The 230,686-nt window shown below is 50.2% G+C and carries 174 protein-coding genes, 3 tRNA genes, 1 rRNA gene and 4 pseudogenes (2 of these 182 only partly in view); 149 read left to right on the top strand and 33 right to left on the bottom strand.

The window, feature by feature from the left end; translation table 11 throughout:
- From E6C60_RS18185 to E6C60_RS18110, 17 genes and pseudogenes are all read left to right on the top strand, one after another.
- Nucleotides 1-45, top strand: a tRNA-Arg gene (locus E6C60_RS18185) (it extends 32 nt beyond the left edge of the window).
- Between the two features lie 21 nt (nucleotides 46-66).
- Nucleotides 67-140: transfer RNA gene (locus tag E6C60_RS18180), tRNA-Pro, on the top strand.
- Between the two features lie 11 nt (nucleotides 141-151).
- Nucleotides 152-225, top strand: a tRNA-Gly gene (locus E6C60_RS18175).
- Between the two features lie 409 nt (nucleotides 226-634).
- Nucleotides 635-3,421 carry a phosphoenolpyruvate carboxylase gene (gene ppc / locus E6C60_RS18170; RefSeq protein WP_138227115.1) on the top strand — a complete coding sequence of 929 codons (2,787 nt, stop codon included), beginning with the start codon at nucleotides 635-637 and terminating at the stop codon, nucleotides 3,419-3,421.
- 198 nt (nucleotides 3,422-3,619) lie between these two features.
- On the top strand, nucleotides 3,620-4,189 hold the full coding sequence (gene sigW / locus E6C60_RS18165) for an RNA polymerase sigma factor SigW (protein ID WP_138227114.1): 570 nt from the start codon (nucleotides 3,620-3,622) through the stop codon (nucleotides 4,187-4,189).
- Nucleotides 4,190-4,309: 120 nt separating this feature from the next.
- On the top strand, nucleotides 4,310-4,924 hold the full coding sequence (locus E6C60_RS18160) for a zf-HC2 domain-containing protein (RefSeq protein ID WP_138227113.1): 615 nt from the start codon (nucleotides 4,310-4,312) through the stop codon (nucleotides 4,922-4,924).
- Nucleotides 4,925-5,132: 208 nt separating this feature from the next.
- Nucleotides 5,133-5,954, top strand: a complete 822-nt coding sequence (gene cdaA, locus E6C60_RS18155; RefSeq protein WP_138227112.1) for a diadenylate cyclase CdaA — start codon at nucleotides 5,133-5,135, stop codon at nucleotides 5,952-5,954.
- A 1-nt stretch (nucleotide 5,955) separates the two neighbouring features.
- A complete protein-coding gene (locus E6C60_RS18150) occupies nucleotides 5,956-7,488 on the top strand; it encodes a CdaR family protein (RefSeq protein WP_138227111.1) in 1,533 nt (510 codons plus the stop codon).
- Nucleotides 7,489-7,533: 45 nt separating this feature from the next.
- Nucleotides 7,534-8,874, top strand: coding sequence for a phosphoglucosamine mutase (glmM, locus tag E6C60_RS18145; RefSeq protein ID WP_138227110.1), 1,341 nt, complete (start codon nucleotides 7,534-7,536; stop codon nucleotides 8,872-8,874).
- 643 nt (nucleotides 8,875-9,517) lie between these two features.
- On the top strand, nucleotides 9,518-11,350 hold the full coding sequence (gene glmS, locus E6C60_RS18140) for a glutamine--fructose-6-phosphate transaminase (isomerizing) (protein ID WP_138227109.1): 1,833 nt from the start codon (nucleotides 9,518-9,520) through the stop codon (nucleotides 11,348-11,350).
- A 300-nt stretch (nucleotides 11,351-11,650) separates the two neighbouring features.
- A complete protein-coding gene (gene tnpA / locus E6C60_RS18135) occupies nucleotides 11,651-12,124 on the top strand; it encodes an IS200/IS605 family transposase (protein ID WP_138227108.1) in 474 nt (157 codons plus the stop codon).
- 241 nt (nucleotides 12,125-12,365) lie between these two features.
- A pseudogene (locus tag E6C60_RS18130) lies at nucleotides 12,366-13,407 on the top strand (IS1595 family transposase).
- A 19-nt stretch (nucleotides 13,408-13,426) separates the two neighbouring features.
- Nucleotides 13,427-13,891: a hypothetical protein gene (locus tag E6C60_RS18125; RefSeq protein WP_138227107.1), complete on the top strand. Its 465-nt coding sequence runs from the start codon at nucleotides 13,427-13,429 to the stop codon at nucleotides 13,889-13,891.
- 148 nt (nucleotides 13,892-14,039) lie between these two features.
- Entirely contained in the window at nucleotides 14,040-14,207 is a 168-nt protein-coding gene (locus E6C60_RS21035; RefSeq protein ID WP_175415358.1) for a hypothetical protein, read from the top strand.
- A 252-nt stretch (nucleotides 14,208-14,459) separates the two neighbouring features.
- Complete coding sequence (locus E6C60_RS18120) at nucleotides 14,460-14,654, top strand: hypothetical protein (RefSeq protein ID WP_138227106.1); 195 nt, start codon at nucleotides 14,460-14,462, stop codon at nucleotides 14,652-14,654.
- Between the two features lie 164 nt (nucleotides 14,655-14,818).
- Nucleotides 14,819-15,871: a hypothetical protein gene (locus E6C60_RS18115; RefSeq protein ID WP_138227105.1), complete on the top strand. Its 1,053-nt coding sequence runs from the start codon at nucleotides 14,819-14,821 to the stop codon at nucleotides 15,869-15,871.
- A 6-nt stretch (nucleotides 15,872-15,877) separates the two neighbouring features.
- A complete protein-coding gene (locus E6C60_RS18110) occupies nucleotides 15,878-17,182 on the top strand; it encodes a hypothetical protein (protein ID WP_138227104.1) in 1,305 nt (434 codons plus the stop codon).
- Between the two features lie 291 nt (nucleotides 17,183-17,473).
- Here the strand turns inward: E6C60_RS18110 and E6C60_RS18105 are convergent, their stop codons facing one another.
- Nucleotides 17,474-17,836 (bottom strand): helix-turn-helix domain-containing protein, encoded by a 363-nt coding sequence (locus E6C60_RS18105; protein WP_138227103.1) that lies wholly within the window; start codon nucleotides 17,834-17,836, stop codon nucleotides 17,474-17,476.
- 133 nt (nucleotides 17,837-17,969) lie between these two features.
- On the opposite strand from E6C60_RS18105, the gene E6C60_RS18100 reads away from it, so the two are divergent.
- Nucleotides 17,970-18,968 (top strand): DGQHR domain-containing protein, encoded by a 999-nt coding sequence (locus tag E6C60_RS18100; RefSeq protein ID WP_138227102.1) that lies wholly within the window; start codon nucleotides 17,970-17,972, stop codon nucleotides 18,966-18,968.
- Nucleotides 18,969-19,064: 96 nt separating this feature from the next.
- Here the strand turns inward: E6C60_RS18100 and E6C60_RS18095 are convergent, their stop codons facing one another.
- From E6C60_RS18095 to E6C60_RS18075, 5 genes are all read right to left on the bottom strand, one after another.
- Nucleotides 19,065-19,310 carry a transposase family protein gene (locus E6C60_RS18095; RefSeq protein WP_138227101.1) on the bottom strand — a complete coding sequence of 82 codons (246 nt, stop codon included), beginning with the start codon at nucleotides 19,308-19,310 and terminating at the stop codon, nucleotides 19,065-19,067.
- Nucleotides 19,307-19,891 carry an IS3 family transposase gene (locus E6C60_RS18090; protein WP_175415357.1) on the bottom strand — a complete coding sequence of 195 codons (585 nt, stop codon included), beginning with the start codon at nucleotides 19,889-19,891 and terminating at the stop codon, nucleotides 19,307-19,309. Before E6C60_RS18090 ends, E6C60_RS18095 begins: the two co-directional genes overlap by 4 nt.
- Before the next feature lie 540 nt (nucleotides 19,892-20,431).
- Nucleotides 20,432-20,947 carry an SMI1/KNR4 family protein gene (locus E6C60_RS18085; protein WP_175415356.1) on the bottom strand — a complete coding sequence of 172 codons (516 nt, stop codon included), beginning with the start codon at nucleotides 20,945-20,947 and terminating at the stop codon, nucleotides 20,432-20,434.
- Between the two features lie 20 nt (nucleotides 20,948-20,967).
- Nucleotides 20,968-21,921 carry an HNH endonuclease gene (locus E6C60_RS18080; RefSeq protein ID WP_138227098.1) on the bottom strand — a complete coding sequence of 318 codons (954 nt, stop codon included), beginning with the start codon at nucleotides 21,919-21,921 and terminating at the stop codon, nucleotides 20,968-20,970.
- A gap of 453 nt (nucleotides 21,922-22,374) precedes the next feature.
- On the bottom strand, nucleotides 22,375-22,539 hold the full coding sequence (locus E6C60_RS18075; protein ID WP_138227097.1) for a transposase: 165 nt from the start codon (nucleotides 22,537-22,539) through the stop codon (nucleotides 22,375-22,377).
- Nucleotides 22,540-23,037: 498 nt separating this feature from the next.
- On the opposite strand from E6C60_RS18075, the gene E6C60_RS18070 reads away from it, so the two are divergent.
- The 28 genes and pseudogenes from E6C60_RS18070 (at nucleotide 23,038) to E6C60_RS17935 (ending at nucleotide 66,327) form a co-directional block, all read left to right on the top strand.
- Nucleotides 23,038-23,826 (top strand): TnsA endonuclease C-terminal domain-containing protein, encoded by a 789-nt coding sequence (locus E6C60_RS18070; RefSeq protein ID WP_233281059.1) that lies wholly within the window; start codon nucleotides 23,038-23,040, stop codon nucleotides 23,824-23,826.
- Nucleotides 23,826-25,961, top strand: a complete 2,136-nt coding sequence (locus E6C60_RS18065) for a Mu transposase C-terminal domain-containing protein (protein WP_138227095.1) — start codon at nucleotides 23,826-23,828, stop codon at nucleotides 25,959-25,961. The genes E6C60_RS18070 and E6C60_RS18065 overlap by 1 nt, the downstream gene beginning before the upstream one ends.
- Nucleotides 25,951-27,666, top strand: a complete 1,716-nt coding sequence (locus tag E6C60_RS18060) for an ATP-binding protein (protein WP_138227094.1) — start codon at nucleotides 25,951-25,953, stop codon at nucleotides 27,664-27,666. Before E6C60_RS18065 ends, E6C60_RS18060 begins: the two co-directional genes overlap by 11 nt.
- A 27-nt stretch (nucleotides 27,667-27,693) precedes the next feature.
- Nucleotides 27,694-29,601: a TnsD family Tn7-like transposition protein gene (locus tag E6C60_RS18055; RefSeq protein ID WP_138227093.1), complete on the top strand. Its 1,908-nt coding sequence runs from the start codon at nucleotides 27,694-27,696 to the stop codon at nucleotides 29,599-29,601.
- Nucleotides 29,602-29,624: 23 nt separating this feature from the next.
- Complete coding sequence (locus tag E6C60_RS18050) at nucleotides 29,625-31,259, top strand: TnsD family Tn7-like transposition protein (protein WP_138227092.1); 1,635 nt, start codon at nucleotides 29,625-29,627, stop codon at nucleotides 31,257-31,259.
- A 1,007-nt stretch (nucleotides 31,260-32,266) separates the two neighbouring features.
- Nucleotides 32,267-32,797 (top strand): exodeoxyribonuclease X C-terminal domain-containing protein, encoded by a 531-nt coding sequence (locus E6C60_RS18045; RefSeq protein WP_138227091.1) that lies wholly within the window; start codon nucleotides 32,267-32,269, stop codon nucleotides 32,795-32,797.
- Nucleotides 32,798-32,860: 63 nt separating this feature from the next.
- Nucleotides 32,861-34,912, top strand: a complete 2,052-nt coding sequence (locus E6C60_RS18040; RefSeq protein ID WP_138227888.1) for an ATP-dependent nuclease — start codon at nucleotides 32,861-32,863, stop codon at nucleotides 34,910-34,912.
- Complete coding sequence (locus tag E6C60_RS18035) at nucleotides 34,897-36,693, top strand: UvrD-helicase domain-containing protein (protein WP_138227090.1); 1,797 nt, start codon at nucleotides 34,897-34,899, stop codon at nucleotides 36,691-36,693. The genes E6C60_RS18040 and E6C60_RS18035 overlap by 16 nt, the downstream gene beginning before the upstream one ends.
- Before the next feature lie 491 nt (nucleotides 36,694-37,184).
- Nucleotides 37,185-38,741 (top strand): P-loop NTPase family protein, encoded by a 1,557-nt coding sequence (locus E6C60_RS18030; protein ID WP_138227089.1) that lies wholly within the window; start codon nucleotides 37,185-37,187, stop codon nucleotides 38,739-38,741.
- Nucleotides 38,742-39,280: 539 nt separating this feature from the next.
- The gene (locus E6C60_RS18025) at nucleotides 39,281-39,625 is read left to right on the top strand and encodes a helix-turn-helix domain-containing protein (RefSeq protein ID WP_175415355.1); all 345 of its coding nucleotides are present in this window, start codon (nucleotides 39,281-39,283) and stop codon (nucleotides 39,623-39,625) included.
- A gap of 54 nt (nucleotides 39,626-39,679) precedes the next feature.
- Nucleotides 39,680-40,039, top strand: a complete 360-nt coding sequence (locus tag E6C60_RS18020; protein WP_138227087.1) for a hypothetical protein — start codon at nucleotides 39,680-39,682, stop codon at nucleotides 40,037-40,039.
- A gap of 9 nt (nucleotides 40,040-40,048) precedes the next feature.
- Nucleotides 40,049-40,876 carry a TnsA endonuclease N-terminal domain-containing protein gene (locus tag E6C60_RS18015; protein ID WP_138227086.1) on the top strand — a complete coding sequence of 276 codons (828 nt, stop codon included), beginning with the start codon at nucleotides 40,049-40,051 and terminating at the stop codon, nucleotides 40,874-40,876.
- A 5-nt stretch (nucleotides 40,877-40,881) separates the two neighbouring features.
- Nucleotides 40,882-43,077, top strand: a complete 2,196-nt coding sequence (locus E6C60_RS18010; protein ID WP_233281057.1) for a Mu transposase C-terminal domain-containing protein — start codon at nucleotides 40,882-40,884, stop codon at nucleotides 43,075-43,077.
- Nucleotides 43,074-44,540: an ATP-binding protein gene (locus E6C60_RS18005; protein WP_233281056.1), complete on the top strand. Its 1,467-nt coding sequence runs from the start codon at nucleotides 43,074-43,076 to the stop codon at nucleotides 44,538-44,540. The genes E6C60_RS18010 and E6C60_RS18005 overlap by 4 nt, the downstream gene beginning before the upstream one ends.
- 214 nt (nucleotides 44,541-44,754) lie before the next feature.
- The gene (locus E6C60_RS18000) at nucleotides 44,755-46,182 is read left to right on the top strand and encodes a TnsD family Tn7-like transposition protein (RefSeq protein WP_138227085.1); all 1,428 of its coding nucleotides are present in this window, start codon (nucleotides 44,755-44,757) and stop codon (nucleotides 46,180-46,182) included.
- A 325-nt stretch (nucleotides 46,183-46,507) separates the two neighbouring features.
- Nucleotides 46,508-48,121: a Tn7-like element transposition protein TnsE gene (locus E6C60_RS17995; RefSeq protein ID WP_138227084.1), complete on the top strand. Its 1,614-nt coding sequence runs from the start codon at nucleotides 46,508-46,510 to the stop codon at nucleotides 48,119-48,121.
- Nucleotides 48,122-48,673: 552 nt separating this feature from the next.
- Nucleotides 48,674-49,804 (top strand): sigma-70 family RNA polymerase sigma factor, encoded by a 1,131-nt coding sequence (locus tag E6C60_RS17990; protein WP_138227083.1) that lies wholly within the window; start codon nucleotides 48,674-48,676, stop codon nucleotides 49,802-49,804.
- Between the two features lie 4 nt (nucleotides 49,805-49,808).
- Nucleotides 49,809-53,063, top strand: a complete 3,255-nt coding sequence (locus E6C60_RS17985) for a DEAD/DEAH box helicase (protein ID WP_175415354.1) — start codon at nucleotides 49,809-49,811, stop codon at nucleotides 53,061-53,063.
- Nucleotides 53,064-53,186: 123 nt separating this feature from the next.
- The gene (locus E6C60_RS17980) at nucleotides 53,187-54,737 is read left to right on the top strand and encodes a restriction endonuclease subunit S (protein WP_233281055.1); all 1,551 of its coding nucleotides are present in this window, start codon (nucleotides 53,187-53,189) and stop codon (nucleotides 54,735-54,737) included.
- Nucleotides 54,712-56,233, top strand: a pseudogene (locus E6C60_RS17975) (class I SAM-dependent DNA methyltransferase). Before E6C60_RS17980 ends, E6C60_RS17975 begins: the two are co-directional and overlap by 26 nt.
- The gene (locus tag E6C60_RS17970) at nucleotides 56,223-57,560 is read left to right on the top strand and encodes a restriction endonuclease subunit S (protein WP_175415353.1); all 1,338 of its coding nucleotides are present in this window, start codon (nucleotides 56,223-56,225) and stop codon (nucleotides 57,558-57,560) included. Before E6C60_RS17975 ends, E6C60_RS17970 begins: the two are co-directional and overlap by 11 nt.
- A gap of 17 nt (nucleotides 57,561-57,577) precedes the next feature.
- Nucleotides 57,578-60,714, top strand: a pseudogene (locus tag E6C60_RS17965) (type I restriction endonuclease subunit R).
- 68 nt (nucleotides 60,715-60,782) lie between these two features.
- Nucleotides 60,783-62,012 (top strand): TRAFs-binding domain-containing protein, encoded by a 1,230-nt coding sequence (locus tag E6C60_RS17960; RefSeq protein ID WP_138227079.1) that lies wholly within the window; start codon nucleotides 60,783-60,785, stop codon nucleotides 62,010-62,012.
- Between the two features lie 11 nt (nucleotides 62,013-62,023).
- A complete protein-coding gene (locus E6C60_RS17955; protein ID WP_138227078.1) occupies nucleotides 62,024-62,518 on the top strand; it encodes a toll/interleukin-1 receptor domain-containing protein in 495 nt (164 codons plus the stop codon).
- Between the two features lie 13 nt (nucleotides 62,519-62,531).
- Entirely contained in the window at nucleotides 62,532-63,005 is a 474-nt protein-coding gene (locus E6C60_RS17950; RefSeq protein WP_138227077.1) for a TIR domain-containing protein, read from the top strand.
- 289 nt (nucleotides 63,006-63,294) lie between these two features.
- A complete protein-coding gene (locus tag E6C60_RS17945) occupies nucleotides 63,295-64,560 on the top strand; it encodes an AAA family ATPase (RefSeq protein ID WP_138227076.1) in 1,266 nt (421 codons plus the stop codon).
- Nucleotides 64,561-65,079, top strand: coding sequence for a hypothetical protein (locus E6C60_RS17940; RefSeq protein WP_138227075.1), 519 nt, complete (start codon nucleotides 64,561-64,563; stop codon nucleotides 65,077-65,079).
- Between the two features lie 906 nt (nucleotides 65,080-65,985).
- A complete protein-coding gene (locus E6C60_RS17935; protein ID WP_138227074.1) occupies nucleotides 65,986-66,327 on the top strand; it encodes a helix-turn-helix domain-containing protein in 342 nt (113 codons plus the stop codon).
- Between the two features lie 830 nt (nucleotides 66,328-67,157).
- Here the strand turns inward: E6C60_RS17935 and E6C60_RS17930 are convergent.
- Nucleotides 67,158-68,045: a hypothetical protein gene (locus tag E6C60_RS17930; RefSeq protein WP_138227073.1), complete on the bottom strand. Its 888-nt coding sequence runs from the start codon at nucleotides 68,043-68,045 to the stop codon at nucleotides 67,158-67,160.
- A gap of 240 nt (nucleotides 68,046-68,285) precedes the next feature.
- Here E6C60_RS17930 and E6C60_RS17925 point away from each other — a divergent pair, with 240 nt between their 5' ends.
- Complete coding sequence (locus E6C60_RS17925) at nucleotides 68,286-68,771, top strand: hypothetical protein (protein WP_138227072.1); 486 nt, start codon at nucleotides 68,286-68,288, stop codon at nucleotides 68,769-68,771.
- Nucleotides 68,772-68,820: 49 nt separating this feature from the next.
- On the opposite strand, the gene E6C60_RS17920 is transcribed toward E6C60_RS17925, so the two are convergent.
- Nucleotides 68,821-70,041 (bottom strand): IS256 family transposase, encoded by a 1,221-nt coding sequence (locus E6C60_RS17920; protein ID WP_138227071.1) that lies wholly within the window; start codon nucleotides 70,039-70,041, stop codon nucleotides 68,821-68,823.
- A gap of 478 nt (nucleotides 70,042-70,519) precedes the next feature.
- Between E6C60_RS17920 and E6C60_RS21415 the strand changes: the two are divergent.
- The 3 genes and pseudogenes from E6C60_RS21415 to E6C60_RS17910 all read left to right on the top strand — a co-directional run.
- Nucleotides 70,520-70,864 (top strand): annotated as a pseudogene (locus tag E6C60_RS21415) (IS5 family transposase); the annotation flags it as partial.
- On the top strand, nucleotides 70,840-71,133 hold the full coding sequence (locus tag E6C60_RS21630) for a transposase (RefSeq protein WP_407669171.1): 294 nt from the start codon (nucleotides 70,840-70,842) through the stop codon (nucleotides 71,131-71,133). The pseudogene E6C60_RS21415 and the gene E6C60_RS21630, both read left to right, overlap by 25 nt.
- Before the next feature lie 163 nt (nucleotides 71,134-71,296).
- A complete protein-coding gene (locus tag E6C60_RS17910) occupies nucleotides 71,297-71,920 on the top strand; it encodes a hypothetical protein (protein ID WP_138227070.1) in 624 nt (207 codons plus the stop codon).
- 22 nt (nucleotides 71,921-71,942) lie between these two features.
- Here the strand turns inward: E6C60_RS17910 and E6C60_RS17905 are convergent, their stop codons facing one another.
- The gene (locus E6C60_RS17905) at nucleotides 71,943-74,474 is read right to left on the bottom strand and encodes a winged helix-turn-helix domain-containing protein (protein WP_233281053.1); all 2,532 of its coding nucleotides are present in this window, start codon (nucleotides 74,472-74,474) and stop codon (nucleotides 71,943-71,945) included.
- Between the two features lie 292 nt (nucleotides 74,475-74,766).
- Here E6C60_RS17905 and E6C60_RS17900 point away from each other — a divergent pair, with 292 nt between their 5' ends.
- Nucleotides 74,767-78,294, top strand: coding sequence for an RCC1 domain-containing protein (locus E6C60_RS17900; RefSeq protein WP_233281262.1), 3,528 nt, complete (start codon nucleotides 74,767-74,769; stop codon nucleotides 78,292-78,294).
- 110 nt (nucleotides 78,295-78,404) lie between these two features.
- Here the strand turns inward: E6C60_RS17900 and E6C60_RS17895 are convergent, their stop codons facing one another.
- The gene (locus tag E6C60_RS17895; protein ID WP_138227067.1) at nucleotides 78,405-79,247 is read right to left on the bottom strand and encodes a LysR family transcriptional regulator; all 843 of its coding nucleotides are present in this window, start codon (nucleotides 79,245-79,247) and stop codon (nucleotides 78,405-78,407) included.
- A gap of 151 nt (nucleotides 79,248-79,398) precedes the next feature.
- Here E6C60_RS17895 and E6C60_RS21195 point away from each other — a divergent pair, with 151 nt between their 5' ends.
- From E6C60_RS21195 to E6C60_RS17885, 3 genes are read left to right on the top strand one after another with little or no spacing between them, the layout of a single operon-like run.
- Nucleotides 79,399-79,539: a hypothetical protein gene (locus tag E6C60_RS21195; protein WP_217496347.1), complete on the top strand. Its 141-nt coding sequence runs from the start codon at nucleotides 79,399-79,401 to the stop codon at nucleotides 79,537-79,539.
- A gap of 28 nt (nucleotides 79,540-79,567) precedes the next feature.
- Nucleotides 79,568-80,230 carry a type 1 glutamine amidotransferase domain-containing protein gene (locus E6C60_RS17890; protein WP_138227066.1) on the top strand — a complete coding sequence of 221 codons (663 nt, stop codon included), beginning with the start codon at nucleotides 79,568-79,570 and terminating at the stop codon, nucleotides 80,228-80,230.
- Nucleotides 80,231-80,242: 12 nt separating this feature from the next.
- Complete coding sequence (locus tag E6C60_RS17885) at nucleotides 80,243-80,542, top strand: putative quinol monooxygenase (protein WP_138227065.1); 300 nt, start codon at nucleotides 80,243-80,245, stop codon at nucleotides 80,540-80,542.
- Between the two features lie 9 nt (nucleotides 80,543-80,551).
- Here the strand turns inward: E6C60_RS17885 and E6C60_RS17880 are convergent, their stop codons facing one another.
- Entirely contained in the window at nucleotides 80,552-81,223 is a 672-nt protein-coding gene (locus E6C60_RS17880; RefSeq protein WP_138227064.1) for a hypothetical protein, read from the bottom strand.
- 35 nt (nucleotides 81,224-81,258) lie between these two features.
- Between E6C60_RS17880 and E6C60_RS17875 the strand changes: the two genes are divergently transcribed.
- The gene (locus E6C60_RS17875; RefSeq protein WP_138227063.1) at nucleotides 81,259-81,822 is read left to right on the top strand and encodes an NUDIX hydrolase; all 564 of its coding nucleotides are present in this window, start codon (nucleotides 81,259-81,261) and stop codon (nucleotides 81,820-81,822) included.
- A gap of 16 nt (nucleotides 81,823-81,838) precedes the next feature.
- Here E6C60_RS17875 and E6C60_RS17870 read toward each other — a convergent pair whose 3' ends face one another.
- Nucleotides 81,839-82,162 carry a YnfA family protein gene (locus E6C60_RS17870; RefSeq protein ID WP_138227062.1) on the bottom strand — a complete coding sequence of 108 codons (324 nt, stop codon included), beginning with the start codon at nucleotides 82,160-82,162 and terminating at the stop codon, nucleotides 81,839-81,841.
- 832 nt (nucleotides 82,163-82,994) lie between these two features.
- On the opposite strand from E6C60_RS17870, the gene E6C60_RS17865 reads away from it, so the two are divergent.
- The 17 genes from E6C60_RS17865 to E6C60_RS17785 all read left to right on the top strand — a co-directional run bounded on the left by E6C60_RS17865 (nucleotide 82,995) and on the right by E6C60_RS17785 (nucleotide 127,765).
- Complete coding sequence (locus E6C60_RS17865; RefSeq protein WP_138227061.1) at nucleotides 82,995-88,301, top strand: S-layer homology domain-containing protein; 5,307 nt, start codon at nucleotides 82,995-82,997, stop codon at nucleotides 88,299-88,301.
- A 481-nt stretch (nucleotides 88,302-88,782) separates the two neighbouring features.
- Nucleotides 88,783-94,326: a non-ribosomal peptide synthetase gene (locus E6C60_RS17860; protein ID WP_233281052.1), complete on the top strand. Its 5,544-nt coding sequence runs from the start codon at nucleotides 88,783-88,785 to the stop codon at nucleotides 94,324-94,326.
- 39 nt (nucleotides 94,327-94,365) lie between these two features.
- Entirely contained in the window at nucleotides 94,366-102,876 is an 8,511-nt protein-coding gene (locus E6C60_RS17855) for a non-ribosomal peptide synthetase (protein WP_138227060.1), read from the top strand.
- A gap of 19 nt (nucleotides 102,877-102,895) precedes the next feature.
- Nucleotides 102,896-106,054, top strand: coding sequence for a type I polyketide synthase (locus E6C60_RS17850; RefSeq protein ID WP_138227059.1), 3,159 nt, complete (start codon nucleotides 102,896-102,898; stop codon nucleotides 106,052-106,054).
- The gene (locus E6C60_RS17845) at nucleotides 106,051-106,569 is read left to right on the top strand and encodes a GNAT family N-acetyltransferase (RefSeq protein WP_138227058.1); all 519 of its coding nucleotides are present in this window, start codon (nucleotides 106,051-106,053) and stop codon (nucleotides 106,567-106,569) included. The genes E6C60_RS17850 and E6C60_RS17845 overlap by 4 nt, the downstream gene beginning before the upstream one ends.
- Nucleotides 106,570-106,641: 72 nt before the next feature.
- Nucleotides 106,642-110,685 (top strand): non-ribosomal peptide synthetase, encoded by a 4,044-nt coding sequence (locus E6C60_RS17840; protein WP_138227057.1) that lies wholly within the window; start codon nucleotides 106,642-106,644, stop codon nucleotides 110,683-110,685.
- A 12-nt stretch (nucleotides 110,686-110,697) separates the two neighbouring features.
- On the top strand, nucleotides 110,698-111,228 hold the full coding sequence (locus E6C60_RS17835; RefSeq protein ID WP_138227885.1) for a sterol desaturase family protein: 531 nt from the start codon (nucleotides 110,698-110,700) through the stop codon (nucleotides 111,226-111,228).
- Nucleotides 111,229-111,258: 30 nt separating this feature from the next.
- Nucleotides 111,259-112,488 (top strand): LLM class flavin-dependent oxidoreductase, encoded by a 1,230-nt coding sequence (locus E6C60_RS17830; protein WP_138227056.1) that lies wholly within the window; start codon nucleotides 111,259-111,261, stop codon nucleotides 112,486-112,488.
- A gap of 34 nt (nucleotides 112,489-112,522) precedes the next feature.
- Nucleotides 112,523-113,821: an MFS transporter gene (locus tag E6C60_RS17825; RefSeq protein ID WP_138227055.1), complete on the top strand. Its 1,299-nt coding sequence runs from the start codon at nucleotides 112,523-112,525 to the stop codon at nucleotides 113,819-113,821.
- Nucleotides 113,811-114,491: an MBL fold metallo-hydrolase gene (locus E6C60_RS17820; RefSeq protein ID WP_138227054.1), complete on the top strand. Its 681-nt coding sequence runs from the start codon at nucleotides 113,811-113,813 to the stop codon at nucleotides 114,489-114,491. Before E6C60_RS17825 ends, E6C60_RS17820 begins: the two co-directional genes overlap by 11 nt.
- A gap of 65 nt (nucleotides 114,492-114,556) precedes the next feature.
- Nucleotides 114,557-115,279 carry a 4'-phosphopantetheinyl transferase family protein gene (locus E6C60_RS17815; protein WP_138227053.1) on the top strand — a complete coding sequence of 241 codons (723 nt, stop codon included), beginning with the start codon at nucleotides 114,557-114,559 and terminating at the stop codon, nucleotides 115,277-115,279.
- Between the two features lie 161 nt (nucleotides 115,280-115,440).
- Nucleotides 115,441-117,726, top strand: a complete 2,286-nt coding sequence (locus E6C60_RS17810; protein WP_175415351.1) for a helix-turn-helix domain-containing protein — start codon at nucleotides 115,441-115,443, stop codon at nucleotides 117,724-117,726.
- Between the two features lie 571 nt (nucleotides 117,727-118,297).
- Nucleotides 118,298-119,836, top strand: a complete 1,539-nt coding sequence (locus tag E6C60_RS17805; RefSeq protein WP_138227051.1) for an extracellular solute-binding protein — start codon at nucleotides 118,298-118,300, stop codon at nucleotides 119,834-119,836.
- 90 nt (nucleotides 119,837-119,926) lie between these two features.
- Nucleotides 119,927-120,988, top strand: coding sequence for a glycoside hydrolase family 88 protein (locus E6C60_RS17800; protein WP_138227050.1), 1,062 nt, complete (start codon nucleotides 119,927-119,929; stop codon nucleotides 120,986-120,988).
- Nucleotides 120,981-123,266, top strand: coding sequence for a polysaccharide lyase 8 family protein (locus tag E6C60_RS17795; protein WP_138227049.1), 2,286 nt, complete (start codon nucleotides 120,981-120,983; stop codon nucleotides 123,264-123,266). The genes E6C60_RS17800 and E6C60_RS17795 overlap by 8 nt, the downstream gene beginning before the upstream one ends.
- A gap of 32 nt (nucleotides 123,267-123,298) precedes the next feature.
- Nucleotides 123,299-126,373, top strand: a complete 3,075-nt coding sequence (locus E6C60_RS17790) for a sugar-binding protein (RefSeq protein ID WP_138227048.1) — start codon at nucleotides 123,299-123,301, stop codon at nucleotides 126,371-126,373.
- Between the two features lie 90 nt (nucleotides 126,374-126,463).
- On the top strand, nucleotides 126,464-127,765 hold the full coding sequence (locus tag E6C60_RS17785) for a sulfatase family protein (RefSeq protein ID WP_138227047.1): 1,302 nt from the start codon (nucleotides 126,464-126,466) through the stop codon (nucleotides 127,763-127,765).
- Between the two features lie 142 nt (nucleotides 127,766-127,907).
- Here E6C60_RS17785 and E6C60_RS17780 read toward each other — a convergent pair whose 3' ends face one another.
- Entirely contained in the window at nucleotides 127,908-129,032 is a 1,125-nt protein-coding gene (locus tag E6C60_RS17780; RefSeq protein WP_138227046.1) for a glycoside hydrolase family 88 protein, read from the bottom strand.
- Nucleotides 129,033-129,137: 105 nt separating this feature from the next.
- On the opposite strand from E6C60_RS17780, the gene E6C60_RS17775 reads away from it, so the two are divergent.
- Nucleotides 129,138-130,055 carry an AraC family transcriptional regulator gene (locus E6C60_RS17775; RefSeq protein WP_138227045.1) on the top strand — a complete coding sequence of 306 codons (918 nt, stop codon included), beginning with the start codon at nucleotides 129,138-129,140 and terminating at the stop codon, nucleotides 130,053-130,055.
- A 32-nt stretch (nucleotides 130,056-130,087) separates the two neighbouring features.
- Here E6C60_RS17775 and E6C60_RS17770 read toward each other — a convergent pair whose 3' ends face one another.
- Nucleotides 130,088-131,086, bottom strand: coding sequence for a LacI family DNA-binding transcriptional regulator (locus E6C60_RS17770; protein ID WP_175415350.1), 999 nt, complete (start codon nucleotides 131,084-131,086; stop codon nucleotides 130,088-130,090).
- 123 nt (nucleotides 131,087-131,209) lie between these two features.
- On the opposite strand from E6C60_RS17770, the gene E6C60_RS17765 reads away from it, so the two are divergent.
- The 3 genes from E6C60_RS17765 (at nucleotide 131,210) to E6C60_RS17755 (ending at nucleotide 135,977) form a co-directional block, all read left to right on the top strand.
- Nucleotides 131,210-132,592: an FAD-dependent oxidoreductase gene (locus tag E6C60_RS17765; protein ID WP_138227043.1), complete on the top strand. Its 1,383-nt coding sequence runs from the start codon at nucleotides 131,210-131,212 to the stop codon at nucleotides 132,590-132,592.
- Nucleotides 132,593-132,598: 6 nt separating this feature from the next.
- The gene (locus E6C60_RS17760; protein ID WP_138227042.1) at nucleotides 132,599-134,038 is read left to right on the top strand and encodes a sulfatase-like hydrolase/transferase; all 1,440 of its coding nucleotides are present in this window, start codon (nucleotides 132,599-132,601) and stop codon (nucleotides 134,036-134,038) included.
- 244 nt (nucleotides 134,039-134,282) lie between these two features.
- A complete protein-coding gene (locus tag E6C60_RS17755; protein ID WP_138227041.1) occupies nucleotides 134,283-135,977 on the top strand; it encodes a M3 family oligoendopeptidase in 1,695 nt (564 codons plus the stop codon).
- A gap of 141 nt (nucleotides 135,978-136,118) precedes the next feature.
- On the opposite strand, the gene E6C60_RS17750 is transcribed toward E6C60_RS17755, so the two are convergent.
- Entirely contained in the window at nucleotides 136,119-137,669 is a 1,551-nt protein-coding gene (locus E6C60_RS17750; RefSeq protein WP_138227040.1) for a DHA2 family efflux MFS transporter permease subunit, read from the bottom strand.
- A 210-nt stretch (nucleotides 137,670-137,879) separates the two neighbouring features.
- Between E6C60_RS17750 and E6C60_RS17745 the strand changes: the two genes are divergently transcribed.
- The 12 genes from E6C60_RS17745 (at nucleotide 137,880) to E6C60_RS17690 (ending at nucleotide 148,579) form a co-directional block, all read left to right on the top strand.
- Nucleotides 137,880-138,530, top strand: a complete 651-nt coding sequence (locus tag E6C60_RS17745; protein WP_138227039.1) for a TetR/AcrR family transcriptional regulator — start codon at nucleotides 137,880-137,882, stop codon at nucleotides 138,528-138,530.
- 153 nt (nucleotides 138,531-138,683) lie between these two features.
- Complete coding sequence (locus E6C60_RS17740) at nucleotides 138,684-139,217, top strand: DUF2179 domain-containing protein (RefSeq protein WP_138227038.1); 534 nt, start codon at nucleotides 138,684-138,686, stop codon at nucleotides 139,215-139,217.
- Nucleotides 139,218-139,256: 39 nt separating this feature from the next.
- Nucleotides 139,257-139,919, top strand: a complete 663-nt coding sequence (gene rnhA / locus E6C60_RS17735) for a ribonuclease H (protein ID WP_138227037.1) — start codon at nucleotides 139,257-139,259, stop codon at nucleotides 139,917-139,919.
- Between the two features lie 111 nt (nucleotides 139,920-140,030).
- Nucleotides 140,031-140,696 carry a deoxyribose-phosphate aldolase gene (deoC, locus tag E6C60_RS17730; RefSeq protein WP_138227036.1) on the top strand — a complete coding sequence of 222 codons (666 nt, stop codon included), beginning with the start codon at nucleotides 140,031-140,033 and terminating at the stop codon, nucleotides 140,694-140,696.
- A 32-nt stretch (nucleotides 140,697-140,728) separates the two neighbouring features.
- Nucleotides 140,729-141,121 carry a cytidine deaminase gene (locus E6C60_RS17725; protein ID WP_138227035.1) on the top strand — a complete coding sequence of 131 codons (393 nt, stop codon included), beginning with the start codon at nucleotides 140,729-140,731 and terminating at the stop codon, nucleotides 141,119-141,121.
- A 16-nt stretch (nucleotides 141,122-141,137) separates the two neighbouring features.
- Nucleotides 141,138-141,845: a purine-nucleoside phosphorylase gene (gene deoD, locus E6C60_RS17720; RefSeq protein ID WP_138227034.1), complete on the top strand. Its 708-nt coding sequence runs from the start codon at nucleotides 141,138-141,140 to the stop codon at nucleotides 141,843-141,845.
- A 33-nt stretch (nucleotides 141,846-141,878) separates the two neighbouring features.
- A complete protein-coding gene (locus E6C60_RS17715) occupies nucleotides 141,879-143,180 on the top strand; it encodes a pyrimidine-nucleoside phosphorylase (protein ID WP_138227033.1) in 1,302 nt (433 codons plus the stop codon).
- A gap of 425 nt (nucleotides 143,181-143,605) precedes the next feature.
- Nucleotides 143,606-144,904, top strand: coding sequence for an alpha-glucosidase/alpha-galactosidase (melA, locus tag E6C60_RS17710; RefSeq protein ID WP_138227032.1), 1,299 nt, complete (start codon nucleotides 143,606-143,608; stop codon nucleotides 144,902-144,904).
- 304 nt (nucleotides 144,905-145,208) lie between these two features.
- A complete protein-coding gene (locus tag E6C60_RS17705) occupies nucleotides 145,209-145,997 on the top strand; it encodes a TerC family protein (RefSeq protein WP_138227884.1) in 789 nt (262 codons plus the stop codon).
- A 104-nt stretch (nucleotides 145,998-146,101) separates the two neighbouring features.
- Entirely contained in the window at nucleotides 146,102-146,851 is a 750-nt protein-coding gene (map, locus tag E6C60_RS17700) for a type I methionyl aminopeptidase (protein ID WP_138227031.1), read from the top strand.
- 70 nt (nucleotides 146,852-146,921) lie between these two features.
- Nucleotides 146,922-147,728, top strand: coding sequence for a bifunctional hydroxymethylpyrimidine kinase/phosphomethylpyrimidine kinase (gene thiD, locus E6C60_RS17695; RefSeq protein WP_138227030.1), 807 nt, complete (start codon nucleotides 146,922-146,924; stop codon nucleotides 147,726-147,728).
- Between the two features lie 200 nt (nucleotides 147,729-147,928).
- Nucleotides 147,929-148,579: a YqaA family protein gene (locus tag E6C60_RS17690; protein WP_138227029.1), complete on the top strand. Its 651-nt coding sequence runs from the start codon at nucleotides 147,929-147,931 to the stop codon at nucleotides 148,577-148,579.
- Between the two features lie 346 nt (nucleotides 148,580-148,925).
- Here E6C60_RS17690 and E6C60_RS17685 read toward each other — a convergent pair whose 3' ends face one another.
- Nucleotides 148,926-149,546 (bottom strand): hypothetical protein, encoded by a 621-nt coding sequence (locus E6C60_RS17685; RefSeq protein ID WP_175415349.1) that lies wholly within the window; start codon nucleotides 149,544-149,546, stop codon nucleotides 148,926-148,928.
- A 300-nt stretch (nucleotides 149,547-149,846) separates the two neighbouring features.
- Here E6C60_RS17685 and E6C60_RS17680 point away from each other — a divergent pair, with 300 nt between their 5' ends.
- Together E6C60_RS17680 and E6C60_RS17675 are read left to right on the top strand one after the other, a co-directional pair.
- Nucleotides 149,847-150,929 carry an ATP-binding protein gene (locus E6C60_RS17680; protein ID WP_138227028.1) on the top strand — a complete coding sequence of 361 codons (1,083 nt, stop codon included), beginning with the start codon at nucleotides 149,847-149,849 and terminating at the stop codon, nucleotides 150,927-150,929.
- A gap of 82 nt (nucleotides 150,930-151,011) precedes the next feature.
- The gene (locus E6C60_RS17675; protein WP_138227027.1) at nucleotides 151,012-152,229 is read left to right on the top strand and encodes an MFS transporter; all 1,218 of its coding nucleotides are present in this window, start codon (nucleotides 151,012-151,014) and stop codon (nucleotides 152,227-152,229) included.
- A gap of 184 nt (nucleotides 152,230-152,413) precedes the next feature.
- Here E6C60_RS17675 and rnjA read toward each other — a convergent pair whose 3' ends face one another.
- The gene (gene rnjA, locus E6C60_RS17670) at nucleotides 152,414-154,138 is read right to left on the bottom strand and encodes a ribonuclease J1 (RefSeq protein ID WP_138227026.1); all 1,725 of its coding nucleotides are present in this window, start codon (nucleotides 154,136-154,138) and stop codon (nucleotides 152,414-152,416) included.
- 647 nt (nucleotides 154,139-154,785) lie between these two features.
- Nucleotides 154,786-155,121, bottom strand: a complete 336-nt coding sequence (locus E6C60_RS17665; RefSeq protein ID WP_138227025.1) for a protein YmzB — start codon at nucleotides 155,119-155,121, stop codon at nucleotides 154,786-154,788.
- Between the two features lie 218 nt (nucleotides 155,122-155,339).
- Between E6C60_RS17665 and E6C60_RS17660 the strand changes: the two genes are divergently transcribed.
- Nucleotides 155,340-156,248: an aldo/keto reductase gene (locus E6C60_RS17660; RefSeq protein ID WP_138227024.1), complete on the top strand. Its 909-nt coding sequence runs from the start codon at nucleotides 155,340-155,342 to the stop codon at nucleotides 156,246-156,248.
- A gap of 298 nt (nucleotides 156,249-156,546) precedes the next feature.
- On the opposite strand, the gene E6C60_RS17655 is transcribed toward E6C60_RS17660, so the two are convergent.
- On the bottom strand, nucleotides 156,547-157,371 hold the full coding sequence (locus E6C60_RS17655) for a manganese catalase (protein WP_138227023.1): 825 nt from the start codon (nucleotides 157,369-157,371) through the stop codon (nucleotides 156,547-156,549).
- Nucleotides 157,372-157,607: 236 nt separating this feature from the next.
- On the opposite strand from E6C60_RS17655, the gene E6C60_RS17650 reads away from it, so the two are divergent.
- Genes E6C60_RS17650 through E6C60_RS17630 form a run of 5 tightly spaced genes read left to right on the top strand, consistent with a single transcriptional unit; the run spans nucleotide 157,608 to nucleotide 163,032 of the window.
- Entirely contained in the window at nucleotides 157,608-158,477 is an 870-nt protein-coding gene (locus E6C60_RS17650) for an ABC transporter ATP-binding protein (protein ID WP_138227022.1), read from the top strand.
- A complete protein-coding gene (locus tag E6C60_RS17645) occupies nucleotides 158,470-160,683 on the top strand; it encodes an ABC-2 family transporter permease (protein ID WP_138227021.1) in 2,214 nt (737 codons plus the stop codon). The genes E6C60_RS17650 and E6C60_RS17645 overlap by 8 nt, the downstream gene beginning before the upstream one ends.
- Nucleotides 160,676-161,350, top strand: a complete 675-nt coding sequence (locus tag E6C60_RS17640; RefSeq protein WP_138227020.1) for an RNA polymerase sigma factor — start codon at nucleotides 160,676-160,678, stop codon at nucleotides 161,348-161,350. Before E6C60_RS17645 ends, E6C60_RS17640 begins: the two co-directional genes overlap by 8 nt.
- Nucleotides 161,328-162,176: a hypothetical protein gene (locus E6C60_RS17635; RefSeq protein ID WP_138227019.1), complete on the top strand. Its 849-nt coding sequence runs from the start codon at nucleotides 161,328-161,330 to the stop codon at nucleotides 162,174-162,176. The genes E6C60_RS17640 and E6C60_RS17635 overlap by 23 nt, the downstream gene beginning before the upstream one ends.
- A complete protein-coding gene (locus tag E6C60_RS17630; protein WP_138227018.1) occupies nucleotides 162,169-163,032 on the top strand; it encodes an ATP-binding cassette domain-containing protein in 864 nt (287 codons plus the stop codon). The genes E6C60_RS17635 and E6C60_RS17630 overlap by 8 nt, the downstream gene beginning before the upstream one ends.
- A 161-nt stretch (nucleotides 163,033-163,193) precedes the next feature.
- On the opposite strand, the gene E6C60_RS17625 is transcribed toward E6C60_RS17630, so the two are convergent.
- Nucleotides 163,194-164,066 (bottom strand): helix-turn-helix domain-containing protein, encoded by an 873-nt coding sequence (locus E6C60_RS17625; protein WP_233281051.1) that lies wholly within the window; start codon nucleotides 164,064-164,066, stop codon nucleotides 163,194-163,196.
- A gap of 129 nt (nucleotides 164,067-164,195) precedes the next feature.
- Between E6C60_RS17625 and E6C60_RS17620 the strand changes: the two genes are divergently transcribed.
- From E6C60_RS17620 to E6C60_RS17590, 7 genes are all read left to right on the top strand, one after another.
- Nucleotides 164,196-165,485: a Gfo/Idh/MocA family protein gene (locus E6C60_RS17620; RefSeq protein WP_138227882.1), complete on the top strand. Its 1,290-nt coding sequence runs from the start codon at nucleotides 164,196-164,198 to the stop codon at nucleotides 165,483-165,485.
- Between the two features lie 127 nt (nucleotides 165,486-165,612).
- Nucleotides 165,613-166,905: a homocysteine synthase gene (locus E6C60_RS17615; protein ID WP_138227017.1), complete on the top strand. Its 1,293-nt coding sequence runs from the start codon at nucleotides 165,613-165,615 to the stop codon at nucleotides 166,903-166,905.
- Between the two features lie 193 nt (nucleotides 166,906-167,098).
- Nucleotides 167,099-168,280: a hypothetical protein gene (locus E6C60_RS17610; protein ID WP_138227016.1), complete on the top strand. Its 1,182-nt coding sequence runs from the start codon at nucleotides 167,099-167,101 to the stop codon at nucleotides 168,278-168,280.
- Between the two features lie 601 nt (nucleotides 168,281-168,881).
- Complete coding sequence (gene ltrA, locus E6C60_RS17605; protein WP_138226044.1) at nucleotides 168,882-170,174, top strand: group II intron reverse transcriptase/maturase; 1,293 nt, start codon at nucleotides 168,882-168,884, stop codon at nucleotides 170,172-170,174.
- A 322-nt stretch (nucleotides 170,175-170,496) separates the two neighbouring features.
- Nucleotides 170,497-172,482, top strand: coding sequence for a heavy metal translocating P-type ATPase (locus tag E6C60_RS17600; protein WP_138227015.1), 1,986 nt, complete (start codon nucleotides 170,497-170,499; stop codon nucleotides 172,480-172,482).
- A gap of 229 nt (nucleotides 172,483-172,711) precedes the next feature.
- On the top strand, nucleotides 172,712-173,653 hold the full coding sequence (gene trxB, locus E6C60_RS17595; protein ID WP_138227014.1) for a thioredoxin-disulfide reductase: 942 nt from the start codon (nucleotides 172,712-172,714) through the stop codon (nucleotides 173,651-173,653).
- Between the two features lie 61 nt (nucleotides 173,654-173,714).
- Nucleotides 173,715-173,954 (top strand): glutaredoxin family protein, encoded by a 240-nt coding sequence (locus tag E6C60_RS17590; protein ID WP_138227013.1) that lies wholly within the window; start codon nucleotides 173,715-173,717, stop codon nucleotides 173,952-173,954.
- Nucleotides 173,955-174,080: 126 nt separating this feature from the next.
- Here the strand turns inward: E6C60_RS17590 and E6C60_RS17585 are convergent, their stop codons facing one another.
- Entirely contained in the window at nucleotides 174,081-174,278 is a 198-nt protein-coding gene (locus tag E6C60_RS17585) for a hypothetical protein (protein ID WP_138227012.1), read from the bottom strand.
- Between the two features lie 161 nt (nucleotides 174,279-174,439).
- A complete protein-coding gene (locus tag E6C60_RS17580) occupies nucleotides 174,440-175,606 on the bottom strand; it encodes an ROK family transcriptional regulator (protein WP_138227011.1) in 1,167 nt (388 codons plus the stop codon).
- A 207-nt stretch (nucleotides 175,607-175,813) separates the two neighbouring features.
- Between E6C60_RS17580 and xylA the strand changes: the two genes are divergently transcribed.
- The 4 genes from xylA (at nucleotide 175,814) to E6C60_RS17560 (ending at nucleotide 182,687) form a co-directional block, all read left to right on the top strand.
- The gene (xylA, locus tag E6C60_RS17575; RefSeq protein ID WP_138227010.1) at nucleotides 175,814-177,130 is read left to right on the top strand and encodes a xylose isomerase; all 1,317 of its coding nucleotides are present in this window, start codon (nucleotides 175,814-175,816) and stop codon (nucleotides 177,128-177,130) included.
- 55 nt (nucleotides 177,131-177,185) lie between these two features.
- Nucleotides 177,186-178,679: a xylulokinase gene (xylB, locus tag E6C60_RS17570; RefSeq protein ID WP_138227009.1), complete on the top strand. Its 1,494-nt coding sequence runs from the start codon at nucleotides 177,186-177,188 to the stop codon at nucleotides 178,677-178,679.
- A gap of 213 nt (nucleotides 178,680-178,892) precedes the next feature.
- Nucleotides 178,893-181,250 (top strand): YcdB/YcdC domain-containing protein, encoded by a 2,358-nt coding sequence (locus E6C60_RS17565; protein ID WP_138227008.1) that lies wholly within the window; start codon nucleotides 178,893-178,895, stop codon nucleotides 181,248-181,250.
- 237 nt (nucleotides 181,251-181,487) lie between these two features.
- On the top strand, nucleotides 181,488-182,687 hold the full coding sequence (locus tag E6C60_RS17560; protein WP_233281050.1) for a transglutaminase domain-containing protein: 1,200 nt from the start codon (nucleotides 181,488-181,490) through the stop codon (nucleotides 182,685-182,687).
- Between the two features lie 130 nt (nucleotides 182,688-182,817).
- Here E6C60_RS17560 and E6C60_RS17555 read toward each other — a convergent pair whose 3' ends face one another.
- Together E6C60_RS17555 and E6C60_RS17550 are read right to left on the bottom strand one after the other, a co-directional pair.
- Complete coding sequence (locus E6C60_RS17555) at nucleotides 182,818-184,269, bottom strand: amino acid permease (protein WP_138227007.1); 1,452 nt, start codon at nucleotides 184,267-184,269, stop codon at nucleotides 182,818-182,820.
- A 226-nt stretch (nucleotides 184,270-184,495) separates the two neighbouring features.
- Entirely contained in the window at nucleotides 184,496-185,629 is a 1,134-nt protein-coding gene (locus E6C60_RS17550; protein ID WP_138227006.1) for a virulence factor, read from the bottom strand.
- Between the two features lie 350 nt (nucleotides 185,630-185,979).
- Between E6C60_RS17550 and E6C60_RS17545 the strand changes: the two genes are divergently transcribed.
- From E6C60_RS17545 to E6C60_RS17530, 5 genes are all read left to right on the top strand, one after another.
- Nucleotides 185,980-187,332 carry a cytochrome ubiquinol oxidase subunit I gene (locus E6C60_RS17545; RefSeq protein ID WP_138227880.1) on the top strand — a complete coding sequence of 451 codons (1,353 nt, stop codon included), beginning with the start codon at nucleotides 185,980-185,982 and terminating at the stop codon, nucleotides 187,330-187,332.
- On the top strand, nucleotides 187,329-188,351 hold the full coding sequence (locus E6C60_RS17540; protein WP_138227005.1) for a cytochrome d ubiquinol oxidase subunit II: 1,023 nt from the start codon (nucleotides 187,329-187,331) through the stop codon (nucleotides 188,349-188,351). The genes E6C60_RS17545 and E6C60_RS17540 overlap by 4 nt, the downstream gene beginning before the upstream one ends.
- 17 nt (nucleotides 188,352-188,368) lie before the next feature.
- Nucleotides 188,369-188,470, top strand: coding sequence for a cytochrome bd oxidase small subunit CydS family protein (cydS, locus tag E6C60_RS21625; protein ID WP_407669122.1), 102 nt, complete (start codon nucleotides 188,369-188,371; stop codon nucleotides 188,468-188,470).
- Between the two features lie 77 nt (nucleotides 188,471-188,547).
- Nucleotides 188,548-189,579, top strand: coding sequence for an MBL fold metallo-hydrolase (locus E6C60_RS17535; protein WP_138227004.1), 1,032 nt, complete (start codon nucleotides 188,548-188,550; stop codon nucleotides 189,577-189,579).
- Nucleotides 189,580-189,745: 166 nt separating this feature from the next.
- Complete coding sequence (locus E6C60_RS17530) at nucleotides 189,746-191,371, top strand: ABC-F family ATP-binding cassette domain-containing protein (RefSeq protein ID WP_138227003.1); 1,626 nt, start codon at nucleotides 189,746-189,748, stop codon at nucleotides 191,369-191,371.
- Nucleotides 191,372-191,436: 65 nt separating this feature from the next.
- On the opposite strand, the gene E6C60_RS17525 is transcribed toward E6C60_RS17530, so the two are convergent.
- Entirely contained in the window at nucleotides 191,437-191,619 is a 183-nt protein-coding gene (locus E6C60_RS17525; protein ID WP_138227002.1) for a hypothetical protein, read from the bottom strand.
- Between the two features lie 294 nt (nucleotides 191,620-191,913).
- Between E6C60_RS17525 and E6C60_RS17520 the strand changes: the two genes are divergently transcribed.
- Entirely contained in the window at nucleotides 191,914-192,798 is an 885-nt protein-coding gene (locus tag E6C60_RS17520) for a cation diffusion facilitator family transporter (RefSeq protein WP_138227001.1), read from the top strand.
- 91 nt (nucleotides 192,799-192,889) lie between these two features.
- On the opposite strand, the gene E6C60_RS17515 is transcribed toward E6C60_RS17520, so the two are convergent.
- The gene (locus E6C60_RS17515; protein WP_138227000.1) at nucleotides 192,890-193,288 is read right to left on the bottom strand and encodes a hypothetical protein; all 399 of its coding nucleotides are present in this window, start codon (nucleotides 193,286-193,288) and stop codon (nucleotides 192,890-192,892) included.
- Nucleotides 193,289-193,451: 163 nt separating this feature from the next.
- On the opposite strand from E6C60_RS17515, the gene E6C60_RS17510 reads away from it, so the two are divergent.
- Nucleotides 193,452-194,027 carry a hypothetical protein gene (locus tag E6C60_RS17510; RefSeq protein WP_138226999.1) on the top strand — a complete coding sequence of 192 codons (576 nt, stop codon included), beginning with the start codon at nucleotides 193,452-193,454 and terminating at the stop codon, nucleotides 194,025-194,027.
- 132 nt (nucleotides 194,028-194,159) lie between these two features.
- On the opposite strand, the gene E6C60_RS17505 is transcribed toward E6C60_RS17510, so the two are convergent.
- Nucleotides 194,160-194,327, bottom strand: coding sequence for a DUF1328 domain-containing protein (locus E6C60_RS17505; RefSeq protein WP_138226998.1), 168 nt, complete (start codon nucleotides 194,325-194,327; stop codon nucleotides 194,160-194,162).
- Nucleotides 194,328-194,546: 219 nt separating this feature from the next.
- Between E6C60_RS17505 and E6C60_RS17500 the strand changes: the two genes are divergently transcribed.
- From E6C60_RS17500 to E6C60_RS17450, 11 genes are all read left to right on the top strand, one after another.
- On the top strand, nucleotides 194,547-195,074 hold the full coding sequence (locus E6C60_RS17500; protein WP_138226997.1) for a DUF948 domain-containing protein: 528 nt from the start codon (nucleotides 194,547-194,549) through the stop codon (nucleotides 195,072-195,074).
- A 64-nt stretch (nucleotides 195,075-195,138) separates the two neighbouring features.
- Nucleotides 195,139-195,666, top strand: a complete 528-nt coding sequence (locus E6C60_RS17495; RefSeq protein WP_138226996.1) for a hypothetical protein — start codon at nucleotides 195,139-195,141, stop codon at nucleotides 195,664-195,666.
- An 86-nt stretch (nucleotides 195,667-195,752) separates the two neighbouring features.
- Nucleotides 195,753-196,097, top strand: a complete 345-nt coding sequence (locus tag E6C60_RS17490) for a YflT domain-containing protein (RefSeq protein ID WP_138227879.1) — start codon at nucleotides 195,753-195,755, stop codon at nucleotides 196,095-196,097.
- A 183-nt stretch (nucleotides 196,098-196,280) separates the two neighbouring features.
- Nucleotides 196,281-197,456: a PP2C family protein-serine/threonine phosphatase gene (locus E6C60_RS17485; RefSeq protein WP_138226995.1), complete on the top strand. Its 1,176-nt coding sequence runs from the start codon at nucleotides 196,281-196,283 to the stop codon at nucleotides 197,454-197,456.
- Nucleotides 197,453-201,124 (top strand): response regulator, encoded by a 3,672-nt coding sequence (locus E6C60_RS17480; protein WP_138226994.1) that lies wholly within the window; start codon nucleotides 197,453-197,455, stop codon nucleotides 201,122-201,124. The genes E6C60_RS17485 and E6C60_RS17480 overlap by 4 nt, the downstream gene beginning before the upstream one ends.
- A 66-nt stretch (nucleotides 201,125-201,190) precedes the next feature.
- On the top strand, nucleotides 201,191-202,066 hold the full coding sequence (locus tag E6C60_RS17475) for a CheR family methyltransferase (RefSeq protein ID WP_138226993.1): 876 nt from the start codon (nucleotides 201,191-201,193) through the stop codon (nucleotides 202,064-202,066).
- Nucleotides 202,067-202,087: 21 nt separating this feature from the next.
- A complete protein-coding gene (locus tag E6C60_RS17470) occupies nucleotides 202,088-203,782 on the top strand; it encodes a response regulator (RefSeq protein ID WP_138226992.1) in 1,695 nt (564 codons plus the stop codon).
- Nucleotides 203,783-203,926: 144 nt separating this feature from the next.
- The gene (locus E6C60_RS17465) at nucleotides 203,927-204,265 is read left to right on the top strand and encodes an STAS domain-containing protein (protein WP_138226991.1); all 339 of its coding nucleotides are present in this window, start codon (nucleotides 203,927-203,929) and stop codon (nucleotides 204,263-204,265) included.
- 16 nt (nucleotides 204,266-204,281) lie between these two features.
- The gene (rsbW, locus tag E6C60_RS17460) at nucleotides 204,282-204,734 is read left to right on the top strand and encodes an anti-sigma B factor RsbW (protein WP_138226990.1); all 453 of its coding nucleotides are present in this window, start codon (nucleotides 204,282-204,284) and stop codon (nucleotides 204,732-204,734) included.
- Nucleotides 204,731-205,501, top strand: coding sequence for a sigma-70 family RNA polymerase sigma factor (locus E6C60_RS17455; protein WP_138226989.1), 771 nt, complete (start codon nucleotides 204,731-204,733; stop codon nucleotides 205,499-205,501). Before rsbW ends, E6C60_RS17455 begins: the two co-directional genes overlap by 4 nt.
- A 119-nt stretch (nucleotides 205,502-205,620) precedes the next feature.
- Complete coding sequence (locus E6C60_RS17450) at nucleotides 205,621-206,622, top strand: magnesium transporter CorA family protein (RefSeq protein ID WP_138226988.1); 1,002 nt, start codon at nucleotides 205,621-205,623, stop codon at nucleotides 206,620-206,622.
- Between the two features lie 155 nt (nucleotides 206,623-206,777).
- Here the strand turns inward: E6C60_RS17450 and E6C60_RS21030 are convergent, their stop codons facing one another.
- The 3 genes from E6C60_RS21030 to E6C60_RS17435 all read right to left on the bottom strand — a co-directional run bounded on the left by E6C60_RS21030 (nucleotide 206,778) and on the right by E6C60_RS17435 (nucleotide 208,004).
- Nucleotides 206,778-207,188 carry a DUF5665 domain-containing protein gene (locus E6C60_RS21030; RefSeq protein WP_175415348.1) on the bottom strand — a complete coding sequence of 137 codons (411 nt, stop codon included), beginning with the start codon at nucleotides 207,186-207,188 and terminating at the stop codon, nucleotides 206,778-206,780.
- A 94-nt stretch (nucleotides 207,189-207,282) separates the two neighbouring features.
- Nucleotides 207,283-207,696, bottom strand: a complete 414-nt coding sequence (locus tag E6C60_RS17440) for a YtxH domain-containing protein (protein WP_138227877.1) — start codon at nucleotides 207,694-207,696, stop codon at nucleotides 207,283-207,285.
- Between the two features lie 50 nt (nucleotides 207,697-207,746).
- On the bottom strand, nucleotides 207,747-208,004 hold the full coding sequence (locus E6C60_RS17435) for a GlsB/YeaQ/YmgE family stress response membrane protein (RefSeq protein WP_138226987.1): 258 nt from the start codon (nucleotides 208,002-208,004) through the stop codon (nucleotides 207,747-207,749).
- Nucleotides 208,005-208,199: 195 nt separating this feature from the next.
- Between E6C60_RS17435 and E6C60_RS17430 the strand changes: the two genes are divergently transcribed.
- Nucleotides 208,200-209,201: an asparaginase gene (locus E6C60_RS17430; protein ID WP_138226986.1), complete on the top strand. Its 1,002-nt coding sequence runs from the start codon at nucleotides 208,200-208,202 to the stop codon at nucleotides 209,199-209,201.
- Nucleotides 209,202-209,321: 120 nt separating this feature from the next.
- On the opposite strand, the gene E6C60_RS17425 is transcribed toward E6C60_RS17430, so the two are convergent.
- Nucleotides 209,322-209,546 carry a DUF1128 domain-containing protein gene (locus E6C60_RS17425; protein ID WP_138226985.1) on the bottom strand — a complete coding sequence of 75 codons (225 nt, stop codon included), beginning with the start codon at nucleotides 209,544-209,546 and terminating at the stop codon, nucleotides 209,322-209,324.
- Nucleotides 209,547-209,756: 210 nt separating this feature from the next.
- Here E6C60_RS17425 and yyaC point away from each other — a divergent pair, with 210 nt between their 5' ends.
- From yyaC to E6C60_RS17405, 4 genes are all read left to right on the top strand, one after another.
- The gene (gene yyaC, locus E6C60_RS17420; protein WP_138226984.1) at nucleotides 209,757-210,299 is read left to right on the top strand and encodes a spore protease YyaC; all 543 of its coding nucleotides are present in this window, start codon (nucleotides 209,757-209,759) and stop codon (nucleotides 210,297-210,299) included.
- Between the two features lie 110 nt (nucleotides 210,300-210,409).
- Nucleotides 210,410-211,201, top strand: coding sequence for an alpha/beta fold hydrolase (locus E6C60_RS17415; protein WP_138226983.1), 792 nt, complete (start codon nucleotides 210,410-210,412; stop codon nucleotides 211,199-211,201).
- A 208-nt stretch (nucleotides 211,202-211,409) separates the two neighbouring features.
- Nucleotides 211,410-212,552, top strand: a complete 1,143-nt coding sequence (locus E6C60_RS17410) for a class I SAM-dependent methyltransferase (RefSeq protein WP_138227876.1) — start codon at nucleotides 211,410-211,412, stop codon at nucleotides 212,550-212,552.
- Nucleotides 212,553-212,683: 131 nt separating this feature from the next.
- Nucleotides 212,684-214,321, top strand: a complete 1,638-nt coding sequence (locus E6C60_RS17405; RefSeq protein WP_138226982.1) for an O-antigen ligase family protein — start codon at nucleotides 212,684-212,686, stop codon at nucleotides 214,319-214,321.
- Between the two features lie 110 nt (nucleotides 214,322-214,431).
- Here E6C60_RS17405 and E6C60_RS17400 read toward each other — a convergent pair whose 3' ends face one another.
- Nucleotides 214,432-214,749, bottom strand: coding sequence for a hypothetical protein (locus E6C60_RS17400; protein ID WP_138226981.1), 318 nt, complete (start codon nucleotides 214,747-214,749; stop codon nucleotides 214,432-214,434).
- Nucleotides 214,750-214,927: 178 nt separating this feature from the next.
- On the opposite strand from E6C60_RS17400, the gene E6C60_RS17395 reads away from it, so the two are divergent.
- The 17 genes from E6C60_RS17395 (at nucleotide 214,928) to E6C60_RS17315 (ending at nucleotide 228,073) form a co-directional block, all read left to right on the top strand.
- Nucleotides 214,928-215,548 carry an undecaprenyl phosphate transporter UptA gene (locus E6C60_RS17395; protein ID WP_138226980.1) on the top strand — a complete coding sequence of 207 codons (621 nt, stop codon included), beginning with the start codon at nucleotides 214,928-214,930 and terminating at the stop codon, nucleotides 215,546-215,548.
- The gene (locus E6C60_RS17390; RefSeq protein ID WP_138226979.1) at nucleotides 215,538-216,110 is read left to right on the top strand and encodes a thioredoxin family protein; all 573 of its coding nucleotides are present in this window, start codon (nucleotides 215,538-215,540) and stop codon (nucleotides 216,108-216,110) included. Before E6C60_RS17395 ends, E6C60_RS17390 begins: the two co-directional genes overlap by 11 nt.
- Complete coding sequence (locus E6C60_RS17385) at nucleotides 216,110-216,739, top strand: MBL fold metallo-hydrolase (protein ID WP_138226978.1); 630 nt, start codon at nucleotides 216,110-216,112, stop codon at nucleotides 216,737-216,739. The genes E6C60_RS17390 and E6C60_RS17385 overlap by 1 nt, the downstream gene beginning before the upstream one ends.
- 196 nt (nucleotides 216,740-216,935) lie before the next feature.
- On the top strand, nucleotides 216,936-217,124 hold the full coding sequence (locus tag E6C60_RS17380) for a hypothetical protein (RefSeq protein WP_138226977.1): 189 nt from the start codon (nucleotides 216,936-216,938) through the stop codon (nucleotides 217,122-217,124).
- Nucleotides 217,125-217,218: 94 nt separating this feature from the next.
- Nucleotides 217,219-217,755, top strand: coding sequence for an RNA polymerase sigma factor SigY (sigY, locus tag E6C60_RS17375; protein ID WP_138226976.1), 537 nt, complete (start codon nucleotides 217,219-217,221; stop codon nucleotides 217,753-217,755).
- Nucleotides 217,748-218,080, top strand: a complete 333-nt coding sequence (locus tag E6C60_RS17370) for a DUF5345 family protein (protein ID WP_138226975.1) — start codon at nucleotides 217,748-217,750, stop codon at nucleotides 218,078-218,080. Before sigY ends, E6C60_RS17370 begins: the two co-directional genes overlap by 8 nt.
- Nucleotides 218,073-218,288: a hypothetical protein gene (locus E6C60_RS17365; RefSeq protein WP_138226974.1), complete on the top strand. Its 216-nt coding sequence runs from the start codon at nucleotides 218,073-218,075 to the stop codon at nucleotides 218,286-218,288. The genes E6C60_RS17370 and E6C60_RS17365 overlap by 8 nt, the downstream gene beginning before the upstream one ends.
- Nucleotides 218,289-218,455: 167 nt before the next feature.
- Nucleotides 218,456-218,836: an ATPase gene (locus E6C60_RS17360; RefSeq protein ID WP_138226973.1), complete on the top strand. Its 381-nt coding sequence runs from the start codon at nucleotides 218,456-218,458 to the stop codon at nucleotides 218,834-218,836.
- Nucleotides 218,837-218,972: 136 nt separating this feature from the next.
- A complete protein-coding gene (gatC, locus tag E6C60_RS17355) occupies nucleotides 218,973-219,260 on the top strand; it encodes an Asp-tRNA(Asn)/Glu-tRNA(Gln) amidotransferase subunit GatC (protein ID WP_138226972.1) in 288 nt (95 codons plus the stop codon).
- Nucleotides 219,261-219,281: 21 nt separating this feature from the next.
- Entirely contained in the window at nucleotides 219,282-220,736 is a 1,455-nt protein-coding gene (gene gatA, locus E6C60_RS17350) for an Asp-tRNA(Asn)/Glu-tRNA(Gln) amidotransferase subunit GatA (RefSeq protein ID WP_138226971.1), read from the top strand.
- 27 nt (nucleotides 220,737-220,763) lie between these two features.
- Nucleotides 220,764-222,203 (top strand): Asp-tRNA(Asn)/Glu-tRNA(Gln) amidotransferase subunit GatB, encoded by a 1,440-nt coding sequence (gatB, locus tag E6C60_RS17345; RefSeq protein WP_138226970.1) that lies wholly within the window; start codon nucleotides 220,764-220,766, stop codon nucleotides 222,201-222,203.
- Nucleotides 222,204-222,336: 133 nt separating this feature from the next.
- On the top strand, nucleotides 222,337-222,822 hold the full coding sequence (locus tag E6C60_RS17340; protein ID WP_138226969.1) for a GNAT family N-acetyltransferase: 486 nt from the start codon (nucleotides 222,337-222,339) through the stop codon (nucleotides 222,820-222,822).
- A 38-nt stretch (nucleotides 222,823-222,860) separates the two neighbouring features.
- A complete protein-coding gene (locus E6C60_RS17335; protein ID WP_138226968.1) occupies nucleotides 222,861-223,580 on the top strand; it encodes an MgtC/SapB family protein in 720 nt (239 codons plus the stop codon).
- Between the two features lie 211 nt (nucleotides 223,581-223,791).
- Nucleotides 223,792-224,388, top strand: coding sequence for a hypothetical protein (locus tag E6C60_RS17330; protein WP_138226967.1), 597 nt, complete (start codon nucleotides 223,792-223,794; stop codon nucleotides 224,386-224,388).
- 39 nt (nucleotides 224,389-224,427) lie between these two features.
- On the top strand, nucleotides 224,428-225,747 hold the full coding sequence (locus E6C60_RS17325; protein ID WP_138226966.1) for a DUF4097 family beta strand repeat-containing protein: 1,320 nt from the start codon (nucleotides 224,428-224,430) through the stop codon (nucleotides 225,745-225,747).
- Between the two features lie 96 nt (nucleotides 225,748-225,843).
- Complete coding sequence (gene perR / locus E6C60_RS17320; protein WP_138226965.1) at nucleotides 225,844-226,275, top strand: peroxide-responsive transcriptional repressor PerR; 432 nt, start codon at nucleotides 225,844-225,846, stop codon at nucleotides 226,273-226,275.
- A gap of 139 nt (nucleotides 226,276-226,414) precedes the next feature.
- Nucleotides 226,415-228,073: a glycosyl hydrolase family 18 protein gene (locus E6C60_RS17315; RefSeq protein WP_138227875.1), complete on the top strand. Its 1,659-nt coding sequence runs from the start codon at nucleotides 226,415-226,417 to the stop codon at nucleotides 228,071-228,073.
- 55 nt (nucleotides 228,074-228,128) lie between these two features.
- On the opposite strand, the gene E6C60_RS17310 is transcribed toward E6C60_RS17315, so the two are convergent.
- On the bottom strand, nucleotides 228,129-228,530 hold the full coding sequence (locus E6C60_RS17310; RefSeq protein WP_138226964.1) for a YgzB family protein: 402 nt from the start codon (nucleotides 228,528-228,530) through the stop codon (nucleotides 228,129-228,131).
- Between the two features lie 127 nt (nucleotides 228,531-228,657).
- Here E6C60_RS17310 and E6C60_RS17305 point away from each other — a divergent pair, with 127 nt between their 5' ends.
- Together E6C60_RS17305 and E6C60_RS17300 are read left to right on the top strand one after the other, a co-directional pair.
- The gene (locus E6C60_RS17305; RefSeq protein ID WP_138226963.1) at nucleotides 228,658-229,536 is read left to right on the top strand and encodes a nucleotidyltransferase-like protein; all 879 of its coding nucleotides are present in this window, start codon (nucleotides 228,658-228,660) and stop codon (nucleotides 229,534-229,536) included.
- A gap of 368 nt (nucleotides 229,537-229,904) precedes the next feature.
- Nucleotides 229,905-230,686 (top strand): 16S ribosomal RNA (locus tag E6C60_RS17300) (it continues 773 nt past the right edge of the window).

The following is a 230,686-nucleotide window of genomic DNA, read 5'->3' as shown; positions in this document are numbered from 1 at the left end:
CTACGAATCAAAAGGTCGGGAGTTCGAATCTCTCAGGGGACGCCATTTTTCATAAGTAGTATGTAACGGGACGTAGCTCAGCTTGGTAGAGCACCTGGTTTGGGACCAGGGGGTCGCATGTTCAAATCGTGTCGTCCCGATTGTTACATCTGCGGGTGTAGTTCAATGGTAGAACTCCAGCCTTCCAAGCTGGTAGCGTGGGTTCGATTCCCATCACCCGCTCCATACATAACGCAGGACATCACTAAGGTGATGTTTTTTTTACATCCTCATGCCATGCTCCTGCGAAGTGTCACTGTGATAAAGCGTTAGATGCATTGCTATAACTCAGGGGCATTGAACTTTCAGCCAGGTAGATTATGAGCGCGATCAGGCTTACAGCCTTGCGGTTTTGAAACGCTGAACGTTCCTGATCCTATGTATTGATAACGCTGAATGTTACTTATGCAAGCATGCAGCTTACGCCGGATTGTCTTTATCCAGCATGTGGATAAGACTTGCGTGAAAACGTCTTCTTTTGTCGGAATGCTGAATTTTTTAACCGTAAAGTAAAGATTTTCGAGAGTATTTATTGTATGATGTTAGGAAGCATAAACTAGATAAACTGTTATCGGGATGAGATGGGAGGAGCAATATGTCTGAACTTACTGTAACCGCCAAGAGCAATTCCAACAATCTGCTGCGGCGTGATGTACGGTTTCTAGGAAACATTCTGGGTGAAGTTCTGGTCCACCAAGGCGGAACTGAATTACTGGATATTGTCGAAAAAATCCGTGAGACCAGTAAATCGCTGCGTTCCGAGTTTTTACCGGAGCTTTTTGCAGAATTCAAGCAAATGGTAAGCACGTTGAAACCGGACGTGAGGCATCAGGTGATCCGCGCGTTCGCGGTGTACTTCCAATTGGTAAACATTGCAGAGCAGAACCACCGGATCCGCCGTAAACGGGATTATGAGCGTTCTGCAGGGGAAAGCGTGCAGCCTGGCTCTATCGAAAGTGCTGTGCAGGAGCTCAAGGAGCGTAACTTCACGTTTGAAGAAGTGCAAAATATGCTGGAAGGGCTTTCCCTGGAGCTCGTGATGACGGCTCATCCAACAGAAGCGATGCGCCGTGCGATTCTTGATATTCATAAAAGAATTTCCGAGGACGTTATGCTGCTGGATAATCCGACGCTGACTTTCCGCGAAAGAGAGCAGCTGCGCGAGAAGCTGTTGAATGATGTCATTACCCTGTGGCAGACAGATGAGCTGCGTGACCGCAAGCCAACGGTACTGGATGAAGTGCGCAATGGGATGTACTATTTCCATGAGACGCTGTTCCACGTGCTGCCAGAGGTTTATCAGGAGCTGGAACGCTGCCTGAACAAATATTATCCGGGGAATGACTGGCATGTGCCTACATACCTTCGCTTTGGTTCCTGGATCGGCGGCGACCGTGATGGAAATCCATCGGTAAAGGCGGATGTAACGTGGAAGACGCTGGAAATGCAGCGCAAGCTGGCTATCCGCGAGTACCAGCGTATTTTGACAGGTCTGATGAAGAGTCTGAGCTTCAGCACGACCATCGTGAACGTATCTGAAGAGCTGCTGGCGTCGATCAATGAGGATCGCGAGAAGGTAACGCTGAAGAAGATGGAGATCTGGCATAACGAGAAGGAGCCCTACCGCATTAAGCTGGCTTACATGCTGGCCAAAATGACCCACGTCCTGGATCCGAACATGACAGGTACAGAGCGTTACCAGACACCTCAGGAATTCATTGAGGATTTGCGGATTATTGACCGCAGCCTGCGTCATCATTTTGCGGATTATGTGGCAGACACGTCTGTGAAGCAGACGATCCGTCAAGCGGAGCTGTTCGGGTTCCATACAGCGACACTGGATATCCGCCAGCACAGTAAAGAGCATGAGAACGCGATGAAGGAAATTCTTGCTCAGATGAACGTGGTGGAAGACTACGCGTCTATGGAGGAAGAAGACAAAATTGAGCTGCTGAATAAGCTGCTTAATGATCCTCGTCCGCTGACGACTCCTTACCAGGGCTACAGTGAAAGCACAGAGGAGTGCCTGGAGGTATTCCGCACAGTGTACCGAGCGCAGCAGGAATTCGGCGTCAACTGTATTTCCAGCTACCTCATCAGTATGTCTGAGGGGGCTAGTGATATCCTGGAGGTCATGGTATTCGCGAAGGAAGTCGGGTTGATTCGCAAGCATGCAGACGGCCGTGTCACAGCGACACTGCAGTCAGCCCCATTGTTTGAAACGATTGAGGATCTTCATGCCGCTCCGGCCATAATGAAGCGTCTGTTCCAGCTTCCATTCTTCCGGGAGAGCGTGAAGGCCATGAATGATGTGCAGGAAATCATGCTGGGTTACTCCGACAGTAATAAAGATGGCGGCGCAGTGACCGCAAACTGGGAGCTGCAAGTGGCCATGAAGGAAATTACGAAGGTGGGCGAAGAGTTCGGCATCAAGCTGAAATACTTCCACGGACGCGGAGGATCTCTCGGACGCGGAGGAATGCCGCTGAACCGCAGTATTTTGGCACAACCGGCGAACACTATTGCTGGCGGAATCAAAATTACCGAGCAGGGAGAGGTCATCTCCTCCCGGTACTCGCTGAAGGGCATTGCATACCGCAGCTTGGAGCAGGCCACATCGGCGTTGATCAAGGCATCTATCCAGGCGCGTACACCGCAGGAGAATGCCCAGGAGAAGGAGTGGGAGGCTATTGCAGCCCAAATCTCCGAAGTGTCGCAGAACAAGTATCAGGACCTGATTTTCCGCGATCCGGATTTCTTGTCCTTCTTTAAGGAATCTACACCGTTGCCAGAGGTAGGAGAACTGAACATCGGATCCCGTCCTTCCAAGCGGAAGAACAGTGACCGTTTTGAGGATCTGCGGGCTATTCCATGGGTATTTGCTTGGACGCAGAGCCGTTATCTGCTCCCGGCCTGGTATGCGGCAGGCACTGGCCTGAACAGTTATTATGAGGGCAAAGAAGAGAATCTGAAGGTTCTTCAGGATATGTATGTTAACTATCCGTTCTTCACTTCCCTCATTAATACACTGCAGATGGCTCTGGCTAAGGCTGATCTGATCATCGCAGAGGAATATTCCTTAATGACGAGTGATGAGACGGCTAGACAGCGCATCTTCGGTCTGATGAAGAACGAGTTTGAGCTGACGAAGCAAATGGTGCTGAAAATTACGGGCCAGCAGGAGATTCTGGATAACCAGCTGATGCTGCAGGAATCCATTCGTTTGCGTAACCCGTACGTAGATCCGCTGAGCTACCTGCAGGTGCAGCTGTTGAAGGAGCTTCGTAATCTCCGTGACAGCGGTGAGGACGATCCGGATCTGCTGCGTGAAGTGCTGCTGACGATTAACGGCATTGCCGCGGGACTCCGCAATACCGGTTAATGGGAAACAGGCCTTGAGGCATGTGCTGTGAAGCAGGCCCTATAAGCCATGAAATGACACGGAAGAGGCTCCCTTTAGGGGGAGCTTCTTTTTTCGTGCAGGTGGGGCTTTATGATTTGTGTTGCTTTTTAGATTTGGATGATTTACCATTTTAATGATGTGTTTAGACGTTACCCATCAGACCATTCTGGGGGAATTATGGTGGACAATTTAGATGTACGACTGGCGAAGCTGGCCCGAAAGGGAGACCAGCGGGCTTTTGCCGAGCTATTAGAGCTGTATAAAGATAAGATCTTCCATCTCGCGTATCGGATGCTGTATAACCGGCATGAGGCGGAGGATGTAGTGCAGGAAACGTTTTTGAGGGTATATAAGAATCTGGACCGCTATGATGAGAAGCAGAAGTTCTCCACCTGGGTGTACCGGATCGCAACCAATCTGTGTATTGATCGCCTTCGCAAACGAAAGCCCTCATACTCGCTTGATGCGGAGATGAGTGAACAGGAGGGCACGGATGGATATTCCATGCTGCCGAGTCAGGACCCTTCTGTAGAATCCGAGGTACTGCTGTCCGAGACGCAGCAAATTATTCATCAAGCGATGGCGACACTGCCTGCGAAGTACAAGAGTATTATGATTTTGAGGTACATTCAGGATCTATCCTTACAGGAAATCAGTGATGTACTGGATCTGCCGGTGACGACGATCAAGACGCGGGTGCACCGCGGACGTGAGTTTTTGCGGAAGAAGCTGGAGTATAAACTGTAAAACAGGAATTAAAATAAATGAAACATCTTCGTTTCCGGTGCGTAAACAAAGAAGCAAGTCTTATGCTTTGTGTGACAGAGCGGGACCCAGCAAAGAGATCGAACGAAAGGAATGGCTGATATGAACTGCAAAGTGGCCGTCTCTTTGATGCATGATTATCTGGATAATGACTTGTCCAAGCCGCAGCAGCTGGAGCTGAAAGCTCACATGGTGGAATGCACGGATTGCCGGAACAGACTGGAGGAGCTGGAGAAGACAGATATGCTCTTGTTCTCTCTGACTCATCATGCCACAGGCCCTTCGGAGGATTTAACAGAGCGCATTATGGGCATGCTGCCCAAAGAGAAGAAGCAAAAGGCATGGGTAACCTGGGTCAAAAGACATCCTGCTATCACCGCGGCAGCGCTGTTTCTTGTGGTGATGCTGTTCAGCACCGTCAGCTTATGGGATCAGAACAATCAGCTTGTGGTAAGAGGCACCGAGCTTGACAAGCTCGTGATCAAAGGCCAGACGGTAATCATACCGCCGGACCAGACCATTACAGGTGACATCACTGTGGAGAACGGCAAGACTGAGGTTTTTGGACAGGTAGAAGGGAATCTGACCGTCATCGACGGGGAGCTGTTTCAGGCTTCTACAGCGTATATTTCCGGACAGGTTAAAGATATAGATAAAGCTATGGATTGGATTTGGTATAAGATCACCAATCTTTTCACGGATGTTGCATACCGCTAATCATGACACCTGCCAGCGAGGCAGAGGGCATGAATACCGGCGCCTCTTTTCTGACGAGAAGGTGGCGCCTTTTTGTGTTTCTGTTATTTTCTAGGTGATAAATGGGCCGCTGACTTGCATCGGAGGGGCTAACGTTATAACCTAGAGTATGTAGAGCACATACTACATATATTAAAGGTTACTTAAAGAACATGGCGGGGGTTACTATATGGAGTATTTTGCGGACTTGACTTGGAAAGAGTCCATTAAAGATATTATCGATATCCTCATCGTCACTTATATCATATACCATCTGATTTTGCTCGTACGAGGAACGCGGGCGGTTCAGCTGCTGAAGGGGATTCTGGTGCTTGTCGTCATCTGGGCGCTTAGCACGTGGTTTGATCTATATACGCTAAAATGGCTGATGAACCAGATCTTTACGTTCGGGGTGCTGGCAATCTTTATTATTTTTCAGCCGGAGCTCCGCCGAGGTCTGGAGCAGCTGGGGCGCGGAAAGCTGTTCGGGCGGGCCGCGGATATGGATGAGCAGACTAATAAGTTAATCGGCGAAACCATTAAGGCCGTGAATTATTTATCACGTCGAAAAATAGGGGCGTTAATTGTGTTTGAACGCACGACGGGCCTGAACGAATACGTGGAATCCGGAATCTCGATGCGCTCTGTGCTGAGCTCGGAGCTGATCATTAATATTTTTATACCGAATACACCGCTGCATGACGGGGCTGTCATTATTCAGAACGGGCAAATTGCTGCAGCAGGCTGCTACCTGCCGCTGTCCGAGAATCCTTTTATCAGTAAGGAGCTGGGTACGCGCCACCGGGCGGCCATCGGGATCAGTGAGGTAGGAGATGCTATTTCTGTTGTCGTTTCGGAAGAGACGGGACAGGTCTCGCTGGCAATGAACGGACAGGTTGTCCGCGATATTAAAGAAGAATCACTGATTTCGAAGCTTTATGAACAATTGCGTCCGGCTGCCGCTGTAAAGGAGAAACGCTCGTTCTTCTGGAAACGGAAGGGAGACCGTTAGCATGGATAAATGGATTAAGAACAACACCGCTGCCAAGCTCATCGCTCTTGCTGTGAGCATGCTGCTATGGGTGATGGTGCATATTGAGAACGGTGTGCCTGCGCCGCCTACGACTTCGTTTGATACCAAAACGGTACAGGTGAATATCCAGACGTTCGGTTTTGATGATACTGCTTATGCCCTAACGGGGATCAGTGCCGATCAGGTGTCTTTAAGGGTGAAGGGGCGCCGAACGGATATTACGACGATTTTTGCCGATGAGTATAAGGTGAAGCTGGACTTAAGCGGGATCAAGTCTCCCGGCACACAGACACTGCCATTAACGCATTCGCTGCCCAACGGCGTGGAGCTGGTCTCGATGGAGCCTTCCGTCGTCACGGTCACGGTGGAGGAGCGCCAGTCTGAGACGGTTCCAGCGGCGGTCGGCACCAGCGGCGAGCTAGCTGAGGGCTACCGGCTGTCGGGACCGATCGAGGTGAATCCGAAGAATGTGCAGGTGACGATGCCGGAGTCAGAGCTTGCCAGGCTGTCCCAGGTGAAGGGCACGGTGGAGCTGGACGGGGCGAAGGAGTCTTTTGAAGAAAATCGGGTGAAGCTGACCGCATATGATCAGGAAGGAAATGAAATGACAGACGCTGTCATTAATCCGCCTGCTATTGCGGTTCAGGTTCCGGTGGAAGCGGGCTTTGTAAAGGTACCGCTGGAGGTTCAGTACACTGGCAGTCTGCCGGAGGGGCTCGTGCTTTCTGAAGCTGACCCGCGCATCACAGAGGTTACACTATACGGCGAGCCGGAGCAGATTGAGAGTATAAAGTCCTATAACGGTGCGTTGATTGACTTGTCAGAGCTGACAGAGGCAGGGACAACAGTGCTTTCGGCAGACTTGACGCCGCCTCCAGGATTTGAGAGAATCGAGCCGGGCTCCATGGAAGTGGAAATGACGGTTGTTGCGGTCAGCGAGCGGATGATGGATGATATTCCGATTTCGATCACGAATGTTCCTTCCGGTCTGAAGGCGGTCATGGTCGAGCCTGGACGTTCCTTCCTATCCATGACGCTGAAAGGGGCGCCGGCGCGGCTGGACGAGCTGCAGGTCCAAGATATCATTCTTTCCGCAGATGCCTCCGGGCTGGACGCAGGCATTCATGAAATCCCGTTAGAAGTTACCTTGCCCCGGTTCGTCAGCCGGGTGAACAACAGCCGCATTGTCATTACAGTAGAGCTAAGGGAGCCGGCTGAGCCTGCAACGGGAGAGCCTTCCGAGCCGCCGGGAAGTCCAGGCTCCAGCGATAATGATGGCAGAGAGCCGGTGCCTGAGCCGGAAGAGGAGCCTGACGGAGATCGCAGCGGAGAGAAGGATCCGCCGCGTGAGGAAGATGACCGCGCTGGCTCCCAGCCTGGGAGCGGGACAGGCCCGGGAGAAGAGGAACCAGCTCCGGAACCCGGTAATGAGCCGGGCAATCCAGAGCGTGATCCAGCTGACGATCCAGAGAATGAAGCGTCAACAGAGACGACAGACACCAGAGCAGAATAAATATATAATTGAAGCAGCATTTATACAAAAGGAGATCAAAGAACAATGGGGAAATATTTCGGTACTGATGGGGTCAGAGGCGTTGCAAACCAGGAATTAACCGCAGAAATGGCGTACAGCATTGGCCGCTGCGGCGGGTATGTTCTTGCAGGGAGCAAGGAGAAGCCAAACGTTGTCATTGGCATGGATACACGGATTTCCGGCGCGATGCTGGAGTCGGCACTGGCAGCAGGACTGCTGTCCATTGGCGCGAATGTCATTCGAGTGGGGGTCGTAAGCACACCGGCCGTCGCTTATATTACACGTTTACTGAAGGCGGATGCAGGGGTTATGATCTCGGCGTCGCATAATCCGGTGGAGGATAACGGCATTAAATTTTTTGGCGGTGACGGCTTCAAGCTGTCGGATGAAACGGAGCTGCAGATTGAGAAGCTGATGGACGCCGAGCAAGACGAGCTTCCTCGTCCTGTCGGTAAGGATTTGGGGCGCATGACCACAGATGAAGAGGCGAAGTACAAATATTTAGAATATTTGAAGACCACCATCAAGAACCGCTTTGACGGCTTGAAGATTGTGCTGGACTGTGCCCATGGAGCTGCATATGAGCTTGCTCCCCAGCTGTTCCGGGATTTGGGAGCAGAGGTTATTGCCATCGGCGCTGAGCCGAATGGACTGAACATTAATGAAGAGTGCGGTTCTACACATCCGGAGCTTCTGCGCGATGAGGTGCTGCGTCACGGTGCGGATCTGGGACTTGCTTTTGACGGCGATGCGGATCGCCTGATTGCGATCGACAGCACGGGAGATGAAGTGGATGGCGACTTTATTCTGTGCATCTGCGGAGATGCCATGAACCGCGCCGGATTGTTGAAGGAAGGCACCGTAGTGTCTACCGTCATGAGCAATATTGGCTTCTATAAAGCGTGCGAATCGCTGAAGCTGAAGACAGCCAAGACCGCAGTAGGTGACCGCTACGTGATGGAAGAGATGCGTAAAGGCGGCTATAATCTGGGCGGCGAGCAGTCGGGGCACGTTATTTTTCTCGATTACAATACCACAGGGGATGGCATTCTGACGGGAATTCAGCTGGTAGATACATTGGTATCGGCCGGGAAGCCGCTGAGCGAGCTGAAAAAGAGCATGCGCAAATATCCACAGGTGCTCGTCAATGTTCGCGTTGGGGATAAGAGCAAGTATGCGGGGAATCCAGGCATTCTTGCTGCCATTGCGGAGGTTGAAGGCATTCTTGGCAGCAATGGGCGGGTGCTGGTTCGTCCATCCGGTACAGAGTCATTGATTCGTGTAATGGCAGAAGGACCTGACAAGGAAGAGCTGGAGCGTTATGTTCAGCAGATTGCAGAAGTCGTGAAGCAGGAACTTGCGTAATTAGCGGTATTTTGTCCAGGAAAAGGCCGGAGAAGAGAAAGATCGCGTTTCACCGGCCTGCTCTTGGGTTGATACAACTAAGAGAGCTCCAATGGGCAGGAAGACCAGTTGCCAAACCGGCTGGAGATGCATATAATAAACCATGTTATTCAAAAATAGAAAGGCAGGGTTGTGAGGTTACTGAAGCTTTACAAGCGCCAGAGCTTGTGAATGAGCGGGGACGGCAGAGTAGCTTAGATGAAATCATGGAGTCTGACGGAAGAAACGTACAGTCACCATGGCTAAGCGAGATGCCAACGGCATTCCAAGCTGACGAGGTGGAGGTGTTCGAAATGTTCGGCGGGGACCTCCCGGTATGCTGCACCAGCCGTAAGCCGGATCGGAAAAGGAACAGGCGACTGTTCCCACAACGTGCCGGCAGGTGCCACTATACTAAACTGGAAAACCACGAGTGTGCGAGAACACGCGTTTTGAATTCGCGGTGGAGGAAGAGTGCATTCAAGGTTTCGGTGAATTCAGTCTGCGTGACAGGCTTGAACGTTGATAACTGAATAAATCATTCTCCTTTGTATTTTCTACCGCACATGCAGATCCGTGTTCTGTTGACGTCTCATCGTGGGACACCGAACGGAGGAATTTTATTATGTGTGGTATTGTTGGATATATTGGGAACCAGAAGACGCAAACGGTGCTGATCGATGGATTGAAGAAGCTGGAGTACCGCGGGTACGATTCGGCAGGCATTGCCGTATTTACATCGGAGGGTCTTCAAGTTGCGAAAGCCAAAGGACGTCTGGCGAACCTGGAGTCGAAGCTGGAGAATGCTCCGCTCGTAGGAACTGCAGGAATTGGACATACACGTTGGGCTACGCATGGCAAGCCTTCGGATGTGAACTCCCATCCCCATACGGACGAAAGCCAGAAATTCTCGGTGGTGCATAACGGCATCGTGGAAAATTATCTTGAGCTTAAGGAAGAGCTGATAGAGCAAGGCCATCAGTTCGTGTCCGAGACGGATACCGAAGTGATCTCGCACCTTATTGCCCGTGAATACAACGGAAATATCGTTGAAGCGGTGCAGAAGGCGATTACCTTCATGCGTGGAGCGTTTGCTCTGGGTGTGCTGACTGAGTATGAGCCGGATAAGCTTGTAGCAGTGCGTCAAGCGAGCCCGCTGATTATTGGTATTGGCGAAGGCGAGAACTTTATTGGTTCCGATATTCCAGCTATTTTGAAATGTACGCGTGATGTATACATTTTGAACGATGGCGAAATGGCTGTGCTTACGGCTGACGCTGTCGAATTGATGACGATTGAAGGGAATTTTATTTCTCGGGAAATGATTCATGTCGAATGGGATGCAGTCACTGCAGAAAAAGGCGGCTTTGATCATTTCATGCTCAAAGAAATTCACGAGCAGCCGAAGGCTTACCGTGACACAATGCTGGGCCGTGTGGATGAAAGCGGGCGCCGCGTCGTGTTCCAGGATTTGAAGCTGACGGAAGAACAGATCAAGAACATTCGGAATGTTCAGATTGTTGCCTGCGGGACGGCTTATCATGCCGGCTTGGTGGGACGCAGCGTCATTGAGCAGCTGGTTCGTATTCCTGCGGAGAATGATGTAGCATCTGAATATCGCTACCGCGATCCGATCGTAACTCCGGAAACCTTGGTCATTGTCGTCAGCCAATCCGGTGAAACTGCAGATACACTGGCAGCATTGCGTGAAGCGAAGAGCAAAGGTGCTCACGTGCTGGCTATTACGAACGTAGTTGGCAGTTCTATCGCCCGGGAAGCGGACGATGTCGTTGGAACCTTAGCAGGCCCTGAAATTGCAGTAGCCTCCACAAAGGCGTACAGCTCCCAGCTGATTGCTTTCTATCTGTTCGGTCTGTACCTTGCACAGGTTCGAGGTACAATTACCGAGGATGCAGCTGCTGAAATTATCGCTGCAATGGACGCCCTGCCGGAGCAGGTTGAGTCTATGCTGGCGAACACGGAAGCAATCAAGGGCTATGCCGAGCAGATCTCCAAGCACCAGCACTTGTTCTTTATTGGCCGTGGACAGGATTACGCTGTTGCCCAGGAAGGCTCTTTGAAGCTGAAAGAAATCTCTTACATCCACTCTGAAGCGTATGCTGCAGGAGAACTGAAGCACGGAACGCTGGCTTTGATTGAAGAAGGTATTCCTGTGATCGCTCTGGCCACGCAAGAGGATGTACTGGAGAAGACGGTCAGCAACATTAAGGAAGTTAAAGCCCGTGGTGCCGATGTTATGGTAATCACATACGAGGAGCATGTGGTGAACCTGCTGAAGTCTGTCGACCAGGCCTTCGCAATTCCAAAGACCCTGCCTGTCCTGACAGCAGCTCTGTCGGTGGTTCCACTGCAGCTGCTCGCGTACTACGCTTCCCTGGCCCTCGGCCACGACGTCGACAAGCCGCGTAATCTGGCGAAGAGTGTGACGGTGGAGTGAATTAATGTGTGAGTTATACTTTCTGTTGTTGTTTGGTGACAATATAGTTGTGAACTAAACAATATAGTTATGAAGTGTACATTAAAGATGTGAAATTTGCATTATAATTATGAAGCAGCAGTATGATAGTCCCGGAGTTAATGACTTCGGGACTTTTATTATGGCTTTAGCCAGTTGAGTGCGTGAAACGCGCGAAACAAAAAACCACCCGCTATGCGGGTGGAGGGATTGAGGGTTTGACCACCATGACCATTCCAATAAAATTGAGATGTTCAGGCTCAAAGAAAGGAATGGTCATCAATGGCAACCAAGAGCTACAGCCTAGCTCACACAAAGTGGATGTGTAAATACCATATTGTGTTCACCCCGAAGTATAGACGGAAAGAAATTTATAATCAAGTAAGAAGAGATTTAATCGAAATCTTCAAACGTTTGTGTAAGTACAAAGGAGTAGAGATTATAGAAGGTCACATGATGCCCGATCATGTCCACATGCTGGTAGCGATTCCGCCGAAAATTGCAGTCTCAACGTTCATGGGATATCTAAAGGGAAAAAGTTCGCTAATGATATTCGAAAAGCATGCCCAATTGAAGTATAAATACGGAAATCGAAAGTTTTGGGCAGAAGGGTACTATGTAAGCACAGTGGGTTTAAATGAGGCAACCGTAAGAAAGTATATTCGTGAACAAGAAGCACATGATCAAGCGGTAGATAAGTTGAGTGTAAAAGAATACGAAGATCCATTTAGCAGTAATCGGAGCAAAAAGAAGTAAACCAGTTTAACTGGTAAGTGAAAGTGACAAATAACACTGAGCCTGAACAGATTTGCTGTCAGGCTAGCGTCTTTAGGCGCAGTTTGGCAACAGGGGGTTATACCCCAAGAGCAAACCACCCGTTGGACGGGTGGTCATGATTTATTATGAAGGCTTTGTTAAATCTTAATGTTGATATTTGATAATTACGAACTAATGTTCTATAATTAAGGTAACAATTCGATCCGGAGATGATTTGTCTATGGATTTACGGGATTTAAAAAAGCTTGCTGATACACTGGACGATAGCGGTAAGCATGAGCTTATCCTCTTTTTGCAATCCCGAACCAAATGGTGTGTCGTCCCCCGTTCGAGCAATTGATGAAATTCATGAGCAGAAGCACAAAGATGGGCTTGTTTGCCCTCATTGCCAAAGCCATTCTGTTGTGCGATTTGGAAAGTACGCTGTAAAAACACGCACTGGAGAGGTTAAACGTCAACGTTACCGTTGTAAGTCCTGTCACCAAACGTTCAATGACCTTACAAACACCCCTCTTCAACGAACCAGAAGACCTCACGTGTGGGTTCGATTCATCGAATGCATGATTGAGGGCTATTCGCTGAGAAAATGTGCAGAGCAGTTACACGGTGAAGTCACACACGTCACCTTGTTTTACTGGCGACATAAGATTCTCTCTGCCCTGAAACAGATTCCAACCGACGCATTCCAAGGCATCGTTGAAATGGACGAGACTTACTTTCTGTACTCGGAGAAAGGCAAGCGAAACATTACTGAACGTAAGTCACGGAAACGTGGTGGAAAAGCTAAATATCGTGGCATAAGCAACGACCAAGTATGTGTCCTCGTTGCCCGTGACCGCCAGAAAATGACTTATTCTGGCGTTCTTGGACGTGGACGTATTCGGACAACGAAATTAGAAGAAGCGATTGGTGGTCATATAACTGGCTCCAACGTGCTTTGCACCGATGCTTGGCGGGCATTCAGCTCCTATGCGAACGCAAAGGGCTTAGCTCATTACCGTTTCAAGTCTGACGGAAAACAACGAGTGAAAGGCGTGTACCATATCCAAAATGTGAACAGCTATCATAGCCGACTAAAGAAATGGATGGGCCGCTTTAATGGTGTTGCAACCAAATATTTGCAACATTATTTAGCTTGGTTCCGATATATAGACAGTAAGGAATATGAGAATACTTCAACAAATAAGAAGAATATGTTGGTCAAATCATGCCTGTTTACTGTAACGACTACAAACAACAAACTTAGACAAACATCATTTTAGGTGACGAGGAGGGTTCCACATGAAATATTTCACTTTGTTAATTCTTTTATTTACAGTAGCATGTTCACAATCAGACAAAGCAGTGCAAGAAGAAGATTTTTCGGTAACTGTAAAAACGGTAGATGAAACTACTTTAGAAGCTAACACCGAAATTGAGCTAATAACTGGAATTACTAACTTATCAGGAACCAGCGTTGAAGTTTTACATGCAGCACCATTAATTCATGTACAAATTTACGATGAAGAAAATAAGCCGCAGATAGACAGTTTCGTTACAAACACTATTGACATAAGTCATAAAATCAAACCAAAAGAGTTTTATAATCCTGATAGTAAAATAAACGATGATGAAAATAAGAAAATCTCCATTGAGAAGCCAGGGAAATATACATTGATTGGGAAAGCATCGTTTGCAATTGAAATAGATGGTGAACGGAAGGAATACCTAATATCATCCGAACCATACGAGATAACGGTTGAATAATTAAATATAAGAAGTGTTCAATAGCCGCCTGAATATCAGGCGGTTAACTTTTTTAAGAAAAACAACATTTAAGTTTAACATAGCCATTATGAAAAGTACTGGAGCTAAGTCTATACTCTTAAATATACTAAAGAGCTTGTATATCCTCATGGGAAAAATTGTAGAATTAATTTTATCAAATGCGCAGTTTCTGGCGAGCGGCGAGCTCAGCTCCTATTCGAGTGAGATGGTCACAACGGCGTCGATTGGGACAGTCAATATGGCTATTGCCGTCATTGGCATGCTGCCGATGTTGGTGGCCTATCCTTTCTTCTAGAAGTAGTTGTCAAAAGAATTGTGGTCGGGTCAGTAAAAGGAACATTACTAAAGGCTTTATGCATGGCAAGCCCATTCGGATTGTCTAGTGTGGGGTACAGTACAGATTGGTTAGGAAGCGACATGTCCATTATAATTGTTTCAGGAAATTGAGCAGGTTATTAGGCATCAAATACAAATCTGAAAAAATTAATAGTATAATAAGTTAATTGATATAGAACGCAAGTTATTATGATAGTAGGAGGTGGAAAATGTGCAACAACTTTTATTTAAAGCCTCTCATTTTAATGAAGCTATGCTTCAACAATGGATTGTGGAGGTTTACCAAGAGTATGAATTGATTGATTATGGTGGGATTATCGAAAAACAAACTAAGAGTTCTGTAAGAATTAACGGGATTTATTATATGAAAGAGAGTTGTCAATTTATTAAAAGAAATTATACATAGATGTTTGGAGTAAGGCAGTAAGACTTCATAAATCTATTAAAGGTGTTCACTAATCTTACCTACGCCGCTCGTCCTAAATGTTATTGTAATATTCTGGTGCAATAAATAGCTGCATTTGTTAGTATTGTTTATACAACACTGTCTTGTAGGGAGAGAGTCATTAAATGGTTGAGCAAAGATTACATCATTTCTCGGTTCGGGATGGAGTTGAACAGCTATTCGAAACGGAAAAGATAAATATCGATGATGATTTCACAAGAAATTTCCTGCATTTATTATCAAGGCTTTGTAATTATGAAGAAGAAGGGCATAAGATAAGACCTCGATTATTAATTTCAAATAATATTAAAAAAGCAATAAAAACAGTCTCGAATTCGTATATGATAAAAACAAGAACTGGAAAAACTGACGGTTCTGACTTGGAAAAGATTGTGAAGTCATTAATCCCATTTTGTAATAATGGATGGCATGTTTTTATTGATATAAACGAAGAAGAAGTCCATTATGGTGTAATTAGGTCGTTTTCTGGACCAATTGGATTGTCTATTTCTGAAAACTTGTTTAATGTTGATGATCTCGATTTAGTTGATTATGCAGCAATAGAAGTGAAAACGTTAAATAATTTTGAACTGCTTCTTTGTGGTTTACATAAAAGTAACTTAACCGTTGACTCTAGGTTTCTTGAAATCGAAAGTGAAAGAACCGTTCATTTTCCGCTGATGATTGACGAAATTACATCATCTATTAATGATTCGGATCACAGAGAAATACTTAAAAAGGCTTTTAATAACCTTTTTCGAGTAATTCCGTATAAAGTCCATGGAACCATTTGTTTGATTGTTGAACCGGATTATGAACCTGGAGAGTTTTTAGCTGATGGAATATGGTTCGAGGAACCAATTGATTTGGGGCAAAAAGTATTAGACTCTGTTTTGAATAATAAGGATATTGTCTCTGCAGAGGCATACTACGGTTTATCAGGACTTTTTTTAGATATGCTGAATGTTGATGGAATGACAATAGTGGATACATCTGCAAGGGTAAGAGGCTATAATGTATTTGTAAGAAAGACACCTCATGGTGTGGAAGTCCCAAATGAAGGTGGAGCCAGAAAGAGAGCAGCAAATACAGTATTACTCTCTGGTGAACCTAAAATCGTTGGTGTCTTCTTCTTATCACAGGATGGCAATTCCTTTTATAAGAGAGTAGGTGAGTGAATAAGTATGTCAAATCAAATTGTATTATGGGATTCTCCAAATGGAGCAGATTTACCAGCGAATGTATCCAGTATCATTGATATAACCGGATATGTAAATATGCATATGCTTTCTAAAAAAGAAGTTGCAAAAATTCAGGCTGCATTTACATCAGAGCTATACGATATGGCTGTTGAGTACACATGGAATAGAACTATTAATATCCTTCGTCAAAAGGTGCTTTCCTTTGGTAGGGAGTTCGTGCTTGAGATGCTTGGAAGAGCTGAAGATAGTCCCGGTGATCAAGACGATTTTCTGTCTGAAGTTGATATTATTAATTTAAGTGCTGACCTTGGTCTAATTAATAAGACAGCAAAAATGCTGTTTATAAATAGTAGTGAGTTGATAAGACACTTTTTAGATAGAAATACAGAAGATGAATTGGATATTACGCAGGCTATGGCAACCATAAAGGCTTGTGTAAAATATGTTCTTGCAATGACAGATGACCAGCATCAAATTCATTTTACTAACTTTAGGGATATACTAAAACGTGAACTTTTGACTGAGGACAATGAAGTTTATAGAACGCTTTTGACTAGTCCTTATTTTTATAAGAGAACAACTGTAAGAACTTTGCTTAATCTCTCCAAAACACAAAAAGGTGCAGAGCAGGAAATTGTATTTGCAAACATGGTGAGTATTATTCCAACAATCTGGGAAGATTTGTTATCAGATGATCGATATCCCGTTGGGTCTGCGTATTCAGAAGCAACTAATGAAGGGAACACCGCGTTAGTAAAAGCTCTAAAATCGGTTTTATTGAAGACAAAAGGCTTTGACTATGTTCCAGAAAGCCTACGTTCAAATACATTTATCGAGGCAGCAAATAACTTATTAAGCAAACATTTTGGCATGAATAACTTTTATAATGAGCCAGCTGCTGCTAAAAATCTTCAAAGTTTAGGATCTTCTATTCCAGTTCCAGCATTAGGGAAATGTATAACTGCTTCATTAGCTTGTAAGTTGGGCAACGTTTATGGTACTGCATGGAGTGCCCAAGATGCTATAGATCAGATCCTCAATACTCTGACACCAGATCGCTGGGAGTATTATTTGAATTCTGTTTTACCTGGTGACGAAGTTATTATATTCAAGTTGAAACAGAGCAGTGACATAGTAGAGCGTTGGGTTAGTGTTGTGAAGACTTATAAATTGCATGAGAAGAACATCAAAAATGGACTGATTAATAAACTTTTGATTGCAAGTGAAAGAGGTCAAAAAGGAAGTGTTAAGGCCGCTGCTGATGAAATATACAATACGATAAGGTAATGTAATTAACATGTTACCTATATATATGGCGAGTTTGAGGAGTGCTAAATTCAAAAAACCGAAACCAACTAATGGTTTCGGTTTTTTGAAGAACTTTCTATTTCTCTTCAGAGCAGGCAATTATTTTTTTGCTGAGTTCTTATGCTATAAGGCGCGGTGCTAAACGCTACACCAAGATGTAGAGGTAAGAAATGCATATACGATTAGATCTTTCAGAAGAATTTGAATTTAATAAATTTTGAAAAACACCCTCAAGTTTAATGAGGGTGTTTTGAATTCTAAACAAGTTCTTTAAGGATGTTTGCCTTTATTTATATTTTTTAATGCTAATACTTCCTTTATTACTCGATGAACCCCTTGTAGCTCATCAACGGTTAAAGGAATTAACAGTATATCGATTTTATCTAGAATATCTGTTCTTAATTTTCCTTCGCGGTCGTTTTTCTCGTCCTCGAGAAGTTGAACAGGCGTTATTTGAAGAGCATCAGATATTTTGTAGATAGTATCTAAAGTAATATTTACTTCACCTCGTTCGATTCTTCCTATATAAGACTGATCAATCTTTAAGATTTCCCCTAATTCTTCTTGTGTTAATTTTCTTGCTTTCCGATATAACCTAATTTTTTTACCTACCTGAAGATATGGATTTGACATTATGCCACCTCTATTTAAGAGTAGGCAAGTTTCGAACAGGAATGAAGAGTGTTAAACTACATAATACCAATTGAAAATAGGTGTTATATATTCTAAAATGTAAATAAGAAATTCATTTAGAGGAGTATATCAAATGACATCATTGCCACATCACCAAGTTATTGAGAATGTTCTTCAATATAAAATGCGTGGAAAAGTAGCATATCTAGGCAACTTTTCCGCTACTTCTGCTTTACAAATTACCTACGTAAAGCCATATAATCATCCATCAGGGAAAGGTTACCAGAGACCGGTTGATAGTAAACGTTGTAACGATTTTGCTTTATATCTCTCAAAAGGAGAGAAAGCACTGTTTACACCGATCCTGTTAAATGCAGAATCAAAGTGGGAATTTAGCCCATACGACAAGTCAAGGGCAACCTATGGGCGATTAATTTGTAAAGGACAGGCCTCCTTGATGGATGGGCAGCATCGTTTGGGGGGAATAAAGCGCTATACACAGGATACCAATTCAGAAATCAATGTTCCTTTTTTGGCTTTTCATTATCTGGATGAAGACGAAGAGATCGACCTGTTTGACACCATTAATACCAAGGCTAAAGGAATTGGTACTTCATTAAGTAAATATCTTCATCGAAATTCAGATGAAAATAGCTGGGTGGCGACTGAATTGATAATAAGAGGGGATAGCCCCTTTCATTTTATTGGTACGGTCACTGGAAAACGGGTATCGGGACGTCATGTAACACTTCAAAATTTATATAAAGTTTTGGAACTGATCACAAAACCAGGTGAAATTTCGTCACTGAGCAAAGAAGAGAAACTTACGCTTATTCTGGTCTATTTTAATGCAATTAAAGAACAATTTAATACGGAGTGGCTTAATTACAAAGAGTATCGGTTAACACACATTGTTTGCTTGAATGCATTGGCCATTGCTGGAGCTGAGATCTTCTTGGCCACAGTAACCAAGCATCAGGGGAAAATAGATTACAACCTTATACAGAAGTCTGTTAAGCGATTAAAGGGAATGGAATGGGGTGCAGAAGGCCCGTTAAAATACCTTAAAGGAATCAGTGGGTCTAGGTTATTAGCTGGTGATATTTTAGCTGTAGCATTATGCAAGTCATAATTCCTAGAACTGGAGGTATCGAATTCATTGCGACGATAACATTCTAGTTCGATGATGGCATGATAGGATTCGATGTGAGCATTTTTGTTCGGCGTTTTAGGTGGAATACGCTCGTGGCTCGTGGACCATACCAAACTCCGTACAGGCCTCTGCAAACCGATTGCTGATAAACTGCGGACCATTATCGGAACGTATGACAGGCTTATCTGCTTGATCTGCTTGATCAAAGAGCTGGCGCTTCATAAGTGCTTTATGCGTGATTTGAACGAGATGCTTGGCCTCACAGGTCAGTCCGATATGATAGGTGACAATGGCATGATCAGACACATCTATGATACTCATAATAAAGAAAATCGCTGCTCTCCATGAATCCATCCATATTTAATATCGACTTCCCACAACTGATTTGAGGCGGTTATTACGCGATTGTTCGCAAGTCGCTTGGGGTATTTGAGGATGATTTTGCGCTGTGGGCGAAGTACATCCATGAGCTTGCAAAGGCGGTATACTTTCTTTTTGTTAATCCTCAGTTTGTAGCGTCTTCGAAGAAGCACCGTAAGCTTACGATAACCATACGCTGCGCCTTCTCCTGCCAAGAACTCCGTAATCCATTCACTAATCTGTTCATCGCTAACGGGCTTGCCGTCTTGTGTGTATGAGTAACCAGGTGCGGGGCGACCGACCCTGTGGATCGATTTGGCTTCTTGCTGGATTCTATTCACATGTGCATAATACGTAGAACGTTCGACCTCTAATACGCGCAGCACAAAGCGGATGTTATGCCCTTGTCCAATGTATTTCTGGGCAATCTCTATTTTATCCGCAAGTGCGGGTTCGTTTTTTTTTAGTAGGTCTTTGAGAATATCCCTCTCTAAGGCTTGCTCCGCAAAGAGCTTCTTCAGTTTTTCATTTTCTTTTTCCAACTGTGCATAATCTTCAGCAGTAGGAATGAATTTCGCTTGCTTAACACAGTTCCCGTCTAACTGATCCAGGATCCTTACGGTTTAGCTCTTTGGCCCATCTGAGAACCACCTTAGGATCGAGCTCATGTTGCCGCGCTACCGCCGTCATATTGCCAATCTCTTTTCCCTTGGCTACCACCATTTCTTGAAGTTTAAGTCGTATTGTTTCTTTTTCATCTCTCGTTCCCCTCCGCTTGATTTCATTGTATCTAAGTAAGGGGTGTACTGTCCAAGTCTAAATAGGGGCTAAATAGATACCTCAGCTGAAGTTGGAGAGCGAGAATTATCACTTCATAACTTGAGTATACCGTTGGATGCTCTACTGATGAGTTTAAGCTATATATTTTGGTCCATTCTTCGGTGAATAAGAAGAGCAACGATGGTGCTTCTACTGAATTTATTGTACCGCTGGGGGTCTTGTACTTCTATTTAGTCCCTCTTAGAAATCTAGGTGAATCAATTAAAAAAAGGTTCTGCTGTTCTTATACAGCAGAACCTTTTCTATAACCATTCCCAATATTTATTTCCCTGACATAAAATGAATCGATTCAGCCATGTTTGAAAATCACAATTTAAACTCTTTAGACAATCAATCGGAGAATAAGCGTCAATTGTATACATGTAATCTTGTTTACCTTCCGCTACTTCTTTAAGGTTAATCATAATATAATCTTGTAATATATAAGCCACAATAAGCAGCTCAGGTAAGCCATATGTCGAATCAGTTACATCTTTTGTTTCAAGAACTGCCTCAATACTATACAGACTGTTTTCCTGATCAAAAAGCATACAGCCGTTTGTTGTTTTCAGAAAATCCACATAATCAATCGGTAGCTTATATGAAATCAGTTTTACGGCATTTACTAACAAATCATCTGGAACTGGATCGTTAAAAATTAAAGGGACCTCTTCTTCAAAACCTTCTATATTTTGTATGACCACTTTATTAATTAGAGATTGTTTATGTTTACATACCTGATACCTTAGTACTTTGTTTAAATCTCCGGATTTATCCACATTTCTCATCGCCTTTTGTGTTAATAATTTACAAACCAAGGTGATACAGTACCAGTGTGGAAGGTGCTAGGAAGTGGAATTAAATTACTATAATCATTAGTTCCGCCCAAGTTTCTAGGACGCATGTGATGAACGTGGTTCTTGGTCCAATCGTAAACATTTGGATATGTTTCATTATACCATTTTCTATATTTTTTAGTATCATTATAAGTCCAATCAATCGATGGGGTTCTTGCCCAATCTGCTCTGTCAGGTTCTCTCATCACTCTTGCGGAAGCCGGGTCAGTATACACAGGGTACAATTTAGCTTTGTTATTCAATAACAACGTCGGCGAATTCGCTCTGTCAGTACCGAGTGTTGACCCAATCAGATTACTTGCCGTAAGGTCTAACACTCCCGTATAGAATCCTGTCTGCGTCACGTCAAATGTATGCGTCACCTCTGCACCAACTTTTATACCGAGGATACCTTGTAGTCTTTTTGTTACTGAAGACACAATTGTTGTGGAATTTGACCTTGTCATAGACTTACCTAATTGTATTTTAAAGTCCAGTTTATTGGGTTTGCTACCAGCGATTGATATGATTTTCGAAGTAAAAGTAGCCTTGTTAACTCCCGCTGGGTCTAGTCTAACAGAAACCACTACTCCACCAGCTGATGAAGGTACCGCTGAAAGAGATGAAATCATGTTAGCTTCATACTTGGTAATCTCGCTCGTCTTTGAAGAACCATCGTCTTCAAATGTGAAGTAAAAATATTTATCAGTTACTTCGTTAGGATTCTCAAACTCATTATATTCCTTAACAAACTCTAAAACTACTTCTTGACCAATATCATTTGAATTTTCACCTAAATCTACAAAACTCGGTATCGTTGAATCAACTAGCTCTGTAGCATTTGTCTGCACTGTTGTTAGCTGCAGTGCTAACATCAAAACCAATAAGAGAGAAAAAAACCACTTAAATCTTTTCAAATACATCTCCTCCAATTTTATAATAATTTCCCTACAAATCGACCTTATCATATTAATACTTGTTAAGCTACTTTATTACGTTAAAGGGTGTAAATATTTTCATATTAATCATACTGATTATTGAGGTATAATTTCTAAATCAGTACTTTTTAACTATATTAATTATAGTTATATTTATGCATATTAATTTTCGTAGATATACCAACATATTCCTGTGGCCTGTGCTTCTCCCAAGCCAATAGATTAAATTCTTCGGTCCAGTCAGCATGCCCTGGATGATAATCATGTATTGTGGTTCGGTTAGGTTTGGTTGTTAGAATTCATCTATATACCGTATTGGCTTCCGATAAAGCTTGCTAAAGTCGAAGGCATTGTCTCCAAAGATGCTGTTGATGATTACTCGTTCCCGTTTCTGTGGGATCCCGAAATAAGTTGCGTTTTCATCTCAATCGGTTAAACACCCTTATTGTGGACACTGCACCAATGCAAGGTTCTTTGCTTTCTCCATCCCTGCAAGGTGTGGTAGGCTACGCCCAGTTGCTCAGCGGCTTTCTTTGGTCCAATTTCATCACTTAATCTTACCGCTTCTTCTTTGAATGCTTTGTCGTACCGATTCATTGCTTCTTATCCCCTCGTTAACTTTCACTTTATTTCATACGAGGGTGTTTATCGACTGCATTTTTATCGTAGCACTCCAATTTTTCCTGAACTTATTTTAAGACACAATCACTAATATAAAGCGAATTATAGTATTTTTCGCTTTGTTTTTAGTCATTCGGTTAACTCTTCTACAATTTAAATGAATATAGAAATGAACACAATATTGAATATAGAAATGAACACAATATTGAATATAGAAATGAATAGATAACTTGTTATTTAATTACAAATTCAATTGTATTATAATTTCATTTAGAGCTGATGTAGAAATGGTTAAAGCAAGGTAAAGGGCGAGGAGGAGGTGGGAGATTTAGTTTATGGTTCACAGCAAACAAGTATCAACTATATATTGTTATTGAATATCAATAGACACCAAAGAAGCGCATGACGTTATAGTTATGCGTTTCTTTCTTCAGAAAGGACTATTTGATGACAAATACCTTGCACAAAACGCACTTGAACCGGCTTAAAGATGGGAGAGGTCAAGGTCAGGGTGAGAGTTACATCCCTTATATTCAGGCTAACGACAATAAAGTTGCATCAGAAGGGTGGCTTACTCGTACTCCAGGTTGGCACTCAAACAGGATTCATCATACACTCTCCAAATATGAGTACCAATATTTTTTAGTACAAGAATGGACGGACCAGATTACTGACATCCGTGAACAATATCCTCTCCCATATGAAGACACTCAGAGAATAGCCGAAAAATTAAACATTAGACATCCGCATTTAGATGGTCATGATGTTGTGTTAACATCGGACTTTATGTTAACGGTTATTGATGACAACGATTCATTAAATGATCAAGCAAGGACATTTAAACCGATTCATAAACTAACAAAGAGAACTCTCGAATTGTTTGAAATAGAGAGGCGCTATTATAAAGAAGTTGGCATACAGTGGAAAGTTGTTTTTGATGTCGGAAGACCGATTAACCTGATAAAGAACATTGATTGGTTACATGATGCCAAACGGGCAGATACTCGTCCAGGCATGGATAGCGAGGTAGTTAATATGATTGCTGAACCCATATTTGAAAAATTAAAACAGTACAATACCAAGTTATCGATAAGTAAGAGCTGTTTAAGGTGTGACGATCATATTGGTCTGGAACCTGGAACTTCCATGTTTATGGTCAAACACATGCTCGCAAATAAACGTTGGGTAACTGATATGACAGTCTTAATACGTGAAAGTGCCCCTTTAGTTATAGATCTGCCCGGACAAAGGGAGATGAAATAATGATATTTGAGAATTCAATCATTTGCTTTCATAGTACTGATCCGGATAAAAAGCCATCATTTGAACGTGTACTGTGGATAGCTCCAGATTGTTCCCAGGTCGTTCTAATTAACATTGATGATAAAAAGAAAATACCATTTCCGTACTTCCAGGAGTATGACGTGTTAGTTACTTATCTTGAGAACGATAATGCTCAGATAGAATCATTAGACCCTGACTTACGTTTGATAGCCCCTGACGAACCATATTTGAATAAGTACTCAAAAAGAAGGGATGAGAAATTCTCAATTATTGAGGGTATTGTGTTCAAAGAGCCGGATATCTACATAGCCCAACTAAGAGGGAAACTAGTGAAGGAGGCAGCAGATCAAGCCCATAAGCAGGTAAACTGGGTTTATACGTTACTACGAAAGTATTGGTTTTATGGTAAAACACCTAATGGTTTGTTAAATGATTATTTTGATGTAGGACTCCCTGCTGATAAGAGGAATAGAAAAAGAAAATCTGGTCCAAAACCGACGGATGGTAATGATTTCGTTGTAACCAATAAAGACAAAGAGACTTTTAAACAGGCTATTACGGAATACTATACAAAACGAGGAATGAGTCTAAAAGCAACGCACAAGCATATGTGCCAAGAAATATACGTAACTGGTTATTATCGAAAATACGGGGAAATGGTGCCTATAATTGGTGGGCCTTCTTTACGGCAGTTTCTTTATTGGTATTCGAAAGAGTACAACAAAAAGAACAAAGTAGCGGCTAGATTCGGTCAACGCAAGGCGGAGATGAATGCAAGATCTCTTCTGAAGTCTGCAAGTGGAGATATTCAGGGACCGGGAGAGCTTTACGAAATTGATTCAACACCTGCTGACGGTCTATTACTGTCGATTGACCATAAAACTGTTATTGGAAGGGCTCATGTATATTTTGTAAAGGACGTGATGAGTCGACTCATCACAGGAATGCATATCTGCAAAACTCCCTCTTGGGAGGAGGCAATGGTAGCACTTGAGAACGCTTCGATCGATAAAGTTGCATTTTGTGCACAATATGGTATTACGATAACTGAGGAAGACTGGCCATCAAAACACTTACCTAGATTTATTGTTGGGGACCGTGGCGAAATGAAAAGTAAAAATTCTAATAATCTAGGGTTTCTCAATATACGTATTGGTAATCCTCCATCCTATCGTGCAGACTTAAAACCTCATATTGAACAACAATTCCGAAGTTTTTGTATGCGGATTAGAGAGGTAATGCCTGGAGCAGTGCATAAAGAGCATAGGGAAAGAGGAGACAAGGATCCTGGAAATCAAGCTGCATACACGTTTGAGGCTTTTACTAAACTGGTTATTTTGTTTGTCCTAGAATTCAACAGAAAAGCATTAAGTGAAAAATACTTTGTCACCAGGGAAATGTTTATTGACAAAGTAGACCTAACACCGTTATCTATGTGGAACTGGGGAATGAGACATACCCTTTTACAAGAGCAGCCCCGCAGCTTGATTCGTCATACGCTTCTACCTAAGAAAAAATGTTTGGTTTCTAGAGGGGGGATAGCACTATACAAAATGAATTATGCCTGCCAACGTGGTGAGGATGAGGGATGGTTTGAGGATGAAAGAATTGAAGGGCAACGGGAAGTTATTGTTAGTTATGATCCTCGTAATTGCAGCAGTGTGTTTATTAGACTGAAAAATGGGAGAGAAGAACAGCTCTTCCTTACTGATAGATTCAAAGAATATGAAGGATTACATTTCGACGATGTAAAGACAATCATGGCATTTAAGAAAAAACAACTCAACAAGGCTAATTTGGAAAGGAATCAGATTGAAGCCGAGTTGGATACTGTAGCCAAAAAGTTAACTAATGTCGAAATTGCAAAAACCAAAGAAGCTCAGAGCGGTAAGTCTAGAGCAGCAAGGTTTAAGAATAAGCGATTTGCGAGGAAGCTTGAAAGAAGAATGGAATCCAGCACAAATGCTTGGACTGCAAATACTTCAGTAAAGATATCTCAAAACAGTACAAATAAAGAAAAGCCGCTTATAGATGAAACAAATCAAAAGGTCAGCAAAATGCAACTTTTTCTGTTAGCGAAGAGTGAGGAAAAGAGGGTAGGCCATGATAAATAGACTAGATCGCTTCGTGTATTTAAAGGGCAGACAAATTAAAGCGGAATACCGTGATCAGATAGTAGAGGCGTATCAAGGTAATCCATTTATCGAAGCTTTGCCTTGCAGACTTTCCCAAGATCAATTGTTTCAGATGCTGTATTCAGTACCTAGATTTACGGGAGATATCAATCGACTTAACTCAGAGGAACGTGTTGAACTTGTCCAACAAATCAAACCAAGCTATTGGCAACCGCTATCTACACATTTCGAGCGGTATAGAAATTTATATAACATGATTAAAATTGGCTATCAGTCTAGAAATCCACTAACACCAATCTACCAGAGACAAATGGCAATCGGTCTGGATAGAATTTTGGCAGCCGGGACCGATGAATTTGGAAGAAACCTGGCAGGGAATTTACAAACAGCTCAACAAATGGCGGATATCGGTCTTAGTGGAATGGGAAAGTCCAAATCATACGAAAGAATATTAAGTTTGTTCCCACAGGTTATTCATCACTCAGAATACCATAGAGAACCGTTCCCGTGTAAACAAGTTGTCTGGCTCCATATCGAATGTCCGAGTAATAAATCAGTTGGTGCACTTTGCCGTAATTTTTATTGGGCAGTAGATAAATTGTTGGGGACTACTTATTATGAAGATTTAGCTGAAAAGGACGGGCGTGCTGAAGTTCTTGCAAAACGAATGTCTAAGGTCGCTGGACAAATTAGTTTAGGGGTTTTGGTAATTGATGAAATTCAACGCATAAACAGGGGGTACTCTGGTGGCGATGAGAAGATGATCGACTTTATAACGGAACTTACTAACTCTATTGGTATTCCAATTGTGCTGATCGGAACTTTTAAAGCATTGTACCTCTTTAAGTCATCCCTAGCTAATACACGAAGGGGAATCCCCGATGGTTATGCGGAGAATATAACAGACCGAATGAGAGATGACTGGGAATGGGAACTCTTCCTTAAAGGAATGTGGGACCTGCAATATACAAACAAATTTACTGCCCTAACACCGGACCTAAAGGCTGCTATGTATTTTCACTCGCTTGGAATTCCTGATTTCGCTGTAAAACTGTTTATGCATGTCCAATGCCGCGCAATTCTTTATGAAGATGAGGAGGAAATTACTGTTAATCTGATTGAAGAAGTAGCGAACAAGACCTTTAGACTAGTCCAGCCGATATTTCAAAGAATACGGGGAGGAGAAGAAATTGATCCAGCAGAGTATGAGGATTTGAAACCAGATTGGATTTCCTTTAAGGAATATCTCATGGAAGCGCAACATCGTATTACGATAGATGGAAATCTCTCTGAGGAACACAAACTAATTTTACTGCAGCATAATCGGAGGATTCTCATTGACCAACTAACTGTATTTGCAATGAAAATGGGATGCTCAGGAGATGTTGCTTTAACATATGCCGAAAAGATTGAGGTACAAAACCGAGATGCCGGGAATGATATCGAACTCCTATATTTAGAGATAGCCAAGCTTGTTTTTGAAAACAAAAGTAATGTATCAAAGGAAACGGAAGAGGTAGAAGAAAAGACTAAGCAGAAGAAGAAGCCTACCAAAATTAAGAATCCTGATTTGGATGAAAGTGATATCCGATTTATTGTGTCTCAGGGAAATTTGAACAATATGACAATTGATGAGGCACTTAGGGACTCAGGACTGGTTGGGGAATATGATGAGTTTGTTTAATAAAGTAGAGGGTAGTAGGAGGAGACCATGGGAAGAATTGTTGCATTTCCCCCAACATATCCTGATGAAGATTTTCGGAGTATTGTTCATCGATATCATCTGCAGTCGCCGTATACTTTCACGCAAAGTAAGCGTGAATTGTTCGGAAAGCATGTACCAAAAAAGGGAATGTTATATCCAAAAAATTTATCTCAGATAATAAGCCAACTAGGTGTCACTGGTTTGTTTGCGGAACGACTTATACAAAACCATACCTACTATCCATTTCTCCGCTCTTTTTTATCACACGATCTTCTTAAACAATTTCAGGAGGCGATGTACAACGATAGCCATACTAGTCTTCTCATTATTAATACCATCCAAACCTCAGTTCACGTAAATGCTCGATATTGCCCTGAATGTATGCATGAGGATTACCAAAGATATCAGATTGTTTATCTGCATCGCACCCACCAATTTTCTTTTCTAAGCAAGTGTCTGGTTCATGGCTCTAAGCTGATAGAGGTATGCCCAGTATGTCGCACATCACTAATCAATCAGACAGGAAGTCAAATGCCCATTGAACCAATTTGTTCCAATGGGCATGCAATACTTCCTTATGCAAACAGCAATCCAAAAATAATGGGAGAAAATCTACAATTATTAAACGATATTACGACTCTGATGAATCCGGATGTAGGTTCTCTTGACACCATTCATCTTAAACTTGTTATTCAATCTGGAGCAAAGGGATATATACATTTTCGTGGGGATTTTATATACAAAAAAAGATTGCTGACTGACATGGTGGATTACTACGGTAAACCTTATTTAGCTTCTCTTGGACTATCACCTGATCACCTGATGCGCGAAAAAATGCTGGTTCGTTTTCTTCAAAAGGATAGTCTCAAATCGAATATTATTTTGTATTTACTCCTAATGAGATTTTTTGCGGGCTCTGTTGAAAATTTCATGAAAAGTAATATGAGTTATGCCCTGCCAGTTCCTTTTGGGACTGGTCCATGGCTATGTGTTAATGCATTATGTTCCAAATATAACAAAGGAGTTATTAAGAGGGTAACTCGAAAAGCTCATGAGTGGGTTACTGGATGCTTTATCTGTCCTCATTGTGGATTGATTTATACAAGAACAGGATTTCCCAAAGAAGAAGATGAGAAGCAATTCACTATAGACACAATGGGACCTTTGTTTGTAAATAAGGCGATCCATTATTATGAAAAGGGCCTGAATTTTAATGAGATTGCCGAACACCTTAACTCAAACCGAAATACAGTAACTAAATATCTTAAACCGTATATTGGCCAAAAGCCAAGCAAGACATATTCGAATAATGTTGACCCAGTAGCTGTTATAGAATTAGGATTCCATCAAGCGGTGGCTGCCGTTCAGTCCAAAAAAGAACATTGTCGTAACACTATACTGGAGGCAATAGAGGTTTTAGGACCACATGCATCTAGACCAGATATTCGCAAATACAACAATCACCGCTATGACTGGCTAATGAAGAATGATCGCCCATGGCTTGAAGAGCATTTACCACCAAGGAAAAGGAGTCCAAAAAAACTTGATCTAGAAAAGCTAGATGAGGAAATATACGTTGAAATGAAAAAAGCAGTTGACATTGTAAAAGCCAATCCTCCCCGTAAACAAATTAAGATCTCCAATTTTTTAAGGGAAGGTAATAGTTGTGTACAAGCTAGATACTATACTTTTCGACAACATTTACCTCTCACTAGAGCATTATTAGAAGTAAATATAGAGAGTATTGATGATTATGCGATTCGAATATTCCCCATAGTCGTAGAACGATTTCTCAAATCAAGATATAAACGGTTAAGTCTAAAGCTATTGCAGAAGTTCGGGAAGGTTTATAAAAAATGCTCTGTTGAGATATTAAAATGGGCGGTATCAGAGGCAGAAAGATATGCTAAATAATTTGTGAAAGGACAGATGTCTAATTGATATTTTTTCCACCTCCATTTCCAGATGAAATATTATATAGTGTTTTCGCACGTTATCATGCTCGATCAGGCAATGAAAATACAAAAAAGACAATGAGGGACTTGTTTGGAAGTAAGACCGTTTGTGCAGTGACCGATCTACCGGCATATCTAAACCAATTGCAAATGTCTATCCCCGGTAATCCTATTTCGGTTGATACACTGCTTAATAAGCATACATTGCTGCCATTCTTTCGCCCCTTTATGCCGGTAGAGCGATATGAGCGTATACTTGAGCAGTTGATTTACGGAAACAGCCAGTCGGTCTATATGAAAATGGGATTACCTGCTAGCGGAGTTGCTAAACCAGTAGTTTTAAGATATTGTCCGGCATGTGTTAGATTTGATCGTAAAGAATACGGTGCAGCCTATTGGCATAGAAATCATCAACTCGCCGGGGTATTCATATGTCCCATACATGATTGCTATCTCAATTCATCTTCGATTCTGTATGCACAACGTAGAAATAAACATGAGTTTGTGATGGTTGAATCAATAATAGGCCATGAGTTGCCGCCTTTAACTAGTCGGGGTGGAGAAAAAGAATTATTAATAGCTAAGCGAGCAAGTGATTTACTGCAAACAAATTATTTATCTATAGATGTTCAGGAAGTGCGGAGGAAATATCTTGATTTACTTGCAAGTAAAGGAATGTTGACTGCTAAGGGTAGTATTAGATTTCAAGAGCTAATTCCCTACTTTGTTCATTTTCATGGCAGAGAACTTTTGGGGAGACTAGGATGTCTACTCGATGTCAACAATCAAGATACGTGGCTGCATAAGATGCTTCGTAAACCCCGGCATGCCACACATCCTATAAGGCATATCCTTATACAAATGTATCTCAATGTGGAAATGGCGAAGATTTGCGAAGGGCACAGAGTGGGCATTACAGATGTATTTGGAAAAGGCCCATGGCCATGTTTAAATAAGGCAGTCGAACATTATAAAGAGCAACTCATTAATAATGTGGTCATAACAAGATGCTCAGATACACGAAAACCAGTAGGAACATTCAGTTGTTGTTGTGGGTTTATATATTCAAGAAGAGGACCCGATCTTAATGCTACCGATAAATTCCGTGTAGGACGAATTAAGCATTTCGGGTCTCAATGGATGAACAGATTAAAAGAAATCAATGAAGATGACACACTCAGTTTACGAGAAAAGGGCAGGCTACTTGGTGTAGATCCGGGGACTATTAAAAATCAGACCAAGAAACTTGAGACATTTAGGATAATAACGTTGGTTAAAGATTCAACAACATCACCAAATGTAACGATTGAGCGACCAATGAATAGTAGAAAGAAAAGGAGAGTCTCAAGCAGGCCAAAACGAGTTGATTGGAGAGAACGGGACCAAGTCCTAGCTCAAGAGGTTGAAAGAGTTGCAAAAGAAATTAAATATAGTGGTAATAGACGAGTAACCCGCTCTGAGATTGGCAGACTTTTAAATCGTTCGACAATGATACGGACGAAGTTAGGAAAGCTTCCAATCACCTCTGCTCGACTAACACAGGTCACTGAGTATGTAAGAAAAGATGATGAGTTACTTGAACTAAGAGGGGGACATACTACGCAAATGCAATTATAAATAATATTTCATATTACAATATTGGAAACAGTGATGAATTGCAAATAGCCTGAAGTGCAAACATTAAGGGCATGCAAAATTATCTCAAGAAAGAAATTCTTCTTTATCCTCGATTTTATACAAAGGTATGATTTACAAAAAAAATAAGAAAGGAATTTCAAATAATTTATTGAACATGAACACTATAGATATTGAAATTTAATTTTATAGCAGGAGAGCAAAGTCAACATCGGTTGATCACACTAAAAAGCAGTGGCTTAATCCGTGCCCAGTTAACTATAACCAATCACGTTTCCATCCTAATTTTGGGGTGGTTTTTTATTTGGAGGAATATTTATGAACATCAGAATGGCACCAATCAATCAGATTCATCTTACAACCCGAGGATTGATTTATAGCCAGGGGATCTAGAATAAGGAAACGCTGAAGCCTAACATTGAGTACTTCGGCAATGTGGAGCTGATAGATTGGAATGAGAAGACCAGCAACATGGTCGGCGGGCAACAGCGGTATAAAATAAAGTTCATGAGCTGAGTTTACAGAGTTGTTGACTTTGTCGTCGACCTGGATGATCAGCAGGAACGCTTCAAAACATTGGTCTGATTACAAGACAGAGGCATTAGAAAGGCTACGTGACAGTCTGGGTAAAGTTCTTTGGCTTCAGAAACACTTCGTGGGGTTGATCTAGGTGCAAAGTATACATAACTCTAGATTAAGCAAAAGAATTGCATGGAAGAGTATTTTAAAACTTGCAAGGAGGGACGGCAATAGGGGAGGGGGAGCTTTCATGTGTAAGAATCGCTGTAATTCGATGGAGAATATACGAAGCGAAAAATACGAAATTTTATTAATTACAATGCAGTCTATGTACTTATATCCAATTTTGAAAGAAAGAATATACTGTCTAATCATGACTGAGAGTCGATCTTTTGGCAGGGATAACCACTTTAATGTCGAAGACTTTTAAAAAGGTTTGATTAACATGTACGAGCAGTGAGGTATTACAAATGGAAATGACAATGACATTTGGCAAATACAAAGGAATGACTATTGAAGAAGTGTTCTTATTGAATTCCAGTTATTTTTCTTGGATGAAAGAGACTGGTATGTCAAATAGGCTAGAGTATGAGGAGTTTATAGAATCAATTCCTTATCAATACCCGGAACGATTTAAATGGGTAGTTGATATCCGCAGCGGGTATCAATGCTGGAAATGTAAGAAAATGATGAATATTTTTTTATTGTTTAATCCGGAAGTCGAGAATGAATTGAGACACGGATATCCAATTATTAGCGATCTAGCTTATAGTAAACCCAATTCATTAATCTTTTTGGCGAATGAATACGGAATTCAACTTGAAGAACGTTACAGTAAGATGACCGAGTCAAAGTATGTTATGCACATTTGTCCACATTGTAAAATGCATCAGGGGGATAATTACGTTGTAGAGGATAATGAGCAAGAAACAGTACTAATTAAAAGCATACAGATTGTTTTTGAGAATGGTGCTTGGAAAGAAGGGTGCCAAACGCCCTGAACCATCTGGAAGATCACCTGAACAAGAGATAGTTTCATGTTGAATAAATTGAGGGAGATACTTATGTATATATCAAATATTGAGATAGAAAATTATCGGAATTTTCGGAACAAATCAATCATTTTAAGCGATGGAATGAATGTGATCATTGGTCAAAATAATGCTGGGAAGACCAATCTCATTAAAGCTCTAGCTCTAGTACTAGATTCCAATGGAAAAAAAAGATTGGATATACACGATTTTAATAAAAGTATTTCACTTGAAGAATTAAAATCTGCTCCTCCAAAAATTCGGATAAGAATGACTATAAAACAAAGTGACAACGAGGACCTAGACTCTGATGATTTGGTGACAGTAGCTAATTGGTTAACCAAACTAGAGGAGCCGTATGAAGCAACACTAACATATGAGTTCCATCTTCCCGAGAAAGAAGTTGAAAAATATGCAGCATCGCTTGCCAGTGTAGTCGATGTAGATAAAGCTTGGAGAATAATTCAACAGGATTTTTTGAGACTTTATATTTATAAGATATGGGGAGGCAACATTGACAATCAAACCGTGGCAGACAGCGAATCATTAAAGAAATTTGATTTTCAATTTTTGGATGCTATCCGAGATGTTGAAAGAGATATGCTTTCCGGTAGAAATACATTACTTAGAGATGTATTAGATTTCTTCATGGATTACGATATTAAATCAGATCATACGAGAACGCCAAAGGAGAAAATCCATGAAATCAAGCTTAAAAAACAAAGTTTTACTGACGCGGCGGATGCATTGCTTTTAAATCTTTCAGAAAGAATGAAACTTGGGAAGGAACAAATATTATCTTATGCAATGGATACAGGCGCATCATTTAATAAGGCTGAACCAAATTTTGAAGGAGTTATTTCCGATGTTGAGTTGTTTTCGGCCTTAAAGTTAATTGTAGAATATGAATCCGGTATCAAAATTCCAGCAACTCATAATGGATTAGGCTACAATAATTTGATCTATATGTCATTACTTCTATCTAAAATGCAGGTGAATTCGGACGGAGGTTATTTAGGAAGTAATGCAAAAGTTTTTCCGATTTTAGCGATTGAAGAACCTGAAGCTCATCTACACCCGGCTATGCAGTATCAATTATTGAAATTCTTGACCAAAAACAAAAAAGACAAAAAGGTAAGGCAAATTTTTGTTACAACCCACTCCACTCAAATAACTTCAACTGTTTCTTTAGATGAGATGATCTGCTTACATAATGAAAGAGGGGAAACAAGCGTAGGTTATCCTGGGATAGTTTTCAAAGACAATGAAAAAAGCAAGAAATACGTTCAGCGATTTTTAGACGCAACCAAATCAGATATGTTATTTGCACAGAAGGTAGTTTTAGTAGAAGGAATAGCGGAACAACTATTACTACCGATTATGGCGAGATATCTTGGTGTTTCATTTGAGGAAAATCATATTGCTGTAATAAATGTTGGGGGAAGATATTTTGAACACTTCCTTTATTTATTTAATCTTAGTAACCCTTATGCGATTCATAAGAAAATTGCTTGCATAACTGATAGAGATCCTGAGAGGAAGAAGAAAACCAAGGGGGGAAGTTATAGTAAATGTTATCCTTATGAATATGGCTTGCAGGAAGATCTATATGAGTATAAACGAAACCCCTCGTTTAACTTATATCCTCGTGACGCATATTCTAATATAGCAATTTTCTCTCAGGATGAAACTGCAGGAAAAACATTTGAATATGATTTTGTTTTACATAATCCTTCACTGGAATTACTGGTTACAAACTCCATGAAAAATCAGGATGAGATAAAAGAATTAATGAGGCTGTTCAGTAGCGATACAGAGTTATCTGAATATGAGCAGATATTGAGAGAAAGTGATGAGAACAAGAGGATTAAAGAAAGCATCAACATGAACTGCTCATGGGAGAAAGATCAAAAGGTAAAAGGTCTAATTGCATCTCGTTATCTTAATTCTGTTGGAAAGGGAGAAAACGCATTGGAATTAGCTTATGTACTCGCAGATAACCTAGATAAAAAAGGGACAGCCGATTATCAAGAATTTACAGTTCCAAACTATATAAAGGAAGCTATCTCATGGATAATTCAATGATAGAAATAAACTCCGATTCGCTCATACCTATTGAAATTCATTTTCGTGTAGCTGCAGGACCGGGAGCAGGCAAAACTCACTGGCTTGTACAACATATTAAGAACGTGTTGCATCAGTCACAGAGACTAAGAAAGTCTCGAAAGATTGCTTGCATAACCTATACTAATGTTGCCGTAGAAACCATTTTAAATCGCTTAGGTACTAATGTTGACCGGGTAGAAGTTTCAACATTGCACAGTTTTCTGTACAAACATATTGTTAAACCTTATGGTTATTTACTTACAGATGAATGTGATTTGAATGTAAAAGAACTGGATGGCCATGAAGATACAATAGTTCATTTTAAAAAAGTTATACATTGGATTGAAAATCATACTAACGCCAATCAATTAAAACACCCTTATACTGTAAACCAGTTGGTTAAGAGAGATGAAAATATAACCCCTTTAACTAGATGGTTACAACATTTGACTTATCATTTGGACAAGCATGAAAATCTTGAAATTGTAGGGGATAATAAGCAAGCTTATAGAATTGAAAAAAACGATGATAAAGAAGTTAGAAAATATCTAAATAAAAAATGCCTGGAAGTTCTCAGCACTGAGTTATTGGCCTATAAAAAACTTTACTGGTCAAAAGGTATTGTCGATCATAGTGATGTACTTTTTTTTAGCTATCAGCTCCTAAAAAGTCACTCTTTTATATTAGAGGTTTTGAGAGCAAAATTTCCTTATTTGTATATTGATGAATTCCAAGATACCAATCCGATTCAGGTGAAAATTGTAAATCTATTAGGCGCAAAGGAAACAATTGTTGGGATTATTGGTGATGAAGCGCAGTCTATTTACAGCTTTCAAGGTGCTGATCCCAGTCAATTTTCCTCCTTTTTGTTACCTGGATTATTGGCATATGTTATGAAGGATAATCGCAGAAGTACAAACTCCATTATTGATCTGTTGAATATAATTCGAAAAGATATAGAGCAGAAGAAGTATAGAAATATTGAGGGTGATAAACCTTGCATTTTATTGGGCGAGAGAATGGCTGCATACTCAAAGGCAAGAGAGCTTTGCAATAGTAACGAAGAGATCTACTCTTTATCACGTGACAATCTAACATCAAATGCCATGAGAAAAGATTTATATAAAGAAGTAGTAAACGACAAGTTGATTAATGAACTATTAGAAATCGATAAATCTTCGAGTAGTAACAAGTATAGAAGCAAAGTAATTGTTGCCTGTTTAAGAGGAATTGAATATGCTCGCGAAGGGGATATAGCCAAAGCTATTAAAGAGCTTGAAGGTATTGTAAAAGATACTGGTGACAAAGAAGCTAGAAAGAAACTAGCGTTAAAGTCACTTTTTATGCTCTTAAAAGCTTATGATAATTATAATGATAAACCTCTGTATGAATTCTTTTCCTTTATAAAAGATGAAGTAAGACCAGAAATATCTCGATTAGGAAAAGGTGCAGCTAAAACATTTTACGAGAGCTACACCTATGAGCAATTAGCTCTCTGTGTCAATATTACTGATGATTACAGCAAGCACAGGACTATCCATAAATCAAAAGGCGATGAATTTGACAACGTATTTATTGTTTTTAAATCTTCTGCTGAGTTGAACATATTTCTAAGACCTGATTTAAAAAATAATGAAGAACACAGAATTAGTTACGTTGCTTTAAGTAGGGCAAGAGAACGTCTCATTATAAATGTTCCATCAATAGATGGTGATCTTCACTCTAAATTAGATAGATTATTTTCAATAATAAATGTATAAAGTGATCTTTCCAGATATAGCAATTCGGATAGGGCAGCCAGAGATGTAACATGTTGAGCGCTTTTTGCCTGTGAAGAACAAGAGCGGCTCTAGCGGGTATTTATACTACAAATGCTGGATTATTTCCGCTAACTTTCCCAAGAATAAGCTTATATCCTCCAAATCAATTGCAAGAAACTATGAACAGGATACAACATAGGAAAATAGAGAAGTTGAACTAAAGGATTTTTGTAATCCTGAATATACCTGCTTTAAATTTTGATCTAATTGATCAGTTTTTGCTTGTAGCAGTATAGTTACGAAGTAATACTGCTTTCACTGCTCCCTAAATGAAGATTGTTCGGGACTTGTTTTTGGGTGAGAATGAGTAACTATATCAATACTTAAAAATTTTGGTTTGTTTCAGCAGTTTTCATTCAATTCGGTATCCAGAGTATAGTAATATGGTTGTGATATTTGAGTGTTAAACCAACATGGGGTGAGGGTGAAGTATGATTAAAGAACTCGTTTTATCTGATTCTTTTGAGGATATGAAAGGTGAACTGGGACCTAGTAATCTTAGTAAGATGATGGATTTCTTTGTCCCCGTCGTTTCAGCGGAAAAAGAAATAGCACTTGTAGCAAGAAGCATAAAAACAACAGGTAAATTGTTATTGTTACAAGGTGACCCCGGTGTTGGTAAATCGACCTTTATCCAATCTTTGAAATGGCGTAACCACATCCCTATAAATGAGATTGTTAATATTGACATGTCTCAATTTGTTGAGTCAAAACTAACTAACTTACTTAAGGCCTTAAATGAAAAATGCAGAAATATGGATGTAACTCCGAAAAAAAATGGAGTATTACTTTTTGTAGTAGATTATCTTGAGTCATTGACAGACGAAACACCTGAAAATAAAAAAGCTTTCTTTAGAAGTTTAAACGGGCTTCTAAGAACTAAACCAGTGATGATTATATGGCCTATAACCGAACAAACTGACGTTGAGGACATGATAAGTTACTCTTCCGCAGTATCAGGCACTTTATTTTACAGAAATAAAGAAGTGATTAATTTTAAAGGTCCGGAGATAGAGAATTTTCCCACCATTCTTAAAAATACGATTTCGGTCTTAAACACTGGGTACACATACACAGATTTTCAATTAACTGATGCTGATTTCGATAATATACTCAACAGATTAATCAACAAAAGTGATGTGTTTACTTTAAGAGATTACATCTTTGAGTTAAGAGATGTATGGATGGATAGAACTGGTAAAGTCAATAGTATCCTTAGCTCTATTCCAAAACCGACTGAAATTTGGTTTGTTTTCGGGATGCCGGAAGCCGAAGAATTAGTGACACCATTTATAAGGAAGTCAAAAAATCACGATGATTCATGGGATGCATATCATGCAAAACTAGATGAATATATACATGATAATCAACGAGCGGCATACTGGAACCCAACTCGATTACAAATAGCAATATCGGGTTCTTTTAAAGCGAAGCTATTTCACTTACCCACACATACTCTGGTTTCTACATTAGCAGCTTATGGGCAAAAATATAATCTTGACGCAAAAATTAATTGGCTGAATATAGGTATAGATAAAAATTGGCTTAAAACTTCCACTGCAAAATCTTTTTTATCTAATCCTTCAATAGTTAGGTATTTAGAAAATAAGCCAATTCAATTTGGTGTCACTCGAAGTGGACCTGCTAAGCGGGCGATCGAAAAGGGGAGAATTGCTTATCTCGAAATTAATGCTTTGGCGTCAAAGTATAACCCCCAAAGAGATGGGAGTGACAAGCCTTTTAATAAAACAATATCAGATGCTTTAAAAGATATTTTTCCGCAGTATTCCATCGATGCTGAAACAACACATCCATGGCTACCTAATATCATACCAGACATAAAATTAGAAACTGATGAAAAAATAATATGTATTGAGTTTCATTATACTAAGAGGAATGTGCCATCTGCTATCGCTTCTTATGTATTGGATAAACTAGATAACTACATGCGCCAATTAGAAGGAATGTATCCTAAATTGCTTAAATAGATAAGAGAAGTTGTCAACAATCGAATCCTGGTAATTAGTCGATTAGAGTTCTAGTGATCATTTGGATATTTTTTGAAATATTTTAGAAAATAAGGTATTCCAATATTATACAAACGGTTAGTGAATGAATTGGCTAAATTGTAAATTAAAAATATTACCAGGACACTGAGCATTATCCTAAAACAGACAATTAATATTCCAAAAGTAAAACGGCTCCTGAAAGCAGGATTTCACAACTTTAATGTAACTACATAATCAGAGGTGACAAATACTTCACAACTTTAATGTAAGTTCTTTTTTCAAGAAGTAGAAAGAAAACCTTGATAAATCAGGTATTTTCACTTCATTACTATAATGTTCTTCAACAGTTGTTAGAAGAAAATAAAGTGTTAGACTGAAAAATAAAGTATTAGACTGCGAAAATAAAGTATTAGACTGCTGGGTGTGACAGCATTTACTCCAAATAACAGACATCATGAGCTTGAACCCCGTAATTGTAACTAATTACGGGGGATTTTTGTTTTCTGGAGCTGATACAGTTGAATCTAGGTGAGAAAGTCAGATTTATCCGAAAATCAAATGAATTAAATCAAAAAGAATTTTCGGTTAGGATTGGAGTCTCTCAAGGGACGCTGAGTGATATTGAACGCGGTGTTTGTCTCCCGTCATGTGAAACGATTATTGCACTCAGAAGTAAATTCAAATGCGACTTGAATTGGCTGCTTGTAGATGACGTTGAGTCGACTTCTGTTCAAACCAATGTATCAAATGAGGAATTGGAACTGCTCGACAGTATTCGATCCCTCCCTACCCGTGAAAAAGACGAACTGTTTGAAATCATACATATCAAGCTAAGGAAAAATAAATATCCGTTTACGGATTAAAAAATCCGAAAAGTGTAATCATGATAACATTACCGAAAAATGCGGGGTGTTACCATGAAAGAAGAAAAGTTGGACATAGGAATCGTCACTCCAAGCGGGATCTGGTTTGATGGGAAAATCTATTCTTGCTCTTGGGCGGTTCGACATCAATGGTTTAAGCATTCGGAGTTCATTGGAGGCTGGCCAGTATCCGTAAGAAGTCATGAGGAACAAGCAGATCAAATAGAAGTCATATTGAATGATGGCAAGTCTGTCGTATGCATAAGGATAGATCACATACCGGTTAATTCAGCGAAACTCGATGCGTACTATCTGGAGTTTCAAAGGTTAGTGACTTTAAGGAAACAGCGGCAGGCTGTGAAAGAAACCATTCCAGAGGATCAGAGACATTCGGATGAGCCTACTAACAACTGAGGTGAATGAATGGCAAAACGGAAAAGGCAACTAACCGAAGCGAAAATCGAGAAGATGATTAAGGAAGGCAGAGGTCAAGGTACCGGTAAAGACTATCTTCCTTGGCTCAAGATTCAGGACGTTCCATCGGAAGGCAGAGCAACTCGTGGCGTAGGCTGGACGACTGGCCGAAGACACGAGCTTCTTTCAGATACTGAGCGTGATTATTGCTATCTTCTTGATTATGCAGATCAGGTTTCGGATATCCGTGAGCAGTTTCCTCTACTGCCACTAGAGGAAACGTTGATGATTGCAGAAAAAATCGGAGTAAATCATCCGCGTGATCCTAAGACTGGCGTTCCAATTGTGATGACTACAGATTTCCTAATCACCTATGGAGACAAAGATGTTGCTAGAACTGTGAAGCCTTTTAGTGAAATGGAAGATGAACGAACGATAGCTAAGTTTGAAATTGAACGGGTCTATTGGGAAACGCGTCATATAGATTGGGGCATTATTATTGACTGTGATTTACCTGATGTGCTGATTAGAAATATTGAGTGGGTTCATAAGGAGTACCATAACGAGGATGTATCTGATCTAGGTGTGTTTACTATTCGCAATTTAGAACAAATGCTCGCTGCCCGTTTAGACGAAGGGGAAGCAATATCGAAAGCTTGTTTAGCTTGCGACGAACGATTAGGACTAGAAGTTGGAACATCTCTTGCATTGTTCCGTCATTTTGTCGCGCGTAAAAAGTGGTCTGTAAATATGAATGAAAGAATCATTCCGACTCTCCCTGCGAAAGAGTTTAAGATAGCAACTCCTGAATATAGACTTGAAGCAAAAGGAGGGTGATTATAATGCAGGCTATTTATGAAAATATGGTCGTGGAATGGTTATCGTCTGATTCAGAAGATCGGCATTTAGAACGTATATTGTGGATTTCCCCTTCTGACGACGTGGTTTTCAGTATTGTAATGGAAGATGACAAGGCATTCCCAATTATGAAAACTTATTACGAGTACGTTGCAGGCTTCGAATCGAATCTTCTCAAGACAGTCGAATGGATAAATGGAAATATACCTTTACTGGATAAGGACATTAATGAAGAGTATCTGACCATTAGAGATAAAGCGTGGGACGTAATTAAAGACATCGTTATGGATGAACCGGGCTGTTTCGATAAGAATTTCCGAGGCTTACGAGTAAGAGAATCGCAGGAGCGAACGGGATTACATAAAAGTACGATTTACCGCTACCTACGAAGGTACTGGCAAGGTGGAAAGATGAAGAATGCTCTTCTGCCCCACTTCAATAATAGTGGTAGCTGTGGAACTGAGAGATCACCGGGAGATGTGAAGCGCGGTCGTCCGCGAAAATTTGAAGATGAACCGGTAGGCATAAATATCGATGAGGAGACAAAACAATTGCTTCGATCTGGCATCCGACTGTTCTATAACAATAAGCAGAAGGCTCCTCTCAAACATGCGTTCCAAAAAACACTGGAAAAGTTCTTTACTAACGGATTTCGACAAGATGGACAAGCGTTGGTGCCGATCCTTCCTCCCCCTGAGAAGCTGCCGAGTTTTGGACAGTACAGGTACTGGTTCAAGAAAGAAATGAATTTAGAGGATACGCTCAAAAGTCGGCTTGGAGAAAAACGTTATGCCTTAGATTATCGGCCTATACTTGGAAGCTCCACGTTTGAAAGTTTTGGCCCAGGGTCTAGGTTTCAAATTGATGCGACCGTTGCAGATGTGTATTTGGTGAGTGAGTACCGCCGGGAGTGGATCATTGGTCGCCCGATAATTTATATCGTTATTGATGTCTTCAGTCGCTATATTGCAGGTATCTATATTGGACTTGAAGGTCCAAGCTGGATTGGTGCAATGATGGCTTTAGCTAATACGACAACCGATAAGGTAAAGTTTTGTGCCCAATATGGAATAGATATCGAACCTGAAGAATGGGTATCCAGTCATTTACCGCAGAAACTTACGGCAGATCGTGGAGAACTTGAAGGAGAGAAACCCAGTCACTTAATTGATGTGCTTGGTGTTGATGTGGAAAATGCCCCTCCATATCGCGCCGACTGGAAAGGTATCGTTGAACAACAGTTCAGATTGGCCAATCTGCGGAGCATTCAATTCATTCCAGGAGCGATTAAAGAGCGCTATAGAGAACGTGGACAACGAGATTATCGTTTGGATGCAAAGTTAACGCTTCGAGAATTTACGAAAATTATGATTCAAACTGTCCTTTATCATAATAATGATCATCACATGCTGTGGTATGACCGGAATGAGTTTATGGTGGCTGACGAAGTATCTCCTATTCCAAGAGATTTGTGGCACTGGGGAATCATCAATCGCAACGGAAGGCTTAAGAAACAACCGGAGCATATCGTTAAGCTAAATCTAATGTGTCAAGGTGAAGCAACAGTTACTGCTGCAGGTATTCAGTTCAAGGGTATGCACTATAGTTGTGAATTGGCTATGCGTGAACAATGGTTTGTAAAAGCAAGAGCAGGCAAGACTTGGCGGGTAAAGGTCTGCTACGATCCTCGATCAACGAATGAAATCTATTTATGGTTGGACGAAGGGCACCTTTTCGAGACCTGTATTCTACTGGAACGTGAAGAGCGATACCTCAATAAGAGAATTGAAGAAGTTGAAGATTTGCTCGAGATTGAGCGGTACCAAGGACGACATCAGGAAGTGAAAAACATGCTCTCCAAAATTGAGCTCGACGCACAAACAAAGGCTATCGTTGATGAGGCAACCAAGAAAACGAATACAGCCATTCAGCAAAGTGAGGAAAGTAACAGTAAGCGTGTTAAAGGCACCAGACAGCGGCGTTCTAACGAGAAAGCGTCTAATCGTGAACAAGAAGCATTCCAGTTGTCTGAAAAAGTCGCAACACCAAGCAATTCAACAAACAACGTAGTTCCATTGAAACTTAACGATAAGGCAGAGACTAAACAAGCCTATGTTCCTCCAGCGGACAAGTTATCTAAAATAAAAGCTTATTTGCTTGAAGATGGTGATGATGAATGAGTGAATTTGATGTTCCGTTATTCCATTTCAGCCGCGGCGAGTTTGTAGAAGCCGATTACCAAGATCCGCTTCTTGAGGACTATCGAAACAACCCACTGCTCGAAGCTCTCCCACCGATTTGGGATGATAAGACGGTTGTGAACGAACTGGCGTCCGAGCCAATCTTCAATGCCTCGGAGCGCGACCTTCCCGTTCATCTCCGGTTGCACTGTGTTCAACGTATATCTCGCGATTTCTTTCGACCATTATCCAGACATCTGGAGCTTCAGCAGAGCATTTCAAGGCTTATTCGTGACGGCTATGTAGGTCGTAACCCTCTGACTCTAAATTACGCTTTCAGAGCTCGCAAGGATGCCTATGAGCTCATTATGCAGGGCAATACAAGCGGTTACCCAGTTAATACTCCAACCTCTGCTGGATTTGCCTTAGTTGGCATATCCGGGATTGGTAAGTCCAGCAGTTTGTTGCGAATTCTGCAAATGTATCCGCAAGTCATTCTGCATCGCAAATATAGAGGGCAGGACATGCCTGCTCCTTTTCAAATTGTTTGGTTGAAGATGGATTGCCCTCATGATGGATCCATAAGAGGACTATGTCTAAACTTCTTGTTAGCAGTAGACAGCCTCGTCGGAACAAAATATTACAAGAAAAATGTAACCAAGAACCCGGATGAGTTACTTCCTCTGATGGCACAAGCTGCGGCAGTCCACTGCCTTGGGGTACTTGTCATTGATGAAATTCAGAATCTTCAAGAAGCTAAGGATGACCGCGCTGCTCAAATGCTTAATTTCTTTGTTCAATTAGTTAATACCATTGGGCTGCCAGTTATTCTTGTCGGAACCTACAAAGCTCTTCCTGCATTGAACGGCGAGTTTCGTAATGCTAGACGGAATAGTGGTCAAGGAGATGCCACATGGCATCACTTCAAGAAAGATGAGGAATGGAACTGGTTGCTTCAGGGGTTGTGGAAGTACCAGTGGACGGACAAGAAAGTCGAGTTGGATCAAGAGTTCATTGATGTCATGTATGAAGAGTCACAAGGCATATCGGATATTGCCATCAAGCTATTCATGCTAACGCAATGGAGAGCTTTGGATAAAGAACTCGAATCGGTTACGCCGGGGCTAATTCGCTCCGTGGCAAAGGATCGACTCACCTTGATTAGGCCAGCTTTAGAGGCTCTACGCTCAGGTAAGAAAGCTCAAATCCAGAAATTCGCTGATATTTATGACAGTGTTTCCATCGACGATTATTTGGATCGCATTGAAGCTGAACAAAGGCAAGCAGAGCGGTTAGAAGTGATTCGAACAGAACTTGGCTATGACGTCACTGAACAGACGATAAATGAAGTCAGTGCATGGCTAATTGAGGCAGGTGTGACACAAGCAATAGCTTCTCAAGCTGCGGAAGAGGTAACGAAACTTCATCTTCATGAATTGGATGAAATCGATCTTCATAATTAGGCACTTAAAGTGGCATTGCAGAAGCAAAGTGCTTTGGCGAATAACTCATCGCAGCACCGTAGTAAGACGAAGCCAAAGGTAATACGGTCGAATCCAAGCGACTTGCGGCTCATTGTATCCCAAGGCCGAAAGAAGAAAATGTCTGCCTATGACTCGTTAAAGGCTGCGGGTTATATTAAAAATCCAATGGAGTTTCACGGATAGGTGATGAAAGTTGAATGAATGGTGTGCACTTCCAATCCCATACCCTGACGAACTCTTGTATAGTGTGATCGCCAGGTATCACATTAGATCAAATAATACGAGTCCTAAATGGACATTAAGAGAAGTTTTCGGCACTGACAATGTCATTCCTACGATCGATCTTCCAAGCCATCTGGATGCATTGTCGAGAAGAAACGTAGTTCAGATCATGGCTGATGAATGGATTAACAGGCACACCTTCTACACTTACTATGCCCCTTTCTTACCGGACTCCCTAGCTATACGGGTTAAGGCACTTATGAGAAGCACGGATGGATCGGGCATTCATGCTTTAGTAGGCATAACAGCAAGCACGATTGATCAGACGAATCGCTTGTGGTTTTGCCCTTCCTGTTACGAACAAGACATTCAACGTTATGGTGAGCCCTACTGGCATCGAATTCATCAATTGCCAGGTGTGTATCTCTGTCCTCACCACAGGAGAGTTCTGCATGAGCTAACGAGTCCATTATCGGATAGACATGGTTTAAATGTTTTGCCGATATCTAGACATATGTTTCGTTCGATTGCTGTCATTGAAGATTTACCCAATAAACTAATTGATCGCCTATCAGATATTGCTGAAGACATTCATTTACTCGTTCAGCAGAACAAACTGCCGGCTTTATATGACTTAAGAAAGGCTATCCTGCCACGATTAACAGAGAAGGGATTCGTTACTGTATTATCACGTATCCGCCAACAGAAGCTTTGCGAGCAGCCCGTTCTTTTTTATGGTAGAGAGTTGTTAGATCTATTAGATAGTGATCCATTAGAAGTTAGATATTCGTGGTTGGAGCAATCAACGCGAACAGCACGACGAGCTGTTCATCCTTTACGTCAGTTGCTTCTCATCCGCTTTCTATATGGATCATTTCGTGAATTTCTTAATCGCACGGACGTTACAAACGCTCCATTTGGTAATGCACCCTGGCCCTGTCTAAATAAGGCGGCTGACCATTATAAAAATTTAGTTGTTACGCAGTGTGATATCACCCGTTGCTCAGATACAGGGCAACCTGTTGGCACATTTGTATGTTCATGCGGATTCTCCTATTCTCGTCGTGGTCCTGATAGGTCTGAAGAAGAAAAGTACTATCGAGGAAGAATCAAGTCGTTCGGTCCAATATGGTCGGATAAGCTTAAGCAATGCATGCAAGAAGGGATGTCCTATCGCTCAACTGCTGAGAGGCTTGGGGTGGATACGAATACTGTCATCAAGTATGCCAACGGGAAATCGCCGGTACGAGAAGTTCCACTTAAACCAAAGCACGCTAAGAAGAGTGGAACGGCCCCTACTCCGAAAAATACAAGGAAGTCCCCCCGCATGCGTGTTGACTGGGAAAAACGTGATTTGGAGCTAAGTTGGAATGTTGAACAGGTATGTAAAGCCATCTAAGTAACTCCAAGCCAGTTCGTATTACAATTACCTTGATTGGCAAGAGAATCGGGAAGCTTAGCTGGCTAGAGAAGTATCAACATAAGCTTCCCGTAACGATGAGTGTTTTATCAATCTATGTAGAATCTGTATCCCAGTTTCAGATACGCAGAGTACGTTGGGCTGCGGAACGTTTGTCTGGAGAGTGGCCAATTAAACGATGGAAGCTGGAGAAGCTTGCAGGACTAAGACCTGATTATTCTCAGGAAGTATTGGACGAAATTAATCGATGCATCGGTCAAAGCCGACTATTGCAACCATTCACATCACCAGAGGAGACTTCTTCATGGCAACACTGACGTTAAGATCCTGGCCTTTTCCAGAGAATCACGAGGCGGAATTAGTCTGGTTTGGATCGCCGTTTATGGATTATAAGGGTAACTGGAGAATTCGTGTCGCATTCAAAACATCAGCCGAAAGGATAAAGGTAGTATCCTACCCCTGGGGGACGATTCCTTATTTGCGTATTGGTCAAATCTATTCAAACGGGACTTATGACCAGATTACACCTATGAATGGATCGGCATTCCACATTACCATAGATGCTCTCAACCAAGGCACTGTGACCAACGGTTTTAAGCTGCCTAAACGTTTGATTGATTTTGGTAAAAATCCTGAGCTCGGGTTGCAAAATGTCATTCAGTATCAATCGAATGGTCTTACATACTGTATACCAGTAATTGAATTGATTAGAGCTCTGTTTATTAACTCAAGGTACTTAGCCTACTATTTGCTCCAACCTCATGGCTTGGATTTGTTAATCGATAATAGATATTCATTGGGGGGAACATTGCATTTTGACTTGAGCAATCGAGTTCCAGCCAAATTGGCTACAGACAGCAACGTTCGCCACCTCTCATGGATCTACACAGACCCGATGATTCGGTCCTTGTGGGATTCTGTTTATCAGGGTATGTTCAGTCATGCAGTTAAAAGTTCACCCTATAATCCATCCGCTACCTTAAAGAAAGGTGTACCTCTAACTATTGATCTTCCACCCATAGGCCCTATTGAAATGCATACACGCGGTGTGCAATTTATCGATTATGTGCTTGTCAAAGAGATCATTGCCATAGGCGGATTTCAGCACCCATCAAATGAGATTCTCTTTTGGCATCCCTCTAAGAAACGCCGTGAATGGAGCTCGGGTGACAAGGCGATTCGTATGATTCCTGGTTCTAAAAATTCGGACTATGTACTGAACGATCAAAGCGATAACGCCAAAGAGGATTCAAATCAAGATGTTTTAGAGACTCCTCCTACAATAATGCAGTTTGCCAATTATCCTTTAGTGGAGACTCGTCGAACCAGCGTAAGACATTCAAATACAGGAAATGAAGTCATCGTGACGACTGGACGCGGGGGAAAACATACAGCTGCTTCTGAAGAAGTCAGTACTCAGGATTCCATGGCTGGCGGGGATACCCCACCTATCGACTTTCAGACACTCGAGACGATTCTAGCGTCCGATGCAATCGGTCTTGAACCATTTTTTCTGATGATTGAAATGTTGAAGAAGACATTTCAAGTGAAAGTCAGGATGTCAGTAGTAAGAGTGCCGCCTGGTAAGCGATTCTCTGTCTGTATGAACGGCGCACGCAGAACATGTGCCATAGTTCAGGTGATTAATGGAATCACGTCATCCTATATTATCGAAGTGGCAAGACCGGATGATTGGTCGATTTCTACACTTATTCTCCGTCCAAGAAATCAGTTGTCATTTAGGAAAATAGAGCGAAACATAAGGCAGCTTCTCGATGGATTGGTTCAAAAAGGTGGACATTGGGATCAATCAGTTCTTAACCAATGCGAGACCATGAATATTGAAAAATTAAAGCATTATCAAAGTGATACGATTCGCGAGTGGGCCTCTAGACTTGCAGGTAAGTTAATGACGTAAAGAACCAAATTGGTTCTATCTCAGCAATGAATTACCACGATTGCTTCTAGCTGGATTTGATTACAATGCGCTATATTCTCACGTTCACGATCTTGCCTGGATTTTACCATGTTCAAGTCTCATGTGGATTTGCATTTTAAGTAAATTGCCCATCATTCACTCGAAATAAGTATACAACTGAGCCGACGAATTTCGGGTATCAATTCCTGATATTCGATCGGCTTTTTCTTATTTTGGTATGCTCTTGAGATAGGAGAACGGGTGTACGACTGACTACATAGGAAATGTAACAATCCTTCGCGACTTGATGACGATTCGTATATGAGAAAAAGACCTCAGGAACTCGACTTTAGATTCTTTTCCTGGAGTTGCTCACTAAACAATTGGAAAGTCGTGTGCATGCCGAGCAAGTTATAGCTGATACGAAAACTTCTTTTTCAGGGGAGTGATTCCATTAAAATTCTCACCGATCTATAATTTGATATTGAAATATCAAATTTCATTATGGTAATATTCGTATAGGGTGTTTTTGGTAATTAAGGAGGACTTCAAATGGGCAAAAGTATTCGCGAGGTACAGCAAGTGTTTGAACGTACTTTTCCTGATAAGCAGACAATTCCTTTTGCCGAGGCGAAGGCTCTTCTGCAATCCTTATCTGATGAGCAACTAGAGAACGAAGACGTCGAGATGTTTCTTGAGATTATGGGTTTCCAGAATATCCTGCACAATGACCAGTCCAAGGAAGCAAACGAAGAACCGAGTATTGATGACATTTTAAATATGGAATGGAAGCCGGTCTCTGACCCGAAGGTAATGGATAACTCATCCATTCAGAGTGTTTACTCGAGAAATACTATCCTACTGAAAGGGTACCATGAGACTCGTAACAATCTAGAGTTCGAACAGCTAGTTGTCGATAACATGAAACTTGTTCATAAGTTGGCCTCGAAGTATTTAAGATATTCCAATCACCAACATTCCTATGATGACCTAGTATCAGAAGGTACAATAGGGCTAATGGACGCTATTAGAAAGTTTGATGTGACCAAGGATGTTCAATTCTCGACTTACGCTGTTTGGTGGATACGGCAACGTATAATACGGGCTATCGTCGATACGGGAACAATGATTCGAGTGCCGGTACATATGTTTGAACTGATTCAGAAGATCCGGCGGGAAGAACAAGCTTACGAAGTGGAGAATAACATCCCTGACCAACAGACGATAATTATGCAACTTGGCATTTCTGCAGCCCAATACGAGCGAGCCAAGATCGTTGAGCATCAGGTGTTAGGGATGACGTCCACCGAACAGAATATTTCGGAGGATGGTCAAGAGTCGGAACTAAGTCAATTTATAAGTCTGGAGACGCATCGGTTATTGGGCGAGTACAGTAAAATCTATTTTGATCCTGCACTTTTGGCAGAGCAGCACGACTTGAAGAAGCTGCTTCATGAATTGATAAGCACTCATCTCAAACCACGGGAACAAGAGGTTATTCTGGAACGGTTCGGTTTTGGTGATTGCAAACCGAAAACACTCGAGAAAGTAGGGGAACAGTTCGGAGTAACGCGAGAGAGAATCAGACAGATAGAAGCCAAGGCATTGAAGAAATTAGCAAATAAAATGAGAAAAAGGGCAAACCGCGATGACTACTACTGGCCAGAACCAATGGGAGGTTGACAGGATGAACAATTATAAAAGAATCGAACAAGATCTCTTGCGAATGATGCAGGATTCGAACCAAAAGGTGCTTTTTGTATTCAAAGGGTTTCCAGCTTCATTTTTCGAAACGATGCCTTTGCGCAAGCTGATTCCGTATTCAGTTACAATTTCAATTCATGAGCTCGATCAAGCTAAAGCATCGATTCTGCCGGAGATGTTCCAATCGCTTCACCAAATCAATCAGGCTGCTTGGTGCACCTATGAGGAATATCAAGTCATAGGAACAGAAGTACTGTCCCTTTACTTCAACATCATGATCTATGAAAACAATGTTTATCACCGCACCTTTCCTTGTTTATATAGTATCCCTGCCGCGGAGAGGTTGTTTATCACTTATTTCGAGGATGAGAATTCCACAGAAGAGCCTGAGCAGGATCCGGACTTTGAAATCTTTCAGAAATATTATGGAACGTTAAAGAAAATCGATAATAACTGGTTTATTGTATACGCTGATTCCGAACCGGCGATTGATTACTATTCAATTCCCGACCTCGATCTTCCAGAGCGCAAGTTGGCAAATGACGACACAGCAGAACTTGAGCTTGTAGAAGAAGAAGATGTACTGGTTGGACTAATAGCACGAGTGTTATCGAATACAGCAACCGAGCAACAAGAAGTTCGGATCTCTTACACGGGAGATCTAAGTGTATCAATTCATCGTTATCGCGCGCGAATTCAGCTTCTACAAAGCCTACTTCCTCATATTACGTTTGTACTTACTACCAAGACGACATCACTTGTACCTCAGCTATATGAGACAGAATATTTGCGCGTACTCGAGAAGTACTGGAATTATACGAGTTTCCGCGACTTACGAATGTACAAAGATATTCATGATCCTGAATTTAAGAAGGAAACGGTCTTTATTCCTCAAAGTCAGGTCATTGACAGCATCGTGCAGCAGGCTACATTAGCGCATCAGGGAGAGAGCTATCGCGACATCTTCGTGACCTCTCCAACCGGTGCAGGCAAATCGGTTATGTTTCAAGTACCCGCTATTTACCTTGCTGAAAAATATGGACTAATGACCATCGTTATCTCTCCGTTAATCGGTTTGATGACGGATCAGGTACAAGGCCTGATGGATCGCAATGTGCACATGTCCGCAACGATTAATTCTGAAATTACGCCGGTTGAGAAGATGGGCATCATTGAACGGATTCGGACAAGAGAAATTTCCATTCTCTATATTTCGCCAGAGACGCTACTTAGTCGCTCCGATATTGCGCAATTAATCGGAGACCGAGAGATAGGTCTGTTCGTGATCGACGAGGCACATATCGTCACAACATGGGGGAAAGCATTTCGCTCGGACTACTGGTATTTGGGGAGTTACCTCCAACGCCTACGCAAGAAGGAAATGCAGTTCCCCATTGCTACCTTTACTGCAACTGCAATTTATGGCGGAGTAGAGGATATGTACGCGGAAACAAGAGACAGCCTAAATCTCATTAATCCCATTAGCTACTTTGGATATGTGAAGCGGGATGATCTGGAGGTTCGCATTAAGAAATCCAGCCAGTCGAAGGAAAGGTTTAAGGAATATCTGGAGGATAAATTCAAGGTGCTTGTATTCAGGTTAGAACAATACCTGGCCAAAGACGAAAAAACGCTTGTCTATTTCCCCACAGTCGGATTAATTAATCAGTTTCATGAATTCAGCAAGATCTTTGCGAGCGAGCGATTGCGTCAACATCTTACGTCTTATTACGGTCCTCTCTCTAAAGATCTCAAAAACGGAAACTACAAACGGTTCAAGGAGGGTGAATCGCTAGTCATGCTTGCAACCAAAGCGTTCGGAATGGGTATCGATCTACCCGACATTGTGAATGTGTATCACTTCGCCCCAACTGGGAATGTATGTGACTATGTTCAGGAGATTGGACGTGCTGCAAGGGCACTGGAGCGGGGATACGCTTATTTTGATTTCTTGCCCAAGGACTTCGTTCATGTTAATCGACTGCATGGAATCTCGACAATTCGTAAGCAGCAACTAGTTCAAGTGATGGCAAAAGTTGTTCAACTTATTAACGAAAATAAGCACAGCAGCAATGTGCGTCATCTTCTTGTCAATGCGGAGGAATTTCGATATATATTCCAGCAAGGCGCCGAGGCTAGTGATGAAGTCGATAATAAGCTGAAGACAGCTTTATTGATTATCGAGAAGGATTTTAAAGCCAAAATGGGGTACTCGCCTATTATCGCTCGTCCGAGAAGTGTATTTGCAAAAGAGTACTTTATGATACAGAAAGATCAAGAGCAGCAAATTCTGGAGCGATACGGTAGATACTTTAAAAAGGTTGCAGAAGGACATAAGACGGTGTATGGCAATATCTACACCTGTGATATGAAGAATTTGTGGGAATCGCGGTTTCAGAGCTTATCATTTCCTCAATTCAAATATAAATTTCATTCGAAAGATGAGGATCTAGGACTGCCTTTTTTAGTTAATCTTCTGCCCGTCTTACAGCTGCAACTTGTGCTTAAATCAGTACACCGTGATCAGTTCACGAATGAGCTGAACCATCAATTAGAGCTAATCGCGGATATATTCGGCGCATACGCCAAGGAACGAAGCTACTTCTCCATATCAGAATTTGCGGCAGAGTTGAAGAAGAAAATAAAGGGCGATAAATATTTTTGTGAAAATCTGGCCTCAATTCTGATTCATAGTGCGGACCATTATGATCGGATTATGCAGAAACATTCCAACTTCTATCAGCGATTTATGAAGTATAGCGAATCGAAGGAGAAATACTCCATCCAGAACAGTGGGTATGCGGGATTTCTGGATTGGATCAAGATTGAATGGAGACAAATCCTCAACCAAGGACAGCAAATCAATACCGAACCAAGTCACGTTACAATGTTCTTGCCGAAGGTAAGCCCCGAGAAAGTAGAGAAAACATTTATTCTTCTTGGTATACTAGAAGCTCTGGGCAATTTGATCTATCGCGTGAATGGCGGGGATAATCCCGAAATATTCCTTCGTATCAACTCCCGTATGCAAATCGAACGCAGCATACAAAACCCAGCGAGATATATAAACTATATTTTGGAGAATGTAAAAGAAAGGCATTACCTATCTGTGGCGATGTTAACCCACTTGTTCGAAAATGAAGTGGACAACGATCGATTCTGGGAATACATTGAAAATTATTTTTTAGGAATTATTCCGGATGAGGTTTTGGCCAAAACCGGAAATTCTAGGTCCTAAACTTATCTTTCATTGAATATGTCATGCAAGAAAGAAGGTGATTGAGTGATTGAATCGTTTTGGAATTTATGCTTGCTTCATGAGATTCATTCAAGGGATCAGCTTTTGCGGGAGGCGATTCGAGTGAATTGCACCCGCCAGTCGATTGAGCGGCATAAAACTATCGAATGGGAACAGGAGGCGAGCGCAGAGGAGCTACTCCAATGGATGAAAGAGCAAGTCGGTGAACGGGAGCTGGGGCATTTCCCTGGGGATCGGGATCTATTCCGCCGGCTGTACCATGCGGGCAAAGAACTGGACCTGCTGGAGTATGCATTACGCACGCTGCAGCAGGATCGAATAACCGGGACGCTTATGGCGCATCCCGGAATCATGGAACGCTTTATCGAAATGTGCGACCAAAGCCAGTTTAGCTCCATTCTCATAACAGAGACGGAGAAGTTTCTACAAGGTCTATACGAGACGAAATGCTACATGGGTGATCTTCACATCACGTTTCTGTCGGAAAACTATATGCTCTGCCGTTTACTGAAAATATACTTTGAATTGAATCCTCGGATTACCGTAATTCAAGGGAGCATCTACCAGCCGTTGCAAATGGAAGAGAGATTCGACGCGATTCTGTCCATTCCAACCTTTGGACTAAAGCTTCAGGATGAAGATGAAATCTCGATTCGAGAATCGGAGGGGGCAGCCGTCAGTTTCCTGCTGCCTGTACTGCAGGAGAGAGGCAGACTAAGCGTGACTTTCCCGCCACGCATGATGTTCCAAGGGGGAGCAATCGCAAGCTGGAGACAAGAGATGAACATCGAAGCACCAGTTCAATCAATTTATACGCTTCCGGATGGCTTGTTCAGGCCTTTTACCTCGGTTAGGACATATCAGGTGGAATTCGGTAAGGAAAGTCCACGAGAGGTTCGGATAGGAAGATTAATTATACGGAAGCACAATCTGGAGATTGACCGGGAAGTGATGATTCATCCGGATCAGTTCCAGTTATGGGACAATTGGAGGATCGATCTACTGCTCGACGAAGATCAGGAGAAGTTGCGCTCGTTCCAGGAGGCAGCCATGCCGAAGGAAAAGCTTCGCAACATGGCGGATATATTCCGCGGTAAAGCAATCTCGAAGCAAGAATTGAAGACAGGTAAGATCAGAGTGCTGAATATTTCCAATATGGATGATGGCGAGGTTAAGTTAGAAGGGCTTGAGACTATCGACGAAGAAGAGCGTAAGGTGAAGCGTTATGAAGTGCTTCCCGGTGATCTGGTCATGACATGCAGAGGAACCGTGATTAAACTCGCGATCTTCCCCGACAGCGAAGAAATGGTGATTGCCTCCGCCAACATTATCGTACTTCGGTTTAAGTCGAATTTATTGGCTCAATTTGTAAGGCTTTTTTTAGAGAGTCCGACAGGGATGGCGTTTATTCAAAGCTTCCAGCGGGGAACAACGGTCATGAACTTGAATCCTTCAGATGTTGGAGAAATCGAAATTCCTACACTACCAGAAGAGAAGCAGCATCAATTGGTTGCCCATTATTTGGACGAAAAGAAACGATACAAAGCTGTTATTCTGGAAGCCCACGTAAGATGGGAACAAGCGAAACAAGAAGTTTATCAAAGAATATTTAAAGAGGAGCTTGCTAATGGTAACAGCGAACTTGGGTTTTGAAGAAAAATTATGGAGCATGGCCGACAAGCTGCGCGGCAGCATGGATGCTGCGGAGTATAAGCACGTCGTATTAGGCCTGCTATTCCTTAAATATGTGTCGGATGCTTTTGAAGAGAAATATGAAGAACTGAAGAATGAACCTATGCGGATCCCGAGGATCGGGACGAATATGTTGCCGCGAATATCTTCTGGGTGCCTAAGGATGCTCGTTGGAGCTACATTAAGAACAATGCGAAGAAACCGGAAATTGGCCAAATCATTGACCAAGCGATGATTGAAATCGAGAAGGAAAACCCCTCGCTTAAAGGTGTCTTGCCGAAGGATTATGCTAGACCTGCCCTAGATAAAACGCGCCTTGGTGAAGTTATTGACTTGTTCTCGTTCAAGGTTGGCGATGAAGACAGCCGTTCCAAGGATATACTCGGACGTGTGTATGAATACTTCCTTAGCAAGTTTGCTAGTGCGGAGGGCAAAAACGGCGGCGAATTCTATACGCCGAACAGCGTTGTCCGCTTGCTCGTTGAGATAATTGAGCCATTTAAGGGTCGTGTTTATGACCCTTGCTGCGGATCTGGCGGCATGTTCGTTCAGAGCGAGAAGTTCGTTGAAGAGCATCAAGGTAAGCTCGGAGATATCGCTGTGTATGGCCAAGAATCAAACCCGACGACTTGGAAGCTGTGCAAAATGAACTTGGCGATCCGTGGTCTCGACAGTAACTTGGGTGAACATCATGCGGATACATTTCATAACGATCTTCACAAGAATCTTAAGGCCGATTTCATACTGGCCAATCCTCCGTTCAACATTAGTGATTGGGGCGGCGATCGGTTAACAGAAGACGCCCGTTGGACTTATGGAATTCCACCAGCAGGCAATGCCAACTATGCTTGGATTCAGCACATGGTGAACAAGCTGGCTCCAAGCGGTGTAGCCGGTTTCATTTTGGCAAATGGCTCAATGTCCACGAGTACAGTGGCTGAATTGGACATTCGGAGCAAGCTGGTAAATGCGGATTTAGTGGATTGTATCGTTACACTTCCTGGGCAGTTATTCTATTCGACGCAGATCCCTGTCTGTCTTTGGTTCATGGCGAAGAACAAGGCTCCAAGAGGGCTCCGTGATCGTCGCGGTGAAATTCTGTTTATCGATGCCCGTAAAATGGGACAAATGGTCGATCGTACGCATCGTGAGCTGACTACGGAAGATATCAAGAAGATTGCGAATACATACCACGCTTGGCGCGGTCAGGCCGAAGCCGGGGTATATGAGGATGTTAAAGGTTTCTGCAAAGCTGCGAAACTTGTGAAGTGCAAGAGCATGAATATATTTTGACACCTGGACGGTATGTAGGTATTGAGGATGTCGAAGAAGATAGCGAGCCATTTGAGGATAAGATGGTTAGACTTACATCAGAGCTGGCTGAGCAGTTCGCTAAATCGCGACATTTGGAAGATGAGATTCGTAAGCGGCTTGGAGGGATCGGATTTGATTTTTGATGTTAAAGAAGAAGTTACCCTTGATGAAATCGCTGAATTCCAAAAGGGTTTTGCTTTCAAGTCTGCCGATTTCCAGAATGCTGGAGTGAAAGTTGTAAAGGTTTCAAACCTGACATGGGACTCAATTGATGTGAATAGCTGCATTTGTATTGATGCTTCGAAGGCTGGTCAGTACTCAAGATATGAATTATTGAGTAATGACATTGTAATAACGACAGTCGGATCATGGCCAAACAATCCTGCTTCCGTTGTAGGAAAAGTAATAAAAGTGCCAGCTGAATTAAGTCATTCTCTATTAAACCAAAACGCGGTTAGGGTAAGGGCAAAGAAAGGGACTAATCGACAGTATCTATATTATCTTCTTAAATCTGTTTTCTTCAAAGATTATATAATAGGTACTGCTCAGGGAAGTGCAAACCAAGCTAGTATTACTCAAAACGATATTAAAGCCTTCAAATATCTAGTACCAAGTATTGCTAAGCAAGAAAATATTGGAAATTCTTTAAAGGTGCTAGATGAAAAGTTAGAACTTAATATTGCTATTAACAAACGTCTTGAAGAAATGGCCCAAGCCCTTTTCAAACGCTGGTTTGTGGACTTTGAGTTCCCTAATGAAAACGGTGAACCTTATAAGTCCAGCGGCGGTGAGTTTGAGGAAAGTGAGTTGGGGTTGATTCCGAAGGGATGGAAGATACGTTCTCTAGATGACATAGCTACCTTATTAAATGGATTAGCAATGCAAAAATTCAGACCAGAAGGGTCTGCTTCTATCCCCGTAATAAAGATAAAAGAACTGAATCAGGGAAAAACATCTTCAGATAGTGATAAGGCTAGTCCCACTATTGATGCTAAATATATAGTCAATAATGGTGATGTTTTATTTTCATGGTCTGGAACATTGGAAATCAAATTATGGTGTGGTGGCATCGGCGGATTAAACCAACACTTGTTCAAAGTTACTTCCAAGGAATTTGATAAATGGTTTTATTATTTTTGGACAAAAAACTATATTGAAAAATTCAGACGTATTGCGAGCGATAAAGCAACAACAATGGGTCATATAAAGAGGAGTGATCTTAAGGAATCTAAAGTACTCATTCCAGATCAAAACGTCTATCAATTCGCTACTGCGGTGCTTCACCCTATAGTTGATAAAATGATTCAGCTAACAACTGAGTCATTTGAGTTGGAAGATATTCGGGATTCTCTTTTGCCAAAACTTATGACCGGTGAAATTCGAGTGTCATTTGAACGCGAATACCCACTAGTTCAGAACTTCGACCTGCCAATGGCAGCCGAAAGAAAAATGCAATATTCCACAACCTAACCGAGGGAGGTGCACCCATGGCCCTGTACACCACATCCTACGCCGAGAGCGATCTGGAAGAAGCCGCTCTAGAATGGTTCGAGGAACTGAACTACAACAAAGCCTACGGACCTGAGATCTCGCCTGAAGGTGAATATCCGGAAAGGCAATTCTATAACGACGTCATTCTCAAAGAACGCTTACGTGAAGCGCTGATTCGCATCAACAAACATCTTCCGCGCGAAGCCATCGAGGAAGCGATTCGTATCATTGAAGTGCCTCGCAGCCCGAGCTTAATGATTAACAACAAAGCGTTCCAGAAAATGATCACGGACGGCATTGATGTTCAGTATCGGACTGCTAATGGTGATTATCCGACCGATAAAGTTTGGTTGTTCGATACGCATCCAGACCGCGTCGACAATAACGATTTTCTTGTTGTGAATCAGTTTACGGTCATTGAGAACCAAGTCGATAAGCGCCCAGATGTTGTGGTGTTCGTCAACGGCCTTCCGATCGCGGTTCTGGAGCTGAAGAGCGCCTCTAATGAAGAGGTGGGAATCAGTGATGCGTACAATCAGGTGCAGACCTATAAAAAGGCGATCTCGTCCCTATTCACGTACAACTCCTTCATGGTCATCAGTGACGGGGTCAATGCTAGAGTAGGCACGTTAACGGCTGACGAAGAACGGTTCATGATGTGGCGTACCATTGATGGTGGGGATGTAGCCTCCTCCGCTCTGCCTCAGCTAGAAGTACTAATTAAGGGGATGTTCGAAAAAAGTCGTCTGCTGGACATCATCAAGCATTTTGTGTTGTTTCAGACGGACGGTGAACGTCTATTCAAAATAATGGCCGGTTACCATCAATTCCACGCTACAAATAAGGCGATTGCTGCTACGGAAAGAGCGACACTAGAAGATGGCGACCGCAAGATCGGTGTCATTTGGCATACACAAGGTTCGGGCAAAAGCCTGTCAATGGTCTTTTACGCTGGCAAACTGGTTCTGACACTCGATAACCCGACGATTGTCGTTGTGACAGACCGTAACGATCTCGACGATCAGTTGTATGCTACGTTCAGCAAGTCGAAAGATTTGCTCCGTCAAACCCCGCAGCACGCCGAAGACCGCACTCACTTGAAACAGTTGCTATCGGTGGAGTCGGGCGGAATTATTTTCACAACGGTCCATAAGTTTACGCCTGAAGAAGGCGAAGCCAAATATCCTGTACTCACGGATCGTCGGAATGTCATCGTAATGGCGGACGAAGCGCATCGCAGTCAATACGGCTTTCAAGCAGAAATGGTCACATCGGATGAGGAAGCTAACATCAAGTACGGCTATGCGAAATATATGCGTGATGCATTACCGAACGCTTCCTACATTGGATATACCGGAACGCCGGTTGAGTTGACGGATAAGAACACCCCGGCTGTTTTCGGTGATTATATCGACATCTATGACATGACTCGGGCAGTGGAAGATGGCACGACCGTCAAGATTTACTATGAGAGCCGTATCGCGCGGTTGGAGCTATCGGATACAGAGCGTCCGGTTATCGATGAGGAGTACGAGGAGATTACCGAGTATCAGGAGCACACCCAGCAAGAGAAGTTGAAGTCTAGATGGGCGCGGCTTGAGGCTCTTGCCGGTTCGGCGAAACGGATTAAACAGGTCGCAAAAGATATGGTTGAGCACTACGAGCAGCGCAAAGGGGCTACGTTCGGTAAAGCGATGATCGTTGTCATGTCGCGGCGGATTGCCATCGATCTGTACAAGGAGATTATTGCTCTTCGCCCGGACTGGCACAGTGATGACGACAATGAAGGCAAAATCAAAATCGTCATGACTGGAAGCTCAAGTGATCCTGCGGAGTGGCAACCTTATATAGGGAATAAGCGTCGTCGGGAGCATTTGGCCAAACGGATGAAGGATTTGAACGATCCGTTGGAGATCGTCATCGTGCGTGATATGTGGCTGACTGGATTTGACGTTCCAAGCATGAACACCATGTACATTGATAAACCGATGAAAGCCATAACCTCATGCAGGCTATTGCCCGAGTCAATCGTGTATTCCGTGACAAGCCAGGCGGACTCATCGTAGACTACATCGGTATTGCAGATATGTTGAAGTCGGCACTCCAGCAATACACGGAAAATGATCGCAAGACCGCGGGAATCGACACGGATCAAGCTATTGACTTCATGTTGGAGCGAATTCAGCTCATCCGCGAACAGTTGCATGGTCACGACTTCTCGAAATTCGCATCGGAGAAAGCTTCCGAGCGAATGAAAGCCATCGCCGAGACGGTGGATTACGTGCTGGGGCTTGGTGATCAAGGCAAACGCAATTTCGTCAATTGGACGACGGAGCTGGCGAAAGCTTACGCACTCTGCGCCACGACGGAAGCTGCTGAGTCGGTCAATCTGGAAATCAGCTTTTACAAGGCTGTGAAATCAGGCATCGTCAAAATCATCACGACTGAGAACAAGAAGAAAACGACGAATGAACTGGATGCGGAATTGAACCAGTTGATTTCTAAATCGGTTATGTCCGATGAGGTCGTCGATATCCTCGAAGCAGTTGGCTTGCAGAAGCCGAACATCGCGATTTTGTCGAATGAATTCCTTGAGCATGTTCGAGGATTGAAGCAGAAGAACCTCGCTGTCGAATTGCTAAGAAGGCTTCTTCAAGGCAAGGTAAAGGCCGTATCTCGCACCAGCATTGTACAATCAAAGAAGTTCTCTGAAATGCTTGAAGAAGCTATTCGTAAGTACAATAATCGGACTATTGAGACAACGCAGGTAATCGAAGAGCTCATCCAGATGGCCAAGGAAATGAACGCTGCCGTCAAGCGTGGTGAAGACCTCGGCCTCATCAAGGAGGAAGTAGCATTTTATGACGCGTTGGCTTCCAATGAGGCTGCCAAAGAGCTAATGGGAGATCTTGTTCTTAAGCAGATCGCTCATGAGTTGACCCAGGCTATCAAGAACAATATCAAGGTGGACTGGACTCTGCGGGAGAATGTACGGGCCCAGATGCGGATTACGGTCAAGAGACTCTTGAAGAAATACGGGTACCCGCCTGATCTTGAGAAAATGGCAATTGATTTGGTGCTTCAACAGGCGGAGTTAATGGCTCAAGCAGAGACAGAAGAATTTAAATATTAACTGACACCAGGGCGTAGCTTAAAGTTATTCTTATTTAGCTACGTCTTTGTAGTTGAGGGGGACGTACTATGTCAAAGAAAGTCTGTTTTGTCGTAATGGGTTATGGTGTTAAGACTGACTACTCAACTGGTAGAGAGCTTGACTTAGATAAAACATATCGAAATATTGTAAGGCCAGCGGTAATCGAAGCGGGACTTGAGTGTATACGAGCTGATGATATAAAGCACTCAGGAATCATAGATGCTCCGATGTATCGTTACCTCTATTCCGCGGACGTAGTAATAGCAGACTTGTCTACTTATAATCCTAATGCATTCTATGAACTTGGAATAAGGCATGCGCTAAGACCACATACGACAATTGCAATTGCAGAAAAAGAACTCAAGTATCCATTTGATTTAAATCATACAGTCATTCGTCCTTATGAACATCTTGGTAAAGGTATCGATCATGATGAGGTTATGCGATTCCGAGGAGAACTTCAGGACGCAATCCAAACCATCTTGAGCAATCCAAGTGTAGATAGCCCAGTTTATACTTTTCTAAACGAATTAGCTCCTCCAATTTTAAAGTCGACAATTGAAGTAGTAAGTTTGCCAGATGTAACAGATTCATTAAGCTCTATTTTAGAGTCTGCACAAAAGGCTATGAATAAGGATGATTTTCTTGTTGCAAAAGGGCTTTTTCATGCGGCGCTATCAATCGATCCGAATAGCACGTATATTAAACAGAAAATCGTATTAGCCACTTATAAAAGCAAACATCCCAACAATCGCTCGGCATTAAATGAAGCTTTTGAGATGTTACAAACATTAAATCCGGAAAGTACAACTGATCCAGAAACATTAGGTCTTCTGGGAGCTGTCTGCAAGAGGCTATGGGAAGAAACAGGTGTGCGATCTTGGCTAGATAAAGCTATATTCTATTACGAAAAAGGGTTTTACATAAAAAATGATTATTATAACGGCATTAATTTTGCATTCCTTTTGAATGTACGAGGAAACATTAGCGATAAAAATGAAGCTATAGCTGACTATGTAAATGCATCGAGGGTGCGAAATAAAGTGATTGAAATATGCAAGTCACTACTTGAGAACAATTTCGAATCAAGGGGCGACAGGTATTGGATTCTTGCGACACTACAAGAGGCGTATTTTGGTATCGATATGCTGGTAGAATATGCAGTTTTTAAAACACGAGCAGAAACTTATGTTACGGGTGCTTGGGAACGAGATTCAACAGAGGAACAAATCAATAAACTTTCAGTTCTTTTGGAACGGTCACCATTAAATGCTTAGGAGGGCAAGGTATGACCAAAATATTTATTTCACATAAGAAGGAAGATTCAGAACTAGCAAATTCCATTGCATACCAACTCCAGAGGAGTGGAGTTGGTGTGTACCTCGATGTATTAGATTCACGGTTACAAGATAATGGCGAAGAATTATCAAATTATCTACAAGAAAAGCTAAGTCAATGCTCTCATCTGTTGGCGGTACTATCCTACAATACAAGATTGTCATGGTGGGTACCATTTGAAATTGGAATAGCAACGGAAAAACAATATCCAATCTCTAGTTATATTACAGTTGGATCTAAAACCGATATTCCAGAATATCTATGGAAATGGCCCGTGTTAAGGTCTTCGGAGGATTTACAGAAGTATATTTTCTTACTGAACAAGTCTTCTTCACTTCTATTAAGTGAAGAGAAGAAGCATTGGCAATATTCAATTAAGGGCACACCTAAGAATTATGCTGATGCTCTCCATAGAAGATTGAAACTAAATTTGGGGCAACCTTAAGAGAGGGATAAAAATGGGCTTACCTAGAACATTTATTGGTTTCAGTAGCACCGATATTCATTATTATCGTCTTATGCAAGCGTGGAAGAAAAATGAGAACATTGATTTTAATTTTACTGATTGCCAGTTATCAACTGAGGTTAATTCAGAAAATGAAGCTTATATTAAGAGACGTTGTAGAGAACGCATAAACATGTCAGGGTATTATATTATGTTGATTGGCGAGGACACTCGGTATAAGCATAAGTATGTTAAATGGGAGGCGGAAGTAGCCAAAGAAAAAGGATGCACTATTATTGGGGTTAATTTAAACAGTTCAAGAAGTTTTGATTCAACTCGTACCCCCGCAGTAATCAAAGATATCGGAGCGATATTTGTACCATTTACACCGAAGATAATTAAATATGCTCTTGAAAATTATCAGATGAAGGCATCTGATGATTATCATTATAAAGATTCGGTTTATAAAAGTTTGAGTCTTTCGTAAGGGGGATACAATTAAATTATCGACAAAATGGAACTGTAAATTAGAAATAATAAAGAATCCATTGGCTGCAATAAACTAATTGAGTTTAATGCTTTTTTTCTATTTTTCACATGCTGAATGATATAAGATATTTAACTATTTTGAACGAAACAGTTTGAATGATGAAAATGCTTGTGAATAGTGGGGATAATCCTTATTTGTTGAGAAAATGGGAAGACTGATCAATAAGAAGAAAAAGTTCGAAGGTGATTTATAAAGTTTACTCGAACGCCAAGAGGGAGGAAAGTTCATGCTTAAGGAAGTAAGATACATCAACTGGAAAAGTTTTGGTAAGACTACTTTATATATAGACCCCTTAACGATCTTAATTGGAACCAATGCAAGCGGTAAATCCAATGCTCTTGATGGACTGGCGTTCCTAAAGAGATTAGCACAGGGTAAAGATCTGCAAAGCGCATTAATGGGCGAATCAACAGTTATTTTAGATTCAAAAATTAATGCTGTCCGTGGTGGCGTTGAATGGGCAGCTAGAAAGCCCGGGACAGTATTCACCTTAGAGACATTGATTTCTATTAATGAGAATTTTGATTATGAATACAGACTTGAGGTAAGAACAGAGCCTCATGTTGAACTTATGTCTGAGTCACTTGCTTTGTTAGAATATAAAAAAAGATCTGAGAAACGGACGGAGTTATTTGGAGCGACTGTTGTACAAGATGACAGTCCAAGTGTACTTGTATCTTTATATAATGGGCTAAAAGGAAGACCTAAAAAGAGAGAATTCAGAAGAAATGTATCAATTTTAAGTCAATTACGAAATCAAGAATTAAAAGATGAAGTAATTAAAGGTATAGAAACAGTCATTTCTACTCATGAGAATGTATTTATTCTTGATCCAGTCCCAGCATTAATGCGTGACTATAGTTCGTTGTCAAATGTGTTGGCTAGTAATGCACATAATATTGCAGGTGTCATTGCGGCGTATCCATCGTTAGAGCAGAAAGAGCTTGAGAATTTACTCTCAAGTTATGTTACCCGATTGCCTGAAGGAGATATCCGGAGAGTATGGGCGGAACCTGTTGGGAGATTTAATAGTGATGCAATGCTGTACTGCGAAGAAAAATGGAGTACAGCTGTGGAAACATTAATTATGGATGCCAGAGGGATGTCTGACGGAACATTGCGCTTTCTTGGTATTCTTACAGCCTTACTAACTAGGCCGGAAAATTCATTGATTGTTATAGAGGAAATTGATAACGGCTTACATCCGTCCAGAGCTCAATTGTTATTGAATATGTTAAAGGAGATTGGAACGGATCGAAAGATTGATATATTAATGACAACGCATAACCCTGCATTAATGGATGCTCTCGGTCCTGAGATGGTTCCTTTTGTTATTACGGCGCATCGTTCTTGGGAAACAGGTGAAAGTAAACTTACACTGCTTGAGGAGATAGATAATTTACCGAAATTGTTAGCATCCGGGCCAATTGGCAAGATAGCGACCAATGGGAAACTTGAAGAAGTCCTCTCCAAACGCAAGGAGGGGAACTAATTGTCAGTTAAAAAGATACTGATTATCGATACTTCCATTTTATGCTGTTGGATTAATGTCCCTGGAAAAGAGGTTTGTGGGAGCGATACTGACCGATGGGATTCAGAAAGAGCAAAGAAAAAAATAGATGATGAGGTTCGAAGCGGAGCTACATTGGTATTACCCCTAGCGACAATTATTGAAACGGGAAACCACATCTCTCAATCAACTGGTGACAGATATGGTACGGCCAAAAGATTAATTGCAATTATTAATAAGGCTATTCAGAATGAAACCCCTTGGGCTGCTTTCTCTGATCAATCGATTCTCTGGGGCGAAGATGAAGTGAGTAGGTTAACGGAAGAGTGGCCAACTCTTGCTGCCCAAGGAATTTCTATAGGCGATGCAACTATAAAAACCGTTGCAGACTACTACGCTAAAATTCAAAGTTATCAGGTAGAGATACTAACGGGTGACGCGGGCTTGAAGTCATATGAACCTATTCGATTGATGCCTACACCAAGAAGGCGGAAAAGGTAATTGTTTTTGTCCATCAAGTTACAAAGCATTGTGAGAGTCAACCTTAGCTTAGACTGGCTAAAGGAAAAATTAACATAATTGCTTAAAGGCAAAAACTTACCCCTCAAGTACGCAGATGGCATGATTTTCATGCCAAGCGACGCCAGTCTAATACTTTATTTTTCGTTACTATTACTGTTGAAGTCACATCCGGAGAAGTAGTCTAAAACTTATTTCTGAAAAGCTGACGATTTTTCAACTCAAAAACCGCGTCAAATCAACAACTCCAGTCTAATACTTTATTTTCTTTGAACAAATTATTGTGAGATGCAAATAAACTCATATCCCTCTCTCCAAACTCGTATCAAAGCAAATAAAGTCGTATCAGAGCTGAGCAGTTCAGGATTATTTCCTGTCATTTGCTCAGCTTTTCTTTTGTTTCAGGGGATAGGGATTAGGGGAGATGGAAGGAAAATGCAGGCTTTTTCTCAGGCATTCCTATGCCCTATAGCCCTGTCTTATCCCTGTCCTTTCCCTGCATTTTCCGATACGACTTTATTTTCATTTCCCAAGCCATGTTTCAGGCAGTTCTCAGGCTTTTTCTCCTGTTTTGCCCATACGACTTTATTTACTCAAGTTGTCAGAAAGTACAGGGGAAAGGGGCGAGGAAAGGCGTAGTGACGGGCTTTTTTGAAGGTGAGGGGAGCGGGGGCGGAGCGATACGACTTTATTTTCGTTACATAATTATGTCCGGTAATAAAGATGTCTGGAAATAGTAAAAGATCTATGGAACCAGTAAAAGATGTGTGGAACCGAAATGTAAAATGAATGATTTTTAACATCTAGAAGGGAGCCCGCGGGATTGATTCGTGGCTCCCTTTTAAAATGCTAAAAAACAATATACATACTTCATGATTGGTGGTGAAAATGTTGAATGACATTGGCCATAAAATAAAATGTATCCGTAAAGAGAACAATTTAAACCAAGTTCAGTTTGCAAAAAGCATAGGAATTTCTCAAGGGAACCTGAGTGAAATTGAAATGGGGAATAGTAATCCGTCCGCGGAAACGCTTATATCAATACGAACACAATATAACGTGAACTTGAACTGGTTATTAACCGGAGTGGATACGGATGATGGTGTAACATATGTAGAAGAGATTGAGAAGAATTTAATAGATGTGTTCAGAAACCTTGATGATTACCATAAAAACGAAATAGTTGAAATAATACGCCTTAAATTGAGATTGAGATCATTACTTTATTAGGGCTCTTCGCTATACTTCGTGGCTAAAGTTACGTTTTCTTGACTGATAGAGCGATTTGACATGGAGCCTCTGCGGGCATGAGTACTCACGAAAGCCGCGAAGCACAAGGACTTCGCGATGCTAATCAGCATATCATGCCCGCCACTCCATATAAAATCGCAGTTTATTTACCCATTTTGAGTAGCGAGGAAGCTTTATTAGTTATATATTTGGATTTCCCGTTTTAACCGGTTACATATTTTACAGACCTAATAGGTCATGGCATTTTACAACGAATAAAACACCAAGGTATTACTCTTAATGTTATGCGTAAAATCCATCGAGAGCTTGGACCAAATTTGATGTAAAATGATTCATAGGGAAGACCTCTTTCTTGTGAGTTGATTGTAGTGACTTAATTCTACAAGAAAGGTTTTCCTCTTTGCTAAGTATCTATTTACACAAGATATTTTACGCTCTCGCAATAAGACCTTTCAAGATTGGTTGGACTCCTACAGAAGAAATTTCAGTTAGACCAGGAGTACCGATTCGTGAATTTGCTGAACTTCAGGGTGGAATGATATACTATCAAACTAATAAAAAAAATAAAACACCGGTGAATACCCCTACACTTGTTACAGCCCCAGAAAAACAAACTAATCCTGCCCCCGAGACGTTATCTATGTCTGCTAAAATAATGGTTTCAGGGATAGTAACATATAAGGTCGGTAAGTTTATTATTTCTGTTGTGTTGGTACCTCCATCAGGGGGTCGAGTTTATTCTTGAACCTTGCACCGTAAGATGAATAAGAGGGGACAACCCATTAATTATGAGTTATCCCCTCTTTTAATTATTCAACCAATCTCGCGATGTACCTCGGTGGATATTCGAAGGATGGGACATGTTCATTATTGTCTTCGATACCTAGTAAAGGCCAAAAGTATTCTCTGAGTTTACGTAATTGGTCATCCGAGTAATCATTAATGTTATCCGTTAGTCCTAATAATAAACCTAACTTATCCTGCTGGTCTAAAGACTCAATCACACCACATGGTGCATTTTTGCGAATACAATCTAAGCCGCCTAATTGATTAATATGGTGTGTGCTTAGATAATTGAGCCAGAAATAACCGCGTAAGCGCTGGGTGTAACCTGGCGGGCTGCTCGTGTCGATTGACCAGTGAGTCTCGAAAGGTGTTCTTGTATGACTGCTTGCAGCGGTGGATTCATAAGTAATGAAGCCTGTAACTCCTTCAAGTAAAATGATTGCTTGTTTAAATAAATCAACAAAATCATTTTGAACATGCGAAGGGATATAGTTGTTGAACAATCGTTCATTTAAAGATAGACTAAAATTATTTGGAAAAATTCTACTTTTTGCTAACTCTGGTGAATATGTAGAGGCTTGGTTACAGCTAATTCCCACAGTATAAAGCCCTGGATAATGCCGATCCATAGCTTCATCGTGAAGATCATAGTAGTGGAAGATATCTAGGCACTCAATTTTGCCTTGCAGGAAGTAATCGTAGACCTTCGATATATTCTTGTTGTTTATTTGCATGGTCTTTTCTTTACCTTTCATGAATTCAATCATAATATCTAGATCTTCTTCAATGTATCCTAGAAAAAGATCGAAAAATTGTTGCAGTAAAGAGACGAGTTGTTCTCCTTTATCATTTAGTATTTTGTAGGTTGTAACATGCATGCTCATTGCTTTGGAAAAAACTAGGTTTTCCATAAACTACCCCCATTGGCATTGTTATTACGATAATCGCAAGACTCAGAACTAATTATATTTTAAGGCCAAATAGCTATAATTACCATAATGTTTAGTTTTGGAGCAATTAATGTTTCAAGCAATTTTTTTGGTTTCGTGCCTTCGCAGGGGCTCTGCTTATATAGGCTCCATGTCAAACCTATTCAAGGATTTTATTACTTGTATTTTGATAAGAACTATGAATAAAAAGAGGTGTTCAAAATGAGTGAATTTAGTGAAAGTTATCATCTGATGGCTGTAGATAGAGAAACAGCTATAGAACTAATTAAGAAGTCTGGAAACAAAGGATATGTATTTGAAGAAAAAAATGGATGGGTTACTTTCCTGATAGATGGACCAGGCTTTGATATAAATGAATCAGTTGTTCGGTGCAATTCTGGATTACTGGCTCATTATATTTACGCAGAAGATCATGGGTGGCAATTTCAAATTTTCAATAAAGATAAGATTGTCTTTGATTATAAATGTGATTGGAGTGATGAAATAATCATTGATAAAGATTGTTTTGATTTAGAAGTGATTAACGAGTTGATTGTCAGTCAAGGAAATGAAACAAGTAACATAGAAGAAATTTTTGATATTGATGAATATGATTTTGAGGACCCACCGGCATATCAGTTAGCTGAAAAAATTGGATTAGTAAATTATGAATGGATATCCTTAGGGTCTGTCAATAAGTTTGTGTAAACTCTAAATCAAGAGTTCCCCTGTTAATGTTAAGAGAAGAAGATGCTCTTTAAGGCAGATGCTGGCCAATCCGTTCAGGATAAAAGACGGATAATTGAAGCAGGATCTGACCCCAGTTTTGGACTCGGCCTGTCCACTTGCGGGTGACATCGACCGTCACTAAATAGAGCATTTTGAGAAGAGATTCATCCGTAGGGAAGATGCTTTTCCCTTTCGTCACTTTACGGAGTTGGCGGTGGTAGCTCTCAATCATATTGGTCGTATAAATGAGCTTACGAAGCTCAGGTGGGTACTTAAAGAACGTGGCGAGTTCTTCCCAATTATTGCGCCATGAACGGATAATAAGTGGGTACTTGGTTCCCCAGATCTCCTCAAACCGGTCCAACTCCAGCAGAGCCATCTCCTCCGTCGTCGCCTTGTAGATCGGTTTTAAATCCGAGGTCACCTTCTTGAGATCTTTATAGGATACATAACGGGTGGAGTTGCGGATTTGGTGAATGATACATTTTTGGATTTCCGTGCTGGGATAGCAAGCTGAAATCGCTTGTGAGAAGCCTGTAAGGTTATCTACACAAGTAATGAGAATGTCCTGAACGCCGCGATTTTTCAATTCATTGAGCACACTGAGCCAGAACTTTGCAGACTCATTCTCACCAATCCACATGCCAAGGACGTCTTTGTTTCCATCCAAATCAATGCCAATGACCATGTAAGCAGACTTGTTGACGATGGCCCCATCCTGTTTCACCTTGAAATGAATGGCGTCCAGAAACACCACAGCATACACGCTCTGTAGGGGGCGATTCTGCCACTCTTTCACGAGAGGGATAATCTTGTTGGTCACGTTAGAGATGAAGGTCGGAGAGACATCGAGGCCGTACAGCTGCTGCAGATGGTCCTGAATCTCACGAGTGCTGATGCCTTTAGCATAGAGGGCGATAATCTGGTCCTCAATGCCTGTCACATTGGACTGATGTTTCTTGACCACTAACGGCTCAAACTCACCTTCACGGTCTCGAGGTACCAAAATTTGCTGCTCACCATATTCACTGGTGATCTTCTTTTTGCTCTTGCCGTTTCGGCTGTTTGTTGTCTGCTTGCTCTTCACGACATGCTTCTCGTAACCCAAATGCTGGTCCATTTCGGCCTCCAGCATTTCCTGAAGTGTTTCTGCAAACAGATCTTTCAAGGCGTTTTGTGCATCCTGCGCGGTCACCAGATTATTCTCTTTAATGAAGGCGCGCAACTGTTGTTTATCCCAAAGTCCCATGTGTTCTCCCAACCTTTCTACTATGTTTCATTTTAATAGTTTTGGGAGTTTACACAATCTATTTTACAGACTCTATCCTTAGATTATTTGATTAGTGATGACTTAAATAATAAAGCGATAGTCTATGTAGGATAATATATGTGATCCTCCAGCCTACAAAAATAATGTGACTTGATCTGGACTTTTAATTACGTCAGATTAACACTTTCATGATCGGGACTGTTCTACGTTTGAACACCATGAGTCTCGCTCAATTAATTTTATGTTATCTTTTTTAAGTGTTCCATATGCCTTGCAATCTTTATGGAATATATTCACCCTTTCCGTATGGATTATTGAGCTAGGGGTGCAAAATCCTGGGTGGTGGAGTAGAGAACATCTCCTTACGATATTGCCTAGGGCGTGTCTTCAAACCACTCGGGTTGACTTAATCTGGTAAAATAAAAGTATGAGACAACGATAAGAGTTACGTGACGACCAGTGGGATAAGATGAAAGGCTTGCTGCCTGCGGAGCGGAAAGCTCAGGGCGGCCGGCCGGCCAAAGACAACCGAACTATGATCAATGCGATGCTGTGGATTGCTCGAAGCGGAGCGCCATGGCGGGATGTACCGAAATATTACGGACCATGGAAGTCGGTCTACACTCGATTTCGACGCTGGGAGAAAGCAGGTGTATTCCATCAAGTTTTAGAGTGCCTCGCATCGGAACCCGATTTGGAAAGCTTAATGATGGATGCCTCGATCGTCCATGTAGATCAGCATGGTGCTGGCGCAAAAGGGGACCAGACAAGCAAGCAATCGGGAGATCCCGAGGAGGCATAACTACGAAAATTCATGCGGTCGTTGATGCGTTAGGATGCCCGCTGAGCATCGTTCTTTCTCCTGGCAACACACATGATGGTGTGATTGGATATGAGATGCTTCAGAATCTGGATTTAACCAATAAGCAAGTCATTGCAGATCGAGGGTATGACACTAATCAAATTCTCGATCTACTGAAGGAACAGCAAGCTACATCGGTTATTCAACCTAAGAAGAACCGTGTAAAGCAACGAAAATGTGACTGGTGGTTGTCAAAGAACGCCACTTAGTCGAATGCTTTTTCAATAAACTGAAGAAATATCGACGTTAGGCTACTCGCTATGAGAAGCTGGCCTGTACCTTTGCGGCCTTTTTATCCTTGGCATCTAGCTTAGTTTGGCTTGCCTAGGTTTGAAGACACGCCCTAGAATGATAAAAAAAGGAGACCTATCAATGATAAGGAAAGTAAGTTGGAAATCTCTTGTCGTAATATCGTTTATGGTACTCGTTATGATTATTTTGGCGGTTATTATTAGCGTTAAAACGAAGGAAATTAAAGGGTACCAGCATTATATTTCGTCCCATCTTATCACTAATATTTCTGAATTGGTTACTCGAGTTTCCAATTCGGATCTATCATTGAACGAAGCAATTACAAATAGAAGCTTAAGTGTATATGAAGCAAATTTTCTTAGTTCTAACCTTTTAGAAATCAGTCATGAGGTTAACGCTTTAAACAAACTAGCGCAAGATATAAAAAATGAAGATCCAAATTACTTAATAAGTTCGGCGGCGGTAGAGCATCATATGTTTATTAATAAACAGATCATCCATCAACCCATATATGAGTTAAATTTATTGCAAAACGATGCGATTTTGGAATTAAAGGATAAGGATATTGAGGAACTCAAACTGATACAGAAGGATATATCCTCGTGGAAAGAAGTAATATATAAGGCTTTGGGAATAAGCGCAGCACCGTTACCAGAACAATATATACAGGAACATTCAAGGGATTTTATAACAAAGAAAGATTGGTTTAATCTCTATACCGAATTACAAAACTACACGAGTTAGCTCGAGCCCGGTTAAAGCCCCATTAATTATCTCCATCCCAAATTCCCAACGCTTGTGCTTTAACGAGTGCCTGAGTACGGGTGGACACCTCCAGCTTGTCATACAGCCGTGAGAGATATACGCGGATGGTGCCCTGGGAAAGAGACAAATTTGCTGCGATCTCCTTATTGGATGCCCCTTGCCGGATCTGGTTCAGCAGATCAAGCTCAGTTCGGCTTAAGGCTTCGGGGAGGGAAGGTGTCAATTCCGCGGCAGCAGCGAGTTCGACTTCATGGGGTTGCGGAAACTGTTTGCCCAGCATGCGGACATAGTCGAGCAGCTTCCCTTCTGCTTCAGCGTCATGCCGAACTTCCGAGCGCTCAGCGTACTGTTTCAGCAAATGCTGCATTTCCGGCCCCTCATCCAGAAAACTTCGGATATATCCATGTTGACTTCCTAAAGTCAAGGCCTCAGAAAGAAAAGTCATTCCCCGCGCAACCTGACCTCTCTGCGTTTCTAGCAGCGCCTGCAAAATAGAGATTTCCACGAGACTCGCAATTTGCTGTTCCCGTGCGGCTTGAAGTTTTAACAGCTCCAGCAGCCGAAGACCTTCAGGCTCTTTGCGCTGTCTACCCAAGAGGCGGACAAGGGTCAAGATTTGAAACTCTCGGCTATAAATGGGTTTATCCTTGGGCCGGATGCCTAAGGCTGCGACTTCTTTTCTGGCTTGCGTTATGTTTCGCTCCTGTAGTAATAGTCTGGCCCGAAATGCACGGAGCTCCAGCACCCATGTATGTTCATTTCTAGACAGCACAGATTGCTGGGTCTCGTCAATAATATAATGGGCCAGTGTGTACTGCCCCTCCGCTGCTGCCAGGCGAGCCTCGGTGATCCGAAGAGGGATCAGCAGCCCCAGGGTATCCACACTGCTCCTGGACTTCGCAATTTCTCCAGCCAGACGCCGGCTGTCTTCCAGCCGGTTCCACTCATAATATCCCTCGCATAGCGACTGCTTGACATAGAGATGTATCAGTGATTCTTTCCACCCGTGGGCAGCAAGTACGTCGGTAAACATGAGCCCGATTTTCTCGGTATCGCGTGATAAGACACCGTTCAAGCCCATTGAGGTGCGCCTTACCATCGGCTCGCGAAGATTGTAGTCAAAGTGAAGATATATCGGATTGTCCGGGATAATGTTATCCAGAATACCTTGACTGAACACAAACCATTTCCCGAAATCTCCGTTTCGAAACACCAGATTGGAGCGTACGAACAGCATGCTGCTTTCCAATTGGTTCCGCCGTTCCGAAGATGACATATTGGCACAGATCTGTTCCAGCTTCGTCAAAATCTCTTCGGCCTGTTTCATGTCTCCCGTTAGCACTAGCACAAAGGCATGAAACAAGGACAACTCGTGCGAAAGTGTGTGATGGGAAGATATATGATACAGCCACTTGCGGAGTGTCGTCAGTTCCCCGCGGCGCAGGACATGCTGAAGATGAGATGACAGATACAATTCAGCAAGATCATAATTCTCCGCCTGTATGGCGTGCTCCAGCGCTTCATCCATCCAGCCATTCTCCGCGAAATGCTGTCCTGCCAGCACATGAAGCTGCCTGTAGACTGAAGGATGTTCGAGCAACAGCCGATGCTGCAAAAACTCGGCGAACAGATGATGATATCGGAACCATCGGTCCTGCTCATCCAGCGGAACCAGAAATAAATTCAGCTTTTGCAGCTGATTCAGCATGAGCTGGCCGTTACTCAGGTTTGTCACGGCATTGCATGAAGCTGTATCCAAACGGGAGAGAACGGATGTTTTTAACAAGAAGTCCTGTGTTTCCTTTGAAAGCTTGGACATCACTTCGCTGACAAGATACTCTCCCAAATGGCGGTGATCTCCACCGATGACGTGCATAAACAGCTCATCCGGGCTTGAACTTTGTAGGGACAAGGAGGCGAGCTGAAGTGCGGTCACCCAACCTTCAGTCTGTTTCGTTAGGTCCCGAATCTGCTGATCTGTAATAAACATAGAGCTATGTCCGTATAAGGAATGGAGGTACTCTCGGGTTTCTTCTTCGTTAAATTGGAGCTGGTCCATGGAAATATCGGCAGCCTGCTTCTGGACTCTCCAACGGATGGTAGAGAACGGCAACTCGGTTCGGGAAGAGAGAAGGATGTGAATGTGCTGCGGCAGATAGTCAATCAAATAACTCAGATTATCATGAATTGTTGGATGATCTATGACGTGAAGATCATCCAGGATAATATAGCTTTCGCTGGGAAGCTCGGACAGCTCATAGAGCAGTGTATCCAGAAACATGCCTGATGAAGCTCCGGGCAGCATATCTGCAAGGGTCAGAAAGCGGCTCTTCAGATCTGTGGGCAGAGAGGTGTACAGGGAGCCCACGACGTAACGCCAGAAACGGACGGGATCATTATCTCTGTCATCCAGCGTCAGCCAGGCATGTACTTTCCGTTCATGCGCGGCGGCAGTTCTCCATTGAGCCAGCAGAGTAGACTTGCCGTATCCGGCTGGCGCAATGATCGAGGTGACCTTCCCCTGGCTTCCCAATGTAATTTGTTCTATTAACTGCTGCCTGTGTATTACATTATCTTTTAAAACAGGCGGTGAGATTTTTGCCTGTATCATCGGTATCTTAATAGGCATTGACTTCGTTCCTCGCCGTTTGTGACGTTATAGGTCGAACTATTTTGATTATAGGGGAAAAAAGATAAAAAGTTAACATTTGTCAATGTTTCTCCCTGAATTCCTTTGCTACCATGGGGTCTAAACCGAGAAGGAAGGCTTTAAAATGAAGCGGGAGGGATCAAGGTTGAGGAGGTTAGGCAGGATTTTGCTGAGTGTGTGTCTGCTGCTGGGACCGCTGAGCGGCTGGACAGGCGAAGAGACGGTTTATGGAAATCCGGGGAGTTCTCCGGTAGATCCTAAGCTGGCTGCAGGTTTTTATCATGCGGTTTCGCTGGTTAGCAGCGGTGATGTTTATACCTGGGGACAGAATACGAATGGTCAGTTAGGGAATGGAACTACGGTTCCCCGGAGTATTCCGGTTAAAACAACAAATATAGGCGATGTCATTGAGATTGCCACGGGGGCCCGAAGCTCCATGGCGCTGAAAAGAGACGGTACAGTATGGAGCTGGGGAGCGAACGAACAAGGAGAGCTTGGTATTGGCTCCGAAGAGAATGTGAGTGTTCCGGTTCAGGTGCAGGGTCTGCCAACCATACAGGCCATTGCTGGAGGTGTCGGATACCACAAGCTGGCACTGGATGAAGAAGGTGAAGTATGGGGCTGGGGCAGAAATGAGGGGGGGCAGGTCGGAGATGGCACTTTTATCAAAAGAACCTCACCCGTGAAGGTTCAGGGATTAAAGGATGTTATTCAGATTGCTGCTGGGGAATATAACAGTCTTGCGTTAAAAAGCGATGGTACCGTCTGGGCCTGGGGTCATAACGACTATGGCGAAATCGGAGACGGTACGAAAACCAGCAGATCGATTCCAGTACAGGTAAGTGGTTTGAGCGATGTGTTGGCCGTCTCGGCAGGCACTTTTTTCAGCATTGCACTTAAGAAAGATGGTACCGTCTGGGCTTGGGGGCGCAACCTCTATGCCACGCTGGGCGACGGAAGCAGAAGTGACCGTTCCTTGCCTGTACAGGTCCAAAATCTTCAGAATATTACAAAAATAAGTGCGGGAGCACACCACAGTCTGGCCCTTGATGCCGCTGGGTACGTATGGGGCTGGGGGGATAACAACAGCGGTCAGCTGGGGCAGGGACACGTACTTTTGACCAATGTACCTCTTCAAGCTGCAAGTATGGATCGTGTCATTGATATTGCAGCGGGCGGTTATTTCAGTTTGGCGCTGAAGGACAGCGGCATAGTATGGGCATGGGGATATGGAAGGAACGGAGAGATGGGAGATAATACGTCGAACAGCCGGACGCTGCCCGCTGTCACTAGGGCGGTTCTAGACACGACGGCACCGGTGCCAGACACAGGCCTGATACATGCTTTGGAAACAGAGGCTGGAACCGTAGTACTGGATTGGAACGCAGCCAGCGACAACCTGATCTCCTCAGACCGGCTGGAGTATCTGCCATACGTCTCAACCAGTGCGGTGATCGACACCGTGGCGCGCATTGAACAGTATGGAACTCCGCTTGGCTTTTATACGCCGGCATTGCTGCAGCAGACGGTATCCAATCTGGAGCCGGGCAAAACCTATTACTTTAACGTCATTGTAAGGGATAAGGCGGGATATAAGGCGGCATACACGGTAAAGCCGTTGGCCATGGCTAAACCCAAACGATTTACGGTGACATATGACGGAAATGGAAGCACGGCAGGAAGTGAGCCGACAGATCCAGCCATCTATGCAGAAGATGATGTTGTGAAGGTACCTGGCAACATCGGAGGGTTGTCACGAGACGGATATGAATTCATAGGATGGAGCACGGCAGCAGACGGCAGCGGGAATACCTATGCCCCGGGAGATTTCCTTCGGATCGCTGATCATCATGTTACGCTTTATGCGCACTGGAGGATTGCTTCGGTAGACCTGCCTGATCCAGGTCCAGCGCTAGATGTATATCTTCAGCAGGTGGGACTCAAATCTGATGCAGGTCCGGTGTTGTTGTCACCAGGCTTCACCAGAACGGTTTATAATTATGAGGCAGCGATTAAGCATGACAGTGGTAATATTTCAGTTACTGCAGATGTATATGGCAGTAAAGCCCGGGTTACAGTCAGTGTATACGGTCAGGCGGGAGATCTCATTTCCGGTCCGCAGGTACTCAGCTCCGGACTCGAAAGTCGTGCTCTTCCACTGCCAAGCGGTAACAGCAGGATTGAACTGGAGGTTTCAGCGGCGGCAGGGGTGCAACAGATCTACACCGTTACGTTAGTCAGGGATCATAAATCCGGTGAGGAAGATCCAGAAGACAATGAGGGTGGTTCTCCAGGTCAGGGTGAAGGTCCTCCGGCTGAGCCTCCTGTAGCACCGATAACGGGAGGTTCAGGACAGTCGGGTTCAGGCGAACCGACTGCTCCGGTCCATGGTCATTCTTCGTCCAGCGCCGAGCGCCTTGAAATAACGGCATTGGTGAATAATCGTGCGTTATCAGGTGTGGTTAAGGCAACCGTGAAACAGGAAAAGGATGACCTTATCGCAGATGTAATCCTGAAGGGTGGCTTACTGTCATCATCTTTGGCACAGAGCAAGAATGAGGTTGAGGTATTCATTACGGTTCCTGCAGATGTGAAGCAGATCAAGCTGGACGTTGATAGGGTGGCAATGGAGCTTCTGCGAAGCCGTCAGGGGTTGATTAAGCTTCAAACCTCAGTCGGTCTGCTGACATTCCCTGTACGAGGAATCCCGGAGCCGGCAGTGAGTCAAGCCCAAGGAGGAGCGGCAGTATCGGTCCAATTGTCGATGGCGGAACGGGAAGCTCAAGAGAGCATTTCCAGAGCGGCCTTCGCGCAGGGATACCGGTTGCTCGGCGTGCCGGTAGAACTGAAAATATCGGTTCCTTCTGGTGATAGCTTGAAGTCTGTAGCGAGCTTTAGCCGGATGGTAGAATTGAGAATTCCAAGATCAGAAGCAGAAGAAGAGCGTGGAAGTGAGGTCACAACAGCTGCTGTATGGCAGGCGGGAAATCCGCTGCGGCATGTTCCTGCAAGCATGAAGCTGCAGGATGGTAAAGCTCTCCCTGAGGTAGTGCTGAGCACATTGGCACCCGGTACATTTGTACTGCTTCAGGAGATCTCTTCTCCCGTCTTCGAGGATCTTCGCGGACACTGGTCTGAGCCTGCGGTAAAGAGCCTGGCATCCAAAATGATTGTTCAGGGTCATGGAGGTCCGAATTCAGTAAGTTATGCACCAAATGCACCGATTACACGTGCAGAGCTGCTCGCCATAATGGTTCGAGCCCTTGGTCTGCAGGCTGATACTTACCGTGATAAAGGACCCAAGGCTTCTCCATTTACAGATGTAAAGGTCAGTGACTGGTTTTATGACACTGTGGGTGCTGCCTATGAGTATGGTATCGTTCAGGGATATGGGGATGGGGCCTTGAGACCATCAAGCCCTGTTACTCGCCAGGAAGCGATGGTCCTGATGATGAGGCTGTCTGAAACAGCAGGGGGAAGGCTTACGCTCACTCTGGACGAAGCGGTGTTGTCGGGGTATACAGACAAGAGCACACTTTCTTCGTGGGCAGAGCGGGCCGCAGCATTATTCATTCAACATGGCGTGATTCAAGGCTCAAGCCAGGAGCTTCGTCCGACAGGTGTCTTGACCCGGGCGGAGGCTGCTGTCATGACAGAGAGACTGCTGGTCAAGACCGGACTTATAAAGTCGGGTTCCTTTTGATAGGGCGCGTACCAGAGGAGTTACTGCTGCACATATAAATATGGGGCTGTCTTATTAGAGATCATGGATCTTTGTGAGGCGGCCTTGTGCTGCTGACGGAGTGAATCCCACTATCGAATCATAGCCAAGACCTTTCTTCCTACCTTTTCATCTCGGGCCATAATGGACACCTTGCGTTTTACATCAAAATTCTCAATCGGAATCGCCCGTAAATCAGCAGAAAGTCGTTCAGCAAAAATATCTGGCAGGATCGAGATGCCAATACGGGCTTCAATAAAGCCAAGAATGCTATGTCCGAATTCAATTTCGGAGGAGATGTTCAGCGTGGCTCCGAGATTTTCAAATTCTTTTTCAATGAGTCGCCGGGCGTCGCAGGTTTCAAGGAGCATCAGAAATTCTTCATCTTTGATATCTTCGAAATAAACGTTTTCCCGTATCCCATAAATAGGGTGGTCCTTATGGACGTAAAGTCGGAAGCCTTCAGCAAAAAGGAAGGTCGAGAAGAACGGATGATCGATTCCCGTGTTATCAAACAGTGCGACATCAATCTTGCCCTCCTTCAAAAAGCTTAGCAATTCCACATAGCTGTGGGAGATTCTGAGGCTGTAGTCTGAGCGGTTCGTAAAGGCGAGTTTTTTCGGCAAGTAGGAGGTGGCTACACTGGGCCAGGCCCCGATGGCGATACCTTTTAATCCCTGCTCCATCGCAATGGCTTTTTTGACCTCGTTCCATTCATTGCGGATCGTCTTTGCCGCAGGCAAAAGCTGTTCGCCGGCCTTTGTTAAAGTCACCCCGGTTGTAGATCGGACAAACAATTCAGCCCCGACATCCCCCTCTAAAGTTCTGATTTGCTTGCTAAGGGCAGGCTGTGTCAGGTTCAACTGCTCGCTGGCTTTTGTCAAGCTGGCTGTTTCGACGGTGGCCAAAAAAGCGTCAATCCATTCGATCCTCATCGTGTTCTCTCCATAACGTATGGTTATGACCACCTAACTTAGTGGAAGTACCATCTTTTTTATTGTGATGATAACGTAATGCTGTACCAAAAACAAATGGAAGCTTCCCTGATGAAACCGCAATATGCTACCTGAGACTGAAAAGCTGTTCGTGGCTAAGGAAAAGATTACGGTGGGGTTCGCTTCAAGTTTGGCCGAGGTGGTTATAACATGGAGTACCGGGAACGGGCTGGATGTCGGTGACGCTGCAGGAATAGAAGGTTCTCTGGAAGGAAAATATATATCGGTATGAAATATGACCTACATTGGAGGAATACAACATGACTAAGCATATATTAATGGTGGTTACGACAGCAGACGAGATGAAAGAAGGACATAAAACAGGCTTGTGGTTATCTGAATTTGGCGAAGCCTATGTGGAGTTTAAAAAGCAAGGATACGATGTCACTGTCGCAAGTCCTAAAGGCGGAAAAGCACCTGTCGATGACCGCAGTCTCGCAGACGGCGTCGCGCCAGAAATTCTTGAAACGGCCAAGCTTCTAGAGGATACCCTAAAGCTCGAGGAAGTGGGAGATATTTCGAAATTCGATGGGATTTTTATGCCTGGCGGTCATGGAACGATGTTCGATCTTCCTGACAATACCACCCTGCATGCCATGATCCGTGAGCTATACGAGGCAGACAAAGTCGTGGCGGCTGTATGTCATGGCCCGGCAGGATTGGTGGGCGTAACCCTATCCAATGGAAAACCCCTCGTCGACGGAAAAACGATAGCTGCATTCACAGACGAGGAAGAGCGTGAGACCACATTGGACCGTTACATGCCGTTCCTGCTGGAAACCCGTCTTCGCGAGCTGGGTGCCAACGTCATCGTGAAGGACAATTGGGCGGATCATGTGGTCGTGGATGGGCGGCTCGTAACCGGGCAGAACCCACAATCCACGGAATCTGCTGCGCGTGAAGTTGTCAAGCTGTTGGGATAGGAGGAACAAACGGTGGAGCCTATTGTCATTACTGCCGTATTGAAGGCAAAAGCAGGGCATGAAAAAGAGCTGGAGCAGGCCTTGCTAGCTGTACTACAGCCTTCCCGTGAAGAAGAGGGCTGCATCCAGTATGATCTGCATCAGTCTACGGATGATCCAAGTGTATTTGTATTCTACGAAAGATGGGCGAATGAAGCAGCGTTGAACGCTCACATTCATTCGGACCATTATGGGCACTATCGCCAACACGCAGAAGAGCTAGTGGAAACCAGAGAAGTGTATCGACTGCGTTTAGCAACAGGCCATCATTAATTCAGCTCGCTAGAGCATATAAGAACACCTCTTCAACAAGATCGTGAGTGCTTTGAGGCACTCGCTTTCTGGATGAAGGGGTGTTTTTTTGGTGCGGCCGCGGCCCGCCTCCGCACCAAACGAATGCGAAAAAGCGAACTCGATGCAGCCGCAGCCCGCCTCCGCGCCAAACGAGTGCGAAAAAGCGAACTCGATGCGGTCGCAGCCTGCCCCCGCGCCAAACGAGTGCGAAAAAGCGAACTCGATGCAACCGCAGCCCGCCCCCGCGCCAAACGAGTGCGAAAAAGCGAACTCGATGCAGCCGCAGCCTGCCCCCGCGCCAAACGAGTGCGAAAAAGCGAACTCGATGCGGTCGCAGCCTGCCCCCGCGCCAAACGAGTGCGAAAAAGCGAACTCGATGCGGTCGCAGCCCGCCTCCGCACCAAACGAGTGCGAAAAAGCGAACTCGATGCGGCCGCAGCCCGCCTCCGCGCCAAATGAGTGCGAAAAAGCGAACTCGATGCGGCCGCAGCCCGCCTCCGCGCCAAACGAGTGCGAAAAAGCGAACTCGATGCGGCGTAATATTTTTGCTCCATAAAGCGATGGTTTAGAAAAAAGAAAGAGAAGGAGAACGCTTCGCCCCTGTCGAAACGTAATACCAGCCCAAGAGGCAGTGAGCGCACTCAAACAGATAGCAATCATCGAAAAGCCGACAAGCCAGTAGAAGGGATCATCATATGGAACGGATCACAAGAATAACGGATTTAGATATCCTTGGCACAGCACCAAAAATACTAGACAACGTCTCCCGCCTTGCATCCAGAGGTGTACTGCTGAATCACGAACAGAAGGTAGCTATGATGTATATGTCACAAGTGGATCGCTATAAATTACCGGGCGGGGGAGTGAATGCGGAAGAGGACATAGAAGATGCATTTATTCGGGAAATTCAAGAGGAGACAGGATATGACGCGGAAGTCATCCAGGCGTTAGGATGTATTGAAGAGCACAAGGGTAAAAATGACTTTATGCAACGGTCTTACGGTTTTATTGCTAAAGTAGTGGAGCACTCGTCAGCGATCCCGGCTGCGTTAACGGAAAGTGAACAGGAGCTGGGGATGGGGGTTCAATGGATGACCGTGGACGAGGCGGTAACCGCAATGAACAAATCTCTTCTCCACTGCGATGACTATTCAACAAGATTCATGATTGTGCGGGACATTACAATACTTGAGCAGGCGAAAGAGCATATTGTACTTGCCGGTCCACAGTCATCAAGCTCCCCCATCGCACCGTGCTGACTGACCCCGTGCGCCCTTATGAGCGAGGGGCCAGGAGCATCACCGAGACACCGATGATACAGATGCCTGCCCCGACCCAGTCATAGAGGTCGGGTGTTTTTTTGTCAACCCCCCATCCCCAAAGTACGGAGAGAACGATGAACACTCCCCCATATGCGGCATAAACTCGTCCGAAAGAGGGGAATTGCTGTAGAGTGGCAATGACACCGTACAGCGCTAGAGCAACGCCTCCGACACCACCCCAATACCAAGGCTTACCTTCTCTTAGCCACAGCCAAATGAGGTACCCCCCGCCGATTTCGGCAATACCGGCGAGAATGAATAGCAGTATAGTCACCATGATGTGCAGTCCACCTTTAAGTTAGAGTAGGAATAGCGTCATTATACCGTATTTCGGAGGCACTTCCTGCTGCTGATTAGGCAGACTCCGGTTAGGCGGAGGAATATGGGATCAGGAGGGACAGATGCTCTGCCCCGCTTCTTTGATCAAGAGAACACTAGATCGACTTGTCCATTGATCTGTATGGAATTGCCTTGAACTTGTTGTTTTCCTTCACATTGAAATGTCTTTGGAAGAACGTGGCGGTCAGTGGCTAAAACGAGTTCGGATTATCGCGTTCGTTTGGCGCGTGGGAGGCCAGCGGCTAAAACGAGTTCGGATTATCGCGTTCGTTTGGCGCGCAGGCGGTCAGCGGCTGAATCGAGTTCGAATTTTCGCATTCGTTTGGCGCGTAGGAGGTCAGCGGCTAAAACGAGTTCGGATTATCGCATTCGTTTGGCGCGCAGGCGGTCAGCGGCTAAAACGAGTTCGGATTATCGCGTTCGTTTGGCGCGTGGGAGGCCAGCGGCTAAAACGAGTTCGAATTTTCGCATTCGTTTGGCGCGTGGGAGGCCAGCAGCTAAAACGAGTTCGGATTATCGCGTTCGTTTGGCGCGTAGGCGGTCAATGGCTAAAACGAGTTCGGATTATCGCGTTCGATTGGCGCGTGGGAGGTCGGCGGCTAAAACGAGTTCGGATTATCGCATTCGTTTGGCTAATACGCGCATGAACCGACTGCCCCTTGAAAAACACTACCGCACATGAGGTAAACACAAGATTCCGGCGGCGCTCTTGGATATGATCAGATCATAATTGTAAGCGCTAACAAAATGAGCGAAAAGGGGTTGTGTCTATGAATGTTGTTCTCCTGAAAAAAAGTGCTGCCTTGATGCTGTGCATCGCCTTATTGGCATCGCTGCTTCCACCGCCGGGCTTGGCTTCGGCGGCCGCGTATTATAGCGATCATGAGCGTTTTGATGATTTTCAGAATCTGGATTCAAGCATCGCGATCGGCAACCATACGGCGAACCCGCCTACGACGGGACAGCCTATTAACTCCAGCAACAATACGGCGAGAACGCTGAACAACTGGAGATCCAATGCCAGCGCCGGCATCTGGAGCATGGCCTCCGATGATGGCAGTAATGTTGCAATGTACTTCAATGGAAACGGTACATCAACGGCATGGCTTATTGAGTATTCTGCGAGTGATGTGCTTCTCTCGGCGGATGTAAAGCTGCACCCAAGCACACCGGATATTATGCCGAACAGCCCTTCTTACTTCGGCTTAGGAACCCGGGTGACAGATAATAACAGCATGTATGCGCTAGCCATCCGAAAAATGTCAGCATCCCAGTATAGCCTGGTGTTGTTGAAGCGAGTCGGCGGCACGAGTACGGAGTTGTCGCAGTCTGCCCCAATTCCTGGTTTTGTGGCCGGTCAATACTACCGGATGACCTTTCAGGTTACCGGAACACCGGGGAACACGGTGTTGACCGGCTCGATCGAGGGGGGCCCAACCGTCACAGCGCTGGTTACAGATTCAACGGGTGTTCCAACAGGATCCAGCGTAGGCTTTTTTGGAAATGCAAATATGCAAATGTACGCAGATCATGTTCATGTTCTAAAGACGTTTCCAGGTATGCCAACCGGAGTGACCGTGATATCGGATGTCGACAACCAGGTGAGCCTGAAGTGGTCTGGCGCTGTTGGTGCTGAGCAGTATCATGTCAAGCGGGGAGAAGCACCGGGCGGTCCATTTACAACCATAGCTACAGTAGCTTCCGGCAGCTATCAGGACCGGACAGCGCTGAATGGCAATACCTATTATTACGCTGTCAGCTCTGTGGCAAAGGCTATGGATGGAACGAATGTGGACAGCAGTCTATCAACAGCTGTACAAGCTTCGCCGCAGGCATCTACAGAAGCCCCGCCAGCACCGGGTCCGCTGTACGCTTCAATTCGGGATACCGAGGTGGGGATATCCTGGAATGAGGTTCCAGGTGCGGTGGGCTATAGCGTCAAGCGCAGCTCGACGCCCGGCGGACCTTATACGGTGCTGGATGCTGTGTATGGAGTCGTCACCAGTTACCTGGATCAGGGCTTGACCGTACAGCAGGATTATTATTACACAGTTACTGCGTTTAACCAGGGCGGTGAAAGTACACCTTCGCTGGAATACCATGCAGTTACGGCTTATCCGCCAGAGGCTCCGCAAGGCCTGACGGCTATACCGGGTCACTCCGGAATCAAGCTGCAGTGGCAGCCAGTCCTGGATGCCGCCCACTATACAGTCAAGCGGGCAAGCTCTGCCGGCGGCTCCTATACCGTTATTGAGCCAAACTGGACAGCCACGGAATATGTGGACGGGGGACTTCAGAACGGGCAAACCTATTTTTATACTGTGCAGGCGGTCAGTGACAATAAAAGCAGCAGTCTGGACTCCAATGAAGCTTCAGCCATGCCGCAAAAGCGCTACACCTTTACAGAAACCCAGGTTACCGCGAGTCATTACGACAAGGTTTATAACGGAGACTTGAACTGGGGCAACAAAGCAGCCAATACGCTTGATGACAATCCCAATACCCGATGGGGCGCGAACGGAGCTGGGGCATGGATTCAATATGATCTGGGGAGCGTTGCGACGGTTGGGGATGTGGGGATTGCTTTTTATAAAGGAGATGAGAGATCCTACTTCTTCGACATTCAGAGCTCCATGGATGGTGTATCCTGGGATACGATCTATAGCGGGGAGAGCCGCGGAACGCAGCTGGATATGGAGAACTTTGACGTTCCAGATACAGATGCCCGATACATTCGCCTTGTAGGTCAGGGGAACAGCTCCACCGAGTATAACGGCTATACGGTTGTCCATATGTACTCCCCGAGTGACAGCGGGGTGGAACACGATCCAATCTTGCCGGCACTGCCGCCGCCGACTGTGAGCAGAGAAGTGCGTCCGACCAAGGCAGGGCTGTACAATGTGGACGGAACACCGCATCCGCTGCCTGCTCCTAATGCCTTTACCGGTCGGAAGATCGATGTGACGGCGGCTCCTTATGGGGCCAAGGGCGATGGCATAACGGACGACCGCCCAGCGATACAGCGTGCTATTGATGACGCACAGCCGGGTGACGAGGTGTTTTTGCCGAACGGAACGTATAAGCTGCTGAGTGCCTATGCCTCTGATACACAAATTGTGCTGAAGACGGGGGTGAACCTTACCGGAGAAAGCCGGGAGGGCGCGATTCTATTGTCTGATTTCGATAACCGTCTCGGTCCGGATTTGACGAATACCGGCTTATCCAATGCCAGCAGCCGGGTCTTGTCCGCGATGAACCAGAACAGCATTGTGATCTCCAGCCTGACGATCACGTCCACATGGGATCAGAAATATCCAACAGACCCGGCCATTAACCATCCGCTGCGAGGGGGCTACAAGCATGGGATCTACATTGATAAATCGTCCAGCGGCAGCTCAGCTAAGGCGCCTTATAATATTGTTGTAGACAACGTCCTCATCGAGAAATTTGAAAAAACCGGGGTACGTATGGCCAAGGGACAGCACCTGGTCGTCCGCAATTCCCTTTTCCGTAATGCAACGGATATCGGCGGCGGCGGTGCAGGCTACGGAATATCGCTTCAAGGGGAGTTCAAGCTGGACCGCTTCGGTGAGGAGGAGGACTCTCAGTATAACCTGATCGAGAACAACGTATTTGACGGCACCAACGCGATGCGTCACGGCATCATTGTGCAGGCATACACCCACAATAACCTGGTTCAGAACAATACCTTGATTAACAACACCTATGACGCCATTGATTTGCACGGTGAGGATGAGTATCTGAACGAGGTGAAGGATAACACCATTATCGGGACCCGCCGCGGTGCGGGCATTGCGCTGGGCAATACTGGCGGCGGTTATCCGAGCAACCATAGCGAAGCCGGTCCATACAACTACATCCACAGCAATCTGCTCAAAAATAATGCAGAAGGCATTACGGTCGTGCTGGGATCGCCGGATACGATCATTGAGAACAATGTCATTGAAATCGATCCTTCGGCATTCGTCAGAGGACCGTATCAGCAGTCCGTGATCGGGCTGCGGCTGCTGAACGCGCCGCGAACCATCGCTTCCGGCAACACCATTTCGAATTTTGAAGCAGGAGATATTCCGATCCTGCTGGACTACGATAATGGTGATTCTAATGCCGCCCAGGTGGGCAGCGGTGATCCGCGCGATATTCAATTGATCGGCAACCGCATTGAGAAGAGTGCCGGTGGCATTGAAATTCGCAGGGGCCAAGGGCATGTGGTATCCCCGGATGGGCTGAAGCTGTCTAATACCTCCGGCAATCCGGTATACCGTGCTGTGCACTATGCTACCGGCGATGCCTGGTCTGCACAAGGTGAGCCGTATGCCGCGATGTTTACCTTTGACCTGGCGGAGGTGACAGCACTTGATGAAGCCTCCCTGCAGTTTAGCGGCAGGCTGACAGATCTCAACCCTGGGAGCGAGGAAATAACGCTTCAGGTGTTTGGAATGAATGCAGCAACGAGCGGACATCCATCAGCTGCAGCAGCAGGAGAAGGTGTGTATCTCGGAGCATTCACAATGAAGGGCTTCAAGGATCGAACGTACAACCTGCCCTACAACGTGGATTCCTATTCGATTTCTACCGAAGCGTTAAAGCAGTATCTGAGCAGCAGAGACGGCGGCGAGGCTGTACTCCTGGTTGCAGATACAAAAGGCCAGGGGGTTCCTATGGAGCTATATGCCTCAGATCATCCACATCTTCAGCTTCGGCCGCTGCTCAAGACAGGCGCAGCTGCACCTGAAGGTCCTGCGGCTCCGGGTGAAGGCGGGGCAGACCCGGGACCTTCAGAGCCGCCGGCATCAGGTGAATTCGAAGGGGGAGCTCCGGCTCCTGTAACTCCGGCTCCTCCGCAGGGGAATCCGGTTCTCGTTCCGCCAGGCAACAGCATGATCCTGCCGGCGAAGACCGCCTTGCTGAACGGACTGAGCATTGCGCAGGCGCAGGCGGACAGCAAGGCGGTAGAGGAAGCGGTTCAGCGTGCCGTCAATCGGCGGATTGCCTTTAAGGTGGATGCTGACGCGAAGACAAGCGGCATTCAGGTGTCTGTCGATGCAACTGCCCTGCGTCTGGCTGTGGAAGGCGGAAAGGCCAAAGAACTGGCTGTAGAAGGCAAGGACGGCAGCTACCTCCTGCCGCTGACTGCAGCTTTGCTGCAGCAGCTCCCGTCCTCAGGGAAGCTGGCGGTGCTCATCTCGAAGGATTCTGCCACAGGGGATCTTGCAAAGGCTGAAGGCTGGAAGGTCACGGCTGCGGTGAACTTTAAGGTGTATATTGTGCAGCAGGACGGAGCTTCCGTTGAGATGACCTCGTTCCCGCACTATGTTTCCCGCACGATCGTAACGGATCAGCAGCTGGAGGATCGGAAAACGGCGGTCGTTCGAGCCGAACGGAATCCCAATGGAAAGCTGAGCTACACACCGGTTCCTTATCAGGTTCAGGAGCGCGGAATTATATTGTTCAGCAGAAGCAACAGTACGTATTTGATCCTGGAGAACGACGTAACCTTTACCGATATCAAGCGTCATTGGGCGCAGGAAGAGATCGAGGGTATGGCTGCCAGACGGATTGTACTGGGTGTGACTGAACAGGAATTCCGTCCGGATCAGCCGGTCACCCGAGCGGAATTCGCCGCTCTGCTGACCCGAACACTGGGCTTGTCCTCAGCGTCATCAGACCCCGGGATTGCGTTCCGTGATGTCAGCACAAAGCACTGGTATCATGATGCGGTGAAGGCTGCGGCAGCTAATGGACTAGTTAACGGATACCGGGATGGTACGTTTCAGCCGAACCAGAGCATTACCCGGCAGGAAATGGCCGTGATGATCCACCGGGCGATGGACTTTGCCGGGTATGACTCGATCCGTGATTCCAGCACTGCAATGATCTTTAGCGATCGCGCTGACATTGAAAGCTGGGCGACAGAGTCGGTTTCACTTCTGGCTTACATGGACATGATTAACGGCGTGGGTGGCAATCAGTTCGCTCCAAAGGGGACAGCTACCAGAGCGCAAAGCTCCGCGATCCTGCACCGGATGCTGAGTGCATTGACATTTACCCGGTAAGCTGCAAGATTTGAAATTCTGCAATCTAGTAACCATGCCTGCTATAAAAAGCGGTAAATGCTTGAGTTGACGGTAATCCGCTCCCTTGAGGGGGCGGATTATTGTTTGTGTTTTTTTTATATAGTTAGGTTTATTTCAAGGGTCTTCGCGCTATGAATTCACTTGTCAGGTTTACCAAAAAACACTTTACTGAGCGTTTACAATGAAAAAATATATTACATGTTTTGTAATATTGGCTAATAAGTAGTTGAAATAAGGGAAAATGTGTATTATCATTCAGAAAAGAAGCTTATTTTTCCATATTTACATGACAGGTCATTTATTTGTACATAATGTATGATTTAATTCAAATTCCCAATGACACCACTGCCTGCTGCTGAGCGATGAATAATCAGGTATGTTCAAGAGAGTGAACCCTTCATGAGAGGGATTACGCTGAGAAGAGAGCAGGATGCTTTTTCTTTTCTCAGGCGGGAGGAGAATGAATATGCTTCATACGATGAAAGAGATGAACACGTTAACAGACCTGTTGTCCTGGCGCGCGGTCCATCAGGGAAGCCGGGAGGCTTACCGCATGATGACCGAGCATGGTGAGGATACGGTAATGACGTACAGCGAGCTGGATGCCCGCGCCCGTGCACTGGCAGGCTGGTTTGCTCTTCACGGTGCCGAAGGTCAGCGTGCACTTCTGCTGTATCCGCCGGGACTGGATTATATTGCTGCTTTTTTTGGCTGTATGTATGCAGGCGTTGTCGCTGTACCTGCGTATCCGCCGCGTCTGAATGCCCACCTCCTTCGTGTAACCTCGATTATTGATGATTGTGATGCCAGCTTTGCGCTGACCGACACCCCTACCTTATCCCGTCTTCAAACCAAGCTGCCAGAACATCCTGTCCTTCAGCGCCTGACATGGTCGGTGACAGAGGACTGGGCAGGTGAGAACAGAGCATTATTTCCTCAGCTCGTATTAAAGAATAAGCCGCAGCTTGCTTTTCTCCAGTACACGTCCGGCTCTACTGCAGCACCGAAGGGTGTTATGCTGAGCCACCTCAACATTTTGCACAACCTTCAACTGATTCAAGAAGCCTTCCAGTTAAATGAAGACGACCGAAGTGTGATCTGGCTTCCACCCTATCATGATATGGGCCTGATTGGCGGCATTTTGCAGCCGCTGTATACCGGCTTTCCGGTAACCCTGATGACACCTGCTCACTTTATCCAGCGTCCCTTGCACTGGCTGCAGGCTATATCTGACCGTCAAGCTACGGTTAGCGGGGGCTCCAACTTTGCCTTTGAGCATTGCCTCAAAAAGATTGCTCCACAAGCCCGGGAGCAGCTTGATTTAAGCCGCTGGGTCTGTGCCTTCACAGGGTCAGAGCCGATTCAGGAGGAAACGCTGCGGCGTTTTGCAGATGGATTTCAAATGAGCGGCTTTGCCTATTCCTCCTTCTACCCGTGCTACGGCCTGGCAGAGTCCACACTGTTCGTGTCCGGAGCAGCGCGCGGCAAAGGGCCGGTGAAGAAGCATGTGGAACGCAATGCGCTCGAAGAAGGCGTCATAGAGACGGCAACGCCCTTATCTGCCGGTCAGCGCAGCTTGATCAGCTCCGGAACGGTCTTAAGTAAAGATCCGTCTGTAGTCATTGTCCACCCAGAGTCTGCGGCCAGACAAGCCCCGGGAAAGATCGGTGAGATCTGGGTATCCGGGCAGAGCGTGGCCCAGGGATATTGGAGGCGGGAGGAGCAGACGGCAGCAACCTTTAATGCGTACCTTTCAGACACGGGGGAAGGCCCGTTCCTTCGTACAGGCGATCTGGGCTTTGTAGATGCCGGAGAGCTCTACATTACAGGCCGTATGAAGGATCTGATTATTATAAGGGGCCGCAATTATTACCCTCAGGATATTGAATATGCTATAGCTGACAGTCATCCGGCGGTAAGCTCTGGCAATGCAGCTGCGTTCCCGGTAGAGATAGAGGGAGAAGAAAGGCTGGTTGTCGTATGCGAGCTGGAGCGGGCTCAGCGCAGAAGTGACCCCGATGAGGTATTTATGGCGATCCGGCAAGCGGTCTCGACCGGCTTCGAGCTGCAGGTCTATGATATCGTGCTGGTCAAGCCGGCATCCATCCATAAAACCTCCAGCGGTAAAATTCAGCGCAGCCTGTGCAAGCAAGCTTATCTGAATCAGAGCCTGGATATTGCGGCGGCTTATCTAAAGCCTCAAGCTGCGGCCGGACCCGATACGAATGCCAGCTGGGACCAAGCTGAGGAGGCTGGGCTACACTGGAGCAGTAATGGAGAAGAGGACGAGGTCACGGGGTTTTTAGTGGAGCAGATCACCCAATTGCTCAAAGGGATGGCTCCTCCGCTGGAGCTTCCGCTTCCGGCGCTCGGGCTGGACTCCATCCATGTTCTGGAGCTCAAAGCTCGCATTGAAGACGCATTTCAGCTGGAGCTGGAGCTGGACCGACTGCTGGAAGGGCCGACAGTGAAGAAGCTGGCGGCGTTGATCCGGCAGCAGGCGGCTGGCGGAAGGCCATCGCTGGAGAAGCGCACTGAAGAAGGTGGGCATCTTACAGAGTTTCCGCTATCTGCGGGACAGCGCGCCTTATGGTTTCTGCAAAAGCTGCAACCCGGCAGCCGCATGTATTTCATTACCCGAACCTTTCGCCTGCCAGGGCAGTTTGAGGAGGAAGCTTTCTTCCAAGCGATGAAGGTGATGCAGCAGCGCCATTCTCTTCTCCGGGCTGTCATTGTGGAAAGTAACGGCGATCCGTTGCTGAAAATAAGGGAGCAGATAGAGCTTCCACTGTCACGGCACGATACCCGCGGCTGGAGTGAGAAGCAGCGTCTGGAGTGGGTCACGGGTCAAGCCGCGAAGCCATTCCTTCTGGACCAGGAGCCTTTATTTCGTATAGGGCTGCTCCTTGGCGAGCCGGGAGAAACCCTGTTAACCTTCACCTTTCATCACCTGATCAGCGATTTCTGGTCGTTTGCGATGATTGCAAAAGAGCTGGGACAGCTGTACGCCGCTATGAGCACTGGTGCACCAGTCGCATTAGGAGAAGCCGGGAACTCTTACGGCAGCTACTGGCTGCGGCAGCAGCAGTTGCTGCAAGATAAAGGCGAGCTGCTGAATGCGTACTGGCATGATCGTCTGGCGGGACTGGAGCCGATGCTGCTGGAGCATTCGCCGCCAGAAGCATCGGAGCCGGCGAAGAACGGCAAGGGAGAGAAAATCTTTTTTGCGCTTCCGGCTGAGTTAACGACCAGGCTGCGGCAGCTGGCGAAGGATAACGGAGTGACGCTCTATACCTGCCTGCTCGCGGCCATGTTCACGATGCTTCACCGGGGATTATCCCAGGAGGAGGCAGCGATTGGCAGTCCCACCTCGGGACGGCTGCAGCATCAGGATCGCGAAACGGTTGGTTATTTTGTCAATCCGGTCGTGCTCCGAAATTCATTTGTACCACAGGAGTCATTCCGAAGCCTCCTGCTTCGGGTGCATGAGACCGTTACAGGGGCGCTGAAGCATCAGGAGTATCCGTTCTCGCACATTGTCGAGCGGCTGCACACCCGGCGGACCCAGGGAAATCCGCTGTTCAATGTGATGTTTACGCTGCATGCTCCGGTGCTGGGACAGGAGGAGCTGGCTGCCGCTGCCGTAGGAATTCCAGGAGCGAGGCTTACGCTTGGCGGGCTGGAGCTGGAGCTGATGGATGTGGCACCCAGTCATCCGCAGTTCGATTTGTCGATCGTGATGGGACAGGCAGGGGAAGAGCTGCTGGGTTGTATGGAGTACGACACCGCCCGCTTGCGGCGGGAGACGGCCCATTCTTTCTCGGCGCTGCTTCTGAAGGTAGTGGAGAGCGCTGTGCAGGACCCGGAGCAGGCAGTGTCCCGTCTGGAGCTGCTCAGTGAGGAAGAGCGCCGCCGGCAGCTGGAGGAGTGGAACCCTGCGAGCGGCAAGGGCGAGCCTGAGGAGGTGCTGCTCCGCATAGAGCAGCAGGCTGCAGCAACACCGGGGCAGACTGCCGTAAGGTCCGAGGGTGGCAGCCTGAGCTATGGAGAGCTGAACGGACAGGCCAACCGCCTTGCCCGGAGGCTCATCGCGCAGGGGGTCCGGCGCGGAGACCGGATCGGGGTATGCCTGGACCGCAGTCGCGAGCTGGTGGTCAGCCTGCTCGCCGTGCTGAAGGCCGGCGGCGTGTATGTGCCGCTCGATCCGGCATTGCCGCAGGAGCGGCTGGCGTACATGCTGGAGCAGGCGGGCGTGAGCGTGCTGCTGACGAAGCAGGCGTTGATTGAAGTGGCAGGGAAGGCGGCACAGGCGGTTGGCGGGATCGGCAGCGAGACGCCTAGCCAAACGCCTAGCGAGCAGGGCGCAGCCTCTCCCATTATGCTGCTAAGTGTGGATGGGCTGGAGGAAGAGCTGCAGTCGCAGGACAGCGGGAACCTGGGGCTTCCGGTGGAGCCGGAGCAGCTGATGTATATCATCTTTACCTCAGGCTCAACCGGCCGGCCCAAGGGAGCGAGTGTGTACCGAAGCGGGTTCGCCCGGCTGATGCAGTGGTACACACAGGAGTTTCAGATGAACGCAGCCGATCACGTGCTGCTGATCACCTCGCCAAGCTTTGACCTGACGCAAAAAAATCTGTTCGCTCCGCTGATGACCGGCGGGGAGCTGGTGCTGCTGCCGTCCGGGCTGTACGATCCGCGCGAGGTGAATGAGCTTCTCGAGCGCCACCGCATCACGCTGCTAAATGGAACGCCAAGCGCCTTCTACCCGCTGCTGGACGAAGCGGCGGAGAGCGGCTACGCTCAGCTGCGCAGCCTGCGGCATGTATTTCTGGGCGGCGAGCCGATCGCCCCGGACCGACTGCTCCCGTGGAGCGAGTCCGGAGCCTGCCAGGCAGAGATCGTAAATACCTACGGACCGACCGAATGCACAGATGTCACGGTGTACACCCGGCTGCCGGATCTGCGTTCCTTGGAGCCGGGGGCCGTGCCAATCGGCCGTCCAACTCCGGGTACGCAGCTGTACATCCTGAACGAAGGACTGGGGCTGGTGCCCATCGGGGTACCGGGTGAGCTATGCATCGCCGGGGGACAGGTCGGCGGCGGGTATGTAGGAGACGAGCTGAAGACCGCCGAGAAATTTGTAGACCATCCGTACGGCGAAGGGCACTCTTCTAAGCTGTACCGGACCGGCGATCTGGCGAAGTACAGGCCGGACGGGACGGTGGTCTATCTGGGACGCATGGACCACCAGGTGAAGATTAGAGGATACCGGATTGAGCTGGGCGAGATTGAAGCCGCATTGCGGGAGTGCAGCGGGGTCAAGGAAGCAGTGGTCGTAGCCCGAGCCGATGAAGCTGGGGAGAACCGGCTGATTGTGTACGTAGTGCCGGGAGGTGCAAATCCTGCGGATGCGCAGACGGGAGGTATCGCCGAAGCGGCTGCAGAATGGGCCGCAGAAGCGACCGCAGAGCCGGCTGCAGAAGCGACCACAGAAACGGCTGCAGCCCAACCCGCTGCAGCTTCCGCTGACAGACCTCCAGCGGAGCTGCAGCGGACCTGGCGGACCGCATTGCAGCAACGGCTGCCAGAGTACATGGTGCCGGGAGCATTCCTCCTGCTGGATGAAATGCCGCTGTCTCCAAACGGCAAGGTAGACCGCCGGGGACTGCCGGACCCGGGAGTCTGGAAGGCACCGGGAGCAGACTATGTCGCTCCACGAACCCCGCTGGAGCAGGGCATGGCTGAAGTGTGGGCCGAGGTGCTGGGGGTGGACCGGGTCGGGGTTCATGATCACTTTTTTGAATTAGGAGGTCATTCGCTTCTGGCGGTCCAGGTCATATCCAAGATCCGTTCGCGACTGAACGTCAAGCTGGAGGTTCAGCATATGTTTGAAGCACCGACTCTGGCTGAGCTGGCCGGGAAGCTGGAATCCATGCCGGCTCCACCCGCCGTCCGGCCGAAGATGACCAAGCTGTCCAGAAGTCAGCATCGCATCCATGAATAGACCCCTCTGAATACAGGCTTGAAGAAAGGAGTGGTACTAATGAAAAAATCCGGCTCTGATGCACCCGCGGATCTGTCCGCCGAGGCAGTCAGCAGCACGACTGAACGTGCCAGATATGCGTTCGAGGCTTCTTTTGCCCAGAACAGGCTCTGGGTTGTGCACCAGCTGCTGGCTGATCAATCCGTATACAATATGCCGGCCGCGATTGCACTTCGCGGAGTGGTTCATGTTCCAGCGCTGGAGCGGGCTTTTGAGCGTGTGATGCAGAGGCATGACAGCTTGCGTACCACTTTTATGGAGAAGGATGGAGAGCTTGTACAGGTTGTCGAAGAGGACGTATCCTTTGAGCTGCCGGTGATCCACTTGTCCGACTTGGCGCCGGAATTGCGCTGGAAAAGAGCAGCAGGCCTGGCAGAGCTGGATGCCGCAGCGGCGTTTGATCTGCATAGCGGACCGTTAATCCGGATTTCTCTCATACGGCTGGAGGAGCGGGAGCATCTGCTCTTGGTGAACCTGCACCATATTATATCGGATGGCTGGTCCGTAGAAATATTGATCCGCGAGCTGTCTGCCTTCTATAACGCCGAGGTGGAGGGACAGAAGCTGCAGCTTCCGGAGCTGCCGGTGCAATATGCGGATTACGCCCATTTTCAAAAAGAATGGATGAAAGACGAGGTTCTGCAGCACCATCTGGAGTACTGGAAGCAGCAATTATCCGGCGAGCTGCCGATATTGCAGCTGCCTGCTGCCTCTCCGCGGAGCTCACCTGGAAGCCATGAAGGGAGAACCTGCAAGTTCACTCTGAGCCAGGGCGTTACGCAGGACATCCGGGCTGTCTGCCGACAGGAGGAGGTCACTCCGTTTATACTGCTGCTGGCGGTGTATAAGGTGTGGCTGTACCGCTATTCCGGTCAAAAGGATGTGCTGGTGGGGACGCCGTCAGCGGGGCGGGAGTTGGAGGAAGTGGAGGGTGTGATCGGTTTTTTTGTGAATACGCTCGTTATTCGCACAGCGATCGAGCCCACAGCTTCATTCCGCACGGTGCTGCAGCAGGTCAAAGGTACGGTACTGGAAGCCTACCCCCATCAAGAAGTGCCATTTGAAAAAGTCGTGGAGGCTGTGCTTCCCGCTCGTTCGGCCACTACCTCTTTATTCCAGGCTATGTTTGTGTATCAGCATCGGGATCTCCAGCTAGAGCTGAAGGGACTGGATGCTGAAAGGATCGAGGTGGAGCGCCGAACAGCCAAATTCGATCTGCTGCTGGAGCTGGTGGATCAAGAAGAGCAGATGAGCGGGGCATTGGAGTACCGCAGTAACTTGTTTTCACAGGATGAAGTGTCCCGCATGATGGAGCATTTTCAGCAGCTGCTGCAAAGCGCTGTGCAGGACCCGGAGCAGGCAGTGTCCCGTCTGGAGCTGCTCAGTGAGGAAGAGCGCCGCCGGCAGCTGGAGGAGTGGAATCCTGCGAGCGGCGAGGGCGAGCCTGAGGAGGTGCTGCTCCGCATAGAGCAGCAGGCTGCAGCAACACCGGGGCAGACTGCCGTAAGGTCCGGGGGTGGCAGCCTGAGCTATGGAGAGCTGAACGGACAGGCCAACCGCCTTGCCCGGAGGCTCATCGCGCAGGGGGTCCGGAGCGGAGACCGGATCGGGGTATGCCTGGACCGCAGTCGCGAGCTGGTGGTCAGCCTGCTCGCCGTGCTGAAGGCCGGCGGCGTGTATGTGCCGCTCGATCCGGCATTGCCGCAGGAGCGGCTGGCGTACATGCTGGAGCAGGCGGGCGTGAGCGTGCTGCTGACGAAGCAGGCGTTGACTGAAGTGGCAGGGAAGGCGGCACAGGCGGTTGGCGGGATCGGCAGCGAGACGCCTAGCCAAACTCCTAGCGAGCAGGGCGCAGCCTCTCCCATTATGCTGCTAAGTGTGGATGGGCTGGAGGAAGAGCTGCAGTCGGAAGACAGCAGGAACCTGGGGCTTCCGGTGGAGCCGGAGCAGCTGATGTATATCATCTTTACCTCAGGCTCAACCGGCCGGCCCAAGGGAGCGAGTGTGTACCGAAGCGGGTTCGCCCGGCTGATGCAGTGGTACACACAGGAGTTTCAGATGAACGCAGCCGATCACGTGCTGCTGATCACCTCGCCAAGCTTTGACCTGACGCAAAAAAATCTGTTCGCTCCGCTGATGACCGGCGGGGAGCTGGTGCTGCTGCCGTCCGGGCTGTACGATCCGCGCGAGGTGAATGAGCTTCTCGAGCGCCATCGCATCACGCTGCTAAATGGAACGCCAAGCGCCTTCTACCCGCTGCTGGACGAAGCGGCGGAGAGCGGCTACGCTCAGCTGCGCAGCCTGCGGCATGTATTTCTGGGCGGCGAGCCGATCGCCCCGGACCGACTGCTCCCGTGGAGCGAGTCCGGAGCCTGCCAGGCAGAGATCGTAAATACCTACGGACCGACCGAATGCACAGATGTCACGGTGTACACCCGGCTGCCGGATCTGCGTTCCTTGGAGCCGGGGGCCGTGCCAATCGGCCGTCCAACTCTGGGTACGCAGCTGTACATTCTGAATGAAGGACTGGGGCTGGTGCCCATCGGGGTACCGGGTGAACTATGCATCGCCGGGGGACAGGTCGGCGGCGGGTATTTAGGAGACGAGCTGAAGACCGCCGAGAAATTTGTAGACCATCCGTACGGCGAAGGACACTCTTCTAAGCTGTACCGGACCGGCGATCTGGCGAAGTACAGGCCGGACGGGACGGTGGTCTATCTGGGACGCATGGACCACCAGGTGAAGATTAGAGGATACCGGATTGAACTGGGCGAGATTGAAGCCGCATTGCGGGAGTGCAGCGGGGTCAAGGAAGCAGTGGTCGTGGCCCGAGACGATGAAGCTGGAGAGAACCGGCTGATTGCGTACGTAGTGCCGGGAGATGCAAATCCTGCGGATGCGCAGACGGGAGGTATCGCAGAAACGGCTGCAGAATGGGCCACAGAAGCGACCACAGAAACGGCTGCAGCCCAACCCGCTGCAGCTTCCGCTGACAGACCTCCAGCGGAGCTGCAGCGGACCTGGCGGACCGCATTGCAGCAGCGGCTGCCAGAGTACATGGTGCCGGGAGCATTCATCCTGCTGGATGAAATGCCGCTGTCTCCAAACGGTAAGGTGGACCGCCGGGGACTGCCGGACCCGGGAGTCTGGAAGGCACCGGGAGCAGACTATGTCGCTCCACGAACCCCGCTGGAGCAGGGCATGGCTGAAGTGTGGGCCGAGGTGCTGGGGGTGGACCGGGTCGGGGTTCACGATCACTTTTTTGAATTGGGAGGTCATTCGTTATCCGCGATGAGCCTGCTAAGCCGCATGAAGAGTAAGCTAGGGCGTGAGTGGACACTGGCTGAGCTGTTTGACCTGCCGACCATTGCCGGATTGACATCGCAGCAGACAGAAGAAGCGGCACCGAGCCTTGCGCCTATTCCGGCAGCAGCGGAGCGAGCGTACTACCCGCTGTCCCCCGCCCAGAAAAGATTGTATGTGCTCCATGAGCTGGAGCCGGAATCTACGCGGTATAACATGCCTCTTATGCTGGAGTTGTCCGGGACTCTGGATCTGGACCGCTTTACACATGCCTGGGAGCAGCTGGTGGAACGTCATGAAAGTCTGAGAACCTCCTTCCGCATGGTAAACAATGAGCCGTTTCAGCATATTGAGCCCACCGTAGAGCTGGAGCTAAAGCTGCTGCAGGGGGTTACAGAGATGGAAGCAAAGCGCCTGATCTCCTCCTGGATTCAGCCATTCGATATCCAGCGTGCCCCGCTGTTTCGGGTATCGGCGATCGAGCTGGATCACGGGCAAAGCCGCATTTTGTTTGATATGCATCACATCATCTCGGACGGGGTATCCGTGTCCCAGCTGACTCATGAGTTCATGAGAGCTTATGAACAACAGCCGCTTACGCCGCTGCGTTTGCAATATAAGGATTACACAATGTGGTACCTGGAGCAGCTGGATACCCCTGCAATGAAGGTCAGTGAGGCCTTCTGGCTGGATCATCTCCGCGGGTATGATTACAGCCAAGGCGGGAGGAGCGACACCGTCTCAGCATCGTTAAACTCATTAACGAATAACGGACTAAATAATTCAAATAACAATTTATTAACGACATTAACAAAAGCTTCACATACCCACACCGGAGAAGTCCGGAGTATAAACGTATCTGCCGAAATCACAGCGGGTCTCCGTGAGCTGGCTTCACGCACCTGCAGCACCTTGTTTATGGTATTCCTGAGCGCCTGCACTGCGTGGCTGTCTGCATGTACATCGCGGGAGGAGGTCGTAGTGGGCACGGTTGCCGCAAACCGAAACCACCCCGACACGAATAATGTCATCGGCATGTTCGCCAACACGCTGCCTTTGCGCAGCAGGGTAGACCGGCGTTTGACCGCCCTTCAATACCTGGAGCAGGTTCGCTGCATGACCATCGAGGCATTGAAGCACGCGGCGTATCCTTTTGAGGAGATGGTCCGCAAGCTTCCCGTTAAACGAGGTCCGGGCCAGAATCCGCTGTTTGATACCTTGTTCGTCATGCAAAACACAGCATCTGAGGAGCTTCACCTGGACGGACAGCCGCTGCGACAGTGCAGACTGGAGCAAGGCATCGCCAAATTTCATCTGACGGTAGAGGCCGTAGAGGTGAAGGATGGATTCACTCTTTACATGGAGTACAACACTGCTGCCTTCAGCGCAGAAGCCGTGGAAGACATGGGTGAGCAGCTGCTGCAGCGGCTGCAGCTCTTGGCCTGGCAGCCGCAGCTCACCCTGCAGGAGCTGGATGAGCTATGCGCTTCGGGGAAGGGATATCCTCCTGCAGGGCCTAGCCTTGGGACAGCGCCGGCTTTCTCTGCAGCAAAGATTGACTCTGATCGGTCCAGCTCTAGCCCGCAGTCTGCGGATCCCCTGGAATCACCGGCTCCCCGGACGTCCACGGAGAAGGAAATCGCAGAGATTTGGCAGGAGGTGTTGAGAACAGCTCCAATCGGAATTCATGATGATTTTTTCGACATAGGGGGACATTCAATTCTGGCAGCGCAAGTGGCATCTCGGATCCGGTCGGCCTTTGAGATTCAATTTCCGCTTCGCACCCTGTTTGAGCATCCTACAGTCTATGGCATTGCGACATTGCTTGAGAAGTCCCGGCAAATCGCGCCGGAAACGATCTTCTCCGCAAACGCTGCTGACGCTCCTGTAATGGCAAGAGTAACTCGGGAGGGAGGAGTGCCGCTATCCTTTGCACAGCAGCGCCTGTGGTTTCTGGACCGGCTGTCGCCGGGAAGCGCGGCTTATAACATTTTCGGTGCTGTCAGCATGAGCGGACCACTGGATAAAGCTTGCTTGGCCCGTGCCCTGGAGCGGCTGATTGCGCGTCACGAAGCCTTAAGGACAACCTTTCATCTGGAAGGTGAGCCGATTCAGCGCGTATCGGCAGCCTCCTCCTTCACGCTCCGAATAAAGGATTTGCAGTCAGGGTCTATGGAGCAGCGCCAAGCTGAAGCCGAGCGGCTGGCGGCACAGGAAATGGCTCAGTCTTTTGATCTGGAGCGCGGACCGCTGTTATCCGTGCTGCTGCTCCAGCTGAAGGAGCTGGAATATCATCTGCTCATCACGATGCATCATATCATTTCCGACGCTTGGTCGATTGGCATTTTCGTTCGCGAGCTGGGCCAGCTGTACCGGGAAGCCCGATATCATCTGCCGCCGGGCCTGTCCGAGCTGAAAGTACAGTATGCCGATTATGCGGCTTGGCAAAATGAGGCGATCAGCCAGGACGAATGGACTCGCCAGCAGAGCTACTGGATGAGGCAGCTGGGCGGGGAGTTACCCGTACTGGAGCTGCCGGCAGACTATCCAAGGCCGGAGCGGCCGGGCTACCGCGGAGGGCGGGTGAAGCAGCGGGTTGCACCGCAGGTGCAGCAGCAGCTTCAGGAGCTGTGCCGCACGGGACAGGCTACGCTGTTCATGGCACTGCTGGCTGCCTTTGCCGTGCTCTTGAAGCGGCTGAGCCAGCAGGAGGATTTCGTCATCGGCTCGCCGATTGCGGGACGGAGCCAAGCCGAGACCGAGCCGCTGATTGGCTGCTTCCTGAATACGCTCGCGCTGCGGCTGGACGTTTCGGGCGACCCAACCTTCACCCAGCTGCTTCGCCGAACCAGGGCTGTATGTCTGGACGCGTACAGCCATCAGGATATTCCGTTTGAAAAGCTGGTGGAGCTGGTGCAGCCGGAGCGGCATATCAGCCGCAACCCGATCTTTGACGTCATGATTAATCATGTGAATACGCCAGGGTATGAGGCGGAATTGATGGAGATGCAGATATCACCTCTGGAGCTCGGTGAGCCGCAGGCCAAATTTGCACTCACCCTCTATATTCATGAACGTGATGACGGGCTGGAGCTGGAATTCGTGTATCAGAAGGACCTGTACAGTGCTGCCCGAATGCAGGAGCTGGCCGCCCAGTATGTGCATCTGCTGAGCCAGCTGTCCATGAACCCGGAAGCGGTCATCTCCTCTTGTTCACTGGTTACCCCGCGGAGCCTCTCGCTGCTGCCGAATCCCGCGGAGCCTTTGGAGGAGCCAAGATTTCCGGCAGTTACGGAGCTGCTGGAGGCGGTCATCGCCCGTCAGCCGGCATCACCTGCCATCTCGCACAGACAGAAACAGTGGACTTACGGAGAGCTGGGAGAAGCGGTGGAGCAGCTGGCCGCAAGGCTTCTGGAGGAAGGGCTGCAGCGGGGAGAAGCCGTCGCTCTGACCGGCCGGCGAAGCTTCGGACTGGTTGCAGCCATGTTAGGTGTTATGAAGGCGGGAGGGGTTCTGCTGACCATCGGCCCCGGCACATTGCCGGAGCGTGGCAAGGGCATGCTGGCTCTGGCGGGCGCACGCCGATGGATAGATGTCGGCAGCGAAGACCGTGAAGAGCGGTGGCTTCGGGAGGAGGCATGGACCCATCTGTACCTCCTGCAAGAAAACGGCATCCTGGCAGCGGCTGAAGGAGCCCCTGCATCTGTACCGCCGGGAGCAGCATCCCCAGAGGTCTGGCCGACGCTGCAGCCGGACGACCCGGCTTACATCTTCTTCACTTCAGGCACGACGGGCCGTCCCAAAGGGATTCTCGGCTGTCATAAAGGCCTGTCTCATTTCCTGACCTGGCAGCGGGAGACGTTTGGCATTGGTCCCGGAGACCGAGCCGCGCAGCTGACCGGGCTTGCCTTTGACGTCGTGCTGCGGGATATCCTCACGCCGCTGATCTCAGGGGCAGTGCTCTGCCTGCCGGATGAGGAGAGAGATGTGTCTGCGGCAGCCATCCTGCCCTGGATGGACAAGAACCGGATCACGATTCTGCATACCGTCCCATCCTTGGCGCAATCCTGGCTGGGACAAGGGCAGTCTCGCCCGCTGACTGCGCTCAGAGCTGTGTTTTTTGCCGGGGAGCCGTTGCCGGGCTTTCTGATCCGGGACTGGCGGGACGCTTTCGGCAGCTCCGCCGAAATCATCAACCTGTACGGTCCGACAGAAACGACACTTGCGAAGTACTTTTACCGCGTTCCGGCACAAGGCAGTCTGCCGCCGGTTCAGCCGGTCGGCTCTCCGCTCCCTCAGACGCAGCTGCTCGTGCTAGGTCCTGACCGCAGGCTGTGCGGCATTGGAGAAATGGGGGAGCTCGTCATCCGCACGCCATTCAGGACGCTGGGCTACCTGAGCGCGGAAGATCAGGAGCAAGGGCGGTTCGCAAGCAGCCCGTTCACTCAGGAGGAGCAGGACCTGCTGTATTTCAGTGGAGATCTGGGACATTATTTGCCGGATGGGAGCCTTCAGATTGCAGGCCGGCGTGATGATCAGGTGAAGATCCGGGGCATGCGCGTGGAGCTCGGCGAGATCCAGAGCGTCCTCGCCGGGTACGAAGGGGTGCAGGAGGTGGCGATCGCCGCGTGCCCTGCTCCTGACGGCGGCAAAAGGCTCGCAGCGTACTACGTATCCGCACCGGAAGGCGTATCGCTAGCAGAGCTGCGCTCCTACGCCCGAAGCCGGCTGCCAGGCTATATGGTGCCTGGCGCCTTCATTCCGCTGGAAGAGCTGCCGCTCACGCCGAACGGCAAGATCGACCGCGCCCGGCTGCCTGATCCTGCTGAAGCTTTTGACCGCAATGCCTCTGCCTTAAGCTATAGCGCGCCGCAAGATAGTCTTGAGCAGATGCTGGAGGGCATCTGGTGCCGGCTGCTGGGCGTGGAGCGGGTGGGAAGGTATGATAACTTTTTTGATCTTGGCGGCCATTCACTGCTGCTGCTTCAGGCCAAGACACAGCTGTCTGACGCGCTGGGCAGAGATATCCCGGTAGTGGAGCTGTTTCAATATCCAACGCTTTCTTCGCTGGCAGCACATCTGAAGCAAGGCAGTGAGCCGGCTGCAGCAACCGGCGAAGTCCACCGCCATCGGGCGGACATGCGGCAGCAGTCGCTGGAGCAGCGCCGTCAGGCAAGGCTCAAAGGCGGCCGTCATCGCAATACCTAATACGTGGAGGTGTGTGTCCATGCAGGAAATGAACGGAACCGAAATTGCTGTTGTCGGCATGAACTGCCGTTTTCCGGGGGCTTCCAATGTGGAAGCATTCTGGAGCAATCTGGTGGAGGGAACAGAGAGCATTGTTTTTTTCAGTGATGAAGAGCTGGAGCAGGCAGGCGTTAAAAAAGACGTCTACAAGCGCCCCAATTATGTTCGGGCGGGGTCGATCATTGAGGATACGGATCAGTTTGATGCGACATTCTTCGGCATGACACCTAGAGAGGCGGAAATTCTGGACCCGCAGCAGCGGCTGTTTCTGGAGAAGGGCTGGGAGGCGCTGGAGCTTGCCGGATATACGCCGGAGAAATACAGCGGACGCATCGGTGTCTTCGCCGGCGTCTTCAGTAGCAGCTACCTGTTTCATCTGTACTCGGAGCCCGGCCTCGTGGATTCGGTGGGAGAGCTCGCCATCCGGCACGGCAATGAGAAGGATTACCTGGCGACCCGGATGTCCTACAAGCTCAACCTGAAGGGACCGAGCGTTAGTGTACAGACCTCTTGCTCCACCTCGCTCGTGGCCGTCCATTTCGCGGTTCAGAGCCTGCTCGGCGGGGAATGTGACATGGCTTTGGCAGGCGGCGTATCCATTGTGGCCCAGCAAAAGACAGGCTACCTCCACCAGGAAGGGGATGTCCTGGCTTCGGACGGACACTGCCGTCCCTTTGATGCCAAGGCAAGCGGGACGATCTTCGGTAACGGTGTCGGCGTGGTCGTCCTGAAACGTCTGGAGGACGCCCTGCAGGAAGGGGATACCGTGTACGCGGTTATTAAGGGCAGCGCGATCAACAATGACGGCTCTGACAAGGTCAGCTTCACGGCGCCGAGCGTCAATGGCCAGGCGGAGGTCATTCTGGACGCACAGGCGATGGCCGACGTGCTTCCAAGCACGATCGGAATGATCGAGGCCCATGGAACCGGGACGCCGCTGGGAGATCCCATCGAGATTGCGGCGCTGAGCCGCGTATTCCGTATGGACACGGAGCAGAAAGGCTTCTGTGCCATTGGCTCTGTCAAATCCAACATCGGCCATCTGGGCGCCGCATCCGGTGTCGCAGGGCTGATCAAGACGGTGCTCTCACTGCATCATGGGGTGATTCCGCCGAGCCTGCATTTCGAGCAGCCGAACCCGAATATTGATTTTGCGCAAAGCCCGTTTGTTGTAAATACGAAGGCGCGGACTTGGGAGCAGCCAGAAGGCTTCCCTCGCCGCGCAGGTGTCAGCAGCTTCGGCATGGGTGGTACGAACGCCCATGTCGTGCTGGAGGAGAGCCCGGCAGTCAAGGCAGCGGCCGGGGTCGCTCCGGCTGCCGAGCTGCTGGTGTTGTCCGCGCTGAGCGAAGATGCACTGGAGCAGGCCGCGGACCAGCTGCAGCAGCATCTGGAGCAGCACCCTGACCTTTCGCTGGCGGATGTCGCATTTACGCTGCAGGAAGGGCGAAAAGAGTTTCCTTACCGCATGGCCTTCAGTGCCGGCTCTATGGCAGAGGCGGCTGAGCAGTTGAAGCAGCGAAGCGGGAAGCTGCATGCGCGTCATGCCGCTGCTCCGAAGCGGCTGGGATTTCTGTTCCCGGGCCAGGGCTCGCAATATATTGGCATGGTTCGCGGGCTGTATGAGAGCGAGCCCGTCTTCCGCGAAGCCGTCGACACCTGCTGTGAGCGGCTGCAGCCGAGGCTGGGCTTGGATCTGAGGACGCTGTGGTGGAATGAACAGGATGCCGATGCAGCCTCCCGGCTGCAGGAAACATCGGTGGCCCAGCCGAGTCTGTTCATTGTTCAGTATGCGATGGCCAAGCAGCTGGAGGCGTGGGGCTTGACCCCGGCATGCATGCTCGGTCACAGCATTGGCGAGTACACCGCGGCTTGTCTTGCCGGAGTCTTCACACTGGAGGATGCACTGGAGCTCGTCGCTGAACGGGGCAGGCTGATGCAGAGCATGCCGCCGGGGGTCATGATGTCAGTGCATCTGCCAGAGTCAAAGACTCGGGAGCATCTCTTCGGCTCCTTGTCGGTCGCTGCCGTGAACGCACCGGAGATTACGGTGGTGGCCGGGAATAAAGAGGATATGGAGCGCCTTCGTGACGAGCTTCGTCAGGAAGGCATTGAAGCCTATCTCCTCCATACGTCTCATGCCTTCCACTCGTCGATGATGGACCCCGTGATCGAGCCCTTTACGGCGACAGTCTCACGCATCACCCTGCATGCTCCGCAGATTCCGTACATATCTAATGTAACGGGGAGCTGGATTCAGCCGGAACAGGTCATGGATCCCGGCTATTGGGGGGAGCATGTAAGGCAGAGCGTCCGGTTTGCAGAAGGCGCAAGCGCCCTGATGTCAGACCCAGGTCTGCTGCTGGTAGAGATTGGACCAGGTCATGTGCTCAGCGGCCTGATGAGTCAGCAGGGGCCGCAGACCCGGACACCGTCCGCCGTTCCGCTCATTCGCCATCCCAAGGATCGCCAGGAGGACCGGGGATTTCTGCTGCAGGCACTTGGCCGACTGTGGTGTGAGGGTGTTGCCGTGAAGTGGAGCGATGTGCATCCGGATCGAATCGCAAGGCGGATTGCGCTTCCGACCTATCCGTTTCAGCGCAAGCGCTACTGGATTGGACAGGGCAGCCTGAGCTTCTTGCAATCCGGGCAGGAGGTCGCGTCTGCAACTGCAGCCGACTCATCCGCGTCCTCTTATCCGACGGACAAAGGCGAAGTGGACAGCGCAACGGGGGTCACGGAGCCGTCGGCACCGGCTGCTGCCGCGGCGCTTGATAAAAGCCCCGAGGGTGTGCTGGAAGAGGTGCGGGGGATCTGGGAGGACCTGTTCGGCATTTCTCCGATCGGCCTGGATGATGATTTCTTTACATTGGGCGGCAATTCCATGCTGGCGATTCAGCTGATGACCCGTATCCGCAATGCCTATGATATAGAGCTGCAGCTAGAAAATATGTTCGATGAGCCGACTATCCGCGGCTTGGCCAGACAGGTGATCGAGGCGCTGCCGGATGCAAAGGGGAGTCCAGAGGAGGAAGCAGCAGAGCTGGAGGCGCTGCTGAAGGAGCTGGAAGGACAGTCTCTGGACGACATCCAGAGAGAGCTCGACAAATTGAAGGAGGAAGGAGTCAAGCAGTCATGATCAGCAACCTGCAATGTGTAGAGTTCAAGGAGCTGAGTGCCCCGCTGCTGCAGAGCCTGAGTGAACTGCTCGCAGCTGTCGTGGAGGATGGAGCCTCCGTAGGCTTTATGCCCCCGCTCAGCCTGGCAAGTGCTGAATCCTATTGGAGGAAGGTGCCGGGTGAGGACGTCCTGCTATGGGTGGCCATGGATCAGGAGGTCGTGTGCGGAACGGTCCAGCTGCATTTGTCTATGAAGGAGAATGGACTGCACCGGGCCGAGGTGGCGAAGCTGATGGTGCATCCGGATCATCGGCAAAAAGGCATCGGAAGAGCTTTAATGAAGGCAGCCGAGGCCGGTGCTGTCAGAGAAGGGCGAAGCCTGCTCGTGCTCGACACGCGGCAGGGAGACCCTTCCAATCTGCTGTACCGGTCGGAAGGTTATATCGAGGCGGGTACGATTCCCCGCTTTGCATTGTCCAGTCATGGAAGCCTGGACGCGACGGTCTTTTATTACAAGGAAATTTCGAGGAATTAACCTTTGCCGTGAACCACAAAAGCCATGCCAAAACCAATTAGGCGCTGGAGCTCCTATGAAAGGGTGGAAACATTGAAAACTGATATCGTGCTAGAGCGCGTCTCCCGGAAACAGCCGCTGCCGCTCTCGGTGGAGCAGTACAGACTATGGTTTCTCAGCCAGCTGGAACCGTCCAGCATTCATTTCAATATTAATGCGGCTTTCCGCATGCAGGGAGAGCTGGCTGAGGAGCTGTTTGAGCAAAGCCTGAACGGCATTGTTGCCCGCCATGAATCGCTCCGCACGGTTTTCGAGGTCCGGGAAAGTGTCCCGGAGCAAGTCATTAGGGAACGGGTGTTTATTCCGATAGACTTGGTTGATCTGTCCATGCTGCCCAAGGAGGAGCAGGAGGCTCGTGCGGTGGAGCTTATGAATGAAGAGATTCAGAAGCCCTTCTCACTGGAGACCGGCCCGCTTCTGCGGGCTGCCCTGTTCCGTTTGTCGGAGCAGGAACGAATCCTGCTGTTTACGATTCATCATATCGTCGCCGACTTTGGCTCTTTAGGCAAAATCGTGCAGGAGCTGTGTCAGTTTTACACCGCTTATATCGAAGGGCGGGCACCGGAGCTGGCTCCGCTTCCGCTGCATTTTGCAGATTACGCCTACTGGCAGGCTGCGCGGGTCAAGGAGAACGCTTATGAGCGGCAGCTGAGCTATTGGCGGGACAAGCTGGGCGGAGAGCTTCCGGTGCTCAATATGCCGCTGGACCGTCCCCGTCCTCCAGTCATGACTCACGATGGAGAACGCAGGCGCATCACGCTGTCCCGGGAGCTGACCGAAGGCGTCAAACAGCTGAGCCGCAGCTCCGGGGTAACGCTCTTCAATACGCTGCTGGCTGCATATCATGTGCTGCTGTACCGCTATAGCGGACAGGAGGATTTGTGCATCGGGACATCGATCAGCACCCGAAGTCAGCCGGAGCTGCAGGATATGATCGGAATGCTGGTGAACAATCTGGTGCTGCGGATGGATGTATCCGGGAATCCTTCCTTCACAGACGTCCTGAAGCTGTCCCGCAAGACGTGCTTCGCTGCCTTTGCCCATCAGGATGTTCCGTACGAAAAGCTGATCGACGAGCTGCAGAGCGAGCGGGACCGAAGCCGCAATCCATTTTTCCAGACGATGCTTACCTTTCTGCATGCGCCGCCTCTGGATGTTCATGCACTGCCCGGGCTGACCATCCGGCGGTTTGATTTTACGAAGAAGCCCAGTGCGCTGGAGCTTTCCTTCACCATTACAGAGAATGATGGAGTGCTGGAAGCGGTCATGGACTATAACAGTGATCTGTTCCGTGCAGACACCATCGGCCGGATGCTGGAGCATTTCCGTCAGCTGCTGGAAGCTGCGGTGGAGGACCCCGGCCGGGGCATCAACGAGCTGCCAATGCTGTCAGACCGTGAAAGGCACACCATTCTTCAGGAATGGAGCGGGGCGAGTGCCAGAACGGCCCCTCCGGAGGGTACCGTGCAGGAGCTGTTTACCCGCCAGGCTATGCTGACGCAGGACGCCACAGCTCTGATCTACCGGGATCAGTCCCTGACGTACCGCGAGCTGGAGGAGAGGTCAAACCAGCTGGCTCATGCTTTGCTGAACAGAGCAGGCGGAGGTGAAGCTCCCCTGGAACGCGTTGCACTCTGCCTGGAACGGTCCATCGAATGGATTGTGACGCTGCTCGGGGTGATGAAGGCGGGCTGTGCGTATATTCCGCTGGATCCCTCCTATCCGTCGGAACGCCTGGAATATATGCTCCGGCATGCCAGGGCCGATGCTCTTATTGCAGATCAAGGACTGCTTGCTGCCTCCGAGAGGCTTACGGATCAAGGCTGCCGGGTCATACCGCTCTCCGCTTTATGGGATGAGCTGAGCCTGCAGCCCGTGACTCCTGTCAGCCCTGCGTCGAATTCGGACCTGATGTACATCATGTACACCTCGGGATCCACCGGGAAGCCGAAGGGCGTCATGGTTACCCACCGGAATGTGGCCAGCCACTGCGTCCAGGCTATGTTGAAATTTCAGCTGCAGGCTGGAGACCGTGTCCTCCAGTTCACTTCGGTCGGCTTCGATGTGGCGGTGCAGGAAATATTCCCGGCGCTGCTGTCAGGAGCTGCGCTCGTGCTGTGGAAGGACAAGCATATTGCCGAGGGCGGAGAGTTTCTGGCGTGGCTGGAGAAGGAGAAAGTCAGTGTTCTGAATGTAACAACGGCCCACTGGAGCAATCTCGTCACAGATCTCAAGAACGGAGCGGCGACCATTCCCGGCAGCCTGAAGCTGGTCATCGTCGGGGGAGAGAAGGTGGCTTATGACACCTATCAGGTGTGGAGCCGGATCACTGCGGGGAAGGTGCGCTGGATTAACGATTATGGCCTGACGGAAACGACGATCACGGCCGCGATGTTTGAGCCGCCGGCGGGCTGGACCAGTGACACGGAGCTGATGCCAGTAGGGCGGCCGCTGGGCAATACGACGATATATATCCTGAATGACAGCATGGAGCCGGTGCCGCCGGGCGTGTACGGGGAGCTTTATATTGGGGGAGACGGCATTGCAAAAGGCTATTGGGATCAGGAGGAGCTGAGCAAGGAGCGGTTCATCCCGAGTCCATTCCCTGCAACAAGCGGAGAGAACCTGTTCCGGACGGGGGACCTCGCCCGCTTCCTGCCGGATGGACTTGTGGAATTCATGGGCCGCCGGGACCATCAGATCAAGATACGGGGATTCCGCGTGGAGCCGGGAGAGATTGAGGCGCAGCTGTCACAATATGGCAAGCTGTCGCAATATGTGGTCGTGCCTCGTATGGGACCGGGTGGGGAGTACAGCCTGGCAGCCTACATTGTGCTGAACGAGCCGACGGTGACCGTCGGAGAGCTGCGGCGTTTTCTGCAGAACAGGCTGCCGGAGTACATGGTGCCCTCCTATTATGTGGTGCTGAGTGAGATTCCGCTGACCGTTCATGGCAAGGTGGACATTGCAGCCCTGCCCAAGCCGGAGCGGCATGCCAGAGAGGAACGGGACTACGTGGCACCGAGGACGCCGGCCGAGGCGCGGGCAGCCGACATCTGGGCCGGGGTGCTGGGCATGTCCGCAGTGAGCATCACCGACAGCTTTTTTGAAATCGGGGGCAATTCACTGCTGGCCACCCAGGTGATGTCCCAGGTGAAAGGACAGTGGGGCGGCTCGGTTCCGCTAAGGCTTCTGTTCGAATATCCGGTGCTTGCCGATTGGGCAGAGCAGCTGGACCGGTATATGGCCTCGGAGGGGCAGGGGACAGGGAGCAGGGAAGAGGAAGGCTGTCTGGTCAAAATCCAGCAAAAAGGCGAGAAAACGCCGCTGTTTTTCTTTCATCCGGTCGGCGGCAGCATCAGCTGCTACTTCACACTTTCGCGTCAGCTGGGAAAGGCCCAGCCCTTCTATGCCTTCCAAAGCCATGGCATGATTGGGTCATCAGACGTGCCACAGACCATTGAGGAGATGGCGGAGGCTTATGTCAGCGAGATCCTCTCGGTGCAGCCGAAAGGTCCTTACCGCCTCGGCGGATGGTCCATGGGCGGCTTTATCGCCTACGAGGCAGCACGCAGGCTGAAGGCAGCCGGAGAGGAGGTCGTACAGCTCGCCCTGATTGACAGCGATCTGTCCAAGAGAAGCGATGCCACCGAGGAAATGGTGATGTATCACTTCATCAAACAGCTGGCTGCCGTTCCGGGCCATCATATTTCTGATGATATGCTGCGTTCCTGGCAGGCCCAGAGCCTTGACCGGGAAGAATTATGCGCGGAGCTGCAGGCTCTGGACCTGCTGCCGCCGGGAACACCCGTGGAGGAGCTGAATCGTCTGTTCGCCGTCTATCTGGGCACAGTGCATGCCTTTCAGGCGTATCAGCCCGGACTTACTCCGAAGCTTGACGTGGAGCAGGTGCAGCTGTTCCGCGCTGCGGATTCGCAAGAGCAGGAGGGCGTATGGAGCCGCCTGGTCAGCCATCTCACATTACACCAGGTGCAAGCCGATCATTTCTCTATTGTTCATCACGAGGATCTTGGCCGATGGATTGATATTCCAAAAAATCTGTTACCCCTGGGATAGGAGGGAAGCGTGATGATATTCGTAGGCAAGCTGGTGCTGTATTTCCTGCTGTGGACACTGTACTCCTACACGATGCACGTTCTGGCCCACATTCCGCACAAAAAAAACTTCCTGCATCACATTCACATGGCCCACCACAAATACGACTATGGAGATTCCAAGTGGCCGCCATGGCATGATTTCTTTTTCTGGTTTGGCGGGTGGAAGGAAAGTCTGGATGTGTGGCTGACCTTTACCCTGCCGATTGTCGTGCTGATGTTCTTAGATCCGGTGTATGGCATCATCCTATTCGCCTTTCATTATATTTATGAAATTTTTCTGTCCCGGAACGTCCTGGACCATAACCCGAATCTGACCGGCAAATTCACGAACATTATTCCCGTCGGCGTGTTTCACCTGAAGCACCACAAGCTGTACAAATGCAACTATTCCTTTTTCATTTCATTATGGGACTATCTGTTCCGCACCAACGACAGCCACGTCAAAAAGAAGCTGAAGCAGCGGAGACGCAGCCAGGAGACCGTGTACAAGCAAGGCTCGTGATCATAATCTGTGGAAAAGGCGGTTGATTTCATGAACGATCTGGAAAAAAAGCTCTCCTCGCTTTCTCCCGAGCAGCGCAGCATGCTGGAGGCGCGCCTGAAGCAGCGCTCGGCTGCGCCGGACACAGCCGGTGCCGCCGGTGCCGCCGGGGAGAAGGGGATTTCTATCAGTGACAGCCTGCGCCAAAAGGGAATGGGCTTCTCGCTCATCTTCTTCTCCGGCGACGGCTCGACAGACGGTCCTGACAAATATCGCCTGGTACTGGAAAGCGCCAAATTCGCGGATCAGAACGGATTTCAGGCGATCTGGACCCCGGAGCGTCACTTCCAGGCTGTCGGCGGACTGTATCCCAATCCGTCGGTGCTGAGTGCCGCCTTGGCTACCATTACAGACAACATCCAGCTGCGGGCAGGCAGCGTCGTGCTGCCTCTGCACCATCCGCTGCGGGTCGCGGAGGAGTGGTCGCTGGTGGACAATTTATCCCGGGGCCGGGCGGCCATATCGGTAGCCACGGGCTGGCACCCCGCCGACTTTATATTGAAGCCGGAATATTACGAGAACCGCAAGGAAGTGATGTATGAGCATCTGGAGCTTATCCGGCGGCTGTGGAGAGGCGAGTCGGTGGAATGCAAGGATATTTCGGGCCAGCAGGTAGAGGTGGCGGTGCTGCCGAAGCCGGTGCAGCCCGAGCTTCCCGTCTTCCTGACGGCTTCGGGGAATCCGGCGACCTGGAGTAAGGCTGGAGAGCAGGGCTTTCATGTGCTCTGCTCCATGGCAACACATACACTGGATGCGCTGAAGGAGCGGATTCAGCTGTACCGGGAGCAGCGCGCCAAGCATGGACATGATCCCGAAGCCGGCATCGTCTCGGTGATGGTCCACACCTGTGTCGGCGAAAAGGATCAGGAGGTGAAGGAGCAGGTCAGAGGCCCGCTCCGGGATTATTTAGACACCTTTTTAGATCAATATGAGACGCTGAATCCACTGAAGGACGAGCAGTCCGAGGTCGGCAGTATGCTGAGCAGCAGCCGGGACGCGCTGATTACCTTCGCCTTCGAGAAATATTTTCAGATCAGCTCATTAATGGGCTCCAAGGAGAAATGTGCCGCCATGATCGAGAAGCTGCACCGCATCGGAGTCGATGAGGTGGCCTGCCTGCTGGACTTCGGGCTGGAATTTCAGCAGGTGATGGAGGGACTGGAGCATCTGAATGAGTTGAGGTCCTGGTTTACTCCGGCGAAGCTGCAGGTTCCTGTATAGAGCAAGGCATTTCACAAAAAAAGAAGGTGAGAGGATGGAAGTGGAAATCCAGCAGGGAAACAGCAGCATCCATCCGGCGCGTACGGTTTGGGGAGATCGTAATTTTTTGAAGCTGTGGACGGGGCAGTCCCTCTCCATGTTTGGCTCCCAGATTACGGCGATGGCTCTTCCGCTGATTGCGGCACTGTCGCTGAAGTCATCACCTCTGCAAATGGGAATTTTACATGCTGTTGAATATGCGCCCTTTCTGCTGTTCGGATTGGTGGCCGGGGTGTGGGTGGATCGGCTTCCGAAGCGGCCGCTGCTGATTGCTGCGGATTTCAGCCGGGCTGCACTGCTCATGAGCATTCCGATTCTGGCATGGGTCGGGCTCCTGAATTTCTTCTATGTATGCCTGGTCGCGTTCGTGGTGGGAGTCTGCACCACCTTTTATTCAATCGGATATCAGTCCATCCTGCCCTACATGCTGAGGAAGGACCTGCTGGTGGATGCCAATGCGAAGATGGAGCTGAGCCGGTCTGCCGCCGGTGTAACCGGACCGGGCTTGTCCGGTCTGCTCGTCCAGTGGCTGAGCGGCGCAGTTGCTATTGTGCTGGATGCCTTCTCATTTCTCATATCGGGCCTGCTAACCTGTAGAGTGCAGGTGGACGAGCCGCCGCGGCAAGTGAAGCCATCGCTCCTTTCAGGCCTTTCGCGGGAGATTGGCGAGGGCATGCGCCTGGTGTTTCAGAATCATTATTTGCGCTCCATTGCCGCTTGCTCGGCTACCTTTAATTTCTTCTATAATATGATCCTCGCCGTCATCATTGTGTACACGACCAGGACACTCGGCTTCAGTCCCGCCGAGATTGGCCTGGTGATGACGCTCGGCTCGCTGGGGGCCGTGCTGAGCGTAGTGTTCAGCGGCCGGCTTGTTGCCCGGTTCGGTCTGGGTCCTGTTATCGCGGGGTCTGCACTGGGACAAGGGCTGGGATTTCTGTTTCTGTTCGGCGCAGCCGGCACGAAAACGGCGGCGTTCCTTATGATCCTCTTGTCCATGTTTATCGTCTCGCTGACGACAACGGTATACAATGTGGCGCAGATCAGCTTCCGGCAATCGATCACTGCGCCGGACATGCTGGGACGGATGAACGCTACAATGCGTTTTGTTGTCTGGGGCGTCATTCCGCTCGGAGCCCTGTCAGGCGGGGCGCTGGGCACCTGGATCGGGCTGTATGAAACGATTTGCGCTGCTGCCTGCGGCGGGGCCCTTTCGTTTCTGTGGATCTGGAGCTCACCCGTTAGAACGGTTCAAGAGGGGAAGCAAGGGGAGGCTGCAAAGGATGAACCGTAACACATATCAGCTTGAAATCCTTCGCGTATGCAGCGGCAGGTATATCAATTACAGCTACCTGATCGTGGACCGCAAGAGCAGGCAGGCGGCGGTCGTAGACCCTGCCTGGCAGCTGGAAGCCATTGAGTCGGCGCTGGAACGCTATGAGGCGGAGCTGAGTACGATTTTGCTGACCCACTCTCACAAGGATCATGTGCATCTCGTGCCGCCGCTGTGCCAGCGATATGCTCCGCACGTATTTATGATGCAGAAGGAGCTGGACTATTATCATTTTAGCGCTCCTTCCCTCTATGGGCTGAAAGACGGCGAGGAGCTGAAGGTAGGGCATACCTCGATCACCGGACTGCTCACACCGGGACATACGGCGGGCGGGGGATGCTACTGGCTGGAGGGGAGCCTGTTTACCGGGGATACCATTTTTACAGAGGGCTGCGGCATGTGTTCGTCGGAAGGCAGTGATCCTGTGGAGATGTATTACAGCGTCAAACGGCTTCAGCAGCTTATGCCGGCAGACACCAGGGTGTATCCGGGACATTCCTTTGGTGAGCGGCCAGGTCAGAGCATGAGCCGCCTGCACGAGATGAATGCTTACTTCCAGATCGCCTCTTTGGAGCATTTTGTATCCTTCCGGATGCGGAAGGGGCAGACCTCATTGATGAGCTTTCACTAACGGCCAGCAGGGTCTTCAGGCAAGCCCAATATCCTCATCAAAGAGGGAGAAAAGAGGTGGGAGTTATGCTGATGTATGCAGTGCATGTGGGGAACGGCTACGCTTCCTCTCAGCTGGAAGCCGGCTTGTCCCTTCTCAGCCGTGACAAAGAGAGGCGGATACGTCAGCTTGTCCGCCGGGAGGATCAGGTTCGAAGCACCGCCGGCCAGCTGCTGTCGGCCTGGCTCATCTCGGCATACAGGGGCGTATTTCCAGAGAGCAGCCAGCTGACAAGGACGACTTATGGCAAGCCATACTGGCTTGCGGATCCGGAATGCTGCTTTAACATTTCCCATTCCGGGGAGTGGGTGGTCGGTGTCATCGGCGGGGTTCCGGTCGGAATCGATGTTGAAGAGGTACAGGACATAGATCTCTCCGTGTCAGACATGGTGTTCTCAGCCCCGGAGCGAGAGGCGCTGTCAGCCCGGAAGGGTGCCGACGCGAGAGAATACTTCTATACGCTTTGGACGTGCAAGGAAAGCTGCCTGAAGGCGATGGGTACGGGATTCTCCTACCCGCCCCGCGACATTACGATTCAACCTGAAGCCGGGCATCTGCACATTCAGGACGGAGACCGCCTGATTCCCTATACCTTAAGAATGTATGACGCGCTGGGCAGCGGCTACAAGCTCGCAGTATGTGCCAGGGGCATGGGCAGTAAGCTGCCGCTGCAGCCTGAAATGCTGGATGCCGGGGAGCTGCTGGAGGCGTGCTGCCTGCAGCGCCTGGATGATACTTTGTGCAAATAAGGATTGATTGTTACATCCTTTTTATGCTAGGGTAAAACCAGTAAAAGCGTTCACAAAGAGGTGCTGCTTCGGCAGCATCTCTTTGCTGTCAAGGCGCGCAAATGATGATTCTGCGCTATACTATATACATCAGTGCGATCTCGTTGAGGATGTGTTTACTTATGAAGCTGAATGGTTATCTGCAGAGATTGATTGCGTTTACTTTGCTGCTGAGCATGCTGCCTGTCGCCATTCTTGGTATTTTTTCTTACTTTAAATCGTCATCAGACATTCAGGACAAGGTTAATGACGGAAACATGCTGCGCCTGAAGCAGACGCAGATGACCGTGGAGCAGGTGCTGAAGACGGTGGAGCATACCGCGGTGCGGTTTGCCAATTCCCCGCTGGTGAATGACCATATTGACGTGTCTTTAACGCCGCATGAGTTTGGCATCGTTGGCGATTTAATGAACGAGCTGACGACGCTGTCAGGCGGCCAGCTTCAATATATGGACCCGGTTCTGATCAGTGTACGGGAGGGCTGGGCCGTCAGTGATGACGGTCTGAGCCCTATGGCCGACAAGATCGGATACGATGAGCTGAATTATTATTTGGAGCGTCCGGGACAGTCCTTCTGGATCAGTGAGGCCGGCGATCCCTTCACGGGCAGTCAGGCCGGAGATATTAATCTCGTCATCAAAGTTCCACTCAATGACCGCAACCCGTCCGGCCTGCTGCTGGTGCGCACGTCGTCGGGAGACGTGAACCGCCACATTTTCAAGAGCCAGCGCTCCGGGAGCATTATGGTTCTGGACCATCAGGATCGGGTGCTGCTGTCCGAAACCGAGCTGGCTATAGGAGACAATGCGGCGCGCCATGGCTTCTTTCAGGATATTCAGAATACTGGCCTCACATCCGGCTACACCGAAAGTGATGTTGGCGAGGAGCGTTCAGCCATTAGCTTTATTGAGTCCAGCTATAATGGCTGGTCCTATCTATCCATCGTTTCGATTGATGATATCACGAGCGAATCGCGCATGATCGGCTGGCTGACGCTGGTTATCTGTGTCGTGACCCTGCTGTTCACGTCGCTGATCTCCTTCTTCGGCTCCTTCCGAATGTATCAGCCGATCCGGAGTCTGTATGATCTGTCTGCGCAGATGACCGGGACGACAGAGCCGCTCGCCCGGGGCGGGGATGAGTTCCGGATTATTAGCGAGCGGATCCAGCGGCTGGATATGAACCGGAGCCGCCTGACGGAGCAGCTGGACCGGCAGGTGGAGCAGCTGAACGAATTTTTTATGCTGAAGCTGCTGCACGGCGAAATTCCCCGCAAGGACATCGGAGAACGGCTCCATATGTTCGGATACGATGAATCCACCATGCACCAGTGTGTGCTGGCCATTCAGATTGATACACTGGAAGGCACTCTGTACGAAGAGAAGGATAAGGATTTAATGCTCTTCGCTATGAAAAATATAGTGACCGAGCTTGCGCCATCCCAAGGACTGCATGCCTGCATGGTGACGGGACATAGCGTAATTGTGGTGCGCGGCAGCAATCAATCCTCGAAGGAGCAGTTTCTTCAGGAGCTGTATGCCGAGGCGGAGACGTTCCAGAAGGAGATCAAGCATTATTTGAAGCTGAAGGCCAGCATTGGCATCAGCAGGGTATACAGCGACTTCGAACAGCTGCCTTTGGCCTATAGTGAAAGCGTAGAGGCGCTCAAATACCGGATGAAGCTGGGCTATGAGTCCATTCTGTTTATTGAGGATATGACCTCAGGCGGCGGCAATCTGGCTTATCCGGAGCAGCTGGAGAACCGGCTGCTGGATGCCGTGAAGGAGACCAATGCCGATCAGGCCGTGACGCTGCTGGAGGAATGGGTCAATGAGCTGTTCCGGACAGAGCTGAAAATTGATGAATACCGGCTGTCCTTGGTGCGGCTGCTGACCCAGATTATGCGCATTGTGCAGGATTCCGGGGAATCGCTGCGTTGGCAGGATCAGGAGAACAAGTCGGTCATTGACCAGCTGTTTGAGCTGAACAGCAGACACGATATTCTGGAGTGGTTCCGGGATACCGTCATTGCCCCGGCAGTTACACTGCTGGATGAACGGCGGGGCGAGAAATACAAGTCGATTTCCGATGAGGTCATCCGTATCATTCATGAGGAATACGACACCGATCTGACACTGGAGGAGTGTGCAGCCCGGCTCCACTATCATCCCAGCTACATTTGGCGCATCCTGCGGAAGGAGTCCGGCATCAGCTTCAGTGAATACCTGGCTCAGCACCGGCTGAAGATGGCCAAGCAGTGGCTGGAGGAAACGGAAATGACAATTACAGAAATTGCCGAGCGGCTTCGTTACAACAATGCCCAGAACTTTATTCGCTACTTCAAGAAAATGGAGGGCGTATCGCCCGGCAAATACAGAAAGCAGCATCATGATCCCGATGCCTCCTGAGACCCGTGTCTCGGGAGCTTTTTGTATATAATCATTCTGTTGAATTTATCGAGCAATCATTGTCTACACAGAGATTATTGCCTTGATATGACACTCGCGGCGGCGTGTAAGGGTTGAAACGGGGGCTTGGGCTGCAGTTATGGAAATGAGCAGGGAAAAGATTATATACGGTTATAGAGCAGGGTGATAGATTAAGGACTATAGAATGTTTAAAGATGTCCTTCTTCGTAACCGTTTACATGCTGTGATGGAAGACTCCCTGATCCCTATGAGCCACTGCTTCTCCCGGTTTTGTTCATGCTGGTAAATGCTGCAGCTGCATTTTTTTGCGCTGGGGCACCCCGAAGAGACTAGTTTGACGCTATAATTTAGAGTAATGACAGTGATTCAGGAGAGATCGCAGCGCGTTGCTCTTTACGGCCTGACCCTTGCTGCAGTGAGTCGCAGTGAGGGCCTCATGAGAGGCTGAGCGTTCAAGTTAACCCAGGCTGACCCCTCTGTCATATGCGTCGTCTGGCAGAAATGCTAGCGGCTGGCAACCAGACCTGATAACTTCAAGGGAGGCAAGCACATGATCACACTAGGGCGAACATGGAGAGGGCTTTGGACCTTGGCAGGGATACTCCTGCTAATGGCCGGCCTGATGTCCGGCTGCTCGGAGGAAAGCAATGAGGCGGCTGTGGGAAGCAGCCGGGAAGGCGGAGCCGGCTCCGGGAATGAGCCTTTCCCTATGAAGCTGATGATCCCCGGTCTCAATGCCGAGAATCCGGGCAAGGACAATGCGTTTCATCAAGCCATTGAGCAGTATACGAATAGTAGTCTGGACATCACCTGGGTGCCGCAGGATACCTATGACGAGAAGAGCAATCTGCTCATGGTTTCCGGCGAGCTGCCTGACCTGATGTATGTAAAGAGCATGAAGTCCTCCAGCTTTTTGAATGCTATTAAAGCGGGAGCATTTTGGGAGATTGGACCCGAGCTCAAGAACTATCCGAACCTGAGTCAGGCCAATGAAGAGATTCTGGACAACCTGGCGATTGACGGAAAGGTGTATGCCGTTTACCGGCACTCTGCGCCGGCGCAGGTCGGGGTCACGTACCGGAAAGACTGGCTGGAGCGGCTTGGATTATCAGAGCCCCGGACGCCGGAGGAGTTCTACAAGCTGCTGAAGGCGTTCAAGGAGAACGATCCGGACCAGAACGGCAAGGATGATACGTACGGCTTTATTTACTGGAAAGAGGACTTTCTGTCGATGTTCCGCATTCTGGCCAATTGGTATGGCAGTCCGAATATTTGGGGTGTGGACGAGAACGGAGAGCTCATCCCGGATTTTGTGACCAAAGAATATATGGATGCTCTCAATTTCATGAAAAGGCTGTATGACGAAGAGCTGATGAATCCTAACTTTGCCGTCCTTGCCGGAGCCAAAGCGAATGATATGTTTCTTGCCGGCGAGGGAGGAGCCATGTTCAGCTCTCTCAACAATCCGGCGGCCTGGTCGCTTGCCGGCAAGACAGAGCCGGGCGCAGAGCTGGGCGTATTCTCCACATTGGAAGCCGGATACGGGAAAAGAGCGCGGGCCGGCAGCGGATATCTCGGGGTCTATATGATTCCCAAGCGCTCCGTCCAGACAGAGGAGCAATTTCATCGCATTCTGCAATTCCTGGACCAGATGAATGATGCACCGATGCAGAACCTGCTGGAGTACGGAATCGAGGGCAGGCACTACAAGGTGGAGGACGGCAAGGCCGTCATGCTGGACACCGAGCTGATGCAGAGTGAGATTATGGATTACAAGCATCTGCAGCTAAAGGTAGCGATGAATTTGCTGCCGGCGGGAGGACTGCATCCCGTGCAGGAGAAGGTGGAGGAGCTAAAGGCAGCCAATGAGGAGTATGCCGTGTACAATCCGGCGCAGCCGTTTGATTCCAATACCTACACAAAGCAGGGACAGCAGCTGGATGATATGCGATATGACATGATGGCGAAATATGTGATGGGCGATCTGGATGCCGAAGGCTACCAGAAGGCTGTGCAGAAATGGATGGATGCCGGGGGCAGCAAGGTCATAGAGGAGCTGAACCAGCAGTACCGGCGGTCGAAGAAATAAGGAAATCTATGAAGCATGAGCAAGATTGCTGGAGAAAAGCAAGAAGCGGATCGATCCAAAGAATGAACAGGAGAAGGGAGCAAATTACACATGAATACTATGGAACAATCTCAATTACTGGAACGTTTGCTGCATCGCGTAGAGGGCATTGAATCGGACGTATGGCGCCTCAGAATGGATTTCTGGGAGTGGAACTCCGGTGTCTGCCTGTTCGGGATCATCAAGGCGTATGAAGCAACCGGCGAGAAGAAATATCTGTCTTTTCTGAGTGAGTGGTACGACCGGAACGTTGAGCAGCGCAAGACGGGCTCGGTGAATACGGTCATTCCGGCGAACGTAGCCCTGCTCCTGCTGAAGGAAACCGGGGATGCTAAATATGCAGCCATCTGCGAGGAGTATGCCGACTGGTGCCTGAACGTTTCGCTCAAGACGACCAATGGGGGGCTTGCTCACGTATGGAGCGAGGGCGGCCTGGAGGACTACAAAAATCAGCTGTGGATCGATTCCCTGTTTATGGCTGGCCTGTTCATGCTCCGCTATGGTGCCTGGAGCCGGAACGAGAAGCTGCTGGCAGCAGGGAAAGAGCAGTTTGATATTCATATCCGTTCCCAGTTTGATCCGGAGGCGGGGCTGTTCTATCACGGCTATCACTGTCTGGAACAGAAGCCGCTGGGCGAATTCTGGGGCAGAGGCAACGGCTGGGCTGCTGCGAGCCTGATTGAATTGATTGAGAATCAAGGAGTAGACAGCGAGGAAGGCCGCTATGTGGAGGTGTTCCAGCGTCTGATGGAGAAGGGCTATCAGCTTCGCCTGAAGGACGGGATGCTCCGCACCCTGCCGGAACTGGAGGAGGCCTATCCGGAAGCAACTGCAACCGCATTGTTCGGCTACGCTGCGCTGAAGGGCGTCAGACTTGGCATTCTGGAACATAAATTTGAGGCCTGGGGCCGGCAGACCACAGAGACCTTGGCGCAGCATGTGTCGGAAGAAGGAATTCCGCAATCCGCCTCCGGCGGCACCGATTGTCAGGAGAAGGAAGGCTATCTGCAGGTTCCTTACACCGAGACGCTGTATGCGTACGGAGTCCTGTTCATGCTGTATGGAGAGGCGATCAAGCTGACGGAAGAATCCCAGGAGACTGCCGATGTTTGATATGCTGCTGGAACGGTGGAGATTTCTGCTGGTTGGCGGAGCGGCTGCAGAGTCAGGCCGCTCCCCGGCCCGCGGGAATGACGGAGATAAGCAGAGCCAGGGAGTGACCCGCTTTGTACAGTCAATGACACCTGGCCACGGGGAAACACTGTGGAGCGATCTGCCGAAGCTCATCAATGCGGCCGATCTGCACCATAATTACTCCCGGCTTTACGAAATGACGCTGGCACTGGAAACCGCCGGCTCGCCGCTTTATCAAGACAGCGCTTTAGAGCAGTCGATACTGCAGGGCCTGGAATGGATGTATGAGCACCGCTACAACGAGCAGGTACCGACTTACGGCAATTGGTGGTACTGGGAGATTGGCTCGCCGCTGCTTCTGGTCAATATCCTCTGCCTGATGAAGGAGCGGCTGACGCCGGAGAGAATGGTTCAATATCTTCGTCCCGTGCACCGGTTTGTGCCGAATCCGATGATAATGCGGACGGCCGATCTGCCGGAGCCTTATCTCTCTACCGGTGCGAATCGGGTATGGAAATCCCGCGCCTTTCTATTCTACTCCTTGCTGCATGAAGATGCAGAAGGAATTGCTGCGGCAAGAGATGCGCTTTCGCCAGTTTTTGGAACCGTTTCCGCAGGGGACGGCTTCTACCCGGACGGATCATTTATTCAGCACAAGAAATTTCCGTACACCGGCGGGTATGGCAAATCGCTGCTGAAGGAGCTGGCAGAGCTGACCTTTGTGCTGCAGGGCTCGCAGTGGACGATCTCCAAAGAACAGGCGGATGAGATGGCCGGCTGGGTCCAGCATTCCTTCGCTCCCTTTATCTTCCGAGGGCTCATGATGGAGATGGTTCGGGGCAGGGAGCTGTCGCGCCAGACTCCGGGAAGCCACGCCAATGTTCAGGCGGTGGCCGTGGCGTCGCTGCAGCTGGCTAAAGCCGCTTCACCGGAGCCTGCCGCCTGGCTGCGCAGCCAGGCCAAGCAATGGCTGCTAGCACTCTCCGAGGGCTGGGGGGATATCGGCCTGGGGCCTGCCGCGGCTTCTCTCGCTCAGGAGGTGCTTCAAGACGAAAGTATTGAGCCGGCCGAAGAGAAGGTCTTCTGCAAGGTGTTTGCCAGCATGGACCGGGCCGTATCGAGAGCACCGGGCCATGCCCTGGGCGTAAGTATGTTCTCCGAGCGGATCGGCAGCTATGAATCCATCAATGGCGAGAACTTAAAGGGCTGGTACACTGCCCATGGCATGACGTACTTGTATAACTCCGATTTACGGGTATACGCTGATGGCTTCTGGCCTACGGTGAATCCGCACCGGCTGCCGGGGACGACCGTGAGCACGGTGCCAAGGCAGAACGGCTTCGGGCTGAACCGTCCGCTGCTGGGACAGTTTGCCGGCGGCGTGCAATGCGGACAGGACAGCGGTCTGGTCGGTATGGAGCTCGTAGAGCCGGATGAATTCCGGGCCCGGAAATCCTGGTTTCTGTTCGGAGAAGTCTACGTTTGCCTGGGAACGGTGCTGGAAGGAGCAGCCGGGGCGACCGAAACGATCGTGGACAACCGGATGCTGAATCAAGAGGGCAGTAACGTGCTTCTGATCGACGGACAGGAGGGTGTGAAGGAATCCGGTGACACCTTGGCGTCAAGCCCAGCGTGGATGCATCTGTCCGGCAGTGTTCCGGGAGCCGATGTAGGCTACGTATTCCCGGATGCCGGCCTCCTGCAGGTGCTGAGAGAAGCCCGGAGCGGCAGCTGGAGAGAGCTGGATAACAAGGGCTCGGCGGAATTGGTTACCAGACATTATCTCACAGCCTGGTTTGAGCACGATGCGACGGCAAAGGATGAGGGCTATGCCTATATGCTGCTGCCTGGGGCCAGCCCGCAGGAAACAGCCCGCTATGCCGCCGAACCAGGCATCCACATCTTGGCCTGCACCCGCGAGGTCCACGCGGCAGCGGAGCCGGGGCAAGGCAGGCTCGCCGCCTTCTTCTGGGAGGACGGGGTGAAATCGGCGGGACCGATCACTTGTGACCGGCGTGCCAGTGTCATGGTGAAGGAAAGCGAAGAACGTATTGAAGTGTGTGTTGCGGATCCGACGCATGCCGAGGAAGGAACCATCGAGCTGGAGCTCGCCATTCCAGCCGGACGGGAGGTGATCGCCTGCAGTGAATGGATCGCCGTGACCCAGCTACAGCCCACGGTGAAGCTAACGTTTCAAAGGAAAGGGGCAAAAGGTGCGACACAATGCGTCGTATTTTCGAAAATCGAAGCATCCTGATTCAAGATTAAACTTCTGGAGGAGATGCCAAAATGAATTCATCATTTATGAAAACGATTTCGATTATGCTTGTGATCTGTCTGTCATTATCCTGGATTGGAACTACAAATACTGCAGTAGAGGCTCAGGGAAATCCCCCTTTGCTGTTTAATGATTTTGAGGACGGGAATACCTCAGATTGGAACCTTCCTTCTGGTTTTGCCCTGCATACCGACAATGGAAACAAAATGCTCCGGTATGTATATCAGTCTGGCAGCTCTACGCGCAAGTATGCGGTAGCGGGCAGCTCGGACTGGAGCCAGTACGCGGTGGAGGCGAAGCTTCAAAGCTCCTCGGACAGCAACAGTATTGGCGTGTATGCCAGATATGGGGGAGAAAATAACCACTATCTGCTTCGGCTGGATACAGGGAGCGACACACTCTCTCTTGTCAAAAAGCTGAACGGTAACGCGACATTGCTGGATTCGGCGCCTGTCGTGCTCGATCTGAACACGCTGTATACCGTCAAGCTTGCTGTAGACGGAAACCAGCTCACAGGCTATGTAGACGGGGCGCCGCTGCTTTCGGCAACGGACAGCTCGCTCACCAAGGGCAAGATTGCCATTGGCGGCTACAGCAAGTCCAGCTACAGCGTGGATGACGTTCTGGTCAGCGACCTGAGAACGGCCGTGTCCATCGACGTTCAGCCTGACAGTCCGGTACTGCTCGTGGATGAGGTCCGCAAGCTGAGCTCGACGGTGCTGGATCAGGGCGGACAGCCGATGAACGACGCAGCGGTAAGCTGGAGCAGTGATGATGCTGCAATAGCAGCCGTAGACAGCGCCGGTAACGTGACGGCTGTGGCTGCAGGCACAACAACGATCCGTGCTTCCTTTAACAATCTGGAGGCTACCGCAGCGGTAACGGTGCAGGAGCTGGAGGAAGAGCTTCCGCTGGAGCTGAAGCGTACGCTGCAGCCGATCGCGGTCGATGGCGTGCTGGATGAAAGCGTCTGGAATCTGGACCGCACGGCACGCAAAGCCGTTCTGGGCACCAGCGGCAATACGGTAAACTTCGGGACGCTCTGGGATGACAAATACTTATACGTAGGTGTGAAGGTGTTTGATGATCAGCTCTACAGTGATTCCGAGGATTCCTACGAGAATGACTCTGTCGAGGTGTTTATCGACGGTGACCACAATCACGGCTCGACCTATGATGTGAATGATTGGCATTTCCGTAAAGGGTATAACGATGATGCGCTCTTCGAGCGATTGAATGAGCGGATCGGCGTGCAGCATGCCTCCGCCGCGATTCCTGGCGGGTACGCAGTCGAGCTGGCCATTCCTTGGCTGAATCTCGGTCTGACGGCAGAGGCAGGCCTTGATTTCGGATTTGATCTTGCCGTCAATGACGACGATAACGGCGGTGCAAGGGAAGCGCAGCTCGTCTGGAACGGCATTGCAGATAACTACAAGAATACGGTCGCTTTCGGCGACGCCACCTTGCTGGCGGACACGGTAGGCACGGCGGTTACAGTACCGGCTCCGGCGGCGGTAGACCGGTACGTGACGCCGCAGGGCGCAGGTACGAAGGATGGCAGCAGCTGGGCAAATGCCTTGGCCGGAGATCAGGTCGGCGGCCTTCAGGCAGCCTGGGATGCTACCGGGGATGCCAACACGCTGTATATCGGCAGCGGCACCTACACCGTTCCGCAAACCTTGACCCTGACTCGTGGCGGTACGGACCGGGAGAACTGGAAGAAGCTCCAGGGTGTCGATACCGGTGCCGGGGTGCCTATATTCCAGGGAGACTGGTCGCTGCAAAATCAAGTCAACCGTTCGCTGATTGATGTGCCGCTGGGCGTCAGCTACTGGCAGATCGAGGACATTGTGATCGAAAATTATTATTATGGCATCTATGCGAATGGACAGCATACCGGCATCCGCGTCGTGGATGTGGATATGCATAATATGAGCGACGGTGTGTACTTGTGGGGCCGGGCAACCCGTTCCAATCCGGACGCGGGCTCCCATGATATTATGATCAAGGGCGGCACATATACGAATTACACGAAAAGTGCAGTTCGATTCCGTAACGGCAACTATTTGGCCAGTGTTATTGGCGTAACGGCAGATGCCGGCGGTCAGGCTAACTTCACATCCGGCAGCTTCCCTATGGGCTTCAGAATCGGTAACTCGCCGGAATCGGAATATATTTTTGACCATGATATCGTGTTCCAGGATGTCGTGAGCAGCAACAGCTGGCATGAGAATGGCAGCAGTAATTACTGGAATGGAGACGGCTTTAGTGCGGAGCGGCAGGTATATAACCTGACCTATGTACGCAGCAAGGCGTTTGACAGCACGGACGGCGGCTGGGATGACAAGTCGATCAATCCGGTGTTTATTGATACAGTGGCCTTCGGCAACAAGCGGAATTACCGGATCTGGTCTGCCGATAAGGCGGTATTTATGAGAGCGATCGGCGGTTATTCCTACAAGCGCGGCGGTAACAGTGACTCCATCGGGCTGTGGGTCGGCAGCGCAGTCGGCAAAGCTGAAATGTACTACAGCACCCTGTACAACAATGCGCAGTCCGAGATTTCCCTGGAGGGCCCGACCAACCAGGTAGATCTGTACAACTCCATCATCGGCGACAGCCGGGGAGGAGACCTGTACACGCTGAACGGCGGTCAGGTGAATGCTTATCAGACTGAGGAGTACTCCGCAGGAATTCAAGGCACGGACCCGCAGCTGGTGAATGGCTCGAATGCGAACTGGAAAGGCGACAGCACGGATTTCAACAGCCAGCTGTACGGCGCTTCCAAGGGCTATCATTATCCGGGACCGAGCACGGCACCGTACACTGTACAGATCAGTACCTCTAGCATTGCACTGGATTCATTCGAGCAGTTGACCGTCCATGCACAGGTGCTGGATCCATCGGGGCAGCCGGTGAGCGATCCGGAGGAAGTCATCTGGTACAGCGATGACGCAAGCCTGGCACGGCTGCTGCAATCCCGCGGCGCTGAAGCTGTCATTGAGGGCTTGAGCGCGGGCAGCACCGAGCTGGTAGCGATGTATAAAGGAGCCGAGGCGAAAGTCACGGTGTCCGTGACGGAATAAAAGACAGGGGAGGGATCAAGGCGGCAGCAGCTGCGCCGGGTCCCTTCCCTCCGTCTGTTTTTATATAAACATACAAAAGGAGTTCGTGAGATGAACATCATATACTTGCATACGCACGATACTGGAAGATACATTCAGCCATACGGCTACGCCGTTCCGACGCCGAACCTGATGGAGCTGGCGCGCGGGGGAACCTTGTTCCGTCAGGCCTTCTGTGCTGCACCTACCTGCTCGCCGAGCCGGGCTGCGCTGCTGACAGGCATGGCTCCGCATTCCAACGGTATGCTGGGACTGACGCACCGGGGCTTTCTGCTAAATGATTACAAGGAGCACCTGGTTTCGTTCCTGGCGGACCAGGGATATGAGACCGCCTTGTGCGGCGTTCAGCATGAAGCGCCGGACAAAGCGATCCTCGGATATGAGCACCTGCTTGAGCCTGAGGCTGCACCGGAGCAGGAGCATGAGGACGTAAGATGTGCCGAACGGGCCGCAGCTTATATTCGTGAAGATCGGGAGCGGCCGTTCTTCCTGTCGCTGGGGCTGTTCAACACTCACCGGGAGTTCCCGGAGAGAGATCCGGAGGTGAATCCGAACTATGTGCTGCCTCCGCACCCGTTCCCGGATACAGCTCAGAACCGCGAGGATATGGCGAATTATATCAGCTCTGCCAAGCTGATGGATCGCTGTGTCGGCATTGTGATGGAGGCGCTGAAGGCATCGGGGCAGGAGGACAGCACACTGCTGATCTTTACAACCGATCACGGCCTCGCCTTCCCGCACATGAAATGCAGCTTGTACGATACCGGAATCGGGGTCGCGCTAATGATGAAGAAGCCGGGACTCATCCGGGCCGGACATGTCGAGGATTCGCTGGTATCCCAGGTGGACCTGTTCCCGACGCTGTGCGACATGCTGGGTGTAGAGCAGCCAGAAAGGCTGCAGGGCGTATCCTTGCTGCCGCTCATTGAAGGAAGCCGCGACAAGGTTCGGGAGGAGATTTTTGCGGAGGTCACCTTCCATGCTGCCTATGAGCCGATGCGGTGTATCCGGACCGACCGGTACAAGCTGATCCGCTGGTTTGATGAGCATGACGGACTGGTGCCGGCGAATATCGACGATTCCCCGACCAAGAGCTTCCTGGTAGAGCAGGGGCTGCTGAGCACACGAAGAGAGCCGGTAGAGCTGTATGATCTGTACCTCGATCCGGTGGAGCGGGTCAATGTCGTCCGGGATGAAGCGTATGCCGGCATATATCAAGACCTGTCCTCGCGCCTGATGGCCTGGATGGAGGAAACCGGCGATCCTTTGCTGCATGGCAAGGTGCAGAAGCCGGAGGGAGCGCGCATCAACAAGGTAAGCTGTGTCAGCAACCAGGTTCCCGACTATGAATAAATAGACGTATTACAGCGGTTTCTCTCCCGCCCGCTATGGCGCTGGTGCGGAGAGAGCCGCTTTTTATGATACAACGAAACAGACCGGCCCAAGGAGATCGTCAGGATCTTCTCGGGCCGGTCTGTTTCAATTGTCAGAAGGCTTACTCGTACCAGTAGCCTTTATGTCCGCGTTCCATACGCATCAGGGCTTCCAGATAGAAATAATCGCCCCAGATGGTGAAATCGTCCGGATTATTACCTTTGCGAACACTGTACGAGCCATGCTTGATAAAGCCTTGTGCTTCCGGCTCTTGAATGGTGGAATATTCAGGGTCCATCAATCCGCTCATGCAATCGTCGAAGCCCTTCTGCAGCCAGCCTCTTGCGTCATGATCTGCCGGAAGCAGCTTGAGCATTTCATGAATACCGCAGGCCGCAATGGCGTTAGCAGAGCTGTCCCGGTTCGTGTCGGCGTGAATCGGTGCATCGAAATCCCAGTACACAACCTTGTCCTCCGGCAGGCGGTCCAGGAAGAAGCGGGTCATGCGCAGTGCCGTTTCCAGATAGAGCGGGTCTTTGGTGTATTTGTACGACAGCGTAAAGCCGTAAATGCCCCATGCCTGTCCGCGTGTCCAGGTCGAGCCGTTAGTGTAGCCCTGCTGAGTAGCTCCGCGGAGCGCTTCACCGGTCTCTTGGTCGAAGTAGAAGGTATGGTATGAAGAGTCATCACCGCGAACCAGGAAACGGCGGCTTTTGTTGGCGTGGTTAGTAGCCACATCCAGGTAGCTCTGCTTGCCCGTCATTTCATACGCCCAGTACAGGATCGGCAGATTCATCAGGCAGTCAATGATCATCCGTCCGCCATTGCTTGCATCACCCTCAGGGCCCCAGGCCTGAAGCACACCGGTTGTAGAACGCCAGCGTCTCATCAGCATATCAGCCGCATCAAGAGTCAGCTGCTTGGCAGCCGGGTCCTTGTCAATCATCCACTGTGCCTTCGAGGACAAGGAGAACAGGAATCCGATATCATGTGTATCCATCTTGATCTGCTGATCCAGGCGCTCCTTGAAGCTGTCTACCGTCCGGCGTGCTGCCGTGCGGAACACCTCGTCTCCGCTGTATTCATAGCACAGCCACAAAATGCCGGACCAGAACCCGTTCGTCCAGTTGGCATTAGGCAATAGCATATACTCATCATTTTTACTGCATTGCGGATAGGCATCTCCGAAACGCTCAATGTTTAATCTTGTTTTCTCTACCGCATCTTCAATCGCTTGCTTCCACATACACTCAGCCTCCTCGTTATTCTCTCTCTATCATAAAAGAGAACGGTTACCCTTAGTGCATGCTGGTTGTGTTAAAATGTAGCTATATTGTTGTATTGGGAGTGTATGATGGGAAACAACCGACTTCAGACCATTGACTTTATTACGATGCCTTTTCGCTCTAGTATTATGGCAAAGGCCGATCTTTCGTACAGCGGCTACTTCCATTACCATCAGGGGGTGGAGCTGCTCTATATCCATGAGGGAAGCGGGACGCTGGTGCTGGACCAGCAGGTGCACACCATGAAGCCTGGCGATTTGTATATTTTTCAGCCGTTTCAGCTGCATCATGTCAAAGCCGATGTTGGCGAAGAAACGCCGTATGTCCGCTCCAGAATTCAGTTCGAGCCGCAGGTATTTCAGCGATATTTTGAGCCCTTTGAGCAGCTGATGGAGGTCTATCAGCATCTATGGAAGGGAGCGATGCAAAAACAGGTGTTCCGCCTCATGCCGCAGCATGCTCCGATCGAAACGCTGCTGCAGTACTATGGCACAGCGTCTATGCTGCCGGGACACGAGCGAGGGCGCATGGAGCGGTTTGCGACGCTCCTGCAGCAGCTGCTGCTGGCGGTTCAGGGGCAGCTGCAGGATGTGCTGCCGCAGCCAGGCTTTGCCGCTACGCGGAGCCTGACCCATTCCGAGGCAGTGCTGCAATGGGTCGAGCAGCATTACGCGGAGCCGTATCGACTGGAGGTGCTGGCGGAGGAGCTTCATATATCCAAGTACCATCTGCTGCACACCTTCAAGCGGGAGACCGGCAGCACGATCACGGACTACATTCAGGTGAGAAGGATGAAGGAGGCCTGCCAGCTGCTCGGCAGCAGCTCTTTGCCGGTCGCAGACATCGGCACACAGGTGGGTTGGCCGGTGGCGTCACATTTTGTACAGCGGTTCAAGAAGTGGACCGGTGTGACGCCCCATCAGTACCGCAAGCGTCAGCGCAGAGCTATGGCAGAGCTTGAAGTGAAGCCGGATCAGGCCTGAGGAAGGGAAGGGCTTAAGCGGGCCCGGGACGCCTAGATCTCGGCAATCGTGCTTCCTTCCAGAAAGGAGCCGGTAATCCGGGAATGCATGACCGGCTGATGGGGATGTGCAATTCTCCACAGCATGCGGTCTGCGGCCTCAAATCCGGTTTCCTTGATGAGCAGCTGCGGACGGCTGAGCAAGGGAAGGCCGGGAGGCTGCTCATTGACAAGCGCCGCCATGGAGCAATCCTTCGGGATGCTTACCCCGGCACCCGTAAGGGCTTCGTAAATCCGGCTGCAATCCTCGTCAATCCCGCACAGCACGGCCGTCGGCCGGAAGCGGCGGTAGCTGTCCAGAAAGGCCTCTGCTGAAGTGTGCATGAGCGGCAAGCCCCGGTCATTCATGGCTTCATCGAACGCCTGCCGCCGGAGCACATACCCCCGCTGCGAATGTGCATCTCCGACATAGAGGATAGAGCGGTGGCCCCCGGCATATAAAGCGTCCACTGCCTGATAGATCGCCTCCTGCACATCCCACACTACACTATCGACCTGCGAGAGCGGCTTCGGATAGTTAATGAGCGTCTTGGCGAGCGGCAGTGACAACAGCTTGTTCTCGATCAGGCTAGAGCGGATTCGCGGCGCGATCAGGAGTCCGTCGGCATGCAAAATGTTGTGCTGCTGGACCCACTCCTGAAATTGCGGGTCGGTCCAGTCCTCATCCAGCACATACCGCTCCAGCTGATGATCAAACTGTCCAAAGCGCTCCTCCAGCCCGTCGGTCAGCAGCCGGTTATAGTTCAGGGACTGGTGCGATTGAACAAAAATAAAGCGAAGGCGTATGGATGGATACGGTGCAATGCCCTGCCTTGCCATTTCCCGGGCCTGTGCGGTCGACAAATAGCCGCGGACGTAAGCCGCGCGCAAAATCCGCCCCCGCGTTTCCTCCGACATGCCGGGCCGTCCCCGCAGGGCCTTGGAAATCGTCTGAACCGAGATGCCAAGCTCCAAGGATAAATCCTCCAGTGTGGCTGCTTTTCTTCTCCCCATAGCCGGTTGAGTCGCCTCCTTATGTACAGTCATTCTTCTTATCTTAAACAAAAATGAAACTATATTAAAGTACGTTCCCTGCCTATAATGAGACTCAGATCAATCGGAAGGAGCGACAACACCATGAAACATAGTAAGCTTCAAAGAATGGATGCAGATATTGTCGTCTGCGGCGGAGGTCCCGCAGGCATTAACGCAGCGCTGGCTGCCGGCCGCAGCGGAGCCAAGACGATTCTGATTGAAAGGTACGGCTTTCTCGGCGGCATGTCCACGATTGCACTGGTCTATCCGTGGATGACGTTCCACACGACAGAGGGCAAGCAGGTCATCGGCGGCATCGCTCAGGAAATTGTAGACCGGCTGCAGGCAGCGGGCGCTTCCCCGGGCCATGTTCGGGACACCGTTGGCTTTGTCAATACGATTACTCCATATGATCCGGAATATTATAAGATTCTTATGTTTGATATGCTCCGTGAAGCAGGCGTTACCGTCCTGCTGCACAGCTTTATGGATGAGGTTCATACCGTGGATGACGTGATCGAGTCCATTGAGGTGACGACCAAGTCCGGGCGCTTCAACATCTATGCCAAGCAGTTTGTAGATACGACGGGAGATGCGGATCTGGCGTTCCTGTCCGGGGCACCGTGCCTGCAGGGCCGGGAAGGCGATAAGCAGACCCAGCCGATGACGATGAAATTCCGGATGCGCGGCGTCGATCTGGATGAGGTCAAGCAGTACATGATCGACCATCCGGACGAATTCTACAAAAAGACTCCGTTTGACGAGTTAGAGGAGCTGCCATTATCGGGAGTGCTGGGCTACTACAAGCACTGGAAGGAAGCTGACCTGCCGATCAACCGGGATCAGGTGCTCTTCTTTACCGGTCCGGGACCCGACGAGGTACTGGTAAATACGACCCGCGTACAAGGTCTGGACGGAACCAATGTTCAGGATCTGACAGAAGCCGAGGTGCTGGGCCGCAAGCAGGTCAAAATGGTATCCGATTTCATGAGAGATTGTCTGCCGGGCTTCCAGAACGCTTCCCTGTCCTCTGTAGGCACCCAGATCGGGATTCGGGAAACGCGCCGTATTGACGGTCAGTACGCGCTGCAGGTGCAGGATGTGCTGCAGGGTAAGCCATTCCCGGACTGCATCGCGCGCAGCGGGTACCCGATTGACATTCATGACCCGACAGGCAAAGGTGTGGAAGCAGCCTGGGTCGAGGGAGACGGAGCGTATGACATTCCTTACCGCTGTCTGCTGCCTCAAAAGATCAACAACCTGCTCGTCGCCGGACGCTGTATCTCGACAACGCATGAAACTCTGGCCACGACCCGCCTGACGCCAAGCTGTATGGCAACAGGACAAGCTGCGGGCGCTGCGGCAGGACTGTCGGTCAAGCACAGCATTGCTCCGAGCGAGGTTAATATTGAGGAGCTTCAAGCCGTACTGCGCAGTCAGGGTGCAATGCTGGACCGCGATGACAGCCTGGAGGAAGGAGTCTGAGCCAAGATGAGCAGGAAGCCGAATATTTTACTGATTACGACGGATCAGCAGCGGGCGGACTGCCTCGGTATTGAGAAGTCTGCACATCCGGTCATGACGCCGCATCTGGATCAGCTTGCTGACGAAGGTGTGCGCTTCTCCCGGGCTTACAGTGACTGTCCGCTGTGTATTCCTTCCCGCACGACGATCATGACAGGGAAAGCAGCCTACGAGCACGGGGTGGATACGAACGGAGAATTCCGTATTCCTGAGGAGCGGGAGCATACGCTGCCGGGGCGTCTGACCTCGATAGGATACCAGACCCATGCGGCCGGCAAAATGCATTTCTATCCTCCGCGCAACCGCAACGGATTTGAACGCATGCGCCTCCTTCCGGAGGATTATGTCAATGATCTGGAGCGCACGGAATATAAAGGCATGTACCGGGGACATGGACTCGGAGGCAATGAGGTCTATCCTGTATTCAGCGCTGTTCCGATTCAGCATACGTCCACGCACTGGACGGTTTCGGAATCCATTGATTTTCTGAGACAGCGGGACGGAGAATCGCCCTTCTTCATGTGGACCAGCTTTGAAGCGCCGCATCCGCCGTTCGATCCGCCGGAGCAGTTTGTGTCACTGTACCGGGATCTGCCGATATCGAAGCCGCTGGCGGGAGCATGGACCGGAGAAGGTGAGCCGGAATGGGTGCACCACCGCCGCTTGTCCCGCAAGCTGGACCGGCTGAATGATGAGGTCATTCTGGCTGCACGCAAGCATTATTATGCGATGATTACGCATATTGACTACGAGCTGGGACGTTTGTTCGGAGAGCTGAAGCAGCAAGGACTGTGGGATAATACGATCATCGTCTTTGCCTCCGACCACGGCGAAATGCTGGGAGACCATGGCTTGTTCCACAAGTCCTGCTTCTACGACCCTTCCGCGCGGGTTCCGCTGATCATCAAGCCAGGCGGCGACGTCAAGCTTCCGCTTGGACCGGGCAGTGTCTGCGACCGTCCGGTCATGCTGGCCGATCTGTATCCGACTCTGACCCAGCTGGCAGGCTGCAGTGTGGAGACGGATCGGGATCAACGGGCTGGACGCTCTCTGATCGAAGCGATGGAGGACCCGAACGGGGAAAGAGTCCTGCTTGGTTACATCCAGGATGAAGGCGGATTGTATATGAGTACGGATGGGAAATGGAAGTATGTATACTACGCCCAGGATGCCAGAGAGCAGCTGTTTCATCTGGAGAGTGATCCGTACGAGATGCAGGATCTTGCGCCGGAGCCGGAGCATGCTGAGCGGCTTGCGCATTACCGCAGCCTGCTTTCCGAGCGCTTTCCGGACACCGCTGCGGCTGAAGGCCGCAAAGGTCAGTCATCCGAGGATGACGAGCGGAAGCACCGCCAGAAGAATCCTTTCGCTTGGCGGGGACCGATTCGCTACGGCGGCCACTGGTAAGATCATTGTAGAATTCGGCTACTCAGCCATAGCTGCATAAATATTTAACACCATAAACCGTTTCTCGGACAAGAGAAGGGCGCTGCCGCCTGGACTCTGACGAGGGGCGGTTTTTTGGTCTGTGTTTTATTTTTCAGCGGCCTTGACCGTCCTTTATGAATATACCTGAAAATTTATGGTATTTAACTCCCTGTAAATTTAGTATAATAAAGCTACTTTAAGAGCAGAAAGGTTGTGTTATTTCATGAAATTTACGGAGTATCCGTATGAACGCCCGGACATCAAGGTAATTGAACAGCGGTTTAAAGAACTGCTGCAGCAGTTTGACGGGGCTGCAACGTTTGAAGAGCAGGATCAAGCGATGGCTGAGATCAACAAGCTTCGCCAGCATGTGGAAACCCAGAGCACCCTGGTCAGCATTCGCCATTCTGTAGATACCAATGATGAATTTTACAAGCAAGAGCAGGATTACATGGATGAAACAGAGCCGGTTTATCAGGAGTACATAACCGATTACTATCGTTCGCTGACGAAATCCCGGTTCCGGGAGCAGCTGGAGCAGAAGTGGGGCCGGCAGCTGTTCGCCTTGGCTGAGCTGTCGCTGCAAACCTTCAGTCCCGACATCATTCAGGATTTGCAGCTGGAGAACAAGCTGTCCACCGAATATGCCCAGCTGATCGCTTCGGCCAAAATTCCGTTTAACGGCGAGGAGCTGACGCTGTCTCAGCTGACACCTTATGAGCTGTCTACAGACCGCGAGATGCGCCAATCCGCGTTTGAGGCTCGTTACCAATTTATGGCGGAGCATGAAGCGGAATTTGACCGCATTTATGACGAGCTGGTGAAGGTACGGGACAAGATGGCCAAGAAGCTTGGCTTTCAAAATTTTGTGGAGATGGGCTATGCCCGTATGGCACGGACGGATTATAATGCCGAGATGGTGGATAACTTCCGCAAGCAGGTGCAGGAATATATTGTACCGATCGCTACCCGGCTAAGAGAGCGGCAGTCACGCCGGATTGGTGTGGAGGAGCTGCTCTTCTACGATGAGGGCTTCAGCTTTAAATCCGGTAATGCAGCGCCGAAGGGTGATGCGGAATGGATTGTCGAGAACGGAAAGAAGATGTACAGCGAGCTGTCGCCGGAAATGAATGAATTTTTTAATTTTATGATTGATAACAACCTGATGGATCTCGTCAGCAAAAAAGGAAAGCAGGGCGGAGGCTACTGTACGTACATTCCGGAGCACCGTGCCCCGTTTATTTTCTCCAATTTCAATGGCACCTCCGGTGACATTGACGTGCTGACCCACGAAGCCGGGCACGCCTTCCAGGTGTACGAAAGCCGCAGCTTCCAGGTGCCGGAATATAATTTCCCGACCTATGAAGCCTGTGAGATTCATTCCATGAGCATGGAGTTCTTCACCTGGCCATGGATGGAACTGTTCTTTCAGGAAGACAGTGACAAATATAAATTCAACCATCTGGCGGACGGGCTGCTGTTCCTTCCTTATGGCGTGGCTGTGGATGAATTCCAGCACTATGTATATCTTAACCCGGAGGCTAGCCCGGCAGAGCGCAAGTCGGCTTGGCGCGAGATCGAGCGTAAATATATGCCGCACCGGAACTATGCCGGAAATGCTTATCTGGAGCAGGGCGGCTTCTGGCATAAGCAGAGCCATATTTTCAGAACGCCGTTTTACTATATCGACTACACGCTGGCACAAATCTGTGCATTCCAGTTCTGGGTGCGCCTGCATGAGAACTATGAAGCCGCTTGGGCTGATTATTTGAAGCTGTGTCAAGTGGGCGGAAGCCGCTCCTTCGTGGAGCTGGTCAAGTACGCGGGCCTGAGATCGCCATTTGAGGATGGCTGTGTGGCATCGGTAGTGGATCAGATTGAGGCTTGGCTGAACAGCGTGGACGACCAGGCATTGTAACCCTGCAAGACGTAGCCTGGTGCTGCTTGTGAGCTGTTGCGCTCCTTGCTTTTTCTAAGATAAATCTAATAAAGAAGCTGCCCCTGAAGATGAAGATCTTCAAGGAGCAGCTTCTATTTATGAATGCGGGGTAAGCACAGGTCAGGCCCGTTTAACTTGCGGTGTGCGGGCTGCGGGCGCGGTCTCGGGATTCTTGTCCTTGGACGGGGATGTCCGCTTAATAAAGAGCGACAGCAGCAGCGCGGCAAGAAGCAGCACGACGGAAACCATAAAAGAATCGTTAATGCCGTGAACCGTCGCCTGAGGCGTTACCTCGGCAGCAAGCTGCTGCAGCTGTTCTCCGGTAGGCTGAGCCGGAAGACCGGCTGCCGCCTCAGAAACCATGCTCTCTACATACGATTTCGTGCGGGTCGTCATGATCGTGACGAGCAGCGAGGTGCCGATGGCTCCGGACACCTGGGAGAGGGTGCTGTTCATTGCCGTGCCGTGAGGCGTATAGCGCATCGGCAGCTGATTCAGCCCGTTTGTCATAATGGGCATCATAACCATCGACATCCCGAACATCCGCAGTGTATAAATGACGATCAGCGTAGAGTACGCCGTGGACAGCGTCAGCTGGCTGAACATGTAGCTCGTAACTACGGAGATCGCAAGGCCGGTAAAAACGAGCAGCTTCGCTCCGAATTTATCAAACAGCTTGCCGGTAATGGGAGACATAATCCCCATGACGATGGCGCCGGGCAGCAGCAGCAGGCCGGAGTCCAGCGGTGAAATACCGCGGATGGTCTGCAGGTAGATCGGCATGAGCAGCATCGCTGAGAACATGGCCATATTCATCATGATCGAAATGACGGACGACAAGGCAAACATTGGATACCGGTAGACCCTGAAATCGAGCATTGGCTTCTCCAGCTTGAACTGGCGGACAATAAATAGAAGCAGGCCGATGAAGCCGGCAGCAAGCGTATAGTACACGATGATATTGTCCCAGCCGCCCAGATCGGTGTTGCCGGCTGTACTGAAGCCGTATAGAATGCCGCCAAAGCCAATGCTGGATAAAGCGATGGAGAGGGAATCCAGGTGAATAGCCACACTCTCTTTATGGTCCCGCAGCTTGATGAAGCCGAACAGAAGCACGAGCAGTGCAATCGGCCAGATCAGGTGGAACAGCATATCCCAGCGGTCATAGCGCTCGATAATAAAGCCGGACAGCGTGGGGCCGATGGCCGGGGCAAAGATCATCACGAGCCCGAACATGCCCATGGCACCGCCGCGTTTTTCCACGGGGAAGCTGGTGAGCATGACGTTCATGAGCAGGGGCATCATAATGGCCGAGCCGGAGGCCTGAATCATTCGTCCCGTGAGCAGAATGCCAAAGCTGGGGGCAAAGCCGCCCAGCATCGTCCCGAGCGTGAACAGGGTCATGGCGGTCAGAAACAATCCCCGGACCGAGAACCGCTGGATGAGAAAAGCGGTGGTAGGGATCATAATGCCATTGACCAGCATATATCCGGTCGTCAGCCACTGTACCGTAGACGGGCTGGACAGCTCGAAATAATTCATGATCGACGGCAGGGCGATATTTAGCAGCGTATTGCTCAGCAGAGAGACAAAGGCGCCTGCCAGCAAAATACCAATGATCAGATAAACAGACCTTGGAATCGCCGGTGTCTGTTTATGGGTGTCTTCCATGATACTTCCTCCAGTCCTTGAATAACGTACTCTTTGACAAAAAAATAATAAACAAACTGTTTATTATTGATCGTGGAGTCTATTATAATATACCCATATTGCAATGCAACCGACAATATCAGTGCATCTGTCATGTTATGGACACGACACCCGCTTTTGTCTAATAAAGGGGCCTTAGAGTATATTAAAATGTTGACATAAGGGGGAGCTATGAAAGAGCCTGGACTGGATCGGAGAATTGTGAAGACGAAGAAAGCGCTTCGTGACGCCCTGACTTCTTTAATGAAAGAGAAAACGTTCGATGAAATCACGGTGCTGGATCTGACGACAAGGGCAGATATTAACCGGGGTACGTTTTACCTCCATTATCGGGACAAGTATGATTTGCTTCAGCAAAGCGAGGAGGAGATTCTGAACGGAGTGCTCAAAATCCGCAGCGAGAAGAAGAAGCGGATTACGAAGGAAGAGCTGCCGAATTTCGATTATATGAACAAGCCGCTGCCGCTGGTAGAGGAGCTGTTTAAATATTTGCAGGAGAATGGAGAGTTTGTAGCGCTGCTGCTGGGTCCCGGCGGTAATCCGGCGTTTCATGTCAAGCTGAAGGAGATTATGCAGCGCACCATGGCTCAGAGTGTTCTGTCCCGGCTGGCAGAAGATCGGGAGGAGCTGATTGTACCCATGGAATACTTGTCGGCTTATGCAATCTCCGCGCAGCTCGGGGTGATCCAGCACTGGCTTCATGAAGGCATGAAGGAATCGCCACGGCAGGTGTCGTTGATCTTGTCGCGCCTGATCTTCAGCAATCCGTTTACCTTATATAAGGATCAGGCCCCCGAGAAGAGGAAGAAGCCGGGGGATTGAGGGTCAACAACCTTCCAGCACGGGGTAATGAAGAGCATGGTCTTCGTCTGCTTGTGGATGACTGAAATGGTATGCTCCCGTCCACACTAAAGGCTGAAGGCTGACCATTCGGCATAGCAAAAAGCAAAATAAAAAAGGAGATGATGGTATTACATGACGATATCTATTGGGCTGATCGCTTCCATCATCGGAATTAATGTAGTGTATGTGTCTATTTTTACGCTTCGTCTGATTTTGATGATCAAAAACCGCAGAGCGCTCGCCTCCTTCTTGTCAATGGCGGAGGTGTTCGTCTATCTGATGGGTCTGAATCTGGTGCTGCAGAACCTGGACAATCCGTTTAATATGGCGGCGTACTGTCTCGGCTTCGGTCTCGGGGTATATCTGGGCAGCCGGATCGAGGAGTACCTGGCGCTGGGATATCTGGTCGTTCAGGTCATTGTGGATTCGCTGGAGCTGGATCTGGCCGCTGAGCTGCGGGACAAGGGCTATGGGGTCACCTCCTGGACGGCGGACGGCAAGGAGGGCAAGCGGCTGGTGCTGCAGGTGCTGGTGAAGCGCAGCAATGAGCGGCGGCTGATGGATACCCTCAAGAAGCTGTCTCCGCATGCGTTTATTATTTCCCACGAGCCCAAGAATTTTAAAGGCGGCTTCTGGGTCAAGCTAACGGAAGGCCGGCGCTTCTAAGAAGGAGCGCTGCGGCAAGAGTGGAGAGGATGAAGTAACGTGGCGAAGGGGAAATTTTATGTTGTCTGGGTGGGAGCGAGGCCCGGTATTTATACCAGCTGGGCTGAATGTCAGCAGCAGGTGAATCATTCGGCGGGTGCGAAGTACAAGGCGTTCGCCACCCGCGCTGAAGCAGAGCAGGCTTATGCCGCCGGATGGAAGGGCTATTGGGGACAATCCGGCAGTGCTCCGAAGAAGAAAGCAGCGGAATCCGGGAAAAAGGGGACCGAAGGCTCGCCGCCTGGCAGCCTGGAGGAGATTGACTATGACAGCATCTCGGTGGATGTGGGCACCCGTGGGAATCCGGGACCGGTGGAGTACAAAGGAGTGGACACCCGGACGGGCAGCATCATCTTCTCCAAGGGACCCATTGCAAAGGGGACGAACAATCTGGGGGAGTTCCTGGCCATCGTCCACGCGCTGGCCTATCTTCATCAGCTGGGGGACAGCCGGAGTATCTACAGCGATTCCGCGAATGCGCTGAAGTGGGTCAAGCAGAAGAAGGTGTCCTCCACCCTGCCGCGCGATTCCTCCACCACGGAAATCTGGGAGCTGATCGACCGCGCGGAAGCCTGGCTGAGGACGCATACGTACAGCAATAAGGTGCTGAAATGGCAGACCCGGGAGTGGGGCGAAATCAAAGCAGACTACGGGAGAAAGTAAGGGCAGCCGTTCCTCTGGAGCAAGTTGTACATAGACCGGGGAGTATGTTATGATTTTCGCGAATTTTGGAGACAAGTGAAACTTTAAAAATAGATAAGGAGTGGGTTCCCCATGAATTTGGCCAGCATGATTGATCATACCGCATTGAAGGCGGATACCGTTCAAGCAGACATTATGAAACTGGCAGAGGAGGCGAAGCAATACGGCTTTGCTTCTGTCTGCGTGAATCCGGCCTGGGTCAAGGTGGCAGCGGCGGAGTTGAAGGGTAGTGAGGTCAAGGTATGCACCGTCATCGGATTTCCGCTCGGGTCGTCGACCTCCGCAGTTAAGGCTTTTGAGACTGCGACAGCGATTGAGGAAGGGGCAGCCGAAGTGGATATGGTGCTCAATATCGGCGCTCTGAAGTCGGGCCACAAGGAGCTGGTGCTTCAGGATATTCAGGCCGTCGTCAATGCGGCTGCAGGCCGGGCGCTGGTGAAGGTCATTATTGAAACCTGCCTGCTGAGTGAAGAAGAAAAGGTCATGGCGTGTGAACTGGCCGTGCAAGGAGGCGCTGATTTCGTCAAGACCTCCACGGGCTTCTCTACCGGAGGCGCAACCGTAGAGGATGTGTCCTTGATGCGCAGAACGGTTGGGGACCGAGTCGGTGTGAAGGCCTCCGGCGGCGTTCGGAGCCTGGCTGATATGCAGGCCATGATTCAGGCAGGGGCAACGCGGATCGGCGCCAGCTCCGGCGTTAAGATTATGGAAGGCGAGCAGTCAGAAGGCAATTATTAATCCTGCTGTAATGCTGTGAAGGAGGGGAAAGAATGAACCGAGAAGAGCTGATTCGGCAAGCATTGGAGGCCCGCAAGCAGGCTTATGTGCCGTATTCTCAATTTCGTGTTGGTGCAGCCGTGCTGGCCGGCGGAAAGGTATACCAGGGCTGTAATGTAGAAAACGCAGCCTACGGCTTAACGAACTGTGCTGAACGGACCGCCATATTTAAGATGGTTTCCGAAGGCCATCAGAAGATTGAGGCCATTGCCGTCGTAGCCGATACAGAAGGCCCCGTGTCTCCCTGCGGCGCATGCCGTCAGGTGCTTGCAGAGTTTTGTGACCCGGATACGGTCATCTATTTGAGCAACCTGCACGGTAATACAGAGGAGTGGACGATGGAGCGTCTGCTGCCAGGTGCATTTAGTGCCAAGGATATGGAATAAGGAAGGAGAAGGAGCTATGAGTACTCATATTGGAGCGAAACCGGGCGACATTGCAGAATCTATTCTGCTGCCGGGAGATCCCCTGCGGGCCCAGTTTATTGCCAAGACCTATCTGGAGGATGTTGTCTGTTATAACGAGGTTCGCGGCATGCTCGGCTTTACAGGAACCTATAAAGGCAAGCGTGTATCGGTTCAAGGGACCGGTATGGGAGTGCCATCCATCGGCATCTATGTGAATGAGCTGATCTCTGAATACGGCGTCAAGAACCTGTTCCGCGTCGGTACCTGCGGTGCGATGCAGGAGGATGTCCGGGTCCGTGACGTCATTCTCGCCCAAGCGGCTTGCACCGATTCCGGTATGAACCGGCATCATTTTCAAGGCTATGACTATTCTCCGATTGCGAGCTTCCCGCTGCTGAAGTCTGCCTACGACCGGGGTATTGAGAAGGGGCTGCAGCTTCGTGTAGGGAATGTCTTCACGTCGGATATCTTTTATCGTGAGGACAAAAGCGCCGTGCAGAAGCTGATGGATCATGGCGTGCTTGCAGTAGAAATGGAAACGACAGCGCTCTATACGATCGCTGCGCGTAAAGGCGTGCAGGCGCTGACCATTCTGACGGTCAGTGATCATCTGCTGACAGGTCAGGAGACCAGTGCTGAAGAGCGCCAGTCCACCTTCAATGACATGATGGAGGTTGCGCTGGACACAGCCGTGACCGTTTAACCCCCAGACATCAAGCGGTGAGGAGTGTACGCGATGAGAATGGTTGATATAATCGCCAGGAAGCGTGACGGCAAGGAGCTGACCTCTGAAGAGATTCAGTTTTTTATTGAGGGGTATACGCAAGGAAAGATTCCGGATTACCAGGCCAGTGCGCTGGCTATGGCCATTTATTTTCAGGATATGAGTGAGCAGGAGCGGGCTGACCTGACCATGGCAATGGTGAATTCGGGCGAGACGATTGATCTCTCTGCCATTGAAGGGATCAAGGTAGATAAGCACTCCACAGGCGGTGTCGGCGATACGACGACTCTCGTGCTGGCTCCGCTCGTGGCCGCTCTGGATGTTCCGGTTGCCAAAATGTCCGGTCGCGGTCTGGGACATACCGGCGGCACGATTGATAAGCTGGAATCCATTGCAGGCTTCGACGTTGAGATCAGCAAGGAGCAGTTTGTAGATCTGGTCAATCGTCAGAAGATTGCGGTCATTGGACAGACCGGCAATTTGACGCCGGCGGACAAGAAGCTGTATGCGCTGCGCGATGTAACGGCTACAGTCAACTCCATTCCGTTGATTGCCAGCTCGATTATGAGCAAGAAGATCGCAGCAGGCTCTGACGCCATTGTGCTGGATGTGAAGACCGGTGCAGGCGCATTTATGAAGACTCCGGAGGATGCCCGCGAGCTTGCTCAGGCTATGGTACGCATCGGAAACCGTGTCGGGCGCAAGACGATGGCAGTGATCTCGGATATGAGCCAGCCGCTGGGCCAGGCAATCGGTAATGCCCTGGAGGTGCAGGAGGCGATAGATACGCTGCGCGGTCGGGGACCGAAGGATCTGGAGGAGCTGTGTCTCGCTCTAGGCCGGCAAATGGTGTTTTTGGCTGGCAAGGCGTCCTCTCTGGAGGAAGCGGAGGAGAAGCTGCGAGAGGCTATAAGTAACGGCAAAGCACTGCAGAAGTTTAAGGAATTCATAGCCAATCAGGGTGGAGATGCCTCCGTTGTTGATCATCCGGAGCGGCTGCCGCAGGCCCCATTCCACATCGAGGTGCCGGCGAGAGCATCCGGCAAGGTGACAGAGATGGTGGCTGACGAAATCGGCACGGCAGCGATGCTGCTGGGAGCGGGACGTGCAACCAAGGAATCTGAGATTGACTTGGCGGTAGGCCTGATGCTGAACAAGAAGATCGGAGATACGGTGAAGCAGGGCGAGTCACTGGCCACCATCCATGCGAACACGGAGCAGGTGGACGACGTGATTCAGAAGCTCTACGCCAGTATTACGATTGCAGCAGAGGGAAAGGCTCCGGCACTGGTGCTGGATATCGTGACGGGTTAAGCATTATAAATAAGAGGCTTCCTCCATATGCTGGGCTGGCTTTACCGCCGCTATTTTGCCAAGCAGGGAGGGGGCTTTTTTTGTATAAATTATCTGGATTGGTCATATTTCAGGTCAGGGCCTCATAGATTGCTAATGGGGAAACGACTGGGCTGTAAAAGAACCCGGGAGAGAAGAGCCGTCTGGAAGAGCCATCCTTAGGAAACAAGGAGGCGGACGGTATGACTTTGGATCAGCTGATTGCATTGCTGGCACTCATTGTGATGATCATCGGACTGGCAGTAAACAAAGGGAAGTCTTAAGGGACAGAGCACCGCTTAAAGTGGGATTATGACATGCAGAACAGAGTTTGCGCCATGGTGAAGTGACCGCCTTTCGCAGTATAGTTAAAGCAAATAAAAGCGCTATCACAGGAGGAACCAAGCATGTCAAAAATTACTTTTATCGGTGCGGGCAGCACCGTGTTCGTTAAGAATATTCTGGGTGACGTTCTGACAACCCCTGCACTGCAGGGCTTCGAGCTGGCTCTGTATGATATCGACGAGGAGCGTCTTCGCGACTCGGAGCGTCTGCTTGAGAGCATCAAGAACACCCTGGGAAGCACCTGCACCGTCAAGGCTTACCTGGACCGCAAGCAAGCACTCAGCGGTGCCAAGTATGTCATTAATGCCATCCAGGTTGGCGGCTATGATCCTTGTACAATTACGGACTTTGAGATTCCGAAGAAATACGGCCTGCGTCAAACGATTGCAGATACGCTGGGCATTGGCGGAATTTTCCGGAACCTGCGCACCATCCCGGTGATGCTGGATTTCGCCCGTGATATCCAGGAGGTATGCCCGGACGCCCTGTTCCTGAATTACACCAATCCTATGTCCGTGCTGACAAGCGTAATGAACACTGCTGGCGGTGTAAACACCGTAGGTCTGTGCCATAGTGTTCAGGTCTGTGTGTCCCGTCTGTTTAAAGCGCTGGATATGGACGCTACCGGTGTTCAATCCAAAATTGCCGGCATCAACCATATGGCCTGGCTGCTGGAGGTTAAGAAGGACGGAGTTGACCTGTATCCGGAGATCAAGCGCCGCGCTGCCGAGAAGCAGAAGGAAAAGCATGAGGATATGGTCCGCTTCGAGCTGATGCAGAAGTTTGGATATTATGTAACAGAATCCTCCGAGCATAACGCAGAATACCATCCATACTTCATCAAGCGCAATTACCCGGAGCTGATCGAAAGATTCAACATTCCGCTTGACGAGTATCCGCGCCGCTGTGTGGACCAGATCAACGGCTGGAAGGATATGCGCGAGAAGCTGTTCGCGAGCGAAAGCATCGAGCACGAGCGTTCCTACGAGTACGCATCGTTCATTATGGAAGCGATCGAAACGAATGTTCCGTTCAAAATCGGCGGCAACGTCATGAACACCGGCCTGATTACAAACCTGCCGAAGGAAGCCTGTGTCGAGGTTCCGTGCCTGGTGGATGCTTCCGGCGTAACGCCGACCTACGTAGGCGACCTGCCGCCGCAGCTGGCTGCGCTGAACCGCACAAACATCAATACACAGCTGCTGACGATTGAAGCGGCGTTGACCGGACGTAAGGAGCATATCTACCATGCTGCAATGCTGGATCCGCATACGGCAGCAGAGCTGTCGATGGACGACATCACGGCACTGTGTGACGATCTGATCGAGGCTCATGGCGACTGGCTTCCAAAGTTCAAATAAGTAATAGGAAAAATATCTCTTTGCTCCTCCATGGAGCCATGCTATAATGCTTGTAATTCGTAAAGGGGAGTAGCTCTAGCAATAAAGTCGTCATTCCGTGACACCTCCGGTGTCTCCGGCTTTATTGGCAGCATTACGCTGTAAGCGAGACCTTTGCCGATATTCATCGGTAAAGGTCTTTTTCCCTTCATCTATTTGTGGGTAAATACCTTTACCGCCGGATTTTTCGGGGTAAGGGTATTTTTTATATCGCCATAAGGTACCCTGAACAATACGGATCACTAACCGGAAGGGAACGATGGATGTGGACACGGGATTGTTATTAGAGTATGGATGGGTATTGCTGGTGTTGATTGGCCTAGAGGGCATTCTGGCGGCGGATAATGCGCTCGTTATGTCGATCATGGTCAAGCATTTGCCGGAGGAGAAGCGCAAGAAGGCGCTGTTTTACGGCCTGGCAGGTGCGTTTGTGTTTCGGTTTGTTTCCTTATTCATTATTTCTTATCTGGCGGATGTCTGGTATGTCCAGGCACTGGGCGCCGTCTACCTGCTGTATATCAGCATTAACCACATCGTGAAGCAGCTATTTGTCAAAAAGAAGGTCCACGAGCAGAAGGCAGCCAACAAAGAGGAGAATTTCTGGGTCACGGTGCTTAAAGTGGAGCTGGCGGACATCGCGTTTGCTGTCGATGCGATTCTGGCGGCTGTAGCGCTGGCATTGACGCTTCCGGCGACCGGACTTCCGGCGATTGGCGGAATGGACGGAGGGCAGTTCCTGGTGATCTTGACCGGCGGAATCATCGGCTTGATTATTATGCGGTTTGCAGCTTCCAAATTCGTCAATTTGCTGGTTCGGAAGCCGGGTCTTGAAACAGCCGCGTTTCTGATCGTGGGCTGGGTCGGCATCAAGCTGGCCATCTACACGCTGGCTCATCCCGAGATTGGCATCATTGACAAGAGCTTTCCGAAAAGCACGGGCTGGAAGCTGATCTTCTGGGGCGTTCTGATTCTGATTGCGGTTCTCGGCTGGTTCCTCTCCAAGGACAAATCGGAAATGACCGACGCGGAGAAAAAAGAGCTCATGCATGAATAAGCCTTCGTTGTTGCTGAATGGGCCTCATCTTGTGTTCGCAGCCTGCCAAGAGTAGAATAAAATGATTACGGGTATGCTGGATGAGTGAATAAAGGAGCGCTATCATGATTATTATCAAAACGGAAGAAGAAATTGCAAAGATGAAGAAAGCCGGCGAGCTGCTGGCGGAGTGCCACCGTCAGATCGGGGCGATGATCAAGCCGGGGGTTACGACGGCAGAGATTGACCGTTTCGTTGAGAAATTCCTGGAGCAGAACGGGGCTCACCCGGAGCAAAAAGGCTACCATGGCTATCCTTATGCAACCTGTGCATCGGTGAACGATGTCATCTGCCACGGCTTTCCTAAGGAGGAGCCGCTGAACGACGGAGATATTGTCACCATTGATATGGTCGTTCGTCTGGACGGCTGGCTTGCGGATTCCGCCTGGTCTTATCCGGTAGGCACCATTTCACAGGAAGCTGCACATTTGCTGGAGGTCACTCGCAAATCGCTGTATCTGGGCATTGAGCAGGCAGTGGTCGGCAACCGCATCGGCGATATCTCACACGCGATTCAGCAATATGCCGAAGGGGAGAACCTCTCGGTTGTCCGTCATTTTGTCGGCCATGCGATCGGCCAGCAAATGCACGAGGAGCCGCAGGTTCCGCATTATGGACCTCCGCACCGTGGACCGCGCCTGAAGGAGGGCATGGTCATTACGATCGAGCCAATGCTCAATATCGGCACCTTCAACGTCAAGATTGACGAGGACGGCTGGACAGCCCGGACGGCGGATGGCAAGCTTTCGGCACAATATGAGCACACAATCGCCATCACCAAGAACGGGCCTGTGATTTTGACCGAACAGCAGTAATTGTAAGAATTCACCCTGTCCCGTATAATAGAGAAATCATTTTTGTATACAGGAAGGGATATGGTTCATCATGACAGTAAAGAAAGCACTCACGGTCGCAGGCTCGGATACTAGCGGCGGCGCCGGAATTCAGGCCGATCTCAAGACTTTTCAGGAATTCGACGTCTACGGTATGACGGCTCTGACCACCATCGTGTGCATGGAGCCGGGAACGTGGAATCATCAGGTATTTCCGGTGGATCTGCACATTCTGGAGACGCAGCTGAAGACGGTCATTGAAGGCATCGGCTTTGACGCAATGAAGACCGGCATGCTGGGCTCGGTGGATATGATTGAGCTGGTGTCGAAATATATAGATCAGTACAGCCTGACCTCGGTCGTCATTGACCCGGTTATGGTATGTAAAGGTACCGATGAGGTTCTGCAGCCAGAGAATACGGAAGCCATGATTGAGTTTCTCCTTCCCCGGGCAGATCTCGTCACGCCGAATCTGTTCGAAGCCTCCCAGCTCGCTAAATCCGGTCCGATTCGGACGGTAGAGCAGATGCAGGAAGCCGCGGCCATCATTCATGACAAGGGCGCGAAGCATGTGCTGATCAAGGACAGAGGCCGGATTGTAGAGGGCAAAGCGATGGACCTGCTGTATGACGGCAAGGAATATCAGTGGTTCCAGTCGCCAGCCATAGAGACGGCATACACACACGGTGCAGGCTGCACCTCCTCCGCTGCGGTGACGGCGAATCTGGCTCATGGACATTCCATGGCCGACTCCATTGCACGCGCCAAGGCGTTCGTAACGGAAGCGATTGCCAACGGATTTCAGCTGAATGAATTTGTTGGGCCGACGCGCCATTCGGCACATCGCACACAGCGTTAATCAACCTGCTCGCCTTTAGGCGGCCAGACAGACAGGGGCTGTCTCTTTAGATCTTTGGATCTTGAGGGACAGTCCTTTTTGCTAATAAATTCGACAATTAATCTTAAATCCGAACGGTTTTCCGGTTTTTTGCAGGGGGGAATGTGATATACTCAATGAGTAAGGGTCTGGTAAGGCAGAAAATGTTTAGGGGTTGAGTTATGTTTCAGGACGTAATGGATTTTTTGATGAAGTTTGGTCCATGGGGGTTATTTATTCATTCCTTCCTTGATGCGGTTATATTTCCGGTTCCCGCGTTTTTTCTGCAGGTATCCCTTAGTATACTTCATCCATCGTCAGCCCTGTGGCTGGCTACGGCCGGCTTTATCGGCTGTCTGCTGGGAACGCCCGTCGGCTATCTCATCGGCAAGCTGCTCGGTAAATCGGTGCTTTACAAGATTCTGAAGAAAGAATGGATTGACGCGGCCACGGATCGTTTTCAGAAAAGTGGGGAAGCGGCCATTCTGGTAGGCTCCTTTACGCCCATTCCCTTTAAAGTGTTTACGATTTTGTCCGGATGCTTGAATTTTCCACTGTGGCGCCTGATGGCGTACGCCGCTCTGGGGAGAGCGACTAAATTCTACGTCGTCGGAATCCTGTTCTATTATTACGGGAGAAGCGCCGAGAATATGGTGGAGAATGTATCCTTGTATATTTTTGTTATCGCTGTGCCGCTGCTCCTGCTTGTTATGTTTCTGGTTCGCAGACGTAAAAGAAAGCGGGAAGCAGCCCGCCTGGAAGCAGCCCGCCTGGAGGCGGAGCAGCAGTCTGCAATGAAGGTGCTTCCGGAGACTCAAACCCCCTCGGCGTAGCCAGGGGATTACGGCACCCGGAAACCATATGATGGAGGCCATCCTCACAAGATCCAGGATCTTGCGAAGGTGGCCTCGTTTATTGTTGTGAGAGGCTCCGCGTACGAAACGTTCCTCCCCTTGCTCAAGAGATCCCAACAAACAGATAACAATAAGAAACCGCTCTTTGTTAAATGGAAGTGACGAAGCCACCATTTAAAAAGGAGCGGTTTCATGTGTACATACACTTAGACGTGAGAAAGGTACGTGCTGTCAATTCCAAGGGTGAGTGAGCCGGACTGTTTCAAGCGCTCTCATTGGGGTATTGATTAAGGGGAGAGGACTCGGCTCAGTCCTCGAATCATCTTCAACCGGCGCCTACTTGCAGGCGCTTGGCCGGCTCTCCAGGCTCAGAGGAGATATAAGCCGGTGCAGGGTACGGCAGTGATTCTGCCGGGAAACGGTCTAGGTAGTGGTCCAGCGATCCCTGATAGACCTCCTCCAGCTGCTCGGAGTGGGAGAAATCACAGGGAGTAACCAGATGAGGCGGCTTGCCTACAGGATGCAGGCCTGCCTGCTCCAGAATGCTGGCCACAAAATAAGAGCAGAAATACGCATCCGCCCGGTCAATGCGGACCCGGAACAGCATCCCCATCATGCCCAGCAGATCGTATTTATAGCGATCCCGATCGTTCATCATCTGCTGAACCTGATGAACCATAAGCTTATACTTATCATGGCTGACTTCCATCCGATAAATCGCGCAATGGGAGGCGTAGAAGAAAGGGGCCCGCAGATTCTCGCGGACCAGTCCGCCGCTGAATGGATTGCTGACATCCTTTCGGCCGAAGCTGTAAACCTCCTGCAGCTGGCCGTCAAATGAAATGGATGCATGGTTGAGCGGGGCATTCGTAAAGCATTGTATAATCCGGCTTAACCAGGTTCCCGTGCCTGTAAGCACGATCCAAATATGTTGTTTTGTATCCATACTCGCAGACTCCTTTTAACGGTGGTGCTTGTTGATACAGCATGCTGCCCGTGCGTTCTTCCTCCACAATAAACGAAATCCCCAGGTTGTTCAAGGTAAAATAAACCCATTTTTTTCAAATCGGTCTCTAGACGTAGCTCTTCTCCGCCTGCCGCCGCAGGGGATGTGACAGCATCTCTGAGAATATGACAGCATCAGATAGGAACTGGTTAAATTCACCAACATAGAAGGAAAAACACCACGCTGCCTCGAATTTATGTAGAATGATTGTACAACGCAAGAATGGAGGAGCGTCGGGCTATGGCAGATGATGAACGTCTATGGAATAGGATGCTGCTGCATGCAATGGAAAGCTCGCCGATCGGTAGTGCATTTCTCAAGCCGGATGGCCGCATACAATATATGAATGGCGCTGCTTGCGCCATGCTGGGCTATGAACCCGAGGAGTTGATGAATCGTCCTTATGGGGACGTATTTCATCCAGAGGATGCTTTTATTAACCCAGTAAACAGGGCGGAATGGACTCGAAAAGGCCAGGGAAGCTTCGAAACTGAAATTCGGTTGCTGCATAAGCACGGCCATATTATCTGGGTGTCTGTGTCATGGTCTGCCATGATGAGTGAAGAGGAGCTTCCGGCTGGCTATGTCGTACATATCCAGGACCTCACCGAGCAGAAAAGAGCGAGTGATTATGCGGAGTCGATGATGATTCAGTCGGACAAGCTTTCCATCGCGGGACAGCTGGCTGCCGGTATTGCGCATGAGATCCGCAACCCTATGACCTCGATTAAGGGCTTTATCCAGCTGCTGCGCAGCGGCTTTGGAAGTAAAGAGCAGTATTATGAAATTATTTCTTCCGAGATCGAACGCATCGAGCTGATCCTTGGAGAACTGCTCATCCTGGCTAAGCCCCAGGGCATCAAGTTCGAGCGAAGGAACATTCGGGTGCTACTCAGCCAGGTGATTACGTTACTGAATACGCAGGCCATACTGAATAACGTCGAGATTCAAACGGATTTTCGGGATCAGGACATGGATGTAGAGTGCGATGAGAACCAAATGAAGCAGGTGTTTATTAATTTTATCAAGAACGCAGTTGAGGCGATGCCGGGCGGGGGGATGATCACAATCTCTACCCGCAGCCTGGAGGGTGAGCTGTTGATCGACATTACCGATGAGGGAAGCGGCATGCCGGAGGATATTTTGTCCCGTCTGGGAGAGCCGTTCTACACGACGAAGGAGAAGGGAACGGGGCTCGGGTTTATGATCAGCAAGAAGATGATTGAAGAGCACCGGGGAACGGTTGAGGTCAAGAGCAAGCCGGAGCAGGGCACAACGGTCCGGGTGATGCTGCCCGCAGTTTATAATGCTGCCGCGATTTAAAGAGTTTATCACTCTATGAGGAGGAATGCATGGGAGAGCGGCTTTCGTAACAAGCTACCAATAGAAGCAAGGAGGTCATATAATGAATCGTACTCAGCTATTGAGAAATCCGAAGCAGCGTAAGCTGCTGTTCAGTGCCGGAATCAGCTGGATGTTTGATGCCATGGATGTCGGCATGATCTCCTTCGTGGTTGCTGCACTGGCAAAGGAATGGAGCCTGGGCTCTCAGGAGGTGGGGCTGCTCGCCAGCAGCACCTCCATCGGTATGGTGTTCGGCGCCTTGCTGGCAGGGATGCTGGCAGACCGGTACGGACGGAAAAATCTGCTGCTCTGGACCCTCATCATCTTCTCGGCTGCGAGCGGCTTATCGGCGCTGGCGACCGGCTTCGCGGTCCTCTGTATCCTTCGCTTTGTCGCGGGCATTGGACTGGGCGGTGAGCTTCCGGTGGCAGCAACGCTCGTTTCGGAGAGCATGCCGGTAGAGGACCGGGGGAGATCGGTGGTGCTTCTGGAAAGCTTTTGGGCGGCAGGCTGGATTCTGTCTGCGCTGATCGCTTATTTTATTATCCCGGATTACGGGTGGCGGATGGCTTTCGTCATTGGAGCGCTTCCCGCTTTCTATGCGCTGTATCTAAGGCGGGCAATTGAGGATTCTCCGCGGTATGTGAAACAGAAGGCGGCGCGGAGGCTGAGTCTGTCAGAGCGTATTTCCTCTGTTTGGTCGAGCGAGCACCGGAAGACCACACTGATGCTGTGGGTCTTGTGGTTTACAGTCGTCTTTTCTTATTACGGCATGTTCCTGTGGCTGCCTACCGTGATGGTGGATAAGGGCTTCAGTCTGGTGAAAAGCTTTCAGTATGTGCTGATCATGACACTCGCTCAGCTGCCAGGATATTTCACGGCTGCTTACTTGATTGAGAAGTTTGGCCGCAAATTTGTACTCGTCACCTATCTCGTGTTCACAGCCTTAAGCGCAGTGTGGTTCGGCTATGCCACCTCTGTAGGAATGCTTCTTGCTGCCGGCATCTGCTTGTCCTTCTTCAATCTGGGCGCCTGGGGCGGACTGTACGCGTACAGCCCGGAGCTCTATCCCACGAGAATGCGCTCCACCGGCGTAGGCCTGGCGACGTCCTTCGGACGTATTGGCGGTGTCATTGCACCGCTGCTCGTCGGTGTATTGAAAGAGAACGGCACCAGCATCTCCAGCATCTTTCTGCTGTTCTTTGTAACCATTCTGATCGGGGCGGCGGCTGTCCTGGTCTGGGGCCGGGAGACCAAGGGACTGGAGCTGGCGGATTAATAGGTGATCGCCCATCATTCTTGAAGAAGGCGGGCCATAGAACAAAATAAAGACATGGCGGTGACGGGATAACTTCCCTGACTCCACCATGTCTTTATTTTTTTGTTTCCTGTTTCACTCCAGGGACCTGCCTCGTTAAACAGTCAAATCAGCATCGCTGCTCAATCGTTGCCAAGCCAAGCGCTTAGATCTCCATAATGGAAGGCATGATGTAAGGGCTCCGTCCAAGCTCGCGCTTGAAATAACGATTGAGGGTCGATGTTGTCATCTGCTCCCATGCAGACTCATCGTACTCCCGCTGCTCTCCAGCCTTGTTAAGATGCTTGCGCAGCATGGCTTCAGCCCGGCGCAGCAGCGGCTTCGAGTCCTGCATGTAAACGAATCCGCGGGTGATCAGCTCGGGACCGGCAATGAGCTTCCGCGTTTCACGGTTCAGGGTCATGGCAGCAATGACGACACCGTCGTGAGCAAGCTGCACGCGCTCCTCCAGCAGCTCCTTCTCGTGCGTGCGAAGCTCTCCGTTGTTAATATAGACATCTCCGGATGGGATGTTACGGCCTTTACGAGCCCCGTTGCGGAACAAGGAAAGGGTGTTGCCGATGTTCAGCAAGTAAACATGATTCTCGGGAACGCCCACATCCTTCGCCAGCTGACGATGATTGAGCAGCATCCGGTATTCTCCGTGAATCGGCACGAAATATTTCGGACGCAGGCTGCTGAGCATCAGCTTGAGATCCTCGCGGCAACCGTGGCCGGACGTGTGGATGTCCAGAATCGAGCCATATCTTACTTCAGCGCCAGCGCGCATGAGCAGATCGATGCTCCGGTTCACATTTTGCGTATTCCCCGGAATCGGCGAGGAGGAGAAGATTACCGTATCATCGGGATGAATCTGAATCGAGCGGTGTGATCCTGAAGCAATTCGGGTGAGAGCCGCGTTGGGCTCGCCCTGGCTGCCTGTACAAATAATCGCGACCTGATGGTCACGGTAACGGTTGACCGTTTTCACATCAATCAGCATGCCGTCCGGGATTCGGATATAGCCCAGCTCCTGGCCGATCGTAAACACCTTCTCCATGCTTCGTCCCACGATGGCGAGCTTTCGGTTCGTCTGTATAGCGGCCTCTACGACCTGCTGCAGACGGTGGACATTGGAGGCGAAGGTCGCGAACAGAATTCGGCCGGGGCTTTCCTGGAACTGCTTCAGGATGGACAGCCCTACGGTTCGTTCGGAAGGAGTGAAGCCCTCACGCTCACTGTTTGTGCTGTCCGCGAGAAGCGCAAGCACCCCTCGGCGGCCAAGGCTCATAATCTTATGAATGTCGGCCGGCTTGTCCTCTGGAGTAAAGTCGAACTTGAAGTCTCCGGTATGGACAATAGGTCCGTATGGAGTTTCAATGACGACGCCGAATGCATCCGGAATACTGTGTGTCGTACGGAAGAAATGCACGGCGAGGTGCTTGAAGCTGTATTTATCATTCTCATGAAACACCCGCAGATCGCTTTGATCCAGCAGGCGGTGCTCTTCGAGCTTCGCGCGAACGAGACCGATCGTCAGCGGTCCTCCATAAATAGGCATCTGAATCTGGCGCAGTACATAAGGAATAGCTCCGATATGGTCTTCATGTCCATGAGTCAGGAACAGGCCCTTGATCTTGCTCTTATTCTCAATCAGATAGCGGATATCGGGAATAATGTAATCGACTCCGCTCATTTCAGCATCCGGGAACTTCAATCCGGCATCAATGATCACGATTTCATTGCGGAATTCGACCGCATACATATTCTTGCCGATTTCACCTAATCCTCCGAGTGCGAATACACGTACAGGCGGGGAGGATGGTCTCGATGGCTTCGATTTGCGGGCAGGCGGACTTTGTATTTTATCATTTAATAATGGTTTGGACATAATGTGGTAATATTCCTCTCTATCGATAGTCGGTGGCGTGGATTTCCTTCATATTTAACAATATGTAATCCGAGACTCGGAAAAAATGAGCATCAAAATACGGGCGCGCATAAGACGCCATAGCAAGCGCTGGGCATGACTTCAGGACAGGATGGCAGCAGCTTAGCGTGAATAATCACACGGCTTGCATCCAAACTAAAAAGTTATATAGGGCAGCCTGGTTGTTCACGGTCTCTGTGTCCATTCAGGCGATCTTAAATCAATAGCTCATCTTATATATTTAAACCTTAAGGATTATGACGGAACAGAGGCGGTCTCCCATCGGAGAATATATGTCTATCCTGCCCCTTATACCAGAAATCTTACCTGAAGTTCCAGCATGAATCCGGTCGCACATGAAATGATCTTCATTCAGTTTACCATTTTTATAGCAGAGTGTGGTAGTGGTATATTGAGAATAATGCTCGAAGGCCCTTCTGATCAGCATTTCGTTGCACATAAGGGCACTGTTTTGTACAGCTACGAAGTCACAGACAGCAGCCGTAACTGCAGATATTCGGCATCTGCCCGTTACGGCTGTCAGATGAAGCGGTATGGCTTACTCAAGTCCCGGTTCTGCTTGCAGAAACAGTATTTATCAAATATAGCTACACTGTAATCGTGTACGTCCCCCGTTCATTTTCAAGCACGATCTGCCGTTCCTGAACCTCCGCCTCGCGCAGACTTTCCAAGGGAATCGAGAAGGAGCCGCCTGGCAGGGGAGCCTCCTCGACGTCGGTCACAATGACTCCGTTACCGCGGAGCAGCAAGGCCTGACAGGCCAAATAGTCATCAATGCTGCAATTGTTGCCGTCCAAGAGCTCCACAGAATCTACAGTTAACCTGATCTGATCGACATCGTCCAGCTCCCGCTTTTCAATGGTCAGCTCCTGCTGTTTATGGGAATCCAGCCACTGTGACACTTCTTTTAGCGAATGCTTCATCTCATAGCCCTCCTTCAAAAGTACATAATGGTGATCTGTAATCATTACCCCAATTGTCGGCTATTATTGCACCAGGGCTGCTTATGTATTCGTAGATATGCCAATCGCTGTTACAGTCTGTAAGGCATGGAGTGATATACTAGGGTGAGGAATGTAATGAATCTTGAACCCATACCCATGCAAAACGGGAAAAAAATATTGAAGGAGGAGGTCAGTGGATGAGAGCAAATACAATCGGTAAATCAGAGCTGGTTGTTGGAGAGATCGGACTGGGCTGCATGTCCCTGGGTACGGAGGAACAAAAGGCGGTCGCCCTTGTGCATGAAGCATTGGAGCAAGGGGTCACGCTGCTCGACACCGCCGATCTGTATGATGGAGGCATCAATGAGGAGCTTGTGGGCAAAGCGATCAAGGGCCGCAGAGACCAGGTTGTGCTGGCGACCAAGGTAGGCAACCGCAGGATTCCCGGACAGGAGGGCTGGACCTGGGATCCTTCCAAAGACTACATCCAGACGGCGGTGAAGGATAGCCTGCGCCGTCTTGGAACAGACTATATTGATCTGTATCAGCTCCACGGGGGCACGATGGACGATCACATTGAGGAGACTATTGAGGCGTTTGAAGAGCTGAAGCAGCAGGGCTGGATCCGCGAGTATGGCATTTCTTCAATCCGCCCTAATGTCATTCGGGAGTATGTGAAGCGGTCTGGCATTGTCAGTGTCATGATGCAGTATAGTATTCTCGACCGCCGCCCGGAGGAGGAAATCCTGCCGCTGCTGGCCGAGCACGGAATTTCGCTGATTGCAAGAGGTCCGGTTGCCAAAGGGGTGCTGTCCGAGCGTTACGAGGAAAAGGCGGTCAAAGGGTATTTGGACTACAGCCGGGAAGAGCTGCTTGAAACCGTAAAGCAGCTTCGGGAAGGACTGCAGCCAGGGCGTGAGCTGTCTCAGACAGGCATTCGCTATGCGCTTGCTCATCCGGCAACTGCCTGTACCATTCCCGGTGCAAGCTCCGCCCAACAGCTTCGTGATAACCTGCTGGCGGCTCAGGCCGAAGAGCTGAGTCCGCAGGAGCTTCAATATATCCAGGCTGTAAGCAAGCGGAATCAGTATGAGCAGCACCGCTGAGCCTTATCAGGGTGGACAACGGCTGGACACGCTGTTTTGTGCTTAACCCAATTCGCTGAGACTACTTTTAAAGAGGCAGTCCCCGAGTAGATTTTGGTTTAACGAGGCAATTCATTGGAATAGGAAGCAAAAAAGTAAAGACATGGCGGTGACTGGGAGATTAGTCCAGCACCGCCATGTCTTTATTGTGATCGAGGGCCGCCTTCTTCTACAGATTCCGAAGCCGTTCACAACAACAAACGAGGCCATCCCGCAAGCTCCTGGAGCTTTTGGGACAGCCTCATTTATGTGAGTTCTATTATTCTGTAACACCCGACAAGGTATTATGCGTATACGGCGGAGCCGGCTTTAATTTCTGCTCTTCTGTAAACGGACCGGGCTCGGCAGAGTACTGGAATTCGGCGCCGTCCGGGGCTTGTCCGGATGCCCAGCTGCCGAGGCTGCTCTCTTCGCCTTCTGAGAAGTTATAGAGTACGTGGGACATGTTCTGCTTCTCCAGCTCTGGCGGTGCCGTGCTTGGAACGATGACCCCTTCCTTCGCCTCCAGCTCCCGAATGGCGGCCAGCCACTGATTCTGGTGCATCGTATCCCGGGTGAGCAGGAAGGACAGCATGTCCTTAATGCCGCGGTCATCGGTCATTTCGTAGAGCCTGGCGACCTGCAGGCGCCCTTGGGATTCGGCATTCAGATTCGCCCGGAAATCGGCGAGCAGGTTGCCGCTCGCTACAATATATCCGGCATTCCACGGCACACCTACACTATTGACCGGCATAGCTCCAAGACCGGAGACGATCGCATGCTGAGGGTTCATTCCACCCAGAATCGATTCAATGACAGGGTTCTTCGCAGCCTCCTCCTGATCTTTGACGGGTGCGTCATCAAGCAGGCGGGCGATCATCGTTGCAATCATCTCCACATGACCGATTTCCTCGGTCGCCGTGTCCATAATGAGGTCTTTGTACTTGTCATGGCCGCGCGTGTTCCAGCCCTGGAACAAATATTGCATGGCCACGGAAATTTCACCGAATTGGCCGCCTAGTATTTCCTGCAGCTTCTTGGCAAACAACGGATCAGGACGCTCCGGCGTGGCTGGATTTTGCAGCACTTTTTTGTGAAAGAACATACTAAGGTCACCTCTTCATTTAAATTTGCTCATTGGCATGTGTTACTTACCCTTTCCCATATTTTTAAAACGATTCATGGATTTTACAGTTTAAATATTAAAAAAGCTCTCGTGCTACAATTCGTGTATTTCGCTGTACCTTTAAACTTTATCCCGGGTTGTATCGTTATAACCGTAAGAGTCCAGCACCGCTGGTAAACTCGTGATCATACCGGGCACATGAGAAAGGAAATTCTATGATTAGCATTGAACACGTCTCCAAAACCTATCGCCGCGGCGCCTGGGCGCTGCTGGACATATCGGCTGTCTTCGGGACAGGCATGACCGGGCTGCTGGGACCTAACGGTGCCGGGAAATCCACGCTGATGCGGATCTTGGCAGGGCTGGCATCTCCTACCTCCGGGCGGGTGACGATACGCGGTATCCCGCTGAGCCGGCCGGAGGAAATCCGGCAGTCCATCGGGTATTTGCCGCAAAATTTTCAGGTATATCCGCAGATGACGGGAAGAGATTATCTGGATTATATTGCGTCTATGAAAGGGCTCAAGAGCCGAAAGGAGCGCACAGCAGAAGTATCGCGCCTGCTGGAGGTGGTGAACCTGAACAACCACAGCGATCAAAAAATGCGGACCTACTCCGGAGGCATGCGCCAGCGGATCGGCATTGCCCAGGCATTGCTCGGCTCACCGGATGTACTGATTGTGGACGAGCCGACATCCGGCCTGGATCCGCGGGAGCGTGTCCGCTTTAGGAACATGCTGACACGCTATAGCCTGAACCGGACGGTGCTGCTCTCCACACATATCGTGGCGGACATTCAGAGCAACTGTCATGAGGTGGCTGTGCTCCATGAAGGCTCTCTCATTATGGCAGGCAGCCTCGCAGAGCTGCAGGCATGCGGGCGTGGCTTTTTGTGGGAAGCCCGTATGAGTCATGAAGAGTATGAAGCTGCTGATCCTTCTCTGATTCTGTCGAGCCGGCAGGAAGGGGAGCATATGATCTGCCGCATGATTCATGCAAGGCGGCCTTTCGCCGGCAGCGTCATGGTAGAGCCAGAGCTGGAGGAAGGTTATATTTCTTTGCTGCGGAGGGAACGTCATGTATAAATGGCTACGGCAGTGCCAGCTGGAGCTCCGGCTGTTACTGGGCAATCCCTTGTTCCTGCTGCTCCCGTTAATCCTTGGACTGCTGTTTCTGCTCTATATGGATCAGCTTCCGTTCTCGCAGTACCAAGGAGTATTCAGGCAGCTGTATGAACGATATGCAATCGCCCACACGCTGTCGCTGGGTGTGGTTATGCTGCTCGGCATTCTTATGATTCGCCGGGATGTCCGCAAGCCTTCCTTCGAGTGGAACCGGAGCCTGCCGGTTTCCTACTCGCTGATGCTGTCGGCCAAATATGCCGTGGGCCAGCTGTACCTCCTGCTCTATACCTTGCCGGCGAATACAGTCCTTTATTATGTATCGAGGACACAAGGGGTTGCAGCAGACATTGCAGGCAGAGATTTTCTGCATTTCATGATACAATCGGAAATTTCTTATCTGGTTACCCTGGCACTGTCTATGCTGCTGGCGGTGTGGATCGGCAATCGGGTTGTCTATCTCATCGGCTTTTGCGCCTGGATGTTTGGGACTTTTTTCATGGATATCTTTCTGATTGGACAGATTGGACTGGAGTTCCTGTCCGCATTTCATCTCAATCAATTCTTCCTGAACAGCTTGAATATGTCTTCTGAAGTGTGGGGCATTGCCCTGTATCGGAAGGAGCTGAATGCGTCCTGGCTCTTTGTGCTTGCCTTTACCTTGCTGCTGCTGTCACTCAGCCTGCTGCTGCTGAACCGGAAACGCCCGACGCGTTATCTGGCCTTCTGGACCTTATTGACGTTGGCGTTCATACTGCTGGCGACCGCGGCATTTCGGCCATTCCTTGGCTTGTGGCAGGAGCGTTATGAGGTGTATGAGCAGCTTCTGGCAGATCCTACTCTGCTCTCAGCAAGTAATCCAGATAATTACAAGCCGGACTTTTATCCGGAGTATGAAATCACAAAATATGATATACATCTGCAAAGACAGCAGGATGACTCACTTCAGCTGACTGCAGTGCTCAGCATCCCGCCATCCAGCGGGGAGAGCCGGCAGGTATTTCCGCTAACGCTGCATCGCAGCTTCCAGGTCGTCGATGTCAGCATCGAGAACCGCAAGGCTGAATATTACCGCCAAGGGGATCATCTGGACATCCTGCTGCCGGAGGGGGGCTCGGGGAAGCTGCAGGCTACAGTGAGCTATACCGGCAAGCCGAGAGATTATTTGTACCAGCCGCCCTATAACCGCTCCTTGTTCAGCGTAGGCTGCGAGGTGAACCTTCCTTCCAGTGCAGCCTGGTACCCGCTGCCGGGGGATCAGCCTATTTATTTTAAGAGCGGCATGAACTCCGTAATTTATAATCAGGCCATCGTGTACCGGCCACTGATTTTGCCTCCCGCACAAATGTCGCTGACCCTGGAGGGGTATGCTTGTCCTGTATATGCCAGTATTCTGGAGACCGAGCGTAAGCCGGGGTATCAGCGATTTGAGGGAGAAGAGACGCGGGGTGTGGAACTGTATGGAAGCCGGGATCTGCTGGAGCTGCCTAGCGACAAGATTCCGGTGACGATCATTACGACGCCGTACGATCGGCTTTATGCGGAAGGACTGCTGCAGCATTTGGAGACCCGATATGCCTACTTTGAGACATGGGTGAAGGACCTACGCACCAGGCGGGTTCAGATTATATATACAGACCATCCCTTTTATGCAGGGGGCGATCTGAAAGGTGATTTGATCATTTCTGGGAAGTATTATTATCAATATGATATAGAAAGTCTTCCCGGGGAATGGATGAATACGATATTGTTCGGGAATCAGACTGGACTGAGAGAGGAAGGGCTGGAGCAAGAGCAGGACGTCCGTCATTTGATCAGCAGCTTGTTCTGGTATCTCTATTACAAAGAGGAAAAAGGCTTGAGTGACGCGGAGCTGAAGCATTCATACGGCTGGGCAAGATCCGTACAGATCCTGCTTCATGAAGGGGATGAGACCACCGATCCGGATCGGCTGGGTAACAAGCTGGCCGCGCAGGCGGCGAAAGCGATTCAAGACGGCAGGACAGAGCAGCTGAAAGGCCTGCTGAATGAGTTCTACCGCAGCGGCTTGAGGCTGCCGGGCAGAGAAGAAGCATATTACCAGCCGGAGGCTCCGGTGTCTTATAAACAATGGAATGAGAAATGGGATGAGATGATGTCGGTGCATGAGAGGGGGGAAGAGCTTGATTAGTGACCAGAAGCTGACCGAGCGGATGGCTGAGGGAGATCAGGAGGCGTTTGAGCTGCTGGTGTCCCGTTATCACGGGCCGCTGCTCAGCTATGCCTCCGGCCAGCTGGGCGACCGCGAAAAAGCACAGGATATGGTTCAGGAAACGTTTGTGCGTCTGATTCGCCATTTGCGCCGCCACGGGGCGCTGGAGCACGTCAAGGCCTGGCTGTACCGGGTGGTGCTCAATCTGTGCAGAGATTATTGGAAAAGCGCAGCGTACCGCTCCGAGAAGCTGCCTGCAGAGGAGCTGCCGGATGCCGCAGATGAAACGGCAGGGGCTCAGGAGCTGCTGGAGCGGCAGGAAACCTCCAGGGAGATTGCCGCTTCCCTTGCGGCACTTCCTGAGATACAGCAAAATGTCATCTCACTTCGTTTCTTTCACGATATGAAGCTGCAGGAGATCTCGGGGCTGACCGGCCTGCCGCTCAGTACCGTCAAGACGCATTTATATAGCGGCCTTCGCAAGCTGAAGAGCCTGATGGCCTCCCCCCGTTCCAGCGCTTCTGTCCCGGAGCAGGACGCCCAGGCTCCTCCTGCCTCCCCGTCTTGCGCTGACGCCCGGAAAGAGCATTCAAGAACAAAACCAGAAAGCGAGGTGTATTCCTATGGCTCCCATTACCGATCCTGAGCTGCAGCGTCTGGAGGACGAGCTGAGAGAGCCGTTAACCCGTGCCATTCAGCCGCCGCCGACACCGGAGGAAACATCGCAATTGATTTCATCGCTGCAAAGCGAATTTGACCTGCTGAGAATGAATAATGCAACAATCAAGCTGGAATTTAATGCGGAGGTGGAGCCGCCCTCGCTGAAGCAGCTGCTCCTAAATCAGCTGCGCCTGAATCAAAAGTCCATTTTGCTTGCGGCCGCCGCTGTGTTCTGTATGCTGGTGCTGCTGATCGATCCCCAGTCTGCGACAAGCGGGATGAACGGCATCCCCGGCGGCTACTTCCCGCTGGTGACGCCCCTCCTGCTGATGTCTTCCATGCTGTTCAGCAGCCGGACCCGGGACCGCGGTATGCGGGCTGTAGAGCATATTACGCCGTACCCCCCATCACTTGTCCTGTACAGCCGGCTGCTGTCCGTTACCGTCATGATTACAGGGCTGGGGATTGTCAGTACATTTTTGCTGGGACTGCGCGCGGCTTCTGTGGAATACTCCTATTTCCGGATGGGGCCGTTTCTGCTGGAATGGATGAGCGTGCTCCTGTTGACCGGCGGGACGGCGATGTTCATGCTGTTCCGCAAGGGGATGGGATATGCTGTAGCTGCGGCGCTGTTAGCCTATATAGTCTGGATTGCTTTACTGACCGTGCTGACGATAGATAACGGGACGTCGATGTTGAAAACGCCTCTGGAGGTCCTGCTCCTTATTCTTGGAGGTGCGCTGCTGTACAAAGCCTACAGCCAAAGCCAGAAGCCGGGCAGCTCCTTGAAGGGAGGCGCGGTTCATGATTGACATCGAGGGACTGGAGCGGAAGGCGGGAACATACCGGCTGGAGGTGGAGCGGGCCCAGATTCAGCGCGGTCTGAACCTGATTGTCGGAGCCAATGGAGCCGGCAAAACCACGCTGATGGAGCTGCTGACGACGCTGCGCTCTCCGGATGCAGGTAACATTCGGTATCAGGGCAGAAAGGCGGCAGACGATCTGCCGCTGGTCCGCAGCCAGATCGGATATGTCCCTGCAAACATCGAGCTGTACGGCGATATGAAGACCGGGAAGCTGCTGCGTTACCTGGCTGAGCTGAAGGGCGTGTATTCCCGGGAGGCTGTGAACCGATTCATACGGGATTTTCGATTGGAGCCTTACCAGCGAACGAAGGTGAAAAAGCTGTCCCAAGGCATCCAGCGGCGGATTGCGGTCGTTCAGGCGCTGCTCGCGTCTCCCGCTTTTCTGTTTCTGGATGAGCCGCTGAATGGGATGGACGCCGAGGAACGCAAGTTCCTCATCACCTATTTAGCCCACTATGCCAAAGGGGGGAGAACCGTTGTGGTGGCGGCTCACGAGCTGAACGAGTGGGAGGAGGCGGCAGATTACGTGACCTGGCTGCACCTTGGAAGCATCCGGTATTACGGTCCGGTAAGGACATGGAAGCTGTGCGTTCCGTCGAGCGTATGGGAGGCCGAGGTGTCGCGGGAGCAGTTTGAGGAGATCGAGGAGCGCAAGCTGATTCATTTCCAAATGTCGCCCGGCGGCATAACGGTTCGCCAAATGGGACACACCGCGCCGGGGCCGGAATATCAGGAGAAGGAGCCGACGCTGGAGGACGCTTTTTTCCTGCATCTGGACGCGCTGGAGGAGAGCCGCTTCTGAGGTGAGGTGCAAATTGTACGCTGCAGGGTAAGAAACACGTACAACGACACCTTGAAGGGAGCGAGCTAAAAATGGAAGCTGCAGGACGAGCTGTTCAGGAGAAGGTGGCACTGGTTACCGGAGGATACCTCTCCTGAAGCCGGATACGGCTGGGGGAAGGTTCAGCGGGAGTCCGGCAGCTGATACTGCCGGCGGTATTCCCGGGGCGAGAGCTTGACCGTGCGCTTGAACATTTTGCCGAAGTGGGAAAAGTTCGAGAATCCGGACTGCCACGCGATATCCGTAATAGGAAGCTGACTTTCGCGCAGGAGCCGCTGGGCTTCCTGAATGCGAAGCAGATTAATGTAGTCGCTGAACGTGAAGCCGGTCGTCTGCTTGAACAATCGGCTGAGGTAGGACGGGCTGATGTCGTGAGCCTCGGCAACCTGTGTAAGCTGCAGCGGCTCGGCAAAGCGCTCATTCAAGTCCCGGACGATCTGCTGCATCGTGGGATGCAGCATTGGTTCAATATCCGCCGGCGTAACCGTGCTTGCTGCGACATTGCGCCAGGCGTGCAGCAGCAGCTCGGCCGTCCACTGTCGCAGCAGAAGCTCCCGTCCCGGCCGGGTATGCTCCATTTCCTCTACAATGCGCTCCACCAGGCTCCTTGCAGAATCACTGCCGAGGGCAGGCAGCCGCAGGATCGGAATGTCCCGCTCGAAGGGCTCCAGCAGCAGGCGGACCAGATGCGGCTCCAGGCTGCGGGCAAAAAGATCAGGCTGCAGGTAGAATACGACTCGCTCGTGGTCTCCTCGCCCGCTGTCCAGCGTCTTGTGGAGCACATTCCGGTTTACATATACCAGATCGCCGGCCCGAATCCGGTAGGTCCGGTCCTTCATGAAATAAATCCGTTCCCCTTCAATAAGATAATACAGCTCATAATGGTCATGAATATGATCCGTAGCCATGGAGAAATAGCCCACCCGGCGGTCATACTCGATACTAAGCCAGCCGGATGGGTCCTGATAGCTGCCTTGAACCGGTGTTTTCATCATTTATACCGCCTCCCTTGTACACAGATTATAGCAAAATAAGCGGCATTTATGGACTTCAAAGCATAAAATGCGGAGATATAAATGCTTATTTGTTATAGTCTGAAGCTAATATAAGAGGAGGCGATCATGATGAGTACGAAGAAACGTTATGTGCAGGTAGGCACTGGAGGCCGGGCGGAGTTTTTTTATGGCGCGCTTGCAGAGCATTTTCAAGAACGCTCGGAGCTTATCGCTTTTTGTGATAGCAACAAGACTCGGATGGTGTATGCCAATCGGCTGCTGAAAGAGAAATACAACCATCGTGAAATTCCTATGTATACGGCAGATCAGTTCGACCAGATGATTCAGGAGCATAAGCCGGATTATGTGATCGTGACTAGCGTAGACCGGACCCATCATCGTTACATTATCCGCGCCATGGAGCTTGGCTGTGATGTAATTACGGAGAAGCCGATGACAGTGGATGAAGAAAAGTGCCAGGAAATTCTGGACGCCTCCAAAAGAACGGGCCGCAACATCCGCGTTACCTTTAACTACCGCTACGCTCCCCACCACACCAAGGTGCGTGAGCTCATTCAGGAGGGAACCATCGGTAAAGTAACCTCGGTTCATTTCGAATGGCTGCTGAACACCCAGCACGGTGCGGATTACTTCCGCCGCTGGCACCGGGACAAGCGCAACAGTGGAGGACTGCTGGTTCATAAATCTACACATCATTTCGACCTCGTAAACTTCTGGATCGGTTCTCAGCCGCAAACCGTCTTTGCATTTGGCGACCTTATGTTCTACGGTAAAGAAAATGCGGAAGAGCGCGGGGTGACCGAGTTCTATAACCGGGCAACCGGCAGCCCGGCTGCAAAGGATGATCCGTTCGCGCTTCATTTGGATTCCAATGACCATTTAAAGGCCATGTACCTCGACGCCGAAGAAGAGGACGGATATCAGCGTGACCAAAGCGTATTCGGTGACGGGATTAACATCGAAGACACGATGGGCGTCATCGTTCAATATCGCAACAAAGCGATTCTGACGTATTCCCTCGTGGCTTATCAGCCATGGGAAGGCTACCGTCTGGCGATCAACGGCACGAAGGGCCGGATTGAAATGTCTATTGTCGAGCAGTCCTACGTGAACTCGGGCGGCGACAAGAAGCTTGAGGGCGCCTTAAAGGGCAAGACGCTCACCGTACTGCCTATGTTCGGCGCACCGTACGAGGTTGAAGTTGAAGAGAAGGAAGGCGGCCATGGCGGCGGGGACCCTGTCCTGCTGAATGACCTGTTCGGAGAGCCGGCGGAGGATAAGTTCCAGCGTGCGGCGGACCAGATTGACGGTGCCAGATCCATTCTGACCGGGATCGCCGCGAACAAGGCCATTGCTACCGGATTACCGGTACATGTGGATCAGCTTGTTAAATTTTAAGACCACCTTTTAATTCCGATGAAAATAATAGGATTTGACTCTTTTCAAATGATGGAAAGTATGAGAGAATGGGAGAAATTCTCGCTGTACTCATGATTTTCATTGTAAACAAGGGAGGAAATACCTAATGTCAGAGCAACGCAAGCTGTCTATTGAAACCCTGGCGGTACACGCCGGACAGGAGATTGATCCCACGACGATGTCGCGGGCAGTTCCGCTGTATCAGACCACGTCCTATGGCTTTCGTGATAGTGATCACGCCGCCAATCTGTTTTCATTGAAGGAATTCGGCAATATTTACACCCGGATCATGAATCCGACCACGGATGTATTCGAGCAGCGGATCGCTGCACTGGAAGGCGGAGCCGGAGCCCTGGCTACAGCGTCCGGACAGGCGGCGATCACCTTCTCCATCCTGAACATTGCCGGTGCCGGAGATGAAATCGTATCGGCTTCGAGTCTGTACGGAGGCACATACAACCTGTTCTCGACGACGCTTGCGAAGCTGGGCATCAAGGTCCATTTCGTAGACTCCTCAAATCCGGACAATTTCCGCAAGCATATCAATGAGAACACGAAGGCACTGTACGCCGAGACGATTGGCAATCCGCAGGGCAACGTGCTGGACATTGAGGCGGTTGCAGCGATTGCGCATGAGCACGGTATTCCGCTGATCGTGGACAACACATTCCCAAGCCCGTATCTGCTTCGTCCGATTGAGCATGGCGCAGACATCGTGGTTCATTCCGCAACCAAGTTCATTGGCGGCCATGGCACGTCCATTGGCGGGATCATTGTGGACAGCGGCAAATTCAACTGGGCCGAAAGCGGCAAGTTCCAAGGCTTGACTGAGCCGGACCCGAGCTATCATGGCGTGGTATACACGGAAGCGGTAGGACCGCTGGCATACATCATCAAGGCCAGAGTACAGCTGCTGCGTGACATCGGCGCGTCCATCTCCCCGTTCAATTCCTGGATGCTGCTTCAAGGCCTGGAAACCTTGCATCTGCGCATGGAGCGTCATAGCGAGAATGCCAAGAAGGTTGCCGAATTCCTGGAGCAGCATGATGCGGTTGAATGGGTCAGCTATGCGGGATTGGCAAGCCATCCTTCCTACAGCCTGGCTCAGAAATATTTGCCTAAAGGCCAGGGCGCAATCCTGACCTTCGGCATCAAGGGTGGAACCGAAGCGGGCCGCAAGGTCATTGAGAACGTGAAGCTGTTCTCTCACCTGGCGAACGTCGGTGATTCCAAGTCTCTCATTATTCATCCTGCGAGCACGACACATCAACAGCTGACGGCTGAAGAGCAGGTGGCGGCCGGCGTTAATCCGGAGCTGCTTCGGATTTCCGTGGGTACGGAGTCCATTGATGATATCTTGTATGATCTGGAGCAGGCACTGGCTGCAAGCCAGGCGTAAGCTGACATTATCATTACACAATATGACCAAGACCCATCAAGCATGGTGAACAACCGCTTGATGGGTCTTTTTGCGCGCAGGTTCATCTTCAGAAAGATGGGGGAAAGCCGTATATTTTGGGGCCCGGGACAATAATCTGGTATGGAGGCGGCAGCATGAATACGATACCATTCACGAAAAGGGGTAGAGTCTCATGACAGAAGCGAAACGGACACAAGGTGCCGAGCAAGGGAAGCGCTTTTATGATCGGTTTGCCCGAAAGGAATGGGAGCGTAATTCCGGGCAGGGACTCGATCTGACCGGGCTGGGAGAGCTGGCAGCCGGCAAGGGTGTCACGCATGAGGAGGCTTTACTGCTGCTGGCTCAGCCTGATGATATAGAGTCGATCCTCGCTCAGAGGCTGGGCGCAGCCTCCAGCGATGAAGCTTCGCTGCAGCGTCTGCTGAGCTGGAGTGACGGCCAGCGCCGCCTGCGGGTGACGAGCCGCGCGGACTCCGTGGCCAGGGCTTGCGCCGGTCTCCAGCGGGGGGCTCAGGGCATTGGCTTGCTCCGGGGTGAAGAGCTGCTGCGGGACGAAAGCCTGCTGGCCGTGTATGAGGCATGGCTCTCATGCACGGAGGACGAGGAGGAAAGAAAGCTCAAGCGTGGGCGCTTGGTGTATTTATGGACAGAGTCCTGGATCAGACTGCTTCAGGCCGCAGACGGCAAGCCTTGCTCCGTCAGTCTCGCCTGGGATGCCCGGCAGGCTGCAGCTCCGGAGGAACGGCTAGCCCTTCAGGATGTGCAGCTGGAGGCCATGTTTCGCGCTATGCTCCGATGTGATCAGGAGGAGATTCCCTTTGAGCTTGCGCTGCTGGCGCTGTGGCCGATGCAGGAGGAGGAATGGCTGGCCGTATATGATTTCATTGAGGAAGTGGGCCGGCAGACGCTAGGAGCATGGTGGCCGGAAGCGCATTGTAAGGTAGGCGCCTTGCTGCACCCCGATGTGCGGCCTGTTGATGCTGCCGGCATTGCGCGTTCTGCAGATCTGGTCGTCATGGATATAGAGAGCGCATCGCGATTCCATCTTCTGCAGGAGCAGCAGCCGCTGGGAGGGCCTGCCCGCATAATAGAGCTGGAGGAGCCCGTCAGCGATTGGGGCGGTCCGGCGCTGCAGTGCTCCCGGCTGGAGGAGATTGTAGATATCATGCGCAGCATCAAGCCGGAGCTGGACATCCGCGCCGGGGGGGATATTCGGCCGGCCGATTTAAGAGCGGTGTATCGGCTGGGGATGAACGAGGTATGCTGTGAACCGGAATGGCTGACGGCCGTCAGACTCACCGGGTATCGCCTGGAAGCCAGTCAGCAGTCTGCCGCCTCGGCCGATGAGGCTTGACAGCAGGCTGCGAAAGGAAGACAGCGTATATATGCGTCGCGGGCCTGATTTCAGGCAGCGGCGCTTTTTTGCGTGGCGTGCCCAGCTAAGCACGCATTCTCTAGCCGGTGAAAGTCCGGTCACAGGAGGGACCAAGCCCCTGTGTAGCTAGGATACCTGCGTATGGCGAAATCTGTGCGTAGAAGCGTATCGACATAAGTACCTGTCAGAGACAGGGCGAGCAACATACCAGGCTGTAACATAAAGTGAATCCTGCCGCGTCGTCAAAAAGGCCTCGCAAGAGGGGAAGAGGAAGCCGAGTCTCGCGCATATGGACGAAGGCCATGGAAGCTGTTCAGAACTTGGAACGACAGTGAAGAATCCTCCGGCGTAAGGGGATCGGCATGGTATGAAAGAGGATGCAGTGAACTGGGGAGGCCCTCCCCTGCACGTTTTTTTTTTTGAAACCGTAAAGAGACGCTCTATAAGCCTAAAAGGTGAAGTGAACCGTCTGCAGGAAGGGAGTCCGAGGGGCTCATAGTACCGAAGAATGCAGGACAACACAACCTGCAGGAGGGAAGGAGCCCTGCTTTGTTCAAGTTTCTTAAGGAGGTACGAGTCAGTGAATGCCAAACGGCTAACAACACCAAAGGAAAACGTTCAACAACTCCAAGAGAAACTAGGTCATGCGGCCAAGGAAAACAAGAAGCGAAGGTTTCACGCGTTGTACGACAAGGTCTACCGGCTGGACATTCTTTGGGAAGCATGGCGAAGAGTACGAGCTAATAAGGGCTCGGCAGGAATAGACGGAGAGACACTGGCAGACATCGAGAAACAAGGAGAAACATGCTTTGTACACGAATGTCAACGGCTTCTTAAAGAAGGCGAGTATCATCCGCAACCCGTAAGGCGCTACTACATTCCGAAGAAGGATGGCAAAAAGCGACCGCTCGGCATTCCCACAGTGAGAGACCGCGTCATCCAGATGGCAGCGAAACTCGTCATGGAACCGATCTTCGAGGCGGATTTTCAGGAAACGTCATTCGGATTCAGGCCAAAACGAAGTGCAAAGCAAGCGTTAGATCGCATTCGGAAAGCATGCAACCGCAAAGGGAATTGGGTGGTCGACGTCGACATCCAAGGGTACTTCGACAACATTAATCAGGAGAAACTCATCAAGCTGGTAGAAATGCGAATCAGCGATAGACGAATTCTGAAGCTGTTGAGGAAGTGGCTAAGTGCGGGTGTCATGGAGGAAGGCAATGTCAGACGCTCAGATTTGGGTACACCACAAGGTGGGGTCATTTCACCACTGCTGGCGAATATCTACCTGAATTACTTTGATCTCCTGTGGGAACGGCATGGCAGTAAAATGGGGGAACTCACACGTTACGCGGACGATCTGGTGGTCATCTGCAAAACAAAGAAGGATGCAGATCGGGCGTACGAACTCATTAGAGTTATTATGGACCGCCTAGAGCTAACGTTACATCCAACCAAGACACGCATCGTTGGACTATGGACAGGAGAAGAAGGCTTTGATTTTCTAGGCATGCACCATCGAAAGACGAAAGCCGAGACATCCAAAGGCAAAGTATACTATACGACCCAGCAGTGGCTGTGTCGCAAGGCGGAAGAGCGAATCCGAGAGGTCGTGAAGGAGCGACTTGCTCCGCCGAATATGCGTCACAAGACTTTCCAGGACCACCTGGAATACTTAAACCCTAAAATACAGGGGTGGCGCAACTACTACTACACAGCTTACAGCCAAAAGAAGATGGCGAAACTGGACTGGTACATCCTCCAGCGACTAGCCAAATGGGTTGCCAAGAAACGTCAACGCACGCGATGGATGAGCTCATTACGCGAAGTGAAAGCACTGTCCTCACAATGTGGACTTAAAACGCTCTTGTGATCTGCATGCACATGAATGACGAACATCGGAAAGCCGTATGAGGGAAAACCTCACGTACGGTTTGATGAGGAGGGGCAGAATTTATCTGCCCTTTACTCTAGCAAAAAAATTTTTTTTAAAAATTAGGCGGAAGAGAGTTTACAACCAGGGGGGATCGGGGTAATATAAGTCTATAAAGTTGCACTTAGGAAAATAAATTGTATTGAGTCAAAAATGATTATCATTCTCAATTAGTATGCTGCTCCGGCCTAGCCGGGGCAGCATACGTCATTTTCAGGGCAATAAGAATGGATCTCATTCTCAAGTACAGGAGGTAATGAAGATGGAATGGACTCAAAGTAGAGGGGCACGTACACAATCACTGGCGCATCGCCAGGAGGGCCCTGAGCGCCCGAATTCCGGCGGCAAATGGGATCTTGCAAGCCTGCTTCGCAATCCCGAGGTGCTGGCCGCGCTGGGAAGCGGGGTGCTCATGCTCACAGCCTGGGCGGTCAGCTCCTGGTCGGAATGGATTTCTGTCATTCTGTATGTCATTTCCTATACCGTGGGCGGCTGGATCAAGGCGAAGGAAGGCGTGGAGACGCTGATCAAGGAGCGGGATCTCGACGTCAACCTGCTCATGATCGCAGCCGCGCTCGGTGCAGCAGCCATTGGCTATTGGAATGAAGGGGCTATGCTGATCTTCATTTTCGCGATGAGCGGAGCCTTGGAGAGCTATACGATGGAGCGGAGCCGCAAGGACATTTCCTCCCTGATGGAGCTGCAGCCCGAGACGGCGCTGCGCCTTGAAGGAGGAAGCATGGTGGAGGTTGCTGTCGGCAAGCTGGAGATCGGGGATTTGATTCTGGTGAAGCCGGGCGAGCTGATTCCGGCAGACGGCAAGGTTTATCGGGGAGGGTCCTCTGTCAATCAGTCCTCCATTACCGGGGAATCGGTTCCTTTGGAAAAAAGCGTGGGAGACGAAGTATTTGCCGGAACGCTGAATGGCGAAGGTGTGCTCTATATTGAAGTGACTCAATCTGCTGAAGCTACTGTATTTGCGAAGATTGTGAAGCTTGTCGAGGAGGCGGAGAATGAGGTTCCGCAGTCCGAGCGCTTTATCAAGCGGTTTGAGGCTATTTATGCCCGTGTGGTCGTGGGAGTCACCGCCGGTATCCTTGCGCTGGCTCCGCTGGCAGGGTGGGACTGGGACACTTCCTTCTATAAAGCCATGGTCTTTCTCGTTGTCGCATCTCCTTGTGCATTGGTATCGTCCATTATGCCAGCTATGCTGTCAGCCATCTCGAACCGGGCCCGTAAAGGCGTACTGTTCAAAGGAGGAGCGCATATCGAGAACATGGCCAAGACATCCGTCGTTGCCTTTGATAAGACCGGAACCTTAACGATGGGGTCACCGGTGGTGACGGATTTCGTGGCTGGCAGCGGAATGAGCCGGGAAGAGCTGCTGGGCATCAGTGCATCTGTAGAGAGCATGTCGAAGCATCCGCTGGCCCAAGCGGTCGTTGCCAAGGCGTCTGCGGAGGGGATTGCACTGCAGCCTGTAGAGAACGCGGAATCCATAACGGGCTGGGGAATGCAGGGTACCGTGCAGGGTACAGCATGGAGAATTGGAAAAAGCGACGTGCTTGACGGGGATGCTCTTACCCTGGATGCTCACTCGGTACGAAATGGAGAACCGGACTGGCGGGAGCTTCGCCGCAGCCTGGAAGAGGAGGGCAAGACCGTCTCAGTCATTCTTCGTGACGGACAGATGGCCGGTATGATCGGATTGCAGGATGCGGTACGTCCGCAGGCGGCGGCTGCCGTCAAGCGGCTGCAGAGCATGGGAATCCGGGTCGCGATGCTGACCGGAGACCGCAAGGCGACAGCAGATGCCATCGCGCGCCAGATCGGCGTTGATCTGGTCTTCTCTGACCTGCTGCCAGAGGATAAGGTCAAGCATGTTCGGGCGCTTCGGGAGCAGCACGGTCATGTCGTCATGGTCGGGGACGGTGTCAATGACGCTCCGGCGCTGGCCACAGCTACGGTAGGCATCGGCATGGGGATTTCGGGAAGCGGAACAGCCCTTGAGGTATCCGATGCGGTGCTGATGAATGACAACATTGAGGAAATTGCCTCCACCGTCAAAATCGCACGCCGCGCCGCAGCCATTGTGAAGCAGAACATGGTCTTTGCCGTAACGGTCATTCTGACCCTGATATCTGCCAACTTTATTCAGGGCGTTGCTCTGCCGCTGGGCGTGATCGGTCATGAAGGCAGCACCATTCTCGTGATTCTAAACGGACTGCGGCTGCTTCGAGCGAAATAAAATGTGAATGTTTGCCCCGTTTTTCTCCAGCAAGCCTGCCTGTATGATCCTAATAACGGGATCATTCAGGCAGGCTTGTTTGCTTGATGGAGAGGAATGAGGAATCATGGTAATGATTTCTTTTAATCCCTGTCTCGGGTGTTGACAGATTCTCCGGAATTAATCATAATAAGTATCAGTTTATAATGATTATAAATAAGTGATTTAGAGATACAGGAGGGAACCTTATATGTATAAATCCATTATTATCGGCACCGGTCCTGCCGGTCTGACCGCTGCCATTTACCTTGCCCGTGCTAACATGAGCCCGCTCATCATTGAAGGCCCTCAGCCCGGCGGTCAGCTGACGACCACGACCGAGGTGGAGAACTTCCCAGGCTTCATCGACGGCATTCAAGGGCCGGAGCTGATGGACAATATGCGCAAGCAGGCGGAGCGCTTCGGTGCTGAATTCCGCACAGGCTGGGTCAACAGCGTCGATACCGGCCAGCGCCCCTTCAAGCTGAACGTGGAAGGAATGGGAGAGCTTGAAGCGGACACCCTGATCATTTCTACAGGCGCTACCGCGAAGTATTTGGGCATTCCGGGAGAAGAGGAGAACGTGGGACGCGGTGTCAGCACCTGCGCAACCTGTGACGGCTTCTTTTTCCGCAACAAAGAAATTATCGTGGTTGGCGGCGGCGATTCCGCGCTGGAGGAAGCGAACTTCCTGACCCGCTTTGCCTCCAAGGTGACTCTGGTTCACCGCCGCGATGAGCTGCGCGCGTCCAAGATTATGCAGGACCGTGCAAGAGCCAATCCGAAGATTGAATGGGCGCTAAACCGTACTCCGCTGGAGGTGGTTGCAGGCGAACACGGCGTGACCGGCCTTAAGCTTCGCAACAATGAAACCGGAGCCGAGGAGGTTCTGAACGCAAGCGGTGTGTTCGTAGCGATCGGCCACCACCCGAATACCGGCTTCCTGAACGGCCAGCTGACGACAGATCCGAACGGCTACATCGTCACCAACCCTGGCACGTCCGAGACGAACGTACAAGGCATTTTCGCTTGCGGCGATGTGCAGGATACCCGCTACAGACAGGCCATTACGGCAGCCGGCAGCGGATGTATGGCAGCGATGGACTGCGAGAAATATATCGAAAGCCTGGAACATCAGGCGGTTGTGATTTAAACTGGAGAAGATCCGGGTAGTGATTACGGATGACTACATCTTTGACTGAGGTGATACAGACATGGCAAATGCAATTGTATACACATCCAGCAACTGTCCTCATTGCAAGCAGGTTAAAGGATATTTGACCGAGCAGGGGGTTGAATTCGAGGAGCGCAACATCGAGACGAATGACGAGTTTGCTCAGCAGGTTTGGGATATGGGCGTACGTGCAGTACCGCTCACCGTCATCGGCGAGCACCGCATTCTCGGGATGAACAAGCTCCAGCTGAACAAGGCGCTGGCACCGGCAGAAGGATAAGTAACAGGCTCTAAACATAAAGACATGGCATTGTGCGGGGAATCCCGCCTGTGGCCATGTCTTTATTCGTTTTCGTTTATGGGTGGTAAGAAGGTTGCCTGATCATCAGGCCGTAATTCAGGTGATTCAGGTCATCAATGAGGTTACGAGCGTAAACACCACGTAGGAGCTGACACCGGCACCCATGAGAATAAAGCCCGTCCGCTTTTTCCCTTGAAAAAACTTCATGATCGCCAGACTGAACAGCGGCGCAATGACGAGCAGGAACAGCATAACCGTCAAGAACAGCCCGCCGTCGATTTCAGACGTATTGACATAAGTCATCGTAGCTCTCTCCCTATACTACAGCGAAATTAAGATGGCATAAGCTTGCCTCAATCTCTATATTATAACGGAAATATGAAACATTATCTGCAGCCTTCAGCTACAAAATAAGGCGGTTTTGGATCATTTGGCTTGCTCACCATAGCCAACTAGCTGCTGGCTCAGAGAGTGCTGACGCGAACTGGCCCCAGAAACTGCGATACGGCCAAATATGCAGCACCGATTACGGTAGAGCGGCTGCCGAGCTCGGCAAAGGTAATCTCCATCCGTTCCCGGTGGTAAGGCAGCGTTCTCTGCGCGACGACCTCTTCCAGTGCGGAAGAAATCCAGGGACGTGCATCAGCGAGCGGGCCGCCAATGACTACACGCTGTGGATTGAAGCTGTTGACCAGATTCGTAATGCCGATCCCCAGGAAGCGGCCAATGCCGGCAAACAGGGAGATGACATCCTCATCTCCCGCGAGCGCCAGATTCGCGAGCTGCCGGGTGCGGTGTGACGGCAGGGGAGGAGACGCCTGAGTATAGGCCTTCTCCGAGGCGTACAGCTCCCAGCAGCCGCGATTGCCGCAGGAGCATGCCATGCCGTCTGCCTCAATGCTCATATGACCGGTTTCTCCGGCATAGCCCCTGGCGCCCTTGTACAGCTCTCCATGAATCATGATGCCAGAGCCGATCCCGCTGCCGGCACTGATATACAGCACATGCTCGGCATCCCGTCCCGCACCGAAGCGGAATTCTCCCTGCGCTCCTGCATTGGCCTCGTTATCGATCGTGACACTCACGCCGATTTCCTCCTCTAGCCGCTGCTGCAGCGGCACCATTTCCCAGCCCAGGTTGGGGGCAAACAGAATGTTGCCCTCGCCGTCTACCATCCCCGGCACCCCGACGCCAACCCCCACGACGCCATAGGGAGAAGGCGGAGCTTCGTGCATCAGTGCTTTAATCAGGGTGGTCATGGATTTCAGCACGAAGTCGAGATCATGACGCTCCAGCTGCTCCTCGCGTTCAAACAGTATATTTCCTTCCAAATCCGTCAGCACCCCGATCATCTGCGATAAGCGGATCTCAATGCCGACGGCGGAGCCGGCGCGGCCGCTGAACAGCAGGAGCCGGGGCTTGCGGCCGCCGCTGGATTCACCCGGACCGATCTCCTCTACCAGATGATGATCACTCAGCTCCTGAACCAGATTGGATACGGTTGCCTTGTTCAGCCCGGTAATCGTGGATACTTTCGCCCGGGAGAGGGGGGCGTGCCGGATAATCGTGTTCAGTACGATCGACCTGTTGATTTTTTTGACCAGCGCCTGGTCACCTGTAATGCTCGTCATTGTCCCAACCATCCTTCACGCTTCTCTTCCGAAATGCTTCATAATCTCCTAGTCTAGGGCGATCTCCCCCAAAAAGCAACCGCCTTCTTCCGCACATGACCCTTTAAAAAATACTTTGTTTAACCAATAGACAAAGTAGGAGTCCTTATGCTAGGATAACGGTGAAAGCGGTAACGACTTTGAACTGAATAAGGGAGGATCTTATCCATGGCCTATTTTAACCAAGTGAACAAGATTGAATTTGAAGGCAGCAAATCCACAAATCCATATGCATTTAAATTTTATAATCCGACAGAAATCGTGGCAGGCAAGACGATGGAGGAGCATCTGCGCTTTTCCATGGCATATTGGCACACCTTGACGGCAGGCGGCTCGGACCCGTTCGGGGCTGACACTGCGGTACGTCCGTGGGACGGACTGAAGGGCTTGGATCTGGCCAAGGCTCGCGTAGAAGCCGGCTTTGAATTCCTGGACAAGATGAACCTGCCTTACTTCTGCTTCCATGATATAGACATTGCGCCGGAGGGCAGCAGCCTGCGCGAGTTCTACAGCAATATTGACACGATTGCAGATTCCATCGAAGAGCATATGAAGGCAAGCGGCAAGAAGCTGCTGTGGAATACGGCAAACATGTTCAGCAATCCGCGCTTTATGCACGGGGCAGGCACAACCTGCAATGCAGACGTTTATGCTCACGCAGCGGCACAGATCAAGAAAGGGCTTGAGGTCGGCAAACGTCTGGGCGCCGAAAACTACGTATTCTGGGGCGGCCGTGAAGGCTATGAGACGCTGCTGAATACCGATATGGGCCTGGAGCTGGACAACCTGGCCCGCCTGTTCCACATGGCTGTGGACTACGCGAAGGAAATCGGCTTCGACGCCCAATTCCTGATTGAGCCGAAGCCGAAGGAGCCGACGAAGCACCAGTATGATTTTGATGCGGCGACAACGATTGCGTTCTTGCAGAAGTATGGTCTGGAGAAGCATTTCAAGCTGAACCTGGAAGCGAACCATGCGACACTGGCAGGCCATACGTTCGAGCATGAGCTTCGGGTAGCGCGCATCAATGGCATGCTGGGCTCGCTGGATGCCAATCAGGGTGATATGCTTATCGGCTGGGACACGGATGAATTCCCGGTTAACATTTATGATGCAACACTGACGCTGTACGAGGTGCTGATGAATGGCGGTCTGGGCCGCGGCGGCGTAAACTTCGATGCGAAGGTGCGTCGTCCGTCGTTTGAGTATGAGGATCTGTTCCTGGCCCATATTGCCGGAATGGACACCTATGCCAAGGGATTAAAGGTGGCAGCGAAGCTGATTGAGGACCGTGTGTTCGAGGACTTTATTGAAAAGCGCTACAGCAGCTTCCAGGAAGGCATCGGTGCTGACGTTGTGGCGGGTAAGGCTACACTCGCGTCGCTCGCCGAGTATGCTCTCCAGAACGAGAAGCCGCGCAGAAATGAATCCGGTCGCCAGGAAATGCTGAAGGGCATCCTGAACCAGTACATTTTGGCAGATTAATCAGAGACTTGTATCGTAATGACGATGCAAGGATGGTCAGGAGAGGAGTTAGGCAATGAGTTACGTCATTGGAGTAGATCTCGGCACCAGTGCGGTGAAGACCGTGCTGGTCAACCGCAGCGGCGAGGTGGTAGCGGAGCATTCGGAGAGCTATCCACTCAGCCAGCCGAAGCCCGGCTACAGCGAGCAGCGGCCGGAGGATTGGGTAGACGCGACAGTGATCTCTTTAAAAAAGCTGATGCACGTCTCACAGGCCGCACCGGAATCCGTAGAAGGACTGAGCTTCTCAGGACAGATGCACGGACTGGTGCTGGTTGACGGGGAAGGCGCCGTGCTGCGCCCGGCTATCCTGTGGAATGACACCCGCACGACGCAGCAGTGCCGCAGGATCGAGCAGCAGCTTCAGGGCCGTCTGCTGGACATCGCCCGAAACCGCGCGCTGGAAGGCTTTACTCTTCCGAAGCTGCTGTGGGTGCAGGAGCAGGAGCCGGATATATTCGCCCAGGCAGTCCGGCTGCTTCTCCCGAAGGATTATGTGCGTTTCCGGCTCACAGGTCAGTACGCCATGGATTATTCGGATGCAGCCGGTACGCTGATGCTGGATGTCGCCGGCAGAAGCTGGAGTAAAGACATTCTGGATGCCTTCAATCTGCCGGAAGAGCTGTGCCCGCCTCTGGTGGAATCATTTCAGCATTGCGGTACCCTGCTGCCAGAGATCGCAGAGCAGTCCGGTTTACTGTCCTCCACCTCTGTATATGCCGGGGGAGCCGACAATGCCTGCGGGGCGCTGGGCGCCGGGATTCTGGAGGAGGGCAAGACTATGTGCAGCATCGGCACCTCGGGCGTCATCCTGTCCTTTGAGGAGCGGCGGGATGTCGATCTGGAGGGCCGGGTTCACTTTTTCAATCATAGCGAGCCGGATGCATTTTATGTGATGGGAGTTACACTCGCGGCCGGCTACAGTCTGGACTGGTTCAAAAAAACATTCGCGCCCGGCATCTCCTTCCAGGAGCTGCTAAGCGGTGTAGAAGCCGTGCCTGCCGGCAGCAGCGGACTGCTCTTTACGCCTTATATCGCAGGCGAACGAACACCGCATCCCGATGCAGAAATTCGCGGCAGCTTTATCGGGATGGATGTCAGCCATAAGCTTCCCCATTTCACACGTGCCGTGCTGGAGGGGATTACCTTTTCGCTCCGGGAGTCTGTAGAGCTACTGCGAGCCTCGGGCAAGGACGTGAATACCATCATCTCCATCGGGGGTGGAGCGAAGAATGAGGTCTGGCTTCAAATGCAGGCCAATATTTTTAACGCTGAGATCGTAAAGCTTGCAAGTGAGCAGGGACCGGCGATGGGAGCGGCGATGCTGGCTGCGTACGGCAGCGGCTGGTTTAAGAGCCTGCAGGCCTGCGCTGAAGAGTTCCTGCAGGAAGCGGTGCGTTATACGCCGCAGCCTGAAGTCGTGGAGAAGTACGAGGAGCTGTTCAAGCTATATCAGGATGTATATCCACAAACCCAAAGCCTCAGTGCTGCACTGGCGAAGCATCGGTAACAGCACGCTATAGCAATCCCCCCTTAACGGCTGAGGCCGGAAAGGGGGGATTTGCTTTTTTCGTCAGAAAGATGAGACTCAAAGCTTTGTTAGCTGAAGAAAGGAGGCCTTTTTAAGACCAGAGTCATAAGGAAGTAAGCTTCCTAGTATGGTATAATCTGTAATGTTAGTAAAAACATATGGATCGCCGTATGATCGAAGGGAGCCAAACTATTGAAGTCATCGACACGTTCAAAGAAGGCAATGGCCGTGACGTCTACCGCCTGTGCTCTGGCCGCCATGTTATGTATATCTCCGGCAGCATGGGGAGCGGAGGCTATCGATCCGGATGTAAAGGCCAGGCTGGCCCAAGCGGCCGGAGAGCTTCCCGCTGCAGGTCAAAAGACCCTGATTGGAAGTACAGAGCTGCCAGAGGGAGCGAAGATTTCATCCGCAGAGGCGGAGCAGCGTGTCCATAAGCTGTTCCCGGTGACAAGCCAGGCCAAGCTGGTGCAATCCAGCTTTCGCGAGGAGAAGTCATTGGGGGAGGTGGTGATCTGGGATCTGCAATTTGACTATCAGCTGGGTACTTACGGCACAGGCTTTCATGCCTCTGTAAATGCCGTTACGGGGGATGTCATTTCTATACATATACCCGAGCGGCTGTTCAGCACCTCCGAGAATCAGACGGCATTAAGCCGGGAGCAGGCAGAACAACGGGCCAAGGCGTGGATACAGAGCCATTTTCCGGATGTGGACACCAAGCAGCTTACATCTCACCATCCAGGCTACGGCATGGAGGCGTTGTTCTCTCCGGTAAATTATTATTTTCAATATAAAGGTTCATATAACGGCATTCCATCAGACGGGGATATGCTCAGTCTCAGTGTGAATGCAGAAGGCAGCATTACTTCCTTTAATCGCTACAATACCGCTGTTAAGCCGAAGGTGACGAAGCCAGGCATTACAGCCGAGCAAGCGCGTGAGCAGCTGAAGAAGCAATTTGGGCTGGAGCTCGTCTACATGCCGGAGAAAATGCAGCATTATCGCAGCCGGACCACTCCGGAGTATTACCTGGCCTGGGCACCGGGTGACCAATCCATGTCTGCGATTGACGCCGCTACCGGCAAGCCCATGGATGATACAGGCAAGCAGATGACCGATCCCGCAGTGCAGCCAACACCGGTAACAAGCAAGAAGGCTCCGTTCAAACCGGCAGTGAAGCCGCTTTCGAAAGCGGCCGACGCGACCACAATTTTGAATGACCATTTTGACATTCCGAAGGATTACAAGCTGCATAGCAGCTCCCTGGGAGAGAGCTATCATAACGGCAGGCAGGTATGGAGCTTAAGCTACAGTCCATCATCTCAATTCATGGGAACCCATCTGTCAGCAGAGGTGGACGCCGTAACAGGACAGATTTATTCGATGAATGAACATCGGTATCATGAGCTCGGTGACTCCAAGCCGCAGACCACCTCGGCCAAGCTCACGAAGGCGCAGGCCCAGCAGCAGGCGATGGACCTGGTCATGGAGATCGTTCCGAATGCCGCGGCTGAATACAAGCTGACCGAGATCAGGGCTCTGGAGAGCACATTCCCGGGTCAGGCGTATTATTATGTAACCTTTACCCGATATGCCGGCGAGATAAAAATTTGGGGTGAATCCATTACGGTTGGCATGGATGCTGAAGGCAAGGTAAGTAACTATCACTTCCGCTCCAATGTGGAGCTGAAGGAGCTGCCGGTGGCATCCAAGCCTAACGTGACCCAGGATCAGGCAAGAAAGACTTATCTGGAACAAATTCAGCTGATGCTGAAATTTATCCAGTACGGAGGCTACACCAGCCCGACCGGTCATGAGCCGCTTTCGTTAAAGCTGGCATATGCGCCGAGCTACGGACAGAACGAGCTTTACACGATGAAGATGATCGATGCGGTGACGGGCAAATGGCGCAATGGCGGGTATTACTATGGAAATAGCGAGTCTTCAGAAGGTTTCAATGCGGTAGATATTGAAGGGCATGCCTCCCACAAGGCACTGGAGAAGCTGCTGGAGTTCCGCGTGCTGGTCCCGGATGAGCAGAACAAGGTGTATCCGGATCAACAGATCACCACGGGAGAATGGTTCGACATGGCAGCGCGGTCGCTGAGCCCGGATTATGAGGGTTCTAGCATCGGAATGTATGATCCGTTTCCGTACGGCAGCCTGCAGCCGGAATCCAAATATTATGAAGCGGTATACTTGATGGTGTCCCGGGACTGGCTGCCGCGTGAAGCCTCGCCTTCATTTAGTGTGGAGGGAAAGCTAACGCGGGATGAGCTCGCTGTGCTGCTGATGAAGATGCTGAAGTATGACAAGCTGGCTGAAGCCTTTGGCGCCTCGGATCTGGACGCGGGTGCGGCAGACGTTTCACAAATCAAGCAGCCGGGAGCGGCACTGTTCGCCGTGAAGCTGAATCTGCTGCCGCTTCGGGACGGCAAATTCCTGCCGAATCAGGTCGTAACGCGCGCTGAAGCTGCGGAGGTGCTGGTCAAGCTGGCTGATCTGAGAGGCAAGAGCGATAGTTTCCTGAATCATATGAACTATTAGATCTGCACGAGCCACTTGCTCTCATTCCACATAGGCGTCTATGAAACCGCTCCTTGTCTAGATGGCAGGCTTAGTCACTTCCATCCTAACCAAGAGCGGTTTCTTTGTGTTGTCTGATGGTTAAGGACCGAAAATCTGCTGGACCCGGGGCAAGAATAGGACGTTGTAACTCCAGGCATTGTGCTACAATAGATACAAGAAAATACGCTGAATGTTTTGGCAGGCTTGTAAATAATCATGAAGAAAGAACAAGCGTTATTTATTAATCGAAGCGAAGGAAAGGGCGGGGTACCCATGAAATGGAACCGGGCACTGCTGAGTAAGCTGATGCTGACCGGGACCTTGGCGGTGACGGTGGCTGCCGTGCCAGAATCGGCGGAAGTGAGCAATGTCCATGCGACGACGGATAAGACGGTCACGACATCGGTCGATGACATCAGGCAGAAGCTGCTCACGGCAATGAATAGCCGGGAAGCCTACCTGCGCTTTGTCTATCAGGGACAGACCAAGTCACTCAAAGCCCATCTGAAGAACGCGCTGGATCAAGCGATGGACAGTGACCCTTACATTCATTATACCATTGCAAGCTACAGCTACGATTACCGCGGCACCTCCTCATCGGCAGACGTCACAGTCCGGTTAACCTACCGGGAAACCGCGGAGCAGACACGGTATGTGGACCGCAGGGTGAAGGATATTCTGGCCGCGGTCATCAAGCCGGGCATGAGCAGCCATGAGAAGGTGAAGGCCATTAACGACTGGGTAGTGCTCAACCTGAAATATGACACATCCCTGAAGAAATATACGGCATATGACGGGCTCAGCACGGGAAGTACGGTGTGCCAGGGATATTCCCTGCTTACCTACAAGCTGCTGAAGTCGGCCGGAATCGAGAACAAGATTGTGGAGGGCACGGCCTATCCCTCGGGAAGCGGCCAGGGCCAGCTGCACGCCTGGAATCTTGTGAAGCTGGACGGGAAGTGGTATCACCTTGATACGACCTGGAATGATCCGGTCCCGAACCGGGAAGGAAAGGTATCCTACACTCATTATTTACGGAGTGATGCCCAGATGGCGAAGGATCATACCTGGGTTAAATCCTACCCTGCGGCTAGTACCTCATACAGCACGACCCTGAACGCCCTGGCCTCGAAGCCATCCTCCAAAGCGGCAGCCTACCGTGCATTGATTCAGGCGCTGGAGTATGATCTTCATGATCCCAAAGCAGCCATACGCACGTATGACCAGCTTCATGCGAAGGTGAATGCCGCCGTCAAAAAAAATCAACAGGAGCTCGTCTTCCGATACGATGGCGAGGAGCGCGGCCTGCTTGCTCTGCTGCAGGAGCTGCAGCGTAAAGCTGGTGTCGGCACGATCCGCTATTATCATGACAGCCTGGAGGACAGTGATGATCTGAAGGTACACATCTCCTGGTGAACCTAATATAATGCTATCTTTAAGGCAAGCGTCGAGTATCGACCACGCAAATAACATCATCCACAAAGCAAATGGCGGTGCCAGGATAAATCCCCGGCACCGCCATTTATTGATTTTCACCCGTGAATGTTTACTTGGCAGGCGTTGAGAAATCGCAGTCTTCTAGCGGCACGAGCTTGCTGGTACGAAACAGCTTGTACCCGAACCAGATGGCGAAGAACAGCGGTATACTGACATAGGTGGCAATCAGCGTGGACCAGCTGATCTCTCCGCTGAAATCACCTTGGCCGATAATGGCCACAATGCAGAGCAGGAACGCAAACAGCGGACCAAACGGGAACCAGCGCGCCCGGAAGGGCAGCTCGTTGAGATCCCGTCCCTGAGCAGTATAAGCCTTGCGGAAGCGATAATGGCTTACCGCGATCGCGAGCCAGTTAATAAAGCCGCACATGCCGGAAGCGTTCAGCAGCCAGATATACACCTGACCGTCACCGAAGAATGAGGCCAGGAAAGCGAGCATGCCGATGGACGCCGTAACCGTGAGCGCAGCCACGGGCACCCCCCGGCTGTTCAGGCGGCTCAGCCAGCGCGGCGCCATCCCTTGCTTCGCCATGGCATACAGCACGCGAGTCGAGGCGTACATGCCCGAGTTGCCGGCAGACAGCACCGAGCTCAAAATAATTGCATTCATGACAGAGGCAGCAAAGGCCAGGCCAGCTTTTTCGAATACGAGAGTGAAGGGGCTGACACTAATGCTGTTAACGTCTGATTGCAGCAGGCTGGGATCACTATACGGGATCAGCAGACCGATGACAAAGATGGCAAAGATATAGAAGATGAGGATGCGCCAGAATACCTGGCGAATCGCCCGGGGCACGTTCTGCCGCGGGTTCTCGCTTTCCCCTGCGGCAACGCCGATCAGCTCGGTTCCCTGAAAGGAGAAGCCTGCCGCCATAAAGACGCCGATCAGTGCGAAGAGCCCTCCGTGCATCGAGCCGCCGCCATCAAGATTAAAGTTCGTAAATCCGACCGACTCCCCGCCCAGAATGCCAAAGATCATCATCACACCTGTAATCAGAAAAATAATGACGGTAACCACCTTGATCATGGCAAACCAATATTCAGACTCTCCGTACCCTTTGGCTGACAACACATTCAGCCCGTACATAATGCCCAGGAAGAGCAGGCTCCAGATGAAGGACGGGCTGTCCGGAAACCAGAATTTAATAATGACCGTCGCTGCAGCCAGCTCCGCCGCGATGGTGACGGCCCAGTTGTACCAGAAGTTCCAGCCGACCGCAAAGCCGAACGCCGGGCTGACATACCGGGTGGCATAGGTGCTGAAGGCACCGGCGTCCGGCAGGAAGGTGGCCAGCTCTCCCAGACTGGTCATTAGAAAATAAACCATCAGGCCTACAGCGGCATAGGCCAGCAGCGCACCGCCAGGTCCGGCAGAAGCGATGGCACCGCCGCTCGCGAGAAACAGACCCGTGCCGATCGAGCCTCCAAGGGCAATCATCGTCATGTGGCGGGCTTTGAAGCTGGGCTTCAGTGAGGTCGCAGGTAATTTATGGCGTCTCATGATTCTAACACTCCTTCTTTCTGATAAAAAATGCCTGTCCGCGGTCGATAAACGCCGCAAAAAAAGCCTGCAGTATACACTGCAGGCCGAAAATACAGCCTCATGTTACTAAGCAATAGCACACCGCGCCTCGCAAGAGAGACACGACAGTTCCGTCCGTCGGATTCCAACAGAGATTTGAACAGAGTCTAAGTATAAAAGACATCCCATCTGTAATGCAATGGTTTTATTTGACATCCTTTGTCCGTTTCGCCATCTGCTGCCATACCGTTCCGGCAGCCTCTTCACCGGATTGAATGCGCTCCAGCGCCATCCTTGCCTGCAGGCTGACCTCAAACTCCGGATCCTCCGCCGCTTCGGTCAGCGCCCCGGAGGCTTCCTCCGTGCCCACTTCATACAGGAAGCGGGCCGCACGCCAGCGGACCAGCTTGCTGCTGTCCTTCAGCGCCTGAATCATGACCGGTGTAGCCGCCGGGTCTCCAATGTCAGACAGCGTATCGCCTGCTGTACGGCGAACCGCCGGCGATTCATCGGCCATCGCTTGCTGCAGCAGGGCCATGGCTTCCGGTGTGCGGAAGTCGCCCAGATATACGATCGCCAAGCGCCGGATTTGCATCTTGGAATCAGACAGCGCCTGCTTCAGAAGCGGCAGATGACGCTCCTCTGGCTCCAGCACGTCCAGTGCGGCATAGCGGACGCGCCAGTCGGAATCCTTCATGGCGGCGGCCGTCTCCTCATCGCTCAGCTTGCGCCGCTGCTCGATAAACTCCTCTTCGGCGGCGCCATGGGCGATAGCCTGTGACACGACCTTATCCAGCCGCTCCTGCGGGAAGGCGGCTTCAAGCTCCTGCTCGACCTCACGGGCGATGTCGGCCAGCTCACCATAGCGGACGCCGTAATCCTTCAGCTTGCGCTCCTTGATCATCGTGTTGGACGCCACCTGGGTGACTGCCTCTGTAAAGCGCTGCGACAAGCCGATCCGTTCTTCCTGCAGCGCACTCTTGACGCGGATCTGCATCGGGATGCCGCGGAAGAATTGGACGAATACCTCAGCTTCGCCAAAAGCGCCGGCAGCTTCCTCGCTTCCTCCGGCCTGCAGCCCTTCCTGTCCGAACTTCTCCTGCACCTCGCTCAGAATTGCCTGCCAATCGGCGCTGCCCTTGCGGTCCAGCGCGATAAAGTCCAGGGTGTGGAAGATGCTCTTCACGCCCTGAATATGCAGCAGCTCGCGGATCCACGCAGGAGCAGAACGTTCATTATCCAGGGTATATGTTTTGCGGATTCCCGGTTCCAGGGATTCGTCAAGATGAAGCTTCATGGAATTTGGACTGGGGGTAGGCTCAATAAATGTAATTTTCATGAGATTAGACGTACCTCCTTTTCCTTCATCTCTATATTGTACCTCTTTTAGGGCGCAGAAAAAACCTGGCGTCACAAGATCACATCAAATCTTCAGCTTGCACACATTTTACAAATTTGGCGGATAAAAAGAAGAGGGGCTTGTCAAACTGTATACATCAGACTGCAGGAGGCCGCAGGCAAAGGGAGGTGCAGGAACGATGAACATCCGGCAGGAGAAGAAGCTCGCTGCGGTGTGCTTTGTATCAGCAGCCATCATGCTCTATGCAACCGTGAAGGCACTGATCCGCTACATGCACTATTTCAGCTAAAGCAGATGTACTTGTGACTAATCACCAAGGAGTGAAGATGATGTCTACGCTTGACCCTGTTCTTATGAGCCGGATTCTGACGGCCGTTACGCTGTTTGTACATATTGTGTTAGCTACCATTGGAGTCGGCATTCCCGTCATGCTGGCGCTGGCGGAGTGGAGAGGAATCCGGACCGGCGACAAGCACTACATCCTGCTGGCGCGAAGGTGGGCCCGCGGCTTCGTCATTACCGTGGCGGTGGGCGTCGTAACAGGAACGGCCATCGGTCTGCAGCTGAGTCTGTTGTGGCCGACGTTTATGAAGGTGGCTGGCCGGGCGATCGCACTGCCCTTGTTTATGGAGACCTTTGCTTTTTTTGTGGAGGCGATCTTTCTGGGCATTTATCTGTACACCTGGGACCGGTTCAAGAACAAGTACACCCATCTGCTGCTGCTCATCCCCGTGGCGATCGGGTCATCGGCATCCGCGGTGTTCATTACAAGCCTCAATGCGTTTATGAACCAGCCGCAGGGCTTTGAGCTGGTGGATGGTGTGTTCACCAACGTGAACCCGTTCCTCGCCATGTTCAACCCGGCCACTCCCAGCAAGGTGGCTCATGTGCTGGCCTCTGCATACACGACCAGCGCCGCTGTGCTGGCGAGTATTGCAGCCTTCAGCCTGCTGAGGCGCAAAGACCATCCTTATTTCAAAAAAGCGCTCAAGCTGTGCGTCATCTCCACCTTTGTTTTTGCCATGACGACGATTCTGATCGGCGATTTCTCCGGCAAGTTCCTGGCCAAATTCCAGCCGGAGAAGCTGGCTGCGATGGAATGGCATTTTGACACGATGACGGAAGCTCCACTCATTTACGGCGGGGTACTGGATGAGAACAATGACATCAAATATGCGCTCAAAATCCCGTACGCCCTGAGCATACTGGCGGGAAACCGGCCGAATACAGAGGTCATCGGATTGAATGAATTTCCCGAAGAGGAGCGGCCGCCGCTGATGATCCATTATTTCTTTGACCTGAAAGTAACCAATGGCGTGCTGCTCGTGCTCATCCCGCTGATGTTCATGCTGCGCAAGAGGCTGCCCGGCAAGAAGCCTTATCCCACCTGGCTGCTGATTGGCATCTTTGCCCTGGGACCATCGGCTATGGTAGCCATTTGGCTGGGATGGTTTCTCGCAGAGGTCGGCCGGCAGCCCTGGATTGTCCGGGGCTACATGAAGGTCGCGGAGGCAGCGACCACCTCGCCGAATGTAGGCTGGATGCTGCTGCTGTTCATTCTGCTGTACATCGTGCTGGCTGTTTCGGCAGTCAAGGTGCTGAGCCGCCTGTTCCGCAGTAAAAGTGCAGAGGAAGAAATCGCGCAGCTGGGCTGGGATCCGGAAGGAGGCAGGGGACAATGAGCTACGGCTTGACAGCCATTACGGTGCTGTGGACCTTTTTGTTCGGATATTTGATCATTGCATCCATTGATTTCGGGGCCGGCTTTTTCAGCTTTTACAGTGTCGTGACCGGCCATGAGAACAAAATTCACAATATTATTCAGCGCTACCTCTCTCCGGTATGGGAAGTGACGAACGTATTTCTTATTTTTTTCGTGGTGGGGCTGGTGGGATTCTTCCCCGATGCCGCCTATTACTACGGGACGGCGCTGCTGGTGCCGGGAAGCCTCGCCACCGTTCTGCTCGCGCTCCGGGGTGCATATTATGCCTACAGCACCTACGGGCATCATAAGGGTCATAACCGGCTGTACATGGGGGTATACGGGGCCACTGGACTGCTGATTCCCGCAGCGCTCTCTACGATTCTGGCCATCTCCGAAGGCGGTATTATTCACATGGATGAGGGTAAGGTCGGGATCAGCTGGGTAAATTTCTTTATGAACCCGTATACCTGGTCTGTCATTGTGCTTGCACTGGTCAGCGTGCTGTACATCTCGGCGATGTTTCTATGCTACTATGCAGACCGGGCCAAGGACCGGGCAGCGTTTCAGGTCGTAAGGGGCTACGCCCTGCTCTGGAGCGGTCCAACGATTGCAGCGTCACTGCTCGCCTTTTTCCAGATTAACCGGCAGAATCCGGAGCATTTCCAGAACATGCTGAACATGGCCTGGATGTTTATCGCTTCCTTTCTGTGCTTTGCAGCCGCGATTTATCTCGTCTATAGACAGAAGCGCCTCGGCTTATCCTTTATGCTTGTCATTCTGCAGTTTGGTTTTGCCTGGTACGGCTATGGACGCTCCCATCTGCCTTATATCCTGTATGACCAAATCAGCATCTATGAGAGCATTACGAGCGAGACGATGGCGGTAGCTATGATTAGCGCGTTCGTACTGGGCCTGCTCGTGCTTATTCCGTCTCTGGTGCTGCTGCTTTGGCTGTTCTTGTTTAATGCAAACTATGTGCGCGGACAATCCCGCTAGGAAGGGGGCAGGTTACAGTGGAGGATTTCAATATATTTATTGCCCCTCTTTTGGCGGTTGCGGCGGCCATTGTGTTTATGATTATTTATACGATGAAATACAAGGACCCGTCCGATTGAACTGGCATTTGAACACTTTTCGCAAAAAGGGGTAAAATACGGTATAGAGAAACAGACAGGGAGAAAGGAGGGAGAGCATGCCTCGAACCCGTTACAACAATATTGACAACGTCAGCACGGACAAAACGCTGAAGCAGTTCAGGCAGTGGCGAGAAGAACGGCGGCAGAAGAAAAAGGATTACTCCTACGTCATACCGAACATCTCGCCGGACCTTGATTATTTGCATGGCAACCGGCATGACACCTCCGTAACGTGGGTTGGACACGCGACTTTTTTTATCCAGTACGAGGGGCTGAATATCGTTACCGATCCTGTATGGGCAAAGCGCATGGCGTTCACAAAGCGGCTGGGTGAGCCCGGAATTCCGATTACGGACATTCCGCCGCTGGATCTCATTCTTATATCACATTCTCATTACGATCATCTGCATGTCGCTTCTATCCGCAAGCTGTACCGCTCACATACAACCATTATCGTGCCGGCCGGATTGCGGCGTAAGATGGTGGCGAAGGGCTTTCGGCGGGTGATTGAAATGCACTGGTGGGAGACGCTTACCCATGGGGGCGTCAGGATTTCCTTCGTGCCGACCCAGCACTGGACGCGCCGGACGCCATTTGATACGAACACCTCGCATTGGGGCGGCTTTGTGCTGGAGCCGAATCTGGACAGTGAGGAGATTGCGGAGGACAATCCACTGCAGGAGGACGGGACGCGGAAGCTGCCGCCGAATCTGTATTTTGCGGGGGACAGCGGCTATTTCCCGGGCTTCAAGGATATCGGAAGGCGGTATAACATCCATATTGCGCTGATGCCGATCGGGGCCTACGAGCCGGAATGGTTTATGACGTCCCAGCATGTGAATCCGGAAGAAGCGCTGCAGGCCTTTCTCGATGTACAGGCGGAGACGATGATTCCGATGCACTACGGTACCTTCAAGCTGGCGGATGATACGGCGCAGGAGGCGCTGGAGCGCATGGAGGCGGAGCGCGTCAGACTGGGAATTCAGGAGGAGCAGATCCGGGTGCTTAAATACGGAGAGACCTTTAAGGTGAAGCCTGAACGGAGATTGGCGGAGTCGATCACGCCGAAGGAGAAGCCACAGTCATAAGCAGCACGCTCTTTTTCGAGAAACGGGGGACACCCTGTGAAATCTTCGGAAAAGGGCTTTTTTTCTGGGGCTGACCCGCTTTCTTGATCAAAAGCTTCGTGTACAGCGAGTTCTTATGCTATAATGTGCGAAAACCCTATAGTTGAATAAAGGATGGTAATGCTTAATGATCAGTACAAGCGGCGTCACGCTCCGCTATGGCAAAAGAGCACTCTTTGAAGATGTAAATATAAAGTTCACGCCGGGGAACTGCTACGGCCTGATCGGGGCCAACGGTGCCGGTAAATCGACGTTCCTGAAGATTCTTTCCGGGGAGATCGAGGCCAACCAGGGCGAGGTTCACATGACGCCGAATGAACGGATGGCGGTTCTGAAGCAGAACCATTACGAATACGACCAGTACCGTGTGCTGGAGACGGTCATTATGGGCCATGCGCGGCTGTACCATATTATGAAGGAAAAGGACGCTCTGTATGCCAAGGCTGACTTCTCCGAGGAAGACGGCATGCGCGCCGGAGAGCTGGAAGGCGAGTTCGCGGAGCTGAACGGCTGGGATGCCGAGCCGGATGCAGCAGCACTCCTGATTGGTCTCGGTATTGAGCGCGAGCTGCATGACAAGAATATGTCTGAGCTCAGCGGCAATGAGAAGGTCCGCGTCCTGCTGGCGCAGGCCCTGTTCGGACGTCCGCACAACCTGCTGCTGGATGAGCCCACGAACCATTTGGATCTGGAATCCATTCAATGGCTTGAGAACTTCCTGATGGATTATGAAGGCACCGTCATCGTGGTTTCTCACGATCGTCACTTTCTGAACAAGGTATGTACCCATATTGCGGATATCGACTTTGGCAAAATCCAGATGTACGTCGGCAACTACGACTTCTGGTACGAGTCGAGCCAGCTGGCACTTCAGCTGCAGCGCGAATCCAACAAGAAGAAGGAAGAGAAGATCAAGGAGCTTCAAGCGTTTATTCAGCGCTTCTCCGCGAATGCCTCCAAGTCCAAGCAGGCAACGTCCCGGAAGAAGCAGCTGGATAAGATTACGCTGGATGACCTTCGTCCGTCCAACCGGAAATATCCATTCCTGAACTTCAAGCCGGAGCGCGAAGCCGGCAAGCAGCTGCTTACGGTGGATGGCCTGAGCATCAGCATGGAAGGCGAGAAGGTGCTGGATAACGTCAGCTTCGTGGTGAACAAGGGCGACAAGATTGCTTTTGTCGGACCGAACAGTCTGCCGAAGACGACATTGTTCCAGACGATTATGGGCGAGACAGAGGCAGAAGCTGGAGAGTACAGCTGGGGTGTCACGACAACCCAGGCGTATTTCCCGAAGGATAACTCGGCGTATTTCGACGGAGTGGACCTGAACCTGGTAGAGTGGCTGAGACAGTACTCCAAGGATCAGGATGAAACCTTCCTGCGCGGCTTCCTGGGCCGCATGCTGTTCTCTGGTGAGGAAGCACTCAAGAAGGCCAGTGTACTGTCCGGGGGCGAGAAGGTTCGCTGTATGCTGGCGAAGATGATGCTGAACGGAGCCAACGTGCTGATCTTTGACGAGCCGACGAACCACTTGGATCTGGAATCCATCACGGCGCTCAACAATGGCTTGATTGATTTTGACGGCACGATTCTGTTCACCTCCCATGACCATCAGTTCATTCAAACCATCGCGAACCGCATCATTGAGATTACGCCGAACGGCATCATTGACCGCGTCATGAGCTACGATGAATATCTCGAGAGCGAAGAAATCAAAGCACTGCGCCAGAGCATGTATCCGGTGGAAGTGTAGATATAGCGTAAACGCAATCTGGCCGCAGAGGGGATGTCCCGTCTGCGGCCAGATTTTTTTGGATTCTAGGAGCCCCCGGTGCGGCGGCGTTGATTGTTCGGCTTTTTGTTGTTCTGGCTTTTCATCTTCTGGACGTTATCCTGCTGAAAGCCGCCGGCTTTGCCGGAGCCGCCCTGCTTCTTCTGCTCCAGCTTCTGGCGGATGGCATCGGCCAGGCTGATCTTCTTCGGACCGTTCGATTCGGTCATGGAGGACTCCCCCTCAATGTCTATTTGTCCTCATTTTATTCGTTTTTAAATCTCGGAGCAAGGGTAACAATAAATGTATTGGCGGCATCTGGAAAGGCTTGGCTGGAGACATTGTGAATCAAGGCAACATATTTTCGATATGGCTACAAGGTTTGACCCGCCTTACAAGGTTTCGTGTACCCTACAACGTTTCTCTAGACCCACAACAGGAGTCTTTGCTAGGATGGTATCTGTCACATTACGAACCAGGTTTTCCCACGGGGGAGAGAAAGATCGAAGGAGCGAAATCGAACTGTGAATGCATATGAGGATATTAAAAAAGGGGAACGCGGCGCATGGGTCAGCATTACAGCCTACCTGGTCCTGTCGGCATTCAAGCTGGCCAGCGGCTACTGGTTTGCTTCCAGCGCCCTGACGGCCGACGGAATTAACAACTTGACTGATATTATGGCTTCGACCGCGGTGCTGATCGGTCTGCGGATCTCCCGCAAGCCGCCGGATGAAGATCATGCCTATGGTCATTTCCGGGCAGAGACGGTGGCTGCACTGGTTGCTTCCTTTATTATGGCGATTGTCGGTATTCAGGTGCTGGTGGAGGCGGTACGAAGCCTGTTCGCCGGAGCCAAGGAGGCACCGGATCTATGGGCGGCGGCGGTAGCCGGCGTAGCCGCTGTAGCCATGCTGGGCGTGTACCGCTACAACAAGCGGTTATCCCGGGAGATTAACAGCCAGGCTCTCATGGCGGCGGCCAAGGACAATTTGTCGGATGCCTTAGTCAGTATTGGAGCGGCAGTCGGCATCCTCGGTGCCCAGCTTGGACTGCCCTGGATGGATACGGCAGCCGCCTTCGCGGTAGGTCTTATTATTTGCAGGACGGCCTGGGAAATTTTCAAGGACAGCACGCACAGCCTGACAGACGGCTTTGATGAGACGCGTTTAACGGATTTCCGCAGCACGATTGAGCGGACACCCGGGGTGGAAGGCATCCGCGATATGAAGGCGCGCATCCATGGCAACCATGTTCTCATTGATGTGGTTATTGAGGTGGACCCGCAGCTGACGGTGATTGAAGGTCATGAGATCAGCGACTCGATTGAGGAGCGGATGATTCGAAAGCATAATATTATGCACATTCATGTGCATGTAGAGCCGAAGGAAGAAGCCGTGGAGCAGGAATGATGCCTGATAGGCCGTAACAGCCCTTAGCCTGCAGAAGGCAACAAAAAAAGGATCGCAGCGACCGCCCGATCCTTTCCTGTTCTATATCAAACTACATTTTTTCCATATGGATCCATGCTTTGCCGAGCCAAGTGTAAATCTCTACCCACTCACCCGTCCACAGCATTTGGCGCTCGTTGCCGGTCGTATCTACCATTTGAGGAGCCAGAGCACCGATGACCTTGCCGTTCGGCATGTCGTAGAAATACGTACGCTTCATGAGATTAATAATCTCTGTCGGATTCATTACCACTTCATCTGCTTCAATGATTGGCTCATTGGCCAGGGTCATGCTTGATTCCATGGACGTTTCTTCAGCGGTAGTTACCGTGCCGGACGTGCTCGCCGGTGTAACCGTTTCCGTATAGCCTTGGATCGGAGCGGCAGAAGCTCCAGCAGTCAGCGACAGGGCCAGGCCCAAAGCGGCAGTAAAACTCACAGTTTTTTTCATGATTGACTCCTCCTCGAGATCGGTAAATTAGTTAACGACAATATCGTAATAACCTGCTTGCAGGTAAAATGAACCATAAATCTGGTTATTTTTTGTGTCCAGGCTTACAATAGAGTGGAAAACCTGTCCCGTTGAGAGCATGGTTAGGAGGAGGGAATCCGCAATGGCACGCCGAAAAAGAAGAGTCGGGAAATTTTTGTTTCTGTTTCTTATCGTCATTGTGGCTCTGTTGGCGGGGGCGCTGTGGTGGATTTCACCCACCGAGCGGCTGGATATGGGCTACCGTACGGTGGATTTCAAAGACAGGCTGCTGCAGATGGCAGAGACCAGAGAGCCTCGTTTAACGTTAAGCGCCGATGAGATTGGCCAGCTCAGCAAGAAGAATCTGGTCAAATATCTGGACAAGCAGGATCCCGGCGTCGATATTACCGGTGCGAGGTTCACGATGGAGGGCAGCAGCATGCGGGCGGATGTGAATGGGAAATGGGGGTGGGTGCCTTTCGGCGCGCAGCTGGATTTCACAATAAAGACCAGCGGGAGCCGGCTGCTCCTGGAGCATCAGGCTACCCGCATCCGGGATGCAGAGGTACCTGGCGCCTTGTTCCAGCTGGAGCCTATGATCGTGAACCTCAAGGATTATTTGCCCGAGATGCTAACCGTTCGCGATATTGAGCTGACAGGTGACGGCGTGAGCCTGGTGTTCAAAATTGATTGGCTTTCATTGCCTTCCTGGTTCTAGCTGCTAATAGCTCCTCCTGGAGCACGCCAAAAAGCTGCTTTCTCGTCCATAAGAGACAAGAAAGCAGCTTTTTGGCTTTTGTACCGTATAAGATTTTGGCGGCATATGCTGGATAAATACGCTGCTGCGGCTTTACCTGGACCTTTTGCGCCCGAAGATCAGGGAAACGACAAACAGGATCAGGAATAAGAAGAAAATGACCTTGGCAATGCTGGCTACCGCTTCTACCACCAGACCGAGGAATCCCAGTACACCCGCAGCAATTGCGACTAGCAGCAGGATTACAGACCATTTGAGCATCTGACTCACCTTGCTTTCTTTTATATAGTTATGAGCGTAAGACTTGAAGCTTCATGTCACCTTGTCGGCGTGTCTTGTAGATAACTATAACCGGGTGAAAATACCTTGAATCAAAGCCTGTTCCAGCTGTGGGGTACGGGCTTTTTATTGTTTCGGCACCTCGGGCAGAGGGTAACTATGAACTAACCAACAAACAAAAATGTAAAGTGAGGTTGTGCCATGTTAACTCAAATTAGTATCGCGGTTATTGCGGTAGCCTTTGCAGTCCTAGTATTCTTCCTGATCAAAACACTGAAAGCTGCGACGGTGTCCCTGGACAAGGTGACGCAAACGCTGCAGGAAGTGCAAAAGACCATTGATGAGCTGAGCTATGAGGTGAAGCAAACCATTCGTAACACCAATGATATTACGGTCGATGTTCAGCATAAGATGAAACAGATCGATCCAGTCATGAACACGGTGAAAAATCTGGGCGAAGCGCTGAGCGAGGTAACTTACGCAGTTAAAGAGGTTTCTGCCGGCGTTGTCAGCAAATTCAGACAATCGAGAGAGAACAAGAGTAAAAGCGGCTCGCTGCCGCAGCCTTCTTCTTCCGCAGTGACGCCATCTGAGCGTACGGTTCAGTCTTACAACGCTGTATACAGTGACTCTTCATCAGGCTCCACTTCTAATGTAAGCAAATGGCTGAACTATGTGGATGCTGCTGCAGGAATCTGGAACAAATTCCGCCGCCAGAAAGCCCGTTAACATCAAGATCGACTGCGCTTGACGCCTGACGTCTCGCAGGGAAATACAAAGGGGTGAGGGAATCATGTTAAATGTCGTGCTGTTGCTGCTGGGAATGCTGTCACCCATAAGCGGTGAAGCGGGGCTGACGCCGATGACCGCTTCGACAATGACATCACCTGTCGTGCATGCCGAGTTAAAGCTGAACACTATGCCGGAGCAAGCGCCTGCTGAGCCAGAGGCGGTAACCTTAAACGGCATTTCGCTTACGGACCGCACAGGCGATGTTATGGATAAGCTGGGAGAACCGCTAAAGGTCACGAAGGAGCCTCTGCTGGGGTCTACGGAGTATCATTATCCGGATATGACGATTGGCTTTTATGAGGATCTGACAGACTATGTTCGGGTGCATCCATCCGCTTCCACGGTTCAGGTGAATGGCCAAGACATTGCAATGACGACTGATGCCCTGCTCTCTTCATTGGGAGAACCGTATTTCCGAGGTGAAGACGGCGTTTCATATGTATGGGAATACGAAGCGCTGAAGATTTTTATGGACATGGATACTGGAGAATTGCATGCTGTCGATTTATTTGTCGATTATCGTCAATAAGGTGTTTCAACCGCAAATAAATTGGTTAATACATTTCGGGACTTATGTATTTTCTAAATCTGCAGTGAATCTAGGAGGTTATTATGATGGAATCAACCAATCAGAAAGCATATGCTAAAGTAACCGACAATGGCACTCAGGCCGTACAGGAAGTCCAGAACCTGCATAGCAGCGGCTATACACAGGAGCATATTTTCGTTCTGGCTCATGACTCGGACCGGACGGAGCGGATTGCATCAGCTTCCGACGCCAGCGAGGTCGGCATGAAGGAGGAAGGCGCGTTCGATACGATAGCGAACCTGTTTCGCTCCCGTGGCGACGAGCTGAGAGCCAAGATTCAATCCCTCGGCTTTACAGAAGCAGAGGCTGACTTTTATGAGAAACAGCTTGATCAAGGCAAAGTGCTTGTCATCGCCAAGAAGGATGAGTAAGATAAAGCACGCTGCATAGATATTAAACATAGATAAGGAATGGGACAATTCTGTCTCATTCCTTATCTATGTTTTGAATATACCATGCATTGGAAGTCTTTTTTTCGTGTCCAACGACTGCACCGTTTATAGTATACTGGATGGAAGATTTTCTGCGTATGAAGTCACGTTAAGGAGAGGGATATGAGAATATTAATCGTAGACGACAATCCAACCAACGTCATTATTATCCGGGAAATTTTGAAAAAAGAGCAGTACCGCGATTTAGTGACGGCATCTTCTGCTATAGATATGCTTGAAATTCTCGGAATTGGAGACCGCAAGGCGGACCTTCGTCCCAAGAAAAGTGACATTGATCTGATTCTGCTTGATATGATGATGCCGGAAATGGATGGCATTGAGGCTTGCCGAATCGTACAGCAATATGAGCATCTGAGAGACATCCCAATTATTATGGTGACTGCGGTTGGCGATTCCAAGAAGCTGGCCGAGGCGCTTGACGCCGGAGCAGGGGATTACGTGACCAAGCCGATCAATAAGGTAGAGCTGATGGCGCGAATCCGTCTGGCGCTTCGCCTGAAGCATGAGAAGGACTGGCATAAGGAGCGGGAGCAGCGGATTCAGGATGAATTGAAGCTCGCCTCTATGGTCCAGAATGCAGTGCTCAGTCTGCCGATTGAGGATCAGCTGTTTGAGGTGCATGCACTGTATCAGCCTTCCGCCGAGCTGGCTGGTGATCTGTATGCATGGTATTCGCTCGGTGACGGTCGGTATGGCATTGTGCTGCTGGATATGATGGGACATGGCATCTCGTCATCTCTGTTCTGTATGTTTATCGCTTCCGTGCTTCGGGATACGGTGACGACCTATGTCGAGCCGGAGAAGGTTATTCAGGAATTGAACCGCCGCTTTAACCAGCTGCATATCGAGAATCAGCTGATCCAATATTATTTTACGGCTATTTATATGGTGGTAGACACTCGAATGAAGCGGGTGGACTATGTTAATGCCGGTCATCCTCCAGCTCTCTTTTTTGGTGAGGATGGCACGGTTCAGACCCTGGATCAGGGCTGCTGTCCTGTCGGTCTGTTTGACCGGATTCAGGATATGGAGCCAAGAAGCTTTCATTATGAAGGCAATGCTCATCTGGCGATGTACACGGACGGCCTGATGGAGGTTGTTGAGGGCAGTCATGAGCAGCAGCTGGAATACCTGAAGACACACCTCGGGGGAAGCCACAGCTGGCGTGAGACGGAAATGAAGGAGCTGTTCTTTAATGACAGCGCAGCTGTGGAGCGTGAGGATGACAAGTGCTTGGTCTGGGTTTCTCTAAAACAGGGAGAGGAAGAGCGTGAATGAAGATTAAAAGTAAGCTGGTCATTGGCTTTACATCGCTGCTTGCCATCATGCTTGTGCTGTCGGTCATTATGTTTGACCGGCTGAGCTTTATGAATGAGCAGATGGATGCTATTTATAGTGAACGATACCAGAAGGTGCGCGATTCCAGCTCCATGCGGGGCGAGGTCAATAATATGGCCCGCGCCCTGACGAATCTGATGCTGTCCGAGGACACCGCTTCTACGGCAGAGCGGATTGCCGAGCTGGAGCGGATGACCGAAACAGCAGCAGGCTACTATACATCGATGAAAGAAACGCTCAATACAGCAGAGGAAATGCAGCTTCTCAGTGAGATTGAGGAGGCTGCTACGGCGTATTTAGCATATCAGAACCGGACGCTGGAGCTGCTGGCTGAGGGAAATGCAGAGGAAGCGAACAATTACCGGATCAGCACCGGTCAGGATGTGCAGGAGAATATGCTCCGCACTTTGAATGCGCTGGCGAACTATGAGGATAACAAGATTGATGAAGACATCGCAGGGGCGAAGGCTGCTTACGAGCGCTCGCTTCAGACAACGACCTTCATCCTTGTGGCCGGGATTTTAATTGGCCTCGGTGTCATGCTGTGGGCCGTGCCGAGCATTACGAGGGGAATAAATACGGTTTCATTGATGCTGAAGAGCTTTGGCGACGGCAAGCTCCATGAGATTAGAAGCATTGAGGTGACCACAAAGGACGAGATTGGCGATGTGGCGCAGGTGTTTAAAGAAATGGCCGAGGATATTGAAGAGAAGCAGAAGCTGGAGCAGACCTATCAGCAGGCTCAGAACGACCAGTCCTGGATCAACTCCAACATGGCCAGAATTACAGAGCTGCTGGAAGGGGTTCATTCTCTGTCCGAGGTCGGTCAACGGTTTGTGAGCGAGTTTACACCGGTGCTGGGGGCCCATTACGGGGCACTCTATGTGCGGCAGGTGGATACCAGTCCGAACCTGCTGGAGCTTAAGGGCTCTTATGCAATGGACGCTGAAGGAAATCCGGAGGTGGACTTCAAGGTAGGCGAAGGGCTTGTCGGCCAGGCAGCGCTGGACAAGAAGCCAATTACGCTGAACGTCCTGCCAGACAACTATCTGTCCGTAAAATCCGGATGGGGCTCGTCCCAGCCGGCATCCATGCTGGTCTATCCGGTAATGTTCGAGAATGAAGTGCTTGGCGTTGTGGAGATTGCTTCGTTTGATTCCTTCACACCGCTGCAGAAGCAGCTGCTGCAGCAGCTGACGCAGTCGCTCGGCATTATCCTGAACAACATTACAGGCCGTCTGCGTGTTGAAGAGCTGCTGCGGGAATCCCAGGCGATGACCGAGGAGCTGCAAAGCCAGTCCGAGGAGCTGCAAACCCAGCAGGAAGAGCTGCGCCGCTCCAATGAGAACCTGGAGGAACAGACGAAAGCTCTGAAGCGATCCGAAGAACTGCTGCAGCGACAGCAGGAGGAGCTGGAGCATTTTAATACCGAGCTGATGGCCAAGACCCGGGCCCTGGAAGAGCAGGTGCAGGAGGTCGAGGAGAAGAATGATGAAATCGAGAAAGCTCGCGGCCAGCTGGAGAAGCAGGCAGAGCAGCTATCCTTGACAAGCAAGTACAAATCGGAATTTTTGGCGAATATGTCGCATGAGCTCCGTACCCCGCTGAACAGCCTGCTTATTCTTTCGCAGCTGTTGACCGAGAACAAGGATGGCAACCTCTCCACCAAGCAGATTGAATATGCGCAGACGATCTATATGTCAGGCTCGGATCTGCTGAAGATGATTGATGAGATTCTGGATTTGTCCAAGGTGGATGCCGGCAAGATGGAGATCAACCGGGAGCCCGTTCATATGAAGGAGATTGAAGCCTTCGTTCATCAGAACTTTGATGCTGTGGCTTCCAAGAAAAATGTCACGCTTCTGGTCGAACAATCCCAGGAAGTGCCGGATAGCCTCATTACAGACAGCCATCGGGTGAAGCAGATTTTGCGGAATTTGCTGTCCAATGCGTTCAAATTTACGAGCCGGGGATCTATCGAAGTCCATATTACTCCGGCAGAGCCGGAGCAGCTGCCTATTCTCCTGGATCGGAAATCCAAATACATTGCCTTCTCGGTTAAGGATACAGGAATTGGCATTCCGGAGGATAAGACAGGACTCATCTTTGAAGCGTTCCAGCAGGTAGATGGCACGACCAGCCGCAAGTATGGGGGAACGGGTCTGGGGCTGTCCATCAGCCGCGAGCTGGCTAAGCTTCTGGGCGGCGCCATCGGCGTGCAGTCCAAGGAAGGTGAGGGAAGCACCTTCACGCTTTACCTTCCAGAACAGACTGCTCTGTCAGCCGCGGAGGAAGAGGCTGCGCCTGCAGCAGAAGAGGCTTCGAGATCCGATATGCTGATCGAGGAGCGTTCGAGGAATACGATGCCTTCCGCGGTACGGCCAAGCAGCATCATTGAGAATGTTGAGGACGATCGGGACCAGATTGGCCCTACTGATAAAGTGCTGCTGATTGTGGAGGATGATGTCAAGTTTGCAAGGATTCTCGTCGATATGGCGAGAGGACGCGGGTTTAAGGCCTTGGTCGCCCTGCAGGGGGATATTGGCTTGAAGATGGCTCAGTCTTACCAGCCGGATGCGATTATTCTCGATATTCAGCTGCCGGTGATGGACGGCTGGTCGGTGCTCGGCGAATTGAAGGGCTCGGCCGCAACCCGTCATATTCCGGTGCATGTGATCTCCGTCATTGATGAAGTGAAGCAAGGACTCATGATGGGAGCGATCGCTTACTTGAAGAAGCCGTCCACGCGTGAAGCGCTGGAAGGGGCCTTCTCCCACATTGAAGCTTATGCCGAGAAGACTATGAAGCAGCTGCTTATTGTCGAGGATGATGACATTCAGCGCCTGTCCATTATCGAGCTGATTGATCATGACGATGTGACAATTACAGCGGTAGCTTCGGGGACAGAGGCCCTGGAGAAGCTGCAGCAGCAGCGGTTTGACTGCATGGTGCTGGACTTGATGCTGACAGACATGGATGGCTTTGAGCTTCTGGACAAGATCAGAGAGGATGAGAAGCTGGTCGATCTGCCGATTATTATTTATACCGGCAAAGAGCTGGACACCAAAGAAGAGACACGCCTGCGGAAATACGCCGAGTCCATTATTATCAAGGACGTAAAATCACCGGAGCGGCTGCTGGATGAGACGACCCTCTTCCTGCACCGGGTGGAGGCGAATCTGCCGGAGGACAAGCGTAAAATTTTGCAGAAGCTGCACAATAAAGAAGAGCTCTTTGACGGCAAGCGGATTATGCTGGTCGATGATGACATCCGCAACATTTTTGCCTTATCCAGTGTGCTGGAGGGCTACAATATGGATGTTACCTTCGCTGAGAACGGCAGAGAAGCCATTGATCTGCTTGAAGCCGGTCCGGACTATGATCTGATCCTGATGGATATGATGATGCCGGAGATGGACGGCTATGAGGCTATGCGGATTCTTCGCAAGAAGCCGCGCTTTGAGAAGATTCCGATCATTGCCCTGACTGCGAAGGCGATGAAGGAGGATCGGGCGAAGTGTATCGAAGCCGGCGCTTCCGATTATATGAAGAAGCCGATTCAGACCGAGCAGCTTCTTTCATTGATGCGGGTCTGGCTGTATTCGTAGGCTTCAAATGTGGGTAAAGATTAGTAGTAATCGAAAAATTGCAAGGAAAGAAAGCCGGTGCGAAGTATGTCATCCGATGATTTAACGGAATTGAGCTTGAAGCTGAATATGGAAGAGAAGAATGAAACCGAGCTGGAACAGATTGAAATGGAGCTGCTGCTGAATGGCATCCATCAATATTACGGCTATGATTTTCGCAATTATGCGGTGCCTTCCCTAAGGCGGAGAATTTGGCATCATGTATATGCCGAAGGGCTGACTACGATTTCTGCGCTGCAGAACAAGGTGCTTCACGAGCGGGACTGCTTTGAACGGCTGATCTTCAGCCTTTCCATTCCGGTGACGGAAATGTTCAGAGATCCGCAGGCTTTTCTCACCTTCCGCCAGAAGGTGATTCCGCTGCTGAGAACCTACCCTTATATTCGCATCTGGCATGCAGGCTGCTCGACCGGTGAGGAAGTGTACTCGATGGCGATCATGCTGCATGAAGAGGGACTCTATGACAAGGCGCGGATTTATGCCACAGACATGAACTCCAGATCGCTGCAGCAAGCCAAAGAAGGCGTCTTTGATATTAAAAAGATGAAGCAATATACGAAGAACTATTTGGAGGCGGGCGGCACGCGCTCATTCTCTGAATATTACACAGCTAAATATAACTCAGTGATTTTCCACCCGTTTCTCAAAAAGAACATGATTTTCGCCGAGCATAATCTGGCCACAGACCGCTCATTTAATGAATTCAATGTTATTTTCTGCAGAAACGTAATGATTTATTTTAACGACGAGCTTCGTGATCATGTACATGGATTGTTTCACGAGAGCTTGAGTCATTTCGGTATTCTGGTGCTGGGAGCCAAGGAGTCGATTCATTTTACAAGCTTCAGCGAAGCATATGAGGCTCTCGACCGGTCGGAGAAAATTTACCGAAAGATTAAATAGATAGTTTTATAGGAGGATTCCATGGGGTTTCAAGAACCGATTCATATTCTGCTGGTAGATGACCGCCCTGAAAATTTGCTGGCACTAGAAGCTGTACTCGACAGTGTGCACTATAAGCTTGTCAAAGCGACCTCAGGTGAAGAAGCCCTGCGGTGCCTGTTGAAGTATGATTTTGCTGTCATTGTTCTGGATGTTCAGATGCCCGGTATGGACGGCATTGAAACAGCTCGGCTGATCAAGGCACGTGATAAAACGAAGGATATCCCGATTATATTCATTTCTGCGAACAGCAAGGAAGCGGAGCATCTGTTTGCAGGCTATTCCGCAGGCGCTATTGACTACATGGTCAAGCCCTTCATCCCTCAAATCTTGAAATCCAAGATTGAGGGCTTCGTGGACATGTACCTGTCCAACCAGCGCCTGAAGACCCAATCCATGCTGCTTCATCAGAAGACGCAGGAGCTGGAGCGTATAAATCAGGAGCTGGTGCAGGCGAAGGATGCTGCAGAGATTGCAGCCCGGGCCAAAACCGAGTTTCTTGCCATGATGAGCCACGAGATCCGCACGCCCATGAACGGAGTCATCGGCATGATTGACCTGTTAATGGAAAGCGAATTGCAGGATGAGCAGAGAGAATATGCAGATATTATTCGTAACAGCGCCGATGCGCTGGTGTCCATTATTAATGACATTCTTGATTTTACGAAGATGGAATCCGGAAAAATGAAGCTGGAGGCGCATCCGTTCGAGCTGAAATCCTGCGTTCAAGAGGTAGCCGGCTTATTCTCGGCTGAGGCCTCCAAGAAGAAGCTGGAGCTGGACTGCTTTGTGGAGCAGTCCATTCCCCGGATGATTTACGGAGATATGGGGCGTCTGCGGCAGGTCTTGATCAACCTGGTATCGAACGCCGTGAAATTCACCAATCAAGGCGGAGTTTATCTGGAAACCACGCTGAAGGAAAGCACGGGACAGCGGATGACTCTGGAATTTACAGTGCGGGATACAGGAATCGGCATTTCTGCCGAGAAGCTGGATTACCTGTTCAAGCCATTCTCTCAGCTGGACTCTTCGATGACCCGGAAATATGGGGGAACGGGACTGGGGCTCGCGATTTGCAAATCACTCGTTCAGCTGATGGGCGGCGAGATCCATGTCGAGTCCAGTGAAGAAGACGGCGCTGCCTTTGTCTTTACGATCGAAGTAGAGCGGTATGAGGATGAAGAGGATAAAGATGGGTTGAACGAGCCGCCGGAGCGCCTGCGCCTCAAAGCAAAGGATAAAGAGCCGAGCATTCTGGTTGTGGATGATCATCCCATTAACCGCAAGCTTTTGGTTAGTATGATTGACAAACTCGGCTTCTCAGCGGAGATGGCGGAGAACGGAAGAGAAGCGGTGTTTCTGGCTTCCCGCAAGGCATATGACATGATATTTATGGATCTGCAGATGCCGGTGATGGACGGACTGGAAGCGACACGCCTCATTCGCAGCAGTGGTCTCCCGGGGCAGGACACAATTATTGTCGCGATGACTGCGAATGTCATGGAAGGGATTCAGGTCCGCTGTCTGGAAGCGGGAATGAATGAGTACATTAGCAAGCCTGTGAAGATGAGCAGTGTGAGGCATTTGCTGAAGCATTATTCGTTTACGGGACATGAGGTCGCTCACGAAGGTCTGATTCACGCCCCGGAGGATGACTGGAGGGTCTACCACGCTTAAGCTCTTTACGGTAAATACACTTCATGTGTACTCCCAACCTGATGCTGCCCAGTAATTGGATTGTAACCTTTGGTCGCTTGCTTGTTTCAAACCTCTGTTTTAAGGGTTATCAGTAGAGAAAACATATGTCGGGAGAGAGTGTCTATGAATACAACGAATCAAGATAAGTTTAACGCCAGAACGCAAATGAATGACAAGGTATGCACGGTGTTTTTGAGCGGAGAGCTGGATCTTTCCGTTGCACCGGATTTTCGGTTGGTCATGGAGCCCCTGGTCAGCAACGCGGAAATGGACTTAGTCGTGAACATGAAGGAAATGACATATATTGATAGTACAGGCATTGGCATTCTGCTGTCCATTCTCAAAGCGCGACATGGCATGGAAGCAAGCTTCGGGGTGGAGGAAGTTCCTCCGCAGATTCAGAAGCTGTTTGACATGACGGGTATTGCCAAATTTTTTGCCCCTCAGCAGAACTCCCAATAGGAAAGGATCGAAAAGCATGAATACTGATGCGCAACGAATTACGTTGAATCTGCCAGCCAGTGCAGAATATGTAGATATTGTTCGATTGAACCTTTACGGTATAGCTTCCAAGATTGGCTTCTCGTATGAAGAAATTGAAGATATGAAGGTAGCCGTTTCAGAAGCCTGCAACAACTCCGTGCTGTATGCCTACGGTCAGCAGGGCGGAATGGTAGACGTTATTTTTGATGTGACCTCTGGATCCCTGTCGATTACCGTTCGAGACGAAGGGGAGAGTTTCGAAAGTAATAATCGGGTTGGCGGCTCCGAGACTCTTCATGATAAGGAGCTTAGCGATGTTCAGATCGGCGGTCTCGGCTTCTATCTTATGGAGGCGCTTATGGACGAGGTGAGCATCAAAAACCAGGCAGGAAAGGGTACAGAGGTTGTTCTTACCAAACGACTTGCGAGAAGTGAGGAGCCGGTATGAGTGATAAAGTGACTCCCCCAGAGTCCAAGGATGAGGCAATTGGCCTGATTTGGGAATACCAGCAGACCAAGGATAACGATATTGCCACCGTCCTTATTCAAAAATATGAGCCGATGGTTCGCATGGCAGCCGGCAAGATTGCCAGAAATCGACCTGATCTCTACGAAGACTTGTATCAGGTGGGTCAGATGGCGCTCATCCGGCTGCTTCAGCAATACGATATCAGCCTGGGTATTCCGTTTGAGCCCTACGCGATGAAGAGCATGATCGGCCACATGAAGAACTTCCTTCGAGATAAATCCTGGTACATACAGGTGCCTCGCCGGATCAAGGAGAAGGGTGCCTTGGTGCAGCAGGCCATCGACGAGCTGATGGTCAAGCTGGAGCGTTCGCCGGATGTGCATGAGATCGCCGAGCATTTGGGCCTTACGGTGGAGGAAACAGTAGAGGTGCTTGCCGGTCGGGAGTGCTATCACTATGTATCCCTGGATTCTCCGCTCTCTCAAGAGGAAACGGGTGCGACGCTTGGTGAGCTCATTAGCTCCGATGTCAATGATTTTGACTCTGTCGAGAAGCGTATGGATCTGCAGCAGGCTCTCAGCCAGCTGAAGGAGCAGGAGCAGAAGGTATTGCTGCTCGCCTTCCAAGAGGGTCAGTCACAGCGGGCAATTGCCCAGAAGCTGGGCGTTTCGCAAATGAGTGTATCCCGTATCCAGAAACGCGCTACAGAGAAGTTGAAGCAGATTATGTCCAATTCTTCTTACTGATATGGACAAACTCTTCTGCATATATGTCAGGAAGATGATATAAGGGGTACGCGATTCCACATCGGAAGTGCGTACCCTTTTTAACATGGTGATGACTATAGGAAGGAGGGAATGAACTTATGAAAGCGATTAAGGAGCAGGATGGGCAGCATGTCCATGAGCTGGCACAGGACTGGACATGGTATGATCTCAAAGTATCAGATTGGGAGGATGATCTCCTGGAGCCTTTGATCAAGAGCTATCCCTCCCTAAAGGAGTGGTGCAAGCTGGCTCCTACCTTTAAAGATCGTAATTATTTGTCTGTGCGCTTTCCAGATGGTTCGGAGCCAGTGATGATGGGCTCCATACTATACAAAACGGCGGAGGATTTGAAGCAGGATGAAGAAGACAAGCCGGAGGAGCAGAAGGACAAGCAGCTGTATTTCTATCTGGATAACGATGTCTTTATAACCTTTAATCTGGATCAGCACACCCGGGAGCTTATGCTGAAACCGGACCGAATTGCGATGATGAAGCAATGCTCGCGGCCGATTGAAGGGATGTTCATTCTGGCTCGGGCGATTCTTCATTATTTTCATGCCGGGATGGATCGGTTTGAAGCCCACTTGCGAGAGGTCGAAAGTATTATGCGAAAGCGCAACGCGCGGAATCTAATGGATCAGATATTGTCGCTGCGCTTCGAGCTGCTCTTCTGGCATAACCTGTTCATTCCCTTTCAAGAGCTGATCGCGGCTACGAAAGAAGGCTATGAGGACCGGGTGAAGGACAATCGGTTTTATTTGCAGCTGCTGCACCGGGTAGAGCGTATGGAGCAGCTCTTTATGCATTATCACCGGGAAATTGAAACTCTGATATCCATTGACGATGCGGTTTCCGGGTTCCGCGGCAATGAGATTATGAAGACGCTGACGATCTTCACGGTTCTGCTAACACCAGCCACCGTGGTCGGGGCGATTTGGGGTATGAATTTCGATCGGTTACCCATGACCAAAGCAGGCTGGGGGTTTACCGCAGTTATGGTGCTGACCTTAGTATTTACCGGACTATTGTATATCTGGATGTGGCGAAAGAATTGGACCGGAGATCTGCTGAACGTCAAATCACGAAAAAAGAATTTATGAATACCGAAATTACCTGCTAAAACGGGCGGCAAAAGCGAATAAAGAGAAATAACCAGCCCAGTGCAGTACCCTGGGCTGGTTATTTTATATACACGCTCTTTACTTAAAAATATGGATATCTCCCAAGTCGCAAGATTCCTTGGGGGACCGTCCTCTTATCTAGCCTGATCGATATATCCTTGAAGCTGGGCAATATAATCACCGATGAGAGGCAGGTCTACGAACAGGCTCAGCAGATAACCGAGTAAGCTTAATACGACCACAGTACCGACGGTTAAGCCTAAACCTCGGGCAAGACCGGCCGTAAAGTTCGTGATCAGTCTCCGCTTGGGATTCATATAATTCTCAATGATATCTTTGAAGTCGGCACGCTCCAGCGTATCGGCTACCTTATCCAGCCGGGTATTCAGACGCTTCACCTCATGCCGGAGCTCGAAGGGATGCTCATCGACTTCATACGCATGCTGCTGCGGCTTCTCTTCAGAAACCGACTCTCGCCGGGTGCTGTCATTTCGTGTGCGGCTGCCCGCAGCTGCATTCATTGGATATGGATTGGCTTTACTCATTCCTCTTCCCATCCTTTCTGTTCACATGTATGGCATGTCCTGGGATAAAAAATAGCCAGCTGTGTCAGCTGGCTATTTCATTCTCAATCATGTCTTAGTGAGAGTTGTTCGTGGATTTCAGCTCCTGGCTGACCTCCGCAGAAGCTTCCATTTCCTTATCCATCACTTCTTCCGAAGCAGCAGCAGCTTCATCAGCTACTTCTGTGGAAGCCTGCTTGAAGCTGGCCATCACATTGTTACGGCTCTCATTCACCGTAGACATGACATCGGTAGCTTTCGTGCTTACGGTTTTGGCAAGCTCGGAAGCCTTCGTGCCGACAACGCCGGCAACTTCCTTCGTCTTGTCAGACACCAGATTGATTTTGTCAGTCAGATCGCCGCGCATTTCGCTGCCCGGCTTCGGTGCGAACAACAGCGCTGCCGCTGCACCGACCAGGGCACCAATAAATGCCCCTTTAAAGAAATTGGAATTCCCTTGGTTAGTATAATCCTGTTCGTGTTGATTCATCATAATCACTCCTTAAATTAGTATAGGGTGTAAAAGTTAGAACAAGGTGGTTAGGCTGCGCGCCGGAGCATTTTCGATGCCAGTCCCAGGATGAAAATGAATACCGCGGTGCCTATAATCGCAGGGACAATAGCGAATCCGCCAATGACAGGTCCCCATGAACCCAGTATGACCGGTCCAAGCCAAGCGCCGATAAAGCCGGCGATCATGGAACCAATAATGCCTCCCGGCATATCATGGCCCACTATGGCGTCTCCGATAATGCCGATAATGATAGCCATTACGATGCTGATTACGATTCCCCACATAAGTATCGCCTCCTTTAAGGTGCATTGGCTTGCGCAGGCTTGCTTATTCCGTATTTAAACCTCCGACATTGATATGAAACAATAAACCGGCCTGCTGAAGGAGGACAGATTTTGTATTATACTAATGAAGCTCATACTATTGATACCGATCAGAATGCTTGCAGGCATGAGATAGAATTGAAGGAGAGAACCGCTATGGAAACCGCATTAATTACAGAATATCGAGCTGGCGTGGTGGAATGTCTGCACAGCGGACATATCGCTGTCGTGGACGACACTGGAGCCTTAGCCGCATGGGCTGGAGATCCGAGCCATCTGGCCTTTACCCGCTCGTCTGCCAAGCCGCTGCAGCTCATTCCTTCCATCATGGCGGGTGTGCATACCCATTATGGGCTGACAGAGCAGGAGCTTGCAGTCATGGTTTCCTCTCACCGAGGGGAGCCGGAGCATCAGGCCGTGCTCGCCGCCCTCATGATGAAGCTGGGGGTTGAAGAAGAACGGCTGGTCTGTGCACCAAGCTATCCGCTGGACCGGCGGAGCCGGGACCAGCTGCTCCTGAACGGGGCCGGGATGCGTCGGCTCTACCATAATTGTTCCGGAAAGCACCTGGGCATGCTGGCAAGCTGCAGCTTGCAGCAGTTTCCTATGGAAGGCTATGAAGATCCGTCTCATCCGCTGCAGCAGCAGGTGCTGAACAGCATGGCATCCATGAGCGGCCTGACTGTAGAGCAGATCTCGGTGGGCATTGACGGCTGCGGTCTTCCCGTGTTCGCTTTGCCGCTGCAATCCCTGGCGGCTGCTTATGTCAAGCTGGCTTGTCCGGATCTGATTTCAGATCCCGGCATGAAGGCTGCGGTACAGGTGATTACGTCGGCCATGACTCGCCACCCTTATATGGTTGGCGGCAGAAATCGTCTGGATACACTGCTGATGGAGGATGACAATATCATTGCCAAGGGAGGCTTCAAGGGCATATTCTGCTTTGGGCTCAAGAAGGAGCGCCTCGGCATTGTGCTGAAGGTTCTGGATGGCTCTGAAGAGGAGTGGGCGTGGATTACGGAATCCATTCTGGAGCAGCTCGGCAGCGGCAGCCGGCCGATGCTGGAGAAGCTTCGCCAGACCTACACCCGGAAGCTGTTGAATGACGGCGGTCAGCAGGTCGGGCATGTAGAGACCGTATTTACACTCCAGCGTTAAAGCCTAAGTACGAAAAGGGGGGCTCTACCAAGCTGATGATAGCTTGGTAGAGCCCCCCTTTTATCGTCGTGCCGATCCATGTAGTGACAATATGTGCGGCCCCAGGAGGCTGAAACGGTGCTAGCGGCCGCGCAGGCGTCCCAACTCGGATACGATCGCTTCCACCTCGGAAATACTCATATTGCTCTTGGTCATCACAATGTCGTACACATCACGAATATCTTCATATTGTTCTTCCGAGAAAGCGGATGGCTGCATGGCCGCCCCTGAAGCCATGCGCAGCTTCAGCTTGATCTGCTCGATCATGAACTCCAGATTCTCCCGGTTCTTCTCATTCAAATCCATACCTTCTTACACTCCTTCCATATATGCTGCAGGCGCCAGGAGATGAATCTTCCGGCTCCATCCTAACAGCTGTGCGTTCCTTGTATTGTACCATGGGAGGACAGGTGCAGGTAATCCTTTTTGCCAGTGGCGCCGGAATGGTTTACAATCGGTTGAGAATAAGGCAGAACGGGACGTTCTGTCGTTTCGTGCTGCAAGGAGGAAAACGGAATGAACAGGGAAACAGAGCCTAAGGGGCAGGGGATATACACCAGAAAGGCCAGACTTGCGGGGGAAGAGCTTCCACTATTTTTTGCTGCGATTGCCAGGGAAGTATCTGCAGATCACCTGACCTTGGTCTGTATTGGAACAGACCGCTCTACCGGTGACGCACTGGGTCCACTGACAGGAAGCCGCTTGGCGGCGCATGGCTTCCCCCATGTCATCGGCACGCTGCCGGATCCTTGTGATGCGCAGAGTATCGAGGAGAAGCTTGGCTCCATCCCAGAACATCATACGATCGTGGCGATTGATGCTTGTCTGGGACAGCGTGCCTCAGTCGGCAGCTTTCTCGCAGGCCAAGGTCCGCTTAGCCCGGCAGAATCCGTAGGCCTTTCTTTACCCCGTGTCGGTCACTACAGCATCGCTGCAGTCGTGAATGAAAAGGGCCCAAAGCCGTATTGGACCTTACAGTCGACCTCTCTTCACAGGGTCATGGATATGGCGTCCCGGATTGCGGATGCAGCAGCATCGGCCTTTAGGCTTATTCCTTGATCCAGCCGTTTCATTCCAGCGTGAATCGGGTTTAATACTGTATATTATAGCTGGAATGAACTTTAGCTGATGCCTCTATAGAGTTCTCAGCTACGAAAGAAGGGGTTCTCTTGGAAAAAGTAATTTGTAACGGTAAAACGATTTGTTATCTGGAGCAAGGACAGGGTGAGCCGGTCATTTTACTTCACGGCTTCTGCGGAAGCTCTTCTTATTGGGAACCTGTGCTGCCTCAATTGCACGGCTATCGGTTCATTGTCCCTGACCTTCGGGGTCATGGGAAGAGCGATGCACCGATGGGGCCGTATACCATAGAACAAATGGCGGATGATGTATTGATGCTGATGGATGAGCTGGAGGTGCCAAAGGCCGTATTGCTTGGACATTCATTGGGCGGATATATTACATTGTCCTTTGCCCAGCGTCATAGCGAACGCCTGAATGGCTTCGGGCTTATTCACTCCACCGGCTACAGTGATTCGGATGAAGCGAAGGAAAAGCGTCTGAAAGCTGTGAGTACGATTCAAGGTGCAGGGATTACAGATTTTATCGACAGCCTGATTCCGGGGCTGTTTGCTCCGGGTAACCGGGAGATCCAAACAGGCTCCATCCAGAAGGCCAAGGAGATCGGGTATCAAACCCCTCCACAGGGTGCGGTGGGAGCCGCGCTGGCGATGCGGGAGCGTCCGGACCGTCGTGACGTGCTGTCTGCAACCACATTACCTGTGCTGCTGGTAGCCGGTGAGAAGGATGAGCTCATTCCCGAAGAACGGGTGTTCACGACCGATCATCCCAATGTTACCCAGGCTGTAATCTCAGGAGCCGGCCACATGAGCATGATGGAAGCACCGCAGGAGCTGGCCCGCACGATGGACTCCTTCCTGTCCTCTGTGTTTTCATCTTAATGGATACAACAAGCATCCTTGATCCTTTCCCGGACTATTTCGGACGGGAATCAAGGATGCTTTTTTTCTATGGAATGGCTAGAAAGGCATGGGATTTTGGAAGGATTGACGAAGGTGGTATGATGGAGAATGTGAACGAAACGGCTGTACAATCCAACATGAAAGAGGGAAGACCCTTTTGGAAGCACTGCGTAAACTAATCCAACAGATGATGGAGGAGGCCTCCCTCATTACCGGTACCTTGAGTCAGCTCCGCAAGCGTGAAGGAGCCGCCTATAACAAAGTCACTATAAAGCCTGTAGAGCTAAAGGGGCAATTACACTATCAGTTCGCTTACTATACAGCAACACAGGTCAATCACCAGAATGTACTGCCGGACGAAGCTGCCGGCGTGCTCACCTCTCTCGTAGAGGAGGTTTTCCGCCAGGCCTTGTTCTGCACTGCAGAAGCCGATTATCAGGTGCTGATCTCCAAGAAGTTCAAGGTCTCGATTTTAACCAAATCGCCGACCAAGTCCAAGAATGACTTGATGCTCGCCCATAACCGCAAGAAAGCTTACATTTTGGAGGAAGGGACGCCGGTGCCTTTCTTGATTGAGCTGGGGATCATGAATGAGGAAGGCAAGGTCTTTGCCAAAAAATACGATAAGTTCAAGCAGATCAACCGATTTCTGGAGATGGTGGAGGATGTCCTCCCTCATTTGCCCCAGGACCGCGCGCTTACAATTGTGGATTTCGGCTGCGGGAAATCGTATCTGACCTTTGCGCTATATCACTATTTGGCGGTAAAAGCTCGAAGAACGCTGCATGTTGTCGGACTCGATCTGAAGGCGGATGTCATCGAACACTGCAGTTTGCTGGCGAAAAGACTGGAATACGGGAATTTGCGGTTTCTTGTCGGGGACATTGCCGATTATGACGAATTGGATCAGGTCGATATGGTGGTTACGCTGCATGCCTGTGACACTGCAACGGATGCAGCCCTGGAAAAGGCTGTTCGGTGGGATGCCTCGGTCATTCTGTCCGTCCCTTGCTGTCAGCACGAGCTGTTCAGCCAGATCGAAAGCCCGGTGCTGGAGCCGCTGCTGTCGCACGGGATTTTGAAGGAGCGCTTCTCCGCGCTGGCGACAGACGGGATTCGGGCCAAGCTGCTGGATCTGATGGGCTACAAAAGCCAGCTGCTGGAGTTTATTGATATGGAGCATACCCCGAAAAATATCCTGATCCGCGCTGTAAAAGGCAATGCCGGCGACCGTGTAAGGCTGTGGAGTGAATATACAGCTTTTCGGGATTTCCTGCAGGCATCGCCTTATCTGGAACGTGCCTGTCGGGATTTGCTGCCGCAGGAGTAGGCGAGAAAGCGGAGTTGAAGAGTGGGGGGACTGCCTTTGGGCAGTTCTCTTTTTTTACGCCTGTACGGCGGTTAGCCTTCCGGCATGGCGGCGACACTTGTAGGATCAAGTGCGTCAAGGGAGGGGTAAGTATGGTCACTGGCATACTGGGTATCCTGCTGCTGACAATGCTGGGGATGGGGTGTCTGCAGACGGGGCTGTTTTTTGATCATGAGATGTACGGGGTGGCTGCTGTAACTGGAGGCTTGTGTCTGGCTGCAAGCGCGGTGCTGGCGGTGAGACCGGCGGCAGAAGGGAGTAAAGTGCTGGCCGCTGGAGATGAGGCGGGGCTCGCCGCAGGTCAGGCTGCTATAAGGAATCATCCTTCCACTGTCATCATGCGGTCTGCTGTGATGCCGTTGCTGCTGCTCAGCATAATGATGACAGCTGCATACGGCTTTCATCTGATCAGTGGCCCGGTTTCGGTGCAGGGCACCCAGCGTGAAATGACTCACTGGAGTCTGTGCGCTGCGGCAGGCCTAACGGCTTGGCGATTGAGCCGCACGGAGGGAGGGCGAAGCTGGCTGCGGCTGGCTTGGCACGGTACGGGAGCTGTGCTATGCGGAAGCGCACTGCTTGCCGTGTATGGGGTGCTGGAGCTGCCGGACGCTATTCTGCGGACGGCAGACCCTGCCATTAGCGCTGCAGGCGCGAGGCTCGGCGGCCTCCTTCAGTACCCGAACACGTTCGGGGCCGTGATGGCCGCCTTTTTGCTGGAGCGCCTGTTTGCGCTCCCCGGTGCGCTGCAGCGCCGCACCGGCTTGGGGCGTGAAGCGGCTGCCTTGCTGCCGCTTCTGCCCTACGCCGCCGCGCTGCTCCTGACGGAGTCGCGCGGCGCCTGGCTTGCGGCCGCCCTGGCAGCGGCGGCCGGTCTTGCCGCGGAGCGGCGCGGTGCCGCGCTGCTCCTGGCGGCGGCAGCCGCGCCATTCGCGGGCGCGGCGCTGCTCTATCGCCAGCTGGCCGAGGCGCAGCTGGCTCCTGCGGTGCTGCCCGGCCTGCTATGGCTGGCCGGGCTGTGGGCCGGCGGGAGCATTGCCGGCCGGTGGCTGGCCTGCGGGCTGCTTCGCAGCCAGCCCGCAGGCGCCGCGCCGCCCCGCGCCCACCTCGCGCCGCCTCGCGTCCGCCTCGCGTCATCCCGCGCCCACCTCGCGCCGCCCCGCGTCCGCCTCGCGTCGTCCCGCGTCCGCCTCGCGCCGCCCCGCGCCCACCTCGCGCCGCCCCGCGCCCGCCTCGCGCTGCTTGCATCCTTGCTGCTATACGCCGTTGCGGCTGTGGCAATAGGGTCGCAGATCCATACCCGGCTGGATCCACAAGGGGGGACGATGGCATCACGGCTGTTCATGTACCGTGATGCCTGGCAGCTGTTCCAGCAGTCCCCTTGGTTCGGGCAGGGCGGGGATACGTGGAGAACGTACAGCTTCTTACAGAGCCAGCCTTATGCGGCTGCCGAGGTTCATAGCGGTTACCTGGACTGGCTGCTCAATCTGGGCCTGATCTCTGCAGCAGGCGTTGCTCTTCTGCTCTGGACCTTATGCAGGGCAGTCAGCGTAAGCAGGCAGGCGGCACAATGGACCCCGCTGCTTGCGCTCTTGATTCACAGCGCGGTTGATTTCGATTGGAGCTATGGCTTGGTCTGGCTCATCATCATTCTGCTTGCCGCTAACGGTGAAACAAGCCGCCCTTCCGCCGCGCAAGCTTCTCCTGACCCGCGCTCCCGGCCGCCCCGCTAAAGCCCTGCCGGCTGCACCCGTTCATGCCGAGCCCCGCACTAATGCACCACGCCACGGCATTGCCTGCAAGCGGCTCGCATCCGCTCCTGCCGGACTTAAAGCTCCCGCACTCAAGCCCCTCCAAAAGCGCTGCGAAAAGCCCCCTGCAGCGCTTTTTCCGGCACCTGCCACAGCTCAGCCAGCTCTGCGGACACCTCGGTGTCCCACCAGTCGCACAGCAGCTTTTTGTTGCTGTAATTCTCATGAATCCAGATCAGATTGCCAATGACCTTCCGGTAATACAATTCTTCTCCCTGCTTGACAAGCTCGGGCTCAATGTACGTTTTCAGCCGCTTGACGGTCCGGTACAGCTCCTTGCTGCAGGCGCGCCGAATACCCCGTGGAGACGGGGGACGGATGCCATCCTGCTTGCTGTATGGGGTATGCATGGGCATCACTCCTTTCTTCACGATATGTGCCCGGCCGGGCGGAAGACACAAGGCGATCCTTATTTGGGCGGGATGCATGTCCTTTAAAGCCAGAGAATACATATGAGATATCCGGCCGCAGAGCCGCACAGGATTTCACAATCCGGGACTACATTAGCTCAGGGGGATTAATAAAATTATGGATGCAATCATGAATGGCATTGCCGGTCTGTTTGAATGGATTCAAGGTTTGGGCGTTTTCGGGATTATGCTGGGACTGATGCTGGAGGTAATTCCGAGCGAGATTGTACTGGCTTACGGCGGGTATCTGGTGTCCGAAGGGCAGATCAGCTTTGCGGGAGCCATGCTGTTTGGAACCGCAGGCGGGGTACTGGCCCAGCTGTTCGTTTACTGGATCGGACGCTATGGGGGAAGGCCTTTTCTGGAGCGCTACGGCAAATATCTCCTCATCCATAAAAAGCACATCGACTACGCAGAAGACTGGTTCAGCCAATATGGCACCGGCGTCATTTTCACCGCCCGCTTTGTGCCCGTGGTCCGGCATGCCATTTCGATTCCTGCAGGCATCTCCAAAATGAACCTCGGACGCTTTACCCTCCTCACCACCCTGGCAGTCATACCCTGGACCGCCCTATTTCTCTATTTGGGGATGCTGCTTGGAGATCAGTGGGAGCAAGCTCATGAAATGGCCTCTCCGTACATCCGGGAATTCCTGCTCGGCGCTTTGGCAATCCTCATCATTTACTTTATAATCAAATGGATGAAGCTGAAAAAAGGGAGGGCGCAGCATGGCCGTTAATGTAGCGCATAAATTGGGCACCGGCATTACGCCGAGACAATTTATGGACAGCATGGAGAAGAACAAAGAGGCTTTTCAAAGCAATTACGATGCCTTTGAATGGAGCTCGGATGAGGATCGTGAATTTTTCGAGAGCCTGAAGGGCAAGGATGTGCGGGTGCTTATACTGGCAGCAGACTGGTGCGGAGATGTTTTGCGTAATGTGCCGGCCATTTTCCGAGCGCTGGAGGCTGCTGAAGTGACCACCGAGGTGCTTGTGATGGAGCAGCATCTGGAGACGATGGATCAGTTCCTCACGTTTGGCGGACGCTCGATTCCCGTCGTCCTTATGGTGGATTCCGGCGGGAACGTGCTCCGTCAGTGGGGACCGCGACCTGCCCATGTCCAGAAGCATATGGCTGCATTCAAGCAGGACAACCCGGACCGCGAAGCACCGGATTATCAGGAGAAGCTGCTGCAGACCCGCAAGAGCATTCAGCAGGCCTACGGAGAGCAGCACGAATCGGCTGCGGCCGTGATCGGTGAGCTTCGGCAACAGCTTGCCGGGATTGCGCAGGGGTAATAATGCTGAATATTACTTCTTTTAATCTGGGGCCTCTGCAGACGAATGCTTATATGCTAACCGGTGAGAATCCACGCCAGGCCGTAATTATTGACCCGGGAATGAATCCGGGACCGCTGCTGAAAGTCATCCAGGACATTGAGGTTGAGGCAATCTTGCTGACGCATGCTCACTTTGACCATATGGGCGGCGTCGATGAGCTCCGCAAGCTGAAGGGCTGTCCGGTATATCTTCATGATCTGGAGCAGGAGTGGCTGGAATCGCCCAAGCTCAACGGGTCCCTGAGATGGCCGCAGGTCACAGGTCCGCTTAGCACGGAGCCCGCAGAATACGGGCTGGATGAGGGCCAGCGTCTATCGCTCATCGGACACACCTTCACCGTGCATCATACGCCGGGGCACTCGCCGGGCAGTGTCAGCTTCCTGTGCGGGCAGCATCTCTTCTCCGGAGATGTGCTGTTCAAGCTGGGCGTTGGACGCACAGATCTGCCGGGCGGACGGGAGCGCGATCTGCTGAACTCCATTCAGCACACCCTGTTCACATTTCCCGACGACACGATTGTGTACCCTGGACATGGTCCTCGAACCAGCATCGGCTACGAAAAAGAACGAAACCCGTATGTCAGATGAAGCGGCTTAGTTCAAAAAACGACAGCATCCGAGCATTTAATGCTGGACAAGCCTTTGCAAAATTGCTACAATTACGTCAATTGCATAATAACTTTCGCGAAGCACGCAGACTGTGGAGTCATTCCCGGTTTGCGTTCTTTTATTTTATACGCCTTTTTTCGCTGTTATGTGACGCTGTGAATAGGGAGCTGTGGATATGAAAACCGATTTTTTGCCGCTGGTTGAAGGCAGCCTGGATCAGAGGCATGAGAGTGCAGCAGCAGGGAAGACTTCCTGCGAGAAGACAAGCAGAGAGAGCTCCGCAGCCTGGCTGCAGCTGCTAAGGCACAGCTGTATTCCCCAGCCCTGGAGAGTGAGGCTGGAGCTGCGCCGTATCGACAAATAATGGAACTCCCATGGTAAGCCCGGATCTTGAACGTTTAGCAGGACAGAATCGTATTAAGAAGGAAATGACACATGAAGCAGGTGAGGATGCCTAGATGAAGAGGCAAGACGCTGAGGTGATTGAACGGGCCCGGCAGGGGGATCCAGCAGCGATGGCGGAGCTGTTTCAGCAGCATTACTCTTTTCTGCATAAATATCTGCTGAAGATTTCCATGAATTCCACACTGGCAGAGGATATTGCGCAGGATACCGTCCTTCGCTGCATGGAGCACCTGCACCGTTATAATGGAACCTCTTCTTTTTCCTCCTGGATGATCACGATTGGAACGCGTATCTATTTGGACAAGATGAGGCGAAGGAAGCGGGAGCGTGCCTGGTTTCTGAAAGAGAAGGAGCAGGGCCTCCGCAAGCTGAAATGGCAGCTGGAGAGCGGGGGCGATGCATGGAATGAAATGCTGGAATCCTTATCGGCGCTGTCAGACGACCACCGGATTGCCATTTTGCTTAAGCATTACTATGGCTATTCCTATGATGAGATCGGGGAAATGCTGGGCATTCCGGCTGGCACGGTGAAATCCAGAGCCTCGTATGGAATCCAATCACTGCGAAAGGAGCTGAAGAGACATGTCTGAGCGGCTTGGTGAAGAGCACGAGCAGTGGATCAAGGCATGGAATCAGGAGCTGGAGCGTTTGGACCGTGCAGCGGACCGCACCGGGGTGCCGCCGCTTGCGGAGCTGGAAGCCATGGCGCTTGCTTCTATAGAGAGAAGGGGCCAAAGAGAGCGGCGGGAATTGTTAAGCTTCATATTGCTGGCTGTTCTGGTGATCAGCATGGTGCTTGTGGCGGCATGGGCAAGTCCGGTGCTGCTGCTCTTGATCCAAGGCCTGGGGCTGCTTGTCGGGGCCGCCTTCCTCGCCGGTCGTTATACCGGCCGGAAAGGAAGCTCCTATGAGTGAGTGGCGGGAGATCCAATCCATTCCTCCATGGGCCATCTTGGTCATCGCCTTGCTCCTCCTGACGCAGGGAACCGCGCTGTTTCTGGATGCCAGAAGACGGGGGCTCGGGAGAATGGCCTGGTTCTGGGGCGTTTGGGGCATTTTGAACGTGCCGACCCCACTGGTTGTTTACTATTTTCTCATCCTCCGCCGCGGTAAAGGGACGTAATTATTCATGATGTAGAGCGTGCCATAGCCGCAGCGGAACCGGGACTTATTTCCGGCAGAGCCTCGCAGATTTCCAGATGTTTTTTACTTGGGATTCTCATAGACAACGCTATGAATTTTTAGTAGACTACTAAGATAAGTAAGGAAAGACATCTCAGGAGGTAGACGATGCTGCGTTTAGGGGAAAAAGTCACAGTGGTCGCAGACGCCTTTGAGCAGAATCTTCCCGTTGGCCAGTACGCCTATATTATTGCGTACGACCGAAATCCGGACAACGCGTTTGATTACGTCATTCGGATTCCTTCTCTCAACCGTAATTTTTTTGTTCCGGCGGGTGATATTGAGCTGGAGGCTGTCGTGTTGAAACAGGAAGCCGAGCGGGTGGAGCGGGAAGCGCTCATCGATTTTGCCCTGTCGACATATAATGAGAAGCTGTTTCATCAGGTGATGAACGGTGAGCAGGATCAGACCGAGGTAGAGGAAGAGGTCAAGGAGACAATGTCTCAGGCTGATTTCATCAAGCAAGTGAATCTTCGGGCATGGATTTAGAAGAGTCGGCCAAGAGCCGGCTCTTTTTTGCATGGCTCTGAACATTGAATTGTATCTTCTTCTACAATATAATGAGAAAAGTTATCCGCGACTTTATCCCTTTAAACACGAGAAGGGAAGAAAGAGGAGTGAAATCATGAGTATTACGACCAAGGACGTTCAGCATGTGGCCAAGCTGGCGAGGCTTAACCTGACTCCACAAGAGGAAGAGCTATTTACCGGCCAATTGAACGCCATTTTACAATATGCCGAGAAGCTGAAAGAGCTGGACACAGATCAGGTAGAGGCTACCACCCATGTCCTGCCGCTGCGTAATGTTATGCGTGAAGATGAGAACCGGCCGTCGCTTCCGATCGAGAAGGTGCTGCTGAATGCACCGGATGAGGAAGACGGACAATTTAAAGTGCCTGCCGTACTGGAATAGAGCGCAGAGGAGGATATGACCTTGAGTTTGTTAGATTATAGATTACATGAGATACATAGCAAGCTTCACGAGAAGGAGCTGTCCGTCAGCGATCTGGTAGACGAAGTGTTCCGCCAGATCGGGGAACGGGAAGAGAAGGTACAGGCTTACCTTACGCTGGATGAAGCAGGAGCGCGCGCTCAGGCGAAATTACTGGATGACAAGCTGGTTTCGGGCGAAGCCAGAGGGCTGCTGTTCGGGCTGCCGGCAGGGCTGAAGGATAATATTGTAACCGAAGGGCTTCGTACAACGTGTGCCAGCCAGTTTCTGTCGAACTTTAACCCGGTATACAATGCCACGGTTGTATCCAAGCTTAACGCTGCAGAAGCCATTACGATCGGAAAGCTGAACATGGACGAATTTGCCATGGGTGGATCTAACGAGAATTCCAGCTTCCATCCTGTCCGTAATCCGTGGAATTTGGAGCGAGTTCCTGGGGGCTCCAGTGGCGGCTCGGCTGCTGCGGTTGCGGCAGGAGAGGCATTCTTCACTTTAGGTTCGGATACTGGAGGCTCTATTCGCCAGCCGGCTTCCTATTGCGGCGTCGTGGGCTTGAAGCCGACGTATGGCCTGGTATCACGCTTCGGCCTGGTAGCCTTTGCTTCTTCCCTGGATCAGATTGGGCCGTTGACCAAGAATGTAGAGGATTCTGCATATGTGCTGCAATCCATTGCCGGCTATGATCCGATGGATTCGACCTCAGCCAAGGTGGACATCCCGGATTATATCAGCGCGTTAAGCGGTGATGTTTCCGGCCTCCGTATTGCCGTACCGAAAGAGTATCTGGGCGAAGGTGTTGACGCCGAGGTCAAAGAAACTGTACTGAATGCGTTGAAGGTGCTGGAAGGTCTTGGTGCCGTATGGGAAGAGGTTTCGCTGCCGCATACAGAGTACGCCGTGGCTACCTATTATTTGCTGGCCTCCTCCGAAGCTTCCTCGAACCTGGCACGCTTTGACGGCGTCCGCTACGGACAGCGGGCCGACAGCGGCAATTTGCTCGATTTGTATCATGAATCCCGCAGCCAGGGCTTTGGCGATGAGGTGAAACGGCGGATTATGCTGGGTACTTACGCCCTGAGCTCCGGTTACTATGACGCGTACTATTTGAAGGCGCAGAAGGTACGGACCTTGATCAAGCAGGATTTTGACCAGGTGTTTGAGAAATACGATGTCATTATTGGACCGACAGCCCCGACAACGGCATTCAAGCTGGGTGCCCAGGTGGATGATCCGCTGACGATGTACCTCAATGATATTCTGACCATTCCGGTCAGCCTGGCGGGTGTACCGGCGATCAGCGTTCCATGCGGCTTTGCAGGCGGGATGCCGGTGGGCATGCAGATTATCGGCAAGGCGTTTGATGAACAGACGGTGCTGCGTACAGCACACGCTTTTGAACAACATACAGACCATCATAAACGGCGTCCGGAACTGTAATCACCGGCAGAAGGAGGGAACAAAGAGATGTCTACATCCAAGTATGAAACGGTAATCGGACTTGAGGTTCACGTCGAGCTTCATACGAAGTCCAAAATTTTCTGCGGCTGCTCCACAGCATTTGGAGCTCCGCCGAATACCCACACTTGTCCGATTTGTCTCGGACATCCCGGCGTTCTGCCGGTGCTCAATCGACAGGCTGTCGAATATGCAATGAAGGCAGCCATGGCGCTGAATTGCACCATCGGTGACATCAGCAAATTTGACCGCAAGAACTATTTCTATCCCGATTCTCCAAAGGCGTATCAGATTTCCCAGTATGATCAGCCGATCGGAGAGAATGGATGGGTGGATATTGAAGTGAACGGAGAGACCAAGCGGATTGGCATTACCCGCCTTCATTTGGAGGAGGATGCCGGCAAGCTGACTCACGTGGACGGCGGCTATGCTTCTCTCGTCGACTTTAACCGTGTCGGCACACCGCTAGTGGAGATCGTTTCCGAGCCGGAAATTTCTTCACCTGAGGAAGCCAAGGCATACATGGAGAAGCTTCGCTCCATCATGCAGTATTGTGAGGTTTCCGATGTGAAGATGGAGGAGGGCTCGCTGCGCTGTGACGCGAATATCAGCCTGCGTCCCTACGGTCAAGAGAAGCTCGGCACAAAGGCTGAGCTGAAGAACATGAACTCCTTCCGCGGTGTGCAGCGCGGTCTGGAGTATGAGGAATACCGTCAGGCCGAAATTTTGGATGAAGGCGGCAAGATTGTCCAGGAAACACGCCGCTGGGATGAGGCGCAGGGCAAGACCCTTTCCATGCGCGGTAAGGAGGAAGCCCATGATTACCGCTATTTCCCGGACCCGGATCTGGTGCGCGTACACATCAGTGAAGAGTGGAAGGAAGCTGTAAGATCGACCATTCCGGAGCTGCCGGATGCCCGCAAGGCTCGCTACGCTGCGGAGTATGGACTGCCGAATTATGATGCAGCTGTAATTACCTCCTCCAAGGCACTGGCGGATTTGTTTGAGGACAGCCTGAAGTATACCCAGGATGCCAAATCAGTATCGAACTGGATTATGGGCGATCTGATGGGATATCTGAATGCTAATAGCCTGGAGCTTTCGCAGGTTCCGATTACCGGGCAAGCGCTGGGTGAGATGATTGGATTGATCGAGAAGGGCACGATTAGCAGCAAAATTGCCAAGACTGTGTTCAAGAGCATGCTGGAGAGCGGCAAGCTTCCTCAGCAGATTGTAGAGGAGCAGGGTCTGGTTCAGATTAGTGATGAAGGCGCGATTAAGGCCATTGTAGAGCAGGTGGTTGCAAGCCATCCGCAATCTGTAGAGGATTACAAGGCTGGCAAGCAGAAGGCCATCGGCTTCCTGGTGGGACAAGTGATGAAGGAAAGTAAGGGCAAGGCGAACCCTGCGCTCGTAAACAAATTGCTGGTGGATGTGCTGAACGTATAACCGCCGCATGAATTTCAAAGGGACTGCCTGTCGGCAGTCTCTTTTTTACACCTTTGCCGGATTGCTTGTTATGTTTCGTATCATTTCGGATTATATATTAAGGTGCATGCCTAACGAAGGGCTGGTATGAGGGATGGAGATTGAAGCATTACAGCTAGGCGATGAGGATACGGTGCAGCAAATCTGGTCTCTTCAGCATGCGGCCTATCCCTATGAGGCCCAGGCGATCGGACTGAGTGATCTGCCGCCGCTAAGAGATACGTATGCATCGATTGCCGCCTGCGGCGAGATTTTTTATGGCATCAGGGACCCGGAGGGTGATTTGATCGGTGCTGTAGCTGTAGAGCTGGAGCAGGAAAAGCTTACGATTAGTCGTATGATGGTCGCGCCGGATCATTTTCGCGAGGGTATTGCCACCCGCCTGGTCACGCACGTCCTAAGCACCTATAAAGAGGTCCCGTTATTGATTGTATTCACCGGAAGCAAGAATTTTCCCGCTGTCAGATTGTATGAGAAGGCGGGCTTTCAGCCGGTCGGCACCTTGGAAGTGGTACCTGCTGTGGAGCTGACGGAATTTCATCTGCACAGATCAGGGGAAGGCATGGCTGACAAAGCCTGAGGGCTGACAGATAACAAACATACGCGAGGAGGAATGGCATGGAGCTCGAAAATCCATGGGTGATTGACAATGTGAGCATTTTTTTCAGATTAGTGCTGGCTCTGGTGCTAGGTGGAATGATTGGCTGGGAACGAGAGCGGTCAAATCATGCTGCCGGGCTGCGTACGCACATCTTGGTGTGTATGGGCTCATCCTTGATTATGCTGCTTTCTGTATACGGGTTTGCGGATTTCGTAGATGAGGTGAATGTTCGAATTGACCCTGCCCGTCTGGCTACGGCTGTCATTACGGGGATTGGCTTTTTGGGGGCCGGGACCATTCTGTTTACCGGGAAATCCATTACCGGCTTGACGACAGCAGCCTCGATCTGGGTCGTTGGAGCGATCGGCCTGGCCGTGGGAGCCGGCTTTTATTTTGCAGCTATCGTCTCCACCCTGCTCATTCTGGTGAATCTCGTCGTGTTTAACAAGCTGGAGCAGCGATACATACGGGGCAGCAAGCTTCATCTGGTGACGGTCCATGCCAGTAATGCACCCGGACTGCTTGATGGACTGTCAGCGATGCTGAACAGCGAGGGCTTTGTAATCAAAAAGCTGATCGTGAACGAGCGGAATACGGTTCCCTTCAGCGACACGCAGCCGGCTATACCGGGGCTGGAAATCTCACTGCATGTGCTTACAGACCGCCGGTTTGATCCGGTGAAGCTGACCCAGCAGATCCGTGATTTAGGCGGAGTTTCTATGGTTACGGCAGAATAAGCATTGAATACAGCCATCCCTTAAGCGGGTTGGCTGTTTTTATCTTGGGATGGGAACAAGCTTCGGATAACAATTGTAAATCTAGACGGTGGATAGAGTGCTCATACACGTATCCAGTTTTTTGACAGTTACTCTGTCTGTCGTTTAGGGTACTATCAAAGAAAGACACAATCGGATCATGATGAGCCTCTCGTGGAAGGAGAGAACGGTGATGCAACAGCTTCAGCCAACCCATAAGCAACGACGCTCCCGGAGCTTGTCTCCCGGCGGACCTGGCTTTATGAGCCGAAGAAGAAGGAAGCTGCCAGCCCTGCTCTTGGCGGCGATCATTCCAGGATTAGGCCACATTTATTTGGGCTTGTATCGAAAAGGCCTGCTGTTTGTGCTGCTCCTCATGCTGGATATTTCCGCGCTGCTTTATTTTTCATCCATCGGTATGCAAATAAATGTTCCGCTGCTCATGCTGCTGGGGCTGCTGGTTCCGGCGGGTTATTTCTATAATGTATACGATGTGCTGCAGACTGCAGATTATTTAACATCCCGAAAACGGCGTGCGGAGGAGCAGGTCACTCTGCATACTCAGAAATCAAAACGCCCTGAGCTTGACATATTCCGCGGAGCCGGAGGCTTGTCTTTCGGTTTGATGCTGGTTGCGGGAGGCGCATTACTGATGCTGCTGCATCAGAGGCCGCCCTGGCTGCAGGCTGGGATCCGTGATTACGGTAATGAAATAGCTGCCCTGACCTTGGTGGCGGCGGGCTTCATCATGGGCATTCGGGAAATGCTGAAGCATAAGAAGAGGCTGTAAAGGCCAGCAGCTTTTGCGAAAAGAAGGTGAAATGAATCGATGAGGCATACTGTAAAAATTGGAAGATACACTGCAGCGCTCCTCCTGATCGCCACTGGCGGCCTGCTGCTTATCGACGAGTGGTACAACACGGACCATGTATTTTTGCTGCTAACCTGGTGGCCGGCACTGTTTGTGCTGCTAGGCATTGAATATTTGGCCCGTTTTGCCTACTTCAAGCTTCGGCGAGAAGGAAGCCGGTGGCGTTTCCGGCCGGATATCCGGGGTGTGCTGTTGTCTTTGGCGGCAGCGGCCTCCTTTTTTATCGTATCCCAGCAGGATCATTTCCTGCATTTATGGAATCGGGTCAGTCTGAATTTAACGGCGGCCGGTGTGGATTATAGTGAAGAAACAGGCAATCGCTTTGTGAAGCCGGAGCTGGAAATTCCCGTGACGATTGAAGCCGCCAGGCTGAGTATCGATCATCTGAACGGGGATATTGTGGTGCGCCGGGGCCGTACAGACGATATTATTGTGCAGACCGAGGTGTGGGTGGATCAAGAGGAGCCGGGGCTTGCTGAAGCGATTGCCGAGCAGTCGGCGGTAGAGGTGGAAGGAAGAAGCATTATTTCTATTCGCGCCAAGGGCAAGGCCTACGGAGAATCCGGAAAAAGACAGCCTCGCCTGAATCTCGACATTCAGGTTCCGGACAACCGGCGCCTGGATCTGGAGGTTCGCACCATGAACGGCGGTATCTTCCTGCTCAATATTGAAGCGAATCGCAAAATCACCCTGGAAAGCGGCAACGGGCCCATTACTCTCAGCCGGGTATACGGAGATGTGACAGGCTCCACACTGAACGGAAATATGAACGTGCGGTATCTGACCGGCGATGTACAAATGACGACAAGCAGCGGCACAGTTCAGGCTTATGATGTGAGTGGCAGCGTTGTGCTCAGTACCCAAGTGGGTAATATTACGGCGAACCGGCTGGGCAAGGACATTGATGTTCGAACGAAGAACGGCAACATTACTTTAGCGGGCGTCCGGCAAAGTCTCAAAGCGGAGTCCTTGAACGGTGCGGTTGATATTCGGTCAGGGCTGATTGGCGGGAACTGGGATGTATACAGCGCGGTGGGCGAGATGAATCTTCATCTCCCTTTGGCCGGGGACTACAAAATCAAGGGCACAACGAGCTACGGACGGATTTTTTCAGAAATAATGCCCTTTCAAGTCGAACAGAAGACCATCACAGGGCAGCTTGGCAGCGGGGAGCACCACATTGTAATCGAAGGCAACAGTGATCTCAATGTATACCGAAGCTATCCGGAATATGAGCGAAGATCAGGAGAAGGCAGCTTAACGCCTTTGCCATATTGACATTGACAAATTAAAAAACATAGCCGAAAATAATGTTAACCTGCAGCTTTTACACAGTTTTACAGGTTAAACTATCTACTAAAGGCGGTGGACCATATGGGAACGTCCGTGCAGCATGCATTGGAACAGCTCAAAGCGACGGGAGTCCGCATCACGCCGCAGCGCCACGCGATTTTGTCTTATCTGGTAGAATCCATGTGCCATCCTACGGCCGATGACATTTATCGTGCCTTGGAACCGAAATTTCCAAGCATGAGTGTAGCTACGGTATACAATAATCTTAAGATGTTTATAGAAGCTGGCATGGTTCGGGAGCTCACCTACGGGGATAATTCCAGTCGATTTGATGCCAATGTGTCAGATCACTACCATGTGATTTGTGAATGCTGTGGCAAAATTGAAGATTTCAGTTATCCTACGCTTTCCGACGTAGAGCACCAGGCGGAGAAGAACACCGGCTTTCAGGTGAAGGGACACCGTATGGAGCTTTATGGCGTATGTACCTGCTGTCAGCAAATGCAACACTAATCTGCAACGTGAGGAATGACCCATTCTTCACGTTTTTTTATTTTGTATATATAAGACTGCATATAGAAAGGCGGAGCGTAAAGTGGCAAGACGTATAAGGCGCAGAGGCGGCAGGAAAAAGGCGGGAGTCTTCACCTTGATGCTTCTGATTCTGATGGCAGCAGGTGTCTGGTGGACGCTTCAAAAGCTTCCGAATAGCAGCTACACCGAGCCGGATTGGCGCGGACTAAAGCAGCCGATTTTGGTTCAGGGGGAACTGACCGGTTATTCCGCCTCGGGGCAGGGAAGCAGTCTCATGCTGCCTTTGGCCCTGGTACAAGAATATGTGGATCCATATATTTACGAAGATGAGGGTTCGGAAACGGTAGTGTTTACGACGGCCTCGGAAGTGTTGTCATTGTCAGCAGGTACGTTGAAGGGGACGCGTAACGGAAAAGAAGCTTCCTTTGAGCAGACCGTTGAGCGTGTTGATGGCAAGCTGTACGTCCCTGCGAAGCTTCTGAAGGAGCTGTATTACACGGCATACTACGAGCATTCGGGGACAGGAGCGGTGCTGCTCTCCCGGGCGGGAGACCATCTTGAGCTCGGAGAAGCGGTGCCAGCGGGCAAACAGTCTTTTGCTGCCTTGCGGCAGAGCCCGTCGATCAAGTCGCCGATTTTACAGGACATGCCGCCGGGGGAAAGGCTGCGGATCTGGGGCGAGGAGGAGCAGGGCTGGCTGAAGGTTCAAACCGACCAGGGATATACCGGCTATGTGCCATCAGATCAGGTTAAACCTAAGGGGAATAAGATCTATCCTCAAAGAATTCATGAGCCTTCCCGGGCAGACCTGGAGTGGAGAGACAGATCCGTTAACCTGACCTGGGAAGCGGTATACTCCCGTAATCCGGACCCGGACAAGCTGGGGCAGCTGCCCGGCGTAAACGTGGTCAGTCCGACCTGGTTTGAGATTACGAGCGAAGCGGGAGACGTGACATCCAAGGTAAGCCCGGATTATGTAACATGGGCGCACAAGCTGGATAAGGAAGTATGGGGAGTGCTGACGAATAGCTTCAATCCGGATATTACGACCGCTGTGCTTTCGACGTATGATACCCGAGCGGCTCTGATTACGGAAGTGATCCGGCTAAGCCGGGCTCATGGACTGGATGGAATCAATATTGATTTTGAGAATGTATACACCAAGGACAAGCAGAATCTGATTGCGTTTATGAGAGAGCTTTATCCCCGTGCAAAAGAGCTCGGCTTGATCGTATCGATCGATGTAACACCGAAATCCTCCAGCGAAATGTGGTCTGTTTTCCTGGATCGCAGGGAACTGGCGCATGCTGTGGACTATATGATGGTCATGTCGTATGACGAGCATTGGGCTGCCAGTCCTGAGGCAGGCTCAGTGTCCTCGCTGCCCTGGGCGGAGAGAACGGTGCGGAGAATATTGGAAGAGGATGAGGTACCGGCTTCTAAGCTGGTGCTGGGCATTCCGTTATATACAAGAATATGGACTGAAGAAGGAGTAGAAGGCGGCGGAAAAGTGACCTCGAAGGCGGTGGGAATGGAAGCCGTACAATCCCTCTTGAAGGAGAAAGCGCTGACTCCGGTTTACGACGAGCTCACAGGTCAGAATTATGTACAGTACCAAGAAGAGCAGTCTCTGAACAAAATCTGGATCGAGGACGAGATTTCCCTGAAGGCGCGAGTAGAGCTGGCGCATCAATATGATCTGGGCGGCATCGCTTCCTGGAGCCGGATGCTGGGGTCATCAGAGGCGTGGGAGGTTCTGAAAAGCATTCATAAATAAAAATATTCAAAAAAGACTGGCCGCTGTCATAAGCGGCCAGTCTTTTTATACAACGTTAACGTGGTTGGGATGAGGTTGAGCTGCGTCCCTGCGGAGAAGATTTCCCCTGGGCTTCCAGCTCGTCCGCTGTAATTGTGGCAATGCCGGGATCCTGTGTCAAAATCGTATGGCAGAACATGCAGCGGTCCGTTTTGCCCAGCATTTTGGTAAGCTTGCCGCATTCGGGGCACTGAACCTGCACCGCACTGGTGGACAGCATGCCGGCCCAGAAGTATATGGCCATACTGCCGACCATCGTGATTAGTCCCAGCACCAAGCCGATGCCGGCGAATATTTTTCCAGCCTGCCCCCAAAAAACAATTCCCGCAGTACCTAACACCATGAGCCCCATGCCAATCATAGTCAGCAGAAGTCCCCAGGTACGGAACGCGTTTATTTTTGCACTTTTAAAGATCATAGGATAGCTCCTGTCACAGTAGGAATAGAAAACGAAATATAACAAAAAGAAGGAACTCACATCAGCTTGTAGAATTACATTATAACTGAATTGGCCTGATTTAGCCAAGGAATGTATGGAGGGAATCGTGGAATTAGCCAACTTTTCTTTATATTATAGGTACTCGGTTAATGAGAACGCCATGGGAGCGGTCGCATACCGAAATCAGGATTCAGCGTTCTGCGGTTCGCTTGTCCATGACTTTGAGTTGAATCTGCTTGTTGTGTATGAAGTGGAATGGGATGAGCCTGCTGTTCAGCATATCCAGGGACTGGATAAGAGCTTTCAGCTGATTAGCGTCAGCCTGCAGGAACTGCAGGAGGGGCTGATGAACGGGGAGGACAGCATGATTATTAGATGCCTCCTGAATGGAGACCTGATTAAAGATACGGACGGTCGGATTAGCCAGTTAAGACGAGATTTCCTGCGCTTTAGCGGGTCCTTGAAAGAACAGAAGCAATTTATAGGCTTTGCCCGGTTCTTGCGTCATTACGTGGATACCAAGACTCATTTGAGGCATAAGAATATGCTGGATGCTTACCAAAGCATTACAGAAAGCCTCCGCTGCTGGGCTTGTATAGAATTGATTGATCGAGATATACATCCGGAGTTTGCAGTGTGGGAGCAGGTTTCCGGTTTAAACACCCCGGTTCGTAAATTGTATGAAGAGCTTACTTTAAGCTCAGAGACGCTTTTACAGCGGATTGAGCTGGTGCTTCTGGCCTGTGAGTTCTCAGTGCTGTCTAGAATGGCCGACTATTCAGCTCCACTGATGCGGATTCTGCGCAGCAGAAAGCTGCCATGGACGATCCAGGAGCTGATGCTGCATCCGGCGATGGAGCCGGTGCTTGAAGAGCTGCCTCTTATGATCCGGAAGCTTTCTTATCGTTCCATTATTCACGAGGAAGCAGGCTGGAAGGAGTCCTTGCGGCCTGGCTGGGATCATATTCGCTACTATGCCATCTAGCTTTGACTGGCAAGCCTTGTCCTTCTGTGCTTAGAGGGACAAGGCTTGTCTGCTCATAATTTAATAAAATGGTTGACGACTAACTTGAAGATGTGTTACATTATAACTCGCCCCTTTTAAGAGGCTTCATCGACAGCTAACCGCTGAATATGTCGTCAACAACAAAATAAAAAAAAGTTCTTGACGAAACATTGGTCGCTGTGATATATTATAAAAGTCGCCGCTGAGAGATGCGACGATGAAGAATGAACAGAATTGATCTTTGAAAACTGAACAACGAGTGAGTTAAACCGATCTTGCCTTACGGTGAGATCAACAATGAGATTATGTAATCTCGTCAGTTTTGAAATGAGCAATGGAACTCAACTTTCATGGAGAGTTTGATCCTGGCTCAGGACGAACGCTGGCGGCGTGCCTAATACATGCAAGTCGAGCGGACTTGATGAGGAGCTTGCTCCTCTGAAAGTTAGCGGCGGACGGGTGAGTAACACGTAGGCAACCTGCCCTCAAGACTGGGATAACTACCGGAAACGGTAGCTAATACCGGATAGTTGATTTCGCTGCATAGCGAGATCTGGAAAGGCGGAGCAATCTGTCACTTGAGGATGGGCCTGCGGCGCATTAGCTAGTTGGTGGGGTAACGGCCTACCAAGGCGACGATGCGTAGCCGACCTGAGAGGGTGAACGGCCACACTGGGACTGAGACACGGCCCAGACTCCTACGGGAGGCAGCAGTAGGGAATCTTCCGCAATGGACGAAAGTCTGACGGAGCAACGCCGCGTGAGTGATGAAGGTTTTCGGATCGTAAAGCTCTGTTGCCAGGGAAGAACGTCTTCTAGAGTAACTGCTAGAAGAGTGACGGTACCTGAGAAGAAAGCCCCGGCTAACTACGTGCCAGCAGCCGCGGTAATACGTAGGGGGCAAGCGTTGTCCGGAATTATTGGGCGTAAAGCGCGCGCAGGCGGTTTGTTAAGTCTGGTGTTTAAACCTGGGGCTCAACCTCAGGTCGCACTGGAAACTGGGAAACTTGAGTGCAGAAGAGGAGAGTGGAATTCCACGTGTAGCGGTGAAATGCGTAGATATGTGGAGGAACACCAGTGGCGAAGGCGACTCTCTGGGCTGTAACTGACGCTGAGGCGCGAAAGCGTG

This window comes from Paenibacillus algicola (assembly GCF_005577435.1).
GTDB classification, from domain to species: domain Bacteria; phylum Bacillota; class Bacilli; order Paenibacillales; family Paenibacillaceae; genus Paenibacillus_AQ; species Paenibacillus_AQ algicola.
The sequence above is the reverse complement of the archived record's forward strand: the minus strand, read 5'-3'. Positions and strand labels throughout refer to the sequence as shown.

Coding starts and splice junctions, on each gene's coding strand:
- tnpA (WP_138227108.1), top strand. CDS start 11,651: ATGGCAACCAAGAGCTACAGCCTAGCTCACACAAAGTGGATGTGTAAA.
- E6C60_RS17365 (WP_138226974.1), top strand. CDS start 218,073: ATGAGTGAGTGGCGGGAGATCCAATCCATTCCTCCATGGGCCATCTTG.
- E6C60_RS17340 (WP_138226969.1), top strand. CDS start 222,337: ATGGAGATTGAAGCATTACAGCTAGGCGATGAGGATACGGTGCAGCAA.
- E6C60_RS17850 (WP_138227059.1), top strand. CDS start 102,896: ATGCAGGAAATGAACGGAACCGAAATTGCTGTTGTCGGCATGAACTGC.
- E6C60_RS17930 (WP_138227073.1), bottom strand. CDS start 68,045: ATGGAAAACCTAGTTTTTTCCAAAGCAATGAGCATGCATGTTACAACC.
- cdaA (WP_138227112.1), top strand. CDS start 5,133: ATGGAGTATTTTGCGGACTTGACTTGGAAAGAGTCCATTAAAGATATT.
- E6C60_RS17590 (WP_138227013.1), top strand. CDS start 173,715: ATGGCAAATGCAATTGTATACACATCCAGCAACTGTCCTCATTGCAAG.
- E6C60_RS17860 (WP_233281052.1), top strand. CDS start 88,783: ATGAATATGCTTCATACGATGAAAGAGATGAACACGTTAACAGACCTG.
- glmM (WP_138227110.1), top strand. CDS start 7,534: ATGGGGAAATATTTCGGTACTGATGGGGTCAGAGGCGTTGCAAACCAG.
- E6C60_RS17815 (WP_138227053.1), top strand. CDS start 114,557: ATGCTGATGTATGCAGTGCATGTGGGGAACGGCTACGCTTCCTCTCAG.
- E6C60_RS17645 (WP_138227021.1), top strand. CDS start 158,470: ATGTATAAATGGCTACGGCAGTGCCAGCTGGAGCTCCGGCTGTTACTG.
- E6C60_RS17785 (WP_138227047.1), top strand. CDS start 126,464: ATGAACATCATATACTTGCATACGCACGATACTGGAAGATACATTCAG.
- E6C60_RS17550 (WP_138227006.1), bottom strand. CDS start 185,629: ATGAAAATTACATTTATTGAGCCTACCCCCAGTCCAAATTCCATGAAG.
- rnjA (WP_138227026.1), bottom strand. CDS start 154,138: ATGTCCAAACCATTATTAAATGATAAAATACAAAGTCCGCCTGCCCGC.
- E6C60_RS17685 (WP_175415349.1), bottom strand. CDS start 149,546: ATGGATACAAAACAACATATTTGGATCGTGCTTACAGGCACGGGAACC.
- E6C60_RS18100 (WP_138227102.1), top strand. CDS start 17,970: ATGACATCATTGCCACATCACCAAGTTATTGAGAATGTTCTTCAATAT.
- E6C60_RS18095 (WP_138227101.1), bottom strand. CDS start 19,310: ATGAGTATCATAGATGTGTCTGATCATGCCATTGTCACCTATCATATC.
- E6C60_RS17875 (WP_138227063.1), top strand. CDS start 81,259: ATGGAACGGATCACAAGAATAACGGATTTAGATATCCTTGGCACAGCA.
- sigW (WP_138227114.1), top strand. CDS start 3,620: ATGGTGGACAATTTAGATGTACGACTGGCGAAGCTGGCCCGAAAGGGA.
- E6C60_RS17545 (WP_138227880.1), top strand. CDS start 185,980: ATGTCTACGCTTGACCCTGTTCTTATGAGCCGGATTCTGACGGCCGTT.
- E6C60_RS17410 (WP_138227876.1), top strand. CDS start 211,410: ATGATGGAGGAGGCCTCCCTCATTACCGGTACCTTGAGTCAGCTCCGC.
- E6C60_RS17370 (WP_138226975.1), top strand. CDS start 217,748: ATGTCTGAGCGGCTTGGTGAAGAGCACGAGCAGTGGATCAAGGCATGG.
- E6C60_RS18060 (WP_138227094.1), top strand. CDS start 25,951: ATGATAAATAGACTAGATCGCTTCGTGTATTTAAAGGGCAGACAAATT.
- E6C60_RS17845 (WP_138227058.1), top strand. CDS start 106,051: ATGATCAGCAACCTGCAATGTGTAGAGTTCAAGGAGCTGAGTGCCCCG.
- E6C60_RS18160 (WP_138227113.1), top strand. CDS start 4,310: ATGAACTGCAAAGTGGCCGTCTCTTTGATGCATGATTATCTGGATAAT.
- E6C60_RS17615 (WP_138227017.1), top strand. CDS start 165,613: ATGTCAGAGCAACGCAAGCTGTCTATTGAAACCCTGGCGGTACACGCC.
- E6C60_RS17530 (WP_138227003.1), top strand. CDS start 189,746: ATGATCAGTACAAGCGGCGTCACGCTCCGCTATGGCAAAAGAGCACTC.
- E6C60_RS18045 (WP_138227091.1), top strand. CDS start 32,267: ATGGAAATGACAATGACATTTGGCAAATACAAAGGAATGACTATTGAA.
- E6C60_RS17480 (WP_138226994.1), top strand. CDS start 197,453: ATGAAGATTAAAAGTAAGCTGGTCATTGGCTTTACATCGCTGCTTGCC.
- E6C60_RS17825 (WP_138227055.1), top strand. CDS start 112,523: ATGGAAGTGGAAATCCAGCAGGGAAACAGCAGCATCCATCCGGCGCGT.
- E6C60_RS17890 (WP_138227066.1), top strand. CDS start 79,568: ATGACTAAGCATATATTAATGGTGGTTACGACAGCAGACGAGATGAAA.
- E6C60_RS18005 (WP_233281056.1), top strand. CDS start 43,074: ATGAGTGAATTTGATGTTCCGTTATTCCATTTCAGCCGCGGCGAGTTT.
- E6C60_RS17810 (WP_175415351.1), top strand. CDS start 115,441: ATGAAGCTGAATGGTTATCTGCAGAGATTGATTGCGTTTACTTTGCTG.
- E6C60_RS17655 (WP_138227023.1), bottom strand. CDS start 157,371: ATGTTCTTTCACAAAAAAGTGCTGCAAAATCCAGCCACGCCGGAGCGT.
- yyaC (WP_138226984.1), top strand. CDS start 209,757: ATGAACAGGGAAACAGAGCCTAAGGGGCAGGGGATATACACCAGAAAG.
- E6C60_RS17690 (WP_138227029.1), top strand. CDS start 147,929: ATGTTTCAGGACGTAATGGATTTTTTGATGAAGTTTGGTCCATGGGGG.
- E6C60_RS17665 (WP_138227025.1), bottom strand. CDS start 155,121: ATGAAGCATTCGCTAAAAGAAGTGTCACAGTGGCTGGATTCCCATAAA.
- E6C60_RS17625 (WP_233281051.1), bottom strand. CDS start 164,066: ATGATGAAAACACCGGTTCAAGGCAGCTATCAGGACCCATCCGGCTGG.
- perR (WP_138226965.1), top strand. CDS start 225,844: ATGGGAACGTCCGTGCAGCATGCATTGGAACAGCTCAAAGCGACGGGA.
- E6C60_RS17430 (WP_138226986.1), top strand. CDS start 208,200: ATGGAAACCGCATTAATTACAGAATATCGAGCTGGCGTGGTGGAATGT.
- E6C60_RS17380 (WP_138226977.1), top strand. CDS start 216,936: ATGAAAACCGATTTTTTGCCGCTGGTTGAAGGCAGCCTGGATCAGAGG.
- E6C60_RS17390 (WP_138226979.1), top strand. CDS start 215,538: ATGGCCGTTAATGTAGCGCATAAATTGGGCACCGGCATTACGCCGAGA.
- E6C60_RS18035 (WP_138227090.1), top strand. CDS start 34,897: ATGGATAATTCAATGATAGAAATAAACTCCGATTCGCTCATACCTATT.
- E6C60_RS17560 (WP_233281050.1), top strand. CDS start 181,488: ATGAAGAAAGAACAAGCGTTATTTATTAATCGAAGCGAAGGAAAGGGC.
- E6C60_RS17650 (WP_138227022.1), top strand. CDS start 157,608: ATGATTAGCATTGAACACGTCTCCAAAACCTATCGCCGCGGCGCCTGG.
- E6C60_RS17935 (WP_138227074.1), top strand. CDS start 65,986: ATGTTGAATGACATTGGCCATAAAATAAAATGTATCCGTAAAGAGAAC.
- E6C60_RS17555 (WP_138227007.1), bottom strand. CDS start 184,269: ATGAGACGCCATAAATTACCTGCGACCTCACTGAAGCCCAGCTTCAAA.
- E6C60_RS17820 (WP_138227054.1), top strand. CDS start 113,811: ATGAACCGTAACACATATCAGCTTGAAATCCTTCGCGTATGCAGCGGC.
- E6C60_RS17990 (WP_138227083.1), top strand. CDS start 48,674: ATGGGCAAAAGTATTCGCGAGGTACAGCAAGTGTTTGAACGTACTTTT.
- E6C60_RS17855 (WP_138227060.1), top strand. CDS start 94,366: ATGAAAAAATCCGGCTCTGATGCACCCGCGGATCTGTCCGCCGAGGCA.
- E6C60_RS17715 (WP_138227033.1), top strand. CDS start 141,879: ATGAGAATGGTTGATATAATCGCCAGGAAGCGTGACGGCAAGGAGCTG.
- E6C60_RS17620 (WP_138227882.1), top strand. CDS start 164,196: ATGAGTACGAAGAAACGTTATGTGCAGGTAGGCACTGGAGGCCGGGCG.
- E6C60_RS17950 (WP_138227077.1), top strand. CDS start 62,532: ATGGGCTTACCTAGAACATTTATTGGTTTCAGTAGCACCGATATTCAT.
- deoC (WP_138227036.1), top strand. CDS start 140,031: ATGAATTTGGCCAGCATGATTGATCATACCGCATTGAAGGCGGATACC.
- E6C60_RS17790 (WP_138227048.1), top strand. CDS start 123,299: ATGAATTCATCATTTATGAAAACGATTTCGATTATGCTTGTGATCTGT.
- trxB (WP_138227014.1), top strand. CDS start 172,712: ATGTATAAATCCATTATTATCGGCACCGGTCCTGCCGGTCTGACCGCT.
- E6C60_RS17580 (WP_138227011.1), bottom strand. CDS start 175,606: ATGACGAGCATTACAGGTGACCAGGCGCTGGTCAAAAAAATCAACAGG.
- gatB (WP_138226970.1), top strand. CDS start 220,764: ATGTCTACATCCAAGTATGAAACGGTAATCGGACTTGAGGTTCACGTC.
- E6C60_RS17540 (WP_138227005.1), top strand. CDS start 187,329: ATGAGCTACGGCTTGACAGCCATTACGGTGCTGTGGACCTTTTTGTTC.
- E6C60_RS18110 (WP_138227104.1), top strand. CDS start 15,878: ATGTCAAATCAAATTGTATTATGGGATTCTCCAAATGGAGCAGATTTA.
- E6C60_RS17805 (WP_138227051.1), top strand. CDS start 118,298: ATGATCACACTAGGGCGAACATGGAGAGGGCTTTGGACCTTGGCAGGG.
- E6C60_RS18040 (WP_138227888.1), top strand. CDS start 32,861: ATGTATATATCAAATATTGAGATAGAAAATTATCGGAATTTTCGGAAC.
- E6C60_RS17830 (WP_138227056.1), top strand. CDS start 111,259: ATGAACGATCTGGAAAAAAAGCTCTCCTCGCTTTCTCCCGAGCAGCGC.
- E6C60_RS17775 (WP_138227045.1), top strand. CDS start 129,138: ATGATGGGAAACAACCGACTTCAGACCATTGACTTTATTACGATGCCT.
- map (WP_138227031.1), top strand. CDS start 146,102: ATGATTATTATCAAAACGGAAGAAGAAATTGCAAAGATGAAGAAAGCC.
- E6C60_RS18105 (WP_138227103.1), bottom strand. CDS start 17,836: ATGTCAAATCCATATCTTCAGGTAGGTAAAAAAATTAGGTTATATCGG.
- E6C60_RS17405 (WP_138226982.1), top strand. CDS start 212,684: ATGGTCACTGGCATACTGGGTATCCTGCTGCTGACAATGCTGGGGATG.
- E6C60_RS21030 (WP_175415348.1), bottom strand. CDS start 207,188: ATGAGTAAAGCCAATCCATATCCAATGAATGCAGCTGCGGGCAGCCGC.
- E6C60_RS17880 (WP_138227064.1), bottom strand. CDS start 81,223: ATGATTGCTATCTGTTTGAGTGCGCTCACTGCCTCTTGGGCTGGTATT.
- E6C60_RS17495 (WP_138226996.1), top strand. CDS start 195,139: ATGTTAAATGTCGTGCTGTTGCTGCTGGGAATGCTGTCACCCATAAGC.
- E6C60_RS17985 (WP_175415354.1), top strand. CDS start 49,809: ATGAACAATTATAAAAGAATCGAACAAGATCTCTTGCGAATGATGCAG.
- E6C60_RS17760 (WP_138227042.1), top strand. CDS start 132,599: ATGAGCAGGAAGCCGAATATTTTACTGATTACGACGGATCAGCAGCGG.
- E6C60_RS17510 (WP_138226999.1), top strand. CDS start 193,452: ATGGCACGCCGAAAAAGAAGAGTCGGGAAATTTTTGTTTCTGTTTCTT.
- E6C60_RS17475 (WP_138226993.1), top strand. CDS start 201,191: ATGTCATCCGATGATTTAACGGAATTGAGCTTGAAGCTGAATATGGAA.
- E6C60_RS17335 (WP_138226968.1), top strand. CDS start 222,861: ATGGAGCTCGAAAATCCATGGGTGATTGACAATGTGAGCATTTTTTTC.
- E6C60_RS17910 (WP_138227070.1), top strand. CDS start 71,297: ATGATAAGGAAAGTAAGTTGGAAATCTCTTGTCGTAATATCGTTTATG.
- xylA (WP_138227010.1), top strand. CDS start 175,814: ATGGCCTATTTTAACCAAGTGAACAAGATTGAATTTGAAGGCAGCAAA.
- E6C60_RS17795 (WP_138227049.1), top strand. CDS start 120,981: ATGTTTGATATGCTGCTGGAACGGTGGAGATTTCTGCTGGTTGGCGGA.
- E6C60_RS18065 (WP_138227095.1), top strand. CDS start 23,826: ATGATATTTGAGAATTCAATCATTTGCTTTCATAGTACTGATCCGGAT.
- melA (WP_138227032.1), top strand. CDS start 143,606: ATGTCAAAAATTACTTTTATCGGTGCGGGCAGCACCGTGTTCGTTAAG.
- E6C60_RS17310 (WP_138226964.1), bottom strand. CDS start 228,530: ATGATCTTTAAAAGTGCAAAAATAAACGCGTTCCGTACCTGGGGACTT.
- E6C60_RS17525 (WP_138227002.1), bottom strand. CDS start 191,619: ATGACCGAATCGAACGGTCCGAAGAAGATCAGCCTGGCCGATGCCATC.
- E6C60_RS17470 (WP_138226992.1), top strand. CDS start 202,088: ATGGGGTTTCAAGAACCGATTCATATTCTGCTGGTAGATGACCGCCCT.
- E6C60_RS17955 (WP_138227078.1), top strand. CDS start 62,024: ATGACCAAAATATTTATTTCACATAAGAAGGAAGATTCAGAACTAGCA.
- E6C60_RS17995 (WP_138227084.1), top strand. CDS start 46,508: ATGGCAACACTGACGTTAAGATCCTGGCCTTTTCCAGAGAATCACGAG.
- E6C60_RS17325 (WP_138226966.1), top strand. CDS start 224,428: ATGAGGCATACTGTAAAAATTGGAAGATACACTGCAGCGCTCCTCCTG.
- E6C60_RS17610 (WP_138227016.1), top strand. CDS start 167,099: ATGACAGAAGCGAAACGGACACAAGGTGCCGAGCAAGGGAAGCGCTTT.
- glmS (WP_138227109.1), top strand. CDS start 9,518: ATGTGTGGTATTGTTGGATATATTGGGAACCAGAAGACGCAAACGGTG.
- E6C60_RS17870 (WP_138227062.1), bottom strand. CDS start 82,162: ATGGTGACTATACTGCTATTCATTCTCGCCGGTATTGCCGAAATCGGC.
- E6C60_RS17770 (WP_175415350.1), bottom strand. CDS start 131,086: ATGGGGAGAAGAAAAGCAGCCACACTGGAGGATTTATCCTTGGAGCTT.
- E6C60_RS17740 (WP_138227038.1), top strand. CDS start 138,684: ATGACGATATCTATTGGGCTGATCGCTTCCATCATCGGAATTAATGTA.
- E6C60_RS18015 (WP_138227086.1), top strand. CDS start 40,049: ATGGCAAAACGGAAAAGGCAACTAACCGAAGCGAAAATCGAGAAGATG.
- E6C60_RS17660 (WP_138227024.1), top strand. CDS start 155,340: ATGAGAGCAAATACAATCGGTAAATCAGAGCTGGTTGTTGGAGAGATC.
- E6C60_RS17395 (WP_138226980.1), top strand. CDS start 214,928: ATGGATGCAATCATGAATGGCATTGCCGGTCTGTTTGAATGGATTCAA.
- E6C60_RS18115 (WP_138227105.1), top strand. CDS start 14,819: ATGGTTGAGCAAAGATTACATCATTTCTCGGTTCGGGATGGAGTTGAA.
- E6C60_RS17750 (WP_138227040.1), bottom strand. CDS start 137,669: ATGGAAGACACCCATAAACAGACACCGGCGATTCCAAGGTCTGTTTAT.
- sigY (WP_138226976.1), top strand. CDS start 217,219: ATGAAGAGGCAAGACGCTGAGGTGATTGAACGGGCCCGGCAGGGGGAT.
- E6C60_RS17675 (WP_138227027.1), top strand. CDS start 151,012: ATGAATCGTACTCAGCTATTGAGAAATCCGAAGCAGCGTAAGCTGCTG.
- E6C60_RS17960 (WP_138227079.1), top strand. CDS start 60,783: ATGTCAAAGAAAGTCTGTTTTGTCGTAATGGGTTATGGTGTTAAGACT.
- E6C60_RS17780 (WP_138227046.1), bottom strand. CDS start 129,032: ATGTGGAAGCAAGCGATTGAAGATGCGGTAGAGAAAACAAGATTAAAC.
- E6C60_RS17485 (WP_138226995.1), top strand. CDS start 196,281: ATGAGAATATTAATCGTAGACGACAATCCAACCAACGTCATTATTATC.
- E6C60_RS18075 (WP_138227097.1), bottom strand. CDS start 22,539: ATGAATCGGTACGACAAAGCATTCAAAGAAGAAGCGGTAAGATTAAGT.
- E6C60_RS17535 (WP_138227004.1), top strand. CDS start 188,548: ATGCCTCGAACCCGTTACAACAATATTGACAACGTCAGCACGGACAAA.
- gatC (WP_138226972.1), top strand. CDS start 218,973: ATGAGTATTACGACCAAGGACGTTCAGCATGTGGCCAAGCTGGCGAGG.
- E6C60_RS18020 (WP_138227087.1), top strand. CDS start 39,680: ATGAAAGAAGAAAAGTTGGACATAGGAATCGTCACTCCAAGCGGGATC.
- E6C60_RS17755 (WP_138227041.1), top strand. CDS start 134,283: ATGAAATTTACGGAGTATCCGTATGAACGCCCGGACATCAAGGTAATT.
- E6C60_RS17630 (WP_138227018.1), top strand. CDS start 162,169: ATGATTGACATCGAGGGACTGGAGCGGAAGGCGGGAACATACCGGCTG.
- E6C60_RS17920 (WP_138227071.1), bottom strand. CDS start 70,041: ATGGGACTTTGGGATAAACAACAGTTGCGCGCCTTCATTAAAGAGAAT.
- E6C60_RS17585 (WP_138227012.1), bottom strand. CDS start 174,278: ATGACTTATGTCAATACGTCTGAAATCGACGGCGGGCTGTTCTTGACG.
- E6C60_RS17800 (WP_138227050.1), top strand. CDS start 119,927: ATGAATACTATGGAACAATCTCAATTACTGGAACGTTTGCTGCATCGC.
- E6C60_RS17680 (WP_138227028.1), top strand. CDS start 149,847: ATGGCAGATGATGAACGTCTATGGAATAGGATGCTGCTGCATGCAATG.
- E6C60_RS17865 (WP_138227061.1), top strand. CDS start 82,995: ATGAATGTTGTTCTCCTGAAAAAAAGTGCTGCCTTGATGCTGTGCATC.
- E6C60_RS21035 (WP_175415358.1), top strand. CDS start 14,040: ATGGGAAAAATTGTAGAATTAATTTTATCAAATGCGCAGTTTCTGGCG.
- xylB (WP_138227009.1), top strand. CDS start 177,186: ATGAGTTACGTCATTGGAGTAGATCTCGGCACCAGTGCGGTGAAGACC.
- E6C60_RS18055 (WP_138227093.1), top strand. CDS start 27,694: ATGGGAAGAATTGTTGCATTTCCCCCAACATATCCTGATGAAGATTTT.
- E6C60_RS17765 (WP_138227043.1), top strand. CDS start 131,210: ATGAAACATAGTAAGCTTCAAAGAATGGATGCAGATATTGTCGTCTGC.
- E6C60_RS17330 (WP_138226967.1), top strand. CDS start 223,792: ATGCAACAGCTTCAGCCAACCCATAAGCAACGACGCTCCCGGAGCTTG.
- E6C60_RS17400 (WP_138226981.1), bottom strand. CDS start 214,749: ATGCATACCCCATACAGCAAGCAGGATGGCATCCGTCCCCCGTCTCCA.
- E6C60_RS17315 (WP_138227875.1), top strand. CDS start 226,415: ATGCTTCTGATTCTGATGGCAGCAGGTGTCTGGTGGACGCTTCAAAAG.
- E6C60_RS17925 (WP_138227072.1), top strand. CDS start 68,286: ATGAGTGAATTTAGTGAAAGTTATCATCTGATGGCTGTAGATAGAGAA.
- E6C60_RS17895 (WP_138227067.1), bottom strand. CDS start 79,247: ATGAGGATCGAATGGATTGACGCTTTTTTGGCCACCGTCGAAACAGCC.
- E6C60_RS17945 (WP_138227076.1), top strand. CDS start 63,295: ATGCTTAAGGAAGTAAGATACATCAACTGGAAAAGTTTTGGTAAGACT.
- E6C60_RS17745 (WP_138227039.1), top strand. CDS start 137,880: ATGAAAGAGCCTGGACTGGATCGGAGAATTGTGAAGACGAAGAAAGCG.
- E6C60_RS18030 (WP_138227089.1), top strand. CDS start 37,185: ATGATTAAAGAACTCGTTTTATCTGATTCTTTTGAGGATATGAAAGGT.
- thiD (WP_138227030.1), top strand. CDS start 146,922: ATGACAGTAAAGAAAGCACTCACGGTCGCAGGCTCGGATACTAGCGGC.
- deoD (WP_138227034.1), top strand. CDS start 141,138: ATGAGTACTCATATTGGAGCGAAACCGGGCGACATTGCAGAATCTATT.
- E6C60_RS17435 (WP_138226987.1), bottom strand. CDS start 208,004: ATGTGGGGAATCGTAATCAGCATCGTAATGGCTATCATTATCGGCATT.
- E6C60_RS17360 (WP_138226973.1), top strand. CDS start 218,456: ATGCTGCGTTTAGGGGAAAAAGTCACAGTGGTCGCAGACGCCTTTGAG.
- E6C60_RS17440 (WP_138227877.1), bottom strand. CDS start 207,696: ATGAATCAACACGAACAGGATTATACTAACCAAGGGAATTCCAATTTC.
- E6C60_RS17490 (WP_138227879.1), top strand. CDS start 195,753: ATGGAATCAACCAATCAGAAAGCATATGCTAAAGTAACCGACAATGGC.
- E6C60_RS17505 (WP_138226998.1), bottom strand. CDS start 194,327: ATGCTCAAATGGTCTGTAATCCTGCTGCTAGTCGCAATTGCTGCGGGT.
- E6C60_RS17515 (WP_138227000.1), bottom strand. CDS start 193,288: ATGAAAAAAACTGTGAGTTTTACTGCCGCTTTGGGCCTGGCCCTGTCG.
- E6C60_RS17835 (WP_138227885.1), top strand. CDS start 110,698: ATGATATTCGTAGGCAAGCTGGTGCTGTATTTCCTGCTGTGGACACTG.
- E6C60_RS17450 (WP_138226988.1), top strand. CDS start 205,621: ATGAAAGCGATTAAGGAGCAGGATGGGCAGCATGTCCATGAGCTGGCA.
- E6C60_RS18150 (WP_138227111.1), top strand. CDS start 5,956: ATGGATAAATGGATTAAGAACAACACCGCTGCCAAGCTCATCGCTCTT.
- E6C60_RS18125 (WP_138227107.1), top strand. CDS start 13,427: ATGAAATATTTCACTTTGTTAATTCTTTTATTTACAGTAGCATGTTCA.
- E6C60_RS18010 (WP_233281057.1), top strand. CDS start 40,882: ATGCAGGCTATTTATGAAAATATGGTCGTGGAATGGTTATCGTCTGAT.
- E6C60_RS17635 (WP_138227019.1), top strand. CDS start 161,328: ATGGCTCCCATTACCGATCCTGAGCTGCAGCGTCTGGAGGACGAGCTG.
- E6C60_RS17725 (WP_138227035.1), top strand. CDS start 140,729: ATGAACCGAGAAGAGCTGATTCGGCAAGCATTGGAGGCCCGCAAGCAG.
- rsbW (WP_138226990.1), top strand. CDS start 204,282: ATGAATACTGATGCGCAACGAATTACGTTGAATCTGCCAGCCAGTGCA.
- E6C60_RS17500 (WP_138226997.1), top strand. CDS start 194,547: ATGTTAACTCAAATTAGTATCGCGGTTATTGCGGTAGCCTTTGCAGTC.
- ppc (WP_138227115.1), top strand. CDS start 635: ATGTCTGAACTTACTGTAACCGCCAAGAGCAATTCCAACAATCTGCTG.
- E6C60_RS17465 (WP_138226991.1), top strand. CDS start 203,927: ATGAATACAACGAATCAAGATAAGTTTAACGCCAGAACGCAAATGAAT.
- E6C60_RS17425 (WP_138226985.1), bottom strand. CDS start 209,546: ATGGATTTGAATGAGAAGAACCGGGAGAATCTGGAGTTCATGATCGAG.
- E6C60_RS17455 (WP_138226989.1), top strand. CDS start 204,731: ATGAGTGATAAAGTGACTCCCCCAGAGTCCAAGGATGAGGCAATTGGC.
- E6C60_RS17600 (WP_138227015.1), top strand. CDS start 170,497: ATGGAATGGACTCAAAGTAGAGGGGCACGTACACAATCACTGGCGCAT.